We start from the raw sequence: 166,397 nt of genomic DNA, 5'->3' as shown, positions 1-166,397 counted from the left end.
GTGCGCTTTAAGTAGCGTGATTCTTGAGGGTTTTCCATAAGGATACTTTTTGTGTATCGCTATTTTAGGACGGGACACTATAAGATAAAAAAAAGGCTCCTAATCATTTAGGAGCCTTTTTTGTTTTATTCTTGTGGGTTGTTCAATTTAGAATTTCTTTTTCCATAAAGGAAATAGATTACCATACCAATCGCTAGCCATCCTAATGAGAATAATTGAGCATCTTTACTCAAGTTTACCATCAAGTAGGTATTAATTGCGATTCCGCAAATTGCAATAACTGGTAACGCAGGTACTTTAAAACTGCGCTCTAAAGTAGGTTGTTTTACTCTCAAAATCCACACAGCGATACATACCATTGTAAAGGCAAATAAGGTACCAAAACTGGTCATTTCAGCAAGTTTACTAATTGGTGTAAAAGCTGCAACAATAGCAATAAATGCTCCTAATATCATCAAGTTTGTTCTTGGTGTTCCTGACAAAGGATTGATTTTTGAAAAAACCGGTGGGATTAATCCATCTTTTGACATTCCTAAGAAAATACGGGATTGTCCCATGATCATTACCATTAATACAGAAATTAAACCTACGGTAGCAGCAATAGTAATAATGTAGCCAGCCCAAGCTTGACCAGCAATATCAAATGCATATGCAACAGGTGCTTTGATCGCTTCTGGATATTTACCTAGTGGGTTGAAATCTTGGTAGCTAATCATACCAGTAAGTACTAGTGATACTAAGATATATAGAACGGTACAAACTAATAATGATGCAATAATAGCAAAAGGAACGTCTTTCTTCGGATTGATTGCTTCACCAGCTTGGGTAGAAACAGCATCAAAACCTACATAAGCAAAGAAAATAGCAGCTGCTCCTGAAACTATTCCGGCTACGCCATACGCTTCGTGTGGTTTGTCATCAACTATAATTGTTTGTGCTTCTGGGATAAATGGAGACCAGTTGTCTACATCAATAAAAAATGCTCCAGCAATAATTACAAATATTACGGCAGAAACTTTTAAGATTACAATAAAGTTGTTAGCGCTTGCTGCTTTCTCAGTACCTTTAATAAGTAATGAAATTACAAGCAATACAATTAGAAACGCCGGTAAGTTCATGCTAAATCCCTCTCCAGTATAACTTCCTGGGTCTGCAGTAAGCCATTCGGGTAATGATACTCCGAACATCTTGAGCATTTTATTAAAATAACCAGACCACGAAACGGCGACGGTCATAGATCCCATGGCGTATTCTAGAATTAATCCCCAGCCAATAATCCAGGCAAATATTTCTCCAATAGTTCCGTAAGCGTAAGCGTATGCAGAACCTTCAACAGGTAATATAGAAGCGAATTCAGAATAACATAATGCAGCAAATACACAGGCAATACCTGCAATTACAAACGAAAGAGCAAGTGCTGGACCTGCATGGTTGTATGCGCCTGTACCTGTTAATACAAATATTCCCCCTCCTATGATGGCTCCAATACCAATAGCGGTAAGGCTCCACTTACCTAAAACTCTTTTTAATTGACTTTTTTTCATATCAGCTTCAAAAGCCGATACTGGTTTAACTCTCCAGATTGACATGGTTGTTTAATGTTTTAAGTTATTAAGCACCAAATGTATTCTTTTTTACAAAAAATAAAAACAATTATTGAATTTTAAGTTGTAAAAAATGTCTCAAACTCTTTTTTATTATTGATTTGTCATATTTACCGCAATATGATAAAAGTTGGTTGTATGTTGAAAATCAATTTTTTTAAAGTAATTCGTAATGAGTTTCGTATTTATTTCTTATTTTTAAAAAGAATCTAGTTTGATACCAATTTTTAAAACCTATGAAAGGATTACAAACCATTGTTTCCTATTTTAACTATACTAAACAACAACGTACGGGTGTTTTAATACTGTTAGTTTTTATCGTCATATTACAAAGTTTGGTGTTTTTTTGTGATTGGTCTGTCATAGAAAAAAAAGATCCTAAGGAGCAAACGTGGTTGGCTCTGCAAAGTACCATCGACACACTTAGTAATAATGCTAAAAAAGCGTCTAATAAAATATATAAATTTAACCCTAATTTTATTTCTGACTATAAAGGATATAATTTAGGAATGTCAGTACTAGAGATTGACCGCCTATTCGCTTTTAGAAAACAAAATAAATACGTTAATTCAGCAGCTGAGTTTCAAATGGTGACTCAAATTTCAGATTCACTTTTAAAAGAGCTTACTCCAATGTTTCAGTTTCCGACTTGGGTATCAACGAAACCAAAAGGTGACTACACTAAAAAATCGTATGATTATAAAAAGGCTGCAGGAGCTAAAGAAAAAATCATTGTCAAAGATATCAATCTCGCAAACCAAGATGATCTTATGAAAATTTATGGTGTTGGTGAGGCATTATCTGCAAGAATTATCAAGCAGCGCTCCATTCTTGGTGGATTTGTAAGTATGGAGCAATTGACTGAAATTTGGGGCTTATCACCTGAGGTTGTTTTAGAATTGAATACACATTTTCATGTTAGCGCGTTGCCAGCTGTTTTAAAGTTAAACATCAATAATGCCTCGCTTAAGGAATTAAGTCAGTTTTATTATTTTAAAGGTGGCATTGCTCGTGATATAATCACTTATCGTAGCATGAAAGGAGATTTTGCAAAAATTGAGGATTTAACAAAAATTAAAGGATTTCCTGTTGATAAAGCAAAAATAATTGCCTTATATTTGGACTTTCGTTAGAAGTTGCTGGTTTTGGGAGCTATGTAGGTTTTTTATCCCGTTTAGTTTGAGTGAACTATTAGAGTAAAGCGCCTTTCTTTAGATTAGTTGATGTATTGTTGCATTTAATAATTGTAAGCCTCAGTCCAACAATGACGACCTTAATTTACATTTTTAAAAGAAAAAAATAATAGAATATGAATTCAGTTTACTTCACAGAAGAGCATCAGGCCTTCAGAGAAAGTTTAAAAGATTTTTTACAAAAAGAAGTGGTTCCTCACATTGAAAAATGGGAAAAAACAGGTACGATAGAGCGTTTTATCTGGAAAAAATTTGGCGATATGGGTTACTTTGGGATTAATTACCCAGAGGCCTACGGCGGGATGAATCTTGATTTGTTTTACACAGTTGTTTTTTTAGAAGAACTACAAAAGATAAAATCATCAGGTTTTGCTGCAGCAATGTGGGCGCATGCGTATTTAGCTATGACGCATTTAAATGCAGAAGGCGATGATAGAATCAAGCAAGATTATCTTGCGCCGAGTATTGCAGGTGAAAAAATTGGAGCATTGTGTATATCAGAACCTTTTGGAGGAAGTGATGTTGCGGGAATGCGCACCACCGCAGTTAGAAAAGGCGACAAATATATCATAAACGGATCGAAAACCTTTATCACTAATGGTGTTTACGCGGATTATTATATTGTGGCGGCCAAAACAAATCCGGAGTTGGGTAACAAAGGAATTAGTATCTTTTTGATGGATACCGGTCTAAAAGGAATATCAGCATCTAAACTTGATAAATTGGGATGGAGAGCATCGGATACGGCAGAGATCGCATTTGATAATGTAGAGATTCCTGCTGAAAATCTTATGGGTGAAGAAGGGAAAGGATTTCCGTACATCATGCAGCATTTTGCACTTGAACGCTTAATAATGGCAATTAATGCACATGCTAGAGGAGAATATGCAATTGATTATACTATCGATTATATGTCTCAACGTGAAGCTTTTGGAAAAAAGATAAGTAAATTTCAAGCCTTGCGTCACACCCTTGTAGAGCACGCTACAGAAGTAGAGCACTGTAAAATTTTTAATTATGCTGCTGTTGCTCGATTGGATAAAGGAGAATATGTAGTAAAAGAGGCTACAATGGCTAAGTTGAAATCAACCAAAGTTGCTGATGAGGCTATTTACAGTTGTTTGCAGATGCTAGGTGGTTATGGTTATATGGAAGAGTATCCTTTGGCGCGTTTATTTAGAGACAGTCGCTTAGGGCCAATTGGAGGCGGTACTTCAGAGATTTTAAAAGAAATTTTAGGAAAAATGATTATTGATGATCAAAGTTACGAGCCAGCTGTGAAATAGTTGCTCTGAAATTACATAGCGATTTTCGAAAAATTTCTAATTTTTTAATTTTGGAGATAAAAACATTCAAATTAAATTAAAAGTGATTTGTAGAAAATTGTAAAATGTATAAATGTTTTTAAACTATATAAAAAAGCGACATTCAGTTACGATTGTCGCTTTTTTCGTTTATCCCTTCTACGATTATTTCTTGAACAATCTCATGTTCTCCCTCTTCTAAGTTTTCTGTTAAGTGCTGTTGTTCGGAAGTTTTCTTATTGATGAAAAACTTTGCGTAAATCGGAAAATGATCAGATCCAAAATATTCTAAACTTTTCAATTCGTCTATAAATACATCTGGTGTATGAAACATCAAATCAATAGGGAATCTTAAAAACCAATATTTGGTATGAAAACTTGAAATGAATCCGCGACCAATTCTGCCGTCAATTGTCTCGCTAGTTTTTCTAAATAGGATGGAGGATTTTGCCCAAGCCACATTATTGAAATCCCCAACTACAACACAAGTATCTGCATTCTGTCTTATTTTTTTTGCAACACTTAAAAGTTCTCCATCACGCTCTTTGGAATTTTCTTCTTCAGTAGGACTTGGTGGAGGCGGATGAACTGCAAAGAAAGTAAATTCAAAACCGTCAGCTGTTTTTATTTTAGCCTCGATACTTGGTAAATCGTCGGCCACAAAATAATGAACATTGTGATTTGTAATTTTTAACTTAGAATACAAATGCATTCCATAGGTGTTGCTTAAAGCTACTTTTACATTGTATTTGTATTTTTGATCCAAAACTAAGAGTGCCTTTTCCCAATTTTCATCAGATTCCATGGTTAAAACAATATCTGGATTGTATTTGTGAACTAAAGCTATAAATTTTTCATATTCTGTATTGTCTTGAAATATGTTTGCTGAAAGGACAGTGATTAATTCTGAAGAAACATCGCAAGGCTCTCTTTGTACTGACTTGTAAAAAGACGTGTATTTGTAAAGGGCGGTAAGATGCATTGTTATAACAACAAAAGTCAATATCTGAAGAGTTTGTATCCAAACTTCTGATTGATTTAACAGGATAAAGCTAAAAACCAAAGCCGTAATCTGTAAAATAAGTATTTGGATTTTCCCAAACTCAAAAAATCTATAGAACCAATGAGTTAGTGGCATATAGGGTAAAATACTCGCAAGAAGTAATAGAATAGAAATTACGATAAACCACATAAACTTTATTTTGTTAGTAAAATTAAATAAAATTATCCAAACACTTGTTAGTTCACTTTATTATTCTACTTTTGCAGACTAAAGAAAGGGGGTGTCTATATTATGTTAATTATACCAATTAAAGACGGAGAAAATATCGATAGAGCGTTAAAACGTTACAAAAGAAAATTTGATAAAACAGGAACTGTTCGTCAATTAAGAGCACGTACTGCTTTTATTAAGCCTTCAGTAACAAACAGAATCAAAATTCAAAAAGCGGCTTATATCCAAAATATGAAAGATAACTTAGAAAGTTAGTCGATTCTACAGTAATTATAAAAATAGCATTAGAGTTTTTTAACTTTATTGCTATTTTTTTTTGTTAAAAAAATTTTGTTTTTTAAGGTTTTTTTTAAAACAAATCTTACATTTGTTTTATTATCTGTTAAAAGGAAAATTATTAAAATTACGGTGCAGTGTATAATGATGTTGAATGGTCTGGATCAAGGCTTATTCAAAAAGAATAAAACATCTTATTAATATGTAAAACACTATTAACCATGAAAAAAATCTTAATTTTTACAGCTGTTTTAATCTTTTCAACGCTTGCCTATTCGCAAAAAGAAAGTGATTTATCGAGAAATTTATTTAAAGTCAATATTTTAGCACCAGGCTTGACCTATGAGCGGGTTTTAGGTGATAAGACAACTTTTAATGTTGATGTTAATTTGTCATTTGGAGGCACGAGTAAGGGAGGTGGGCAATTAAAACTGTTGGCATCCCCATTCGGCAGAGCTCAATATCGTTATTATTATAATTTAGAAAAACGCTTGGCCAAAAATAAATCAATAAGAGTTAATTCAGCTGCTTATATTGCTCCTTCTATTAGTTATTATATGAAGCCTATAAATAATGGTTCTTATTTAAGCGATTATGACGGCCTTACAGCAGGGGCTGTGTGGGGATTTCAAAAAACATATAAAACAGGGATGAATCTTGGTGCGAATACAGGATTGGGATATAATTTCAGTAGTAATTTAGTTCATCAAGTTGTTCCTATTTTAAATTTTACTGTTGCATGGGTTATTCTAAAATAAGTAAAGTTTTATTTGTAGTAATTGTCAATACTTTTTTTGTCAATGCACAAAAAGTATTGCCTTTTTTGGGTGCGGGGCAAAATATCAATACATCTTTTGAAAATAATGGTTACCTAAATATTTCTACAGGAGTTCAATATAATCTACAGGATTTTATTAAGCCAGAGGTTGAATTCCGATTCTTTTTCGGCGCTTTGCAAAACAATACCACTTATGATTCTGCAAATTCTTTGATGCGGATAAAAGATATTTTTACAACTTTTCAGGCTTTAAATTGGAGTGTTACTCCCAATTTTTCTATTCCCTTGGATCAAGATAAACATTGGTACCTAGCAGTAAAGCCAAAATATAATTATGCCGAAATAAAAGCTTCAGATGCGATTTTTGTTTATCAAGAGACTAAAACAATTTATACAAAAGAAACCCGTAAAGGAGTTAGTCGCTCTTTTGGTTTAAACATGGGGGTTTTGGGTAAATTGTGGTCAGAATCCTATGATGCGGTTTTGTTGTCTGTTTTTGTAGATAATATCAACTTTAACAAGGTGATTAAAAGAACGCCCAATACAGATTTGGATACCAATTATGACTTAGGTTTTGAAGTTACTTACTACTTTAGTTTTAAAAAGAAAAAATAAAGAGAATTCGCAATCAAAGAGCACGTAGTGCTTTTGTTATGCCGTCAGTAACAAACAGAATCAAAATTCAAAAAATGGCTTATATCCAAAATATGAAAGTTAAATAGAAAGTTAGTCGATTCTACAGAAAATAGGAACCGTTAGTCATCAAAATTATTTAACTTTGATGCTAACGGTTTTTTTTATGGTTACAAGTATAGAAGCATTTGAACAATACCTCCGCTTGGAGAAAAAGTATTCCAATCACACCATTACGGCTTACAATAACGACTTAGTTTCTTTTAGAGACTTTGTATTTTTGAGATATCAGCAAGCTACAATTGATGATGTGCTGTATGTTCAAATAAGAGCTTGGATAGTAGAGTTAGTCGATCAGTCACTTTCAAACACTACGATAAATAGAAAAGTAGCGTCTCTTAAAGCTTTTTACAAATTTTTACTCCGAAGCAAGCAAATTAAAGCCAGTCCTTTGGCGACTCACAAGGCCTTAAAAACTCCCAAAATAATTCAGATTCCGTTTTCGGAACAAGAGATGGTGCAGGTTGCGGAGGTTTTTCCAAAAGGAACTGATTTTGAATCAGTACGTAATCAATTGATTGTAGAACTGTTTTATGCAACAGGGATGCGAAGGGCAGAGCTTATTGGGTTGGAGTTTAAAAATGTAGATCTAGGATCAGGTATTATTAAAGTTTTGGGTAAGAGGCAAAAAGAACGTTTGCTACCGGTGTTGCCGTTTTTATTAGATTCAATCAAGAAATACCTTGTTGTTAGGTCTGATTTAGAGATAGTTGAAGATTCGGGTTATTTTTTTCTCACGAAAAAAGGAACAAAATTAAACGAAAGTCTTGTGTATCGGTTAATAAATTCATACTTTAGTGAAGTGTCACACAAGCTAAAAAAAAGTCCTCATATTCTTCGTCACACTTTTGCTACTCATTTACTTAATAATGGTGCAGATTTAAATTCAGTCAAAGAATTGTTAGGGCATGCTAGTCTAGCTTCTACGCAGGTGTACACACATAGTAGTCTATCGGTTCTTCAAGAAGTGCATAAAAAAGCACATCCAAGGGGTTGATGACAAAACAATATTTAATAATTTTTAATAACGATGATTATGAAGGTAAGTGTTCACGCAGTTAACTTTACTGTTGACAGAAAGTTAGTCGATTTTGTTCAAGAACGAATGGATAAATTAGAAAAGTACTACGATAAGGTCGTCTCGTCTGATGTGTATTTGAAAGTGGAAAAAACGAGTGAGAAAGAAAATAAAATTGTCGAAGTAAAAATTAATGTACCCGGTGATGAGTTGTTGGTCAAAAAACAATGCAAAACTTTTGAAGAAGCGACAGAGTTGGCCGCAGAATCTCTAGAGCGAATGCTTCTAAAACGAAAAGAAAAGATTAGTTCGCACATTTAATATAAAATTTTTTCAAAAAATGTTTTGATTGCTAGATAAAATCTATACATTTGCAGTCCGTTAGAAATAGCGGACTTTTTTTATCAATTTGCCAGCGTAGCTCAGTTGGCTAGAGCAGCTGATTTGTAATCAGCAGGTCGTGGGTTCGAGTCCCTCCGCCGGCTCCAAGTTAACATATTGAAAGATAAAGAAAGTGAGGGGAGATACTCAAGCGGCCAACGAGGGCAGACTGTAAATCTGCTGTGTGAACTTCGCAGGTTCGAATCCTGCTCTCCCCACAAGAATAAAACTTAGTTGCTTTAGAAAAGTATACAGCTTCTCTTTTATAAACTAAGCTCTTTGATAAGAGGTTCTGCCGACTTAGCTCAGAGGTAGAGTGCTTCCTTGGTAAGGAAGAGGTCACGGGTTCAATTCCCGTAGTTGGCTCAAGTAAGTAGGAAATAAAAATTAATATATAACAAGATTAAAATTAAGTAAAATGGCAAAAGAAACCTTTAACCGTTCGAAACCACACTTAAATATTGGTACGATCGGACACGTAGATCACGGTAAAACTACTTTAACAGCAGCAATCACAAAAGTATTATCTGATGCTGGTTACTGTCAAGCAAAATCATTTGATCAAATTGATAATGCTCCTGAAGAAAAAGAAAGAGGTATTACTATCAATACATCACACGTTGAGTACGAAACTGCTAACCGTCACTACGCACACGTTGACTGTCCAGGTCACGCGGATTACGTAAAGAACATGGTTACTGGTGCTGCTCAAATGGATGGAGCTATCCTTGTTGTAGCTGCAACTGATGGACCAATGCCACAAACACGTGAGCACATCCTTTTAGGTCGCCAAGTAGGTATTCCTAGAATGGTTGTTTTCATGAACAAAGTTGACATGGTAGACGACGCTGAGTTGTTAGAGCTTGTTGAAATGGAAATTAGAGATTTATTATCTTTCTATGAATATGATGGTGACAACTGTCCAGTAATCCAAGGTTCTGCTTTAGGAGGATTGAACAATGACGCTGCATGGGTTCCTAAAATTTTAGAATTGATGGAAGCTGTTGATAACTGGATCGAAGAGCCATTACGTGATACTGACAAACCATTCTTGATGCCAGTTGAGGATGTATTTACAATTACTGGTCGTGGAACTGTTGCTACAGGTCGTATCGAAACAGGAATTGCTAACACTGGAGATCCAGTTGAAATCATTGGTATGGGAGCTGAGAAATTGACTTCTACTATCACTGGAGTTGAGATGTTCCGTAAAATCCTTGATAGAGGAGAAGCTGGAGATAACGTAGGTTTGTTGTTGAGAGGTATTGATAAAGAATCTATCAAAAGAGGAATGGTTATCATTAAGCCAGGATCTGTTAAGCCACACGCAACTTTCAAAGCTGAGGTTTATATCTTGAAAAAAGAAGAAGGTGGACGTCACACTCCATTCCATAATAACTACCGTCCACAGTTCTACGTACGTACAACTGACGTAACAGGAGTTATTACTTTACCAGAAGGAGTAGAGATGGTAATGCCAGGTGATAACTTAACTATCAATGTATCTTTGTTAAGCCCAATCGCAATGAGCGTTGGTTTACGTTTCGCTATCCGTGAAGGTGGTAGAACAGTAGGTGCTGGACAAGTAACTGAAATCGTAGGTTAATCCACGAAATATACAATCAAAAAATAGTGTCGTTTAACGATGACACTATTTTTTATTCTACGGGCGTAGTTCAAGGGTAGAATAGCGGTCTCCAAAACCGTTGATGGGGGTTCGAATCCCTCCGCCCGTGCAAAAAAATAAATCACAATGACAAAAGTTGTAAATTACATATCAGAGGCATTTGAGGAATTAAAATCAAATGTAACTTGGCCGGAATGGTCTGAAGTACAGCGTCTAACCATTGTTGTAGCTGTATTTTCTGTTTTATTTGCCTTGGGGACTTGGGGAGTAGATGAGATTTTCGCAAAAGCTTTAGCTGGATTTTTTAATTGGATAAAAGCTTAATTTTTGTTATGGCAGATAATAATGTGAAGAAGTGGTATGTCGTTAGAGCGGTTAGTGGGCAGGAGAACAAAGTAAAAGCATATATCGAGACCGAAATCGCAAGATTAGGAATGGAAGATTATGTTTCTCAAGTTCTTGTTCCAACCGAAAAAGTCGTTACTGTTAAGGAAGGAAAAAAATTAGTTAAAGACAAGGTTTATTTTCCTGGTTATGTAATGATTGAAGCGAATCTTGTTGGTGAAATACCACATATCATTAAGTCTATAACAAGTGTTATTGGTTTTCTAGGAGAAGTTAAAGGTGGAGAGCCTGTTCCGTTAAGAATGTCGGAAGTTAACAGAATGCTAGGCAAAGTTGATGAGTTGGCTGTTAATACAGATACACGTGCTATTCCGTTCAATATGGGCGAAACTGTAAAAGTAATTGACGGACCATTTAATGGATTTAACGGAACGGTTGAAAAAATTAATGAAGAAAAGCGTAAACTTGAAGTAATGGTTAAAATTTTCGGAAGAAAAACACCTTTAGAATTGAGTTTCATGCAAGTTGAAAAAGTATAATTTTTGTTACATCTATAATAATCATTGTTGCCGCTTCCATTGGTAGCAATGTTAAATTTTTTAAAAATGGCTAAAGAAATTAGTAAGGTAGTTAAACTACAAGTTAAGGGAGGTGCTGCGAACCCGTCGCCACCGGTTGGACCTGCTTTAGGAGCTGCTGGGGTAAACATCATGGAATTCTGTAAGCAATTTAATGCTAGAACTCAAGATAAACCCGGCAAAATATGCCCAGTACAAATTACTGTGTATAAAGACAAATCATTTGATTTTGTTGTTAAGACTCCTCCAGCGGCTGTCCAGTTATTGGAAGCTGCAAAGCTAAAGTCAGGATCTGGTGAACCAAATCGTAAAAAAGTAGCTAGCGTTACTTGGGATGTTATCAAAGCAATTGCTGAAGATAAAATGGTAGATTTAAATGCATTCACAATCGAATCTGCTATGAGCATGATTGCTGGAACTGCTAGATCTATGGGTATAACTATATCAGGAGATTCTCCTTTTTAATTAAGAGATAGACATGGCAAAATTGACAAAAAAGCAAAAAGAGGCTGCTTCAAAAATTGAAAAGAACAAATTATATTCTTTGAAAGATGCTGCGGCATTAATCAAAGTTGTTGCTTCTGCAAAATTTGATGAGTCTGTTGATATCGCAGTTCGTTTGGGTGTAGATCCAAGAAAAGCGAATCAAATGGTAAGAGGTGTAGTTACTTTACCTCATGGTACTGGTAAAGATGTTAAAGTATTAGCATTAGTTACTCCAGATAAAGAAGCGGAAGCTTTGGCAGCTGGTGCAGACTATGTTGGTCTTGATGATTACCTTCAAAAAATTAAAGATGGTTGGACAGATGTTGATGTTATCATCACTATGCCGGCTGTTATGGGTAAATTAGGTCCATTAGGTCGTATTTTAGGACCTAGAGGTTTAATGCCTAACCCAAAAACAGGTACTGTAACTATGGATGTTGCAAAAGCTGTTCAAGAAGTTAAAGCTGGTAAAATCGATTTCAAAGTTGATAAAACTGGTATTGTACATGCAGGAATTGGTAAGGTATCATTTGGTGCTGAGCAAATTTATGACAATGCACACGAAATTATTCAAACATTAATCAAACTTAAGCCAACTGCTGCTAAAGGTACCTACATTAAAGGTATTCACCTTACAAGCACAATGAGTCCAGCTATTGCATTGGATCCAAAAGCAGTATAATTGGTAGTTAATAATTTTTAGTATGACTAGAGAAGAAAAATCAATCGCGATTGAAGATTTAACTGCACAGTTAGCTGGTACAAATATCATTTACATATCTGATATTTCAGGACTTAATGCAGAGACTACTTCAAGCTTGAGAAGAGCTTGCTTTAAAGCAGGTATAAAATTAGAGGTTGTAAAAAACACTTTGCTTGCAAAAGCAATGGAAGCATCTGACAATGATTATGGAGATTTGCCATCAGTATTAACTGGTAACAGTGCAATCTTTATTTCAGATGTTGCAAATGCACCTGGAAAAATTATTAAAGATTTCAGAAAAAAATCAGCAAAGCCTGTATTGAAAGGAGCTTACATTAATTCTGAAGTTTACATCGGAGACGATCAATTAGATGCGTTAGCAACTATCAAATCTAAAGAAGAGCTTATTGGCGAAATCATTGGATTATTACAATCTCCTGCACAAAGAGTTATCTCGGCTTTACAAAACCAATTCGCTAATAGCGAAGAGTCAACTGTGGAAGCAGAGGCATAATAGCTATATTTCAAACTATAGTTATTTAAATTAGCGCACAATAAATAAATTATATTTTTACAAATCATTTTAAAACGATAGAAAAAATGGCAGATTTGAAACAATTCGCAGAACAATTAGTTAATCTTACTGTAAAAGAAGTTAACGAATTAGCAACAATATTAAAAGATGAGTATGGAATCGAACCAGCTGCTGCAGCTGTAGTAGTTTCAGGTGGTGGTGAAGCTGCTGCTGAAGAAGTTCAAACTGAGTTTACAGTTGTATTGAAAGAAGCTGGTGCTTCTAAATTAGCAGTTGTGAAGTTGGTTAAAGAACTTACAGGTTTAGGTTTGAAAGAAGCTAAAGATGTAGTTGATAGTGCTCCAAGTACTGTTAAAGAAGGTGTAACTAAAGAAGAGGCTGAAGGTCTTAAAAAATCTTTAGAAGAAGCTGGAGCTGTAGTTGAGCTTAAATAGTTAAACTAAGTTTATAAAATAAGGTTTAGGTCTTGAGTTTAGTCACTCAATGACCTAAACCATTTTTCGTATAACAAAAGTCTAGCTTGCATTACAACAAACTAGCACGTAGAATACCCTATTTATTTCCATTACGAGGAAAAAAAATTAATAGATAATAAGAAAGTAGTTATCCCAATAATTAATTTTTAAAGATGTTATGGTTATAAAATGTGTTTTTAGAACTCTAAAATTCACAAAACAAATTACTTTTTTAATCAAAATTTTGTCCATTGATGCTAACAAATCAGACTGAAAGATTGAATTTTGCCTCAACAAAAAATATTCCTGACTATCCAGATTTTCTAGATGTTCAGGTTAAGTCGTTTAAAGATTTTTTTCAATTAGAAACTAAATCAGACGAGAGAGGTGACGAAGGGCTTTACAATACCTTCATGGAAAATTTTCCAATAACTGATACAAGAAACAACTTCGTATTAGAGTTCCTTGATTATTTTGTAGATCCTCCACGTTATACAATTCAAGAATGTATAGAAAGAGGTCTTACTTACAGCGTGCCATTAAAGGCTAGACTTAAACTGTACTGTACTGACCCAGAACACGAAGATTTTGAAACTATTGTTCAAGATGTTTATCTTGGTACAATTCCTTATATGACGCCTAGTGGTACCTTTGTTATCAATGGTGCTGAGCGTGTAGTTGTATCGCAATTGCACCGTTCTCCGGGTGTTTTCTTTGGTCAATCATTCCATGCAAATGGTACAAAATTGTATTCGGCGAGAGTAATTCCGTTTAAAGGTTCTTGGATTGAATTTTCTACTGATATCAATAGCGTAATGTATGCTTACATTGATAGAAAGAAAAAATTACCAGTAACCACTCTTTTCAGAGCTATCGGTTTTGAAAGAGATAAAGATATTCTTGAAATTTTTGACCTTGCTGAAGAAATTAAGGTTTCTAAAACTGGTCTTAAAAAATATATTGGTAGAAAACTTGCTGCACGTGTATTGAACACTTGGCACGAGGATTTCGTAGATGAAGATACTGGTGAAGTTGTATCTATCGAACGTAACGAAATAATCCTTGATAGAGATACTATTATCGACAAAGATAATGTGGAAGAAATCATTGATTCTAACGTTAAGTCTATCTTGTTGCATAAAGAAGATGCTAATCAAGGTGATTATGCTATCATTCATAATACATTGCAAAAGGATCCAACAAACTCTGAGAAAGAGGCTGTTGAGCATATCTATAGACAATTGCGTAACGCAGAACCGCCTGATGAAGAAACAGCACGTGGTATCATTGATAAATTATTTTTCTCTGATCAACGTTATAACTTAGGTGAAGTAGGTCGTTACAGAATTAATAAAAAGTTAGGTTTAGATACCCCGATGGAAAAGCAAGTCTTGACCAAAGAGGATATCATAACTATCGTGAAATATTTGATTGAATTAATCAACTCTAAAGCGGAGATTGACGATATTGATCACTTATCTAACCGAAGAGTAAGAACAGTTGGTGAACAACTTTCTCAACAATTTGGTGTTGGTCTTGCTCGTATGGCAAGAACAATTCGCGAAAGAATGAACGTGAGAGATAATGAGGTGTTTACACCTATTGATTTGATCAATGCTAAAACATTATCTTCTGTAATTAATTCATTCTTTGGTACCAACCAATTGTCTCAATTTATGGACCAAACCAATCCATTGGCTGAAATCACGCACAAGCGAAGATTATCTGCACTTGGACCTGGTGGACTTTCAAGAGAAAGAGCAGGATTTGAGGTTCGTGACGTTCACTATACCCACTACGGGCGTTTATGTCCGATCGAAACTCCTGAGGGACCAAACATTGGATTGATTTCTTCACTTGGTGTTTATGCTAAAGTAAATGGAATGGGATTCATCGAAACTCCTTACCGTAAAGTAACTAATGGTGTTGTAGATTTAGAATCTACTCCAGTTTACCTTAGTGCCGAGGAAGAGGAAGGAATGTTAATTGCACAAGCTAACATTCAAATGGACAATTCTGGAAAGATTACTGCCGAAGACGTAATTGCGCGTCAAGAAGGTGATTTCCCTGTTATTGACCCATCAAATGTTGATTATACTGACGTTGCTCCAAACCAAATTGCTTCTATTTCTGCATCTTTGATTCCTTTCTTGGAGCATGATGATGCGAACAGAGCCTTGATGGGATCGAACATGATGCGTCAGGCCGTACCTTTGATACGCCCTGAAGCTCCAATTGTAGGTACCGGTTTAGAGCGTCAAGTAGCTTCTGATTCTAGAGTATTGATTAATGCTGAAGGTCATGGAGTTATTGAGTATGTTGACGCAAACATCATCACTATCAAATATGATCGTTCTGAAGAAGAAAGAATGGTAAGTTTTGAGCCAGATGAAAAAACATACAACTTAATTAAGTTTAGAAAAACCAACCAAGGAACAAGTATTAACTTGAAACCTATCGTAAGAAAAGGTGATAGAGTTGTTCCAGGTCAAGTTTTATCTGAAGGATATGCTACTCAAAATGGAGAATTAGCATTAGGTCGTAACTTGAAAGTGGCGTTTATGCCATGGAAAGGTTATAACTTTGAGGATGCGATTGTAATTTCTGAGAAAGTAGTTCGTGATGACATCTTTACTTCTATCCACGTAGATGATTACTCATTAGAAGTAAGAGATACGAAATTGGGTAACGAAGAATTAACGAACGATATTCCTAACGTTTCTGAAGAGGCTACAAAAGACTTGGATGAAAACGGTATGATTAGAATTGGAGCCGAGGTGAAACCTGGTGATATTCTTATCGGAAAGATTACTCCAAAAGGAGAATCAGATCCAACTCCTGAGGAAAAATTATTACGTGCCATCTTTGGTGACAAAGCGGGTGATGTAAAAGATGCTTCTTTGAAAGCTTCTCCTTCTTTACATGGTGTTGTTTTAGATAAAAAATTGTTCGCAAGAGCGGTAAAAGATAAGCGTAAACGTACACAAGACAAGGATGCTTTAGGAGCACTTGAAATGGAGTTTGAAGTGAAATTTGTTGAATTGAAAGACAAATTAGTTGAAAAACTTTTCTTGATCGTTAACGGAAAAACATCTCAAGGTGTAATGAATGATTTGGGTGAAGAAGTTTTACCAAAAGGTAAAAAATACACTCAAAAAATGCTTTATGCAGTAGAGGATTTTGCTCACTTAAGTAAAGGCCAATGGGTAGCTGATGATGCTACTAATACAATGGTTAATGATTTAATTCATAACTATAAAATTAAGTTGAACGACTTACAAGGTGCATTACGTAGAGAGAAATTCACGATTACTGTTGGAGATGAATTACCAGCAGGAATTTTGAAATTAGCAAAAGTATACATCGCTAAAAAACGTAAGTTAAAAGTGGGTGATAAGATGGCGGGTCGTCACGGTAACAAAGGTATTGTTGCTCGTATCGTACGTCATGAAGATATGCCTTTCCTTGAAGATGGAACACCAGTTGATATCGTGTTGAACCCACTTGGGGTACCTTCTCGTATGAACATTGGTCAGATTTATGAAACGGTATTAGGATGGGCTGGTATGAACTTGGGTAGAAAATTTGCTACACCAATTTTTGACGGAGCATCTTTAGACGAAATCAACGCTTTAACAGATGAAGCTGGAGTACCTCGTTTTGGTCATACGCATTTGTATGATGGTGGTACTGGAGAGCGTTTCCACCAAGCTGCAACTGTGGGTGTAATTTACATGTTGAAATTAGGTCACATGGTTGATGACAAGATGCACGCACGTTCTATCGGACCGTACTCTTTAATCACTCAGCAGCCACTTGGAGGTAAAGCACAATTTGGAGGTCAGCGTTTTGGAGAGATGGAGGTTTGGGCATTAGAGGCTTATGGAGCTTCTAGTACACTTCGTGAAATCTTGACAGTGAAATCAGATGACGTAATTGGTAGAGCTAAAACGTACGAGGCAATCGTTAAAGGAGAATCTATGCCAGAGCCAGGATTACCTGAATCATTCAATGTATTGATGCATGAATTGAAAGGTCTTGGTTTAGATATCAGATTAGAAGAATAATATTCAGTAAAAAGTGGTCAGTGTTCAATGTATGTTGAATACTGAACACTGATTACTTTTTAAATTAGTTTTCAAGATTTATACCCGTAAACCGTTCCGATTTTTTATTGAGTTTTAGAGTTTAATAACTAGCACTTCAAGCAAGGGCTTGAGGTTTAGAGAAGTAATTCGTGGTAGTGTTATTGTTGAGGATTGAACTAAATGTTTAAGACCGAGACCAACACAAAAATCAATTTTTTAATTGCAGATAAATCAATAGTAGAAACTATGATGAATAACAGAAATAATAACAATAAAGATAAAAACCAAGTTAAAAGGTTTAATAAAATTTCTATTGGATTAGCATCACCAGAGTCGATCTTAAAAGAGTCAAGAGGTGAAGTATTAAAGCCGGAAACGATCAACTATAGAACGCACAAACCAGAGCGTGATGGTCTTTTTTGCGAGCGTATTTTCGGACCTGTAAAGGATTTCGAATGTGCGTGTGGAAAATACAAAAGAATTCGTTACAAAGGTATCATTTGCGACCGTTGTGGTGTTGAAGTTACAGAGAAAAAAGTACGTAGAGATAGAGTAGGTCACATTAATCTTGTGGTGCCAATTGCTCATATTTGGTATTTCCGTTCTTTGCCAAACAAAATTGGTTATATCCTTGGTCTTCCTTCTAAGAAATTAGATATGATCATTTACTACGAAAGATACGTAGTAATTCAAGCTGGTATTGCTAAAAATGCTGATGGCGAATCATTACAAAGATTGGATTTCTTGACAGAAGAAGAGTATTTGAATATTTTAGATACACTTCCTGCAGACAACCAATATTTAGATGATTTTGATCCTAATAAATTTGTTGCCAAAATGGGAGCAGAGTGTATTATGGATTTGTTAGCAAGAATTGATCTTGATGCATTATCATATTCATTAAGACACAGCGCTAACAATGAAACATCTAAACAACGTAAAACTGAAGCTTTAAAAAGATTACAAGTAGTTGAATCTTTCCGTGAGTCTAACTTAAACCGCGAAAACCGTCCTGAGTGGATGATTATGAAAGTGGTTCCAGTTATTCCACCAGAATTGCGTCCGCTTGTACCACTTGATGGAGGTCGTTTTGCAACTTCAGATTTAAATGATTTATACCGTCGTGTAATCATCCGTAACAACCGTTTGAAAAGATTAATGGAGATCAAAGCTCCAGAAGTTATCTTGAGAAACGAGAAACGTATGTTGCAAGAATCTGTAGATTCATTATTTGACAACACGCGTAAAGCATCTGCTGTTAAAACTGAATCAAACAGACCATTGAAATCACTTTCTGACTCTTTGAAAGGTAAGCAAGGTCGTTTCCGTCAAAACTTATTGGGTAAACGTGTGGATTATTCTGCTCGTTCGGTAATTGTTGTTGGACCAGAATTAAAATTATCAGAGTGCGGTATTCCTAAGGATATGGCAGCTGAATTGTACAAACCTTTTGTGATTCGTAAATTAATCGAAAGGGGAATTGTAAAAACAGTTAAATCTGCTAAAAAAATAATTGATAAAAAAGAGCCAGTTGTTTGGGATATCCTTGAAAATGTAATCAAAGGTCACCCAATCTTATTAAACCGTGCTCCTACTTTGCACCGTCTTGGTATCCAAGCGTTCCAACCGAAATTAATTGAAGGAAAAGCAATCCAATTGCACCCTTTAGTTTGTACGGCATTTAACGCGGATTTTGATGGGGATCAAATGGCGGTACACTTACCATTAGGACCAGAGGCTATCTTAGAAGCTCAGTTGTTAATGTTAGGTTCGCACAACATTTTGAACCCTGCAAATGGTGCTCCAATCACTGTACCATCTCAGGATATGGTCTTGGGTCTATATTATATGACCAAAGAACGTTTGTCAACTCCTGAATTGAAAATTTTAGGAGAAGGAATTACTTTCTATTCTGCAGAAGAAGTGAATATCGCTTTGAATGAAGGAAGAGTAGAATTGAATGCTCGTGTTAGAATTAGAGCAAAAGATTTCAATGAGGCTGGTGAATTAGTTTACCAAATCATTCAAACTACTGCTGGACGTGTATTGTTTAACGAAGTTGTTCCTGAAGCAGCTGGTTATATCAATGACGTATTGACAAAGAAAAACTTAAGAGATATTATTGGGCACGTACTTAGCTGTACAGATGTACCTACTACTGCTGCTTTCTTGGATAACATGAAAGATATGGGGTATAAATTCGCCTTCAAAGGTGGATTGTCATTCTCATTAGGTGATATTAGAATTCCAGACCAAAAACCTAAGTTAATTGCTGATGCAAGAGAGCAAGTTCAAGGTATCTCTGCTAACTATAACATGGGTCTTATTACTAATAACGAGCGTTACAACCAAGTTATTGATGTTTGGACTTCTGCTAATGCGCAATTAACAGAGTTAGCAATGAAAAACATTAGAGAGGATCAACAAGGATTTAACTCTGTGTACATGATGCTTGACTCTGGAGCGAGGGGTTCTAAGGAACAAATTCGTCAGTTAACTGGTATGCGTGGTTTGATGGCTAAGCCTAAAAAATCTACTGCTGGTGGTGGTGAAATTATTGAAAACCCAATTCTTTCTAACTTTAAAGAAGGTCTTTCGATCCTTGAGTACTTTATCTCTACTCACGGTGCTCGTAAAGGTCTTGCGGATACCGCTCTTAAAACAGCTGATGCTGGATACTTGACTCGTAGATTACATGACGTTTCACAAGATGTAATTGTAAATATCGATGATTGTGGTACATTAAGAGGTGTTGAAGTTTCAGCATTGAAAAAGAACGAAGAGATCGTAGAATCATTAGGAGAGAGAATCTTAGGACGTGTAGTGTTACAAGATTTAATTAATCCTTTGACAAGCGAAGTACTAGTTCGTTCAGGTGAGCAAATTACTGAAGTAATTATGAAAGCGATCGACGCTTCTCCAATAGAGAAAGTTGAAGTTCGTTCTCCATTAACATGTGAGGCTCTAAAAGGAATTTGTGCTAAGTGCTACGGTCGTAACCTAGCAACTGGTAAAATGACTCAAAGAGGTGAAGCTGTTGGTGTAATTGCAGCACAGTCTATTGGTGAGCCAGGTACACAGTTGACATTACGTACTTTCCACGTTGGAGGGGTTGCGGGTGGTATTTCTGAAGAATCAAGCATTGTAACTAAGTTTGCAGGTAAGCTTGAAATCGAAGATCTTAAAACTGTTAAAGGTGAAGATAGCGAAGGAAACTCGGTAGATATCGTTGTTTCTCGTTCTACTGAATTGAAATTAATTGACGAAAGAACAGGTATTTTATTAAGTACCAATAACATTCCTTACGGTTCTAGTATTTTTGTTGCAGATGGTCAATCTGTTGCAAAAGGAGAAGTGATCTGTAAATGGGATCCATATAACGGGGTTATTGTTTCTGAGTTTACTGGTAAAATTGCTTACGAAGATTTAGAGCAAGGACAATCGTTCATGGTTGAAATCGATGAGCAAACTGGTTTCCAAGAAAAAGTAATTTCTGAATCAAGAGCTAAAAAATTAATTCCAACTTTATTAGTTTACGGTAAAGATGGTGAATTGATTCGTTCATACAACTTACCAGTTGGAGCCCACTTGATGGTTGAAAATGGTGAGAAAATTAAAGCAGGTAAAGTTTTGGTAAAAATCCCTCGTCGTTCTTCTAAATCAGGAGATATTACCGGAGGTTTACCAAGAATTACAGAGTTGTTAGAAGCTCGTAATCCATCTAACCCAGCTGTAGTTTCTGAAATTGATGGTGTTGTTTCTTTTGGAAAAATCAAAAGAGGTAACCGCGAAATTGTTATCGAATCTAAATTTGGAGATGTTCGTAAATACCTAGTTAAATTATCAAGTCAAATTCTTGTTCAAGAAAATGACTTCGTAAGAGCAGGTGTGCCATTGTCTGACGGAGCAATTACTCCAGATGATATTTTAAGAATTCAAGGTCCAGCTGCTGTTCAACAGTACTTGGTAAATGAAATCCAAGAGGTATACCGATTACAAGGTGTAAAAATTAACGACAAACACTTCGAGGTTGTTATTCGTCAAATGATGCGCAAAGTAAGAGTACAAGATCCAGGTGATACTTTATTCTTAGAAGATCAATTGATTCATACTAAAGATTTCATCGTTCAAAACGATAAATTATACGGTATGAAAGTGGTAGAGGATGCTGGAGATTCAGCTGTATTAAAAGAAGGACAAATCATTACGCCTCGTGAGTTGCGTGACGAAAACTCTTTATTGAAACGTACAGATAAAAATCTAGTAGTAGCTCGTGATGTGGTAACTGCAACAGCAACTCCAGTATTACAGGGTATTACAAGAGCTTCGCTTCAAACTAAATCATTTATCTCTGCGGCATCGTTCCAGGAAACTACTAAAGTATTAAATGAAGCTGCAGTTGCAGGTAAAATTGATTACTTAGAAGGATTGAAAGAAAATGTAATTGTAGGTCATAGAATCCCAGCCGGTACAGGTATGAGAGAGTACGATCACACAATTGTAGGTTCAAAAGACGATTACAATGATATGATGGCTAACAAAGAGGAGTACATCTATTAAGGTTTTAGTGCCTAGTCCTTAGTGATTTTTCATAAAGTTTAATCACTGAGGACTATTTAACTAACCACTAAATACTAAAAATATGAAAGATCAACCACAAGATCAAATTAATATCGAATTGGATGAAATTACTGCTGAAGGAATTTATTCTAACTTAGCAATAATAAATCACTCTTCGTCTGAGTTTGTTCTAGACTTTGTAAGCATCATGCCAGGTATACCTAAAGCAAAGGTGAAGTCAAGAATTGTTTTGACTCCGCAGCATGCTAAAAGATTATTGAAAGCGATTGGAGAAAATATTCATAGATTTGAAAGCGCTCATGGCGAGATCAAAGATACCGATCAAGCTCCAATTCCTTTAAATTTTGGCCCTGCTGGCCAGGCATAAATAATAGTTCAAAAGGCTCCAGTTTTTCTGGAGCCTTTTTTTTATGCACTATTTTAAATACCCGAAACGGCTTTTTTGTCTCGTAGATCTAAAGTTTCTATTAATTTTTTACTGTCGGACTTCCTTGTTATAATTATCCTTGATTTTTGTTAAGATCCAGTTTAACAGTGCTTAATATACTCAATTTGTACTTTGAACGAGTTTTATAGCGCTTTGTCGAGAATATTTTTGGACAATATACTAATGTTATACTTTCGTGCTCGAGATAGAGAAAAAACGACTATCCGCATAAAATTAGAAAGTAATATGAATCATTTTTCTTTTAAAGTAAGCAACAAATTTATACTAAACACCTTGATGGTGCTTGCTTTTACTTTGGTATCTTCTTCTTCATTTGGTCAAACTACAAATACGGTGGCAGAAATGAATCAGACAGAAGTTACTTCTACTAAAACAGAAAATGTTTCTGCAACTACTACTACAAATTCTATGAATTTTGTTTTGTGGTTTATGGGTTCAAAACAAGATCCTAACAAAACAATAAATCCAGAAGGGACAACAACAAAAAAACAAATTATTACCTCTGGTACTGCTCCAAATAGATTGCTAATTAAAGCATTCTTAAAAAAAGCTTCTAGTTTAGAAAGTATGATTGCCTAATAATTGATTTAAGAAGACAAAAAAAACGCTACTTGAGAAAGTAGCGTTTTTTTTGTCTTCATTACAAATGCAAGGTACGTTAATAGTTTTAATTTTTACTCAAACTCTGAGGTAAAGAATAGTTTTACATTAGGGTATTTACTTTGAGTCATTTGAATTGTAAAGTCCGAATCGGCCAAGAATACTAATTGTCCGTATTTATCGTGAGCCAAGAATTTTTGTTTGATACGTCTGAATTCTTTAAACTCATCACTTTTAGAGTCGTTTGGTTTTACCCAACAAGCCTTGTGCACTGGAAAATTTTCGTAAGTACATTTTGCACCATATTCATGCTCTAATCGGTATTGAATTACTTCGTATTGTAGAGCACCAACTGTTCCAATTATTTTTCTGTTATTCATTTCAAGCGTAAAAAGCTGTGCCACACCTTCATCCATTAACTGATCAACTCCTTTATCCAACTGCTTTGCTTTCATTGGATCTGCATTATTGATATACCTAAAGTGCTCTGGAGAAAAGCTCGGAATTCCTTTAAAACTCATTACTTCACCTTCTGTAAGTGTATCTCCAATTTTAAAGTTTCCGGTATCGTGCAAACCTACAATATCTCCCGGATAGGAAATGTCTACAATTTCTTTTTTCTCTGCAAAGAAAGCATTCGGGCTTGAGAACTTTAAATTCTTCTTTTGACGTACGTGATAATACGGTTTATTTCTTTCAAATGTACCAGACACAATTTTGATAAAAGCCAAACGGTCGCGGTGCTTAGGATCCATATTGGCATGGATTTTAAAAACAAAACCAGTCATTTTTTGTTCAGCAGGATCCACTAATCTCGTTTCGGAGTCTTTTGGTCTAGGCGATGGTGCTATTTGAACAAAACAATCCAATAATTCACGAACCCCAAAATTATTTAAAGCCGAACCAAAAAACACAGGTTGCAACTTCCCATCTAAATAGTCTTGGCGATCAAATTTCGGATACACTTCGTCAATTAATTCTAGTTCTTCACGAAGTTTATCAGCAGGTTTTTGTCCAATAATTTTTTCCAGCTCTGGACTTTGTACATCTGAAAAAGCTATTGTTTCCTCAATATTCTTGCGGCTGTCACCACTAAATAAGTTAATGTTTTGTTCCCATAAATTATAAATACCTTGAAAATCGTAACCCATTCCTATAGGGAAACTCAATGGAGTGACAGCGAGTCCTAATTTTTGTTCTACTTCGTCCATCAAGTCAAAAGCATCTTGTCCTTCGCGGTCTAATTTATTGATGAAAACAATAATTGGTATTTTTCGCATTCTACAAACAGCGACTAATTTTTCTGTTTGTTCTTCGACACCTTTGGCAACGTCAATCACTACAATTACGCTGTCTACGGCTGTTAATGTTCTAAAAGTATCTTCGGCAAAATCCTTGTGACCAGGCGTATCAAGGATGTTAATTTTTTTATCTTGGTAGTTAAAAGCTAAAACGGATGTAGAAACTGAGATACCTCTTTGGCGTTCAATTTCCATAAAGTCACTGGTAGCTCCTTTTTTTATTTTATTGTTTTTTACAGCACCTGCTTCTTGAATAGCACCACCAAAAAGGAGGAGCTTTTCTGTAAGTGTTGTTTTTCCGGCATCGGGATGCGATATAATTCCAAAAGTTCTTCTGCGTTGTATTTCTTCTAAAAAAGCCATGTGTATATATAAATAGGTTGCAAAAGTACTATTTATAAATGCCAATTAAAAAAAATGTACTCTCTAAAAGCAAGAATGTCAAAGTGGTTTCAGCATCGTATTTCGGTTTGAATTAGAGTTTATTAGTAATGCTGTATAAAAAAAGGCCACCGTATTTGGTAGCCTTTGATTTTACATATTGATAGACCATATGGAATAGCCATTTGGTGGGCATTGTATTTTAACCCATTTGTCTGCTTGTGTAGTAGGATACCAACCAGAATTCCCAGTGAAATCTTTTATTTGAGCATTGGTCCAATTGGTTTGAATCCATCGTTCTTGCCAAGTATTTGAATTATTGATGTAAACAACTAATCCTGGGTTCCCATTGTATCCGTTTCGTCTAGCGATATATTCATCCGTATCGGTATATAAAATGGAGGTATTTCCTGTGGCTTTGTTATTGTGAATCCAAATTAAATTGTTCATTTTAGTTTTGTTCAGCCATTCTTCATAATCTCTGTAAAAAATAGTTGGATACCCTTCATGAGTTAAAATGTAGGCGTAAGCCAATTCTTTTTTCCAAATTTCGTCAGTGTCATGATTGGCAACAAATGTAACCGCCTTATATGGATTTCGTTTCCACATCATGTCATCGTTTAATAAGTTCAGGTTGTTATTGTCAAATGCGTCATTCATTTTGTAATAGCAAGCAAAATCAAAAACAGAACTGTTGGCATTATTAGCCCAATTATTTAGCAAATCAACATTGGAATCCCAAAGTTCACCTACTGAAAATCCACCTACATTGGCATTCCAATCACGAATTACCCATGGAGCAAAGCCTTTGACATAATCAAATCGCCATCCGTCAAATTTCATCGTATTTTTGTAAAATTTCCCAACTCCATCGGCTCTTTTCCATAACCAATCTTGTACATTAGGCACTACGTGAGCAAGATCAGGAAATCCACCAAAGGATCCCTCGTCATTGTTTCCATAGGCATTTTTGTAAAAATCGGCACTTGTTCTCTTGAATTTACCTGAGGCTACTCCTGTGAAATTAGTATAGGTTTGAGTTCCTGTAAACGGATTGCTTTCTAATTGTCCGCCACTATTATGATTGAGGACCATATCGGCATACACTTGCATGTTTTCAGTATGTACTTTTGTAATTAAACTTTCCAGTTCGGTTTTGGATCCAAAACGAGTTTCAACGGTTCCATTTTGATTGAAATTACCAAAATCGAAGTAGTCTGTAGGGTCATATCCCATGGAGAATGGTCCGTTTTGTGCTTTCGATACAGGAGGTAGCCAGATTGCGCCAATACCGGCGTTTGACCATGCAGTAATTTTTGAATTCACCACATTCCACCATGTACCTCCCGCAGGAACATCCCAGTAAAAGGCTTGCATCATGACTCCTCCACCAGGGTTAGCTACATAGCGACCGTTTGAAAGATTAGTTTTTTTACCGGTATCAAATGGACGACCGTCATGTGTTGTTACATTGATCGTTTTGAATTCTTTTGCTGTTTCAAGGGTGTTTGCCGCATCGTCATTGCTACAAGAATACAAAGCCATTAAGGCGGTGGTCAGCGCAAAAATTTTAAAAATTGGTTTTTTCATGGTTTGATAGTTTGGTTAATTTATTAGAGGGAATTTTCTACAACTTATTTAGCTAAATTTCTTTTTGCTGATGATATGTATATTTTAATGTGTTTAATTTTGTGAATAATTTATTTTTTTACGAATATATTTTTATTATTCGAAATGCTGTTTATTATTTTTTCTTGCGAATCACGAAAACGTTATAGTGTTTACAACTTTATTTCTTACAATAAACAACGTAAGTAATATTTTATTTTTTTAAAAATCAATCCTTGTATTCTTGACAATAGTTAGCAGTTGTTTCGCAAGGTTTTAAATAGGCTTTTGTTAACAGCTTTTAGAGGGGAGTTTGCTTGAAATTGTTCTTATTTTTTTCCCTATAATTTTTTGTTAATAGTACCAATGAAACTTGTTTTGTGTCAATGAATTGCTATTTTTGTTCGCTTGAACTGATTAAGCAGTTGCATACAATTTTGACTTTATATTTGAAGTTATTTTTGAAAGTGTATATTTGCCAGCCGCTTCATTTATTTAGTATTGCAATAGCGAAACTAAAAGCTTAATTATAAAATTATTACATCAATTAATACTACCATTAAAATGAAATTTATCACTAGCAAAAGTGTCTTGTTACTTACTTTAGTTTGTCTCTTTTTTGTAAGTACTCAGGCCAATGCACAAGAGATTATTATCGATTCTGTTGCTGCTCCAGTTAAAAAAGCGCCTTCAAAAGGAAAGCTAAAAGTAGACGGAGTTATTGCTACCGTAGGTGATTACATCATTTTAGATTCAGATATTGATAAGTCATATCTAGAAATTGCTGCTAACGGTGGTTCTGTAAAGGATATTACCAGATGTCAAATGTTAGGTAAATTACTCGAAGATAAATTATATGCACACCAAGCTGTACAAGATAGTATTATTGTCTCAGATGCAGAAGTGAAAGGAATGTTGGAGGAAAGATTGACCTACCTTGTAAGTCAAATCGGCTCGATGGAAAAGGTAATTCAGTACTATAAAAAAGACTCTGAAGAAGATTTTAGAACTTATTTTGCAGATATTTTGAAAGAAGGTAAGTTAACTTCTGAAATGACCAAAAAGATTGTTGATGCTGTAGAAATTACACCTGAAGAAGTACGCAATTATTTTAAAGATATTCCAAAAGAAGATTTACCATCATTTGGAGTGGAGTTGGAAGTAGCGCAAATTGTGGTGGAACCAAAGGTTTCACAAGAAGACAAACAGAAGGTTATTGATAGATTAAATGAGTTTAAGAAGGAAATTCAAGAGGGTTCTAGTTTTTCTACAAAAGCGGTTTTATACTCTCAAGATCCAGGCTCAAGAGCTAATGGTGGTTATTACAAGATGAATCGTAAAACTCCTTTTGTAAAAGAATTTAAAGAAGTTGCTTTTAGTTTAGCTGAGGGTGAAATATCAGCCCCTTTTGAAACAGAATTTGGTTTTCATATAATATACATAGAGAAAATAAAAGGGCAAGAGGTAGAATTACGTCATATTTTGTTAGCACCAACTGTAACTGAAACTTCTTTGAAAGAAGCTAAAGAAAAAATTGCACTTATCAAAAAGAGAATCGAAGCTAAAGAAATTACATTTGCAGAAGCTGCAAGAAGTTTATCTGATGAAAAACAGACTAGAGCAAATGGTGGAGCGCTAATAAATCCTCAAACTCAGGATACTCGTTTTGAGTTGACCAAGATGGATCCATCTTTTTATAGTCAGGTTTCCAATTTAAAAACCAACGAAATTTCAGCACCAATTTTAGATCAAGATGATCAAGGTAAAAAGAAATTTAAAATCATAACAGTTACCAATCGTATTGATGAGCATGCTGCTGATTATGCCAAAGATTACATAAAAATTAAAGAGTTAGCGTTAAACAAAAAACGTATAACCGCTATTGGTAAATGGTTTGATGAGAAAATTAAAGAAACTTACATAAAAATTGTTGGGGAATACAGAGATTGTACTTTCACTAATAATTGGTTAAAAAAATAAGCGCTTATTTTCTGATTGAGAAGTTTCATATTTTTTTCGATAAATTAATAAAAAGAGTTAGTTTTATGTTTTCATAAAAACTAACTCTTTTTCATTTAAAAATACTTTATACATGTCAGACGTAGCTGCAGTTCAAAATTTAGTTCAAAAAAGAAATGATTTAAAAAAAGAAATCGCCAAAATTATCGTTGGGCAAGATGCCGTTGTAGAACAAATTTTATTGTGCGTTTTTAGTGGTGGTCACGCTTTGCTTGTAGGTGTTCCGGGTTTAGCAAAAACATTATTGGTAAATACATTAGCGCAAGCCTTGGGGTTAGATTTTAAACGTATTCAATTTACACCAGATTTGATGCCGTCGGATATTTTGGGAAGCGAAATTTTAGATGAAAATCGTCAATTCAAATTCATCAAAGGACCTATTTTTTCAAACATAATTCTCGCTGACGAGATTAATAGAACACCGCCTAAAACTCAGGCAGCTTTGCTCGAAGCCATGCAGGAGCGCTCGGTAACTATAGCAGGAGCCAATTACAAACTTGCTTTGCCTTATTTCGTATTGGCAACCCAAAACCCAATTGAGCAAGAAGGTACTTATCCTTTGCCCGAAGCGCAACTAGATCGTTTTATGTTTTCTATTAAATTAGAATATCCTAGTTTTCAAGAGGAAGTACAAGTTGTAAAACAAACTACCGCCGATTTAAAAGCAGTAGTCGATCCTTTGTTTACCGCTCAAGAAATTATCGATTTCCAACAATTAATTCGTCGTATTCCGGTTGCTGATAATGTGATTGAATATGCTGTGACTTTGGTTAGTAAAACGCGTCCTGATAATAATTTGGCAACTGAATTTGTGAAAAATTATTTAGATTGGGGTGCAGGACCACGTGCATCGCAAAACTTGATTTTAGCAGCGAAAACTCATGCCGTTTTTCATGGTAAATTTTCTCCAGATATCGAAGATGTAAAAGCAGTAGCTATTGGAATTTTACGTCACAGAATTATTAAAAATTACAAAGCCGATGCGGAGGGAATTACAGAGGAAATGATCATTACAAAGTTGTTTTAAAGACAAGAAATTCTATTTTTAATTACCAATTTTAAGACGAACTACAACGTTTTCTTGAAATTGGTATTTTTTGTTTTTACGAAATAATTAAAAAGTGTTTTGTTTCTTGAGGATATAGCACAAATATGTTAATATTTTATTTTATTCTTATTTTAAAGCATTTGATTTCAGTATTTACTAATAGTATTTTTTCAAATGGTCACTTTCATTATATTTTTTTAAATTTCATCTTAATCTACTAAATTTGCTAGATAAATAAATAGTTTCTGCTTTTGTCTCTGATTTGCTCAAAGTAAAAGTTGTAAACATAGAAAAACATTCCAATTATGAGTTTATATAACGATTATCTACAAGAAATCGAAGACAGAAAAGGGCAGGGACTTCATCCAAAGCCAATTGATGGTGCAGACTTAATTAGCGAAATCATCTCTCAAATTAAAGACACAGCGAATGCACATCGTGAAGCGTCTCTTCAGTTCTTTATTTACAATGTAGTGCCAGGAACAACACCTGCAGCAGCTCAAAAAGCCGCGTTCTTAAAAGAAATTATTTTAGGTACTGAAGTAGTTGCTGAAATTACCCCAGCATTTGCATTAGAGTTGTTATCACACATGAAAGGTGGTCCTTCAATCAAAGTTCTATTAGATATTGCTTTGGGTGACGATGCCGAAAAAGCTTTGGCTGCAGCCGAAGTTTTAAAAACACAAGTGTATTTGTATGAAGCAGATACAGATCGTTTAGAAGCAGCTTACAAAGAAGGCAACGCAATTGCGACTTCTATTTTAGAAAGTTATGCTAAAGCGGAATTTTTTACGAAACTTCCTGAAGTTGCTGAAGAAATTCAAGTAGTGACGTTCATTGCTGGCGAAGGTGATATTTCAACTGATTTATTGTCGCCTGGAAATCAAGCGCACTCGCGTTCTGATCGTGAGTTACACGGTAAATGTTTCATTTCGCCAGAAGCACAACAAGGAATTGAAGCTTTAAAAGCGCAACATCCAGACAAAAGTGTGATGCTTATTGCTGAAAAAGGTACTATGGGTGTAGGTTCTTCTAGAATGTCTGGTGTGAACAACGTAGCACTTTGGGCAGGAAAACAAGCTAGTCCATACGTACCATTCATCAACATTGCTCCAATTGTGGCGGGAACAAATGGTATTTCTCCAATCTTCTTAACGACAGTTGATGTAACTGGTGGAATCGGTTTGGATTTGAAAAACTGGGTTAAAAAAACAGATGCAAACGGTGAAGTACTTCGTAATGAAAGTGGTGATCCAATTCTTGAAGAAGCATATTCTGTAGCAACTGGAACGGTTTTGACTATCAATACTAAAACCAAAAAATTATACAAAGACGGTGAAGAGTTGATCGATATTTCGAAAGCTTTCACACCTCAAAAAATGGAATTTATCAAAGCAGGTGGTTCCTACGCTATTGTTTTTGGTAAAAAATTACAAACTTTTGCTTCTAAAACATTAGGAATCGCAACGGTTCCAGTTTTTGCACCTTCAAAAGAAGTTTCTGTAGAAGGACAAGGTTTAACAGCAGTAGAAAAAATATTCAATAAAAACGCAGTAGGAGCTACTCCTGGTAAAATATTACATGCTGGTTCAGATGTTCGTGTAACAGTAAACATCGTAGGATCTCAAGATACTACTGGTTTGATGACTGCACAAGAATTAGAGTCGATGGCAGCTACAGTAATTTCTCCAATTGTAGATGGTGCTTACCAATCAGGATGTCATACAGCTTCGGTTTGGGATAATAAATCGAAGGCGAATATTCCAAGACTGATGAAATTCATGAATGATTTTGGTTTAATTACAGCTCGTGATCCAAAAGGAGAATACCACGCCATGACCGACGTAATTCACAAGGTTTTAAATGACATTACTGTTGATGAATGGGCTATCATTATTGGTGGAGATTCACATACTAGAATGTCAAAAGGTGTTGCTTTTGGTGCCGATTCAGGAACTGTAGCATTAGCATTAGCAACAGGTGAGGCATCTATGCCAATTCCAGAATCTGTAAAAGTGACTTTTAAAGGAAACATGAAGAACTACATGGATTTCCGTGATGTGGTACATGCTACACAATCGCAAATGTTACAACAGTTTGGTGGCGAAAATGTTTTTCAAGGTCGTATTATCGAAGTACACATTGGAACATTAACTGCAGATCAAGCTTTTACGTTTACCGATTGGACTGCTGAAATGAAAGCAAAAGCTTCTATCTGTATTTCTGAAGATGCTACTTTAATTGAATCTTTAGAAATTGCAAAAGGTAGAATTCAAATTATGATTGATAAAGGTATGGACAACCAAAAGCAAGTGCTTAAAGGTTTGATCGATATCGCAAACAAAAGAATTGCTGAAATTCAGTCGGGTGAAAAACCAGCTTTAACTCCTGACGCTAATGCTAAATATTATGCTGAGGTAGTTATTGATTTGGATATTGTTGCTGAGCCAATGATTGCGGATCCAGATGTAAACAATGCTGATGTTTCTAAGCGTTATACTCACGATACAATCAGACCACTTTCGTTTTATGGCGGAACCAAACAAGTTGATCTTGGGTTTGTAGGATCTTGTATGGTTCACAAAGGCGATATGAAAATATTGGCACAAATGCTTAAAAATGTAGAAGCACAAAACGGTAAAGTAGAGTTCAAAGCACCATTAGTTGTTGCGCCGCCTACATATAATATTGTGGATGAATTAAAAGCAGAAGGTGATTGGGAAGTATTACAAAAATACTCTGGTTTTGAGTTTGATGACAACGCACCAAAAGCTGCAGCGCGTACCGAGTACGAAAACATGTTATACCTAGAGCGTCCCGGTTGTAACTTGTGTATGGGTAACCAAGAAAAAGCGTCAAAAGGAGATACGGTTATGGCAACATCAACTCGTTTATTCCAAGGTCGTGTGGTTGAAGATACCGACGGTAAAAAAGGAGAATCTTTACTTTCTTCTACGCCAGTAGTTGTTTTATCTACTATTTTAGGAAGAACACCTACTATCGAAGAGTATAAAACTGCTGTTGACGGAATCAACTTAACGCAATTCGCACCGTCTCATAAATTATTAGTAAAATAAGGTAAATTTTTGTTAATTTCCTTTCAAAAGCCTGAGTGTAATCGCTCAGGCTTTTTTTTGCTCTGATTTTTTCGTAACTTGTAGGTTCAATAACTGAAACAATAATCACTAAATACAAATTCTATGGCATTTGATATCGAAATGATCAAAAAAGTGTATGCTTCAATGCCTGCACGAGTAGATCAAGCACGTGAATTAGTGGGGCGTCCGCTTACCCTGACAGAGAAAATTTTATACAATCATCTTTGGGATAAAATGCCCGAAAAGCCATTCAGGCGAGGAGAGGATTATGTTGACTTTGCACCAGACCGCGTAGCCTGCCAAGATGCTACTGCTCAAATGGCTTTATTGCAATTTATGCATGCAGGAAAAAAAACTGTTACTGTTCCAACAACCGTGCATTGTGATCACTTGATTCAAGCTAAAGTAGATGCTGCAACCGATTTGGCTCGAGCTAAAACTCAAAGTAATGAGGTTTTTGATTTTTTATCATCGGTTTCAAATAAATATGGTATTGGTTTCTGGAAACCGGGAGCAGGAATAATCCATCAAGTAGTGTTGGAAAATTATGCTTTTCCTGGCGGATTAATGATTGGTACCGATTCGCATACCGTAAATGCTGGTGGTTTAGGAATGGTAGCCATTGGAGTGGGTGGCGCCGATGCAGTTGATGTAATGTCAGGAATGGCATGGGAACTAAAGTTTCCTAAATTAATTGGTGTGAAATTAACCGGTAAATTATCAGGTTGGACAGCACCAAAAGATGTGATTTTAAAAGTAGCAGGTATTCTTACCGTAAAAGGAGGAACCGGAGCCATTGTAGAATATTTTGGCGAAGGCGCCGTTGCAATGTCTTGCACGGGTAAAGGAACGATATGTAACATGGGTGCCGAAATTGGTGCGACGACGTCTACTTTTGGCTATGATGAATCAATGGCTAAATACTTGCGTGCTACTGATCGTGCTGACGTGGCCGCTGCCGCAGATGCTATTGCGCCGTACTTAACCGGAGATCCTGAAGTCTACGCAGATCCTGAAAAATATTTTGATCAAGTAATCGAAATTAATTTAGACGAATTAGAGCCACATCTTAACGGACCTTTTACGCCTGATTTGGCTACTCCGATTTCTAAAATGAAAGAAGAGGCCATCAAAAACAATTGGCCGCTCAAAATTGAAGTTGGTTTAATTGGTTCTTGCACCAATTCGTCGTACGAAGATATTGCACGCGCAGCTTCAATTGCGAAACAAGTAACGGATAAAAATTTAAAAATTAAATCAGAATTTACCATTACTCCAGGATCTGAGTTGGTGCGCTACACCATAGAGCGCGATGGTTTCATTGATACTTTTGACGCCATGGGAGCAACTGTTTTTGCTAATGCCTGCGGACCTTGCATCGGGATGTGGGATAGAGAAGGAGCTGAGAAAGAGGAACGCAATACCATCGTCCATTCCTTCAACAGAAATTTCTCAAAACGCGCCGATGGAAATCCAAATACCTTAGCTTTTGTTGGATCGCCTGAGTTGGTAACCGCTTTGGCCATAGCAGGTGATTTGAGCTTTAATCCTTTAACCGATACGCTTATCAACGAAAATGGTGAAGAAGTACGTCTTGACGCTCCATTTGGCGACGAATTGCCATCCAAAGGATTTGATGCCGAAGATCCAGGTTTTCAAGCGCCAGCTGCAGATGGAAGTGGTATTGCGGTGGCGGTTTCTCCAACTTCAGAGCGTTTGCAACTTTTGGAACCGTTTGAACCTTGGGACAAACAAAATATTACTGGAGCTAAGCTATTAATTAAAGCTTTTGGTAAATGTACTACTGATCACATCTCTATGGCCGGACCTTGGTTGCGTTTCAGAGGGCATTTGGATAACATTTCAAACAACATGCTTATTGGTGCGATCAATGCGTACAATCAAAAAGCAAATTCGGTTAAAAATCAAATTACTGGTCAATACGATGCTGTCCCTGCAGTGGCAAGAGCATACAAAGCAGCCGGAATTCCATCTATTGTCGTGGGTGATCACAATTATGGTGAAGGAAGTTCAAGAGAGCATGCCGCCATGGAGCCTCGTTTTTTAGGCGTAAAAGCAGTTTTAGTGAAATCGTTCGCGCGTATTCATGAAACCAACCTGAAAAAACAAGGAATGTTAGCGCTTACTTTTGCCTCAGAGGCTGATTATGACAAAATCCAAGAAGATGATACCATCAATTTTATCGACTTGATTGATTTTGCGCCGGGTAAACCGCTTACGCTAGCTTTCGTTCACAATGACGGAACCACGGATTACATACTGGCAAATCACACCTACAACGAAGGTCAAATCGGGTGGTTTGTTGCGGGATCAGCGCTCAATTTAATCGCAGCAGCTGGCAATGCTTAAATAATTTTGAACACAAACAATAACTCTCAAGGAAACTTGGGAGTTTTTTTTTAGGAGCTATTTCCCGCTATTCGCTTCCCTTTTTTTACTCAAGTGCTTTTTTTCTAAGTTACAAAAGGAGCTTCCTTTAGTCGCTCTTTGTTCCCAGAAAAAATAGCACTTGAGTTGCAAAAGAGGTCCGCTGCTATCGTGGCTAGTGAAAATTGCTTGTCTCAAGAATTATATTTTTTATCATTTTATTAAAATGTAACTATCTCGCGAAGCCAGTATTTCTAGAATGAAATTCAAAAAAAAGGGTTAAAGTTTCATTTTTCAACGTTAAAATTTAGAAAAGCGACCTGTTTTTTGATTAAATCACTTAAATTAGCTTTTTCGAAATTTTAAAGTCTCCAAAAGCAGTTGCACCCAGTAAAACATGCTGTCGTGATAAACGAAAACGTTCAGTAGCACGTAGCACTCGTATCGTTGCAGCTTAGAGAGCTAAATTGAAATAAAGTATATGAGTTCACGGATAGTATTAATTGTGTTGTTTTTTAATTGTTTTCTTGCCTTTGCTCAAGAAAAAACCATCAAGCATACCATCGTAAAAGGAGAAACCATTTCTAGTATTGCAGAAAAGTACGATGTAAAACAAAGCGCTATTTTTAAACTAAATCCAAGTGCTAAAAAACTTTTAAAACTAAATTCGGTTTTAATAATCCCAACTCACGAACCGCAGGTACTTCCTCAAAAAAATAAAAAAACAACCACAATCGTGACCAAAGAGCACGAGGTACAAGCTAAACAATCCTTTTACGCAATTGCAAAATTATACGGTATTACAGTTAATGATTTAAAAGAAGTAAATCCTTTATTGGCCAGTACCGAGTTGCAAATTGGTCAAAAAATCAATGTTCCCGCATCAGCCAAAGCAATTGAAAGTAGCGCGATTGCAACAGCAAAATCAGATTTTGTAACCAAAGAAGAAACTACCAAAACAGAAGCAATCCCTGCTGGAGAATCTTTTGAATGGGAAGTATTACCTAAAGAAACTAAATATTCGATTACCAAGAAATACGGAATTACAATCAAAGAATTCGACAAAGCCAATCCTACTTTGGGTGTGAAGGCTCTCAAAGTGGGACAAAAAGTTATAATTCCAGTCAGTCCAAATAGTAGTGTCGTTCTTGCCTCGGCAGTTCCAACAACATTAAATAGTGTTGCTAATGATAAAAAACTTGAAAATAAACAGCCAATTGAAACTGTTTCTAAGCAAGAAACAAAAACTAGCGAAGCTATTACAATAGTACGCGAAGTTTTACCCAAAGAAACAAAGTACGCTATTGCAAAACAATACGGTATTAGCGTTAAAGAGTTAGAAAACCAAAATCCAGCCATCAAAAATGGACTACCGGTGGGTTTTAAACTCAACATCACTTCAAGTACAATTCCAGAAGGGGAAGCAATTGCAGCCACTCCTATTTCTATCAATGATGCCGCAATTGAAAATAGCAAAATTGATTTTAATGCCACAACTAAACCTAATTTTAATCACGATTTTTTAGATCAATTGATCGAGAGTGCCTCTGAGAATATCGGTGTTCGTTACCGCTCGGGTGGTTCATCAAAAGCAGGGTTTGATTGTTCAGGATTGATGTGTAATACCTTTGGTGCTTTTGATATAAAATTACCTCGTACTTCAAGAGAGCAATCAACCGTTGGAGTTCAAGTTAGCGTTGAGGAAGCTCAAAAAGGAGATTTAATTTTCTTTAAAACCAATGGCCGCAGGCAAATTAATCACGTTGGGATGGTAGTTGAGGTCACCGATGGCGAAATTAAATTCATTCATTCCTCAACAAGTAATGGTGTAATTATTTCTTCGACAAAAGAGAAATATTACGAGAAAAACTTCTCACAGATCAATAGAGTAATTCAATAATAATAAAAAAGCCAAATCAAATATGATTTGGCTTTTTGCTTTTAAAGACTGTTCAATTCAATCCAATACCCGTCTGGATCTTGAATGTAAATTTGTTTTACTCCGTCAGCTCTAATGCTTATTGTATCTTTTTTACCCGGCCAATCCCAATAAGTTATTCGCAATTGATTTAGTTTTTTAATTAAATTTTCAAAGTCTTGCACTTTAAAAGCAAGATGTATCGCTTTGTTAATTTGTACAGGATCTTTTATAGTCGATACCAAATGCAATTCTTTTCCTTCGCCTAACGACATCCAGCGGATTCCTTCTTTTTGGGTTTTATTGGTTATCTCTTGAAGTTGTAAAACGTTTTTATAAAACTGTACTGAATTGTCCAAATTTTTCACAGAAAGTGCCATGTGATCCAGTTGAAGGCTGAAATTTTCTTTTTGCTGAGCGCTAATGCTATAGCTGCTTTGCACTAATACGATAAGTAACAGGAATTTTAGTTTCATGGGTCGCTTTTCTGTTTAATTGTTGGTTTACTTTATGACTTAGATTGTAAAGTTCGGCGTACAATGGCCATCCAATCATCAAGATTTCCCTGGTTGGTATTTATGGCTACACTGTTGTTGTCATAAGGTTTATATGTTTCTATATTGTCTCTAGAAAAAAGTCCAATTGTAGGCGTAAGTGAAGCACTTGACAAATGCATGATACCGCTATCAGCTCCAATAAAAATTGCTGTGTTGGCAATTACAGCTCCAATTTCTCGAATGTCCTTGCTGTAAAAAGTAGGTGCAGCAAAACCAATTTGAGAAACATTTTCTACTGGCAATACTTCAAGAATGGCGTAATCAGGAAATTCACTAAGCAAACGAGCGTAAAATGGTTCCCACCAAGTTGTGGCATAACATTTATCGTCTGTGGCATAAGTAAAAATGGCAATCGTTTTGCTAGTGGTCCCTACTATTTTGGCAACGGTATTTTTACCTTGTTCCAATTCATTTGTACTTAGTTTTAAGTTTAAAGGAGGTACTTCTTGTTGATTTTCGGGAAAATTCAATTGCGTTAAAAAGTTTCTGAATTCATAAACTGGATATTTGGCAATATGGCAATAATCAGAGTGCTTTTGCGCTAATGTAGTATCTTCTTCTCCAAAAAATTTATATTTAGCGTTAGCAAATTGCGCAGATAAACGTCCAGACGAAGAATTTTTATCCACATTAATCACAATGTCGTAATTTCCTTTTTTGATGGTTGTCCACACTTTAAAGTAAGCAATCAAATCTTTGAAAGGTTTTTTTGGAAGTTCAATTATTGTTTCTATGTTTTGATAATTTTCGAAAACGATAGGAGCTAAACCACCTTTTACAAATAAGTCAATTTTACAATCCGGAAAAGTAGCTTGCACCTCTTGTACCAGTGGCGTTATCAACAATAAATTACCTAGTCGATGATTGGGCCTAGAGATTAATACTCTTTTGATTTCTATTTTTTGATTCGGATCAACGACAAATTTTTGTGCAGAAGTTCCAATATTTTTGGTTAAACTCTTGGTTAAAATTCGGCGGTAAATATTTATTTTTTTTAAAGTGCTCATCTTTTTATGTAATTGTCTGCTTTGAGTTTGGTTTTATCAAATTCTGCTGCTAGGATAGTGTCAGCCTATTTCAGTTTTATTTTTAATATGGGGTAAATTTAAAATTTTATTTCTGTAAACAAGAGTATGCCTATTATTTATTGTTTCTGTATAAAGCCCTGAAGTCAGTAAAAAGAATTTTAGATTTTTATTAATTGTCATTGCATTAAATTTCGATTATTTATTAAGTCATACCTAGCAAGTCTAAACACTTATTATTGAATTAGTTTTTACAGTTTTATTTGAATTCCCATGCTAATGTATAATTATTCTAAATAATTATTTTTCTAAAACATATTTTAAGTATTTTTGCGGGAACGTGATTTACAACTCAGTATCGTAATTAGGTACAACTATTATTTTGGATTGGAAGCGTTGTTTTTAATATGGAGGAGTTAGATAAAAATAAATGTAAAACTTTCAAATCTTTTAAGGATGGTGATGAAAGCGCTTTTAATTTTTATTTCAATGCCTATTACAATCGATTGCTAGGGTTCAGTATTCAATTTTTGTACGATCAAGACGAAGCCAAAAATGTAACGCAAGAAGTCTTCTTGAAACTATGGATCAATAAAGATAAAATTGATTCAGAAAATGGCATTCTCTCGTTTTTATACACTTATGCCAAGTCAATTTGTCTCAACCATATCCGCCATAATAAAGTTAAGGATAGATTCAAAAACGATTTACTCAATCAAAAAGAACGAGCTCTCAATACTCAAATTTTGAATGAAATTGATTTTCATTCGGTTGAAATCTCCGAATTAGAACTTCGAATCAATACAATAATTGAATCTCTTCCTGAAAAAACAAAACAAGTATATCTGCAAAAACGTTTTGAAAACAAAAAAAATGAAGAAATAGCCTTAGCTATGGGCGTATCGCAAAAAGCAGTTGAAGCCCACATGACAAAGGCCTTAAAGATTTTAAAAGAACAACTATCGGATTATTTACCTTCATTTATTATCATCACTTTACTAAATAGTTAAAAAAAAATTAAAAATTAGAGTAGGGTTTTCTCCTTGTAACGTGTACTTACTATAAGCAATTGTGATTTTGTTGATTTTTTGTGGTTTTTATGCTTGTAAAATCTACTTTTTTAACAAAAACAGTTTAATGATTCTTAGGTATGTGAAGGTGTTATTCCTTTTTTTAAAACTAGAATTTTAATTTTTTTTCAATTATGATTTCAACATTATTATACAAATACCTAAACAACGAGGCATCTGAAGAGGAAGTTCTTGAAGTTTTCAAATGGATTGAATCTTCCGAAAATAACAAAAAAGAATTCTTCGCTCTTAAAAAAGCATGCTTGTTAACAGATAACATTGCTTTGTCAAACACGAGCTTGCATAATGATTTCATTGTCCTTCAAAGAAAAATCAGGCGCAAGCAATACCAAAGATTATTTTTGAGATATGCTGCTATTTTTCTTTTGTTTTTTACATTAGGAAAATCAGTAGTGTGGGAAGATAATGCAATTGCCAAACCAACTAATGAAGTAGTTTTAGAGCTTGAAACTGGTGAGATAACCGCTGTTTCGGGAAATGAGTCTAAAAACGTAACTAATAAAGCAGGGAATGCAATTGCAGTGCAACAAAAAGATGAAATTGTGTATCCTAAATCTACCACCACAGCTGCTGTTAGTTACCATACTTTAAAAGTTCCTTACGGGAAAACATTTAAAGTAATCTTGTCCGATGGAACGTCGGTACATCTTAATGCTGGTACAAGCTTACGATATCCTCAGCAATTTGATGTCAAAGGAAAACGAACTGTTTTTTTAACTGGAGAAGCTTTTTTTGACGTAACAAAGGATAAATCTCGACCTTTTATTGTGACCACCAACAGTGTTAGCGTGGCTGTTCTAGGAACAAAATTCAATGTATCTGCCTATCCTGACGAATCATCTATGCAAACGGTTTTAACCGAAGGAAGTGTACAGTTAATCCAAAATGGTAACGCAAATAACAGTACAATGATGTCAGTAGGACAATTGGTAAACTGGGATTTAGTAACCAATACTCATCAAAGTCGTTCGGTGGATGTATCAGTTTACACCGCTTGGATGAATGGCGAATTAATTTTAAAAGAAAGTTCCTTTGTAAGTATATGCAAGACAATAGAACGCACCTTCGATGTGCGCATAATAAACTCCAACAATAATTTAGACAAACAAAAATTTACTGGTACCATTAAGTTAAAAGATGCCAAACCTCAAGATATTTTGAATTTATTACAGCTTGATACTCCATTTAAATACACTGTAAACAATCGTACAATTACCATTACTAACTAACCCAATTATAAACCCAAAAACAACAACTAAATGACCATTACACTTAATCCCTTTTGGCATAAGTTACTATTAAGCTGCGGGATATTTCTCCTGAGTTTGCAAACTTTTGCTCAAACCAAAAACAAAAACATTACCCTTGAGTGCAAGGATGTACCATTGCGAGAGTTTATTAAATTACTCGAACAAGAAACAAATTACCGAGTGGTGTTTAACGCTAGTAAAATTGATGGAAGTCAAAAAGTATCAATCAAAGTCAAAAATAGTCCACTTGAAGAGGTTCTCAATCGTGTTTTTAAGGATAAAAAAATTACGTTTTTTATACAAAAAGAACAAATCCTCTTAGTTAGTAATGATACACAAGAACCTGCGCAGGAAAAAGAACGATTTATTAAAGGAATTGTACTAGATGCTAAAGACAAATCGCCCATTCCAGGAGCAACTATTTTGATGAAAGGGACTTCGGCTGGTGTGATCAGTGACAGTAACGGACGCTTTGTCTATTTACTAAAAGGCAACGATATCCCGAACATTGTTTTAGAAGTTTCATACCTTGGAATGAAAGTGCAAGCGCAACGAGTAGGGAATACAGTAGATTTCGTATTCTCTATGCAGCAAGTTACTGATGAATTAGAGCAGGTGGTAATCACATCTTCTTATGGTACCAAAAAAATGAAGGAAGAAGTTGTTGGAAGTATTGCTACGTTAACAGCTAAAGACATTGCAGTTGAACAAGCTTCAGAAAGTATTGATAAAATGGTTGTGGGTCAAATTGCAGGTGTTTTAATCGAAAATACCTCAGGAATTGGTGGGCCAGTTAAAATAAATATTCGTGGTCAGGGTAGTTTGAGTTCTTTATCAAATTCAAATCTAGGTACTTCGACACAACCACTTATCATTGTTGATGGTGTAATTATAAGCGAAGAAGTAGGTATTGACAATCAGTTTTTTGATGCCAATGGTGCTTTCTCAGAAAACTTATCCAATCCGTTGGCGCAAATTTCACCCGAAAACATTGAGAGTTTGACTATCTTGAAGGATGCGGCAGCAGTTAGTATTTACGGTGCCGATGGTGCAAATGGAGTTATTTTAATCACAACTAAAAAAGGAAAAAAAGGCAAAACGAAATTTGGTTTTTCTAATCAATTGGGTATTTCATCTGCGATTAATCAAATTGAATATTTGAGCGGTTCTCAATACACTGATTTACGAAATGAATATCTTAAAAACAGTCAAACCAATTATGTACCCGTTCCTTATAATGGCATTAATACCAATTGGTTTGATTTGCTAAATGTTGCGGGTATTTATAACAAATACAATTTCAATGTTTCTGGTGCCAATTCCAAGCTTTCCTATCGAACTAGTTTGAGTTACCTAGAAATTGACGAGCCTCAAAAAGGGAATTCTACAAAGCAATATAATGCAGGGATCAACATAGGTTACCGAGCGAATAAATTTGATTTTAGTTTGTCTCTGAACCCTAGTTATATTCAGAAAGACGCGCCAAATATTTACTACAGCTACGCTTTTGTGCCTACAATTGCTCCCAACAATCCAGACGGCTCCTTTTCAACTATTGGCGTAGTTGGTCTAAGTAATCCTTTGGCTGCTATTGAACAAAACAAAAATGTTACGAACAGCTATGGTATTTTAGGTAGTGCTAGCGCATCATACACATTGAACCAGTTTATAAGTTTTTCTACCTTATTTGGACTTGATTACAAAGATAAAGAACAAGACCGCTATTTTTCAGGTGCCAATGAAAGCGGGCAAAGTAATGGTACATTTGTGCTAAATGGCATCCAATATCCTAACTGGGGACGCAGACTCATTAATGAAAGAAATGGAACAAAATGGAATTGGCAAGGACAGGCTCTTTTTAACAAAGCCATCAATCAAAACCATACTATTGATGGAGTTTTAGGATTCGAATTGTCTAGTGAAAAGGCTAATTTCGGCTATGCATCTGGACGTGGTTTCGTAAATTCAAGCGAAATTAATGATGTTAACAACGCACTTAGAGATGATGACCCTTTAACAACTGTAGATGAACGACTTGCCACTCAGGTTTATAGAGAGGACATCAGTTACAATTCAAGAGTCTCGTTTTTTTCTCAACTCAATTACAATTATAAAAAACGATATTATTTTTTAGGAAATTTTAGAAGAGACGAGAGTTCTGTTTTTGGTGACGATACCAATGTAGCTTTAAATGGAGGTGCAGGTTTGAGTTGGATTGTTTCTAATGAAAATTTCATGAATGCGCAAAACAAAATTGATTTACTTAAATTAAAAGTCAGTTACGGGACTACAGGTAATTCCAGAATTGGTTCGTATCGTTCTAAAGGTTTGTATACCATAAACCTAATCGATTACAATGGAGGCAATGGTGCAGTTCCAAGTGCGGCACCGAATGGAAATTTAAGCTGGGAAAAAAACACAAAATTCAACGCTGGAATCGACTTTAATTTTTTGAACCGTGTAGAAACAAGTCTCGAATTTTATTACGATAATATTACAGATTTAATTACCAGCCGAGATATTCCTACCGAAACTGGTTATACTTCCTTACAGCTAAATGCAGCAAGTATGTACAACAAGGGTGTCGAGTTTAGCACGCGAGTAAAATGGTGGCAATCGAAGGATTTTAAATGGACTACCTCATTTAATATTTCAACAGTAAAAAACAAGGTCACAAAGTTAATTGGATTGGGAAGTGATTTTTCAACATCTGAGGTAGCGCTGGCGCAAAAAATAGGATTTAGTACCTCAACCATTTGGGGTATTAAATACGCAGGCGTTGATGCTGCCACCGGAAGGGATTTGTTAGAAAAAAATGGCCAAATTTATGATGCGGCAACCTACACGAGCTTATTTGGTCCTGCAGATTGGGTTCCTATTGGCGATAATCAACCAGATGCTTTTGGAGGTTTCAGCAATACCTTTGTGATTAAAGATAATTTGACTTTATCTATTAGAGGAGCTTTTGAAATTGGAGGAGCGATATTGGTAGATAACAGTTTGATTTCAAAATACAACATTACTTCGAATAGAAATTTATCTGTAAACGCATATGATTATTGGCGCAATCAGGGTGATGTGGCATTACAACCTTTGGTAATAAGCAACGCCACTTTGATCCCGAATTTGAGTAAATTTTTATATGATAATACCAATATTCGAATTAGTAATATCAATTTAAGCTATAATGTTCCAATGCAAACAAAATTGCTCGATGCTCTTTCTGTTTTTATTGATGTATCAAATGTGGCTTATTGGTACAAGCAAAAAAGTCCAGCAGGCCGCAACGGAGTGCGGGAATTTAGCTTTACGTATCCACAAGCTCGAACAATTTCTTTAGGATTTAACACTAAATTTTAACAACATGAATCATTCAAAACTATTTTTAAAATACCTTTTTGTGCTACTTGTTGTTCTGTCAGTGCAAAGTTGTAGTGAATTTTTAGAGCAAGAACCAGGCTCTCAAACCTCTATTGCAGAACAATTGAGTACCAAAAACGGAATGCTGGTTGCTCTCAATGGAACCTATGGCAAACTCGAAGAAAATGTAAGGGGAGAACGCTTTGCGGTTTACGCTGATTTACAAGGTGGTAACTTAAAATTTACACCAACAATATCGGGCAGTAATCGCGGGCAAATTACAGTTCCTATTAATGTTGAAAACGTATATTCTTTTCAGGATCAAGCTTTAGAAAGTAATTTCACACCTTTTTATGATGCCAGTTATGCGGTTGTGAATCAGGTTAATTTGATTCTTGAAAATGTAGACCAATTAACTGATGCGACTGCAATAGAAAAAAATCAAATCAAAGCCGAAGCCTTGGCTATAAGAGCCTACGCTCATTTTTTACTGACTTTGGTATACTCGCAACCTATTTCCGGAACCGGAGCAGATCAATTGGGTGTAGTATATAGCACAGCAAGTTTATCGAAAGGAATTCAATATCCTAAAAGAGAAACGCTGGCCAATACCTATCTCAAAATTGTAGCAGATTTGAATGCTGCTTTAGATAATTTTTCTAATGCGCCTAGTTTAGCAGGACCTACTAATTCTTATTTTAACGCAATCAATACAAAAGCATTAATGGCTCGCGTTTACCTTTCTCAAAACAATTGGCAAAACGCTTTTGATGTAGCAAATGATGTAATTCAATCTTCGGGCATTAGTTTGGTTTCATCTGAAAATTATGTGGCACAATGGGAGCAAACCAACGCACCTTTAACAGAAAATCTATTAGAATTTTCAATTCCTAGAGATAGTGGTGGAGAAGTAGGAGGTTCCTTATCCAGTTATTTTGGGTATTTTTCACCAACAAACTACAACAAATATGTGGCTTCGCAAGATTTGAGAAACTTATACGAAACTGCTGATATTCGTAGGCAATTGTTTTTAGAAAAACCTCTACCTACCTTATTAAACGGCGTATTTGTAAATGTAAATTATTATTTTACCAAAAAACTTCAGGACAATCCAGGATATTCTGCTTTCAGACTGAGTGAAGTGTATTTGATCCGTGCCGAAGCTGCGCTTGCATTAGGTAATCGATCGGGTGCCATTGCTGATATCAACACTATTAGATCTCGTGCCAAAGCAACTTTGCTTACCGCTACTGAAAATCTTGAAGATGCATTGTTACTAGAGCGGCGTAAAGAACTCTGTTTTGAAGGGCATTTGTTTTTTGATTTAGCCCGTAAAAGAAAGAGTATTGTTCGTACGGATGGTTGTTTAGCAACTACATGTAATCTCGATTTTCCATCTCCAAAATTTGTTTTACCAATACCACAAAAAAATATTAACCTTAACGCAAACTTACAGCAAAATGAAACATACTAAAATTATAGTGTTCGTCTCTCTCATTCTTTGTGTTTTTAGCGCGTGTTCAAAGGATGATTATAATTTAGATGCCAATAGCGTTCCTCCCTTCGTACGATTCAATTTATTGGTAAACAGCAACAATGCTTCGTTAGAGTTTCCTGCAAAAAACAGTGCGTTAGTGCCTGTGAGCAGTTATAAAAACACATCAGTAAAAACGCTTAAAATACCTGTATCACTGACTTCGGCAACTTTAGCTAAACCTGTTTTTGTAACTTACAGCGTAATAACTAATGGTGATGCGGCTACTTTTAGTCTGATTCCCAAAGACCAGCTTTCTTTTTCTGGAAATCAGTTAACGGATACTGTTTTTGTATCTTTCGACAAAAGGTGGAATGAAAAGCAAAAAATTACTTTAAAACTAGAATCAAGTTCAGATCCATCAATAACTATCGGAAATTTGAATTTATTAGCACCAAATAATGCTTTAGAGGTCAACCTTGAAGATATAAAAACAACATACAGTTTTCCTGTGAATCGAATAGAATTACAAGGGAATGTGGGTGAAGAGGTTGTGTTTAAAGTTAATTTCCCCAACGGATTTATTCCTTCTGAAATCGATGAAGCTAGTATGTTCAAGACATTAAACGGATTCAACTACAAAATTACGCGTGAAGCGCTTGCTGCAAACAGAAGCTCTATTTCATACCGATTGACGCTTTTAGAGAACATAAAGAACAATGATGTGTACTATCAATCAGATATAGAATTAGCAACTACTGCAGCTTATAGTCCTACTGGTAATTCGATTTTGCAAATCGTTAAACCCATCAAATCAATTAGAGATGTTACTGCCAATACAGCCGCTAAATTTTATGACCTTTCGAATCCATTTTACTTAACCTATGGTGAAAATTGGTTTGATAGAGCAGGCGTTTGTGCTTGGCAAAGTTTTAATGCTTTTACTTTTCCAGTGGTAGTACCAGCTGGTTCTGAAAATGCAATTTTATTCAGTGACAGAGGTACGCCTAATCCTGCAGATGATATTTACCATCACGCTTTTAAAATTGGGTTTAATGTTACGACTGGAACTAATACAACCAATTCGTTTGGTCTAAAGCGATGGTTCTCTAATGAAAGTATTTCGGCGGCGAATTCTCCTGGTTTTAATATCGCTTCAGCCTTAGAGTTTTTTCCTGAAGGCGGAAATAGTAAAACTAGAGGAACTGTTTTAGTCATTCCGCAATACATTACAATTGCAGGTACAAATGGTAAAAGTTATAGTATCGGCATTTCGGGTGGTGGTACCTATACAGAAATAAGTAGTGGTCTTTTTGAGATTTCTTTTGATTTAAAAGCAACCAATACGACCCTTTTTGGAGGTACGGTGACTTCACAATACAAAATTTATAATAACCGAGTTTATCCAAGACCTGCGCCTATAGCTGCAAGTTGTTTAAAAGAAATTAGTTTGTAATTTTAAGATTTAAAAAACATGAAAATTAAATATATAACAGTCGCTTTGTTAGCTCTACTTGGGCTATCAGCATATCAATCATATGATGACAACCCTTATATTCCTATTGAAGATTTAAGACAATTATATAGCAGTGGAAATCCTGCTTTATGGCCTAAACCAACCTTAGATCGAAATGTTGATCCTGCAAATTTTAAAGATATAGGTCCTTTGCCAGAAGTTCCGTTTCCGGACTACAACCCCTATTCTAAGGAAAAAGCATCTTTAGGAAAGACCTTGTTTTTTGATCCAAGGTTGTCAATTAGCGGACAAATTGCTTGTGCCTCCTGCCATAATCCAGAGTTGGGCTGGACTGATAATTTAACGCGTTCCTTTGGTCATAACAGACAAACTGGCAAACGAAATGCTATGACTATTTTAAATTCAGGATATGCTACATCACTTTTTTGGGATGGTCGTGCTAATAGCTTAGAAGATCAAGCACAATTTCCCATCTCTGATCCTTTAGAAATGAACGAAAAGCTGACTATTGCAGTCGATAAGATTGCCGCTGTAAAAGGATACAAAAAATTATTTGAAAGTGCATTTGGCGACTCTGAAATCACTCTAAAGCGCATACAATACGCCATTGCTACCTTTGAGCGAACTATTAAAAGTCCAAAAAGTAAGTTTGATAAATTTGTAACCGGAAAAGCCGATGCCTTTTCTGACGAGCAAGTTTTAGGATTGCATTTGTTTAGAACTAAAGCGCAATGTATCAATTGCCACAATACACCTTACTTCAGCGACAATCAATTTCACAATGATGGCCAAACCTTGTTTGGTACCGTTAATGAAGATTTTGGAAGATACAATGTTACTAAAAATAAGCAGGATTTAGGTAAATTTAGAACGCCAACTTTACGCGAAGTAGCCAATACTAAACCATGGATGCATAATGGCCATTTCCCAAGTTTACTTGATGTAGTCGAATTTTACAATTTAGGCAACCCATCACCTGTTCAGGCAAAGTATTTAGGAACTGCTCGTGACTCCCTGTTACCAGTAAATTCTCCAATTCTTAAAAAATTAAACTTAAATCGTACCGAAATCAATGCTCTCTTAGCTTTTATAGAAACTTTAAGTTCGCCTAATAGTCGTATTATTACACCTACGATGCCTGAGTAAAAAACTATGATTTTAAAGCAATGGGTGTCAGTGTCAAATTAGAATTAATGTAAATAATAAATCAAAAGCATAAAAAATAGTTTTGGCGAGTTGGTACTTGAATAAATTTTTAACCTTTGCGCTCTAAAAATAATAATATCAAGTATGAGTACTACTAAATTAACCATCAACAAAAATGGTTCTATAAAAATTGAAGGCGATTTTGAAATTACTGATTGCAACGGTCAAACCTACGGTTTAGAGGGTAGAACGGCATTGGGTCTTTGTCGTTGTGGTTTATCTGCCAACAAACCTTTTTGTGATGGTGCGCATCGTAATGGTTTTGAGCATGAGCCAGCAGCGTTTGATCTGCCACCTGTGAAAACAAAATAGAAAAAAGTTGCCAGTTTTAGAATATAAAACAAAAGCTACCGAGTTATTAGGTAGCTTTTGTTTTTATAATCAATAGTGCAATATATCTTAAATAGCTTAGTTCATCGTTTCATAAAAAATAAAAATGATTGTCGGTAGTTTATTTTATTTGCTATATGGTTTAATTCTGCCACTTTTGTTCGTAATTAACTCTTTTTTTCTTTGGTAAATTGCACTCAGGTTTTGCGTAAATATTTCCATTTCTTCTGATACTTTCTTGATATAAGTCACATATTCTATAAGTGTTTCATGACTTATATTTTTTTCGTTTTCGATCAAGTTATTTAAAGCCATAAGTGTTGTAATTGGGCGTCGTAATACATGTGATATGTCAAATACAATTTGATCCATAGCTAACTCGTATTCAACTCGATTGTTGATATTGTGAAAACTACCATACCAAACGACACTTCCATCAGGCAATCGTTCTGGATTTCCCTTCATAGAATGCCAACGGTATTCTGTTTCATGTTTTACGCGATACTCAATATTTAAAAAAGACAAATTGTTGAATGAGTCCATTAATTTTATTTTAAAATCATCTAAGTCATCCGGACATATTAATGTAAAACCAATTTCGGGAGTGTCTAGCCATTGTTGCATGGTGACTGAAGGGTGTAATTCAATCATACCCTCACTAATGAATTCAAAAATCAAAGCACCTTCTGGATTCATTTTTAATTGAAAAATTCCGTCTGGAACACTGTCTGTTAATTTTTTTAAGCGCTCTGCATTGGTTTGTATTTCATTTTTTTGATCCAAAAGCACTTTTCGAAGATTCAGGCAATCCATTGTTTTTTTTGCCAAAATGTTTAAAACCTTGATTTGATCAGGAGTTATTTGTCTCGGTTTATGATCAATAATGCAAAAGCTTCCAAGAACATTTCCTGACGGAGTAGTCAGGGGCGCACCTGCGTAAAAGCGAATATTGGGATCGTTATTTACCAAAGGATTATCACAAAAAAGCGGATCATTTAAAGCATCTTCAACAATTAAATTTTCTATAGTTCCACTGATGAGGTGTTGACAAAAAGAATCTTCTTTTTTAGTTTCGGTTAAATCCAATCCTTTGTGAACTTTAAACCATTGGCGATCTTCGTCAATAAAACTGATTAAGGCAACAGGCACATCAAAAATTAAAGCAGCCATTTCAGAGAGTTCATTCAATTCCATTTCTGGTAAAGTATCCAAAATTTGATAGGAAATGAGCTCTTCTAATCTGTCAATTTTTGATTCCATTCTTAACAACGGTTTTTATATTTTACTTTTATGTAGTGTTAATTAAGAAGCACGTCTTAATTTTCTTTCTCCAATATAATCAAAAGAACTTTACGCTTAAATAAAAACCGAATAATTAATCCTAAATAGTGTACAATATTATTTGTATCGTGTTATAGTTGAGTATTTTGTATTTTTTGATTGATAATTTGTGTGCTCACAACAAGCAGAAAGTTCGGAAAAAAGGTTTTTTAGAATAAAATTCCAGAGTGTTTGATATTTGAAGTGAAGTTGTAATTTGTTTGGTAACTTCTCGCTAAAGCATTATTATTTCAAGTTCAACTATTGGGGTTTTCTCAAGCTACTTATAATCGCCATTACATCTTGGTCGCCCAATCCTTCTTTTTCGGCTGATGCGTAACTGTCATACAATGGATGAATAAGTGGCGAATCTAATCCTGCAGCTTTAGCCAAGCCTAAATCTTTAACCAAGTGTTTCAACGCAAATGCCGCTGGATAGGAATCATTTAAAATAGAAGGTGTTTTGATATTTGTGATGCCGTTGCCACAAGCACCTTGATTGATAATGTTGAGCATGTCTTCTTTACTGACTCCGTTTTTCTCTGCAAATAAAACCGTTTCGGCTATTCCTTGAAGATTTAATCCTAAGAGGTAATTGATAGCTAATTTAGCTGAACTTGCTACGCCAGGTTCTCCTACATGAATGGCAATTTTACCCAAAACATCAAATATTGGTTTTGCAATTTCGAAATTTTTTGGAGTAGCACCCACCAAAATGACGAGTGTACCATCTTTTGCAGGTTTTACACTTCCTGAAACGGGAGCATCTATAAATTGTATGTGATGCTGGTTGCAAATGGTATTTAGATAACGAGAAGTTTCCGGAGCAACCGTACTCATATTGATAATGGTTTTCCCAGAATTAGCTTTCGATAATAAACCCGTTGGACTTTCAAAAACTTCTTTTACTGCTGCGTCATTGGATAACATGGTTAGAACTATGTCACAGGTTGCTATTAGTTCTTGTAAACTGCTCGCTGATTTTGCTCCTGCGTCAAGCAATGGCGTTTCTTTGTCTTTGGTGCGGTTAAAGACTGATATTTCAAATCCTGCTTGGAGTAAGTTAAGTACCATTGGGTTTCCCATATTGCCGAGACCAACCCATCCTAATTGTATGTTTTTCATAGTGTTCTTATTCAAAAAAATGATTGGTTTTCTCTCTGGTTTTAAAGTTTTAAAAACCTCTAGAAAACAACACTAAAATACGGTTTAATTTTGGTAACAAAACCATTTTATTGATAGAACATTAAGGAAGAAGTTGTCTTGGTTTAAAACTTACAAATAACTCGTCAGCCTTGCCAACAAAAAGCCGATTCCAACTCCAATCAAAGACCAAAAAATCCTTTGTTTGATACTAATTTTAGCAGATTGTTCTTCAAGTAATAGTTCATTTTCCATCAATTGCATTTTGATACTTCCTAGTGCGTATCTGACTTTTAAAACTAAATTTCTATCCTGCAGTTTTATAGGATGTACGGCACCTAAAAAAGAAAATTTACTCGAAATATTCCTTCCGTTGAGTAGTACTTTTTCTATCCCTAAAAAGTTGTTAAAGAATTCTATTTTATTATTTTCAATAGTAAATTCAGCGTATTTCATTTTCTGTTGGTTTGAGCAATACTTGTTTTATATGGATTAATCGCTATTCAATCGCTTCGAATATATGTAAATGGTTTTATTATCATCGCTTTGCAAATAGTCGCGATCAGTTTTTCTTAATTTTAAAGCACTTTATTTTCGAATTAAATAAATACTCATTGAAAAAACCAGCTTCCCGATTAGTTGATTGTACAAATCTATTTTCAAAGGTGTTGTTGCCTGTGCATTTTATTCAGTTAAAGAGTTGTTTTCTACTATTTCAGTATTAAATTCTTCATCGATTTTATGTTGTTTCAGTTTCCATAACCAATAAATTCCACCTATTGGAATTCCAAAAGTCCAGACTGAACCAAGAAATCCCATAAAACTAAAACTTAGACCAAAAAATTGAAAATTCAGTATTTTATAAGAAAGACCTTCGACAGCAGAATATTTAATTGTAGGTAAATTAAAAAATATTATTGCTAGATATTTTAACCATTTTTTTGATAATGAACTTTTCTTAATTTTTCTAATTACATAAATATTGAAAAGTAAAATTAATAATGGAAAAAAGCCAAATAGCCAAAAGACTACCATATTCGGAATAGGTTCTTTTACATCAAGTGTGTTTATGTTGATTATCTTTTTTGAATTGTGATCAAATAAAACTTGAAAAACTCCAAATTCTTTTTCATTTGTAAATTCGATTAATGCAAGGGTGGTATTTGGAGGTGTGTTTTCACTTTCTATTGTTGAACGCTTTTTTTCAGATTTCATCAGTGAAAATTCAAACTTATTGCCAAAGTTTCGTTCTATTAAACCTCGAAATTGATCTAATCCCAATTTTAAAGTATCAACATTTGTTTGTTTACCTATTTCACTTTCCAAAGCCATTTGAGAAACACATTTGTCATAGTCCTTTTTCATTAAGGTTTCCACAAATTCTTTTGTCTTATCTTTAAAAGTGAAACTATCTTTTATAAAATCACAACCTACAAACAGTGTAATTGTCAAAACCAAAAATGAAATTCTAATTTTATTCATACTTTCTAATTTTCTATTTATTCATGGGAAATATTGCCATCAACCTTTCCATGATTGGCTAGGTTGCGAACTTTGAAACTGATTATTTTGGAGATAAGAAAAATACTTCTGATCAAATAAAAACAAGTATGTACCTCAAAATTCGCAATCCTGCCAAAAGGCTTTTGAAGCTGATTTTATTTGGATAAAAATTCTTTTTTATCAACTTCCTCGCCTTTCATATTAAATACCATAAATATTTTGTCAGGTTTATTATAATTGTAAACAACAAAATGGCCTTTTAGCAATTTAACAGCTCCATTGAATTGTTTAAGAGGAGGAACGATTATGTTTCCACTGCTATCAATGATATAATTTTTATATGTTGCCGTGCTGACTGTGTAGTAACTATTACAATCATTGACTTTGTAGATATCCCTTTCTTTACTAACTATGATTTTTTTAGCTTCACGCGAACCAAGTCCTTTCGTGCCATCTTCAAATTCTATATAAAAGCAAGGCCCAAAATTTCCGAACTGAATATTTACCATTTTTTCCGTTTCATCTAAATAAACTTCATCGGTAATTGAATTAAACATTTTCCAATATTTACCTGCTTTTCCAAGAACAACATCTCTTTTATTATCAGTAAAATTCAATTCATTGTAAAAATTTTTAAAGAGTTCTTTTTTCGATGTTAAATCATAATAATTGTATTGATTGAGGTCGTTGTAAACTGTAAAATAATTTGGACTACGACCATCTTTTGAGTAGCTAAGATTTGAATACAAAAGGGGTACAATTACTTGATTTTGCTGATTAATAGCCCCCTTCTTTTTATCTTTTTCTGCATAATACAAGTCTGTGTACATTACTTTTATGTGTCTTGCTTTTGGAGTTCTTTGATCTACGCCAAAGGATTCAATTACTTGTTCCAATTTGTCGTACACATTTGGAATAGTCCATTTATTTAAAGCGAAGTCATACAGGCCGTATTTATTGTCTTTCTTGGCAACATTTTTACCATAAAAATAGTTTTGAAAATCAATTTCGTAAATTTGAATTTCCTCAAATTTTGTGGGATTAATTGTTTTTTTAACAGCATCATAAATGTAATAAAAGCCGTCTTTCTTGAGCGAAAAAAAATTCTTTCCAATATGATCAATAGATTGGTATTCTGCTGGTAAAACTAATTTTCCATCGTCTTGCAACAATCCTTCGAAAATTACATTATCCACCGCTTTGTGTATGGTAATATAATCTCCAAAATCTGTAAAATATTGTCTAACAGTTTGGCTTACTCTACGAGAAAAAAAATAAGAACTCAAATCATTTATTTGAATTTTCTTTTCTTCGCCTTTTACATTAAAGGACTGAATATTGTACAATCTGTCGGAGTGAGAATGTATATTTTTACTTGCATCTGAAGTAAAAATGATTCCTTTTTTGGTTGGGTAAAAAACAGCGCTATTTTTCAGAGGTAAATTGACAACGTTACCTAAAGTGTCGCTAAAACTTTGATAATCATTTTTATTAACCATCAAATAATTGTTGATGTAATAATCATAATTAGTGGTGTAGCCTTCACTTTGTACTTTGTTAATTACTGCAGGATTTACTTTTTTAAGTTTTTTGTTGATTTCAATGTAATTGTTTTGAGCAGTTGTTTTATTGCACATTAAAAGCGTTGTTGTGCAGATTAACATAAATTTCAAGGTATTCTTCATCGTTGTTAAATAATTCTAGGTGTTACGTTTTTTTTTATTTTAGATTAATTGTTGCGTTTCGTTTTTTCAAAAAAATATTACATTGTGTTTGATTGCGTTTTAAATTAAGTTATCATTTGTATTGGTTGTTTTTTATGTAGAAAATCAATTTCAGTATAAGCTTGCTTTTAAATCCGCTGCGCTAATTCTTGAGCAATGTTATTCCAGATCAAACCAATTTTTAAGTTGATTTTCTAATACCTCAATCTCTGTTTTGTTGGTAACCTCTTTTGTAAAATCAACTTCAATATTGTTTGGATTAACTGTAGCATATTTTAGGTAGAAGAATTTATTTATTTTTTCAGAAGAATTCTCAGGACAACCACCACTATTAGTTCGATACAATTTATTATTTACAACGTATTTTACAAAAGCGGTAGAAGATTTGCCGGAAGGTTTGCACAGCGTGTATTTACAAATCGTTGTACCAGGATAATTTTCAATTTCTGCTCTAGTTTTATCGGCTTTGTCAAAATAAAGTAAAGACCAATTATAATTAAAATGAAAAATGCAATCCCTGCTTTTTTGCTCATTTCCGTTTCTTCTGCCATAGAGTTTTGTAAGTTATTATGTCTCAAAAAATAGATCTGCGAATGAAATATTCATTTCGTTTTTCAAATTCTAGCTAATGATTTCGTGTTCAAATATAAGAATTATGGTATTCTAAATCAGGAAAGGTTTGTAATTAATTGCTGATTTTATCTTACATATAAGACCCAAGCTGAAGCGGGTGTCACAGTCGTGAATATATTTTAGAATTGAAAAGCTTAAAGAATGTAATGACTGACACAAACTAAAATCATAGTAATCAATTTACACCATCACGAGCGGGACGCCCGTACAAGTGGAGGGCAGTTGCTAGTAGTTGCTATTTTTTTTCCGTTAAATATAAATTCGCAATTTCTTCAATAAAATTTTCAGGACGTGAACCCACTAAATTTGTCAAAATTACTACTGAAATATTATCTTTTGGATAAATGTATAAAGCATTTCTATTGCCACCTAATGATGCAATTACAGGATTTTTTTCTCTTGAAGAGGAATAAAAACCAATCGAACTCTGATTCAGAAAACCGTTTTCTTGATATATTTCTCCGTTCTCTAATCGTATAGGTGCACAAAGAGTCTTTACATTTTCGGCATTAATTAATTGATTACTTTGTAATGCCATTACCCATTGTGCTATTTCGGTTGCCGTTGAATAGATTCCGCCAGCTGGATACAAATTTGAAGGTATTGGTTGATACACATTCGTTAGCATGTTATTTCTAAAATAAGAATACGGCTTTGCAGAGTGCTTAATTATATTGTAAAAATCGCCTACACCAGCTTTGATAGAATTTTTCATTCCTGCTTTTTTATACTGGTTTTCTGAAATGAATTTTTCATATGACTGTCCACTTATTTTTTCAATAAGCATTCCAAGCAGCAGGTAATTCGCTTGACAGTCTCTAAACTCTTTACCAGGTTTAAAAACAAGAGGCAATTCTTTTATTTTTTGGAATAAAGTCTCACTATTTTCAGATAACATATTTCCTTGTGAATCCCAAATTTCAGGAAGACCTGATTGATGCGTCACTATTTGTTTTACTGAAATATTTTGCCAACTTTTAGGCAGCTTATCCAAATATTTTGAAATAGGCTCGTCAAGATTTAATTTACCATTTTCGATTAATTGCATAATAGCAACTCCTGTAAATGCTTTAGTCATGGAATTAATGCTAAAAATAGTTTGGCTATCAACTGTAATCGAATCTTCAACGGATGCTAATCCGTAGTGACTTGTTTTAATGATTGCATTATCTTTAATTACAGCTAATTGCAAACCAACAATTTTATTTTTTTGCATTAGGTTTTTTATAGCATCATCAACTTTATCAACTTGTGAATAAGTAAAATTACTAGCAGCAAAAAAGGCAAGCAAAAGCATTGTTTTTCTCATGTTTTCTATATTTTGTTTGATTGTTTTTTAATGTTTTTTAATGTTTTTATCGCAGCTGGTGCGAGCGTCACGCTCGTGAACACAAATACTATTTCAATATTTTTTTAAAATCTAATGACTGGCACAAACTAAAATCATAGTAATCAGTTAAGACCATCACGAGCGGGACGCTTGTGCTAGCGTGGGAAGTTCACTATTCATCTTTTTGATTGTGATGAGGTTAAAAAAAAATTGTGAATTGTCTATACGAAAGAGAATAGTATCTGCATTTTTCTTAATTCCAAAAAATTTGATAATGCTAACAGGCGTTTTCAAATGCAAGATGCAGTTATGCTCTTCTAAATTGTTTAATAATGCTGTTTTGACGAACTTTTTATCTGTTGGTAATTTATTTGTCAGTTCTAATCTTTCTATATTTTCATAACTGATGACGACCTCGGCAGCAAGCCCGTTATAGATTTTTACTTCATTTTGTAGTAGTTCGATATGCCTTATTTTTAAAGCCCTGATATGGGCAAATAATTGTAAGCAACTATAAAGACTTAGCCCTGTGGCTACCCATGCAAATGTCTCGTTCCACCCAGCTATTAGCACATGTGTAGCTGCAGTTTCAATACATATGACAAACATTAAAACATATAAAAGCGCTATTAAACCACTTTCTTTATAAACACTAAACGTTTTTTTGTCATCGGCTTTTGTGGTCCTTTCCCAATTAAATGTGTAATAAATGGCAGCAATCTCAGATGCGAAAAAATTACTTGCCTTTTCGTTACCGATGACCTTATTCAAAACTACTCTAGAAAACGATAAAAAATCTGTATTCTGATATTGTAATTTTGCTTCAAGACGTGCTAAATAAAAACTTCTGCTCATCCAAATAATGATACTCAATTCTATTAAAGGATAAACAAATGTCTGTATGTAATATAATAAAGATGTATTAGTGTTGTCTAAAATTAATCCTGATGCAAGTAAGCACAATGAAAAAATCCTAAACACACTTGCTTTGTTAGCAGTTCCTTGTCGTATGACTAAGAAATAAAGAAAAGGAGCAATAATAAGAATATCAAACAATATTGCATTGGAAAGTAGTTCGGTATTAATTCTAAATTTGTCGGTTTGTGTAACCAAAAAACTTGATATTATTATCAAACCAGGAAAACTTATTGCAATGAACCAATTAAGCTGTTTAAGGTCTATATTTAACTTCATTAACGTATTTTTTTTGTTTTTTTATTAAATTAACTAACGTTTTGGTATTACTCTCCAAGCTGGCATAAATGTTCCTCTCGTGAACACAAATACTATCTCAATATTTGAAAAATAAATCTAATGACTGGCATAAACTAAAACCATAGTAATCCGTTGTTTTATTCATTCAGTTTAAAATACTTTTCTAAGGTGTTGAGTGTGAAGACAGATTTTACAAATATATCTTCTAAAGCTTTAATGTAATTATCACTTTCAATATTAAAATATTTAAGAGCTTTTTCACAATCTTTATTTGATTCGCTAAATGTATGAGCAATTAAACCTGACCTCAGATTTTGCAAGTTTCTTAAAAATTCAAACATATCAGGAATTTCCATTCCTTTTGATTTTAAAAATTTTTCAAATTTTGCAATGCCTCTGTCTCTCAAATCTAATTTTAATCCTTTTGCAAGTTCTTTTTCGTTTAATCTATCAACTGTAAGTTTTACGATAGTTAAGGTTTGTTCACAAAAGGCTTTCACATTATTAGATGTAATTTTATGTAATGCTATTAATAAATATTCATCCTTTGGAGACAATGGTTTGTATAATTTCCAACCAAATTTGGTCTCCCATTTTTTATTAAAACTTTCATACTTTGATTTGAAAAATAAGTCAATAGTTTCAGGTTGTTCTGCCCATTGTCCTTCTATCATTGTTCTGTAGTATGTTCGGCTAATATTCATTCCTTCGCTAGGGGGAATATTATACTGTTTCCAATGAAATTGTTCATTTTCAGGAAGAATTCTTAAATTGGTAAGAAAGACAGGAATGTATTCATCTACATTATTATCTATCTTTAACCTAAAAAATTTTGAACTTACACTAAAACCATCAACTTCATATTTATGAGGTTCATTATAATATTTGCTTAATACTTCTTTTTTGAAATATGTAACTTTGAAATGATTTCCATCGGTTTCTTCACAATTTTCATAAATTAATTCGCCTTCAACATCAACACCTATAATAAAACTTTCATTTTTAGATTTTCCTAAATCAAAATGTGATTTTTTAATTTCGTTTGGTTTAATAAACACTTTCCCCATAATCCAACTTTGGGTTTTGTCGGATACACATCTTATTAAATGACTATAAATAAAATCATTTTTCTTTAACAGCTCATCTTTGTGTTTGATATTCCATTCTGAAGGAATTTCTTTGAGAAGCCTCATAAAATCATAACAAACAACAAAATTCATATCTCTAATTGTGATATATTCTTTTAAGTATTTGATTTTAACCTTAATTAATTTTGGTTCGATTATTAGAACTTCTTCTAATTCTCCATAATCGTTAACATAGTAGAATGTGCGATTTTGTTTATCATTACCTTTTTCATAAAGTCTGAAATAAAGAATAAATTCTTCTGCTACATCAATATATTTTATTGATTTTTCAAGTAATGAAAATGTTTTGTAAAATAAAAAAGGTTCTAATCCTTTTTCGTCATTAGTTTTGTATGTGTTATCACCATAAATTGAGGGCTTTCCTTCATAGCCCATAGTCAGTGGCCAACTGTGGTTTTTGCGATATTTTTCAACTTTGGTATTTGAAATTAGACAGCAATATATCACCGAAGAGTCGTCAAAATCTTTTGAGTTATCTTCGTATATTTTTAACCATCCATTTTTGATTAAAAATTTGGATTCAATTTCCTTTATTTTGTCCTCTAAAAGGAAATAATCTTTTTCCATATTTTATTCGATTCTTGGATTTTTTTTTAACCATTCGGCTAACTTATTTTTACATCTAACAAAATCAAACACAGCACTCTAAAATTAGATTACTTGCTTTGATGCTAGCCACATTTATCTGTTTCCAAATATAAGTATAATAGTATTACAAATCAGTGAAGAGTCTTCAATTATTTCAACCTTTTCGTACTTAAAACGCTAATGAAATACTTCTCTTTTTCGAGATTGAACTTGTAAAGGAGGGCTTCGCATGAAGGATAGGAGTGGCATCCTTTATTTTCTTTCTTTAAGAAAATAAAGATAGAGCGGATAGCCTGACGCAGCTGGAGCCGTGCGGAAGCTGGGACATGCCATAAATAAGGGCATCTGAATTTAGATTTCTAAAAAAAGTATATCTTTAGCCCACAACTAACCAAAATACCATTTTATGGAAGATCAAAAACCAGACAATTTTAAGAGAGAATTAGGACTACTTGACGGGACCATGCTTGTGGTGGGTTCTATGATAGGATCGGGGATATTTATTGTAAGCTCGGATATGGTGCGACAACTTGGCTCTGCCGGCTGGCTGATTGCTATGTGGGTGCTTACGGGCCTGATTACCGTGATTGCTGCGGTGAGTTACGGCGAGTTGAGCGCGATGTTTCCTACGGCGGGCGGGCAGTATGTGTATATTAAGGAAGCTTACGGTAAACTCATTGGGTTTTTGTACGGATGGAGCTTTTTTGCGGTGATTCAAACCGGTACTATTGCGGCTGTGGGTGTGGCTTTTGCCAAGTTTGCGGCCTATTTGTATGCGCCTTTGAGTGATAAAAATATTTTGTATGAAATAGGCGATTTTAAACTAAACGCTGCCCAAATTGTATCTATTGTTACGATTGTGTTGCTGAGTTATGTGAACAGCCGCGGGGTGAAAAACTCGAAGATTTTGCAAACTGTGCTTACGGTGATTAAAGTACTCTCGTTAGCGGGTTTGATTATTTTTGGTTTTATGGCTGCGGATAGTGCGGTGTGGGATGCGAATTGGGCCAACGCTTGGCAAGCTCAAAGTTTGAATGTGGAAACAGGCGAGTGGTTGCCTATTGGTGGTATTGCATTGATATCGGGTATTTCGGCGGCCTTTGTGGGATCGCAATTCTCGAGTGTGGCTTGGGAAGGCGTGACCTTTATTGCAGGAGAAATTAAAAACCCTAAACGCAATGTGGGTTTGAGTTTGTTTCTAGGAACATTATTAGTGAGTGTGATTTATATTGTGGCCAATGTGATGTACTTGGCTGTGGTGCCTTTGTTTGATATTGCTACGGCCGAATCAGATCGTGTGGCTGTGGTGGCTTCGCAAACTATTTTTGGGTCGGTTGGTACTTTGATTATTGCCGTGATGATTATGATTTCGACTTTTGCGTGTAACAATGGATTGATTATGGCGGGTGCGCGCGTATATTATACTATGGCGCAGGATGGTGTTTTCTTTAAAAAAGCAGCTTCGTTAAACAAAGCGAGTGTACCAGAATGGTCTATTTGGGCGCAATGCATCTGGGCTTCGGCATTGTGTTTGACGGGTAAGTATGGTGATTTGCTTGATTTTGTGGTGATTATAGTACTGGTGTTTTACATCTTAACTATATTAGGAATATTCATTTTACGCAAAAAAATGCCCAATGCAGAGCGTCCGTACAAGGCTTTTGGTTATCCGGTTTTGCCTGCTTTGTACATTTTGATTTCTTCGGCGATATGTTTGGCGTTATTGTACACAAAACCAACTACCTGTGGTTGGGGTGTATTTATTATGCTTATTGGTATCCCGATTTACTATTTGACTAAGGCGAAGGAGTAGGTTTTTTTAGTCTCAGTTTTTCATCTTGGAGTTTAGATTGAATATTTTTAAGGTTGAAAATCTGTGAAATCTGTGTTTGGTTCAGTCACAGCCTCAGTGTTTAGTCTCAGTTTTTAATCTCGGACATTAGATTAAATATTTTGAAAGATGAAAATCTGCTAAATCTGTGTCATCTGCGTGCCAATTCGGTACAATTACAGAAAATGTTAAATAAAAAATCCGTCTCGTTGAAGAACAAGACGGATTTTTTTATGATTGGAAGAACGAATGATCATTCAAATTCTTGCTTGTCCCATTTTTTAGGATCTAAATTTGCGGCCATTGTTTTGGCAGTACTTTCGCCATTTCGAACAAGTGTTATTCCATCTGGTTTTGAAATCATATAGGAACCGCATGATGTTGGGTTTAAAAAGATTTTCTCTCTTAATAAATTTTCTTGGTCACTGAAGTAGTATTCACGTTTGCTTTTTGAATTTTGTACTTCAATACCTTTTTCAAAAAATACCAAATAGACTAGATTTTCATTTTTACTTTCAATAGACTTTTTCCAAGTATCGGTGTGATATTTTCGATTCGCAATTTTTGACCCGCTCCACTTATTGGAGGAATTACTGCTACAAAGGTCATCTTTGTAATGGAATTCAATTAACAAGGTGGTGTTGATAGGTAATTTTTTATTGGTAGTGCGGTTGATGTAATTTAGAAAAAAGGAATGATCAACGGTATACAAGTTAAATTTGTAATGGGTTTTTGTAACCCGTCCAGAGTCTTTTGCAATGTAATTCCATGCAGCAAATTCTGAATATCGGTCCCCAAATTGCTTTAAATATTGTGTTTTAGAAACAGATTTTCCATCGATATCAATCCAGTAATTTGTATTGTCATCAGACGATTGGCTGTAACCTATAAAATTTGTAAGTAGTAGAAGGGCGATTAAGAAATTTTTAAGCATGCTGAATTGAGTTAGAGATTTGACAATGCTAAAAATAGAAATAAAATACTACATAACCGTTATATTTGTCACATATAATTGTGAAACAAAAAATCCGTCTCGTTTAATAACAAGACGGATTTTGAATTTTATTCAAGTTGGGAAGTGGTTGTTTTAAATTTAAAACTATTTACTAAAACTAAAACTAAAAAAATTACAACCACCCACCACAACTTGTAAACGGTAGGCTAGTAGTAAGTATAACGTCTTACTTTAGCAATATATTTAGCCAAGCGAATTACTTGGTGGCTGTAGCCGTATTCGTTATCGTACCAAATGTAAAGTACGATGCTTTTGCCATCTTTTGAAACAATGGTAGCATTACTGTCATAAATAGCCGGTTGTGCCGTTCCTACAATGTCTGAGGAAACCAACTCGTTATTCATTGAGTATCTTATTTGCTCTACCAATTCGCCTTCAAGAGCATACTTCTTCATGATTGAGTTCAAAGCGGCTACGGTAGTTTTTTTAGAAACTTCTAAGTTTAAAACGACTAACGAACCATTAGGAACAGGAACTCTGATAGCATTAGAAGTTAATTTTCCTTCTAACGATGGTAATGCTTTTGCAACAGCGCTTCCGGCACCAGTTTCAGTAATTACCATGTTTAAACCAGCAGCACGACCTCGGCGGTATTTCTTGTGCATGTTGTCTACCAAGTTTTGATCGTTGGTATAGGCGTGAATGGTTTCCAAATGTCCTTTTACAACACCCAACTTGTCTTCAATTACTTTTAAAATCGGAGTAATCGCATTGGTTGTACAAGAAGCTGCAGAGAAAATACTGATTTCATCTGGATTGTACTCGTTGTGGTTAACTCCGTGAACGATATTCGGAACTCCTTTTCCAGGAGCGGTAAGCAATACTTTATCAGCTCCTTTTGAAGTAAGGTGACGACTCAATGCTTCCTGTGTTGTAAAAGCTCCTGTATTATCAATCACTAAGGCATTATCTATATGAAATTGCGTGTAATCAATTTCCTCAGGACTGTTTGCAGTAATTACATGAACAGTTGTTCCGTTGATGATTAAAGCATTGTTTGCAGGATCGGCAGTAACTGAACCTTCAAAATCGCCATGAATAGAATCGTATTGTAACAACGAAGCACGTTTTTCTAGTGAAACCGCATCGTTTTTGTCGCGGGTTACAATAGCACGCAAGCGCAATTGACTTCCTTTACCTGTTTTTGACATTAATTCTCTAGCCAATAAACGACCAATACGTCCAAAACCGTATAAAACAACATCTTTTGGTTGAATTTCTTCCGAGTTTTTAGCGTTTTTTAATTTGTCAATTACAAAATATTTCGCGTCAGGATAGTTGTCTTCTTCCTGGCCAAACTCATACGTTAGTTTTCCAATGTCTAATTTTGCAGGTGGTAAGTTCAATTCTAAAATCGCTTGAGCAATTTTAACCGAATTAAAAATAGAAATAGGTTTGCCTACAAATGCGGCAGCATACTCGTGTAGGTTGATTACCTCGCTTACATTGCGATCTATCAATTGGTTGCGAAACAAAACCATTTCAATGGATTTGTCATACCATAAATCACTGATGATTTTAATCAATTCTACTCCTGCACGTCGCCTGTCGGCTTGCAAAGAGACTTCTTTTTCGTATAAAGTTGTAGTTGTCATGTTGAAAATTTAATCAAAATAAGGTCTTGTATTTTTTTAAAATTTGTGCAAAAGTACCCATTTCAATCGATTTCGTAGCGTGTTTTTCATTTTTTTTGCAAAATAAAAAAGCCACCTTGTTTTGCAAGATGGCTTAGTGTTTTAAACTTTAAAATTTTTTACATAAAGAATCGTAGCAATTCACCGTTTTTACTGATCAATTCAATGCGTACTTTTTGATTGTCATCAATTTTACTCATCAATTTTGATACGGTTTCTACATTAGTCGCTTTCACATTATCGATAGTCAAAATAATACTTCCAACCAATTCCTCTTCGTATTGCTGCCATTTTTGGTCGCTAATGCCTTTGATGCGCACACCGTAATCGATTTTAAATTTCTTTTTATCGGCAGCTTCAAGATTTTCTAAAGTCATTCCTTTGAACTCCGCATTAAAAAACTCGTTTTTGCTCAAGGTTACCGGAACGGTTTTTATTTTTCCGTCTCGGTTGTAAGTTACTTGAACCTTATCGTTTGGACGTTTGGTGTTAATGTAGCCTGACAAATCCGCAAAAGTGCTGATGTTTTGTTCGTCTATTTTTACAATAACATCGCCTTTGGCCAAACCAGCCTTGTCAGCACCTGAATTTTTAGTGACTTTATTGATGTAAAATCCTTGAGTCAAACTAATACCATAATCTTTAGAACTCATGCTGTTCAATTCACCACCCTCAACGCCGAGAATTCCGCGTTGTACATTCCCGAATTCCATTAAGTCTTCAATGATTTTACGGGTAATGTTAGAAGGAACGGCAAATGAATATCCAGTATAACTTCCGGTTGGTGACGAAATCATCGTATTTATACCGATTAATTCACCGCGAGTGTTCACCAAGGCACCACCACTGTTTCCAGGGTTTACCGCTGCGTCTGTTTGAATGAACGATTGGATTCCGCTTGTGTCTAAATTTCTGGCTTTCGCCGAAACGATACCTGCCGTAACAGTTGAGTTCAAGTTGTATGGATTTCCTACCGCCAAAACCCATTCGCCCACTTTCACCGAATCAGAATTCGCGAAAGCGGTGTACTGTAACTTTTCATCGGCATCAATTTTAAGCAAAGCGATGTCCATTTTTGAGTCGGTACCAATCAGTTTTGCTTTGTATGATTTTTTGTTGTTGAGTGTAATTTCAATTTCGGATGCATCTTTAATCACGTGATTGTTGGTCACGATGTAGCCGTCTTCAGAGATAATTACTCCAGATCCGGTTCCTACTTGCTCTTGCGATTGTCCGCCTCGAAAACCATAAAAGTACTCAAGAATTGGGTTAGAAACCGTTGTTCTTGAAACGTTTTTTACGTGAACCACCGTATGTATGGTTTTGTCAGCAGCCTCAGTAAAGTCAAGTACTTCTGATGCTAAACCAACTCTTTTTCCGTATGAATTGGATGCCATCGTGACTACTGAACCATTATCTTTAGAAAAATAACCATCAGTATCAAATAATAGCTTGTAGGAACCTAAAGTAACCACACCGCTTAACAAGGAAACTCCAAATAATGTTGATAAATTTTTCATCTTTAATTTCGTTTAAAAAAATAATTACAAGTAAAATTAAAACTTTTTTGGTTTGTTAAAATACCGTTTAACGCTCTTTAACAATGATTAACATTTCATTAATAGTTTGTACTTTTGTACTTCACAAAATTAAAAAAATGCAATTAGAATTTTATAAATACCAAGGTACAGGCAACGATTTTGTTATGATTGACAACCGATCGCTTTTTTTCCCAAAAGATAATACAGCACTTGTAGCAAGATTGTGCGACCGACGTTTTGGGATAGGAGCTGATGGTTTGATTTTACTGGAAAACGATGCCGAAACCGACTTTAAAATGGTGTACTATAATTCAGATGGAAATACCAGTTCTATGTGCGGTAATGGTGGTCGTTGTTTGGTAGCTTTCGCTAAAAAGCTAAAGGTTATTGAAAACAAAACTACATTTATTGCAACAGATGGTTTGCACCATGCTACTGTTGACGAGAACGAAATTGTAGCACTGCAAATGATTGATGTAGCTGAGATAAATGTGCAAGAGGATTATGTTTTTTTGAACACCGGTTCGCCACATCATGTGCAGTTGGTAGCTGATTTACCCAATTATGACGTAAAACAAAATGGAGCTGCTATTCGTTATGGCGCTTTATACGGTCAAGCCGGAAGTAATGTCAATTTTGTGAACCAAATCGATCCGAATACCTTTTCTTTACGTACCTATGAAAGAGGTGTAGAAGATGAAACACTTTCTTGCGGTACTGGTGCAACAGCCGTAGCCATAGCCATGAATGTGTTAGGAAAAACAGCTGAAACCGAAATTAATTTGAATGTAGAGGGCGGAAAATTAACCGTTTCGTTTGAAAAAGAAGGCGATCAGTTTACCAATGTTTTTCTGAAAGGAGCTGCTCAATTTGTATTTCAAGGTACGATTGAAATTTAATTTACGAAACGAATTATCAAAATCAACTTTGGTGCATCGCTACGATTCCTCAATGTAACTTCCTGAAATAATTAAATGAAAACATTAAAAGGCGAAAACATTTACATTCGTGCGCTAGAGCCCAATGACTTGGAGTTTGTCTACGCCATTGAAAACGATCAAAGTATTTGGGAGGTTAGCAATACGCAAACTCCTTACAGCAGATTTTTGGTCAAACAATATCTTGAAAACGCCCAACAAGATATTTATGAAGCCAAACAATTGCGATTGGCTATTTGTCAAGACGAAGATTTTCCGGCAGTTGGCTTAATTGATTTGTTTGATTTTGATCCCAAAAACAATAGAGCAGGTGTTGGCATCGTTATTCAAAAATCAGAAAACAGAAACCAAAACATCGGTTCAGAAGCGTTAGATTTATTAATTGAATATGCTTTTACAAACCTCAATTTACATCAATTGTATGCAAATATTAGTACCGAAAATGCTGCAAGTACGGCACTTTTTACTAAATTTGGATTCGAAAAAATTGGCGTAAAAAAAGATTGGACTTTTGTAAAAGGTGTCTACAAAGACGAAGCCATTTTTCAACTCATTAACACGCAATGGCCTTCGCTATAGTTATAAAAATGAGTTGTTGTTTTTCAAATAGTTAGTTATAAATTAGAAAACATATTTCTTCATTCATAAAAGCCCTCAAATGAATATCAAAAAAATAATCAGCATTGTATCTGTAGTTGTAATCTCGATTTTATTGGTTTACGGTTTGTATTTTGTACAAAAAGTATTTTCGCCAAATACCAAATTTTCTGAAAATGAAGTGTACGTATACGTGCCTACTGATGCAAATTATGAGCAAGTAAAACAATTGCTTTTGCCTTATGTTGAAGATATGGACCGTTTTGAAACGGTTGCCAGCAAACGCGGGTATACCGAGAATGTGATTCCAGGTCGCTTTCTTTTGACGAAAGGAATGAATAGTTACGAATTGGTTAAAAGTCTGCGCCTTAATTCAGCGGTGAAATTGGCTTTTAACAATCAAGAACGCATTGAAAACTTGGCAGGTCGTGTGGGTTCACAAATTGAAGCCGACAGTATTTCACTATTGCAAGCTTTTAAAGATTCTACTTTTTTAAAAGAAAACGGTTTTAATGAAGAGACGGTTTTGGCCTTACTTATTCCAAATACCTATGAGATTTATTGGAATACATCTGCAGTAAAGTTCAGAGATAAAATGCTAAAAGAATACCGTAGTTTTTGGACTGAGGAGCGTATTGCACAAGCGCAAAAACAAGGGCTAACGCCAATTCAGGCTACAACTTTGGCATCAATCGTTCATAAAGAATCAGTAAAAAAAGACGAAAGACCGCGCATTGCAGGCGTATACTTGAATCGTTTGCGTTTAGAAATGCCTTTGCAAGCCGATCCAACCGTGATTTATGCCTTGAAAAAGAAATCCAACGATTTTAATCAAGTGATAAAAAGAGTTTTTTACAAAGACTTGGTTATGCCACATCCTTACAATACTTATATGAATATTGGTTTACCTCCGGGGCCAATTGCTATGCCAGATATCACTGCGCTCGAAGCAGTTTTAAATCCTGAAAAAAACGATTTCATTTACTTTTGCGCCAGCGTAGACCGTTTTGGGTACCACGAGTTCGCTACAACTTTAGAGGAGCACAACGTCAATGCAAAAAAATACTCCGATTGGATTAACAGTCAAGGCGTACAAAGATAAAATGCGTCTTGTTCTTTGTTTTCTCCTTTTTTTCCAAATAAGTTTCGCGCAGCGTTTTTTTGAACCTGCTGATTCCTTACATCTTAAACGACAAAAAGCAGTAGGGATTTCCCAAGCCACACTTGCAACCGGAACCTTAATTGGGTTAAATCAGTTGTGGTATGCTTCGTATCCTCGGTCGAAGTTTCATTTTGTTGATGACAATTCAGAATGGCTTCAAATGGATAAGGTAGGACATGTTTATTCTTCTTATCAATTGGGCAGGCTAAGTGCTGAACTTTGGCAATGGAGCGGTGCCAGTAAAAAACAACAAAGGTTGTATGGTGCCGGAATGGGTTTTGCCTTTTTAACTGCTGTTGAGGTTATGGATGGTTTTTCTCAAGAATGGGGAGCATCTGTAGGCGACGTGGTGGCCAACGCAACGGGAACAGGTTTATATCTTGCGCAGGATCTTCTGTGGGAAGAACAACGTATTATTCCTAAATTTTCTTTTCATCAAACCACTTTTGCAAAATACCGTCCAGAGGTTTTGGGCGCCAATTTAACGGAACAAATTTTAAAAGATTACAACGGTCAAACCTATTGGCTTTCGGTGAACTTGCACTCCTTTGCCAAGCAATCAAAATTGCCAAAATGGCTCAATATTGCCTTGGGATACGGAGCTGATGGAATGCTAGCAGGAAACCCTAAAGATCAAGTTGCAACGGCTGGTTTTAATGCAAGGCGAACGAGACAGTTTTACCTCAGTTTCGATGTTGATTTAACCAAAATAAAGACCCAATCTCCGGTTTTGAAGACTGTTTTTTCTTTAATTAATACAATTAAGGTTCCTGCTCCGACGCTCGAAATCAGTCAGTTCGGCGACATAAAATACCACTTCGTCTATTTTTAGAAAAGTTTAACGTGCTGATTATCAGGCTTACTATTTTTTACGTACCTTTGCGCATAGAAATTTCTTAACGGGACAGCGTTTTGAAGAAAAACAATTTATGATAAAGAAGTGGTATTTTTACACTAGTCTGACTGTTATTACAGTTTTTTTGAGTTTAGGTTTTAAGCCTTTAAATTTAGAAACTAACCCATGGTTTCTTATTAATGAAGAAGATGGTTCACACTACTTATTTCCATCTGAACAAGCAAGTGAATACAACAATTCAAGTATTCCTTACACTGGTAATTTTTTTGTTGGTTTTAAAGAAGCTATCGGAAAAAGAGAATCCGAAAGCAAGTATAAAAAAATCAATTCCTTAGGTTATTTAGGTAAATATCAATTTGGAACCGAGACATTGAAATCGGTAGGAGTAAAAAGCAGTTCTCATTTTTTAAACAGTCCAGAATTACAAGAAAAAGCATTTTTGGCCTTGTTAGCTAAAAATAAATGGGAATTAAAAAAAGAAATTGAAAAATACGAAGGCACCGTTTTAAATGGCGTTCGTATCACAGAGTCAGGAATTTTGGCAGCAGCTCACCTTGGTGGTGCTGGATCGGTTAAAAAATACTTTAGGTATAAAGGTAGACGCAATTTTTCTGATGCTTACGGATCGTCAATTCGCAGTTATATGAAAATGTTTAGCGGTTATGATACTTCGTTTATAGAAGCAGATGGAAACGCAACTGTTACGTCTATTTAAAAATTAAATTATAAAGAAAAAAGGCTAGTGCAATACTAGCCTTTTTTGTGCTTATTAGTTTTCAAGATGAAAAACTAACTTATTCGTCACCACCAATTAAAATTTCTAAAATACTAATGGCAGCTTCGCTAATTTTAGTTCCTGGTCCAAATACTGCGACAGCTCCCGCATCAAATAAAAATTGATAATCTTGCGCCGGGATTACACCGCCAACGACTACCATGATATCTTCTCGGCCGTATTCTTTTAAAGCATCGATTACCTGTGGCACTAATGTTTTGTGTCCCGCAGCTAATGACGAAACGCCTAAAATATGCACGTCGTTTTCAACAGCTTGTTTTGCTGCTTCGGCTGGTGTTTGAAAAAGTGGACCAATATCAACATCAAAACCTACGTCAGCGTAACCTGTGGCTACTACTTTTGCACCACGATCGTGACCGTCTTGCCCCATTTTTGCAATCATAATTCTAGGACGACGCCCTTCTACAACGGCAAAATCATTGGCTAATTGTTTCGCTTTTTCAAAGCTTTCGTCATTTTTGATTTCCTTACTGTACACGCCGCTAAATGATTTGATTTGTGCTTTATACCTTCCAAAAACCGACTCTAAGGCATCACTAATTTCTCCTAATGTCGTTCTGTTTCTAGCTGCTTCTACTGCAATTTCTAGTAAGTTTCCTTCGCCAGTTTTTGCGCAGTGAGTTAATTTCTCAAGTGATTGTTTTACTTTTTCACTATCCCGCGTAGCTTTAATACGATCTAGTTGTTCCAACTGTTGCTTGCGAACCATTTGGTTGTCTACATCCAAAATTTGTAACGGATCCTCTTTTTCTAAACGGTATTGGTTAACGCCAACAATGATATCTTGTCCGCTATCAATTCGAGCTTGTTTTCGGGCTGCAGCTTCTTCAATACGTAATTTCGGAATACCAGATTCAATTGCTTTGGTCATACCGCCTAATGATTCTACTTCTTCAATAAGTTTCCAAGCATTATCGGCAATTTCTTTTGTAAGGCTTTCAACGTAATAGCTTCCTGCCCATGGATCTACTGTTTTGGTGATTTTTGTTTCTTCTTGCAAGTACAATTGAGTGTTACGAGCAATTCTGGCAGAAAAATCAGTTGGCAAAGCAATGGCTTCGTCAAGGGCATTGGTGTGCAACGATTGGGTTCCTCCAAAGGCTGCCGCTGCTGCTTCAATACAAGTACGAGCTACGTTATTAAAAGGATCTTGCTCTGTTAAACTCCATCCAGACGTTTGGCAATGTGTGCGTAGCGCTAGAGATTTGTCGTCTTTTGGCTCAAATTGTTTGACCAGTTTAGCCCAAATCATTCTTCCAGCACGCATTTTGGCAATTTCCATAAAATGGTTCATACCAATGGCCCAGAAAAAGGATAAGCGAGGTGCAAAATCGTCAATTTTCATTCCCGTTGCTAATCCGGTACGAATGTATTCTAATCCATCAGCAAGCGTGTAAGCCAACTCAATATCTGCGGTAGCTCCAGCTTCTTGCATGTGATAGCCAGAAATGGAAATGGAATTGAATTTTGGCATTTTTTGACTGGTATATTCAAAAATATCAGCAATGATTTTCATCGAAGGAGTAGGAGGATAAATGTAGGTATTACGCACCATGAATTCTTTAAGAATGTCATTTTGAATGGTTCCTGAAAGTAATTCTGCAGCTACACCTTGCTCTTCGGCTGCTACGATATAAAAGGCCATAATGGGCAAAACAGCACCGTTCATGGTCATTGAAACTGACATTTCATCAAGTGGGATTTGATCAAAAAGAACTTTTATATCCTCGACAGAGTCAATAGCTACTCCAGCTTTTCCTACGTCACCAACCACGCGTTCGTGATCTGAGTCGTAACCGCGGTGCGTTGGTAAATCAAATGCAATTGACAAACCTTTTTGACCGGCTGCTAAGTTTCTTCTGTAAAAAGCATTACTCTCTTCCGCAGTAGAAAATCCAGCATACTGACGAACAGTCCAAGGACGTCGTACGTACATCGTAGCATAAGGCCCTCTTAAATTTGGGGCGAATCCAGCTCCAAAATCAAGATGCGAAACTGTTTCTAAATCCAATTTAGAGTAAGTAGGCTTTACTGAAATCCCTTCGGCAGTTAAAAAAACCGACTCGTTTGCTGCTTCCGGTTGATTGGCAGTTGCTGAAGGTTGTAATTGTAAATGTTGTAAATCTTTTCTTTTCATTTGTGTCATACCAATTTGTACAAGTTGGAAAGGTGGAATGTGTTGAACCTTTAGTTTGAATTACGCTTCGGAACTCAATCGTTCTTGTTCTAGTTTTTCGGCCAAACGTTTTTCAATGATTGGCGTGATAAGGGTTTTGCGAGGTTTTATTTTTACAAAAGGAAACAATTCTAGATCGTGTTTCATCCTGTCGTTTTTGTTAGGATGTTTATTAGTGCCCAACAATATTTCTTTGCCATTATCAAAAAGATCTTGACTTGCATCAGCGCTTTCTTGAATTTTTCGCTTTATGATTCCCTCGTTCAATTGTTTCAAAAAGCCGCCGTTAGCTTCGATATCTTTAAACAAATTCAAAGCTTTTTCAGCCAGTTGATTCGTTAGAGTCTCGATGTAATAGCTTCCATCTGCCGGGTTGTTTACTTTGTCAAAATAACTTTCGTTCTTTAAAATAAGTAATTGGTTGCGAGCAATTCGGTCGCCAAATTCGTTGTCTTTATGGTACAAAGCATCATAGGCTAAATTGGCAACAGCATCAGCTCCGCCAAGAATGGCACTCATACACTCTGTCGTGGTGCGTAACATGTTTACATTATAATCGTAAAGCGTTTTATTGCGTTTTGTAGGTGTTGCAATAATGTGACAATTTGGGTTGGCCTCGTATTCTTTTGCAATTAGCGAAAACAACAAGCGTAAAGCTCTTAATTTCGCTATCTCGAAAAAATAATTGGTTCCAACAGCAATTTCAAATACAATCGGTTGCTTTTGGTAAGACAACTGATTGAAATATTCTGTGGCATGACCTAAAGCATAAGCAATTTGTTGCACCATATTTGCTCCTGCATTTTGGTACAAAGCCGCATTAATGCTCAGTACTGAAATCGAAGGATGCTTGGCGCAAATGTTTTGCAAGGTTTCAAAATTGTTTTTTTCTTTGGTAGTAAACCAGTTTCCTTCTTTGGCTAAATGCCCAATTGGATCTAAGTTTAGGAAAATTTTCGCGCTACTATTTGCGGCAAATGCAGCGATTTTGTTCACGAAATCGATTGAAATAAACGACAAGTTAAAGTAAACCGTTCTGTTGTTCAGAGGCGTTTTTTCTAACAAGATAGTAACATCAATAGCCTCGTTATCAATTGAAAAACGAATGCTGTCTGCGCCACGTAGCAAAGTATCGGTAGCTCTTTCTATCGATTTTTCGAGATCGTAAACGTAAATATTTTGACAAATACTAAAATCAGCCGCCTTTGTGGCAACATCAAAAGTATTTTTGCTATCCTCTTGAGTGTAAAAAGGTTTTACTTGAATGTCTTCTGGCGATGTCCAAACCAAGGTTTCATTGTAGTCAGCGCCTTTGAGTTCAAATTGAATTTTTTGTTTCCATTGTTTTGCCGAAACGGAATCGAAATCATCAAAAAGGTTTGTTGTCATTGTGTTTGTTATTTGAAACGGCTCCAATTTTTGTAAAAACAAGAGCCGATTATTAGGAGGTGTAAACTTTATTTTGAGGTTTTACTCTTGCTCTAGTGAATCATTTTCAAACTCGATGATGTAAATATCCTCACTGTCTTTTTTCATATAATATTTTTCTCGAGCATACTTTTCAATTTGTTCGGGATTTTTTAGTTGCCTAATGTTTTCCTGATCTTTTTTGATTTCTTCCCGATAGTAAGCAGCATTGTCCTCTAAACTTTCAATTTCATCATTCAAAAATTGATGGTCAAAATAGGAGTAATTGTCTAAGAAAACCATCCAAATGGTAAAAAACAACAATACCCAAACGTATTTATTGCTTAAAAATTTAAACCAAGGATTGTTTTTAAAACTGCTTTTCATATTCCTGTTTTGTTGCGGCTGTAAAGCGCCAAATGCTTTTTGTTGATTTGCTATTTAGAATACCCGAAAGGTACAATTAAATTATAAAATGCGTTGATTAATTACGGCGCGTACTACGTCAATAGCGACAGTATTGTATTTGTCATTTGGAATAATGATGTCTGCAAAAGCTTTCGTCGGTTCAATAAACTGCTCGTGCATTGGTTTAAGCGTATTTTGGTAACGATTAATCACCTCATTCATGTCACGGCCACGCTCTGCAATATCTCTTTTCATACGACGAATCAAGCGCTCATCAGAGTCAGCGTGAACATAAATTTTTACATCAAAAAGTTCTCTCAACTCTGGGTTGGCCAAAATCAAAATTCCTTCTACAAGCATCACTTTACGTGGATGTGTAAAAACGGTATCGTCAGTTCTGTTGTGGGTTACAAATGAATATACGGGTTGGTGAATATTATTTCCAGCTTTTAATTCTTTTAAATGCTCTACCAACAATGGAAAGTCTATAGCACGTGGATGGTCAAAGTTAATCAAGGCTCTTTCGTCAAATGAAAGACCGTGGTTTTCCTTGTAATACGAGTCTTGTGAAATAATACCAACCTCTGCTTGTGGTAATTCGTTCATGATTTGATGTACAACTGTTGTTTTTCCACTTCCTGTACCACCGGCAATTCCAATAATGAGCATAATAATTTTGTTACGTTTTTGATGGTGCAAAAATAACAATTTAAATGGCAGCAGTTTTTGTTTTTTACATAAATATTGGTGCATCTTCACCATTTTTTTTACCAAAGGCAGCGCTTATTTTTGTACCTTTCCAATCTAAATAAAATGCTTTGTACGAACAAATTAACACAAATATCTCGCGCTACGTACCTTTTGATTCAGAGGAATTAAGGATTTTTAATTCTTTGATGGAGTATCAGCAAGTGCCCAAAAAGACGATGTTACTACAAGCAGGCGAGATGTGCAATTTTGAAGCTTTTGTTATAAAAGGTTGTGTTCGTAAATATTACATTGATGCCAATGGCTCTGAAGTCATTTTACAATTTGCTATTGAAAATGCTTGGGTTAGCGATATTTCATTTAGTATTTATGAGCATAAACCCAGTCAAGTGTATATTGAAACGCTCGAGGATTGCTCTTTTTTCATTTTTACTCCAGAAACTAAAGAAGCACTTTTTGCGCAAGCACCTCGATTTGAACGCGCTTTCCGAATCCTTATGCAGCGTAGTTTGGCGGTTACCCAAGAACGCCTATTTAATACTATTGCTAAGTCGGCAACCGAAAAATATTTGGAGTTTTTAGAACAGTATCCTACACTTTCGCAGCGTGTAGCCCAGCATTACATTGCTTCGTATCTCGGTATTTCAGCCGAATTTTTAAGCAAAGTCCGCCATAAAATTGCTAAAACGTAAAAAAGGAGTTTTGTTTTTCTTGTCCTAGTTCAATGTTTTTAATTGGCTTTTACTCCAACTTTGCAGTGTACTTTTAAACAACTTGAAAAATGGAAAATACAAATACTACCCCAAGCATTGATACCAATTTTAAACATGTGCTGCACAAAGCTGAAACTCGTGGTCATGCCAATCATGGTTGGTTAGAATCATACCATACTTTCAGTTTTGCAAATTACCAAAACAGAGAACGCATGAATTTTGGTGTGCTTCGTGTTTTAAATGATGACAGAGTCAACCAAGGAATGGGGTTTGGTAAGCATCCACACGATAATATGGAAATTATTTCTATTCCGCTCGAAGGCGATTTGGAACACCAAGACAGTATGGGAAACACTACTGTAATTAGAGAGGGTGATGTGCAAGCCATGAGTGCTGGAACAGGAATTTTTCATAGCGAATACAACAAAAATCAAGACCAGTTGGTTAAGTTTTTGCAAATTTGGATTTATCCGAACAAAAAAAATGTTACACCTCGATACGATCAAGTGACGCTTGATTTAAACGATCGTCATAACAAATTACAACAAGTTTTATCACCAAATCCTGAGGACGAAGGCGTTTGGATTCATCAAGATGCCTGGTTTCATATGGGGAAATTTGATGCAGGTATAGCAACTCAATATCAAATTAAAAAGCCAGGAAACGGTGTTTATGTTTTTGTGTTAAGGGGCGATTTTACGGTGCAAAACATTAACTTGAATCAGCGTGACGGTTTAGGAATTTGGGATACGGATTCATTATCGTTAACTGCAAATTCTGAAGGTGCCGAAGTCCTTTTGATGGAAGTACCAATGCAACTTTAAATGACAAACAATCAATTAATTTTTTAAATAAAACAATTATGGCTACAACTAAATGGGCAATTGACCCAACACATTCTGAAATTGGGTTTAAAGTAAAACACATGATGTTTACGAATGTTTCAGGTAAATTTTTAACTTTTGATGCTACTATCGAAACTGAAAACGAAAGTTTTGAGAATGCTAAAATTAATTTTACGGGAGCTGTAGCTTCAGTAAACACAGGTAATGCCGATAGAGACAAGCATTTGCAAAGCGCTGATTTTTTTGATACGGAACAATTTCCAGAAATCACTTTCCAAGCGACTTCATTTACACAAAAAAGCGGTTCTGCTTATGAATTGGTAGGCGATTTGTCAATACATGGCGTAACAAAATCTGTTAGTTTAGCTGCTGATTTTGGTGGTACTATGCAAGATCCTTGGGGAAATACTAAAGTAGCTTTTGCTCTAGAAGGAAAAATTAGCCGCAAAGATTGGGGCTTGACTTGGAATTCAGCTCTTGAAACAGGTGGTGTTCTTGTAAGTGATGAGGTTCGTTTGGCAATCGAATTGCAATTCGTAAAACAATAAATTCTATTTTAAACAGTAAGTCGTTGTTTAGGCTTTCGCCGAAGTAATGTATGTTCATGCCATGAAAAAAGTCAATATTTTATACATAGGAAGGCATCTTGAAATACTGCAAACGGTAATTCGTTTGATCAATAAGCAAGATAATTGGCAGGCGCAAGGCGTATTAAAAGATGACGAAGCCAAAGCAATTTTTGCAGCATATAATTTCGATATCGTTTTGTTGGGATGTGGAATTTTAGAAGAAGAAGAAACGGCTTTACGCTCTTTTTTTGAAAAGCAACAACCCGATTGCCGAATCGTGCAACATTATGGCGGTGGCAGCGGATTACTCAACAGTGAAATCTTAATGGCTTTAGAATAATTATTTTTGCAAATAGAAAAGGCAAACCAAACAAGCGTTATACTTGGTTGGTTTGCCTTTTTTTATTATGAGAAATTGATGTTTATTTATTCTTTTTGGCTTTGATCATCATCTCTAGTTGATCCCAAAGTTCTTCTGGAATAGCCTCTAAAAGGTTGAATTGTCCAGCTCCTTTTAACCATTCGCCACCATCAATAGTAATGACATCTCCGTTTACATAAGCTGAAAAATCAGAAACTAAATAAGCAGCTAGATTGGCAAGCTCTTGATGATCTCCCACACGTTTTAACGGAACTTTTTTAGCCATATCAAACTTTTCAGCCAAATCACCTGGTAACAAACGGTCCCATGCTCCTTTGGTAGGAAAAGGCCCCGGAGCAATTGCATTGGTACGAATTCCGTATTTTGCCCATTCTACAGCCAAACTACGCGTCATTGCTAATACACCAGCTTTTGCAGTAGCGCTAGGTACTACGTATGCTGATCCCGTCCAAGCATAAGTCGTAACAATGTTCAGCACCGTAGCAGAGGCTTGTTTGGTGTCAATCCAATGTTTACCAAATGCCAAAGTACAGTTTTTTGTACCTTTTAATACAATATCAATTACGGTGTCAAATGCATTAGCTGATAATCGCTCAGTAGGTGAAATGAAGTTTCCGGCTGCGTTGTTTAGCAGTACATCAACTTTCCCAAAAGTTTTCAAAACTTCTTGCAACATGTTCTCCACTTCGGTGTAATGACGTACATCACACTGAATTGGTAAGCAGCTACCGCCTGTTTCTTGTTCTAATTCTGCAGCTGTTGTTTTCAATTTTTCTAAATCGCGAGACGAAATAGCAACCTTGGCACCCAACTCTAAAAAATATTTAGTCATAGCTTTTCCTAAGCCACTTCCGCCGCCAGTAACCACAATTACTTTGCCTTCTAGGGCATTATCGCGTAACATTTTATCTGTATAACTCATCTTTTTTCTTTTTTACAATTGTAAATATACTAAAAAAAAAATAGTATGCACGCATAATAAATTTATTTTCATTCCAATTTTAAAGCACACACAGGCGCGCTGCAGCCGCTTCAAGGGTTGCATTGTCTTTGGCAAAACAAAACCGAATCAGTTTTAAATCTTTTCCATTGGCATAAAAAGTAGAAATTGGGATGGCCGCAACTCCAAAGTCGGTAATCAAACGTTTGCAAAAATCTACATCACTTTCTTGCGAAATAGCAGCATAAGAAGCAACTTGAAAATACGTGCCCTCGCAAGGCATTAGTTTGAAGCGACTGTTTTGCAAAAGCCTTCTAAAATAATCTCTTTTTTCTTGATACATCTTTTTGATGTCGGCAATAGCAACTACATCTAAATATTCGGCAATTGCAACTTGACAAATACTGTTGACGCTAAACACTAAAAACTGATGTACTTTTTTAATTTCGTTCATCAAGTGTTCTGGAGCAACCAAATAGCCAATCTTCCATCCAGTGATATGAAAAGATTTTCCAAAAGAGGACACGACGATAGTTCTGTCATGAAAAAAGGTACGAGTGTGAGCGGAAATGTGGTTTTCTTCGAACGTGATGTATTCGTATACTTCGTCAGAGAGTAAAAGTACTTTTGGAAATTTTGCCAATAAGCGCTCTAGTGCTTCAAAATCAGTTGCTTTAAGGATTTTCCCAGTAGGATTGTGTGGATTATTGATAATAAGCATTTTGGTTTTTGAGTTAAATGCTTCTTCAATGCGTTCCCAATTGGTAGCATAGTCATCGTAAAGTGGTACTCGAACAGGTTTTGCTCCAGCTAGGACAATTGGGGTCTCGTAGCAATCATAACTTGGGTCAACAATTATTACTTCGTCATTGGCTTGAATGAGCGCCGTAATCGTGGTGAAAATTCCTTGTGTAGCACCAGTAGTTACCAAAACTTCGGTTGCAACCGTTATAGTTCTACGATAGGAATCTTGTACCAATTTTGCTATTTTTTCCAATAATGGTACATATCCAGCCATAGGTGAATATTGATGCACATTTTCATGCGCCAGCCGTGCAACAATGGCGGTTAGTCGCTCATCAACGGGAAAATTAGGAAAACCTTGAGATAGATTTATCGCGTTGTGCTTTGCTGCCATTTGTGACATTACTGTAAAAATACTTGTGCCGCTGTTGGGTAATTTACTCATAGTTAAGGTGCCAAATTAGGACCTCAATATAGCTAATTTAAAGTAAATTTTGCTGCAAATTTTGCTATGAAATTGTTGTGTAAAGCAGATTTTTTTTCCGTCAGAAGTTGTTTTTTACAGAATGAAAACTCACAAAACTATTTGCAAAACAGAATAAAAATTAAGATTTTCTTTTACAATGTTCTTGCATTAACAACTTAAAGCTAACATATAAAAAAACAATTTTTACATTTTATGAATGATAAAAATGGTCGGACGCTTGTGTAAATCTATGGATTCCTTTTTCCAAGCGGCAATTTTTTTAGTTCGAATGTATTCTGTTGGTAAAGTAATGTCAGTAGCAATGCACAACAAGGTTTCGGGATGTAAAACCTGAATTAAATCCTCTAGTAGTTTGTTGTTGCGATAAGGAGTTTCAATAAAAATTTGCGACTGATTTTTTTCAAAAGAAACACGCTCTAAGGTTTTAAAGCTGGCTTTCTTTTCGTCCTTTTCGATAGGTAAGTAGCCATGAAACGTAAAACTTTGACCGTTCATGCCTGAGGCCATCATTGCCAAAAGGATAGAGGAAGGACCAACTAACGGAATAACTTGAATGCCTCTGTCGTGCGCTAGTTTTACAATTACAGCGCCAGGATCGGCAACACCTGGGCAACCTGCTTCGCTCATTAAACCCATGTTCTCGCCTGCAAGTAAAGGTTTTATAAAGTCAAGATGCTCTTTGGTTTCGGTGTGTTTGTTTAAAACAAAAAGCTTCAATTCTGATTGCTTTTTTTCAGGAACAACCAGTTTTATTGATTTTCGAGCAGTTTTGTCGTTTTCTACAATATAATGATCAATCAGTTCAATACTTCTTTTTATGGTTTGCGGCAATACATCCATCGGGTCACAATCCCCCATGGTTGTTGGAATTAGATATAGTTTGCCAAAGGTGTTGGTTGATTGCATAAAATAGATTTGTAAAATGTAAAAAGAACAGCTAACGGTTCAATTTTATTTCTAACTTGAATTGAACGACTATAAAAAGGAATTAATTTGAATTTTGAGCCAATAGCTTTTTTGCAATTTCATCACAAGCTTGATCTAGCATTTGATAAACCATATCAAAACCATTATTCAAACCGTAATACGGATCTGGAACATCTACATTTTCGCCAGGAAATATTTCGTTCAAAATCATTTTGACTTTCGCTGCTTCTTCTGTGTTACGAGCAAGTCGTATGACATTTTTATAATTTGAACTATCCATCACGTAAATATGATCAAAGTGCTCAAAATCAGCTTCACTAAATTGTCTGCCACGTTGGTGTGTGATGTCGATGTTGTTTTTGCGAGCTACTGCAATAGAGCGTTCGTCTGGGCCATTGCCTACGTGCCAAGCACCCGTACCAGCGGAGTCAACGGTAAAAAGATCTTTGGGTAGTTTAGCTGCTAAAATGCCTTCTGCCAATGGTGAACGGCAAATATTTCCTAAACAAACCATTAAAACTTTTACTGACATGATGCTATTACAAAGTTAGTTTCTTGTTGATATCGTCTACAAACTTTTTGAATTGTTTGTCGGTTGCAACCAAATTGTCAACAGTTTTGCATGCGTGCAATACAGTAGCGTGATCACGGTCTCCTATTTGAGAACCAATGTTTGCCAAAGACGCCTTGGTGAATTTTTTGGCAAAAAACATGGCTAATTGTCTGGCTTGCACCACATGACGTTTTCGCGTTTTCGATTGAAGTGTTTCTAAATCCAATTGGAAATAATCCGATACGATTTTTTGAATGTAATCAATAGAGATTTCTCTTTTTACATTTTTAACAAACTTCTCTACCACACTCTTCGCTAATTCGATGGTTACTTCTTTTTTATTGAAAGAAGATTGTGCGATCAATGAAATAATGGCTCCTTCAAGCTCACGAACATTTGATTTGATGTTGCGAGCCACGTACTCAATGATGTCTTCTGGAATTTCAACACCATCACGGTACAAAATATTCTTTAAGATAGAAATACGAGTTTCGTAGTCTGGTTGATGCAATTCAGCTGATAATCCCCATTTAAAACGAGACAATAAACGTTGTTCAATGTCTTGCATGTCAACAGGTGCTTTATCCGAAGTTAAAATAACTTGCTTTCCGTTTTGGTGCAGGTAATTAAAAATATGGAAAAATACATCTTGCGTTCCTGATTTACCTGATAAAAACTGAACATCATCAATAATCAAAACATCGATTAATTGATAGAAGTGAATGAAATCGTTTCTGTTGTTTTTCTTTACAGAGTCGATGTATTGTTGTGTGAAAATTTCAGCTGAAATATATAAAACTGTTTTCTCGGGATATTTGTCTTTAATCTCAACACCAATAGCGTGTGCCAAGTGTGTTTTTCCTAAACCAACTCCACCAAATATCAGTAAAGGATTAAAAGAAGTTCCACCCGGTTTGTTGGCCACGGCCATACCTGCTGAACGAGCCAAACGGTTAGAATCTCCTTCTAAGAAATTATCGAAACTGTAATTCGCGTTTAGTTGCGATTCGATTTTTAAATTACGAATCCCCGGAATTACAAATGGGTTTTTAAGTTCTGGATTTAAGTTTTTGAATGGAGCATCAACTTCCTGTGGTTTCATAGGAACTCTATTGGCACTTGGCAACTGTTCAGTAAACGGTTGTTTGTTGCCATAAGTGTTTTCCATTCTAATTTTATAAAGTAACTTTGCATTTTTGCCTAGTTCTTTAGTAAGCGCCACTTTCAATAATTTTACATAGTGTTCTTCGAGCCACTCGTAAAAAAATTTACTTGGTACTTGAATATATAATGCGTTATCGGTAAGTTCAACTGATTTGATTGGTTCGAACCAAGTTTTGTAAGCTTGGTCTTGAATGTTGTCCTTTATAAAAGACAAACAGTTTTCCCATACTGATTGAGCAGTTTTGTTCATATATTCTAAATAAATTGTTTTGTTTTGTAACTTTTAGCTTACTAAAAGAAATATGTTTGGTTACTTATTTTCGGGGTAACAAATATGTGAACAAATTTTTTTAAAAAAAAATATATGGGGTGGTAATTTTTCAAAATATTGTTGTAAGGCACCTTTTTTTAATTCAAATTTTAATATAAATATAATGAAAAGTCATCAAGTAGAAGTTCGAGTTCGGTACTCAGAAACAGACCAAATGGGAGTTGTTTATCACGGAAATTATATCCCCTATTTTGAGATTGGAAGAGTGGAATGGCTTAGAAACAAAGGGATTTCATATAAAGAGATGGAAAAAAGTGGTATTGCTTTGCCAATTGTTTCAATGAATATCAATTACAAAAAATCAGCACGATATGATGAACTTTTAACAGTTCATACAACATTTAAAAGTCAAAGTTCAGTAAAGATTGAATTTGATTGCGAAATATATAATGAAGGTGGTGAGTTATTAACAAAGGCCCAATTTATTCTGGTTTTTGTGTCCCTAAAAACAGGAAAAGCTACCGCTCCGCCTGATTACATTTTGGAATTGCTAAAAACGATCGAATAAAGCGCGAAAAATGCAATTTTAAGAGCTAATTTTAAGCTCTTTTGATGTTAATTTCAAACATAGAATTGAAAATGTCGAAAGTAATTTCGGCATTTTTTTTGCGTGTTTTTATCGTAATTACACCTAATGGCGCATCCGTTTCAGGATTTATTTTCATTTCTTGAGCTACAATTTCTAGCTTTTTTTCTTTAATCACGCGCATGACTTTGTTCATATTTTGGTAGTCAAATTCGATTATAAATTCGCTATCGACTGTTTTTTCGATGACGCTTGCTTCTTTTAAAACTTCTTGCGCTGTGGTTTTGTAAGCTGAAATCAAGCCGCCAACACCCAATTTTACACCACCATAAACTCGAGCTACAACAACAAGCACATTAGTTAACCCGAAAGACTGAATTTGGCCATAAATTGGCATTCCTGCGCTATTACTTGGTTCTCCGTCGTCATTTGCCCGATAAGTGGTTTGTTCGGTTCCTAACTGGTAAGCGTAGCAAAAATGCCCGGCTTGTGGATGTGTTTTTCGTAGGGTTTCAAGTATCGGTTTTAACTCTTCCTCATATGTCATTGGAAAAGCGTATCCGTAAAATTTACTGTTTTTTTCTTTAAACAGAATTTCTTCAGTAGGATTGGCAATAGTGAGGTAGGTATCTTTCAACGAAGTGTGATTGGTGTAGTTATAAATTCGAAATGTATTCTTTTAAAGTAGGTCTTTTTCGTAAAGTTCCGTAACATCTTCTTGGCCCACTTGTAAATTCCACACTTTGATTCCTAGCTTTGCCGCAGCATCGGTATTTTCTTTTTTGTCATCAACAAATAAAACAGTTGCAGGGTCAAGTTTTTGCTCATCAAGCACACGTTGATAAATCGCTGAATCGGGTTTGCGCATGACCATTTCAAAGGAAAAATAAATTTTTTCAAAACAATTATAAAAAGCCTCGTAAAACCCTTTTCCGTTTTGTTGTTCAAAATAAGATATATGAATGGAATCGGTATTCGACAATAAAAACAAACGGTATTTTTTAGATAACTCCTGTAAAAAGGTCAAGCGGTGTTGCGGAAAATCTAACAACACAGCATTCCATGCCGCCAATATTTGGTCCTGAGTTGCATCGCGAAGTTGCTGTTGTAATCCTTGCAAGAATGCGTTTCGGGATATTTCGCCACGTTCAAACTGTTCATTAAGTTCATCAAGAGCAGCATTCCATTCTTGTAAACCTAGTTTTTGCAGGGCGTTTAAAATGGCTTGCTTATCTAAATTGATGAAAATATCACCAAAATCAAATATTATCGATTGAATCATGATTGCTTACAATTACAAGTTGATCAGTTCCTATTTGTTGTTCTATCGAGCTAAAATAAGGAAAAGAGGGTGCTTTTATTCCATTGCCCAAAAGTGTTTTACTGGTAAAAATACGAGCTTCGTCCCAGATTCCACAATCAATAAAGGCTTGCAAAGTATGTCTTCCGCCTTCAATGATTACGGATTGCAGTTCTTGCTCGAATAAATGTTGCATCATTTGTGTTACACTATTTTGATCAAAATCAATCGTAACATAAGTGGTGTTTTCTGTGTTTTGTCGGTTTTGATTTTGAGTAAAGACAATTGTTTTTTGCTGGTCGTTAAGCACAGCACTTGAACTTAAAATCCGATTGTTCGGGTCAATAACCACTCGTGTGGGTTGTAAACCATGCCAATCTCTGGCGTTGAGTTTTGGATTGTCATCCAATACCGTTTGTGCGCCAACAAGTATCGCTTGTTCTTCTGTTCGCCATTTGTGAACTAATTGTCTTGAATGATCAGAAGTAAGCCAAACCGGTGCAGTTGTTTCTTTTTGCAAAGGCGCCAAAAAGCCGTCACGACTTTGTGCCCATTTCAAGATTATAAAAGGTCGTTTTTTTTGGTGAAAAGTAAAAAAACGCTTGTTCAATTCGTTGCACTCTTTTTCTAATATCCCCATTGTGACGTTAATGCCGTTTTCAACCAATTTTTTAATTCCGTTCCCAGCTACTTTTACATTGGGATCTACTGTTCCGATGACTACATTCGGAATTTTAGTGTTCAAAATCAAATCACTGCAAGGAGGTGTTTTTCCGAAATGACTGCAAGGTTCCAAGCTGACATAAATAGTCGCTTTTGCAAGCAAGCTTTTGTCTTTTACCGATGCAATGGCGTTTACTTCGGCATGAGCTTGTCCCGCTTTTTGGTGCCAACCCTCGCCAATGATAGTATCATTGTACACAATTACACTTCCTACCATTGGATTTGGGTAGGTCGTACCCAAGCCATTTTTGGCTAATTCGATGCAGCGCTGTATGTATTTTTCATGTTTGTTCACGGCGCAAAAGTACTAATTTTTCAGCGGATGTTTTTGTTTTGAACTATTCAAAAATTTGTCATAAAGTATTTCTATTTTTGCCAATAAATAATTGGCTCATAAAATGGAAAATTACACCATCAGAAAGATTGAAAAGCAAGATAATCCTGCTGTTGCAGCACTAATCCGTGCTATTTTTGACGAAATGAACATCCCAAAAGTAGGTACTGCTTATGAAGATCCGTATCTTGATTTGATGTTTGAGGAGTACAGTAAACCAAGATCGGTATATTATGTGGTAGAACATCAAGAGACAATCGTGGGTGTTGCTGGAATTGCACCTTTGGCCAACCAAACCGACAATATTTGTGAATTACAAAAAATGTATTTTCTGCCACAAACACGCGGATTAGGAATTGGTCACGAAATGATGTTGTTGTGTTTGCAAAGCGCCAAAAATATGGGGTTTGATAAATGCTACCTTGAAACAATGCCCTTCATGACTGATGCTCAAAAGCTCTATAAAAAAGTAGGTTTTGAATCCCTTTCTGAGCCTATGGGTAGCACAGGTCATAGTAGTTGTCCGATCTGGATGCTAAAAGATTTAAACGCCTAATTACCCCATTTTCAAACTTACTTTCCATGAAAATCAGAGACTATCGCGCTTATTTTATTCAAGAATCAACACCTATTTGTTCTGCTGAAGAAGCCGAGAGTTTTTTTTACATTATCCTGGAGGATTTGCAGCAGCTCAAAAGGGTTGATTTAGCTTTAAATCCTGATCTTTCGCTGTCTGAAGAGCAGCTGAATAAATGGAACGCCTATTTGTCACAGCTTAAATTAGAAATTCCTGTTCAATACGTTTTAGGTAAAACCAATTTTTTCGGATTAGATTTTGAAGTGAATCCTGCTGTTTTGATTCCCAGACCCGAAACGGAAGAGTTAGTTGACTGGATCATTGAAAGTCAAAAAGAAACTTCAAAAGATCAAAATCTGCGAATTATTGACATTGGTACCGGTAGCGGATGCATTGCAATTTCTTTAGCAAAAAATATTCCGAACGCCCAAGTTACCGCACTTGATGTATCTGTCGATGCTTTGGCAACAGCCCAAAAAAATGCACAAAATAACAAAGTAGATGTTGTTTTTAAAAATCAAAATATTCTAGAAACAAATGATTTACAGGAACAGTTTGATGTAATCGTTTCTAACCCGCCATACATTCGCAATCTTGAGAAAGTTGAAATCAAGAAAAACGTCTTGGACTATGAACCGCACTTAGCACTTTTTGTTGAAAATGATAATGCGTTGATTTTTTATAAAAAAATAGCCGAATTGGCGCAGAAAAATCTAAAACCAAACGGCTTTCTTTTTTTTGAAATCAATCAGTATTTAGGCCCTGAAATGATTGGAATGTTACAAGGTCTAGGTTTTAAAAATATCATTCTCAAAAAAGATATTTATGGTAATGATAGAATGATACGATCTACGTATTAGTTTATTGTGAGTATTAATCCATAGCAATTACCAAAGCTTTTTTGCCACAGATTAAAAGGATTTCCACAGATTAAGTTTAAAAGTTAAATTCACTTTTTTCTTGATTCAATAGAAATCTTCAATATAAAAAAAGTCGGTTGCAGAAGTCTAACGTAATGTTGTCTTAAAGTAATCCGCTGCGGCGAAAACTTATTAAAAAGGAGCGACAATTCATCTTGAATTGTTGCTCCTTTTTTTTGGTCACGACCAAATTAGGTCATGAAATGTTTCTTACTCGTATCTCAACGCTTCAATCGGGTCTAAAACAGCCGCTTTAATAGCAGGGTAAAGTCCAGATGCAATCGCTACGATAAAACTAGTGATAAAAGCAGCCATAATTGCTCCCCACGGAATCACGAAGGCAAAACTCATGGCGGTTGCAATTCCAAAACCAATTAGGATTCCAAAAATAATCCCAACCAGTCCACCTAATTGTCCAATAAGTAAGGTTTCAATAAAAAACTGAATCGCGATCGTAGTTTTTTTGGCGCCCAATGCTTTACGTACACCAATTTCGCGCGTTCTTTCGGTTACAGATACAATCATGATATTCATTAAGGCAATCGAAGAGCCCAAAACGGTGATTACTCCAATCAACCACGAGGCAAGTCCTAAATATTGTGTGATTCCCAAAATTCGGTTAATCAAATCGTCGCTGCGTACAATTCCAAAGTTGTTGTCTTTTACTGGGCTTAATTTTCGCACACGTCGCATCGTACTTGTGGCATTGTCAAGCGCTTGTTCAAGCAATTCTTTTTTACCCACCATAACACTCACGGTATAATTGATGTTAGGAGCGGTAAATAACGAACGCGCCACTTGAATTGGAATCAAAATACGCAAATCCTGACTGTTACCAAAAGTAGATCCTTTCTCTTTCAGTACGCCAATAACTCTAAATTTTGCCCCACGAATGGAAATTATTTTATCAATTGGGTTTACATTTTTAAGTAAGCCTTTTTCAAAATCAGAACCTACCACACAAACATAAGCATTGTTGTCAATATCAAATCGGGTGAAATTTCTTCCTGAACTAGTCTCTAATCCGGAGTTGGTCATGAAATATTCATCAACACCTACAATTGAATTTTCAGGATCAGTTTTCGTGGCTTCGTATTTTACTTCTGCCGCCGCTGTAGCTGTAAATGATAAAGAAGTTTCGGTAAACGGATAAGTATATTTATTTTTAAAAGCAACCGCTTCTGGGTACGAAATAATCGGGTTGATGATTTCGCGCTCGCCACCACCACGATTACGTGTAGTATTTTCGTACTGTTTGATGTTGAAAGTATTGGCTCCCATCGATGCAAAATCAGAAGAGATAGTGTTCTCCAAGGCAGATACAACGGTTAAAATACTCACCAATGCAGTGATTCCAATAGCAATAATCATTACCGTAAGCACCGTTCGCAACAATTGTGTTCTAATGGAGCCTAAGGCAATTCGAACATTTTCTTTGAATAATTTTATCATAATAGTACGTTTGACACCAATTGACTTATTTCGTTACATTTTTCTATCGTAACCTGCTTTTTTGTTCTTCTACTTTTCTATCAGTAGCTTTTTCCCGCTTTTTGTTACCATTCGCAGCAACAAATTCTTTGTTTTTATTTCACCCAAGGAGCTTCCGTTGGTCGCTCTTGGCTGCAACAAAACAATAGCATTTGTTTCGCTGCGCCTGTTCACTTCAATCGGGGCTAGGCGTATTGCAATAAAATGACGTTTTTTCTAAAGAGAATAATTTTAAAAATATGATATTTGCACCTTAATTCATCTTTTATGGATCAAAATTTTAGCCATCGCGCTTTTGATCTAAAAAGGTATTGTAAAAAGCAATCATAAAACCATGGCATCAAAACCAAGTATTCCAAAAGGAACGAGAGATTTTTCACCTGCTGAGGTGGCAAAACGCAATTATATCATTCAAATTATAAAAACCAATTTCGAGAAATTTGGTTTCCAACCTATCGAAACGCCTTCTTTTGAAAACTCTGAAACCCTCATGGGTAAGTACGGCGAAGAAGGAGATCGTTTGATTTTTAAAATTTTAAATTCAGGTGATTATTTGGCTAAAGCCAATGCTACGCATTTAGAGGCGAAAGACAGTACGAAGTTAACAGCAAGTATCTCTGAAAAAGCCTTGCGTTACGACTTAACAGTGCCCTTTGCACGTTATGTAGTACAACACCAAAACGAAATCGAATTTCCTTTCAAGCGTTACCAAGTGCAGCCTGTTTGGCGCGCTGATCGTCCGCAAAAAGGCAGATTCAGAGAGTTTTTTCAGTGTGATGCTGATGTGGTAGGTTCGCAATCGCTTTGGCAAGAAGTAGAGTTGGTGCAATTGTATGACAGTGTTTTTGCGGCGCTCGGATTGCAAGGCGTGACTATTAAAATTAACAATCGAAAAATACTTTCAGGAATCGCTGAGGTAATAGGTGCCTCGGATAAATTAATTGATTTTACCGTAGCACTTGATAAGCTGGATAAAATTGGCGAAGACGGCGTTAAAAAAGAAATGACCGAAAAAGGCATTACAGCCGATGCTATTGCAAAAGTGCAGCCGCTGTTTCAGTTTTCGGGAACTTTTGCTGAGAAAATTCAACAACTTTCTTCTCTTTTAGCAGATTCTGCCGAAGGTATGAAAGGAGTAGAGGAGTTGCGTTTTATTTGTGACAATGTGGCAAATTTAGGTTTATCAGCAGCAACTTTAGATCTTGATGTAACCCTAGCACGAGGTTTAAATTATTACACCGGAGCTATTTTTGAAGTAGCAGCTCCTAAAACCGTAGCAATGGGTTCTATTGGTGGCGGTGGCCGTTATGATGACTTGACGGGTATTTTTGGACTTAAAAACATGAGTGGCGTTGGAATTTCATTTGGCTTGGACCGTATTTATTTAGTAATCGAAGAGCTAGGCTTGTTTCCACAAACAGTTACGGCAACTTCGGCAGCTTTATTTTTGAATTACGGTCACAAAGAAGCCTTGTACGCCATGCAAGCCATTGGCAAATTACGCCAAGCTGGCGTGCGCGTTGAGTTGTATCCTGATGCTGCAAAACTAGCCAAACAATTTCAGCACGCGGACAAGCGCGGAATTCCATTCGCTGTTTTGGTAGGTGAAACTGAAATGGAAGCTGGAACTTACGCTCTTAAAAACTTAGCATCTGGAGAGCAGCAAAACCTCACTTTTGACGATTTGTTGAAGGTGCTTCAAGTAAAATAATATCATAAAAAAAAGCTTCGTTTGTCTCAAACGAAGCTTTTTTCTATAATGTAATGGTGAATTAATAATTACTTGGTATTCTCGTGGTATCTCAAATTTTCTATTTGCACTACCATCAATCACAAAACTATAAAAATAGAATTGATTTAATCATAAAATAATCCTAATTTTTTTCTTTTATTATCAAATAGTGTAATCCAAAATTCGATTTCCTCACTTTTTAAAGCAGGCTATCTTATTGAAAAAGAACTCTTTTGTGCTTATTCAGTAAGGCCATGTTGACACCTTAACGAATTGTTCTGCTGTATTACAATCAAAACTTTGACAACTATAAAATATAAAGAGTGACAATTTGACATTTTAAAAGAATTGGCAGTACTTTTGCAATCCAAATGAAATTAAAATGAATTTTAAGAATATTTTTAAAAATAAGAATACTATGACTACTGAAAATACAGAAATCGATCAAGAATTAGAGGGCACTACAGTAGAGAATACCACTAGTGAAGAGCAAACTGTTGTTGAGGAATTAAGTGTAGAGGAGCAATTATCTCAGGATTTAGCAAAGGAAAAAGACAAGTATTTACGTCTTTTTGCTGAGTTTGAAAACTATAAAAGAAGAACAGCTAAAGAGCGTATCGATTTGTTTAAGACAGCAAATCAAGAAGTTTTATTGGCTTTACTTCCTGTTCTTGATGATTTTGACAGAGCAATTATCGAAATTAACAAGTCTGAAGATGAATTGTTGACAAAAGGTGTAGAGTTGATTCACGAAAAACTAAAAAACACATTAGTTGCTAAAGGATTAGAGCAAGTTGATGTAAATGCAGGTGATGCTTTCAATGCTGATTTTGCTGAAGCAATCACTCAAATTCCAGCTCCATCAGATAGTATGAAAGGAAAAATTGTTGATGTTCTTGAAAAAGGATACAAATTGGGTGACAAAATCATTCGTTTTCCTAAAGTGGTTATTGGTCAGTAAGGCGCTATAATCACTAGCAAATTAATGTAAGCTGAACAGGCACAAGAAAAAATAAAGATGAAAAAAGATTTTTACGAAATATTAGGCATTTCAAAAAACGCGGACGCGAATGCAATTAAAAAAGCATACCGAAAAAGTGCGTTGCAATATCATCCTGACAAAAATCCTGGAGACAAAGAAGCAGAAGAAAAATTCAAATTAGCTGCTGAGGCCTACGAAGTATTAAGTGATCCTCAGAAAAAAGCCAAGTACGATCAGTACGGGCACCAGGCTTTTGATGGTTCTGGCGGTTTTGGCGGCGGCGGTCACGGCGGTATGAATATGGATGATATCTTTAGTCAATTTGGAGATATTTTTGGCGGTGGTTTTGGCGGCTTCGGTGGCGGAGGTGGCGGCGGAAATCGTCGTACTAAAGGAAGTAATCTTCGTATCAAAGTAAAATTGACTTTGGAAGAAATTGCTAATGGTGTTGAGAAAAAAGTAAAAGTAAAACGTAAAGTACAAGCTGCTGGCGTTACTTATAAAACTTGTAATACCTGTAACGGACAAGGTCAAGTAATGCGTGTAACAAACACCATTTTAGGCCGTATGCAATCTGCTTCTACTTGCCCAACTTGTAATGGTTCAGGTCAAATTTTAGACAAAAAACCAGCCGACGCAGATTCACAAGGAATGGTTCTTGAAGATGAAACGGTTTCAATTAAAATACCAGCCGGTGTTGTTGACGGAATGCAGTTAAAAGTTTCAAACAAAGGAAACGATGCTCCAGGAAACAGCGTACCAGGTGATTTGATCGTAGCAATCGAAGAGTTAGAGCACGACTTCTTGAAACGTGAAGGTGAGAATTTGCACTTTGATTTGTACATTAGTTTTGCTGAAGCGGTTTTGGGAATCTCTAAAGATATCGAAGCCATCAACGGAAAAGTACGTATCAAGTTAGAAGAAGGCATTCAATCAGGTAAAATTTTACGTTTAAAAGGAAAAGGAATTCCAAGTATCAACGGATACGGAAACGGAGATTTGCTAGTTCATGTAAATGTTTGGACACCAAAAACATTAAACAAAGAACAAAGACAGTTTTTTGAAAAAAACATGAACGATGACAACTTTCACCCTAATCCAGAAAAGTCAGACAAGTCCTTTTTTGAAAAGGTAAAAGATATGTTTTCATAACACAAACCCAATCTAAGTTGGATTGATTGTATTTTGATAAATGCCAACAAACCCATCCTGTTATTTAGCACGGATGGGTTTTTTTATGCACCCGTTCCGCTACATATCAGGACTAATTTTTTTACATTTACAGCAATTAAATACAACGTATGAATAATTTACTTGAAGTCAATTCTATTGTCAAGCAATATGGCGATTATGTTGCACTCAATTCCGTTTCTTTAGCCGTGCCAAAAGGAAGTATTTATGGTCTTCTTGGTCCTAATGGTGCTGGTAAAACTTCTTTAATCCGAATCATTAATCAAATTACTTTACCTGATCAAGGTCAAGTTTTTTTAGATGGCGAACCTTTGCAACCCAAACACGTACAATATATTGGTTATTTGCCTGAGGAGCGCGGTTTGTACCATACCATGAAAGTAGGAGAGCAGTGTTTGTATTTAGCTCAAATGAAAGGATTGTCTAAAGCTGAAGCTAAAAAACAATTGGAATACTGGTTTGATCGCCTAGGAATTCAAGGCTGGTGGAACAAAAAAATTCAAGAACTGTCTAAGGGTATGGCCCAAAAAATTCAGTTCGTTGTTTGCGTTTTGCACAAACCAAAACTTTTAATTTTTGACGAACCATTTTCTGGTTTTGATCCAGTGAATGCGAATATTATCAAAGACGAAATTTTAGCACTTCGCGATCAAGGTGCTACCATCATTTTTTCTACGCATCGTATGGAAAGTGTCGAAGAATTATGCGATCATATCGCGCTTATTCACAAATCCAATAAGTTGATCGAAGGAAAACTAGATGATGTCAAACGACAATTTAAAACCAATAGTTTTGAAGTAGGTATTTTAACAGACAATGTTGAAGGCCTCATGTATGATATTACAAAACAATTTACTGTAAGTCCCGCTCATTTTAAATCTTTAAATCAAGAACTAAAATTAGAGATTCAAATAGGAAAGTCGGCACCAAATGAGTTGTTGCACTTACTCACACAACGTGGGCAAGTGACGCATTTTGTTGAAAAAATCCCGTCTGTAAACGATATTTTTATTCAAACCGTAAGCCAAAAGTAAAGAACCTCTCAAAATGGTTCTGGTTTTTAAATCCGAAATCAAAATTTTTAAATGAGCATTATATCATTAATCATCAAAAGAGAATTTATTGCTAAAGTCCGCAATAAATCCTTTATCGTAATGACTTTCTTAAGTCCGTTACTGTTTGTAGGAATTGCGGTTTTTGTAGGCTATCTGAGCACTATGAAACCCGATACCAAACGCGTTGCTATTCACGATGTGCAAGGCAATTTTGCAAAAGAGTTTGTAGCACGCAATGCCAAAAGCGAAACCTATAAATACCAAGATTTATCGGCTATTGATTTGCAATTTCTTAAAGACAGTCTTTCTAAGGAAAGTCTCGAGGGAATTTTGTACGTTCCTGCAACAAACAATCCAAAAGATTTTGAAACCAAAATTCAATACATTTCTAACGAAAGTCCAAGTTTAACCTTTGTCAAAAACATACAAGACGTTATTGCTACAAGTCTCACCAAGAGTAATTTGGTAAGAGCAAACTTAGATACTTTGGCCATCAACAAAGCGCAAGCAAAGGTCAATGTCAATTTAACTAAAGCTTCTGGCGAAGAAAGTGTCAAAGGAATTAATGAAATCAAAATCGGAATTGGTGGCGCTTTTGGTTACCTTATTATGATGTTTATTATCATTTACGGCAACATGGTCATGCGCAGCGTAATCGAAGAAAAAACTAGCCGTATTGTCGAAATCATTATTTCCTCCGTGAAGCCATTTCAGCTCATGATGGGCAAAATCATCGGTACCGCACTTGCCGGTTTACTACAATTTTGTATTTGGGCCGTACTTGGTTTGCTGCTATTTTTTGCAATATCTACCTTTTTTGGTGTCAATGTAGGTCCAGCCGCCAGCGTTTCGCCAGAGATGATGCAGGCTGCGCAGCACGAAATGAGCAGCACGGCACAATTGTACATCAAGGAACTTTGGAACTTGCCTATTGCTAGTATTCTCATCGGGTTTATTATTTATTTCATTGGTGGTTACTTTTTGTACAGCTCTTTTTATGCGGCTATTGGCGCTGCAGTCGATAATCAAACCGACTCGCAACAGTTTTTATTGCCCATCATCATGCCGCTCATGCTTAGTGTTTATGTAGGCTTTTTTACCGTAATTAATGATCCGCACGGCACCGTAGCAGTAGTATTTTCTATGATTCCGCTTACTTCGCCTATTGTAATGCTTATGCGCATCCCATTTGGCGTACCTTTGTGGCAAATTACAATTTCGATAACGCTGCTTTTAGGCTCGTTTTTTGCAGTGGTTTGGTTTGCCGCCAAAATTTACCGAATCGGAATATTAATGTATGGCAAAAAACCAACGTGGAAAGAAATGTACCGTTGGCTAAAATATTAAGCTAAACTGTTTTTTTTAGGAGCTGTTTCCCGCTATTCGCTGTATCACTTGTGTTCGCTATCGCTACCACAACTGGATGCCGCTGCTATCGGGGCTAGGGAGTACGTTTTTAAAGACAACTAGTGCACGCCAGCCATTTACAATACCAAGCCCATTGGGCTAAAAAAATTAGAATTATGTCAAAAATATTGATTATCGAAGACGAAGCAGCAATACGCAGAGTGCTGTCTAAAATTCTTTCAGAAGAAAACGATTCCTATCAAGTCGATGAGGCTGAAGATGGAATTGTAGGTTTCGAAAAAATAAAAAACAACGACTATGATCTTGTTTTGTGCGATATTAAAATGCCAAAAATGGACGGTGTTGAAGTATTAGAAGCCGTAAAAAAAATAAAACCTGAAATCCCGATGGTCATGATTTCTGGTCATGGCGATATGGAAACAGCCATCAATACGATGCGTTTGGGCGCTTTTGATTACATTTCAAAACCACCTGATTTGAACAGATTGCTTAATACTGTTCGCAATGCTTTAGACAAAAAACAACTCGTAGTTGAAAATAAAATTCTTAAAAAGAAAGTAAGCAAAAACTACGAAATGATTGGCGAAAGCGAAGCCATCAATCACATCAAATTGATGATTGATAAGGTAGCGCAAACCGAAGCTAGAGTTTTGATTACCGGACCAAATGGTACCGGAAAAGAATTAGTTGCACATCAATTACACGAAAAAAGTGAACGTGCAAACTTTCCTTTAATCGAAGTGAATTGTGCTGCAATACCAAGTGAGTTAATCGAAAGCGAATTGTTTGGTCATGTTAAAGGCGCATTTACTTCTGCCGTAAAAGACCGTGCAGGAAAATTTGAAGCGGCAGATAAAGGAACCATTTTTCTAGATGAAATTGGGGATATGAGTCTTTCGGCGCAAGCCAAAGTATTGCGTGCCTTACAAGAAAACATGATTACACGCGTGGGTGCCGACAAGGATATCAAGGTAGATGTTCGCGTGGTTGCCGCTACCAACAAAGATCTAAAAACAGAAATCGCTGAAGGCCGATTCCGTGAGGATTTGTACCATCGTTTGGCAGTCATTTTGATCAAAGTACCAGCTCTTAACGACCGTCGTGATGATATCCCGATGTTGATTGCTCATTTTGCAGAAAAAATTGCATCAGAACAAGGAAACGCGGTTAAGAAATTTTCGGCAGCTGCTATCACGCTTTTGCAAGAATACGATTGGACTGGAAACATCAGAGAATTGCGCAATGTAGTGGAGCGATTGATTATCCTTGGCGGAAGCGAAATTTCTGAAAATGATGTCAAACTATTTGCATCAAAATAATTAAATAATTTAGAGGTTAAATCATTTAAAAATTAGTGTGCTAATCATTTGATTTTTTGACATTTGAACCTTTCAATATAAAAAGAATGAAATTAAAAAAAATAAACGAGACGCTGCAGCAAAACTTAATCGACAATGGGTTTTTAGAGGCAAATGATATTCAGAAAGAAACCTTTGGAACCTTAAAAAGTGGAGCCGACGCTATTATAGTTGCACCTGCTGGCAGCGGAAAATCGACTACCATTGTCATCAATGTTATCCAGCGTTTGGTGGGTTCAGTTGAGGAGTCGCCGCGTGCTTTAATCATTGTTTCTGATAAAGAAAAAGTGGTCGAGATGGTAGCGCAATTTGAAAAATTGGCTAAATACACTGAATTGGAAATTTATGGAGTGCATGACAAAGGCGACATGGATTACGATAAGAATTACATTTCGACTGGCATTGATGTCTTGATTGGTACACCAAATAAATTGAGTGAAATGTTTTCATCGGCAGGTTACAACGTGAACCGATTAAAAATGTTTATTCTAGACGATGCCGACCCGATTTTGAAATTGCGTCACGAAACTAAAATCATGCGCATTTCGAACAGCATCGATAAAACCCAACGTATTATTTTCACTGAGCAGTTTACAGAACGAATTGAAATCATGGCTGAAAGAATGTTGATTGAGCCTTTTGAATTTGATTTTTATGAAGATGAAGATGAAGAGGATGAAGAATTTGAAGACAATGAGGAAGAAAATAATGACGATAATAAATAAATACGAATAGGATGGGATTAATGAAAGTGTTTTCAGGAAGTGAAATTTTAGCATTGGCACTTAAAGAAAAAATTGAAGCAATTGGCGTAGAGACTTTGCTAAAAAATAATATTCAATCGGCACGTTTGGCGGGTTTTGGCACTACGGGACAAGCAGTCGAATTGTTTGTACAAGAAACAGAATTTGCAAAGGTAAATCCGGTTATAGAGGAATTCCGAATGAGTATTTAAATCATTGAAAAAAGGCAGGATGAAATATAAAATGCTGGTTTTAGACCTAGATGATACGTTGCTTACGGATGCGCATACGATTTCAATCGAAAACAAATTAATGCTTGAAAAAGCAAAAGCGTTAGGAGTTCATATTATTTTGGCTTCAGGCAGACCTACTCCTGCAATGGTGCAGTTTGCTGAAGAATTGCAGTTGCAGGACTCTTACATGATTTCGTACAACGGCGCTGTTATTACCGATTTAAAAACCGATACCGTAATTTTTGAACAAACGCTAAGTCAAGAACAAATTCATGAATTGTATGCCTACAGCTTAAAAAGCAAAACGCATATTATCACTTACTTGAATGGTGAAATTATAAGTGAAACCTACTCGGAATACATTGAAGTTGAAAAAAACATTACCGGTTTAGCTCATAATAAAGTGGCTCGTTTTACAGATGCAGTGCAATCATCGGCGGTGAAATGTATTTTGCTCGAGGAGCCTTCTTATTTGAAAGAAGTGGAGCAAGATTTAAAGGCAGCCATGCCACATTTGAGTGTGAGTATGTCGAAACCTTTTTTTCTGGAAGTAGCCCAAAACGGAATTGACAAAGCGGCAAGTATTAAAATTTTGGCTGAAAAATTAGGCATTCATCAAAGCGAAATTATCGCGGTTGGCAATGCTGGCAACGATTTAACCATGATTGAATATGCCGGCTTAGGCGTGTGGGTTGATAACGTTGATCCTGAATTACGTTCTAAAGGTGACGCTATTGTGGCTTCGAATAACAATCACGGTGTAGCCGAAGTGATTCAAAAATATATTTTGGTATAAGCTATTACACCACTTTTTGAAACCATTAAGAAATTAAGTGATATAAGATTTGTTCTTAAACTTGATTTTTTAATGGTTTTTATTTTTAGAAAACTGTACGTGTTTATTTGTCATTCCGACGATGGAGGAATCTTCATAAGCGCCGGTAGTGCGATTCTTTATTTTTGTTTTGAATATAAAAAATTAGTATTTGCAGCAAATTACCACACGAAAGGATTCGTGCGGCAGCGGTGGGCCAGTTCGAGTTGTTAATTAGCAAGTTTTTTAATTCTAGACTCAAGTGAGATTAATTTTGTTGCGTCGGGAAACAAATTGGAAACTTCTTCTGGAGCCATTAATGCAGGTTTTATTTCAGCGCCCTTAGATATTAAGTCAGCAAAAGTAGAAATCGAGTTTTTAATCTTTTCGATATTTTCGGGAGTGTCATTTTTGAAATGTTCAGAATAAACAAATTTCGCTTCAGCTTGCAGCATCATCTCAGTTTCTGCTTTTTGCGCTTTTAAAATATCTTCCAAACTCTCGTTCTTAACTTTTAAACCTCTAATTTGTTCAGCTAGTAATTTGCCTTCCATTATTTTTTTAAATATAACTGCTGCAGACCATACCATACTTGCTATAACACTAACAGCAGCACTACCAACTAAGACATTAAACCAAATTGAACCATTTTCAACACTTTCAATTTTGGTTTGACCACCAATTTCAGGAAGATAGACTACTTGTGTTATGGCTAAATGTATTTCTCTTGAAACCTTTGAGAGATCATCAAAGTCATTTACTGGGGGCATTTTAATATTTATAGATTGTAAACTTTCTTCTGGGACAGTTTGATGTAAAACATCTAAGAAATTTTCGATTAAAGTTTTCAATAATTTAATATTGTTCGAAATTCCATTGTTTTCAATTGACTGAATTCTCAATGAATCATTACCAGTAGTAAAGATTACAGACTCTACTAAACTTTCAACAAGATTTTTAAATAATCCCATTTTTTCTAATTCGATAATGCCATTGCGCAATAGATTTAAATTGGAAACATTATAGAATGTGGTACCATTGATTTGCACAGATTCACTTACCCAATTCAATTGAGGGTAAACTTTTTGAAGTTGGCTTGTAATTTCTTTTAAGGATGGAGTATTTTGCATTAAATTTATTATAAAATATTATGTGTTAATGTTACAAAAAAATCTGATAAGTGACGGATTTTTTTTCTTATTGCAGCCAACGTTCCCGCGCAACAAGCAGTTTGGGACTAAATTAAGCCCATTCTTCGGATTAGCTGAATCTTACAAATAGAAACCAATTTTTCCATTAAGCCTATTACCCAAATTGCTTGTAGTGTGTGTTGTAGGCAGTTTTTTTAATTAGCAAGTTTAGATACAGAATTTGCTAGTCTTCTTTCGCTACCGACAATTGTTGTATAAAAACGCTGTTCAATCCCAAAAATTAAATTTTTCAGATGTTCTTCGGAAGCAATGTTAAAAGATTTATGTTCTTCCGAGAAATGTAATTCTGGACAATAATCCTTAATATAATCGTGTATTTGTATTTTGTGTTCATCTTCAAGTTTTGCTAAAGTTTCAATAGCCATTGAAATTCGCTTTCTATTTGCTGTATTTACTTTAGTTTTATCAAATCCATCATTTAAATTTATAAACTCACTATTTAAAAAGGTTTCTGTTTCTTCGTCTGTTGCTTCTTTATATAAATCAATTACTTCTGGGAAAATTGATTTGATATCGCTTAAGTTTTTGAAATAAAGCGTATTTGTTGATTTTCTATATAATGCATCAGGAATAGATTTTAAAATCAATATGGGTTCATTAACTTTAATTTCGGGTTCTCCACTTAATGAAATCCATTTTTTTGAAATTATATTACTATACATAAACTTCTGAAAACAATAATCATCTTCATCTTGATAAGAACAGAAAAATTTCACGTTTTTATATTGATTAGTTACAATTTGATGATATTCTGCACTATTAAAATCTTGATTTAATAATGGAATACAATAATTTGAATTACTAAAATTTGTTATTCCAAACCATTCATCATCTTCTAATTTATAATTTGTATCATATTGTTTTATGTTTACTAAATCATTTGGAATTTCGTAAATTCTATCTTCTTGTGATAAAACAAGATTGTAAGTATTGTTTGTTCTTTTCTTTTTTGCTATTAGATAATTCATATTATTTATTTTTGTCAATGAAAGTGAAATTGTTTATACGTTTCAATTTTGTGAATTCAATATCATCAACTTTATTAATTTCATTTTTAGTAATAATAAATAATTTAGCTTTATTATTAGTTGAAATATTGTAAAAATGATAACCAAATATTAAAAATAGGGGATTGAAATATAGTGTTTGTGAAAGAAATGTAAAAACAAAAAGAATTATAAAAACAAAAATTAATGTTTCACAATTGTTGACACTCAAAGCAACGAAAAAATAACCTAAATAACTTGGTAAAAAGGCATTATTCGCATTTTCCACTTCTACAATTGAACCTTTAGCAATATTAGAATTCCCAAGAAATTTAGATATTAATAAACTCAAGTAAGTTAATAGTACTGGAATTAAAAAATAAATTAAATAAGAAACATAATTTGGTAAAGCAAAAAGTTTTTCATGAATATGGTTTATAGTAACTTCTTCTTTTATCAGAAATATGACTAAAATAAGTGATGTAGCATTAAATGTAAGTAGAAGTCTGTAGATATAATTCATATTTTTTTTCGATTTTTTCGTTAAAATTGCCTACAACGTTCCGGCACTACAGCGGGTTTGGGATTAAATTAAGCCCTATTTTCGGATTTGCCAAATCATTCCAACTACAAAACCATCTTTCCATTAAGCCTAATGCCCAAATCCGTTGTAGTGGCTGTTAGGCACAGTACTTATCATCTTTCTTTTTTCCATTCTTCAATAGAATTTCCAATATTTTTTAATTGATCAAAAACTATTTCTTTACGTGTATCTGTAAATATTCTTTTTAATGTGTCATAAAACTCATCTTCATTCTTGCAAGTTCCAAAATCAGTATTTCCATTTTGAAAAGCTGATACCTTAATTGGATATATACTATCAATGTTTTGCTTAATTTCTATGAATCTATAATTATAATCGTTACCATTTTTAGGGAATAGGTATAAAATATGTTTCGTTTCTTTAATAGTATCTTGCTGACTAATTGTAAATGTCATTGTCATTCCAACAATGTTAGTTCTTTCAGCATCATCATTGATAGCACTTGCTTGTTCTTCTAAAATTTTTAGCGGAGTTATTTCGCTACTTTCTGCTGGTTGATTTGAAGAAACTTCTTTCCAAATATTTCTAATTTTACTCATATTAATAATTTAAATTTTAAAGGTAAATGGTCGGAGTATTTCACAGAATCTATACCATATAAATCAGAAAAAAGGTGTGATTTAGTTTTAACAATTATTTCAAGATCTTTTTTTGAAAAATGTTCAGCAAAATCCTTTTTTATTAAAACACCGTCAATTGAATTCCAATGAAAATCATCATGATTATCAATCGGTAGATCATAAAAGAAAGTTCCAGGAACTTTTTCTTTATTTGTTTTGTAAATAAAATCACCCAAGGTACTCCACATTGGATTATAATAAAGCGGTTTGACTTTTGGTTTATGTTTTACAGATGGATGTGCATTTAATCCTCCATCTCGATATATAGCTAGGTCAAAAGGATTAAGATTTAAATCACCCCAAATTATTGTATTTTCTGTCTTAATAATCATTTCTTGGGCTTTAATCCAATCTAACCATCTTTTCATAATGTTAAATTGTGTATTAGGCGAATTATTAAATTTGCTTGGAAAGTGTACGCCCACAAGTAATATTTTTAATCCATCAATATCACATTTAAAAAAAACTAATCTTTCTTTTATCTGTGAATATCTTCCATCTTTAGCTTCTTCTTCGTTAATTAATTGGACATTATATTTTGGGTTGACATAGAGACGAATTGTTTTCTTTTTATTCAGCATTACAGATTTCAACAAACCTTTGGAAAGTTCTTCAATATGTTTATCCTCGATATCGCTTTCAATTAATAATAAAAAATCTGGCTTTTGTTCACGATATAATTCATCGAAAGCATTTATGTATTTTTTTCCTCTATTTCGAAGATTCCACATTAAAAATTTTAATTCTTTCATTAGTTTTTTTGTGTGTATTGTGCCCAACTTGTATATACGTCTTACAAAATCAGACTTATCAGCCCAATATTGGGTAGTTATGTGTAATAAAAGTCAGTTTTATTTATTTTCAAATATATTAATTTTTTCTTACAATTTTTCTAAAATTAGGACAGTTATGATGGTTCGCGTGAGGGATAGCAGCGGCATCCTTTATTTTTTTCTTTAAAAAAATAAAGATAGAGCGCATAGCCCGACCCGCAGTTTACGGAGGGGCACGCCCTATTTAATAAAAATTCAATTCGGTGCAGTTTTCTCGTATTTGTTCGTAAATTTGCGCACGCTATTTTTTTGACAACGATTTCATTAGATAGCGCTTACTTATGGAAAAACGCAAAAAAGTCGCCTTTTATACTTTAGGCTGTAAACTCAATTTCTCAGAAACATCAACTATTGCGCGCAATCTTCAAGACGAGGGTTTTGATCGCGTTGATTTTGAAGAAGTGGCTGATATGTATGTGATTAATACGTGTTCAGTTACTGAAAATGCCGATAAACAATTCAAACAAGTGGTGCGTAAGGCCATGAAGCTTAACGACAAAGCTTTTGTAGCCGCGGTGGGTTGTTATGCGCAACTTAAACCGGAGGAATTGGCGGCTGTGGATGGAGTTGATTTGGTGCTTGGTGCTACCGAAAAATTCAAACTAGCCGATTATATCAACGATTTGTCTAAAAATGATATGGGCGAGGTGCATTCCTGCGAGATTGCCGAAGCTGATTTTTATGTAGGCAGTTATTCTATAGGCGATAGAACGCGAGCGTTCTTGAAAGTTCAGGATGGTTGTGATTATAAGTGTACCTATTGCACGATTCCGCTGGCGAGAGGAATTTCTAGAAGTGACGAGTTAGAAAATGTATTGAAAAATGCAGCCGAAATTTCGAAACAAGGCATTAAAGAAATCGTACTTACTGGTGTAAATATTGGCGATTACGGTAAAGGGGAATTTGGAAATAAAAAACACGAACATACTTTTCTGGAATTGGTTCAGGCTTTGGATGAAGTGGAAGGTATTGAGCGTTTGCGAATTTCATCTATTGAACCGAATTTATTGAAAAACGAAACGATTGAATTTGTCTCGAAAAGCAGGACTTTTGTACCGCATTTTCACATTCCGTTGCAATCAGGGAGTAATGATATTTTGAAATTAATGAAGCGTCGTTACTTACGCGAAATATATACAGAGCGAGTGAATAAGATTCGCGAGGTGATGCCACATGCGTGTATAGGTGTGGATGTCATTGTAGGTTTTCCGGGTGAAACGGACGAGCATTTTCTGGAGACGTATCATTTTTTGAATGATTTGGATATTTCGTACTTGCATGTTTTTACGTATTCGGAGCGTGATAATACTGAAGCTGCTGCTATGAGTGGTGTAGTTCCGGCCAATGTGCGTGCGAAACGTAGTAAAATGTTACGAGGATTATCTGTGAAAAAACGTCGTGCTTTTTACGAAAGCCAATTGGGAACGCAACGAAAAGTATTATTTGAAAGTGAAAATAAAGAAGGTTACATTCACGGATTTACTGAGAATTACGTAAAAGTAAAAACGCCTTGGAATCCTGAATTGGTGAATACCCTACACGATATCAACTTGACTCGAATTGATGAGGATGGCAGTGTGCGCATGGATTTTGTATCTGTGTTGGTTTAGGTTTTAAACATATAAGTCATTTAAGGAAAACATTTTTATAAACCATTAAGTGAGTTAAGTTCATTAAGTTTTAGGCTTAATTAACTTAACTCACTTAATGGTTTTTTGTACTAAAACGTAAGGTTATTTATAGTTTTTGATGATAATTTTTCGTCAGTTCGAGTGTTTTTCGGTAGAAAAATGTATCGAGAACAAGAAAAATTTCATTAAAAACGATTCTCAAGACATTTTTTTTCCGTTTTAATACACAGAAAAAGTCGAACTGTCGCTTTCGAATAATTTTACCTAATTGTATTCTAATCAAGTTTAATTCTATAATAACTAATACAAATTGTGTAAGAGACTTGGTAGTTTATTGAGGTACTTTTAAATTAATTAAAATTTAACCTTATGAAGCCAATTGTATGTATCCTTAGCGCCGTAGTTTGTTCTGTTTTGTTTTCTTGTAAAGAGAGCGCAGCAAGTTCTAAAGACAAAAATCAATCAGAAAAAATTACAACTAAAATAGAACGAAAAAAACCTGGTACAGTCACTTATAATTTTGAAAACACGAAAGAATGGCTAAAGAAATCTGGCAACGATAGCACTCAATTGCAGCTTGCTTATGCCATCAATAGAACAGACGCTGAGAATTTCAAAAAATTAGATTCGGTTATAGTTCCAAATGATTTTACGGGTGATATTGTTTATTATTTGCCTTTTCCGTTGAAGGTTTTGGCTTTGAAGGAAGTTGAAAAGATTATCTATTTTTCGTATCCCACACAAACTTTTGCTGCCTATGAAAACGGCGAACTAATTTATACCGGTCCAACGAATATGGGAAGGGAAAAAGATAAAACTCCAACAGGATTGTTTTTTACCAACTGGAAAGCTGAAGAAACAACCAGTACTTTTAACGACGAGTGGGATTTAAAATGGAATTTTAATATCGAGAACAAATTGGGTGTTGGTTTTCATCAGTATGCTTTGCCGGGTTATCCTGCTTCGCATTCTTGTTTGAGACTTCAAGAAGCGGATGCTAAAAAACTCTACAGTTGGGCAGAGGAATGGATACTTCAAGATGATCAAAACGTAAAAGTAAAAGGAACTCCTGTCATTGTTTTTGGAGCATATCCGTTTGGCAAAGTCAAACCTTGGTATGTTTTGGTTGATGATGCCAAAGGTTTACAACTCAGTGAAAGTGATATCGAAAGAGAAACAAAACCGCACTTGAATACCATTTTAAAAGAACAGAAAAATAGAGCTACGCAACAAAATAATGAATAGCCACAGCTTGTAAAATTGAAAAAACCATTGAGAATGCAATTAAAATGCGATTCTCAATGGTTTTTAGTTTTTTTTCTTTTTACTAATTCGTTGATTGAACTTACTTTTTAATTATGATTTTTCATCTGTTCGAGTTTTCTCCGTCAAAGCTTTTGAAAGAATAACATATCTAAAGCAAGAAAAATTTCATTAAAAACGGTTCTCGATAAAAGTCACTTCGAGTAGTGTAGCGTATCGAGAAGTTTGTTCCGCTTTACTACACAAAAAACACTCGAACTGACGTTATCTATTAAGTCCTTTTACGGATTAGTAGACCAAAGGCTACTGTTTTTAACAAACACGCGACGATTTAATTTGAGTTGCGCTATTACGAGCTCAGCCATATCTTCGGCTTGCATTACTTTATCCGGATTTCCGTCGGTAAGTTTTAGTTCTTTAGCCATATCAGTAGCCACGGTACTTGGCGTAAGTGCGGTAACGCGAATGTTGTGTTTGCGCATTTCTTGCATCAATGAATCGGTTAGTCCTAACAAGGCAAATTTTGAAGCGCTGTAAGCACTCGTCATTGCATTTCCAGCTAATCCAGCGGTTGACGATATGTTGATAATATCTCCAGTTTGTCTTTCAATCATGTTCGGAACAACGGCTCTTGTCATGTAATACGGTCCCATTAAATTCACTTGAATAATCCGTTCCCAATCGGTTGGCTCTAATTCTAAGAATTTTCCAAACGATGCGATACCTGCGTTATTGATTAAAATATCAATAGCGCCAAATTCGCTTAGTGCTTTTTCTACCGCAGTGTTTACAGAGTTGATATCAGCAACATCAGCAGTAACAGCCAAGGCTTTTACACGTAAAGAACGTACTTTTGCAGCTACACTGTCAATTTCTTCTTGAGTGCGCGCTACTAAAATTACGTTTACGCCTTCTTTGGCTAAAGCCAATGCAATTGCTTTTCCTATTCCTTTTCCAGCGCCGGTAACCAGTGCCGTTTTATTTTTTAAATCAGTCATTTGGTGTTTTTTTAAAGTCAGTTTTTGAAAACTTGTTGTACAAAATTAACACGTTTCCATCGGCTAACGGCATTTGCTTTTTTATTTTAATTAAATTTTAACGTGCATGGAGCGAATTAAAAGTGAAAAATTCTAGCTATCTTTTTTTATTGACTCTCAATTTATAAATCGTGGTTTCTAAAACTTCGGTGTCATTATCTTCACAAAGTAAAAATTGAATTTTATCTGCATCATCTGCAAATAGTGTTAATCCTTCGAATTTATGGGTATCGCTAATTTTTTGTGTAAAATTGATTTTCATGGTTTTCAAGTCGATGCTTCCAATTAAGCTACCTAAAACTGCGCCATCATCATATGTTGATTGCGTGTCTTCGGCAGAGGCCAAAAAATAAAGTTGATCACCAACCAAAACACCATCAGTAAAACTGGTTCGAACGCCCTTTATTTTGGGCAATTTGTAGCTGTTGGACAGAATCTGAAAATCGTTGCTGAGGTTTTTGCCAGCCACGGTAAACAAGACGTTTTTGCCAGATTTACCATTGCCACGATTTAATAAATAATAATTTTCTCCGTCGAAAATAGCGCCTTCGATGTTGAAATCTTCGGGATTGATCCCGCCAAAGTTTTGCATGACTGCATACAAATCGGTTAAGTCATTTGTGGCAATTACTTGTTTGGTATTTCCGTTAAGCTGCACCATTTTATTTCGCTTTTCGGTAGAGCCGGAGCCAAAAATATATAGGCTGTCTTGATACTGCGTTATCGCTTCAAAGTCGGCTTTTTCTTTTTTAGGAGTGTTTTCGGTTGGGTTTTCTACCAAAGGATGGCGTTGTAATTCTTTGGATTGTAGATCGTATTGGTACAGGAAACCGCTATTGTCACCAATCACATAGAGTGAAGGATCTTGATAAATGAGTCCTGATGCTGAGCCGATTCCGATGATTTGGCAAAGAATTTCGAGTGCGAATTTTTCCATGTTTTGTGATGTTACAGTGAGGCCCTAGCCCTGATGGCAGCGGTATCTCCCGATTTAGAAAAACAAGGCTTTTTGCCGTAGTTTTTATTTATCGGGAATATAGCGTACAGCAGGAAAAAGCTCCTAATAATTTGTTATATTTGAGAAGTAAAGATAAAATAAATACGATGAAGTTCATAAAGCCAGATGATTTTAGAGCAGTTGGACCAATTGATTTGGCTGCTATCCCAACGGAATTGCAGTATAAAATTAGCGATGACGAGAAAGAGGAAAAACTGAATGCGGTGCAGGCCAAGTTGAGCGCTTTGCAGGACGTGATGTATGCGCACAATCGTTATGGAGTGTTGATTTGTTTGCAAGGAATGGATACATCGGGTAAGGATAGTTTGATTCGGGAGGTTTTTAAGGAGTTTAATCCGCGTGGAGTAGTGGTGCATAGTTTTAAAACACCCAATTCGACTGAATTAGAACATGATTATTTGTGGAGGCATTATTTGGCCTTGCCCGAAAAAGGGAAGTTTGCCGTATTTAACCGCACGCATTATGAGAATGTTTTGGTGACGAGAGTGCATCCTGAATATATTTTGAACGAGAATTTACCCGGAATAAATGAGGTGGCGGATATTACGCCTGAATTTTGGGAAAACAGGATGGATCAAATTAAAAATTTTGAAAATCACCTGACTCAAAACGGCACGATTGTGTTGAAGTTTTATTTCCACATGAGTAAGGAAGAACAACGCAAGCGATTGCTGCGTAGGTTAGAGGAAGAGGAGCATCATTGGAAATTTTCGGCGGGAGACTTGAAAGAGCGCGAATGTTGGGACGATTACATGCACTATTACGAGGAAGCGATTACCAAAACAGCTACTGAAAATGCCCCTTGGTTTATCGTTCCTGCTGATGACAAAGCTATGGCTCGTTACATCGTAGCCAAAATTATTTGGGAAGAAATGCAAAAATATACCGATATCAAGGAGCCGGAATTAGATGAAAAAGTCAAAGCTAATTTTGAAGCCTATAAACAAATGCTTCAAAAAGAGTAAACGCAAAAAAGGCACTGAGATCAAGCAGTGCCTTTTTTTATAACTAATTCAATATGATTGCGTCTTACAATTTGAAACCGTAAGCCAAACGTACTCCAACTTGTCCAACACCTCTACCTACGGTACCGTTGTTGTTGATGCGGTCTAAATGGTTGTAGTGTGTGTAGTTTAATGATACATCAATATATTTTGTTGCGTATCCGATACTTGGTGATAATAACAAAGAGGTTTTGTCTCTAGTATTGTCAACATTACTTACTGCAAATGCAGCACCTGCTTCACCCATTACATAAAACTGATCATCCCAAATAAAAGCTTTAAAACCTGCTTTTGCTGGAATTAAACCTAAATCTTTTCCTTCTGTTTGTCCAGGAAATCCGTCTGCTTTACTTTGAAATAAATTAGTGTATCCAGTAGTTAAAGTCAATGAGTATCTTTTTGATAAATCATATTGTCCTCTAACATCGGCACCAAGTGCTAATTTGTAAGGATCGTTAGTAGAGTAACCTGCATTTAGTCCTACTCCTAAACGGAAACCTTGATCGTAATTTGTAGCTGCATTTTTAGTTTCTTGAGCTTGGGTTGTTGCTGTAAATATAAATGCCGCAGCTGCTAAAATTCCTGTTGTTACTTTTCTTGAGATTGTCATAATGTAATTTTTTTATTAATTTTTTTAATGATGTAGATGTGGTGATTGTTGCAACAAATCTACAGGACAAAGATAGACAGGCAGTGCGTTTAGCATGTTATAGAATTTAAAAGCATTGTTACAGAATTTGAGGGAGCCTTGTTTTTATGTGTCAATAGCTACTTATAATGGTAGCTGTCACCTGAAAATTGAAAGCTTCTAATTATCTTTGCACTCAAAAAAACACAAGTGATTTTATCTCAGTACTTTAAAGAGTTTTCATATAATATTAAATTGGCTTACCCAGTAATTTTAGGAATGCTTGGGCACACCTTAATCGGAATTGTCGATAATTTTATGGTGGGTAAACTAGGCTCTACGGAGTTAGCAGCCGTATCCTTAGGAAATAGTTTTATTTTCATTGCCATGTCGTTAGGAATTGGTTTTTCTACTGCCATCACGCCGCTAATTGCCGAGGCCGATGCAGAACAAAAAGAAGATAAAATCCGAGCTACTTTTCATCATGGTCTTTTGTTGTGTACCATTTTAGGTGTTTCTTTATTTATATTAACCGTTTTATCAAAAGAGTTGATGTATTTAATGCACCAACCGGCAGAAGTAGCTGCTTTGGCATCTCCTTATATTGATTGGGTAGCTTTCTCCTTAATTCCAGTAATTATTTACCAAGGATACAAACAGTTTGCCGATGGATTGTCGCACACCAAATACTCGATGTATGCTATTTTATTGGCCAATGTGGTGCACGTGTTCTTTAATTATGTTCTTATTTATGGCGTTTGGATTTTTCCTAAACTCGGTATTTTAGGCGCGGCTTTAGGAACGGTACTTTCTAGAATTATGATGGTCGTTTTCATGCATTATCTAATGAAGAATAATCAAGTACTGAAAAAATACTTTGCCAACTTTAGCTTTAAAGACATTCGAAAGTCGATTTTAAAGAAAATAATCGATCTAGGAATGCCATCGGCGATGCAAATGTTATTTGAAGTAACTTTGTTTACAGCCGCTATTTGGTTATCAGGTTCGTTGGGTAAAAATAGTCAAGCTGCCAATCAAATCGCGCTAACGCTGGCCTCATCAACGTTTATGGTAGCCATGGGTTTAAGCGTTACAGCGATGATTCGAGTAGGGAACACCAAAGGCACGAACGATTATAAATACCTTGTGGTGGTGGCGCGTTCGATATTTTTATTGGCTATTATTTTAGAAATTATTTTCGGATTAGTTTTTGTCGTATTTCACAACTATTTACCTCATTTATTCCTGAATATGTCTGATGTTTCTCAGTTAGTGGATAATGAGGAAATTATAAAAATTACAGCACAACTCCTTTTAATAGCGGCTATCTTTCAAATTTCTGATGGAATACAAGTCGTTGTACTAGGTGCTTTGCGAGGTTTGCAAGATGTGAAAATACCCATGTATATTACGTTTGTGGCCTATTGGGTTATCGGTTTTCCTATTTCCTATTATCTAGGAAAGTATACAGAGTTAAAAGCGGTTGGAATTTGGATCGGACTTTTGGCTGGGCTAACAGCTGCTTCATTATTTTTGTATATTCGCTTTGCTAGACTGACCAAAAAGCTGATTTTGCAGCAAGACAAGAATTAAAAACAACAATTATTAAATAAAAATATTCATGGAATTACCAAAATTTTTACTAGGCGACAATACTGATTTTCCCGAAGATATATTCATTATTCACCTTGATTATCCGAGATTTATTATAAATTTGAAAGATGATGAGGTCGAGTTCATGGAAGAAGCTGAGGATTTAGACGAAGCTGAATTGAATACAGAAATGGAAGGATTAATCGTTCTTGCCAATGAGTTTTACGATCGCGAAATGGAGCGCTACGAAAAAGAGTAAATTTATATTTCTATTAAGTCCAATTAACCAATAACCCAATTACTATGAAAAATGTTTTTATGTATGCCATGTTTATCCTAGGTACTATGTTTATTATCAGCGGAGTGGTGAAATTTTTTCCTTTTGAAATTAAAATTATTGAAACCTACGGCGAAGGCTACAAGTACGGTCACATGGTTGGATATGTGATAGGAAAGTTTTTGGCTTTATTTTTAGGTGCAAAAATGATACAATATGGCTATGAAACCTATCAAGAAATTAAAGTTAAATAAGCTATTCTTTCTTAAAATACGTTTCTAATAATTTTTGAGCGGCTGCAAAAGGTGAAATTTCATCATTTTGCACCGCTTTTTTAGTTTCGGACAATGATTGTTGGATGGCGGGATTGCTGAAAAAATTCGATTTTAATTGTTCATTAATTGTTTCTAACATCCAATATTGATTTTGTTCTTTACGTTTTTCAAAGAAATAATTGTTGCCTTTTGTCAGGGTTAAGAATTTTTCGATGGTAGTCCAAACTTCGCTGATTCCTTCTCGTGTTATGGCGCTACAAGCTGCTGTTGTTGGTGTCCATCCTGATTTTTTGGCAGGGAATAAATGCAAGGCTCTATTGAATTCTACTTTGGCAAGATGTGCTCTTTTAACATTATCGCCATCTGCTTTGTTAATGACGATAGCATCAGCCATTTCCATAATTCCGCGCTTTATACCTTGTAATTCATCGCCAGCACCAGAAATTTTGAGCAATAAAAAGAAATCAACCATGCTATGAACGGCCGTCTCGCTTTGGCCAACGCCAACGGTTTCAATAATAATCGTATCAAAACCGGCCGCCTCGCATAGCGTTATGGTTTCGCGAGTTTTTCGGGCAACACCGCCCAACGTATCACCTGAGGCTGATGGACGAATGAAAGCATTCTCATCTTTCACCAATTCTTCCATGCGGGTTTTGTCACCCAAAATACTTCCGTGTGAGATCGTGCTACTAGGATCAACGGCCAGAACGGCTACTTTTTTCCCTAAACCAGTTAAGTATTTTCCAAAAGCTTCAATAAAAGTACTTTTTCCCACGCCAGGAACGCCTGTAATTCCAATTCGCACCGATTTATTGGCGTGTGGCAAGCAGGCTGTGATTACTTCATTGGCTTTCGCCAAATGCGCACCGCTGGTACTTTCTACAAGAGTAATAGCTCGGCTTAGTGCCGTAATATTTTCGGCCAGAATGCCTTCAACCAGTTCTTTCGAAGTGGGTTGAATTTTTCTAAAACGCTGAATAGCTCCAACTGATTTTGTGCTTATCATTTCAGGAGGTGCAATTCCAGGTTTTTCGTGAAGTGCGCTTAAGTTTTTGTTTTTTTGTTCCAAAATAATATGGCGTTGAACTGTAAAAGTACTAAAAACAAAAACAGTTTCAAATACGCTTTTGCCTTTTGAAACTGTTTTTTATGAAGCAGTTCGCGATTAATATGCTGCAGTAAAACGAACTTGGTGGTGTTTAGGAACTTCTACTTCGTCGGCAATAACAACGGCAAGATCTTCTACAGAAAGGATACTTCTTTGCTCTTCATTAAAAACAGGATTCTCTAAACCCAAGCGGTATTTGCCCGTTCTTCCTCTGGTAATGCCTTGATGCATCTCTAACGCTGGACTGAAAAAAGTCCAATCTAATTCTTTTTCTTCTTTGATGTAATTTAAATAATCCCTTGCAGCAGTAGCGCCAGTATAATATTCTTTAGGGAAATCAGGCGTATCAACCGCTTGAACATTTGGTGCAACGTATAAGCTACCGCCGCCACCAATAGTGATGAATCGTTTCGCATCTGATTTTTTTACCGCTTCTTGAATGGTTTTTGAGGCTGCAAGGAAATCGTTATAAAAGTTTGGATTGGTCCATCCTGCGCTGTAGGCGTTAATCACAAGCTCATTTCCTGAAATGGCTTCAAGCAATTCATTTTCTGCATTGGCATTAGCCTTAACCCATTTTATGTGCTCTTTATTTTCGTCTTTTGGGTTTCTTGCAATAGCGGTAATTTCATGATTACGAGCAGTCAATTCGTTTAAAATAGCGGTGCCTACAAATCCTGTGGCTCCAATAATAGCAATTTTCATAATATTTAGATTTAATAAGTAATAAAAAATGTTACAGTTTAAGTTAAAAAAAAGTTTAAAATTGATTCGAAAATTTTTCGAGTGTTATGTTGCTCAATTCAGAGCTGATCTTAGTGTTAATTTCATCATATAAATCGCTTAGTTTTTCATTCATTTTTCTTCCGATAGGACATTTAGGGTTGGGGGTATTTTTCGAATATCCCAAATTTACGGTTTCAAAAGTCATTTTAAATATTGTTTCTAAAGTAAGAGAGGCTGCTGATACAGATAATTTTGTACCGCCATTTTTACCTTCTTTGCTTATAACGATATTGTTTTTCTTCAGGTTTGCAATTTCTTTTCTAACCAAAACAGGATGTACATTCATGCTCGACGCCAAAAACTCTGAGGACAAATATTCCTCAGGAAATTGATGCAGTAATGTGAGAATGTGCATGGTTATAGCAAACTTACCGGAAATCATACTGTAATAAAATTTATTGCAAATATAAGTTAGTTTTTTATTTTTCCAATTTTAAAAAACTATTTTTTTAGTTACGAGTTACCTAATTGCAAAATCATTTTACACAATTAATAAAATAGGGGTACTTTTGCAGTAACTTAAGGTATGATCAATTTAGTTTTAATTTTCGTTTATTTAGGTATAGGCTTGTTGTTTCAAAACATCAAAGGGTTTCCCGTACGCATTTACCAAGTTTTAAACAAAATTGTAATTAATGTTTGTCTTCCTGCCTTGGCTTTGTATTACATTCCAAAAATAAATTGGAGTAGTGACTTGCTTTTCCCCATTGGCGTTGCGTGGATTGCTTTCGGGTGTTCGTATTTGTTTTTTAGTTTTTTGGGAAAAAAATTCGGGTGGTCCAAAAAGTTAACGGGATGTTTGATTTTGACTGCTGGTTTAGGAAATACTTCCTTTTTAGGTTTCCCGATTATTGAGGCCTTGTACGGACAAGACGGATTAAAAACAGCTATCTTGGTAGACCAGCCCGGTACATTTGTGGTTTTGTCAACACTCGGGATTGTGGTAGCTACTTTATTTTCTGACGGTAATCCGGAACCGAAGCAAATAGCTAAAAAAATTCTGCTTTTTCCACCTTTCATCACTTTTTTATTGGCTTGTTTGATGAATGTGTTTCACTTAGAATTTCTTTCAACTCTTCAATTTTTGTTGCAAAAGGTAGGTAGCGGAGTGACGCCATTGGCATTAATTTCGGTAGGATTACAATTAAAATTTGAGAAGAACAGTAAGCATTGGCCTTTTCTTGCAATTGGTCTTTTGTATAAATTAATACTCACGCCAGCATTAATTTTTTTAATTTATGTCGTGATGCTAAAACAACATTCTACCGGTATACAAATAGCAGTAATGGAGGCAGCTATGGCTCCCATGATAACCGCCTGTATACTTTCGGCCACACACGGACTTAAACCTAGGTTAAGCAGTATGATGATTGGTTTCGGAATTCCGATTTCATTTATCACTCTGACTTTTTGGTATTTTATGGTCCAATTTATTTAATCTTTTTGCCATAATTATTTATTTACAACTTTTATACTAATGCAATCTACTAATTCTACAAATCCTGAAACAATAACAACTTATACAGCACAAAAAACAGCATATTCTATACTTTTTTCCATTGCTTTTGCTCATTTATTAAACGATTTGCTACAGGCGGTAATTCCGGCTGCTTATCCTATTTTAAAAGAAAATTATAAGTTGACTTTTACTCAAATCGGACTCATTACCTTGGCGTATCAATTGGCAGCTTCTATTTTGCAGCCACTTGTTGGTTTATATACGGATACTAGACCAAAACCTTTCTCTCAAATTTTCGGGATGCTGTTCTCACTTTCGGGAATGATTGCTTTAGGTTACGCATCGAGTTTCCCGATGATTATTTTGGCAGTAGTTTTAGTGGGAATTGGTTCTTCGATTTTCCATCCTGAAGCTTCTCGAATTTCATTTTTGGCTTCGGGAGGCAAGCGCGGTTTGGCACAATCGATTTTTCAATTAGGAGGAAACGCAGGAACAGCAATTGGTCCGTTTTTAGTAGCCTTGATCGTTGTTCCCAATACGCAAAGACATATTGTTTGGTTTGTAGGAGTTGCATTAATTGCGTTAGTGGTGCTAAGTAGAATTGCCTTTTGGTATCAAAATCATTTGAGTTTAAGAGCAACCAAAAAAGCAGTGATTGATTTGCCGCGGTTATCTCAAAAAACAATTGTGATTTCGGTTGTTATCTTATTGGTTTTGATTTTTTCAAAATTCTTTTACATGGCGAGTATGTCTAGTTATTTTACTTTTTACTTGATTGAAAAATTTGGCTTATCTGTGCAAGAAGCACAATTTCAATTGGTATTGTTCTTGGCATCTTGCGCTTTCGGAACCTTAATTGGAGGTCCGTTGGGAGATAAGTTTGGAAGAAAATATGTGATTTGGTTTTCGGTACTAGGAGCTGCACCTTTTACCTTACTATTGCCATTTGTTGATTTGTTTTGGACCGGAATTTTATCAGTAGTGATTGGAATTATTATTTCTTCTGCTTTTCCAGCTATTTTGGTGTATGCTCAAGAGCTTTTGCCAAAAAAACTAGGCATGGTTTCAGGTCTTTTCTATGGTTTTGCGTTTGGAATGGGTGGTTTAGGATCGGCACTATTGGGAAATCTTGCTGATCATAGCAGTATTACGTATGTGTACGAACTCTGTGCTTTTTTACCCCTAATTGGTATAATCGCTTTGTTTTTACCTAATCTGAAGAAAAAAGAAACGGTTTAGTTCGAACTCTTATTTGTTAGTAACAAACCCGTTATAATAATTAACATGCTAATTAGTTGCGACTGTAAAATCGGTTGATCAGTAATAAGATAGGCTATGAGCCCGCTAAAAACAGGAATAAGATAATAGATTAGTGCTGTTTTGGCAGTGCCAATTAGTACTATGGCTTCGTTCCATAAATAAAATGAAACTAACGAAGCAAAAATACCAACGTACAATAATACCAATATTGTTTTAGTATCAAATTGTACGGTTGTGATGTACCAATGCTCGTAAAGGTAAAAAGGAAATAAAGCCACGGTACCCATTACAAAAACCGAAAAAAGAAAAACTTTTGAATCTATTTCTGTCGGTTTTTTGCGCACCAAAAGAGTATATGAGGCAAAAAAGAAACACGCAATTAGCATCAGAATATCGCCAAAACTAAAACTTATCGAGCGTAAGGCTTGCCAAGACCCTTTTGAAATTAATACTAAAACACCACAAATAATGGTGGCAATACCAACCAATTTGAGAGTTGAAATGCGTTCTTTTAAAAATATCCGGGACAAAAAAATGATAAACAGCGGGATAGAAATGGCAATTAAAGACAAATTAATGGCACTCGTTGTTTTTCCTGCAAAATAGATTAAAGTATTAAAGATGGTTATGCCTAAAATAGCAGTGCAAAAAAGATACAACCAGTTTTTTTTGACGATTGAAAATTGAGCAACTGTACTTTTGAAGGCAAACAGTGCAAAGGCTAAACAAGCAACACACCAGCGCCAAAAAGCCAGTCCAATTGGCGGAATATGCCCTTTGATACTGCTTGCAATAACCATATTGACAGACCAAAGCAAAGTAGCTAAAAGTGCAAATACAACTCCTTTTGTTTTGTTATTCATTATACAAGCTGATGAATTTTGGCGTATTGCAATAACATAATTGTTTTGGCATCTTTAATTTCACCTGTTGCAATCATCGCGTAAGCTTGGTCAAAAGGCATTTCTAAAACTTCGATGTTTTCCTCTTCATGCGCTACACCGCCGCCTTCGCTAACTTTCATTGAGGCGTTGTAAGCACCGGTAAATAGGTATAATATTTCAGTAACGGCACCAGGAGACATGTACGATTCCATGATTTTTGTTACGTTTGATAATCTATAGCCGGTTTCTTCTTCCGTTTCTCGAATGATGCATTGCTCCGGTTGGTCTTGGTCTAATAATCCGGCACAAACTTCAATGCTCATTCCTGATGCATTTCCGTTTAAATACGTGGGTAGTCTGAACTGACGCGTTAAAATTACTGTTTTTTGTTCCGCATTGTACAACAAAATGGCTGCACCGTTGCCTCTGTCATAGACTTCTCTTTTTTGTGTAATCCAAGAATTGTCTTTTTTTTGAAAGTTGAAAGTTACTTTGTTTAGGATATACCAATTATCAGATAGTAATTCTGTTTTTTGGATTTTTATAGCAGGGTTTTTCATTATAAGTTTTAGGTTTAGGGAGTGCGCGGTCGTGCGGCAAGGTTTTTAAAAGTAGTTCCCCAGTTATTATTGTTTTTATCGTTGGGCAGGCCTTCGGTAGTGAGTAGGGCATCTTGATCTGAACTGTCATATTTCCAAACCCAAGCACAGACCGAAAATCCTCTTTGGTAAACGCTGTTGAGAAAATAAGTCGGATTCATTAAAATTCCAGCATTCATTGGGGCCGTTTCGCTAAAAATGATTGGTAAATTTTGTTTTTTTAGTTGATCCAATCTAACGCTGATGGAGGCATCACTATCCAATAACCATTTTTCATAGGCATGAATATCGAAAATTATTTTTGGATTCTTTTCTAAAAATAAAGCACCTTTTTGGAGTAATACACTTTCATCTTGTCCTTGTTCTGCACAAGGCACAATTACAATTGAATTATTTCCCGTACTTCGAATAATGCGCACTAAAGTATTCATGTCATTTTCCCAAATAGCATCGGTATAACCATCAGCTCTATCAAATCGGTAAGGTTCATTCCATACTTCTAACCATACATCTGGTTGATCTTTAAAGTGAAGCGCCCATTCCTTTAATTTTTCTTTGTAAGCTTCCCACCAAAAAGTTTGCGTCGGGCTTTTGCCTGTGAATTCCGTTTCCGTTTTTCCATTCCAACCAAAACCGCACAAAATGGTAATTCGGTTGTTCTTGCGGTTACCGTCTACCACGCTTTGTAACGAGTGCAAGAACGAATTATTACTGTCTTTGATTGGTATGCCTGTAAGCGGTTGTTCTGAAACGTTCCCTATAAATTCCCTTGCAATATCCATGTTCCAACTTTTCATTTTTTGGTCATTTGCTCCAAAAACCTGAAACGAGTTGGTGCCAATAAGTTGTATGGCTTGCTTGTTTTTGAGAATGAGACTGCCTTGCGTTGAATATTCATCTGACTTGCTATTTGCTATCGTTTCCTCCGCTTGATTGCAAGAATAGACTATTCCCAAAAAGAGAATAACCCAACATCTTGATTTTTGTAAAAAGGAAATAGCTTTCATAAAAATACTGTTGCAAAAGACTGTAGCCGTGCTAAGGTAAAAAAAAAACGCCCTGAATTTCAGAGCGTTTGTTGTATTTTATTTTAAAATTGTCTGTTTTCTATCTGGTCCAACAGAAACAATTTTGATTGGCACTTCGATTTCTTTTTCAATAAAATCAATGTATTCTTTTAATTCAACTGGTAGTTCATCATAAGTAGTCATACCTGTTAAATCTTGTTTCCATCCTTTGAATTCTTGATACACAGGAGTAACATTTTCAGGCTCGATATTGTATGGAAAATGTGCTATGTTTTCACCTTTATAATTGTAAGAAGTACACACTTTTAAAGTTTCGAAACCAGATAAAACATCACCTTTCATCATCATTAATTGCGTTACACCGTTTACTTGAACAGCGTATTTAAGCGCTACTAAGTCCAACCATCCACAACGTCTTTGACGACCTGTAACTGATCCGAATTCGTTTCCTACTCTTGCCATGGTAGCTCCATCTTCATCAAAAAGTTCTGTAGGGAACGGTCCGCTACCCACACGAGTTACGTAAGCTTTGAAAATTCCGTAAACCTCTTTGATTTTGTTTGGTGCAATACCTAAACCTGTACAAGCTCCAGCAGCAGTGGTGTTTGATGATGTTACAAACGGATAAGTACCAAAATCAACATCAAGCAAGGAACCTTGAGCGCCTTCGCATAAAATTGATTTTCCTGCTTTTTGAGCTTGGTGCAAGTACTCTTCGCTATCAATAAAATCTAATTTTTTAAGCTCTTGGATAGCTTCAAAAAACTCGGCTTCCATTTCGGCTAAATTGTATTGAATAGCTACATCGTAAAACTGAATCATTTCTTCGTGCTTGTCAGCCAAAGCTCTGTAACGGTCAGCAAAGTCTTCCAATTCAATGTCACCTACACGCAAACCGTTTCTACCTGTTTTGTCCATGTAAGTTGGTCCAATACCCTTTAATGTAGAACCAATTTTTGCTTTTCCTTTTGATGCCTCAGATGCAGCATCAAGCAAGCGGTGTGTTGGTAAAATTAAGTGTGCTTTACGCGAAATGATTAATTTCTTTTTGATGTCAATATTAAACTTTTCAAGACCTTCAATTTCTTTTTGAAAAACAACAGGATCAATTACCACTCCGTTTCCAATGATATTTACGGCAGTTTTATGAAAAATACCTGAGGGAATAGTTCTTAGGACGTGTTTGATGCCATCAAATTCTAATGTGTGTCCTGCATTTGGACCACCTTGAAAACGTGCAATGATGTCATATTTTGAAGTTAAGACATCCACAATTTTTCCTTTTCCTTCATCTCCCCATTGTAATCCTAGTAATAAATCAACTGTCATTCTAAATGTTATTTGTAGTTAGTTTTTTTAAATTTCTGTACGATCTTCCTCGTTCAAAACTGGCGCTTGCCTTTTATTGCCGTATAAGTAAAGCGAGTGATTAGTTATTTCGATATCAAAAATATCTTCAATCGTTTTTTTGATGCTCTGAATTCTTGGATCACAAAACTCAATTACTTCGCCTGTATCAGTCATAATAATATGATCGTGCTGCTTATCAAAATATGATTTTTCGTAGTGTGCTTGATTTTGTCCAAATTGATGTTTGCGCACCAAAGCACAATCCAAAAGTAATTCTATGGTATTGTATAAGGTCGCTCTGCTGACACGATAGTTTTTGTTTTTCATCTTGATGTACAAATTTTCTACATCAAAATGTTCTTCGCTATCATAAATCTCTTGAAGGATCGCGTAGCGCTCGGGAGTCTTGCGGTGTCCTTTTTTTTCAAGGTACATTGTAAAAACATTTTTTACAATTTCTTGGTTTTTAGTATTGTCTGTGGAAATGAGTGTCATATGCGCGCAAAGATAATTTTTTTAGTTCAAAGTTTAAAACTTCCCGTTTGTTTAGTTTTTAATTTTCTGCTTTTCTAGATTTTTTTAATTGAATCAAGAAAGTCTTTCTACAGACAGGCTACGTTTTGTATTCTCGGGTTACTTTATCAACACCATCTATTTTTTTGATGTTGCTAATTAATTTTTTCAAAATGGTATTGTTTTGAACAATAACAGCCACTTGTCCTTCAAAAATTCCGGCATCGGTGCTAAGCGCAATGCTTTGAATGTTTACGTGCATGTTGTTGGAGATGACTTTCGTCAGTTGGTTGGTCAAGCCCAGAACATCCATTCCTGTAATGTTAATGATGGCTTTGAACTCTTCTTGCGACGAGTCAATCCATTTAGCCGACATGATGCGGTAAGCATAGTTAGATTGCATCCCAATGGCGTTCGGGCAATCTTTTTTATGCACTTTGATACCTTCATTTATGGTAACAAAACCAAAAACATCATCACCCGGAATTGGGTTGCAACAAGGCGAAAGTTTATAGTCAAGTTTATCGTGTTCTTTTCCAAAAACCAACATATCATAATTACTGCTAATAACAGGTTTATGAATGTCTTCGTCCGATGTGGTACTGCTGCCAGATCGTTTGATTTTATTTTTGAAAAAGTTGATAATTGAATTGCTTTTTTGCGAAGCGTAATCTTTAAGTTGTTGGTTTTCAATGGAACCAATACCCACACGATAAAACAAGTCTAAACTAGTTTTTAGTTTGAAAAAATTAACCAACTCATTAACCACTTGTTCGCTCATCGTGATTTTTAAGTGCTTTAATTTTCTGGTAAGCAATTCTTTTCCTTCCTCGCCAATCTTTTTGGTATTCTCGTTGAGGACGTTTTTAATTTTTGTTTTGGCGCGTGATGTTGTTACATAATCCAACCAGTTGATAGTTGGTTTTTGATGTTGTGAAGTGATTACTTCTACTTGATCGCCACTTTTTAATTCAAAGTTTAGCGGAACTAATTTACCATTTACGCGTGTTCCGCGGGTGCGAATACCAATTTCGGAATGAATTCCAAATGCGAAATCCAATGATGTTGCTCCTTTTGGGAGTGATTTAATTTCACCTTTTGGTGTAAACACAAAGATTTCTTTTGAATACAAATTCATTTTAAAATCTTCTACAAAATCAACGGCATTGGTTTCTGAATTTTCTAAGGCTTCCCGTAAAAGATTCAACCAAACATCCAAACCACTTTCTTCGGTAGCACCATTTTTATATTTGTAATGAGCAGCATAACCTTTTTCAGCAATCTCGTCCATACGTTCACTACGCACTTGAACTTCTACCCAACGACCTTTTGGTCCCATAACAGTGATGTGCAAAGCTTCGTAACCGGTAGTTTTTGGTGAAGAAATCCAATCGCGCAAACGACTAGGACTTGGTCGATAATGATCTGTAACGATAGAGTAAATTTTCCAAGCGATAAATTTCTCCTCGTTTGGATTGGCTTTGTAAACAATTCGTAGAGCAAATTTATCGTAAACCTCGTCAAAGGTTACGTTTTGAGCTTTCATTTTTCTACGAATAGAATAAATTGATTTTGGTCGGCCCTTGATAATATATTCAACTCCTTCTTTGTCTAAAGATGCTTTTAATACTTCGGAGATATCAGCAATGTAGGCGTCTTGTTGCTCTTTGGTTTCTTTAATTTTACTCACTATTTCATTGTAAATAGCGGGTTCAGTATATTTTAAACCTAAATCTTCTAGTTTGGTTTTAATATTGTATAACCCTAAACGATGCGCCAAAGGTGCGTAAATGTATAAGGTTTCTGAGGCAATTTTAGTTTGTTTGTCCTCTTGCATGGAGTCCATGGTTTGCATGTTGTGCAAACGGTCTGCCAATTTGATCAAAATCACTCGAACATCATCATTGAGTGTCAAGATCATTTTTCTGAAATTTTCAGCTTGCATAGAGGCATTTAGATCCTTTTGAACCAAGGATATTTTGGTCAATCCTTCAACCAATTGCGCTACTTTTGGATTGAACAAACGCTCAATATCTTGCACGGTAGTAGGTGTGTCCTCAACAACATCATGCAATAACGCAGCTGCAATTGAGGTGGCACCTAGACCAATTTCAGAAGCAACAATTTTTGCTACAGCAATAGGGTGGAAGATGTAGGCTTCGCCAGATTTTCTGCGTTGGTCTTTGTGTGCCTCAACAGATACATCAAAAGCTTTTCGGATGAGTTTTTTATCATCATCGGTCAAAGTTTGATAACTTATGCGTAAAAGTTCTTTGTATTCTTGCGCAATCGCTTTATTTTCTTTCTCGATATCAATTTCTATCATAACTTCATGGTTCATTTTCTAAAAATAGCAAATAATTGCTAATTATGCAAGTGAAAAGTTTTAAAACAGTTGGGTTTGTGGCTGATATTTGGTTGTACTGACGAGCACTACGCGAACAGTAATGGTTTTTAAAACCCTCTTTGTCTTTTGGCTTCAAAAATTAAAATTGCCGCTGCAACTGATACATTCATGGAGTCAATTTCGCCTTGCATGGGTATAATAATATTTTGCGTTGCAGCTTCGCGCCATTCCTGTGTAAGTCCAGTTGCTTCGGTACCTACCACCAAAGCTGTTGCGGAGGTGTAATCTTGGGTATGGTATGCGGTTGAATTTTGCAAAGTAGCACAGTAAAAATTGATGTTTTGCTCTTTTAAGTATGCAATAATTTCGGTTGTAGTTCCTGTTGCAATTTGATTGGTAAACAAACAACCTACGCTTGAACGGACGATATTTGGGTTGTACAAATCGCTTTTTGGATTGGCAATTAACACGGCATCTAAATTAGCGGCATCTGCAGTGCGTAATAAAGCACCTATGTTTCCTGGTTTTTCAGGAGCTTCGGCTACCAAAATCAAAGGGTTTTTAGATAATTTTAAATCCTTTAATTGCATGGATTTAGTTTTTGCTACAGCCAAAAGTCCTTCGGTAGTATCACGGTACGCTAATTTCTGATACACTTCTTTAGTAATCGAAATCAATTCGGCATCTCCATATAAAGCAACTATTTCAGATTCTGGGCAAATTTCAGGTACAAATAATACCGTAATCAATTCGTAACCGCCTTTTACAGCAATGCTAATTTCGCGCTTTCCTTCCATCAAAAAAGTGCCAGTTTGTTTGCGCGTTTTTGCTTTTTCTTGCAATTGTACGAGCGTTTTAATGTACGGATTTTGAATAGAAGTTATGTGTTTCAAGGCTTTTTCACGATTAAATTTTCAAGTACAAAGATACAGAGAGAATTGGCAGTTTTTAGGAAAATATGGCATTTATTTGTTTCCTAATTACTGATTAATTGATTGGTGTTAATAGGATCAATTAGCGGTGTTTTCTGTATTTTTGTCCAAATCCTATACAACTATGTTTCATTTTTTAGACATTATTGGTACAATGGCCTTTGCTATGTCAGGCGCTTTAACAGCTATGAGCAAAAAGCTTGATCCGTTTGGAGTTTTTATCATTGCATTCGTTACGGCAGTTGGCGGTGGAACTTTGCGTGATGTGCTAATTGGAAGAACTCCTGTAGGATGGATGCTCGATTTGCAATATGTTTACGTGATTTTTATCGGATTTGTTTTGGCTATTATTTTCCGAAAAAAACTAGATAGATTACGAAAATCTCTTTTTTTATTTGATACTATCGGACTTGGTGTTTTTACTTTAATAGGTCTCGAAAAAGGTCTTGAAATAGGGTTACATCCTGTAATTTGTGTCGCTTTGGGAACCATGACCGCTTGTTTTGGTGGCGTTATTAGAGATATTTTGTGCAATGAAATTCCAGTGATTTTTCGACGAGAAATTTATGCTACCCTTTGTATTGTGGGAGGTGTTCTATTTTTCGTTTTGAGAACGATGAATTTAGAAAATGATGTGCTGTATCTATTGAGTTCGTCAATAATTATTTCTTTGCGATTGATGGCGGTAAAGTTCAAATGGTATTTACCTGCTTTCGAAAATCAGTAAAAATTAACTACTTTCACAGTCAAGAAAAATTTAGGGTGAAAAACTATACGGTAAAAGCATATCAAAAAAATGATTTTGAGATCTGGAACGAATTTGTTTCAGGGGCAAAAAATGCTACCTTTTTATTTCACCGAAATTTTATGGAATACCATCAAGAGCGGTTTTCTGATTGTTCTCTAATGGTTTATGAATCAGATCAGCTAGTGGCCATTTTGCCTGCAAACCGAAATGAAACCACTGTTTTTTCGCATCAAGGTCTAACCTATGGCGGTTTGGTTTATAAAGATTCTTGTAAATTAACATCAGTTATTGCGTCATTTGCTGTTATTTTGAAATATCTGGAATCTGAAGGTGTTAGCACTTTACAAATAAAAACCCTGCCTTCAATCTATCATAAAAAACCAGCTGAGGAATTGCATTACGCACTGTTTTTGGCCAAAGCTACGCTTATCCGTCGTGATGTGTTGGCTGTGATTAACTATTCTGCTGGCTTTGCATTATCTAAAATACGCAAAAGAGGTTTGCTACGTGCTAAGCAACATCAATTAGTGGTAAAAGAAGAACAGGATTGTACTGCATTTTGGGACAAAATACTTTTGCCAAACCTTAAACAAAGACACCAAGTTGAGCCAGTGCACACTATTAACGAAATACACTATTTAAAAAGTTGTTTTCCTCAAGCTGTTCGTCAGTTTAATGTTTATTACGAAGGCGTGATTGTAGCCGGAACAACAATTTTTGAAACTGAAACCGTGGCGCATTGTCAATATATTTCGAAATATGAAAAGGGATTGAATTTAGGCAGTTTAGATTTCTTGTACCATTATTTACTCACAGAAGTTTATGCGGACAAACGTTTTTTTGACTTTGGAATTTCAACAGAGTCAAATGGTTTGCTTTTAAATGAAGGTTTGAGTTATTGGAAAGAAAGTTTTGGGGCAAGTGCCATTGTGCATGATTTTTATGAATGCGAAACGTTTTCGCATGAACTTTTGACAGATTATTTTACAGTCTCTAAAAATGCTGATCATGATTAAATTTTTAGACTTAAAAAAAATAAATGAGCCTTATCATTTGGCTTTTCAAGAAAAATTTGCAACTGTTTTAGACAGTGGTTGGTACATTTTGGGAAATCAAGTTCAGGAGTTCGAAAAAAATTTCGCTACCTACTGTGGGGTGCCTTTTTGCATAGGCGTCGGAAATGGATTTGATGCATTAGTGCTCATTTTTGAAGCTTACATTGCTTTGGGTAAATTGAAAAAAGGCGATTCCGTTTTGGTTCCTGCGCATACGTACATTGCGAGTGTATTGGCAATCAAAAAGGTGGGTTTGGTACCGGTTTTGGTTGAACCGGATTCTCATACTTTCACAATAGATCCGATAGACTTGCAAAACAAAATGTCGGCTTCCGCCAAAGCGATTTTGGTTGTTCATTTGTATGGTCGATTAGCTGATATGGATAAAATTCGCGCCATCGCAAAGACTGATAATTTGTTAGTCATTGAAGATGCAGCTCAATCCCATGGCGTAGTATCGGCCACAGAGATGCAATTCAGTAAAAATACTACTGTTGCTGCCTACAGCTTTTATCCCGGTAAAAATTTAGGCGCATTAGGCGATGGTGGAGCAGTTGTTACTACCGATGCTGAACTAGCAGATTGTATTAAAGCACTACGCAATTATGGCTCTAAAACCAAATACATTCATGATTTAGCGGGTATAAACTCTCGATTAGATGAGGTACAAGCTGCCTTTTTAAATGTGAAATTACCCTATTTGGATGAAAGCAATGCAAGCCGCCGCGCAATTGCTAAACGCTACTTCGCAGAAATTAAAAATCTTAAAATATTACTTCCCGAAGGAGTAGACGAAACGGGAAATTTACCGCCACATGTTTATCATTTGTTTGTAGTGCGCACAGCGGATAGGGCAGGTTTTCAAAGCTATTTGCAGCAGAATGGCATTGAAACAGTCATTCACTATCCTGTTCCGGTGCACCATCAAAAAGCCTTGTCAGAATTCCGACAGATTTCACTTCCAATTACTGAAAAATTAGCTCATGAAGTACTCAGTTTGCCAATAAGTCCCGTGCTTACTGATAAGGAAATAAGCGAAATTATTGCAGTTGTAAACCGTTACTAAGATGTTGTTTTTCCACAAAATAGCTAAAAGTAAATTTATAGAACTATTGTCATTGAATAGTTTAAGTGTTTTTGTGAAAATAATTTCAGGCTTAATTACTTCAAAATTATTGGCTGTTTTTGTAGGGCCAAGCGGTATGGGTTTAGTGGGGAATTTTAGAGTATTTTTTAGTGCTTTAGAAGGAATTTCGACACTAGGTTTTCAGAATGGGGTAGTAAAATATACCGCCGAAAATGAGAATGACTCCTTCTACCTTAAAAAGATGGCGTTCACAGTCAGTTTTACTTTGATGCTTGTGTCAATAATTATCGGAATCTTGTTGTTTTGTTTCGCCTCCTATTGGAATACAGTCGTTTTTGGTTCTTCAGTTCGGTATGATTTTGTGTTTAAAGTTGTTGCACTTAGTTTGCCATGGTATGCTTTGTCTTTGATTTGGGTTGCAGTAGCAAATGGATTGGGTTATTACAAACGAGTTTTGGGCGTTGCTATTGCCGGTAATAGTGCTAATATTTTGCTTGCTGTTTATTTGATTTACCAATTCAAAACTACGGGAGCAGTATTGTTGGTTGCTCTTGTTCCTGCAGTTTGGTTTTTGGTTACTATGCTTTTGATGCCAAAAGTAGCCCAGATTGGAGCCTTGTTTTCTATGCGATATTTTGATTTTAAGATTCTGAAAAGCTTGTCAAGTTACTCAATTATGGCGCTGTTTGCAGCTGTTGCAAGTCCGTTCGTGTATTTGATAATCCGTAAAGAAATTGTTCTTTCGCTAGGATTGGAGCAAGCGGGTTATTGGGAAACGATGGGGCGTATAGCCAGTTACTACATGTTATTTGTTACCTCAATTGTAAGTATTTATTATTTTCCAAAATTAGCTCAGGCAAAATCAACAACAGACGCTAAACTCATTTTTCGGAATTTTTACCAAACCATTCTGCCCGTATTCATAGTGATGGTTATTGTGATTTTTTTATGTCGCGATTTTATCATTCAATTCTTATTTGCGCCAAACTTTAAAACGGTTGCCGATTTGTTTTTTTTGCAATTGCTTGGTGATATTTTCAAAGTTGCAGCACTGATTTTGGGATATCAATTTTTTGCAAAAAAACATACCGTTGCATTTTTGGTTTCAGAGTTCCTGTCTCTGCTGTTTTTGTATTTGAGCAGTCATTTTTTAATGAATATTTATGGCTTAAAAGGTGTAGTGATGGCACAAGCTCTGGATAACTTCTTGTATTTTGTTGTGCTCTTAGTTTATTTCCGAAAGATTTTGTGGAGAAAATAGTGTTCGGTTTTAAATGTAATGAAAAACCATTTCCATAATACTTCGTGAAAGAACAATTGTTCGCCTTGCGTCGAACTGATGTTTTTAATAATTGTATTTAATGTAAAATTCCCCAGTTGCTGCGACTCAAATTGTTGCCAGTGAAACGGGCGGGAGCGGAGGAGATTCCAGTGGACAATCTCCAACAACTCCTCCAAAAAAATAGAACTTGATTTTACATTTATTAAAATTAATTTGATATTTTCGGGAAATGATACTACCAAAAGTACGTTTCCCGTTTTTTATTTTTCTCATATTCATAGGGACTTTTTTTTGTTCCTGTTCAAAAACAACTCCTAATCAAACAGCATTAAAGTCGGTTACGGTTTATGAAAAGTACATTACAACGGCAGAAGATTTCTACTCGAAGGGTGTTTATGATAGCGCCTACTACTATTACAATCAAATTCGAACCCAAAGTTCCGCTAAGGAAGATGCAGAAAAAATAGTATATGCACTCCTGAAAATGGCCGCGATACAGCAAACACAGGGAGATTACGTAGGAAGTGAAGTTACTGCTACAGAGGCGATTTCGTACTTTAAAAACAAAATTGAAACCCAGTATAAAGTGGCGATATACAATTCGTTAGGGATTAATTATAAGAACCTTTACGATTATCCCAACGCCATTACGTATTACAAAAAAGCAAGTGAATTGGCTGATACGCCTTTGCAAAAAGAAATCATGCAGAATAATATTGCGGTGGTGAACATGGATCAACAAAACTACAAACAAGCCATACAGTCACTTGAGTCGCTCTCTAAATCACTAATTGCTCAGGCCAACTTGGAGCACCTCGCCAGAGTTTTAGGTAATCTAGGCTATTGCTATTATAAAATAGGAGATAACAGAAGCGGTATGGTCTTAAAAAGAGCTTTGAAGATTCGCCAACAATTACAATTCGAATATGGTTTGGTCACTAGTTTTAACAATCTTGCTCAGTTTTATCAAAGGAGCCAGCCTCAATTGGCTATAAAATATGCACAAAAATCGTATGCTAAAGCCACAGTGCTAAAAAGTATCGATGATCGCTTATCAGCTTTGGCATTGCTGATGGAAATAAGTACTCCATTACAAGTGCGTAACTACACAAAAAAATACCTTCAACTTAATGATAGCATTACAAAAGTTAGGCAGATTGCTAAAAATCAGTTTGCCAAAATCAAGTATGATGCTACCCAAGCACAAAATGAGAATTTACAATTAAAAACAGATAATGCAGAAAAAGCTTTGGCATTAGAGCAAGAAAAACTTCAAAATTATATGTTGTTTTTTATCTTGCTCTTGGGGGTAATTTTGGCACTCATTTTATATTTCTATCTTCAAGATAAGAACAAGAAGGAAAAACAAGCAGCCGTATATGAAAGTGAAATTCGAATTTCTAAAAAATTGCATGATGAATTAGCCAATGACGTTTATCAAACCATTGCTTTTGCAGAAACGCAAGACTTGCAAAATGTAATTCAAAAAGAAACCTTGTTAGATAATTTGGATAAAATTTACCGTCGAACACGCAATATATCGAGAGAAAACAGCCCTATTCCCACGGGTGAAACCTATGAAAGCGAATTAAAGGAAATGCTCTCTAGTTTTAATGCAGCCCAAGTACAGGTTATTTTAAAAGATAGTAATAGCATTCCATGGAATAAGATTACAGAAGAAAAGAAAATTGCCCTTTATCGTGTGTTGCAAGAATTAATGATCAACATGAAAAAACACAGTCAAGGGACTTTTGTAGTGCTTCGCTTTGAGACTGACAATAAACAATGTTTTGTTAATTATTCAGATAATGGAATTGGCATAAAAAATCCCCTACAAAGTAAAAATGGATTGCTCAATGTGGAAAACCGTATTCATGCCATTGGAGGAAGTATTATTTTTGACTCGAAAAGTTCAAAAGGGCTAAAAATCAAATTAACATTTCCTAAATAGGTGACTTATGTTTCAAAAAGTTTTAATAGTTGACGATATTGATTTCAATGATGTAGCAGCGGTCAGTGTCTTAAAGGAAATGGGAATCCCACAAATTGACTTTACAAAATACTGTGACGATGCTTTGCTAAAAATAAAAAGAGCGGCTTTAGATGAGGTTCCGTATGATTTGTTAATAACCGATTTGTCATTCAAGGCTGATCATCGTACCACTTTATTATCATCTGGCGAAGCTTTGATTGATGCTGTCAAGGGAATTTTCCCGGATTTAAAAACCATTGCTTTTTCTATTGAAGACAAATCCTATCGTATTAAAGCCCTATTTGAACAATTAGGTGTTAACGGTTTTGTCATGAAAGGTCGTAATACAATGGTCGAGTTGCGCAAAGCAGTCGAGGCAATTGCAAATCAGGATATTCCGTATCTTCCTGCAGATTTAAAGTTTATTTTTCAAGAAAAATTAGTCAACGAAATTGATGACTACGACATTCAGTTATTAGAATACCTCTCAAAAGGCGTCTCTCAAGAAGCAATGGAGTATGTTTTTAAAGAAGCAGGAATTACCCCAAACAGCAAAAGCACCATCGAAAAGCGAATTGGTAAACTGAAAATATACTTTAGAGCGCTCAATACTACCCATTTGGTGTCAATCGCAAAAGACCTAGGTCTAATATAAAAACACTTCTAATTTTTATTCCTTTACTGCATATTCTTAATAAATTTGATTCTTATCAAGAAAAGAATACTGTTTTACGGTTTCCCGCAAAGAAATGATTTTGTAGCTCGTTACTTTTGGATTTGTTCACAATTAATGAATTGCTATTTTAAAAATGATAACAATTACAGTTCCCAAGAAGTTAGTTATACTCGCGTTTTTTTTATGTTCGTTTTTTTGTGTCAAAGGAAAAACAATTTGGCAAAATCAAACGCATGTAAAAAAAGGTAACTTAAGTAATCCGGTTCCACAATTGCAGAATGGTTTTTGTTTTTTTGGACAATTACAAGTGCTAAAAGAATTTCAAAAAAATATTTCCTCCTACCATCAAAACTTTGGCTCTCAAAGAAAACGAAAAGGAAAAGTAGCGTATGAAGTTAAGTAACTTTTTTTTAAATGCTATTTCCGAGAAATACAATTGTAATAAAAAACCCTTAAACAATTTAAGTTTAAGGGTTTGACTTGGTAGCGAGACCGAGATTTGAACTCGGGACCTCAGGGTTATGAATCCTGCGCTCTAACCAACTGAGCTATCTCGCCATGTTCAGGTGGTTAATGTTTCCTGAATGCGGGTGCAAATATAAGAACTATTTTAGACCCTGCAAGCATATTTTAAAGAAAAAAAAATATTTTTAAAAATGCTTTTTTGTTGTAGTTATATTCTATATATTTCCAAAAAATTAAAAGTAGCTCATGGATCAAAAAGTACGTTACGAAATCGAATTTCCTATCAATTCATCACCTCAATTGTTGTATCAGTACATCTCTACACCATCAGGATTGTCAGAATGGTTTGCAGATAATGTTAATTCACGCGGAGAGTTTTTTACTTTTATTTGGAATGACTCACAAGAAAAAGCCCGTTTGGCATCTAAAAAAACAGGCGAAAAAGTCAAATTCAAATGGGTTGACGATAGCAATAAGGATTCAGAGTATTTTTTTGAACTACATATTTTAGTTGATGAGCTAACTAAAGACGTGTCGCTGATGGTAGTTGATTTTGCCGAAAAAGGTGAAATTGATGAGGCGAAACTACTCTGGGAAAATCAAATTTCCGATTTAAAACATCTTATTGGTTCTGTATAAAAAATCATATTTTAAAACTTATCTTTGCCCTAAATCTAAATTAGGGCTTTTTTTATGATTAATTTTAACGGAACACTACTACCACAAGACAATACAGAACTTACTCAAAATAGAGGCTTTTTATACGGAGATGCTGTTTTTGAAACGCTTAAAATATGTAACGGAAAAATTCTTTTTCTCGAAGATCATTATTTCAGACTAATGGCTTCTATGCGTGTGATTCGTATGGAGATCCCAATGAATTTTACATTGGAATTTCTAGAAGAGCAAGTTTTGGAAGTAGTAAAGGCGAAAGACATTCTTTCGTCTGCCCGAGCGCGCATCACCGTGTGCCGCAACGACGGAGGGTTTTATCTGCCCACTACAAATACAATATCGTATTTAATTCATGCAACGTCGTTAGATGATGCCCAATATGTTTTTCACAAATCAGATTACGAAGTAGATTTGTTCAAAGACTTTTATATCACCAAACAGTTGCTTTCTTCTATTAAAACAACAAATAAACTAGTCAATATCACAGGAAGTATTTTTGCTTCTGAAAATGGTCTAGATAATTGCTTGTTGCTAAATGATAGTAAAAATGTAGTAGAGGCTTTACAAGGAAATTTATTCATGAGGGTTGGTAACAAATTAATTACACCACCATTAACTGAAGGTTGCTTAAACGGAATCATGCGCAAGCAAATTTTACAACTTGCAAAAAAGGTTGATGGACTTGAAGTGGTGGAAGATATTATCTCACCGTTCGACTTACAAAAGGCAGATGAATTATTTTTAACTAATGTGATTCAAGGCGTTCGACCGATAACACAATACCGAAAAAAGAAATTTGATACACAATTATCTGAGCAATTGAGCTGGAAATTAAACGAATTGATTTCGAGTTTTAATTAAGGTATGGATTTTCAGGAGCATTAGACCAAATAATATAATCGCCACCTAACTCAATGAGTTGTTCTTTCCAAAAGTGGGTGGCTGATTTTCCAATGATTTTGTTTTCGTAAGTATTAGTTGTAATGATCCAAGAGTTATTTTCCATTTCGCTCTCTAGTTGTTTTTCATGCCATCCGGTATAACCTAGAAAAAAGCGAATGTTCTCATTGCTAATAGCTCCTTGGTTGATAAGCTCTTTAGTGAATTCAAAATCGCCTCCCCAATAAATGCCGTTAGAAATTTCGATACTATTAGGGATTAGGTCTGGAATATTATGAATAAAATACAAGTTATCCTGTTCCACAGGACCGCCATTATAGATTTTAAAACGCGCGTGAATTTCTGGAATCAAGTCGTTAATCGTATACTTCAGGGGCTTATTAATGATAAAACCAATAGAGCCCTCCTCGTTATAATCAGCTAATAAAATCACCGATCTATTGAACGATACATCTCCAATTATCGAAGGCTCTGCAATGAGCAGGGATCCTTTTTTTAATTTATCTGTAGTCATACGATTTGATTTTTTATTAAAATTAAGGTTTTTATTATAATAATGCCAAATTTTTTCGAATAAATATATAAAAAAACCCTTCAAAAGAAGGGTTTTAATTATATATTGCTAATTACGATTAGTTTACAGCGCCTTCTAATTCAGCTCCGGCTTTAAATTTTACCACATTTTTAGCAGCAATCTGGATTGTTTTTCCTGTTTGAGGATTTCTTCCATCTCTAGCAGCTCTTGAAGATACAGACCAAGATCCGAATCCTACTAAAGATACTCTTCCACCTTTTTTCAAAGTTTCACCTACGTTTCCTAAAAACGACTCTAAAGCTAGTTTTGCAGCAGCTTTTGTAATTCCTGCATCCGCAGCGATAGCATCGATTAATTCTGATTTGTTCATAATAAATAGTTATTAATTGTTGGTTATATAAATTGTTAATACACAAATTTAGGAGGATTTACGTTCCTTGCAAGTCTTTTGTGTTAATTTAGCTAGTTTTGTTAATAACTTATTTTTTTTGTTCATAAATATCTTCTAAAAACGCTAAGACCCTTGTTTTTACGGGGTTTATTGTGCTTTTGCACCTTCTGAAAATGATACACCATTTAAGAATTCTGCAGTGTTCATTCTTTTTTTACCAGGAAATTGCAAGTTTAGTATTTGTACGAAACCATCTTTTACAGCAATTTTTATTTCTTTTTTGGTACAGATTATTTTACCAATCTCAAATTGATGCTGCTCGATCTGGAAACTTGCTTGATAAATTTTTACATTCCACTCATTTTCTTGATCTACAAAATAACTCCAAGCTGCGGGATAAGGAGATAACCCGCGAATTAAATCATGAATCTCCACGGCAGATTTTGACCAATCTATTTTGCAGTTTTCTTTATTTAGTTTGTATGCTGTTTTGATGTTGCTGTCTTCAACTTGAGTCGTAGTAGTGGCATCATTGTTTGCTATTTTCTGTAAGGTCTCTAAAACCGTCTCGCTTCCTAAATGCATCAATCGGTCATGAAGTGTCCCTGCATCTTCATTTGGATCTATGTTGGTTTCACGTTTCAGGATCATAGCGCCCGTGTCAATCTTATCATCAATAAAAAAAGTGGTAACACCGGTAGTTTTTTCGCCGTTGATGATGGCCCAGTTGATTGGTGCTGCTCCGCGATAGTTAGGTAGGAGTGAAGCGTGTAAGTTAAAAGTGCCTAAACTTGGCATTTCCCAAACTACTTTTGGGAGCATTCTAAAAGCGACCACTATTTGCAAATTGGCATTTAACTCTTTTAAAGACGTGATGAAATCAGGGTCTTTCAAGTTTGTTGGTTGCAATAAATTAAGTTCATTGGCTAATGTATACTCTTTTACTGCAGAATATTTTATTTTTTGACCACGTCCAGCAGGTTTGTCTGCAGCCGTTATGACGCCTACAATTTCAAATCCATTTTTTTTAATGCTGTCTAGAATTCCCACAGCAAAGTCGGGAGTTCCCATGAATACGATTCGTAATTTTTCCATTATTTGACTAAGGTATATTTGTTATTTGGTAAAATCTTAATTTGATTACTCTCTAGTAATTCTTGTAAAATAGGAATGAGTTGTTCCGCTCTATTTTGCGTCATAAACTGCAATTCGCGCGAGCTCTTGTCGCCCTCTTCCAGCAAATGCAGTATTTTTGCATCAAGCGCATCACTTTTTTTTGAAGGCTTTTTTTGGGTAATGCAATAGGAGCAAATACCACAATTTGTTTTGTTTTCTTCGCCAAAATAGGTCAAAATTGAATTGCTTTTACAACTAGTGGTACTGCTAACATACTTTATTACAGCTTTTAATTGCTCTTTTTTTAGTTCGTTTTGCTTTTCAAGGTATTTGGCAACTTTGCTAATTGTTCTTTCGTCTTCTCTTATTTCATTGAAAATTAAAGTCGCGTCGTTGTTTTTGGCGTGGTACGAAATGATCTCTTTTTCTTTTAATTTTTGAAGAACAGTTTGTACTTGAGTTTCGGTTTGTTTTGATTTTTTTGCGATGAGTGCCAAGTTAAACGCAGTTGGCATTTCATAAACTCCTGGATAGGTTCTCAAAATGGCTAAGATAATTTCTTCGTCATTTGGGTTCAGGCTGGTGTATCGAATTACCTCTTTGGATGGAATCAAAAATTGTAAATTTATTTTTTCTGAAAATTCCTGTGACAAACTAATTACTCCTTGACGATCTAAAAATTGTAGTGCTTGATAGGTGCGCACCGGAGGGAAGTTATAGCGCAAGCAAAAATGATTGAGGTTAAAAAGGAAAGTTTCGTGTATTCCTTCACCGTAAGCAATTTGAAAATAATTACACAATTTAACGTACATGGTTTTCAAAAAAGTCTTGTCAGGTAAGCCAGCTATAAATTGGCCTTGAGCCTGATCAATATCAGATGGGCTTGTGAGTAAAACAGCAAATGCCTTTTCTCCATTTCTGCCGGCTCTTCCTGCTTCTTGGTAATAGTTTTCCATGTTTTCAGGAAGTTGAATATGAATAACCGTTTTTACGTTAGCCTTATCAATTCCCATCCCGAATGCGTTAGTAGCTACCATAACTTGCACTTTTTCGGTCATCCATGCCTGCATGTTTTTGTCTTTCTCTTTTGCGTGAAGTCCGCCGTGATAATAGGTAGCTGTAAATCCTCTTGAATTAAGTTGGGCTGCAATATCCAGACACGATTTTCTGTTGCGAACATAAATTATTGCTGTTTGCGGATTTTTTGTTAAAATTTGTTCAACTCGAAAAAATTTATCAGCAACTTCAAACACCATGTAGGCAATGTTGGCGCGTGCAAATGACTGTTCAAAAACCGCTGGTTGATGCAATCCTAGATGATTTATAATATCTTCTTTTACCCTTGCGGTAGCCGTAGCAGTAAGTGCGATAAAAGGCGTTTTTGGGAAATACGTTTTTAGAATATTTATTTTTAAATAGGCAGGTCTAAAGTCATGACCCCACTGTGATACGCAGTGTGCCTCGTCAATTGCAATCAAATTTATTGGCAGCCCTTTAATCCGATCTAAAATCCAATCAGATTGTAAACGCTCGGGCGAAAGGTATAAAAATTTGTAGTTGCCATATTGACAATTATCCAATAAATCGATAATTTCATCAGATCGAATGGCACCTGTCAAGGCAATAGCTTTAATATTGCGATCGGCTAAATTGGCAACTTGATCTTTCATCAAAGCCACTAATGGCGAAATGACCAAGCATAAACCTTCTTGTGCTAAAGCTGGAATTTGAAAGCAAACCGACTTGCCGCCACCGGTTGGCAACAACGCAAAAGTATCTTTTCCGCTTAAGACAGATTGAATAATTTCGCTTTGTAGCGGCCTAAATGTATCGTGTTTCCAATATTTTTGAAGAATAGCAACTGCTTCTTGCATACAGGGCAAATTTCATTGGTACCAACTAATTGGTGTTTAATTGGAGTAAAAGATACGTAATTTTAAATGAGAAACAAAAAATCAGTATTATATGCGCTCTAATATGTATTGAATCCTGTTCTCAACGGTGTCTTTAGGCACTTCAATCAAATTGTAACCGTATTTTTGGTACGTGTCTACCAAATGGTTGTAAATTATTTGAGCTTGTTCAAAGTTTTCATAACGAGCCTCGTCGCTTGTATAAATTTCTTCCCAAGGTGGCAAAAGGAAAATTTTAGAATAAAGGTGCTCTTTGCAAGCTGCGTCAAAACTGTCAGGATAGGTGTCGCCTATGTAGTGCATGTACGCTAATACATCTGGAATTCCACGGTCAATAAATACAACTTCATGTGGCTCTTTTGAAGCATTTTCAAATTGTTTTTTACGTCCTTCCAATAGCATTTCGCTAAAAAGTAAAGGTTTTTCAAGAAACAGTTGGTCTATTCCTTGCTTTTTGGCTTCAAGTGTTACCTCCCGAGAAATCTCAGGGTAACAACAATGTCCTTTTTCTACTAAACCGTCTATTAATGTAGACTTTCCTGTTCCTGGACCGCCAATGATAACTATGATTTCTTTCTGCACTTTTAAAAAATAAGGGGCAAATTTACTTAAACTTATTGGGATTTGAAAAAATCAAGCCATTTAAAATGCAAGCTTTCAAAAATTCACAGTTCAATATTCATATTTTACGTTTGAAACCGTATCTTTGCTTTTTATTTTTTATACCGAAAATGGACAAAAAGACGGAAGAATTTTATGATCGATTAAAAGGCGAATTAGAGTCGAGTACTACTTGGCCTTCAGCTTATTTATTCAAATTTATTGTACCCACAACCGCTAATAATGTTGAGTTTGTGCACAAGTCCTTTGATGGTTTAGGAGCTGTTATTAAAACCACTGCATCCAAAACAGGTAAATTTACAAGCGTTTCTATTGATGTGATGATGACAGATGCACAACAAGTTATAAGTAAATACCAAGAAGTTGCTGTGATCGAAGGTATCGTATCGCTTTAAAAATAAACATTATAATTTTTTTGAAGGCTATTTCGAAAGATCTTATTTTCGAAAAAAGCTAACCAATAAAAAATTGATACATTCGAATATGAATCCAAAATATATCAAAGAAAACGCCAACGATGTGGTACATCATTTGGAGTACAATGCTGAACGAACTCACTTGATTATTCCGGAGTATGGTAGGCATTTACAAAAACTAATTGATCAGGCTACCGAAATTAAAGATGATGTAGAACGCAACAAAGCGGCCAAATACATTATTCAGGTTATGGGCAGCTTAAATCCACATTTAAGAGATGTGCCTGATTTTCAGCATAAACTTTGGGATCAGCTTTTTATCATGTCCGATTTTAGATTGGTGGCTGATTCACCTTATCCCATTCCATCGCGTGAAGTTTTGCAATTGAAACCAGATGTATTGCAATACCCACAAAACTTTCCAAAATATCGTTTTTATGGCAATAATATCAAGTACATGATTGATGTCGCTAACAAGTGGGAAGAGGGAGAAATGAAAAGTGCTTTGGTTAAAGTAATTGCCAATCACATGAAAAAATCATATTTAAGTTGGAATAAAGACACCGTTAAAGATGATGTGATATTTGAGCATTTGTATGAGCTATCTGATGGTAAATTAAATTTGATACAAAGTTCAGAAGAACTGTTAAATACAACTGATTTACTGCGAACTAATAAGCGTATGTCGAATAAAATTACGCCTCCAGGTCAGCCAAAAATTATGGGTAACAAAAATCAAAAGTCAGGAAAATTAAATCCTGCACATAAAAATCAAAATAGAAAACCTCAATAATTTCAAGAGGTTTGAGCATGATTGTTTTTAAAAACAAGAAAGCTTTGTAAGAGCAACGAAATAAGAATTAATATTTAACTCATAACTGTAAAAAAATGGGAATTTTCAAAATAGAAGGAGGCATTAGTCTAAAAGGTGAAATCACGCCACAAGGAGCAAAAAACGAAGCGTTACAAATTTTATGTGCCGTTCTTTTAACCCCTGAAAAAGTGACTATTAATAATATTCCAGATATTATTGATATCAACAAACTAATCACCCTGTTAGGAAATTTAGGAGTTAAAATTCAAAAAATTGGTTCTGGATCGTATACATTTCAAGCTGATGAGGTAAATGTACAATACCTAGAGACCGAAGCTTTCAAAAAAGAAGGTGGTTCATTGCGTGGATCAATCATGATTGTTGGGCCTCTTTTAGCTCGTTTTGGTAAAGGATACATTCCAAAACCAGGTGGAGATAAAATTGGTCGTCGTAGATTAGATACCCATTTTGAAGGTTTTATCAATCTAGGTGCTAAATTCCGTTATAATAGAGAAGATCATTTTTACGGTGTAGAAGCAGCTGATGGACTTACAGGAACGAATATGTTACTTGATGAAGCATCAGTAACAGGAACTGCTAACATTGTAATGGCAGCAGTTTTGGCCAAAGGAATTACAACTGTTTACAATGCTGCTTGCGAACCTTATTTGCAACAATTATGTAAAATGTTGAACTCTATGGGTGCCAAAATTACTGGTGTGGGTTCTAATTTACTTACTATTGAAGGAGTTGAAAGCCTTGGTGGTTGTGAGCACAGAATTTTACCTGACATGATCGAAATTGGTAGTTGGATTGGATTAGCAGCAATGACAAAATCAGAAATTACTATTAAAAATGTAAGTTGGGATAACCTAGGACTTATTCCAAACACCTTCCGTAAATTAGGAATTACATTGGAGCGTCAAGGAGATGATATTTATATTCCTGCTCACGTAAACGGTTACGAAGTGAAAACAGATATTGATGGATCTATCTTGACAATTGCCGACGCTCCTTGGCCAGGATTTACTCCTGATTTATTGAGTATTGTTTTAGTTGTAGCTACTCAAGCAAAAGGCGATGTGTTGATTCACCAAAAAATGTTCGAAAGCCGTTTGTTTTTCGTGGATAAATTAATTGATATGGGTGCCAAAATTATGTTGTGTGATCCGCACCGTGCTGTAGTAATGGGGCATGATTTTCAGTCTCAATTAAAAGCAACAACCATGTCATCGCCAGATATTCGTGCAGGAATTTCATTGTTGATCGCTGCGCTTTCAGCAAAAGGTACGAGTACTATTCAAAATATTGAGCAAATTGATCGTGGATACGAGCGTATTGACGAGCGTTTAAGAGCGATTGGTGCAAATATTGTGCGAGCATAAATACTAGTTTTACCACAATTTTCGTTTAAGTAAATAGCAATTAATACAAGTTATCTGCATTTACTTAAACGATTTTTATTTTTAATATATGTCAAGGGAGCAAACGGCTATTAAAGCAACTTATTTTAGTATCATAGGCAACACAACGTTGGCATTAATCAAGGGTATTGCTGGTTTTTTTGGCAATTCGTATGCACTTATAGCTGATGCTATTGAATCTACAACAGATATTTTTGCTTCATTTTTAGTATTGTTCGGAATCAAATATGCCAATAAACCTGCAGATGAAAATCATCCCTACGGGCATGGACGAGCGGAACCTTTGATTACGTTTTTAGTAGTTGGTTTTTTGATTACATCGGCTACTATCATTGCTTATGAAAGTATTGTCAACATTGGTATACCCCATGATTTACCGAAACCTTGGACATTAATAGTATTAGGTGCTATTATTTTATGGAAAGAGTATTCATTTCGTGTGGTAATGAAACGAAGTATTCAAACTAACAGTTCATCTTTAAAAGCTGATGCTTGGCACCATAGATCTGATGCTATTACTAGCGTAGCTGCTTTTTTAGGAATATCGATTGCTTTATTTTTAGGTAAAGGATACGAATCTGCTGATGATTGGGCGGCTCTTTTCGCGTCTTTTTTTATTTTGTACAATAGTTATTTGATTTTCAGACCTGCTTTAGGTGAAATAATGGATGAGCATTTGTATGATGATTTGATTGATCAAATACGGGAAGTTGCGCAGCAAGTAGATGGAATTATTGATACTGAAAAATGTTTTATTCGAAAAGCAGGCATGCAATACCATGTTGATTTGCATGCTATTGTTGATTCGACTATTTCAGTAAAAGAAGGTCACGATTTGGCACATCAACTGAAAGATACCTTGCGAGAGCGCATTCCAGAGCTAGGTCATGTTTTGATTCACGTTGAACCCAATTAAATAGATATGAAAAAACACCCAATTGGGTGTTTTTTAATTGAATTGCGTAAAGCTTGTCAGGCTACTCTAAGACATCTAAGATTTTCAAACCAAAAACCACTCCGTCTTTGGACACTCCATTTTGAAAAGATCGAACATAATCAACACGAAACAATTTTAATTTTCCAAAACCAAGGTTGTCTAAACCAATAGTAAGTTCTGAATAGGATTTTGCCGAAGGCGTTGACAGTTGGTGTGCTCCCAAAATCAAAGTCGATTTTAATTTATTCAAAAGCGGAATTTTATTCATCAAGTATCCGTTGTCATTGTACTCTGTGTGCGCTTCAAAGTAGCGATCATTCGTACTTTGTGAATAGTACGGTAACAAATTAAAAGTGTTTAAATAACGAGCACTTTGGCCAATACTGGTTTGATTACCATTAAAATGTTTGTAATCTGTAAATGCGATGTTTTTTGCATTGGTAAACAAACCTGCTTTCAGATTGATACCCAATAGTCCTTTGTTACCTAACTTCAAATCATAAAAAGCGCTCGTATTCCAGTGTTCAAATTCATATTTTTTATCAGATGCTGCCCAAGCTTTCTCTAGACCAAAGTACAAAGTGGGGTAATCAATGTTGCGAATATTGAATTTTCCGTCAGGACGTGAGGCATATTTATTTCCAAAATTGATACGTAAAAGTAAATTACTTTTCACCAAATGATGTGTTTCAAATGGTGCCGATAACTCATTTGTTGGATCTAGTGGATTATTCGAACTGTAGAAATCTTCTTTTTTAAAGTAAGAGAAATCAGTTGTGTTGAACAAAGATTTGCGTTTTTCATAGCTGGTTCGCACGCCTAAATTGAGTCCGTTGGCAATATTTTGATTATAGCCCATTGAAACCGATTCTAGTTGGTACAGCTTCATAAAATTGTTTTTAAAGAACAATGAACTGATGCTATTCATGAATTTGCTTATGGGTTCACTAGCATTAAATTGTTTTACTTCGCTACCAGCAGTTGCATAAATTGTTGCATAGTTTTGATTGTTAAAACGATGTGTAAATTGACCTGTTACGCGCAATCTATCTTCGGCAAATCCATAATTAAATTTGGTACCAATTGAGGTATATTGGCCTTTGGTTTCTTGATTTTTACGTGAAGTAAATCTGAAGCCAGTATCAAAATTATAACCTTGAACGGTATTAAAACTTAGTGAACCCAAATTCAATAAGCCATCATAACTAAAACTTTGTTTTTTAACGCTGTTGGTGTACGTATAGCCGGTCAGTATTTTAAGAAATCTGAATTTATTATTCTTCGCATCAATAGAGTCGAGGTAGCGAGGCGAATTACGTGTTTTGTAAATACTATCTTTTCGGATATAATCTAGATTTTCTTCGCTAGTAAGCGGAATTGGTCTGTTGCTGTTCCAAAAAGTACTGTCTTTTTTATTCGCGTTTATTTCAATTCGGGTAATTTCATTTGAAAAAGTTTTAGGTGCAAAGGCAGATATAAAATCGTAATTATTATAAACGTAGTTGTACTTTCCTTTAAATTTAACGCCAAAAGCGCCGGCCACAAGTTCCAAACTTTGTGTATTTTTTGCCCAAATAGCAGCTGCTTTGTTAAAACTAAAGTTCTGTTTTAAAGTCATTATGTCTACAAATTCCTCCTTCATTCGATACCCTTTTATATCAAGGTCGACTGCATAAATTGCCCAAGAATCCTCAACAATGTAAATATGTCCTTCAAAAACAGGTTCGCTATCTCGTTTGGCCGAAACTAGAATTTTATTTATTTGATTATTGTTTTCGTCAAAAAAGGTGCCCTCGAGCTTATAATTGTAATAGTTAAACGCACTACTAGCAATTGGTGAAATCATGGGTACGCCAAAATCTATAGTATTGTCATAAAAATCATAAAATGACGACCGTGCGGTATTGTAGCTGTAACCGTTGTTGCTACCGCTGACTTTAGATGCTGATACTACTTCTTTTAATTTGTTGGGTTTCTCGAAGGAAATTTTAGAAAATGTTTCCGATAAGGAAATGATTCCTGTTCCCGTTGAGTCGAGTGCGCCATCTAAATCGCCAATTTTTTGACCTAATATCTTCTTTGGAGCATTTTCTAATTTAAAAATACCACGGGAGTAAAAATCGGCGGTAAATCGGTTGGTTTTTTCCGTATTTCGTTTTCGTGCGGCAATTGCTTTTTTAATAATAGCTAACGCGGGATTGACGTTTCTGCTAATAACCACTTCGTTTAACGAAAAAGTTTCCTCGATCATTTTAACTACAATAGAGTACGGTAGCTTAGCAGTTTCAATTGTAACTTTTTGTGTTTTAAAACCAAGAAATTGAAAAACGAGTATGGGTTTTTCGCTTTTTTTCAGAGTGAATTCAAAATTACCTTGATCATTGCTGGTGGTCCCGTAAAAAGAATCTTCTTGTAAGATAGTAACGTAGGGTAGTGGTTTGCCTTGTTCATCAACAATAGTTCCTTTAATTTGTGCGTGACTCCAAATAGAAAGGAGCAGCAAAAAGATAGCGTAGTGTTTTTTCATGAAAGTTTTTTCTTTCTCAAAAATAACAGAACTTTATCAAGAAGCTATTAATAATTTGTTAAACGTTTCGTTTTGAGTTTTTTGAAAAATTATAAAAAAGACAGTAATGCTAATTCATAACTTTTCATTCCAAATCCTACGATAACCCCTTTAGCATTACCAGATAAATAGGACTGATGCCTGAAACTTTCGCGGGTATAGGTGTTTGAAATATGAACTTCTATGACAGGTGTTGAAATAGCTTTAATAGCATCACCTAAACCAATAGAGGTATGCGTATAGGCACCAGCATTCAAAATAATGCCATCATATGAAAAACCAACATCTTGTATTTTTCCAATCAATTCACCTTCAATATTACTTTGAAAATAATTGAATTCTACGTCCATATATTTTTTTTCTAAAATTGTTAAGTAATCCTCGAAAGACTGACTGCCATAAACTTCAGGTTCTCGTTTACCCAACAAATTAAGATTCGGACCGTTGATAATACAAATTTTCATGATTTAACTTTTTTGGTAAAAATAAAAAAACCGTTCCAATTGAAGGAACGGTTTAGGGATTTAATTTTTATGATTGGTTTAAAATTTGAAACCAGCAGATACTTGCACTACTGAATTTTTGATTTCAGCATTTCTAGAAGCTTCCGTAAGGCCAGCTACATATCTCCCCTGTAAAAATAAATTTTTTGTAAGGTTTACTGTTAAACCAGCTGCTGCACCAAATTCGAAAGTTTCAGGTTTTTTAAAATTTACATTTTCTCTTTCGCTCAATAAAAATGATGCTTGCGGACCTAAATCAAGACTCAAAGCATTACTTAATTTGAATTTTGCAAGAACCGGAATAGACAAGTAGCCCAATTCATTTTTAAACTCTTCGGTTGCATTTTTGTATGTGGCTCCTTGTGTTGAGTACAAAAGTTCTGGTTGTATAGCAAAGCCTTCTGTAATGTTAATTTCGGCAATTAAACCCGCGTGGTAGCTCGTAATGGCTTCCTTGTCAAAGTTATCGCTATTTACAGTAATATCACTTCCAGACTGATTGGCGTAGTTAATACCCGCTTTTAGTCCGAATTTAATACTTTGTGCATTCAAACTCATTGTGGTTCCGCATAGAACGATGGCAGCTAAAATTAGTTTTTTCATTTTTTTCTATTTAAAAGTTAGTATTCGATAAGAGACAATAGGTAAAACAGCTTTGTTGTATAAATATTGTCTTTGTTGTTATAACATATCGTGTTCAAAAATTAGTCCAAAAATGAGTAGCGTACTTATTTTTTGAAGTTTCTATTTTCTTTTTGGCGTTAACTCAAAGTAATTTAGTCCGTTAAAGTTACTATTTATATGTAGCAGTGTTGCCGATTTTTCTTTTTTAATGCTAAAATAAATGCGTACTTTGGAGCATGAATTGGAGCACGTACATCAAAGAATACCAGTCGTATTTAAAGATTGAAAGGGGTTTGTCAGAAAACACCATTCTTAATTATACCTTTGACATTGAACGATTGTGCCTGTTTCTTGAACAAAATAACCTTTCTGCTTCGCCAATTTCAATAACTGATGAAACACTTCAAGCATTCATTTACGCTGTTGCAAAAGAGGTTAATACTCGTTCCCAGGCACGTATTATTTCTGGCCTCAAAAGTTTTTTTAATTTTTTAATTTTTGAGGAATACCGCAAAGATGATCCATTGCAATTAATTGATACTCCAAAAACAGGGCGTAAACTTCCAGATACTTTATCCGTAGCCGAAATAGATACTTTGATTGAAGCTATTGATTTAAGTACAAACGAAGGCGAACGTAATCGGGCCATGCTAGAAACCTTGTACGGGTGTGGTTTAAGGGTTTCGGAATTAGTAGCTCTAAAAATCTCGGATCTTTTTTTTGAAGAAGGTTTTATTAAAATTACAGGTAAAGGAAACAAACAACGTTTTGTACCCATTAGTGAATTGACGCAAAAATATATCAATACTTATAAGGATCACGTTAGGCCAAACCTAAATATTCAAAAAGGTTTTGATGACACTTTGTTTTTAAATCGCAGAGGGAAACAATTAACGCGTGCCATGATTTTTACGATTATTAAGAATTTGGCGGTATCAATTGGACTTCACAAGACAATTAGTCCTCACACATTACGTCACTCATTTGCTACGCATTTGTTAGAAAATGGAGCTGATTTACGAGCGATACAGTTAATGCTTGGCCACGAATCTATTACTACCACCGAAATTTATGTGCATTTAGATCGCAGTTTTCTTACCGATGTTTTGCATACATTTCATCCAAGAAAAAAATAATAAGGCAAACTTTATTTTTTAGATTGCTGTTAAAGAAAGAAATGTTTTATACTTGTCATTATTTTTGTTTTTTCCAACAAAAAAAAAGACTCCAACACATTTTCTTCATCTTTTATTTTATAACTTGACATCTGATTAATGAAATAAAGTTCGACTATTTAATACGAGCATATGGTTTTTGATTTTTTCCAAAATGAAAATTGTCAAGAGGTAAATGATTTTTACAATAAATTATTTAATGAAATTCCTGATTTAATTTTTGAATTTGTAATTGCTCCTGATAATACCTACCTATTTCCTTTGGTGAGTAGGTCGGCTAATAATTTTTTCGAATTGTCAGCTACGCATTTCCTAGATAGTGATAAGACACTAATATATGAACGTATTATTGAGGCAGACCGTGCTCCTTTTTTTGAATCTTTGCTACAAGCCAAACGAAATTTAACTAGTTGGGAATTTGAATTTAGAGTTCAGTTGCCTCAAAAAGGGTTGCGGTGGTTAAAAATTGCTGCAAAACCAGAATTGTATCCTGATGGTAGTATTGCCTTTTACGGCCGTATTTCAGATTGTACGACACTAAAAGACAATGAAAATCGATTAAAAGTAAGTGAGGAGCGTTTTAAATTTGCCCTCGAGGCTTCTACTGCTGGTGTGTGGGATTGGAATGTTGCTACTGATGAAGTGTTTTATTCGGCACAATCCATGAAAATATTAAATGAAGATGTTGCAGATGTTTTTGACTCTCCTAAACGATGGGATAAAATTGTACATCCAGATGATTTAAATCGCTATTTTTCAGACATTCAAGATCATTTTGATGATCGTACTCCTTTTTACGAAAACCACCACCGAGTACTTACTAGTCAAGGAAAGTACAAATGGATTTTAGATCGTGGGAAAGTTATTGAACGCGATTTGTATGGAAAACCACTAAGAGTAATTGGTACCCACACTGATATTTCTTCACAAAAAGAGAAAGAATTAGAGTTGGAGCAGGCGATTGATTTGGTACGAAAGCAAAATAGCAGACTTTTAAATTTTTCGCATATTGTTTCGCATAATTTGAATACGCAAGCTGGTAATATCAAATCTATTTTGGATTTGATTGATACTGATGCTGAAGAAAGTACTATTCAAGAAATGCTTCCATATTTGCGCACTGTTTCTAACGATCTTAACGAAACAATCCGAAATTTGGTGCAATTGGTATCAATTCAAAACAATCACAATATCCCTGTTAGTGCACTCAATTTGAAAAAATATATAGTAAAAACATTAGATCTTATTCATTCGTCGCAATCCCAAATCTCATTTCGAATTCACAACCTAGTACCTGAGCATGTTGAGGTAGATTTCAATCCGGCGTATTTAGAAAGTGTTTTGCTTAACTTCACCACAAACGCTATCAAATATGCAGATCCTAAACGACCTCTGGAAATTACTTATCAATTTGAAATTGATAACAACCAAAAGGTGCTATCAATTACCGATAATGGTTTAGGTATTAATTTAATGAAATATGGTGAATCTTTGTTCGGATTATACAAGACTTTTCATCAGCATGCAGATGCTCGTGGTTTGGGTTTGTATATTACCAAAAATCAAATTGAATCAATGAAGGGTACTGTTTCTGTTTTAAGTGAAGAAGGTGTTGGATCTACGTTCAAAATTCATTTTTTTTGCTAAGATTAATTAGCTGTAGCAACCGAAGTTTCTTCTTTTTTGCGTTTCCTTTTAACAAATTTGATAATTATTTTCATAAAAAAAGCTTCCAATAACGGAAGCTTTTTTCTATCACTATATTTTAATTTCTATTTTGCAATATTTACCGCACGCGTTTCACGTATTACCGTAACTTTTACCTGTCCTGGATAAGTCATTTCTGTTTGAATTTTTTGAGAAATGTCGAATGATAAACTTGCGGCATTATCATCAGAAACTTTTTCGCTTTCTACAATAACACGTAATTCTCTACCTGCTTGAATAGCGTATGCGTTTTTCACACCACTAAATCCGTAGGCTACTTCTTCAAGGTCTTTCAAACGTTGGATATACGAGTCTAAAACTTGTCTTCTTGCTCCTGGTCTTGCTCCTGAAATGGCATCACAAACCTGAATGATTGGAGACAATAATGATTTCATTTCGATCTCATCGTGGTGCGCTCCAATGGCGTTACAAACTTCTTCTTTTTCGCCATATTTCTCAGCCCACTGCATTCCTAATAAAGCGTGTGGTAAATCGCTTTCAGCATCTGGTACTTTTCCTATATCGTGCAATAAACCTGCTCTTTTGGCCAGTTTTACGTTCAATCCTAGTTCAGCAGCCATGATTCCACACAATTTAGAAACTTCACGTGAGTGCTGTAATAGGTTTTGTCCGTATGATGAACGGTATTTCATTCTACCTACAACTTTAATCAATTCTGGGTGTAAACCATGAATACCTAAGTCAATTACAGTACGTTTTCCAACTTCAATGATTTCGTCATCAATTTGTTTGGTGGTTTTCGCTACTACTTCTTCAATACGAGCAGGGTGAATTCTACCATCTGTTACCAGTTTGTGCAATGCTAAACGAGCAATTTCTCTTCGAACAGGATCAAAACAAGAAAGAATAATCGCTTCTGGAGTATCATCTACAATGATTTCTACACCGGTTGCAGCCTCTAGCGCACGGATATTTCTACCCTCACGACCAATGATTCTACCTTTTACGTCATCTGATTCGATGTTGAAAACAGAAACACAATTTTCAACTGCTTCCTCAGTTCCTACACGCTGAATAGTATTGATGATGATCTTTTTTGCTTCTTGTTGCGCAGTAAGTTTTGCCTCTTCAATAGTGTCTTGAATGTGTGACATCGCTTTGCTTTTGGCTTCTGCTTTTAAGCCTTCTACTAACTGATTTTTAGCTTCCTCGGCAGATAGTCCTGAAATCAATTCCAATTGCTGTAACTGGCTTTTGTGTAAACGGTCTACTTCAACCTGTTTTTTGTCTAAGTTTTCAATTTTAGACTTGAATTCAGCGCTTTTAGCTTCGAATTCGTCATTTACTTTTTTAGCTTTTGAAAGTTCGTTAGATACTTGCGATTCTTTGTCACGAACTCTTTTTTCAATTTCGGCTACTTTTTTGTCGCGTGCCAAAATTACTTGCTCATGCTCTGCTTTAAGTTCAATGAATTTTTCTTTTGCCTGAAGAATTTTATCTTTCTTGATGTTTTCAGCCTCTAAATTGGCATCCTTTAAAATCGATGCTGCTTCTTTTTTGGAGTTTTTAATGAGATTAGAAATATTGCTTTTCTCAATTAATTTTGCAATAGCAAATCCTGCTGCAATTCCAAGTATTCCTGAGGTGATAATCGTTATTATGTTGTCCATGTTTATTAAAATTTATGTATAAAAAAGCCTACATTAGTGGGATTGTATAAACTCGAAAAGACAAGTTTTGAGCTAACTCACTGTTCAAGTTTCCTCGCTGGAGCGTGGCATGCTATAGTAGTGACGATTCGCTCATCCTAAATTGTTAGTGTTGAGTTTACCAAATAAGAACTAATGTAGGCAGTATCTTAGTTTTTGTAAAGAACGTTTATTTGTCGAGATATTGATCGAGCTTAGCATTGATTTTTTTTAATCTGTCAATCGTTGCTTCGCCATCAATGGCATTATCAATTTGTTTTTGTTCTGTTTGTGAGGCAAATTGCAGGGCACACATGGCCAAAACATCTTGCTTATCTCTCACGGCATAATTTTCTTCAAATTGCTTAATCATGATATCAATTTTTTTGGAGGCGCTCCTTAAGCCTTCTTCCTGAGCCATATCTACATTAAGCGGATATACACGGTCTGCAATCGATATTTTTATTTTAAGCTTTTCGTCCATATTTTCCTTAATCTGATAGTTGTGCTATACAGTAATCAATGTCTCGAATTAATGAATTTATTTTAAGCTTTGTATCTCTTTTATTTTCGTCACTGCCTAATAATGAATGTGCCATTTTGAGTGTTTCATATTGTTTTTTCAAGTTTTCAATTTCTAGAGCTTGACTTTCAATAAGAGTAGCAGCTTTTACTAAATCATTTTTTAACTCTTGATTATTTTGTTCTAAACTTTTCGTTTTAGCAAAAAGTTTTTCGACTTTATATTCAAGAATATCAATAATTTCTGCAATTACACTCATTATAGATTTAATTCATTACATAATCATACAAAGTTAGTATTCCTTTTTAATTTTCCAATATTTTATTATTTTTTTTCAAGTAAATTGCGTAATAATCACTTGATCAGTTGATTATCGTTTTGTTGCTTTGAGTCGTATTTAAATGTTTTTTTTATCTTAGCAGAAATTGTTTTTTATGAAATTTGTTTTGTTTTTACTCCTATTCTCTGCAGCCCTTTTTGGTCAAGCCAGTTACCCTCAAGATTATTTTAGATCTCCACTTGACATTCCGTTACAATTATCAGGGAATTTTGGCGAATTAAGACCAAATCATTTTCACGCAGGTTTTGATATGAAAACCCAGCAGCGTGAAGGATTAAAAGTATATGCTGTGGCAGATGGGTATGTATCGCGTATTAAAATTTCAACTTTTGGAAACGGAAAAACCATTTATATTAACCATCCCAATGGATATACGTCTGTTTATGGCCACTTGCAAAATGCAGTAGGTTCAATTCACGATATAATTACCAAAGCGCAATACAAGGAACAATCTTTCGAAGTTGAACTTTTTTTTAAGCCTGATGAAGTGCCTGTGAAAAAAGGTGATATAATTGCTTTATCAGGAAACACAGGAGCATCCGAAGGACCGCACTTGCATTTTGAATTTCGAGATACCGCTAGCGAATTTGTAATTAATCCGCTTTTGTTCGGATTTGATTCGTTATTGAAAGATACTAAAAAACCAACAATATCTGGCTTGTATGTGTACCCTCTTGATGGGAATACTACGGTAAATTATGCTAAACGCCCGTTGCTTTTAAATGTTTCTTTACAAAAAGATGGTTCTTATCTTTCAGATAAAGTGATAGCAAATGGTGTAATTGGTTTTGGAATTACCGCTTTTGATACGGATGACTTTTCATTCAGTAACAATGGAGTGTATAAAGTAAAGTCGTTTTTGAATGGAAAGCCAAATTTTGGCTATGAATTTAATACCTATTCTTTCGAAGATATGAGGTATATCAATGCTTTGATCGATTATCCTAGGTACAAAACAACGCAGCAGCGAGTTCAAAAACTATTCATGAAAACGCCGTATAATTTGCGTTTTATTCAAACAGATGAAACCAAAGGTGTCTTGAACGTTTCTCCCAACCTTTCTTTGTTGTATCGCATTGAGGTTGCTGATTTTTTTGGTAATAAAAAAATGATTAACGTTCCTATTCAATACGATTTAACATCTACTAGAATTGCTAAAGAAGAAGTTAGTGGTCCATATCGAGTTAAAGCCGCCAAGGATAGTAATTTTGAAATGGAAAATGCTTTGGTTTTTTTTCCAGCAGGAACCTTTTACGATGATTTTAATTTGAATTTTAAGGTAAAAAACAACACGGTTACTGTTCACGATGATACCGTGCCAGCGCATTCCAATTTTACAATAACTATCAAGGATTCTACTTTAACGGCAGCACAGCGCGAAAAAATGTTTATTGGTCGTGTCGATGGAAAAAAAATAAGTTATAATGCAACTTATCGTAAAGATGATATTTTTCAAACTAAGGTAAAAGTATTAGGAACCTACGCTTTAGTTTCAGATACGGTAGCGCCACGAATCAGTATGGCAGTTCCTATTGAAGGCAAATGGATCAGTCAACAAAAATCTTTACAACTCACTATTGCTGATGATTTGTCGGGGATTAAATCGTACAACGGTTATCTGAATGGGAAATGGGTCTTGTTTGAATACGATAACAAAACGCGAAAAATAACCCATTTTTTCTCCGAGGGATTGGTTGCTGATGGTGCCAATGAATTAAAAGTAGTAGTGGTGGATAATATGGGGAATTCAACTACCTTTGAAACGCGTTTTTTTAGAAATTCTAAACCTTAAAAGCATATCATTTGAACTCAATCAAACAGCTAATTGTCTTGTTTTTGGTCTTGCTAACGACATCAATAGCGGCGCAAACTGCCCGAATTAGAGGTATTGTTTTAGATGCCAACCAAAAAGTGGTACCTAACGTAAATATCAGTTTTTTAGACAAAAGTACGGCTACGAATTCGAATGGTTTTTACGAACTGAAGGTTCCTGCCAATCAAAATGTGACTTTGGTGTTTACGCACATTTCTTTAAAAAAAATCACCGTTACTTTTTTTCTTGAACCTAACGATCAACGAGAATTTAACCCCGTAATGAATGATCGTGAGGAGCAAATGACTGCCGTAGTAGTTAAGGCTAACAATAGAAAAGCAGTGCAGGGAATTACCAGCTTAGAGCCCGAAATGTTACGAAAAATTCCGGGAGCCAATGCTGGTGTCGAAAATATTTTAAAATCGTTGCCTGGCGTGAATTCTAACAACGAATTAAGTACGCAATATTCCGTTCGTGGTGGAAATTTTGATGAAAATTTAGTCTACGTAAACGAAATCGAAGTGTACCGACCATTCTTGATTCGCTCAGGACAGCAAGAAGGATTAAGTTTTATTAATTCAGATTTGGTACAAAACATTGATTTTTCGTCGGGTGGTTTTCAAGCTAAATTTGGAGACAAACTCTCTTCTGTTTTGGATATAACGTATCGCAAACCAGTGGCATTTGGTGCAAGTATGGAAGCGAGTTTCCTCGGCGGAAGCCTTTCATTTGATGCCGTTTCTAAAAATAAAAAATGGTCGGCAGTAACAGGTCTTCGCTACCGAAACAACAGCCTTTTGGTAAACAGTCAAGAAACGCAAACTAATTTTACGCCTTCGTTTGCTGATATTCAAACTAACATCAATTACCAAGCTTCCGCAAAATGGCAATGGAGCTTTCTAGGAACTATTTCGCAAAATAAATACAATTACCAACCACTAACACGTCAGACCAATTTTGGAACCATTGACAATCCGATAGCGCTGACGGTGTTTTACGAAGGGCAAGAAAAAGACAAATACGATACCTATTTTGGTGCGATGAAATCGGTTTTTAATGTTTCGGACAATTTTACCTTAAAATTTATTGGATCGGTTTTTCATACGATAGAGCAGGAGTACTTTGATATTTTTGCACAATATCGCTTAGGTGAAGTAGATACGAATATTGGTTCTGAAACACTTGGTGAAGTCACTTTTTCTCGTGGCGTAGGTTCGCAGCTGAATCATGCACGTAACGATCTGGATGCCTTAATTGTAAATACAGAAATTAAAGGTTTTTTAGATTGGAAAAAAAGCCAAATCGAATGGGGTGTAAAATATACACGAGAATCTATCCGAGATCGAATTATTGAATGGGAAGTGATTGATTCGGCTGGTTTTTCTTTAAATCCACCACGTATTGATTTGCCCAAAAATGACCAACCGTACACCTCGTATACCGGACCTTTAGTACCCTTTCAGGAAGTTCGTGCTTTAAATTTTAATTCAATAGATCGCTTTTCAGGTTATGCGCAGTGGAGCTTAAAATCGAATATCGGGGCACATACAGTTTGGTACAATGCTGGAGTGCGTGCTCATCAGTGGCAGGTGCAAGGTGCTGCAACGGAGGGAAAATCGCAATTTACTGTAAGTCCGAGAGCGCAAATAGCACTCAAGCCCAACTGGGATGCCGATGTAGTTTTTCGATTTTCGGGTGGTTTGTACCATCAACCGCCTTTTTACAGGGAATTGCGAGCTGTAAATGGAGAGGTGCAGCCTAATGTGAAAGCACAACAATCAGTTCATTTAGTATTAGCCAATGACTATAGTTTTACGATGTGGAACCGACCTTTTAAAATGGTTTCTGAATTGTATTATAAATCGTTGACTGATGTAAATACGTATACGATTGATAATGTTCGAATTCGATATGCAGCTAACAACAATGCAGTGGCTTACGCTCAAGGTGTAGATGTGCGTTTGAATGGTGAGTTTGTACCGGGAACCGAATCGTGGATTAGTTTTGGATATCTAAAAACCGAAGAAAATAGCAATGACCGTGGATTTATTGCAAGGCCAACAGATCAACGCTTAAAGTTTGCCATGCTTTTTCAAGATTATATGCCTAATATTCCGAGTGTGAAATTGTATTTGAATTTGGTGTACAATACCGGATTACCTGGTGGTTCACCCTCGTATGCGGATCCTTATTTGTACCAAAATAGATTGAATGACTACCGTAGAGCAGATATTGGTTTTTCTAAAGTTTTTATAGATGAGACCAATGCTGGAAAGGTAAAAGGCTTATTTAAAGATTGTAAAGAATTAGCTCTAGGATTAGAAATTTTTAATCTTTTTAATAACCAAAATGCTATCACAAATACTTGGGTGAGAGACGTGTACACTAAAAATCAATACGGGATTCCAAATTATATGACTACACGTGTTTTTAACATAAAGTTGACAGCGAAGTTATAAGAGACAATGGACATAATAATGAATTCTATTTAATCGTTAAATCCGCTATTGAATGCACTTGCTATTTTTAAAAATGATTACATTTGAGTTTTAATACCATCAGCACATGAAAAAAATACAGATCACCTGTTTAGGAATTGCATTGCTATTTTTAGCAAGTTGTAAAGAGGATGCAGCAACACCAAAATTAACTTACGATGCAGCTAATAAAGCAAAGTCGGTTGTAAGGGCAGACTCAACCCAAATTGAAATAGCTGATTTACCTTGGCAAATGGAAGGGACTGATTATTTGATTCATCCTATTGCTGATTTGAGTATTCGCGATCGCGGCGTTAAAACCCGTTATGGTTCATCAAGTGTTAATGATTTGAGTTTTACGATTTCAAATTATGGCGAATATGAAATTACAGGTTTTTTACAAAATATTAAATTCCAAAAAATCGATTCAGACTCGATAACCAAATTAACGGATAAACCAGTTTTGATTCAAACTGCAACCTATTTAAAAACGGTTGCTGATAGAACCAAAAATCAAATCATGGTGTACACTATGGTTGATATGGATACCAACAAAGATGGTAAATTAGAAACTAGCGATATTAAATCCTTGCATTTGAGTACAATCAGCGGGGAGCGTTTCACTAAAATTTCGCCTGACTTTGAGGAATTAATTGATTGGAAACTTTTAGCCTCTCGCAATCGTTTGTATTTTAGAACGGTTGAGGATACCAATAAAAACGGTCAATTTGATAAAAATGATTTGGTTCATTATTATTATACTGATTTGACCAGTAAAGAGTGGAAGATTACTGCTTACGAGCCAATTTAGTTTTTTAATTTAAATCAAAATATCACTTTCCAAATCTGATTTTTCAATGGTAATAGCATAACCTAATTGTTTTACCAATTGAATGACTAGGTTTTTGTACCAGTTTTCAGATTTTGGGTGAATGTATATTTTTTCAATCAAAGTAGTTACTTCGACGTTTATTTTAAGCCCTTCGTTTAATTTGTTTTCACTTTCGCCAATATCAGTAATGATACGTACTTCGCGTTCGTACTGAAAACTTTTTCTTTTAAACAAAAACGGGAAAAACGAATCATCAAACGGAATGTGTTCTTTTTTATAATCGATGTAGTTGACTTCACCAATGAATTGCTTGTGCTCATTTTCTAAATGTAGCGCCTTTTGCAAACGCCCCAAAGTTGATTGTATGGCAAGTCCTTCGGTGTTTTGCGTGAATATTTGCCACATTGCAAACGATTCGTATTCATTAATGTGCCAACTGCTTATGGCTACTTTTTCGCGATGCTTTTTATAGTAATTTAAAAAATCAGGATTATCTTGAGATAATTTTTTGATTTCCTCAAAAGTAGGTTCGCTAAAGGTGCCTTCGTATTGATCCTCAAACTTATCAGAGCGCGACATGAATAGCTTTTGCGAAAGCAATAAATCCAGAAATTTAGATAAGTCGAGGTATTTCCAAACGACAGTGTTCGGATCTTGAGGAAGTTTAATTGAGGTGTTATTAACGTACATAGCTATAATTTACAGGAAATGCTTTTGCGTAAAGTTCACCAATTTTTTTTACTTATGATTTAAGAACTCGTTTTTTCAACGTTATTTTTTTGCCATTTGGCATTACCAACTCCATTATTTCTTTGGTTTTAGCCTCTGCGCGCCAAGAAATAAAATCGCATTCATTTTTAAAGTCTGCTACTTTCCGTCCGTTAACGGATAGAATTTCTTCTCCAATTGTTAGGTCTTTTGCTGTATTTTCTTCTTGATTACTTTTTCCGGTGATTGTTAATTTACCATTTTTCAAAAACACATCAGCATCAAAATTCAATTGCAAAGAAATAGGTTTGTTTGACAATTGCATATGATAGGTTGATGTACTATTGTTCATAATCGTAACCGATGTTAATTGCGAAAAAAAGGATATTCCAAGCTTCTTTTCAGTACCAGGTTTGCTCTCTATTTTTACATTTTCAAAGCTTTTATTTCCAAGTGTCAAGCCATCAAATGAAAGGGTTTCAAAAGCAACAGTTTTTATTTCTGTCAAACTCATGGCAATTTTAGTACCAGTGATTATCTCGTTTTTAGGGTCTTTTTTTAATTTTTTAAAAGCAGACTCATTTGTGTCAACTTCAAGAAAATCATTGTAACCGGTATCAATTAAACAATTTTTTATGGGTGTACCTTGAATTGAAAACGTGGTAAAATGCCTGTTGCTTTTGTAAACAATCGGTATGCTTAACATGTCAGTATTAGTTTCAAAAACTGCATTGGAAACGTAAAGTAGTTTTTTGTCAAAATCAATTTTCCAATTTAGTTTGTTAATGGCATTAGCGCCAAGTAAATAAGTATCGGCGCACGATAAAAGAGGCATGTCGTACACGATGCTCTTTACGTTATGTATGTCAAATGTGCCAATAGTAACTGTTTCAATAACTGCTGATTGCATGCTGTTTTGATTTTCGTTGCTATCAGTAATATTCTTTTTTCCAGAAATCTGGATGTTGGCTGCACTCGCTTTGCTTGATGGAACCACACCCAATGCAGCACCAGTGTCTAGCATAAAGTCGGTTGGTACTCCGTTTAGTTTCCCTTTAAAAACCAGTAAACTTGATTTTAAGCTAAACGGAATCGTATCTATTTTTGTGTTTTGTGAGTAATTGACAATTGATATACTCAAGAAAAGAGCTGTTGCTAAAATTCGTTTCATAACTAAATATTTTTAGCGTTTGATCTTAGTTTTTTAATCGATCTTGAAATAAAAATACCGCCTAAAATTCCAGGTAAACTCCAAGCTAAGACATCTGGTAAAAAAGTATTGTTGACCACTATAAAAGCTGTAAATGCTGCTATATAAGCACCTGTCATGCGGCCAATATGATTTTTTAAACCGTATAAAGTATCAGTTACTTTGCCAGTATAGGCTTTGTATTCAGTGTAACACAATCGTAAACTAGCAGTTCCAAATAGTAGAAATACGATACCAAAAACTTGTTTAGCTAGTACATAACGAATTCCAATGTAATAAAAAATGATTGAGCAGATTAACATGGCAATAGTTAGCAGTGCATCACCAATTTGCGGTTTCTGACCTAAATGGGCTTTTTTTAATTGGATCATTCTATAGCCCGAAATGGTCAAGTAAATTGTAAAAACACCTACGATAAAAAGAAATAAATTAGGATGTACGTACGATAAGTAAAAAGCACACAATCCGGTGCTGACCATAGCTATGGTAAAAATCAAGCCAATTTTTTTATGAACTCGGTCGCCTTTTTTGCGAATTAAAACAACGGTACCTAATAGTAAACCGGTAAAACCAGAGAGAATGTGCAGCACTAAGATGATTTTGAATAGCATAACAGAATGTTTTAAATTAAAAAGGTTACGTAAATATATTGCTATCTTACGTAACCTTTAAAAAATATATACTGAAATGTCTTACTTCAATTCTGAGTTGTCGATTTTAACTACTCAAGCGATTGCAAACTAACTAATTTATTGTAAACGCCTTGCAATGCAATCAATTCCTCGTGGTTTCCTTGCTCTACAATTTTTCCTTTTTGCATCACGACAATTACATCTGCTTTTTGAATAGTGGATAATCTGTGCGCAATAACAATTGAAGTTCTGTTTTGCATCATGTTCTCAAGAGCTACTTGCACAAATTTTTCGCTTTCGGTATCCAATGCTGAGGTAGCTTCATCCAAAATCATGATCGGTGGATTTTTCAGAACCGCTCGAGCGATAGACAAACGTTGTTTTTGTCCTCCAGATAATTTATTTCCGCTGTCGCCAATGTTCGTGTGAATTCCTTTTGGTAAATCTTGCACGAACTCAAAAGCATTGGCAATTTTCAAAGCTTCAATGATTTCTTCATCGGTAGCATTTGGTTTTCCTAATGAAATATTGGCTTTGATGGTATCATTAAACAAAATACTGTCTTGCGTAACCAATCCCATTAAACCGCGAAGTGATTGCAAATCGAGATCTTTGATATCTATTCCATCAATTGAAATCGTGCCTTCGTTTACATCATAAAAACGAGTTAATAAATTGGCAATGGTACTTTTTCCACTTCCAGATTGTCCTACGAGTGCTACTGTTTGTCCTTTTTTTACTTGCAACGAAAAGTTCTTTAACACTTTTTCGTCCTCGTATTTAAAGTTGATGTTTGAAATGGTGATATCCGATTCAAATGCGTCTTTTTGAACAGCATTTACTTTTGAAGTGATTTCGTTTTCCACATCTAAAACCTCAAAAACACGTTCAGCAGCAGCTAATCCGTTTTTAACAGAATATGTTGCTTTTGAAATGGCTTTTGCAGGAGTTAAAATATTGAAAGCCAATGTTAAATACACAATAAACGAAGCGCCGTCAAGTGTTTTGTCATTCAAAACTAAAATTCCTCCGTAAAAAAGTAAAATAGCAATTGTGGTTACTCCTAGAAATTCGCTCAATGGTGTAGCCAAGTTGTTACGACTTCCGATGCTGTTGGTTAAGTTCAATAATCTTGTTACAGACGCGTTAAAGGTACCTTTAAATGAAGGTTCAGCATTATAACTTTTAATGACTTTTAAGCCGCCTAAAGTTTCTTCAACTACAGAGATTAAAGAGCCACTTTCTTTTTGTGCTTCTCTAGATTGGCTTCTTAAATTTTTAGCTAATTTAGAAATGATATAACCCGAAATAGGCATGAAAATCAGTACGAATAGTGTTAATTTGGTACTGATGGCAAACATCATTCCTAATGCAAAAATAATAGTCAAAGGTTCTTTTACTACCAATTCTAAAATGGAGAAAAAGGAGTTTTGAACCTCGTTGACATCGCCTAGCATGCGCGCCATCATATCACCTTTTCTTTTTTCAGAATAGTAGGAGATAGGCAATTCAATGATTTTGGCATACATCGATCGCCTCAAATCCTTCAAAACACCGTTTTTTAGGTGCATGATGTGATAGGAAGCCAAATAGTTGAATAAATTTTTAATGAAAAATGTAGTGATAACCATAGCTACTACAAACAACAATACTACTTCTGTACTTTCATTATCTGATAAAGAGGAAATTTTAAAGTTAATGTATTCTGTTACAAAATCTTTCAAGTTACCAATTCCTATGTAAACTGGCTCTTTGTAAACTTTCTCAGTTTTTCCAAAAAGTACTTGCAAAACAGGAAACAAAGTCAACATAGATATCGTACTAAACAAAGCATACAAAATGTTGTATACAATGTTCCATACAATATGTGATTGATAGGGTTTTGTAAAGGGTATTAATTTTTTTATATTTTGATCCATTAGTTCAATTGCATTGCAGTAATAATGTTGGCGATTTTTTGGTCCAGAATTGCTTCTACTTCCTCAAAATCTTCAACAGCCTCGAGTGCAGTATTTACACTGATATAAAATTTAATCTTTGGTTCGGTACCACTTGGGCGAGCGCATATTTTAGAGCCATCTTCCGTATAGTAAATCAATACATTCGATTTTGGAATCGTCATTTCAGATACGCTACCGTCTAAAAGATTTTTAGCCGTACTTGATTGGTAATCTTCTACCATGATTACTCTTTCGCCATTGATTTCTTTTAATGGATTTTCACGTAAGTCAATCATCATTTGTGTGATTTCTTGCAAACCTTCCATTCCTTTTTTAGTAATTGATACCAAGTGTTCTTTGTAAAAACCGTTATCTACGTACAATTTAACTAGTTCTTGGTATACAGTACTTCCAAGGGCTTTAGCTTGAGCTGCCATTTCGCAAACTAAAAGGGTTGCTGCAACAGCATCTTTATCACGTACAGCATCACCCACCATGTAACCAAAACTCTCTTCACCACCGCCAATAAACTCTAGTTCTGGGAAGTCTTTGATCATTTTAGCAATCCATTTAAAACCAGTCAAACCAACTTTGCATTCTACGCCATAATTAGTAGCCAGTTCCATCATCATCGGAGTTGATACAATCGTAGAACCAATAAATTGTTTGTCGTTAATTTTTCCAGCTTTTTTCCATTGCTCCAGTAAGAAGGCCGTCATCAAAACCATAGTTTGATTTCCGTTCAACAACACCATTTTACCCTCGTTATTACGCACCGCAACTCCTAATCTGTCACAATCTGGATCAGTACCCACAACAATATCGGCATTAGTTTTTTCTGCCAACGCCAATGCCATTGTCAAAGCTTCAGGCTCTTCAGGATTTGGCGATTTTACAGTTGGGAAATCACCATTTGGCACACGTTGCTCCTCTACAATATGTACTTGTGTGTAACCCGCTTGCGCTAAGGTATCAGGAACAAGTTTAATAGAGGTGCCGTGTAAAGAAGTAAATACAATATTCAAGTCTTTTTTGGCCTCAGCCGAAGTACCAAAACTAGCATTCTCAATAGTTGATTTTATAAAAGCTGCATCAATTTCAGTATCTACGTAATGAATCAAAGCTTCATCTGCTGTAAATTTGATTTGATCGTAAGTCAAGTTTTCAATAACCTCAATAATTCCTTTGTCTTCTGGCGGTACAATTTGGCCACCATCTTGCCAATACACTTTATACCCGTTGTATTCAGGCGGGTTGTGCGATGCAGTAAGTACAATTCCGCATTGACATCCCAAATGCTTCACTGCAAAAGATAATTCTGGTGTTGGGCGTAATTCAGAGAACAAGTACACTTCAATACCATTAGCCGAAAAAACATCCGCAACTACTTTTGCCAGCGTATCACTGTCATGACGGCAATCATAAGCAATAACGGCTTTTAATGGTTGGTTCGGGAAAGCAGTTTTCAAGTAATCAGATAATCCTTGCGTGCTTTTTCCTAACGTATATTTATTGATTCGGTTGTTTCCCACGCCCATGATACCGCGCATTCCGCCAGTTCCAAATTCTAAATTCTTATAGAAACTTTCCTCTAAATCCTTTGGTGATGAGGTCATCAATTCTGTAATTGCCTCTTGCGTGGCTTGATCAAACGTTGGTGTCAACCATTCATTGACCGCATCTAAAATGTTTTGTTTAATTTCCATCTGATGTAATTTTGTTTTTTAGGAGCTATTTCCTGCTATTCGTTGCAATCTTTTATTCGCCGCGGCACATAAAAGGATTTCCACTGCTATCAGGGCTAGGGTTTGTCCCGCTGTATATCGTTTTTTTTTTAAACTACAAGTTTACACTACTAGCAATCTTATAACGTTCTTCATTATTTTTTGTTCTCAAAATGATTTCACCAAGAAATCCGGCTAGAAATAATTGTGTTCCCAAAACCATTGTAGTGAGAGCAATATAAAACCACGGATTATTGGTCACTAGGCTATAACGCATATCGTTGTACATGTGGTATAACTTTGAAATACCGATGTATCCAGCAAGCATAAATCCTATAACAAACATCAAAGATCCCATGGCGCCAAAAAGGTGCATTGGTCTTTTGCCAAAGCGGGATAAAAACCAAATGGTAATTAAATCTAAGAATCCGTTAATAAAACGTTCCATCCCAAATTTAGTTTCACCATATTTTCGGGCTTGATGTTGCACTACTTTTTCACCAATTTTACCAAAACCTGCATTTTTAGCCAATACCGGAATGTAGCGGTGCATTTCGCCAGAAACTTCAATGTTTTTAACAACAATATTTTTGTACGCTTTCAAGCCGCAATTGAAATCATTCAATTCAACTCCCGATGTTTTTCGAGCCGCCCAATTAAATAGTTTCGAGGGTAAATTTTTAGCAACAACAGAGTCGTAGCGTTTCTTTTTCCAACCCGAAACCAAATCGTATTTCCCATTGGTAATCATGTCATACAATCCCGGAATTTCCTCAGGGCTGTCTTGCAAATCAGCATCCATGGTAATAATAACGTCTCCTTGTGCTTTTGCAAAACCGGCATGCAAGGCCTGCGATTTTCCAAAGTTTTTAATAAAACGAATACCTTTTACATGAGGATTTTCTTTTGAAAAGCCCTCAATCAGTCCCCAAGAATTATCGGTACTTCCATCATCTAAAAAAATGATTTCATACGAATAATTATGAGATTGAACCACTTTGATAATCCATGTGTAGAGTTCGTGCAGGGATTCCTCTTCGTTTAAAAGCGGAATTAGTATAGATAAATTCATTAATTTTTATTCTTGTGTAGATTTGCTTTTGAAAATAGCGGCTAATAATAAACCAAATATTGAGCTAAAACCAATACTGAAAAGGGATCCTTTCAACAATTCAATAGGTGAGTACGGATCGTTTTCTCTCATTTTAGCAATAGCCTCATTAATTGCTGATGCTGGAGCGCCAAATTTTTGCATCATATTCATAGTATATTTGATGATCAATTCATTAACGGCTTCCTTAGCAGATGGATCAATTACATTAAATAAAAGGATATTAAATAGGACAGATATTAAAATTCCAACTACGATGGCAATAAAATAAGTCGTAAAGGCTTGCTTAAAAGTAAAAACGCCATTTAATTCTTTTTTTGTTCGAACCAACAAAACAATTCCTAAAACTAAATATGTTAAGATGCTGAGTACTCCTATCCACCATTCGGTAAACAAATTCAAGTCAATAGCATAGATTAGTGCAGTAATTAATGAAGAAACAATTCCAATTGCAACTCCAAATGTAATTCCGTTCTTTTTAACAATTTCGTTAGTCATTTTTGCTAGTTTTAAAATTAATCCACAAAGATAACAATTCCCAATACATACAGCGCTAAAAAACGTTTTTTGGAATTGCGTAAAAAAAGTGAATCAAAGATTTGTTTATTGAAAATTAATTGTAAATTTGCACACTCAAAATAATAGTATTAAACAAAAAGTTAGTAGGCGTTTATACCTTTTTTGTATTTGATAAAGCTGCAAAACAAGGACTAACCAATCAATAAAAAAAGATTTACAAGATGAAAAAAGGAATTCACCCAGAAAATTACAGATTAGTTGCATTTAAAGACATGTCAAATGACGAAGTTTTTATCACTAAATCTACTGCAGATGCAAAAGAAACAATTACAGTTGACGGTGTTGAATACCCAGTTGTAAAAATGGAGATCTCTAGAACTTCTCACCCTTTTTACACAGGTAAATCTAAACTTATCGATACTGCAGGACGTATTGACAAGTTCAAAACTAAATACGCTAAACACGTTAAATAATTTTAACTGTTTACATCATACAAAAGCCTCGCAATTTGCGGGGCTTTTTATTTAATAGCAAGTTTGCGTTATAAATTGGTGCATAACACTTTTATTTTTTTAAAACCTTAATTCCCTTAATATCTTAATGGTTAAAAAAATGTCACGAGTTTATCGACAATTCCTTCGTTGACCTTTTATTTTACAAAACCCTTAATTCCCTTAATACCTTGATGGTTAAAAAAAATGTCACGAGTTTATCGACAATTCCTTCGTTGACCTTTTATTTTTATTGCTATTCAAAACTTTGTAACTTTGAACCTTCATAACATCTGAAACGCTACACCATGAATTACATACTTTTTGACGGACCTGCCAGAAATGCACTTTTGCCTTTTACATTTACACGCCCTGTTGCTGATATTTTAATCGGAATTTTGACTATTCGTCAAAAATGGGAACTTTACCTAGGTTCGACCACAACTACTTTAACAGAAGAATATCTGTCAGAAAAATTTCCAATGGTTGAATTAGAGGAGAATGTAATGATCAATGCCTCCTTTCTTCCTAATCCGGTTTTGGCGGAAATAGTGAGTAATTTAGAGCCGAATCAAGCAGTTTTTAAAGGCGATGAAGTCATTGCTTTTTATACCAATGACGAGCAAGAAGAGGTTGATTTTGACTCCTACGAAATCATCGAGTACAACGATGATTGCCTAACAGTGGCGCATACTTGGGATATTTTTGCTAAAAATGATGCTGCAATTCGTGCTGATTTTGAATTTTTAACAGAAGATAGAACGTCACAACCTATTCCTAAAAGTGTAAATGTGATTGCACCTGAAAACATTTTTATCGAAGAAGGAGCTAAACTCGAATATGTTACTTTAAATGCTGCTACTGGACCTATTTATATTGGTAAAGATGCTGAAATCATGGAAGGTTCAGTAATCAGAGGTCCATTTGCCTTGTGCGATCATGCGCAAGTAAAATTAGCTACCAAAATTTATGGTGCAACCACAGTTGGTCCGCATTCCCGTGTAGGTGGCGAGGTAAATAATTCGGTTTTGTTCGGATATTCGAACAAAGGTCATGATGGTTTTTTAGGAAATTCAGTTCTTGGCGAATGGTGTAATATCGGTGCAGATAGTAACAATTCGAATCTTAAAAACAACTACGAAGAGGTGAAACTATGGAGTTATGAAACCGAAGGATTTGCTAAAACCGGACTACAGTTTTGTGGTTTAATGATGGGCGATCACAGTAAATGCGGTATCAATACGATGTTCAATACCGGTACGGTAGTGGGAGTGAGTGCCAATATTTTTGGAAGCGGTTTTCCTCGCAATTTTGTACCAAGTTTTTCTTGGGGTGGAGCTGCAGGTTTTACAACTTATATCACTAAAAAAGCTTTTGAAACGGCACGCTTGGTGATGAGTCGCCGTAATATGGAGTTTGATGAGCGTGAAGCTGCCATTTTAGAACATGTTTTTGAGGAAACTAAAAAGTGGAGAAAAGAATAAATGCTTCTTGTTTGAATAATATAAAGCCATTAAATAACCGCTAATTCGCAAATTTTAATTCGTGAATTAGCGGTTTTTTTTATTCCATAAGTTTTTGAAGTACCTTTCTTAAAAATTTGATTTGATGAAGACATTAAAGTTCGTAACGTTTACCCTTTTTGGTTTTTTGGGATTAATCTACGTGTTGATCATGACATATGTTTATCTATGTCAAGGCGAAATTGTTTTTAATGCATCAAAACTCCCAAGAGATTATAATTTTGAATTTGAAGGAGACTTTGAAGAGATAGTTATTCCATCGTCAGATAATATAAAGTTGCACGGTATTTTATTCAAGGTTAAAGAATCTAAAGGTCTACTGTTTTATTTGCATGGAAATTCAGGTGGTCTGGATACTTGGGGTGACATTGCCAATATTTATAATAATTTGGGATATGATATTTTTATTTTGGATTACAGAGGATTCGGAAAGAGTGAAGGTGTAATTGAAAATGAAGGACATGTTTACAAGGATGTTTTGCTTGCTTATCAGAAAATGTTATCAAAATATCAAGAAGACAAAATAATTGTAATAGGTTATTCAATAGGTACTGGTCCGGCTGTTTATTTATCATCGATGTCAAATCCTAAATATTTAATTTTGCAGTCTCCTTATTATAATTTTTTAGAATATTCCGATTCTAGAGTTCCATTTGTCCCTGATTTTTTAAAGAAATTTAAATTTGAAACAAATAAGTTGATAACAAAAGTTAAAGCACCTATTTATATTTTTCATGGAGATTTGGATAGAATAATTCCTATTTCCAACTCTGAAAGATTAAGTAAAATATTGAAACCAACGGATCATTTCTTTACTTTAAAAGATCAAGGGCATATTGGTATGAATGAGAACGTAGAGTATATTTCAGAATTATCTCGAATATTGTCTAAGTGATAGGATGATAATTTAGGGATGCAAAATTGTAAAAAATGAAAACTATTGTATTTTGATTACTAATCATTTATATGATGTATTACCTAGTTTGGTTTTTTGGACCCCATTTTGGTATTATTGTTGTCTAAATTCAATTTACTTTATAGATGTTTTAATTTTCTAAGTAAATATCCTTTTAATAATTAGTATTAAAAATATCAATTGCCTAATTCTGTATTTAATCTATCTTTGCACCTTCAAAAAACGGTTTCATAAAATATGGAATCCTTTACACTTTTGAACATAAAACTTTAAACTCAAATAATGATTACAGTAAACGATATTTCAGTGCAATTTGGTGGTACAACGCTTTTTAGTGATGTTTCTTTTGCCATTAATGAAAATGACAAAATCGCCCTAATGGGTAAAAATGGCGCGGGTAAATCTACCTTACTTAAAATTATTGCAGGACAAAGTAAACCTTCAACAGGAAATATCTCGGCACCAAAAGAGGCTGTCGTGGCTTATTTGCCACAGCATTTACTAACAACTGATGGAGCTACTGTGCTTGAAGAAGCTTCAAAAGCTTTTGGGGAAGTTTTTGCCATGAAAGCTGAAATTGACGAAATCAACGAACAATTAACCATTCGTACTGATTATGAAAGTGATGCGTACATGAAGTTGATCGAGCGCGTTTCTGATTTGAGTGAGAAATTTTATGCCATCGAAGAGATAAATTATGAAGCTGAAGTAGAAAAAATTCTAACTGGTTTAGGGTTTGAGCGTACTGATTTTACTCGTCAAACTTCTGAGTTTTCCGGAGGATGGAGAATGCGTATCGAGTTGGCTAAAATTCTTTTGAGAAAACCCGATTTAATTTTACTAGATGAGCCTACCAACCACATGGATATCGAAAGTATTCAATGGTTAGAAGACTTTTTGATTAATTCGGCTAAAGCGGTTGTGGTAATTTCGCACGATAGAGCTTTTGTTGATAATATTACCAACCGTACTATTGAAGTAACAATGGGACGTATTTATGATTATAAAGCCAAGTATACGCATTACTTAGAGTTGCGCAAAGACCGTCGTATTCACCAGCAAAAAGCATACGATGAGCAACAACGTTTTATTGCAGACAATCAAGCTTTTATTGATAGGTTTCGTGGTACTTTCTCTAAGACAGATGCCGTTCAATCGAGAGTTAAAATGTTAGAAAAATTAGTTCTTGTAGAGGTTGACGAAGTGGATACTTCTGCCTTGCGTTTGAAATTTCCTCCTGCAGCGCGTTCGGGACAATATCCTGTGATTGTGAAAGAAATGTCGAAATCGTATGGCGATCATGTGGTTTTTAAAGATGCAAATTTAGTGATCGAAAGAGGTCAAAAAGTTGCCTTTGTAGGTAAAAATGGTGAAGGTAAATCGACTATGATCAAAGCCATTATGAAAGAAATTGGTATTGATTCAGGTAGTGTAGAAATTGGACACAATGCGCAAATTGGTTATTTTGCTCAAAACCAAGCGGCTTTATTAGATGAAAATGCTACTATTTTTGAAACAATTGACGGTATTGCAGTAGGGGACGTACGAACTCAAATTAAAAATATTTTGGGTGCGTTTATGTTTCATGGTGACGATGTGACCAAAAAAGTAAAGGTACTTTCTGGAGGTGAGAAAACACGTTTGGCGATGATTAAATTGTTGCTTGAGCCAGTGAATTTATTAATTCTGGATGAGCCTTCGAATCACTTAGACATGAAAACCAAAGACATTATCAAAGATGCCTTGCGTGATTTTGATGGTACTTTAATTTTGGTTTCGCACGATCGTGATTTCCTTGACGGATTGGCGACTAAAGTATTTGAATTTGGAAACAAACGTGTGGTAGAGCACTTTGAGGATATTACCGGTTTCTTAGCCAATAAGAAAATGGAAAGTATGCGTGAAATTGAAAAGTAAAATTTTCGATCTGACTAGTCCTAAATAATCGATACAGATTATTAAACAAAAATAATTAATTAAACACTTGCTGGATCGTTCTTGCAAG

The 166,397-nt window shown here is 35.3% G+C and carries 149 protein-coding genes and 5 tRNA genes; 85 read left to right on the top strand and 69 right to left on the bottom strand.

Features of this window, described 5'->3' with window-relative positions; all coding sequences use genetic code 11:
• Nucleotides 1-125: 125 nt before the first annotated feature.
• Nucleotides 126-1,589, bottom strand: a complete 1,464-nt coding sequence (locus G9Q29_RS14115; RefSeq protein WP_166138814.1) for an APC family permease — start codon at nt 1,587-1,589, stop codon at nt 126-128.
• Nucleotides 1,590-1,840: 251 nt separating this feature from the next.
• On the opposite strand from G9Q29_RS14115, the gene G9Q29_RS14110 reads away from it, so the two are divergent.
• Together G9Q29_RS14110 and G9Q29_RS14105 are read left to right on the top strand one after the other, a co-directional pair.
• A complete protein-coding gene (locus tag G9Q29_RS14110) occupies nt 1,841-2,737 on the top strand; it encodes a ComEA family DNA-binding protein (protein WP_166138810.1) in 897 nt (298 codons plus the stop codon).
• A 176-nt stretch (nt 2,738-2,913) separates the two neighbouring features.
• On the top strand, nt 2,914-4,083 hold the full coding sequence (locus G9Q29_RS14105) for an acyl-CoA dehydrogenase family protein (protein WP_166138807.1): 1,170 nt from the start codon (nt 2,914-2,916) through the stop codon (nt 4,081-4,083).
• 142 nt (nt 4,084-4,225) lie between these two features.
• Here G9Q29_RS14105 and G9Q29_RS14100 read toward each other — a convergent pair whose 3' ends face one another.
• Nucleotides 4,226-5,083, bottom strand: a complete 858-nt coding sequence (locus G9Q29_RS14100; RefSeq protein ID WP_166138804.1) for an endonuclease/exonuclease/phosphatase family protein — start codon at nt 5,081-5,083, stop codon at nt 4,226-4,228.
• A 312-nt stretch (nt 5,084-5,395) separates the two neighbouring features.
• Between G9Q29_RS14100 and rpsU the strand changes: the two genes are divergently transcribed.
• From rpsU to G9Q29_RS14000, 20 genes are all read left to right on the top strand, one after another.
• Entirely contained in the window at nt 5,396-5,590 is a 195-nt protein-coding gene (gene rpsU / locus G9Q29_RS14095) for a 30S ribosomal protein S21 (protein ID WP_072993116.1), read from the top strand.
• 242 nt (nt 5,591-5,832) lie between these two features.
• Nucleotides 5,833-6,369, top strand: coding sequence for a DUF3575 domain-containing protein (locus tag G9Q29_RS14090; RefSeq protein WP_166138801.1), 537 nt, complete (start codon nt 5,833-5,835; stop codon nt 6,367-6,369).
• Entirely contained in the window at nt 6,351-7,004 is a 654-nt protein-coding gene (locus tag G9Q29_RS14085) for a hypothetical protein (protein ID WP_166138797.1), read from the top strand. Before G9Q29_RS14090 ends, G9Q29_RS14085 begins: the two co-directional genes overlap by 19 nt.
• A 184-nt stretch (nt 7,005-7,188) precedes the next feature.
• Nucleotides 7,189-8,079: a tyrosine-type recombinase/integrase gene (locus tag G9Q29_RS14080; RefSeq protein ID WP_166138794.1), complete on the top strand. Its 891-nt coding sequence runs from the start codon at nt 7,189-7,191 to the stop codon at nt 8,077-8,079.
• Nucleotides 8,080-8,118: 39 nt separating this feature from the next.
• Nucleotides 8,119-8,421: a ribosome hibernation-promoting factor, HPF/YfiA family gene (gene hpf / locus G9Q29_RS14075; protein WP_166138791.1), complete on the top strand. Its 303-nt coding sequence runs from the start codon at nt 8,119-8,121 to the stop codon at nt 8,419-8,421.
• Nucleotides 8,422-8,511: 90 nt separating this feature from the next.
• Nucleotides 8,512-8,588 (top strand) — tRNA-Thr (locus tag G9Q29_RS14070).
• A 30-nt stretch (nt 8,589-8,618) separates the two neighbouring features.
• A tRNA-Tyr gene (locus G9Q29_RS14065) sits at nt 8,619-8,699 on the top strand.
• A gap of 76 nt (nt 8,700-8,775) precedes the next feature.
• Nucleotides 8,776-8,847 (top strand) — tRNA-Thr (locus tag G9Q29_RS14060).
• 52 nt (nt 8,848-8,899) lie between these two features.
• Nucleotides 8,900-10,087, top strand: coding sequence for an elongation factor Tu (gene tuf / locus G9Q29_RS14055; protein WP_166138789.1), 1,188 nt, complete (start codon nt 8,900-8,902; stop codon nt 10,085-10,087).
• Between the two features lie 59 nt (nt 10,088-10,146).
• Nucleotides 10,147-10,217: transfer RNA gene (locus tag G9Q29_RS14050), tRNA-Trp, on the top strand.
• Nucleotides 10,218-10,234: 17 nt separating this feature from the next.
• A complete protein-coding gene (gene secE / locus G9Q29_RS14045) occupies nt 10,235-10,432 on the top strand; it encodes a preprotein translocase subunit SecE (RefSeq protein WP_086455318.1) in 198 nt (65 codons plus the stop codon).
• A gap of 8 nt (nt 10,433-10,440) precedes the next feature.
• On the top strand, nt 10,441-10,992 hold the full coding sequence (gene nusG, locus G9Q29_RS14040; protein WP_166138786.1) for a transcription termination/antitermination protein NusG: 552 nt from the start codon (nt 10,441-10,443) through the stop codon (nt 10,990-10,992).
• 66 nt (nt 10,993-11,058) lie between these two features.
• On the top strand, nt 11,059-11,496 hold the full coding sequence (gene rplK, locus G9Q29_RS14035; protein ID WP_166138783.1) for a 50S ribosomal protein L11: 438 nt from the start codon (nt 11,059-11,061) through the stop codon (nt 11,494-11,496).
• A gap of 13 nt (nt 11,497-11,509) precedes the next feature.
• Entirely contained in the window at nt 11,510-12,199 is a 690-nt protein-coding gene (rplA, locus tag G9Q29_RS14030; protein WP_166138779.1) for a 50S ribosomal protein L1, read from the top strand.
• Nucleotides 12,200-12,221: 22 nt separating this feature from the next.
• The gene (gene rplJ, locus G9Q29_RS14025; protein ID WP_166138776.1) at nt 12,222-12,734 is read left to right on the top strand and encodes a 50S ribosomal protein L10; all 513 of its coding nucleotides are present in this window, start codon (nt 12,222-12,224) and stop codon (nt 12,732-12,734) included.
• A gap of 86 nt (nt 12,735-12,820) precedes the next feature.
• Complete coding sequence (gene rplL / locus G9Q29_RS14020) at nt 12,821-13,189, top strand: 50S ribosomal protein L7/L12 (protein WP_166138772.1); 369 nt, start codon at nt 12,821-12,823, stop codon at nt 13,187-13,189.
• Nucleotides 13,190-13,464: 275 nt separating this feature from the next.
• Entirely contained in the window at nt 13,465-17,277 is a 3,813-nt protein-coding gene (gene rpoB, locus G9Q29_RS14015) for a DNA-directed RNA polymerase subunit beta (protein WP_166138767.1), read from the top strand.
• A 267-nt stretch (nt 17,278-17,544) separates the two neighbouring features.
• Nucleotides 17,545-21,858 (top strand): DNA-directed RNA polymerase subunit beta', encoded by a 4,314-nt coding sequence (gene rpoC / locus G9Q29_RS14010; RefSeq protein WP_166138839.1) that lies wholly within the window; start codon nt 17,545-17,547, stop codon nt 21,856-21,858.
• A gap of 82 nt (nt 21,859-21,940) precedes the next feature.
• Nucleotides 21,941-22,246, top strand: coding sequence for a DUF3467 domain-containing protein (locus G9Q29_RS14005; protein WP_166138765.1), 306 nt, complete (start codon nt 21,941-21,943; stop codon nt 22,244-22,246).
• 306 nt (nt 22,247-22,552) lie between these two features.
• Nucleotides 22,553-22,906, top strand: coding sequence for a hypothetical protein (locus tag G9Q29_RS14000; RefSeq protein WP_166138762.1), 354 nt, complete (start codon nt 22,553-22,555; stop codon nt 22,904-22,906).
• 95 nt (nt 22,907-23,001) lie between these two features.
• Here the strand turns inward: G9Q29_RS14000 and G9Q29_RS13995 are convergent, their stop codons facing one another.
• Nucleotides 23,002-24,591 carry a peptide chain release factor 3 gene (locus tag G9Q29_RS13995; protein ID WP_166138759.1) on the bottom strand — a complete coding sequence of 530 codons (1,590 nt, stop codon included), beginning with the start codon at nt 24,589-24,591 and terminating at the stop codon, nt 23,002-23,004.
• 171 nt (nt 24,592-24,762) lie between these two features.
• On the bottom strand, nt 24,763-26,199 hold the full coding sequence (locus G9Q29_RS13990) for an alpha-amylase (protein WP_166138756.1): 1,437 nt from the start codon (nt 26,197-26,199) through the stop codon (nt 24,763-24,765).
• Between the two features lie 582 nt (nt 26,200-26,781).
• Here G9Q29_RS13990 and G9Q29_RS13985 point away from each other — a divergent pair.
• The 5 genes from G9Q29_RS13985 (at nt 26,782) to G9Q29_RS13965 (ending at nt 36,670) form a co-directional block, all read left to right on the top strand.
• On the top strand, nt 26,782-28,197 hold the full coding sequence (locus tag G9Q29_RS13985; RefSeq protein ID WP_166138753.1) for a peptidylprolyl isomerase: 1,416 nt from the start codon (nt 26,782-26,784) through the stop codon (nt 28,195-28,197).
• Nucleotides 28,198-28,309: 112 nt separating this feature from the next.
• The gene (locus G9Q29_RS13980; protein ID WP_166138750.1) at nt 28,310-29,263 is read left to right on the top strand and encodes an AAA family ATPase; all 954 of its coding nucleotides are present in this window, start codon (nt 28,310-28,312) and stop codon (nt 29,261-29,263) included.
• Between the two features lie 326 nt (nt 29,264-29,589).
• Nucleotides 29,590-32,361 carry a bifunctional aconitate hydratase 2/2-methylisocitrate dehydratase gene (locus G9Q29_RS13975; protein ID WP_166138746.1) on the top strand — a complete coding sequence of 924 codons (2,772 nt, stop codon included), beginning with the start codon at nt 29,590-29,592 and terminating at the stop codon, nt 32,359-32,361.
• A gap of 123 nt (nt 32,362-32,484) precedes the next feature.
• The gene (locus G9Q29_RS13970; RefSeq protein WP_166138743.1) at nt 32,485-34,752 is read left to right on the top strand and encodes an aconitate hydratase; all 2,268 of its coding nucleotides are present in this window, start codon (nt 32,485-32,487) and stop codon (nt 34,750-34,752) included.
• A 499-nt stretch (nt 34,753-35,251) separates the two neighbouring features.
• Nucleotides 35,252-36,670, top strand: coding sequence for a C40 family peptidase (locus tag G9Q29_RS13965; protein ID WP_166138738.1), 1,419 nt, complete (start codon nt 35,252-35,254; stop codon nt 36,668-36,670).
• Nucleotides 36,671-36,711: 41 nt separating this feature from the next.
• Here G9Q29_RS13965 and G9Q29_RS13960 read toward each other — a convergent pair whose 3' ends face one another.
• Together G9Q29_RS13960 and G9Q29_RS13955 are read right to left on the bottom strand one after the other, a co-directional pair.
• Nucleotides 36,712-37,164, bottom strand: a complete 453-nt coding sequence (locus G9Q29_RS13960; RefSeq protein ID WP_166138734.1) for a VOC family protein — start codon at nt 37,162-37,164, stop codon at nt 36,712-36,714.
• Between the two features lie 32 nt (nt 37,165-37,196).
• Nucleotides 37,197-38,252 (bottom strand): glycosyltransferase family 9 protein, encoded by a 1,056-nt coding sequence (locus G9Q29_RS13955; RefSeq protein WP_166138730.1) that lies wholly within the window; start codon nt 38,250-38,252, stop codon nt 37,197-37,199.
• A gap of 425 nt (nt 38,253-38,677) precedes the next feature.
• Between G9Q29_RS13955 and G9Q29_RS13950 the strand changes: the two genes are divergently transcribed.
• The 7 genes from G9Q29_RS13950 (at nt 38,678) to G9Q29_RS13920 (ending at nt 48,440) form a co-directional block, all read left to right on the top strand.
• Nucleotides 38,678-39,280, top strand: a complete 603-nt coding sequence (locus tag G9Q29_RS13950; protein WP_166138727.1) for an RNA polymerase sigma-70 factor — start codon at nt 38,678-38,680, stop codon at nt 39,278-39,280.
• 194 nt (nt 39,281-39,474) lie between these two features.
• Nucleotides 39,475-40,590 carry a FecR family protein gene (locus G9Q29_RS13945; protein WP_166138725.1) on the top strand — a complete coding sequence of 372 codons (1,116 nt, stop codon included), beginning with the start codon at nt 39,475-39,477 and terminating at the stop codon, nt 40,588-40,590.
• Between the two features lie 30 nt (nt 40,591-40,620).
• Nucleotides 40,621-43,971 carry a SusC/RagA family TonB-linked outer membrane protein gene (locus G9Q29_RS13940; RefSeq protein ID WP_166138722.1) on the top strand — a complete coding sequence of 1,117 codons (3,351 nt, stop codon included), beginning with the start codon at nt 40,621-40,623 and terminating at the stop codon, nt 43,969-43,971.
• 4 nt (nt 43,972-43,975) lie between these two features.
• A complete protein-coding gene (locus G9Q29_RS13935; RefSeq protein ID WP_166138719.1) occupies nt 43,976-45,445 on the top strand; it encodes a RagB/SusD family nutrient uptake outer membrane protein in 1,470 nt (489 codons plus the stop codon).
• Nucleotides 45,432-46,901 (top strand): hypothetical protein, encoded by a 1,470-nt coding sequence (locus tag G9Q29_RS13930; RefSeq protein ID WP_166138716.1) that lies wholly within the window; start codon nt 45,432-45,434, stop codon nt 46,899-46,901. The genes G9Q29_RS13935 and G9Q29_RS13930 overlap by 14 nt, the downstream gene beginning before the upstream one ends.
• Before the next feature lie 18 nt (nt 46,902-46,919).
• The gene (locus tag G9Q29_RS13925) at nt 46,920-48,068 is read left to right on the top strand and encodes a cytochrome-c peroxidase (RefSeq protein WP_166138713.1); all 1,149 of its coding nucleotides are present in this window, start codon (nt 46,920-46,922) and stop codon (nt 48,066-48,068) included.
• 144 nt (nt 48,069-48,212) lie between these two features.
• Nucleotides 48,213-48,440: a CDGSH iron-sulfur domain-containing protein gene (locus G9Q29_RS13920; protein ID WP_166138710.1), complete on the top strand. Its 228-nt coding sequence runs from the start codon at nt 48,213-48,215 to the stop codon at nt 48,438-48,440.
• A 144-nt stretch (nt 48,441-48,584) separates the two neighbouring features.
• Here the strand turns inward: G9Q29_RS13920 and G9Q29_RS13915 are convergent, their stop codons facing one another.
• The 10 genes from G9Q29_RS13915 to G9Q29_RS13870 all read right to left on the bottom strand — a co-directional run bounded on the left by G9Q29_RS13915 (nt 48,585) and on the right by G9Q29_RS13870 (nt 59,041).
• The gene (locus G9Q29_RS13915) at nt 48,585-49,718 is read right to left on the bottom strand and encodes a hypothetical protein (RefSeq protein ID WP_166138707.1); all 1,134 of its coding nucleotides are present in this window, start codon (nt 49,716-49,718) and stop codon (nt 48,585-48,587) included.
• Nucleotides 49,719-50,039: 321 nt separating this feature from the next.
• Nucleotides 50,040-50,903, bottom strand: coding sequence for an NAD(P)-dependent oxidoreductase (locus tag G9Q29_RS13910; RefSeq protein ID WP_166138703.1), 864 nt, complete (start codon nt 50,901-50,903; stop codon nt 50,040-50,042).
• 150 nt (nt 50,904-51,053) lie between these two features.
• Nucleotides 51,054-51,377, bottom strand: a complete 324-nt coding sequence (locus G9Q29_RS13905) for a hypothetical protein (protein ID WP_166138700.1) — start codon at nt 51,375-51,377, stop codon at nt 51,054-51,056.
• A 228-nt stretch (nt 51,378-51,605) separates the two neighbouring features.
• Complete coding sequence (locus tag G9Q29_RS13900; RefSeq protein ID WP_166138697.1) at nt 51,606-52,403, bottom strand: hypothetical protein; 798 nt, start codon at nt 52,401-52,403, stop codon at nt 51,606-51,608.
• Nucleotides 52,404-52,579: 176 nt separating this feature from the next.
• A complete protein-coding gene (locus G9Q29_RS13895) occupies nt 52,580-54,061 on the bottom strand; it encodes a WG repeat-containing protein (RefSeq protein WP_166138694.1) in 1,482 nt (493 codons plus the stop codon).
• 246 nt (nt 54,062-54,307) lie between these two features.
• On the bottom strand, nt 54,308-54,493 hold the full coding sequence (locus G9Q29_RS13890) for a hypothetical protein (protein WP_166138691.1): 186 nt from the start codon (nt 54,491-54,493) through the stop codon (nt 54,308-54,310).
• 20 nt (nt 54,494-54,513) lie between these two features.
• Nucleotides 54,514-54,699 carry a hypothetical protein gene (locus G9Q29_RS13885; RefSeq protein ID WP_166138686.1) on the bottom strand — a complete coding sequence of 62 codons (186 nt, stop codon included), beginning with the start codon at nt 54,697-54,699 and terminating at the stop codon, nt 54,514-54,516.
• 317 nt (nt 54,700-55,016) lie between these two features.
• Complete coding sequence (locus G9Q29_RS13880) at nt 55,017-56,090, bottom strand: serine hydrolase domain-containing protein (protein WP_166138683.1); 1,074 nt, start codon at nt 56,088-56,090, stop codon at nt 55,017-55,019.
• A gap of 156 nt (nt 56,091-56,246) precedes the next feature.
• Nucleotides 56,247-57,305, bottom strand: coding sequence for a hypothetical protein (locus G9Q29_RS13875; RefSeq protein ID WP_166138679.1), 1,059 nt, complete (start codon nt 57,303-57,305; stop codon nt 56,247-56,249).
• 158 nt (nt 57,306-57,463) lie between these two features.
• Nucleotides 57,464-59,041, bottom strand: a complete 1,578-nt coding sequence (locus G9Q29_RS13870; protein ID WP_166138676.1) for a hypothetical protein — start codon at nt 59,039-59,041, stop codon at nt 57,464-57,466.
• 427 nt (nt 59,042-59,468) lie between these two features.
• On the opposite strand from G9Q29_RS13870, the gene G9Q29_RS13865 reads away from it, so the two are divergent.
• Nucleotides 59,469-60,875 carry an APC family permease gene (locus tag G9Q29_RS13865; RefSeq protein WP_166138673.1) on the top strand — a complete coding sequence of 469 codons (1,407 nt, stop codon included), beginning with the start codon at nt 59,469-59,471 and terminating at the stop codon, nt 60,873-60,875.
• 271 nt (nt 60,876-61,146) lie between these two features.
• Here the strand turns inward: G9Q29_RS13865 and G9Q29_RS13860 are convergent, their stop codons facing one another.
• The 3 genes from G9Q29_RS13860 to G9Q29_RS13850 all read right to left on the bottom strand — a co-directional run bounded on the left by G9Q29_RS13860 (nt 61,147) and on the right by G9Q29_RS13850 (nt 65,062).
• Nucleotides 61,147-61,827: a hypothetical protein gene (locus tag G9Q29_RS13860; RefSeq protein ID WP_166138670.1), complete on the bottom strand. Its 681-nt coding sequence runs from the start codon at nt 61,825-61,827 to the stop codon at nt 61,147-61,149.
• 227 nt (nt 61,828-62,054) lie between these two features.
• Nucleotides 62,055-63,503 (bottom strand): glyceraldehyde-3-phosphate dehydrogenase, encoded by a 1,449-nt coding sequence (locus tag G9Q29_RS13855; protein ID WP_166138666.1) that lies wholly within the window; start codon nt 63,501-63,503, stop codon nt 62,055-62,057.
• 158 nt (nt 63,504-63,661) lie between these two features.
• Nucleotides 63,662-65,062: a trypsin-like peptidase domain-containing protein gene (locus G9Q29_RS13850; protein WP_166138660.1), complete on the bottom strand. Its 1,401-nt coding sequence runs from the start codon at nt 65,060-65,062 to the stop codon at nt 63,662-63,664.
• A 137-nt stretch (nt 65,063-65,199) separates the two neighbouring features.
• Here G9Q29_RS13850 and dapF point away from each other — a divergent pair, with 137 nt between their 5' ends.
• The 5 genes from dapF (at nt 65,200) to G9Q29_RS13825 (ending at nt 69,351) form a co-directional block, all read left to right on the top strand.
• A complete protein-coding gene (gene dapF, locus G9Q29_RS13845; RefSeq protein WP_166138653.1) occupies nt 65,200-65,982 on the top strand; it encodes a diaminopimelate epimerase in 783 nt (260 codons plus the stop codon).
• 75 nt (nt 65,983-66,057) lie between these two features.
• Nucleotides 66,058-66,600, top strand: coding sequence for a GNAT family N-acetyltransferase (locus G9Q29_RS13840; protein WP_166138647.1), 543 nt, complete (start codon nt 66,058-66,060; stop codon nt 66,598-66,600).
• A 79-nt stretch (nt 66,601-66,679) separates the two neighbouring features.
• Entirely contained in the window at nt 66,680-67,720 is a 1,041-nt protein-coding gene (gene mltG / locus G9Q29_RS13835) for an endolytic transglycosylase MltG (RefSeq protein WP_166138641.1), read from the top strand.
• Nucleotides 67,671-68,612 carry a DUF2279 domain-containing protein gene (locus G9Q29_RS13830; protein ID WP_225872950.1) on the top strand — a complete coding sequence of 314 codons (942 nt, stop codon included), beginning with the start codon at nt 67,671-67,673 and terminating at the stop codon, nt 68,610-68,612. The genes mltG and G9Q29_RS13830 overlap by 50 nt, the downstream gene beginning before the upstream one ends.
• A 97-nt stretch (nt 68,613-68,709) precedes the next feature.
• Nucleotides 68,710-69,351, top strand: coding sequence for a peptidoglycan-binding protein LysM (locus G9Q29_RS13825; RefSeq protein WP_166138635.1), 642 nt, complete (start codon nt 68,710-68,712; stop codon nt 69,349-69,351).
• 79 nt (nt 69,352-69,430) lie between these two features.
• Here the strand turns inward: G9Q29_RS13825 and scpA are convergent, their stop codons facing one another.
• From scpA to udk, 4 genes are all read right to left on the bottom strand, one after another.
• On the bottom strand, nt 69,431-71,569 hold the full coding sequence (scpA, locus tag G9Q29_RS13820) for a methylmalonyl-CoA mutase (RefSeq protein WP_166138629.1): 2,139 nt from the start codon (nt 71,567-71,569) through the stop codon (nt 69,431-69,433).
• A 60-nt stretch (nt 71,570-71,629) separates the two neighbouring features.
• A complete protein-coding gene (locus G9Q29_RS13815; protein WP_166138623.1) occupies nt 71,630-72,997 on the bottom strand; it encodes a methylmalonyl-CoA mutase subunit beta in 1,368 nt (455 codons plus the stop codon).
• An 81-nt stretch (nt 72,998-73,078) separates the two neighbouring features.
• Nucleotides 73,079-73,402 (bottom strand): FtsB family cell division protein, encoded by a 324-nt coding sequence (locus tag G9Q29_RS13810; RefSeq protein WP_166138620.1) that lies wholly within the window; start codon nt 73,400-73,402, stop codon nt 73,079-73,081.
• A gap of 81 nt (nt 73,403-73,483) precedes the next feature.
• A complete protein-coding gene (gene udk / locus G9Q29_RS13805) occupies nt 73,484-74,092 on the bottom strand; it encodes a uridine kinase (RefSeq protein ID WP_166138832.1) in 609 nt (202 codons plus the stop codon).
• A gap of 149 nt (nt 74,093-74,241) precedes the next feature.
• On the opposite strand from udk, the gene G9Q29_RS13800 reads away from it, so the two are divergent.
• From G9Q29_RS13800 to G9Q29_RS13785, 4 genes are all read left to right on the top strand, one after another.
• Nucleotides 74,242-74,823 (top strand): Crp/Fnr family transcriptional regulator, encoded by a 582-nt coding sequence (locus G9Q29_RS13800; RefSeq protein WP_166138616.1) that lies wholly within the window; start codon nt 74,242-74,244, stop codon nt 74,821-74,823.
• An 89-nt stretch (nt 74,824-74,912) separates the two neighbouring features.
• On the top strand, nt 74,913-75,668 hold the full coding sequence (locus tag G9Q29_RS13795) for a pirin family protein (protein ID WP_166138613.1): 756 nt from the start codon (nt 74,913-74,915) through the stop codon (nt 75,666-75,668).
• 38 nt (nt 75,669-75,706) lie between these two features.
• Entirely contained in the window at nt 75,707-76,237 is a 531-nt protein-coding gene (locus G9Q29_RS13790) for a YceI family protein (protein ID WP_166138610.1), read from the top strand.
• A gap of 61 nt (nt 76,238-76,298) precedes the next feature.
• Nucleotides 76,299-76,598: a hypothetical protein gene (locus tag G9Q29_RS13785; protein WP_166138607.1), complete on the top strand. Its 300-nt coding sequence runs from the start codon at nt 76,299-76,301 to the stop codon at nt 76,596-76,598.
• An 82-nt stretch (nt 76,599-76,680) separates the two neighbouring features.
• Here the strand turns inward: G9Q29_RS13785 and G9Q29_RS13780 are convergent, their stop codons facing one another.
• The 5 genes from G9Q29_RS13780 to dnaA form a co-directional block, all read right to left on the bottom strand.
• Nucleotides 76,681-77,562, bottom strand: coding sequence for an SDR family oxidoreductase (locus G9Q29_RS13780; RefSeq protein WP_166138604.1), 882 nt, complete (start codon nt 77,560-77,562; stop codon nt 76,681-76,683).
• Between the two features lie 79 nt (nt 77,563-77,641).
• Complete coding sequence (locus G9Q29_RS13775; RefSeq protein ID WP_166138602.1) at nt 77,642-78,769, bottom strand: methionine aminotransferase; 1,128 nt, start codon at nt 78,767-78,769, stop codon at nt 77,642-77,644.
• 225 nt (nt 78,770-78,994) lie between these two features.
• Nucleotides 78,995-79,717, bottom strand: coding sequence for an SAM-dependent methyltransferase (locus tag G9Q29_RS13770; RefSeq protein WP_166138599.1), 723 nt, complete (start codon nt 79,715-79,717; stop codon nt 78,995-78,997).
• A gap of 82 nt (nt 79,718-79,799) precedes the next feature.
• Entirely contained in the window at nt 79,800-80,270 is a 471-nt protein-coding gene (locus G9Q29_RS13765) for a low molecular weight protein-tyrosine-phosphatase (RefSeq protein WP_166138595.1), read from the bottom strand.
• Nucleotides 80,271-80,277: 7 nt separating this feature from the next.
• The gene (dnaA, locus tag G9Q29_RS13760) at nt 80,278-81,705 is read right to left on the bottom strand and encodes a chromosomal replication initiator protein DnaA (protein WP_166138592.1); all 1,428 of its coding nucleotides are present in this window, start codon (nt 81,703-81,705) and stop codon (nt 80,278-80,280) included.
• A gap of 184 nt (nt 81,706-81,889) precedes the next feature.
• Between dnaA and G9Q29_RS13755 the strand changes: the two genes are divergently transcribed.
• Complete coding sequence (locus G9Q29_RS13755) at nt 81,890-82,294, top strand: acyl-CoA thioesterase (RefSeq protein ID WP_166138589.1); 405 nt, start codon at nt 81,890-81,892, stop codon at nt 82,292-82,294.
• 31 nt (nt 82,295-82,325) lie between these two features.
• On the opposite strand, the gene G9Q29_RS13750 is transcribed toward G9Q29_RS13755, so the two are convergent.
• The 3 genes from G9Q29_RS13750 to ribD are packed head-to-tail and all read right to left on the bottom strand — an operon-like array spanning nt 82,326 to nt 84,630.
• Nucleotides 82,326-82,949, bottom strand: coding sequence for an IMPACT family protein (locus tag G9Q29_RS13750; RefSeq protein WP_225872949.1), 624 nt, complete (start codon nt 82,947-82,949; stop codon nt 82,326-82,328).
• Nucleotides 82,950-82,991: 42 nt separating this feature from the next.
• The gene (locus G9Q29_RS13745; protein ID WP_166138585.1) at nt 82,992-83,594 is read right to left on the bottom strand and encodes an HAD family hydrolase; all 603 of its coding nucleotides are present in this window, start codon (nt 83,592-83,594) and stop codon (nt 82,992-82,994) included.
• On the bottom strand, nt 83,572-84,630 hold the full coding sequence (gene ribD / locus G9Q29_RS13740) for a bifunctional diaminohydroxyphosphoribosylaminopyrimidine deaminase/5-amino-6-(5-phosphoribosylamino)uracil reductase RibD (protein WP_166138581.1): 1,059 nt from the start codon (nt 84,628-84,630) through the stop codon (nt 83,572-83,574). The genes G9Q29_RS13745 and ribD overlap by 23 nt, the downstream gene beginning before the upstream one ends.
• 103 nt (nt 84,631-84,733) lie before the next feature.
• On the opposite strand from ribD, the gene G9Q29_RS13735 reads away from it, so the two are divergent.
• Both G9Q29_RS13735 and prmC read left to right on the top strand, forming a co-directional pair.
• Nucleotides 84,734-85,225 (top strand): GNAT family N-acetyltransferase, encoded by a 492-nt coding sequence (locus G9Q29_RS13735; protein ID WP_166138578.1) that lies wholly within the window; start codon nt 84,734-84,736, stop codon nt 85,223-85,225.
• Nucleotides 85,226-85,251: 26 nt separating this feature from the next.
• The gene (gene prmC, locus G9Q29_RS13730; RefSeq protein ID WP_166138575.1) at nt 85,252-86,106 is read left to right on the top strand and encodes a peptide chain release factor N(5)-glutamine methyltransferase; all 855 of its coding nucleotides are present in this window, start codon (nt 85,252-85,254) and stop codon (nt 86,104-86,106) included.
• Nucleotides 86,107-86,376: 270 nt separating this feature from the next.
• Here prmC and G9Q29_RS13725 read toward each other — a convergent pair whose 3' ends face one another.
• Entirely contained in the window at nt 86,377-87,618 is a 1,242-nt protein-coding gene (locus G9Q29_RS13725; RefSeq protein WP_187038262.1) for an ABC transporter permease, read from the bottom strand.
• A gap of 373 nt (nt 87,619-87,991) precedes the next feature.
• On the opposite strand from G9Q29_RS13725, the gene hisS reads away from it, so the two are divergent.
• The 9 genes from hisS (at nt 87,992) to G9Q29_RS13680 (ending at nt 97,115) form a co-directional block, all read left to right on the top strand.
• On the top strand, nt 87,992-89,368 hold the full coding sequence (hisS, locus tag G9Q29_RS13720) for a histidine--tRNA ligase (protein WP_166138572.1): 1,377 nt from the start codon (nt 87,992-87,994) through the stop codon (nt 89,366-89,368).
• 403 nt (nt 89,369-89,771) lie between these two features.
• A complete protein-coding gene (locus tag G9Q29_RS13715) occupies nt 89,772-90,350 on the top strand; it encodes a nucleotide exchange factor GrpE (RefSeq protein WP_166138567.1) in 579 nt (192 codons plus the stop codon).
• A gap of 57 nt (nt 90,351-90,407) precedes the next feature.
• Nucleotides 90,408-91,523 carry a molecular chaperone DnaJ gene (dnaJ, locus tag G9Q29_RS13710; protein WP_166138564.1) on the top strand — a complete coding sequence of 372 codons (1,116 nt, stop codon included), beginning with the start codon at nt 90,408-90,410 and terminating at the stop codon, nt 91,521-91,523.
• Between the two features lie 149 nt (nt 91,524-91,672).
• Nucleotides 91,673-92,596: an ABC transporter ATP-binding protein gene (locus G9Q29_RS13705; protein WP_166138561.1), complete on the top strand. Its 924-nt coding sequence runs from the start codon at nt 91,673-91,675 to the stop codon at nt 92,594-92,596.
• A gap of 51 nt (nt 92,597-92,647) precedes the next feature.
• Complete coding sequence (locus G9Q29_RS13700) at nt 92,648-93,964, top strand: ABC transporter permease (protein WP_166138558.1); 1,317 nt, start codon at nt 92,648-92,650, stop codon at nt 93,962-93,964.
• Between the two features lie 176 nt (nt 93,965-94,140).
• Entirely contained in the window at nt 94,141-95,304 is a 1,164-nt protein-coding gene (locus tag G9Q29_RS13695) for a sigma-54-dependent transcriptional regulator (RefSeq protein ID WP_166138554.1), read from the top strand.
• A gap of 86 nt (nt 95,305-95,390) precedes the next feature.
• Complete coding sequence (locus tag G9Q29_RS13690) at nt 95,391-96,068, top strand: DEAD/DEAH box helicase (RefSeq protein WP_166138551.1); 678 nt, start codon at nt 95,391-95,393, stop codon at nt 96,066-96,068.
• Nucleotides 96,069-96,079: 11 nt separating this feature from the next.
• Nucleotides 96,080-96,298, top strand: coding sequence for a DUF2007 domain-containing protein (locus G9Q29_RS13685; RefSeq protein WP_166138547.1), 219 nt, complete (start codon nt 96,080-96,082; stop codon nt 96,296-96,298).
• A 19-nt stretch (nt 96,299-96,317) separates the two neighbouring features.
• The gene (locus G9Q29_RS13680) at nt 96,318-97,115 is read left to right on the top strand and encodes a Cof-type HAD-IIB family hydrolase (RefSeq protein ID WP_166138544.1); all 798 of its coding nucleotides are present in this window, start codon (nt 96,318-96,320) and stop codon (nt 97,113-97,115) included.
• A gap of 248 nt (nt 97,116-97,363) precedes the next feature.
• On the opposite strand, the gene G9Q29_RS13675 is transcribed toward G9Q29_RS13680, so the two are convergent.
• From G9Q29_RS13675 to G9Q29_RS13655, 5 genes are all read right to left on the bottom strand, one after another.
• Nucleotides 97,364-98,263 carry a hypothetical protein gene (locus G9Q29_RS13675; protein ID WP_166138541.1) on the bottom strand — a complete coding sequence of 300 codons (900 nt, stop codon included), beginning with the start codon at nt 98,261-98,263 and terminating at the stop codon, nt 97,364-97,366.
• Between the two features lie 215 nt (nt 98,264-98,478).
• Nucleotides 98,479-99,312, bottom strand: coding sequence for a hypothetical protein (locus G9Q29_RS13670; protein ID WP_166138538.1), 834 nt, complete (start codon nt 99,310-99,312; stop codon nt 98,479-98,481).
• Between the two features lies 1 nt (nt 99,313).
• Nucleotides 99,314-99,853 carry a hypothetical protein gene (locus tag G9Q29_RS13665; protein ID WP_166138535.1) on the bottom strand — a complete coding sequence of 180 codons (540 nt, stop codon included), beginning with the start codon at nt 99,851-99,853 and terminating at the stop codon, nt 99,314-99,316.
• Nucleotides 99,854-100,026: 173 nt separating this feature from the next.
• On the bottom strand, nt 100,027-100,473 hold the full coding sequence (locus G9Q29_RS13660; protein ID WP_166138530.1) for a hypothetical protein: 447 nt from the start codon (nt 100,471-100,473) through the stop codon (nt 100,027-100,029).
• Nucleotides 100,470-101,306 (bottom strand): hypothetical protein, encoded by an 837-nt coding sequence (locus G9Q29_RS13655; protein WP_166138527.1) that lies wholly within the window; start codon nt 101,304-101,306, stop codon nt 100,470-100,472. Before G9Q29_RS13655 ends, G9Q29_RS13660 begins: the two co-directional genes overlap by 4 nt.
• Before the next feature lie 362 nt (nt 101,307-101,668).
• Here G9Q29_RS13655 and mtaB point away from each other — a divergent pair, with 362 nt between their 5' ends.
• Together mtaB and G9Q29_RS13645 are read left to right on the top strand one after the other, a co-directional pair.
• Nucleotides 101,669-102,997, top strand: coding sequence for a tRNA (N(6)-L-threonylcarbamoyladenosine(37)-C(2))-methylthiotransferase MtaB (mtaB, locus tag G9Q29_RS13650; protein WP_166138523.1), 1,329 nt, complete (start codon nt 101,669-101,671; stop codon nt 102,995-102,997).
• Between the two features lie 390 nt (nt 102,998-103,387).
• Nucleotides 103,388-104,263, top strand: coding sequence for a L,D-transpeptidase (locus G9Q29_RS13645; protein ID WP_166138520.1), 876 nt, complete (start codon nt 103,388-103,390; stop codon nt 104,261-104,263).
• 299 nt (nt 104,264-104,562) lie between these two features.
• On the opposite strand, the gene G9Q29_RS13640 is transcribed toward G9Q29_RS13645, so the two are convergent.
• The gene (locus G9Q29_RS13640) at nt 104,563-105,279 is read right to left on the bottom strand and encodes a 3-ketoacyl-ACP reductase (protein WP_166138517.1); all 717 of its coding nucleotides are present in this window, start codon (nt 105,277-105,279) and stop codon (nt 104,563-104,565) included.
• A 136-nt stretch (nt 105,280-105,415) separates the two neighbouring features.
• Complete coding sequence (locus tag G9Q29_RS13635) at nt 105,416-106,255, bottom strand: DUF6929 family protein (RefSeq protein WP_166138512.1); 840 nt, start codon at nt 106,253-106,255, stop codon at nt 105,416-105,418.
• 167 nt (nt 106,256-106,422) lie between these two features.
• On the opposite strand from G9Q29_RS13635, the gene G9Q29_RS13630 reads away from it, so the two are divergent.
• Nucleotides 106,423-107,301: a PPK2 family polyphosphate kinase gene (locus tag G9Q29_RS13630; RefSeq protein WP_166138507.1), complete on the top strand. Its 879-nt coding sequence runs from the start codon at nt 106,423-106,425 to the stop codon at nt 107,299-107,301.
• A gap of 64 nt (nt 107,302-107,365) precedes the next feature.
• On the opposite strand, the gene G9Q29_RS13625 is transcribed toward G9Q29_RS13630, so the two are convergent.
• Nucleotides 107,366-107,950 (bottom strand): hypothetical protein, encoded by a 585-nt coding sequence (locus G9Q29_RS13625; protein ID WP_166138504.1) that lies wholly within the window; start codon nt 107,948-107,950, stop codon nt 107,366-107,368.
• Between the two features lie 228 nt (nt 107,951-108,178).
• Here G9Q29_RS13625 and G9Q29_RS13620 point away from each other — a divergent pair, with 228 nt between their 5' ends.
• The 3 genes from G9Q29_RS13620 to G9Q29_RS13610 are packed head-to-tail and all read left to right on the top strand — an operon-like array spanning nt 108,179 to nt 110,092.
• Nucleotides 108,179-109,561, top strand: coding sequence for an MATE family efflux transporter (locus G9Q29_RS13620; protein ID WP_166138498.1), 1,383 nt, complete (start codon nt 108,179-108,181; stop codon nt 109,559-109,561).
• A gap of 28 nt (nt 109,562-109,589) precedes the next feature.
• Nucleotides 109,590-109,820 (top strand): hypothetical protein, encoded by a 231-nt coding sequence (locus G9Q29_RS13615; protein ID WP_086453598.1) that lies wholly within the window; start codon nt 109,590-109,592, stop codon nt 109,818-109,820.
• A gap of 44 nt (nt 109,821-109,864) precedes the next feature.
• Complete coding sequence (locus G9Q29_RS13610) at nt 109,865-110,092, top strand: hypothetical protein (protein ID WP_166138494.1); 228 nt, start codon at nt 109,865-109,867, stop codon at nt 110,090-110,092.
• Between the two features lies 1 nt (nt 110,093).
• Here the strand turns inward: G9Q29_RS13610 and meaB are convergent, their stop codons facing one another.
• The 3 genes from meaB to G9Q29_RS13595 all read right to left on the bottom strand — a co-directional run bounded on the left by meaB (nt 110,094) and on the right by G9Q29_RS13595 (nt 112,392).
• Nucleotides 110,094-111,185, bottom strand: a complete 1,092-nt coding sequence (meaB, locus tag G9Q29_RS13605) for a methylmalonyl Co-A mutase-associated GTPase MeaB (RefSeq protein ID WP_225872948.1) — start codon at nt 111,183-111,185, stop codon at nt 110,094-110,096.
• A gap of 96 nt (nt 111,186-111,281) precedes the next feature.
• Entirely contained in the window at nt 111,282-111,929 is a 648-nt protein-coding gene (locus G9Q29_RS13600; protein ID WP_166138489.1) for an NAD(P)-dependent oxidoreductase, read from the bottom strand.
• Between the two features lie 55 nt (nt 111,930-111,984).
• A complete protein-coding gene (locus G9Q29_RS13595; protein ID WP_166138486.1) occupies nt 111,985-112,392 on the bottom strand; it encodes an RrF2 family transcriptional regulator in 408 nt (135 codons plus the stop codon).
• 144 nt (nt 112,393-112,536) lie between these two features.
• Here G9Q29_RS13595 and G9Q29_RS13590 point away from each other — a divergent pair, with 144 nt between their 5' ends.
• Entirely contained in the window at nt 112,537-113,448 is a 912-nt protein-coding gene (locus tag G9Q29_RS13590; protein WP_166138482.1) for an AEC family transporter, read from the top strand.
• A gap of 39 nt (nt 113,449-113,487) precedes the next feature.
• Nucleotides 113,488-114,708, top strand: a complete 1,221-nt coding sequence (locus G9Q29_RS13585; RefSeq protein WP_166138479.1) for an MFS transporter — start codon at nt 113,488-113,490, stop codon at nt 114,706-114,708.
• Here the strand turns inward: G9Q29_RS13585 and G9Q29_RS13580 are convergent.
• The 7 genes from G9Q29_RS13580 to G9Q29_RS13550 all read right to left on the bottom strand — a co-directional run bounded on the left by G9Q29_RS13580 (nt 114,705) and on the right by G9Q29_RS13550 (nt 122,343).
• Nucleotides 114,705-115,592 carry a DMT family transporter gene (locus tag G9Q29_RS13580; RefSeq protein ID WP_166138475.1) on the bottom strand — a complete coding sequence of 296 codons (888 nt, stop codon included), beginning with the start codon at nt 115,590-115,592 and terminating at the stop codon, nt 114,705-114,707. The genes G9Q29_RS13585 and G9Q29_RS13580 overlap by 4 nt on opposite strands.
• Nucleotides 115,592-116,173: a GDP-mannose pyrophosphatase NudK gene (nudK, locus tag G9Q29_RS13575; RefSeq protein ID WP_187038261.1), complete on the bottom strand. Its 582-nt coding sequence runs from the start codon at nt 116,171-116,173 to the stop codon at nt 115,592-115,594. Before nudK ends, G9Q29_RS13580 begins: the two co-directional genes overlap by 1 nt.
• 14 nt (nt 116,174-116,187) lie before the next feature.
• A complete protein-coding gene (locus G9Q29_RS13570) occupies nt 116,188-117,219 on the bottom strand; it encodes a cellulase family glycosylhydrolase (RefSeq protein ID WP_166138469.1) in 1,032 nt (343 codons plus the stop codon).
• A gap of 78 nt (nt 117,220-117,297) precedes the next feature.
• Complete coding sequence (locus G9Q29_RS13565; RefSeq protein ID WP_166138465.1) at nt 117,298-118,569, bottom strand: adenylosuccinate synthase; 1,272 nt, start codon at nt 118,567-118,569, stop codon at nt 117,298-117,300.
• Nucleotides 118,570-118,596: 27 nt separating this feature from the next.
• Nucleotides 118,597-119,085, bottom strand: a complete 489-nt coding sequence (locus G9Q29_RS13560) for a Fur family transcriptional regulator (protein WP_166138460.1) — start codon at nt 119,083-119,085, stop codon at nt 118,597-118,599.
• A 118-nt stretch (nt 119,086-119,203) separates the two neighbouring features.
• Complete coding sequence (locus tag G9Q29_RS13555) at nt 119,204-121,429, bottom strand: RelA/SpoT family protein (protein WP_166138817.1); 2,226 nt, start codon at nt 121,427-121,429, stop codon at nt 119,204-119,206.
• A 128-nt stretch (nt 121,430-121,557) separates the two neighbouring features.
• Nucleotides 121,558-122,343, bottom strand: a complete 786-nt coding sequence (locus tag G9Q29_RS13550; RefSeq protein WP_166138454.1) for a TrmH family RNA methyltransferase — start codon at nt 122,341-122,343, stop codon at nt 121,558-121,560.
• Nucleotides 122,344-122,506: 163 nt separating this feature from the next.
• On the opposite strand from G9Q29_RS13550, the gene G9Q29_RS13545 reads away from it, so the two are divergent.
• The 6 genes from G9Q29_RS13545 to G9Q29_RS13520 all read left to right on the top strand — a co-directional run bounded on the left by G9Q29_RS13545 (nt 122,507) and on the right by G9Q29_RS13520 (nt 129,181).
• Entirely contained in the window at nt 122,507-123,109 is a 603-nt protein-coding gene (locus G9Q29_RS13545; protein ID WP_166138451.1) for a trimeric intracellular cation channel family protein, read from the top strand.
• A 35-nt stretch (nt 123,110-123,144) separates the two neighbouring features.
• Nucleotides 123,145-124,146, top strand: a complete 1,002-nt coding sequence (locus G9Q29_RS13540) for a GNAT family N-acetyltransferase (RefSeq protein WP_166138446.1) — start codon at nt 123,145-123,147, stop codon at nt 124,144-124,146.
• Nucleotides 124,139-125,251: a DegT/DnrJ/EryC1/StrS family aminotransferase gene (locus G9Q29_RS13535; RefSeq protein WP_166138441.1), complete on the top strand. Its 1,113-nt coding sequence runs from the start codon at nt 124,139-124,141 to the stop codon at nt 125,249-125,251. The genes G9Q29_RS13540 and G9Q29_RS13535 overlap by 8 nt, the downstream gene beginning before the upstream one ends.
• A gap of 73 nt (nt 125,252-125,324) precedes the next feature.
• Nucleotides 125,325-126,533: an O-antigen translocase gene (locus tag G9Q29_RS13530; RefSeq protein ID WP_317164748.1), complete on the top strand. Its 1,209-nt coding sequence runs from the start codon at nt 125,325-125,327 to the stop codon at nt 126,531-126,533.
• A 250-nt stretch (nt 126,534-126,783) separates the two neighbouring features.
• Nucleotides 126,784-128,505: a tetratricopeptide repeat-containing sensor histidine kinase gene (locus G9Q29_RS13525; protein ID WP_166138433.1), complete on the top strand. Its 1,722-nt coding sequence runs from the start codon at nt 126,784-126,786 to the stop codon at nt 128,503-128,505.
• Between the two features lie 7 nt (nt 128,506-128,512).
• The gene (locus tag G9Q29_RS13520) at nt 128,513-129,181 is read left to right on the top strand and encodes a response regulator transcription factor (protein ID WP_166138430.1); all 669 of its coding nucleotides are present in this window, start codon (nt 128,513-128,515) and stop codon (nt 129,179-129,181) included.
• 502 nt (nt 129,182-129,683) lie between these two features.
• Here G9Q29_RS13520 and G9Q29_RS13515 read toward each other — a convergent pair.
• A tRNA-Met gene (locus G9Q29_RS13515) sits at nt 129,684-129,760 on the bottom strand.
• 153 nt (nt 129,761-129,913) lie between these two features.
• Here G9Q29_RS13515 and G9Q29_RS13510 point away from each other — a divergent pair.
• Nucleotides 129,914-130,306 carry an START-like domain-containing protein gene (locus G9Q29_RS13510; RefSeq protein WP_166138427.1) on the top strand — a complete coding sequence of 131 codons (393 nt, stop codon included), beginning with the start codon at nt 129,914-129,916 and terminating at the stop codon, nt 130,304-130,306.
• A gap of 54 nt (nt 130,307-130,360) precedes the next feature.
• Nucleotides 130,361-131,203 carry an aminotransferase class IV gene (locus tag G9Q29_RS13505; RefSeq protein WP_166138424.1) on the top strand — a complete coding sequence of 281 codons (843 nt, stop codon included), beginning with the start codon at nt 130,361-130,363 and terminating at the stop codon, nt 131,201-131,203.
• Here the strand turns inward: G9Q29_RS13505 and G9Q29_RS13500 are convergent.
• The 5 genes from G9Q29_RS13500 to G9Q29_RS13480 form a co-directional block, all read right to left on the bottom strand.
• The gene (locus G9Q29_RS13500; RefSeq protein WP_166138421.1) at nt 131,196-131,756 is read right to left on the bottom strand and encodes a YqgE/AlgH family protein; all 561 of its coding nucleotides are present in this window, start codon (nt 131,754-131,756) and stop codon (nt 131,196-131,198) included. The genes G9Q29_RS13505 and G9Q29_RS13500 overlap by 8 nt on opposite strands.
• 118 nt (nt 131,757-131,874) lie before the next feature.
• Nucleotides 131,875-132,147 carry an HU family DNA-binding protein gene (locus G9Q29_RS13495; protein WP_166138418.1) on the bottom strand — a complete coding sequence of 91 codons (273 nt, stop codon included), beginning with the start codon at nt 132,145-132,147 and terminating at the stop codon, nt 131,875-131,877.
• 168 nt (nt 132,148-132,315) lie between these two features.
• Nucleotides 132,316-133,263, bottom strand: coding sequence for a methionyl-tRNA formyltransferase (fmt, locus tag G9Q29_RS13490; RefSeq protein ID WP_166138415.1), 948 nt, complete (start codon nt 133,261-133,263; stop codon nt 132,316-132,318).
• The gene (locus tag G9Q29_RS13485) at nt 133,263-135,158 is read right to left on the bottom strand and encodes a RecQ family ATP-dependent DNA helicase (protein WP_166138412.1); all 1,896 of its coding nucleotides are present in this window, start codon (nt 135,156-135,158) and stop codon (nt 133,263-133,265) included. The genes fmt and G9Q29_RS13485 overlap by 1 nt, the downstream gene beginning before the upstream one ends.
• An 87-nt stretch (nt 135,159-135,245) precedes the next feature.
• Nucleotides 135,246-135,779, bottom strand: coding sequence for an AAA family ATPase (locus G9Q29_RS13480; RefSeq protein WP_166138409.1), 534 nt, complete (start codon nt 135,777-135,779; stop codon nt 135,246-135,248).
• Nucleotides 135,780-135,928: 149 nt separating this feature from the next.
• Between G9Q29_RS13480 and G9Q29_RS13475 the strand changes: the two genes are divergently transcribed.
• The 4 genes from G9Q29_RS13475 to G9Q29_RS13460 all read left to right on the top strand — a co-directional run bounded on the left by G9Q29_RS13475 (nt 135,929) and on the right by G9Q29_RS13460 (nt 139,388).
• Nucleotides 135,929-136,213, top strand: a complete 285-nt coding sequence (locus tag G9Q29_RS13475) for a DUF493 family protein (RefSeq protein ID WP_166138406.1) — start codon at nt 135,929-135,931, stop codon at nt 136,211-136,213.
• Between the two features lie 88 nt (nt 136,214-136,301).
• Nucleotides 136,302-137,027 (top strand): DUF4290 domain-containing protein, encoded by a 726-nt coding sequence (locus G9Q29_RS13470; protein WP_166138403.1) that lies wholly within the window; start codon nt 136,302-136,304, stop codon nt 137,025-137,027.
• 95 nt (nt 137,028-137,122) lie between these two features.
• On the top strand, nt 137,123-138,433 hold the full coding sequence (gene murA, locus G9Q29_RS13465) for a UDP-N-acetylglucosamine 1-carboxyvinyltransferase (protein ID WP_166138400.1): 1,311 nt from the start codon (nt 137,123-137,125) through the stop codon (nt 138,431-138,433).
• 88 nt (nt 138,434-138,521) lie between these two features.
• Entirely contained in the window at nt 138,522-139,388 is an 867-nt protein-coding gene (locus G9Q29_RS13460) for a cation diffusion facilitator family transporter (RefSeq protein ID WP_166138397.1), read from the top strand.
• Nucleotides 139,389-139,449: 61 nt separating this feature from the next.
• Here the strand turns inward: G9Q29_RS13460 and G9Q29_RS13455 are convergent, their stop codons facing one another.
• From G9Q29_RS13455 to G9Q29_RS13445, 3 genes are all read right to left on the bottom strand, one after another.
• A complete protein-coding gene (locus tag G9Q29_RS13455) occupies nt 139,450-141,936 on the bottom strand; it encodes a DUF5686 and carboxypeptidase regulatory-like domain-containing protein (RefSeq protein ID WP_166138394.1) in 2,487 nt (828 codons plus the stop codon).
• A gap of 89 nt (nt 141,937-142,025) precedes the next feature.
• Nucleotides 142,026-142,439, bottom strand: a complete 414-nt coding sequence (gene aroQ / locus G9Q29_RS13450) for a type II 3-dehydroquinate dehydratase (RefSeq protein ID WP_166138392.1) — start codon at nt 142,437-142,439, stop codon at nt 142,026-142,028.
• A 78-nt stretch (nt 142,440-142,517) separates the two neighbouring features.
• Complete coding sequence (locus G9Q29_RS13445; protein ID WP_166138389.1) at nt 142,518-143,081, bottom strand: porin family protein; 564 nt, start codon at nt 143,079-143,081, stop codon at nt 142,518-142,520.
• Between the two features lie 257 nt (nt 143,082-143,338).
• Between G9Q29_RS13445 and xerD the strand changes: the two genes are divergently transcribed.
• Nucleotides 143,339-144,238, top strand: coding sequence for a site-specific tyrosine recombinase XerD (gene xerD / locus G9Q29_RS13440; protein WP_166138386.1), 900 nt, complete (start codon nt 143,339-143,341; stop codon nt 144,236-144,238).
• 171 nt (nt 144,239-144,409) lie between these two features.
• Nucleotides 144,410-145,924, top strand: a complete 1,515-nt coding sequence (locus G9Q29_RS13435; RefSeq protein ID WP_166138383.1) for a sensor histidine kinase — start codon at nt 144,410-144,412, stop codon at nt 145,922-145,924.
• 125 nt (nt 145,925-146,049) lie between these two features.
• Here the strand turns inward: G9Q29_RS13435 and rny are convergent, their stop codons facing one another.
• The 3 genes from rny to G9Q29_RS13420 all read right to left on the bottom strand — a co-directional run bounded on the left by rny (nt 146,050) and on the right by G9Q29_RS13420 (nt 148,415).
• The gene (rny, locus tag G9Q29_RS13430) at nt 146,050-147,615 is read right to left on the bottom strand and encodes a ribonuclease Y (protein WP_166138380.1); all 1,566 of its coding nucleotides are present in this window, start codon (nt 147,613-147,615) and stop codon (nt 146,050-146,052) included.
• Nucleotides 147,616-147,823: 208 nt separating this feature from the next.
• On the bottom strand, nt 147,824-148,117 hold the full coding sequence (locus G9Q29_RS13425) for a cell division protein ZapA (RefSeq protein WP_166138377.1): 294 nt from the start codon (nt 148,115-148,117) through the stop codon (nt 147,824-147,826).
• 7 nt (nt 148,118-148,124) lie between these two features.
• The gene (locus tag G9Q29_RS13420) at nt 148,125-148,415 is read right to left on the bottom strand and encodes a hypothetical protein (protein ID WP_166138374.1); all 291 of its coding nucleotides are present in this window, start codon (nt 148,413-148,415) and stop codon (nt 148,125-148,127) included.
• Nucleotides 148,416-148,590: 175 nt separating this feature from the next.
• On the opposite strand from G9Q29_RS13420, the gene G9Q29_RS13415 reads away from it, so the two are divergent.
• The 3 genes from G9Q29_RS13415 (at nt 148,591) to G9Q29_RS13405 (ending at nt 153,597) form a co-directional block, all read left to right on the top strand.
• Nucleotides 148,591-150,288, top strand: a complete 1,698-nt coding sequence (locus tag G9Q29_RS13415) for a M23 family metallopeptidase (protein ID WP_166138370.1) — start codon at nt 148,591-148,593, stop codon at nt 150,286-150,288.
• A gap of 11 nt (nt 150,289-150,299) precedes the next feature.
• On the top strand, nt 150,300-152,768 hold the full coding sequence (locus G9Q29_RS13410; protein WP_166138367.1) for a TonB-dependent receptor: 2,469 nt from the start codon (nt 150,300-150,302) through the stop codon (nt 152,766-152,768).
• 106 nt (nt 152,769-152,874) lie between these two features.
• Nucleotides 152,875-153,597 carry a hypothetical protein gene (locus G9Q29_RS13405; RefSeq protein ID WP_166138364.1) on the top strand — a complete coding sequence of 241 codons (723 nt, stop codon included), beginning with the start codon at nt 152,875-152,877 and terminating at the stop codon, nt 153,595-153,597.
• A gap of 9 nt (nt 153,598-153,606) precedes the next feature.
• On the opposite strand, the gene G9Q29_RS13400 is transcribed toward G9Q29_RS13405, so the two are convergent.
• The 7 genes from G9Q29_RS13400 to G9Q29_RS13370 all read right to left on the bottom strand — a co-directional run bounded on the left by G9Q29_RS13400 (nt 153,607) and on the right by G9Q29_RS13370 (nt 161,441).
• Nucleotides 153,607-154,308 carry a DUF2971 domain-containing protein gene (locus G9Q29_RS13400; RefSeq protein WP_166138361.1) on the bottom strand — a complete coding sequence of 234 codons (702 nt, stop codon included), beginning with the start codon at nt 154,306-154,308 and terminating at the stop codon, nt 153,607-153,609.
• Between the two features lie 52 nt (nt 154,309-154,360).
• On the bottom strand, nt 154,361-155,497 hold the full coding sequence (locus G9Q29_RS13395) for an aspartyl protease family protein (protein ID WP_166138358.1): 1,137 nt from the start codon (nt 155,495-155,497) through the stop codon (nt 154,361-154,363).
• 2 nt (nt 155,498-155,499) lie between these two features.
• On the bottom strand, nt 155,500-156,147 hold the full coding sequence (locus G9Q29_RS13390; RefSeq protein WP_166138355.1) for a DUF2306 domain-containing protein: 648 nt from the start codon (nt 156,145-156,147) through the stop codon (nt 155,500-155,502).
• A 110-nt stretch (nt 156,148-156,257) separates the two neighbouring features.
• Complete coding sequence (locus G9Q29_RS13385; RefSeq protein WP_166138352.1) at nt 156,258-158,087, bottom strand: ABC transporter ATP-binding protein; 1,830 nt, start codon at nt 158,085-158,087, stop codon at nt 156,258-156,260.
• Entirely contained in the window at nt 158,087-159,814 is a 1,728-nt protein-coding gene (locus G9Q29_RS13380) for a phospho-sugar mutase (RefSeq protein WP_166138349.1), read from the bottom strand. The genes G9Q29_RS13385 and G9Q29_RS13380 overlap by 1 nt, the downstream gene beginning before the upstream one ends.
• A gap of 133 nt (nt 159,815-159,947) precedes the next feature.
• Nucleotides 159,948-160,904 (bottom strand): glycosyltransferase family 2 protein, encoded by a 957-nt coding sequence (locus G9Q29_RS13375; RefSeq protein WP_166138346.1) that lies wholly within the window; start codon nt 160,902-160,904, stop codon nt 159,948-159,950.
• Nucleotides 160,905-160,910: 6 nt separating this feature from the next.
• Nucleotides 160,911-161,441 carry a DUF4199 domain-containing protein gene (locus G9Q29_RS13370; protein ID WP_166138343.1) on the bottom strand — a complete coding sequence of 177 codons (531 nt, stop codon included), beginning with the start codon at nt 161,439-161,441 and terminating at the stop codon, nt 160,911-160,913.
• A gap of 242 nt (nt 161,442-161,683) precedes the next feature.
• On the opposite strand from G9Q29_RS13370, the gene G9Q29_RS13365 reads away from it, so the two are divergent.
• From G9Q29_RS13365 to G9Q29_RS13350, 4 genes are all read left to right on the top strand, one after another.
• Complete coding sequence (locus tag G9Q29_RS13365; RefSeq protein ID WP_166138340.1) at nt 161,684-161,935, top strand: type B 50S ribosomal protein L31; 252 nt, start codon at nt 161,684-161,686, stop codon at nt 161,933-161,935.
• A 326-nt stretch (nt 161,936-162,261) separates the two neighbouring features.
• Complete coding sequence (locus G9Q29_RS13360) at nt 162,262-163,437, top strand: GlmU family protein (RefSeq protein WP_166138337.1); 1,176 nt, start codon at nt 162,262-162,264, stop codon at nt 163,435-163,437.
• 124 nt (nt 163,438-163,561) lie between these two features.
• Nucleotides 163,562-164,371 (top strand): alpha/beta hydrolase, encoded by an 810-nt coding sequence (locus G9Q29_RS13355; protein WP_166138334.1) that lies wholly within the window; start codon nt 163,562-163,564, stop codon nt 164,369-164,371.
• A gap of 303 nt (nt 164,372-164,674) precedes the next feature.
• The gene (locus G9Q29_RS13350; RefSeq protein WP_166138331.1) at nt 164,675-166,309 is read left to right on the top strand and encodes an ABC-F family ATP-binding cassette domain-containing protein; all 1,635 of its coding nucleotides are present in this window, start codon (nt 164,675-164,677) and stop codon (nt 166,307-166,309) included.
• The last annotated feature ends 88 nt before the right edge of the window (nt 166,310-166,397 follow it).

The sequence above is a fragment of the Flavobacterium turcicum genome (assembly GCF_011365745.1).
Classification (GTDB): Bacteria; Bacteroidota; Bacteroidia; order Flavobacteriales; family Flavobacteriaceae; genus Flavobacterium; species Flavobacterium turcicum.
This window is presented reverse-complemented; position numbering and strand designations above follow the sequence as displayed.

Bases quoted from the DNA above. Each gene is read 5' to 3' on its own strand.
- G9Q29_RS14115 (WP_166138814.1), bottom strand. From the start codon at position 1,589: ATGTCAATCTGGAGAGTTAAACCAGTATCGGCTTTTGAAGCTGATATG.
- G9Q29_RS14110 (WP_166138810.1), top strand. From the start codon at position 1,841: ATGAAAGGATTACAAACCATTGTTTCCTATTTTAACTATACTAAACAA.
- G9Q29_RS14105 (WP_166138807.1), top strand. From the start codon at position 2,914: ATGAATTCAGTTTACTTCACAGAAGAGCATCAGGCCTTCAGAGAAAGT.
- G9Q29_RS14100 (WP_166138804.1), bottom strand. From the start codon at position 5,083: ATGCATCTTACCGCCCTTTACAAATACACGTCTTTTTACAAGTCAGTA.
- rpsU (WP_072993116.1), top strand. From the start codon at position 5,396: ATGTTAATTATACCAATTAAAGACGGAGAAAATATCGATAGAGCGTTA.
- G9Q29_RS14090 (WP_166138801.1), top strand. From the start codon at position 5,833: ATGAAAAAAATCTTAATTTTTACAGCTGTTTTAATCTTTTCAACGCTT.
- G9Q29_RS14085 (WP_166138797.1), top strand. From the start codon at position 6,351: ATGGGTTATTCTAAAATAAGTAAAGTTTTATTTGTAGTAATTGTCAAT.
- G9Q29_RS14080 (WP_166138794.1), top strand. From the start codon at position 7,189: ATGGTTACAAGTATAGAAGCATTTGAACAATACCTCCGCTTGGAGAAA.
- hpf (WP_166138791.1), top strand. From the start codon at position 8,119: ATGAAGGTAAGTGTTCACGCAGTTAACTTTACTGTTGACAGAAAGTTA.
- tuf (WP_166138789.1), top strand. From the start codon at position 8,900: ATGGCAAAAGAAACCTTTAACCGTTCGAAACCACACTTAAATATTGGT.
- secE (WP_086455318.1), top strand. From the start codon at position 10,235: ATGACAAAAGTTGTAAATTACATATCAGAGGCATTTGAGGAATTAAAA.
- nusG (WP_166138786.1), top strand. From the start codon at position 10,441: ATGGCAGATAATAATGTGAAGAAGTGGTATGTCGTTAGAGCGGTTAGT.
- rplK (WP_166138783.1), top strand. From the start codon at position 11,059: ATGGCTAAAGAAATTAGTAAGGTAGTTAAACTACAAGTTAAGGGAGGT.
- rplA (WP_166138779.1), top strand. From the start codon at position 11,510: ATGGCAAAATTGACAAAAAAGCAAAAAGAGGCTGCTTCAAAAATTGAA.
- rplJ (WP_166138776.1), top strand. From the start codon at position 12,222: ATGACTAGAGAAGAAAAATCAATCGCGATTGAAGATTTAACTGCACAG.
- rplL (WP_166138772.1), top strand. From the start codon at position 12,821: ATGGCAGATTTGAAACAATTCGCAGAACAATTAGTTAATCTTACTGTA.
- rpoB (WP_166138767.1), top strand. From the start codon at position 13,465: ATGCTAACAAATCAGACTGAAAGATTGAATTTTGCCTCAACAAAAAAT.
- rpoC (WP_166138839.1), top strand. From the start codon at position 17,545: ATGATGAATAACAGAAATAATAACAATAAAGATAAAAACCAAGTTAAA.
- G9Q29_RS14005 (WP_166138765.1), top strand. From the start codon at position 21,941: ATGAAAGATCAACCACAAGATCAAATTAATATCGAATTGGATGAAATT.
- G9Q29_RS14000 (WP_166138762.1), top strand. From the start codon at position 22,553: ATGAATCATTTTTCTTTTAAAGTAAGCAACAAATTTATACTAAACACC.
- G9Q29_RS13995 (WP_166138759.1), bottom strand. From the start codon at position 24,591: ATGGCTTTTTTAGAAGAAATACAACGCAGAAGAACTTTTGGAATTATA.
- G9Q29_RS13990 (WP_166138756.1), bottom strand. From the start codon at position 26,199: ATGAAAAAACCAATTTTTAAAATTTTTGCGCTGACCACCGCCTTAATG.
- G9Q29_RS13985 (WP_166138753.1), top strand. From the start codon at position 26,782: ATGAAATTTATCACTAGCAAAAGTGTCTTGTTACTTACTTTAGTTTGT.
- G9Q29_RS13980 (WP_166138750.1), top strand. From the start codon at position 28,310: ATGTCAGACGTAGCTGCAGTTCAAAATTTAGTTCAAAAAAGAAATGAT.
- G9Q29_RS13975 (WP_166138746.1), top strand. From the start codon at position 29,590: ATGAGTTTATATAACGATTATCTACAAGAAATCGAAGACAGAAAAGGG.
- G9Q29_RS13970 (WP_166138743.1), top strand. From the start codon at position 32,485: ATGGCATTTGATATCGAAATGATCAAAAAAGTGTATGCTTCAATGCCT.
- G9Q29_RS13965 (WP_166138738.1), top strand. From the start codon at position 35,252: ATGAGTTCACGGATAGTATTAATTGTGTTGTTTTTTAATTGTTTTCTT.
- G9Q29_RS13960 (WP_166138734.1), bottom strand. From the start codon at position 37,164: ATGAAACTAAAATTCCTGTTACTTATCGTATTAGTGCAAAGCAGCTAT.
- G9Q29_RS13955 (WP_166138730.1), bottom strand. From the start codon at position 38,252: ATGAGCACTTTAAAAAAAATAAATATTTACCGCCGAATTTTAACCAAG.
- G9Q29_RS13950 (WP_166138727.1), top strand. From the start codon at position 38,678: ATGGAGGAGTTAGATAAAAATAAATGTAAAACTTTCAAATCTTTTAAG.
- G9Q29_RS13945 (WP_166138725.1), top strand. From the start codon at position 39,475: ATGATTTCAACATTATTATACAAATACCTAAACAACGAGGCATCTGAA.
- G9Q29_RS13940 (WP_166138722.1), top strand. From the start codon at position 40,621: ATGACCATTACACTTAATCCCTTTTGGCATAAGTTACTATTAAGCTGC.
- G9Q29_RS13935 (WP_166138719.1), top strand. From the start codon at position 43,976: ATGAATCATTCAAAACTATTTTTAAAATACCTTTTTGTGCTACTTGTT.
- G9Q29_RS13930 (WP_166138716.1), top strand. From the start codon at position 45,432: ATGAAACATACTAAAATTATAGTGTTCGTCTCTCTCATTCTTTGTGTT.
- G9Q29_RS13925 (WP_166138713.1), top strand. From the start codon at position 46,920: ATGAAAATTAAATATATAACAGTCGCTTTGTTAGCTCTACTTGGGCTA.
- G9Q29_RS13920 (WP_166138710.1), top strand. From the start codon at position 48,213: ATGAGTACTACTAAATTAACCATCAACAAAAATGGTTCTATAAAAATT.
- G9Q29_RS13915 (WP_166138707.1), bottom strand. From the start codon at position 49,718: ATGGAATCAAAAATTGACAGATTAGAAGAGCTCATTTCCTATCAAATT.
- G9Q29_RS13910 (WP_166138703.1), bottom strand. From the start codon at position 50,903: ATGAAAAACATACAATTAGGATGGGTTGGTCTCGGCAATATGGGAAAC.
- G9Q29_RS13905 (WP_166138700.1), bottom strand. From the start codon at position 51,377: ATGAAATACGCTGAATTTACTATTGAAAATAATAAAATAGAATTCTTT.
- G9Q29_RS13900 (WP_166138697.1), bottom strand. From the start codon at position 52,403: ATGAATAAAATTAGAATTTCATTTTTGGTTTTGACAATTACACTGTTT.
- G9Q29_RS13895 (WP_166138694.1), bottom strand. From the start codon at position 54,061: ATGTGCAATAAAACAACTGCTCAAAACAATTACATTGAAATCAACAAA.
- G9Q29_RS13885 (WP_166138686.1), bottom strand. From the start codon at position 54,699: ATGGCAGAAGAAACGGAAATGAGCAAAAAAGCAGGGATTGCATTTTTC.
- G9Q29_RS13880 (WP_166138683.1), bottom strand. From the start codon at position 56,090: ATGAGAAAAACAATGCTTTTGCTTGCCTTTTTTGCTGCTAGTAATTTT.
- G9Q29_RS13875 (WP_166138679.1), bottom strand. From the start codon at position 57,305: ATGAAGTTAAATATAGACCTTAAACAGCTTAATTGGTTCATTGCAATA.
- G9Q29_RS13870 (WP_166138676.1), bottom strand. From the start codon at position 59,041: ATGGAAAAAGATTATTTCCTTTTAGAGGACAAAATAAAGGAAATTGAA.
- G9Q29_RS13865 (WP_166138673.1), top strand. From the start codon at position 59,469: ATGGAAGATCAAAAACCAGACAATTTTAAGAGAGAATTAGGACTACTT.
- G9Q29_RS13860 (WP_166138670.1), bottom strand. From the start codon at position 61,827: ATGCTTAAAAATTTCTTAATCGCCCTTCTACTACTTACAAATTTTATA.
- G9Q29_RS13855 (WP_166138666.1), bottom strand. From the start codon at position 63,503: ATGACAACTACAACTTTATACGAAAAAGAAGTCTCTTTGCAAGCCGAC.
- G9Q29_RS13850 (WP_166138660.1), bottom strand. From the start codon at position 65,062: ATGAAAAATTTATCAACATTATTTGGAGTTTCCTTGTTAAGCGGTGTG.
- dapF (WP_166138653.1), top strand. From the start codon at position 65,200: ATGCAATTAGAATTTTATAAATACCAAGGTACAGGCAACGATTTTGTT.
- G9Q29_RS13840 (WP_166138647.1), top strand. From the start codon at position 66,058: ATGAAAACATTAAAAGGCGAAAACATTTACATTCGTGCGCTAGAGCCC.
- mltG (WP_166138641.1), top strand. From the start codon at position 66,680: ATGAATATCAAAAAAATAATCAGCATTGTATCTGTAGTTGTAATCTCG.
- G9Q29_RS13830 (WP_225872950.1), top strand. From the start codon at position 67,671: ATGCAAAAAAATACTCCGATTGGATTAACAGTCAAGGCGTACAAAGAT.
- G9Q29_RS13825 (WP_166138635.1), top strand. From the start codon at position 68,710: ATGATAAAGAAGTGGTATTTTTACACTAGTCTGACTGTTATTACAGTT.
- scpA (WP_166138629.1), bottom strand. From the start codon at position 71,569: ATGAAAAGAAAAGATTTACAACATTTACAATTACAACCTTCAGCAACT.
- G9Q29_RS13815 (WP_166138623.1), bottom strand. From the start codon at position 72,997: ATGACAACAAACCTTTTTGATGATTTCGATTCCGTTTCGGCAAAACAA.
- G9Q29_RS13810 (WP_166138620.1), bottom strand. From the start codon at position 73,402: ATGAAAAGCAGTTTTAAAAACAATCCTTGGTTTAAATTTTTAAGCAAT.
- udk (WP_166138832.1), bottom strand. From the start codon at position 74,092: ATGCTCATTATTGGAATTGCCGGTGGTACAGGAAGTGGAAAAACAACA.
- G9Q29_RS13795 (WP_166138613.1), top strand. From the start codon at position 74,913: ATGGAAAATACAAATACTACCCCAAGCATTGATACCAATTTTAAACAT.
- G9Q29_RS13790 (WP_166138610.1), top strand. From the start codon at position 75,707: ATGGCTACAACTAAATGGGCAATTGACCCAACACATTCTGAAATTGGG.
- G9Q29_RS13785 (WP_166138607.1), top strand. From the start codon at position 76,299: ATGAAAAAAGTCAATATTTTATACATAGGAAGGCATCTTGAAATACTG.
- G9Q29_RS13780 (WP_166138604.1), bottom strand. From the start codon at position 77,562: ATGAGTTATACAGATAAAATGTTACGCGATAATGCCCTAGAAGGCAAA.
- G9Q29_RS13775 (WP_166138602.1), bottom strand. From the start codon at position 78,769: ATGAGTAAATTACCCAACAGCGGCACAAGTATTTTTACAGTAATGTCA.
- G9Q29_RS13770 (WP_166138599.1), bottom strand. From the start codon at position 79,717: ATGCAATCAACCAACACCTTTGGCAAACTATATCTAATTCCAACAACC.
- G9Q29_RS13765 (WP_166138595.1), bottom strand. From the start codon at position 80,270: ATGTCAGTAAAAGTTTTAATGGTTTGTTTAGGAAATATTTGCCGTTCA.
- dnaA (WP_166138592.1), bottom strand. From the start codon at position 81,705: ATGAACAAAACTGCTCAATCAGTATGGGAAAACTGTTTGTCTTTTATA.
- G9Q29_RS13755 (WP_166138589.1), top strand. From the start codon at position 81,890: ATGAAAAGTCATCAAGTAGAAGTTCGAGTTCGGTACTCAGAAACAGAC.
- G9Q29_RS13745 (WP_166138585.1), bottom strand. From the start codon at position 83,594: ATGATTCAATCGATAATATTTGATTTTGGTGATATTTTCATCAATTTA.
- G9Q29_RS13735 (WP_166138578.1), top strand. From the start codon at position 84,734: ATGGAAAATTACACCATCAGAAAGATTGAAAAGCAAGATAATCCTGCT.
- prmC (WP_166138575.1), top strand. From the start codon at position 85,252: ATGAAAATCAGAGACTATCGCGCTTATTTTATTCAAGAATCAACACCT.
- G9Q29_RS13725 (WP_187038262.1), bottom strand. From the start codon at position 87,618: ATGATAAAATTATTCAAAGAAAATGTTCGAATTGCCTTAGGCTCCATT.
- hisS (WP_166138572.1), top strand. From the start codon at position 87,992: ATGGCATCAAAACCAAGTATTCCAAAAGGAACGAGAGATTTTTCACCT.
- G9Q29_RS13715 (WP_166138567.1), top strand. From the start codon at position 89,772: ATGAATTTTAAGAATATTTTTAAAAATAAGAATACTATGACTACTGAA.
- dnaJ (WP_166138564.1), top strand. From the start codon at position 90,408: ATGAAAAAAGATTTTTACGAAATATTAGGCATTTCAAAAAACGCGGAC.
- G9Q29_RS13705 (WP_166138561.1), top strand. From the start codon at position 91,673: ATGAATAATTTACTTGAAGTCAATTCTATTGTCAAGCAATATGGCGAT.
- G9Q29_RS13700 (WP_166138558.1), top strand. From the start codon at position 92,648: ATGAGCATTATATCATTAATCATCAAAAGAGAATTTATTGCTAAAGTC.
- G9Q29_RS13695 (WP_166138554.1), top strand. From the start codon at position 94,141: ATGTCAAAAATATTGATTATCGAAGACGAAGCAGCAATACGCAGAGTG.
- G9Q29_RS13690 (WP_166138551.1), top strand. From the start codon at position 95,391: ATGAAATTAAAAAAAATAAACGAGACGCTGCAGCAAAACTTAATCGAC.
- G9Q29_RS13685 (WP_166138547.1), top strand. From the start codon at position 96,080: ATGGGATTAATGAAAGTGTTTTCAGGAAGTGAAATTTTAGCATTGGCA.
- G9Q29_RS13680 (WP_166138544.1), top strand. From the start codon at position 96,318: ATGAAATATAAAATGCTGGTTTTAGACCTAGATGATACGTTGCTTACG.
- G9Q29_RS13675 (WP_166138541.1), bottom strand. From the start codon at position 98,263: ATGCAAAATACTCCATCCTTAAAAGAAATTACAAGCCAACTTCAAAAA.
- G9Q29_RS13670 (WP_166138538.1), bottom strand. From the start codon at position 99,312: ATGAATTATCTAATAGCAAAAAAGAAAAGAACAAACAATACTTACAAT.
- G9Q29_RS13665 (WP_166138535.1), bottom strand. From the start codon at position 99,853: ATGAATTATATCTACAGACTTCTACTTACATTTAATGCTACATCACTT.
- G9Q29_RS13660 (WP_166138530.1), bottom strand. From the start codon at position 100,473: ATGAGTAAAATTAGAAATATTTGGAAAGAAGTTTCTTCAAATCAACCA.
- G9Q29_RS13655 (WP_166138527.1), bottom strand. From the start codon at position 101,306: ATGAAAGAATTAAAATTTTTAATGTGGAATCTTCGAAATAGAGGAAAA.
- mtaB (WP_166138523.1), top strand. From the start codon at position 101,669: ATGGAAAAACGCAAAAAAGTCGCCTTTTATACTTTAGGCTGTAAACTC.
- G9Q29_RS13645 (WP_166138520.1), top strand. From the start codon at position 103,388: ATGAAGCCAATTGTATGTATCCTTAGCGCCGTAGTTTGTTCTGTTTTG.
- G9Q29_RS13640 (WP_166138517.1), bottom strand. From the start codon at position 105,279: ATGACTGATTTAAAAAATAAAACGGCACTGGTTACCGGCGCTGGAAAA.
- G9Q29_RS13635 (WP_166138512.1), bottom strand. From the start codon at position 106,255: ATGGAAAAATTCGCACTCGAAATTCTTTGCCAAATCATCGGAATCGGC.
- G9Q29_RS13630 (WP_166138507.1), top strand. From the start codon at position 106,423: ATGAAGTTCATAAAGCCAGATGATTTTAGAGCAGTTGGACCAATTGAT.
- G9Q29_RS13625 (WP_166138504.1), bottom strand. From the start codon at position 107,950: ATGACAATCTCAAGAAAAGTAACAACAGGAATTTTAGCAGCTGCGGCA.
- G9Q29_RS13615 (WP_086453598.1), top strand. From the start codon at position 109,590: ATGGAATTACCAAAATTTTTACTAGGCGACAATACTGATTTTCCCGAA.
- G9Q29_RS13610 (WP_166138494.1), top strand. From the start codon at position 109,865: ATGAAAAATGTTTTTATGTATGCCATGTTTATCCTAGGTACTATGTTT.
- G9Q29_RS13600 (WP_166138489.1), bottom strand. From the start codon at position 111,929: ATGAAAATTGCTATTATTGGAGCCACAGGATTTGTAGGCACCGCTATT.
- G9Q29_RS13595 (WP_166138486.1), bottom strand. From the start codon at position 112,392: ATGATTTCCGGTAAGTTTGCTATAACCATGCACATTCTCACATTACTG.
- G9Q29_RS13590 (WP_166138482.1), top strand. From the start codon at position 112,537: ATGATCAATTTAGTTTTAATTTTCGTTTATTTAGGTATAGGCTTGTTG.
- G9Q29_RS13585 (WP_166138479.1), top strand. From the start codon at position 113,488: ATGCAATCTACTAATTCTACAAATCCTGAAACAATAACAACTTATACA.
- G9Q29_RS13580 (WP_166138475.1), bottom strand. From the start codon at position 115,592: ATGAATAACAAAACAAAAGGAGTTGTATTTGCACTTTTAGCTACTTTG.
- nudK (WP_187038261.1), bottom strand. From the start codon at position 116,173: ATGAAAAACCCTGCTATAAAAATCCAAAAAACAGAATTACTATCTGAT.
- G9Q29_RS13570 (WP_166138469.1), bottom strand. From the start codon at position 117,219: ATGAAAGCTATTTCCTTTTTACAAAAATCAAGATGTTGGGTTATTCTC.
- G9Q29_RS13565 (WP_166138465.1), bottom strand. From the start codon at position 118,569: ATGACAGTTGATTTATTACTAGGATTACAATGGGGAGATGAAGGAAAA.
- G9Q29_RS13560 (WP_166138460.1), bottom strand. From the start codon at position 119,085: ATGACACTCATTTCCACAGACAATACTAAAAACCAAGAAATTGTAAAA.
- G9Q29_RS13555 (WP_166138817.1), bottom strand. From the start codon at position 121,429: ATGATAGAAATTGATATCGAGAAAGAAAATAAAGCGATTGCGCAAGAA.
- G9Q29_RS13545 (WP_166138451.1), top strand. From the start codon at position 122,507: ATGTTTCATTTTTTAGACATTATTGGTACAATGGCCTTTGCTATGTCA.
- G9Q29_RS13535 (WP_166138441.1), top strand. From the start codon at position 124,139: ATGATTAAATTTTTAGACTTAAAAAAAATAAATGAGCCTTATCATTTG.
- G9Q29_RS13525 (WP_166138433.1), top strand. From the start codon at position 126,784: ATGATACTACCAAAAGTACGTTTCCCGTTTTTTATTTTTCTCATATTC.
- G9Q29_RS13520 (WP_166138430.1), top strand. From the start codon at position 128,513: ATGTTTCAAAAAGTTTTAATAGTTGACGATATTGATTTCAATGATGTA.
- G9Q29_RS13510 (WP_166138427.1), top strand. From the start codon at position 129,914: ATGGATCAAAAAGTACGTTACGAAATCGAATTTCCTATCAATTCATCA.
- G9Q29_RS13505 (WP_166138424.1), top strand. From the start codon at position 130,361: ATGATTAATTTTAACGGAACACTACTACCACAAGACAATACAGAACTT.
- G9Q29_RS13500 (WP_166138421.1), bottom strand. From the start codon at position 131,756: ATGACTACAGATAAATTAAAAAAAGGATCCCTGCTCATTGCAGAGCCT.
- G9Q29_RS13495 (WP_166138418.1), bottom strand. From the start codon at position 132,147: ATGAACAAATCAGAATTAATCGATGCTATCGCTGCGGATGCAGGAATT.
- fmt (WP_166138415.1), bottom strand. From the start codon at position 133,263: ATGGAAAAATTACGAATCGTATTCATGGGAACTCCCGACTTTGCTGTG.
- G9Q29_RS13485 (WP_166138412.1), bottom strand. From the start codon at position 135,158: ATGCAAGAAGCAGTTGCTATTCTTCAAAAATATTGGAAACACGATACA.
- G9Q29_RS13475 (WP_166138406.1), top strand. From the start codon at position 135,929: ATGGACAAAAAGACGGAAGAATTTTATGATCGATTAAAAGGCGAATTA.
- G9Q29_RS13470 (WP_166138403.1), top strand. From the start codon at position 136,302: ATGAATCCAAAATATATCAAAGAAAACGCCAACGATGTGGTACATCAT.
- murA (WP_166138400.1), top strand. From the start codon at position 137,123: ATGGGAATTTTCAAAATAGAAGGAGGCATTAGTCTAAAAGGTGAAATC.
- G9Q29_RS13460 (WP_166138397.1), top strand. From the start codon at position 138,522: ATGTCAAGGGAGCAAACGGCTATTAAAGCAACTTATTTTAGTATCATA.
- G9Q29_RS13455 (WP_166138394.1), bottom strand. From the start codon at position 141,936: ATGAAAAAACACTACGCTATCTTTTTGCTGCTCCTTTCTATTTGGAGT.
- aroQ (WP_166138392.1), bottom strand. From the start codon at position 142,439: ATGAAAATTTGTATTATCAACGGTCCGAATCTTAATTTGTTGGGTAAA.
- G9Q29_RS13445 (WP_166138389.1), bottom strand. From the start codon at position 143,081: ATGAAAAAACTAATTTTAGCTGCCATCGTTCTATGCGGAACCACAATG.
- xerD (WP_166138386.1), top strand. From the start codon at position 143,339: ATGAATTGGAGCACGTACATCAAAGAATACCAGTCGTATTTAAAGATT.
- G9Q29_RS13435 (WP_166138383.1), top strand. From the start codon at position 144,410: ATGGTTTTTGATTTTTTCCAAAATGAAAATTGTCAAGAGGTAAATGAT.
- rny (WP_166138380.1), bottom strand. From the start codon at position 147,615: ATGGACAACATAATAACGATTATCACCTCAGGAATACTTGGAATTGCA.
- G9Q29_RS13425 (WP_166138377.1), bottom strand. From the start codon at position 148,117: ATGGACGAAAAGCTTAAAATAAAAATATCGATTGCAGACCGTGTATAT.
- G9Q29_RS13420 (WP_166138374.1), bottom strand. From the start codon at position 148,415: ATGAGTGTAATTGCAGAAATTATTGATATTCTTGAATATAAAGTCGAA.
- G9Q29_RS13415 (WP_166138370.1), top strand. From the start codon at position 148,591: ATGAAATTTGTTTTGTTTTTACTCCTATTCTCTGCAGCCCTTTTTGGT.
- G9Q29_RS13405 (WP_166138364.1), top strand. From the start codon at position 152,875: ATGAAAAAAATACAGATCACCTGTTTAGGAATTGCATTGCTATTTTTA.
- G9Q29_RS13400 (WP_166138361.1), bottom strand. From the start codon at position 154,308: ATGTACGTTAATAACACCTCAATTAAACTTCCTCAAGATCCGAACACT.
- G9Q29_RS13395 (WP_166138358.1), bottom strand. From the start codon at position 155,497: ATGAAACGAATTTTAGCAACAGCTCTTTTCTTGAGTATATCAATTGTC.
- G9Q29_RS13390 (WP_166138355.1), bottom strand. From the start codon at position 156,147: ATGCTATTCAAAATCATCTTAGTGCTGCACATTCTCTCTGGTTTTACC.
- G9Q29_RS13385 (WP_166138352.1), bottom strand. From the start codon at position 158,087: ATGGATCAAAATATAAAAAAATTAATACCCTTTACAAAACCCTATCAA.
- G9Q29_RS13380 (WP_166138349.1), bottom strand. From the start codon at position 159,814: ATGGAAATTAAACAAAACATTTTAGATGCGGTCAATGAATGGTTGACA.
- G9Q29_RS13375 (WP_166138346.1), bottom strand. From the start codon at position 160,904: ATGAATTTATCTATACTAATTCCGCTTTTAAACGAAGAGGAATCCCTG.
- G9Q29_RS13370 (WP_166138343.1), bottom strand. From the start codon at position 161,441: ATGACTAACGAAATTGTTAAAAAGAACGGAATTACATTTGGAGTTGCA.
- G9Q29_RS13365 (WP_166138340.1), top strand. From the start codon at position 161,684: ATGAAAAAAGGAATTCACCCAGAAAATTACAGATTAGTTGCATTTAAA.
- G9Q29_RS13360 (WP_166138337.1), top strand. From the start codon at position 162,262: ATGAATTACATACTTTTTGACGGACCTGCCAGAAATGCACTTTTGCCT.
- G9Q29_RS13355 (WP_166138334.1), top strand. From the start codon at position 163,562: ATGAAGACATTAAAGTTCGTAACGTTTACCCTTTTTGGTTTTTTGGGA.
- G9Q29_RS13350 (WP_166138331.1), top strand. From the start codon at position 164,675: ATGATTACAGTAAACGATATTTCAGTGCAATTTGGTGGTACAACGCTT.